Consider the following 230,686-nt stretch of genomic DNA (forward strand, 5'->3'; position numbering starts at 1 on the left):
GCGCCGACAGGTTCGGGTCAACACCCCAGTTGGTGTTCCACGAGGGCAACTCCGTGCTGCACATTGGGGACTACGAAGGCAGTCCGCGTCGGCGTCCGCTGACGTACGACGAGATCCAAGCCTTGTTCGATGCCGCTGACGGACGAGCCGAGAAGATTCGGGAGAATGGCCGCAAAGGCGCCCTCGCGGCGATGCGCGATTCCGCGATGCTCAAGTTCTGCTACGCCTTCGGGCTACGCCGCTCGGAGGTGTGCAATATCGACCTGGTAGATCTTCGGCGCAATTCCCAAGCCCCGCAGTATGGTTCGTCGGGTTCGGTCGCGGTTCGATTCGGTAAGGCGTCGCGCGGCGGGCCGACGAAACGCCGGACTGTGCTCACTGTTCCCGAATTCGATTGGATCGTCGACGTCCTCGAGCACTATCTGGCCGAAATCCGACCAGCGTTTGCGCCCGGCGCGCATCCGGCATTGTGGGTGACCGAACGCGCAGGTCGCATCTCCCCGCGATCGGTCAACGCCGCGCTTACTGCTGCCCGTGACGACGCGAATCTCGACCCGATCCTGGACTTGCACTGCCTGCGACATTCCTACGTGACCCATCTGATCGAATTCGACTACCCGGTGCGCTTCGTCCAAGAACAGGTCGGGCACACGCATGCATCGACGACGTCGATCTACACCGGCGTCTCGAACGAGTACCGAAATCAACTGTTGACCCGCGCGATGCGAAACCGACACGGCGAACTGTGGAGCGAATCATGAACAAGAAAATGGGCTACGCCTGGCACTTGCGGCACAAGATGGCCGAACGCGACATCTTCCACACCTCGGACCTTGTCCCGTTACTCGCCGAACGCGGAATCGCGCTCTCCCGTGAGCAGGTCTACCGCCTGGTCACCTCACCTCCGCAACGATTGAGCATGGACACCCTGGTTGCGCTCTGCGACATACTCGAATGCACACCCAACGATCTCATCGAACCGAAAATCGTCAACGAAACGATCCGAAAAGCCGCAAGCGACCGCTCCGCGCCCACGCCGCTGCGACGCACCACGATTCGCCGGCCGCAGCACTGATCGATGCCACCACGAGGAACGCCGCCGAGCACACCACTCGACGAGATACGCGCACGGATGATCGCGGCGACCCAGTCCGTCGCGCCCGGAAAGATCACCGAAGATCATGCACGACAACTACTCCAGGACGCGGCGGCATGGCAACCCCGTGGGGTACGGACCCTGCACCGGTATCTGATGAGTCACCCCGGATGCTTGTCCTCACCGGATCCTCACGCCCCGATCACCGCTGTGCGCCTGGCGTACGGCTTGCACGCGGCCGGATGCCGCGTTGAACTTCCCGCGTGTGCGCGATGCGGTAAACGATGGCCCAGACTGATCCGCCTCGCTCCCGAAGGACGATGCTGCGAATGGTGCGTCACCAAAGCGAACACCGTGACCTGCGACCGCTGCGGCAAGGCCGGGCATCCGACTGCGGTGCGCCCGGACGGAACGATCTGCCGCACCTGTTATCAACACGAACCACAACGCACCGAGAAAAGCATCCGCTGCGGACGAGTCCGTGCCCCGTCCACGAGAGACGACTCGGGCGATCCGATGTGCGGGACCTGCGCACGCCCACAGCACATCTGCACGCAGTGCGGACGGACAGCGATCGCCAAGAAGTTCAGCGACACGGGGCCACTCTGTGCGCGCTGCTACGAGCCGCCGCGCCGGCCATGCGGACGATGCGGCCGCATCGTGGCGATCGCACATCGAAGCGGGGGAGAACACCCGGACCTGTGTAAACGGTGCCGACCCGAACGGACGCACCGCTGTGTAGTGTGCTCGCGAGTGCGATCCGCCAAGGCGATATGGCCGAAAGGGCCGGTGTGCCGGGCCTGCTACCGCCAGGCTCTCATTCACCCGGATCCGTGCGCCACGTGTTCACGCATCGGGGTCCTCACCGCAAATGACCTCACAGGCCGCGCGGTCTGCGGACCGTGCGCAGGCTCCTCGATCGACTATCGCTGCACGACGTGCGATCAGCCCGGCCTACAGCACTACGCCCGAACCTGCTTACGGTGCTCGGTGCGGCGCCGGGCAGCAACACTGCTGGCGGATGAACACGGATACATCTGCTCCCAGATACTGCCGTTCATCGTGTACCTCGCTGCCGAGGAGCGACGTCCCGACTCGACTCTGCGATGGCTCGACCACCCGAAAACCATTGCACTGCTGCAACACATCGCACGAGTAGAGCACCCGATCGTGCATGCCGACCTCGACGCCCACCCCCCGTCCACTGCGTTGCATTACCTTCGTGCGGTCCTCGTCCACGCTGATGTCCTCCCGCCTCGAATCGAGCCGTTGGGCCGACTCGAACAATGGCTCCACCATCTGACGGGAACGCTGACCGCAGAACACGCGGCGCTGATCCGGCCGTACGCACAATGGAGTGTGCTGCGCCGTGCTCGCCGCCGCGCCGTCCGCCGCAGCTACACCGACTCCAGCGCGCAAAGTGACCGAGCCATCATCTGGGGAGCAGTTCACCTACTGGAATGGCTCGATGAGAACGACCTCGCGATAGCCGATCTGAACCAGCACCAACTCGACCGCTGGACCTCCATCAACGGGCACCGAACCTATAGGATCACCGGTTTCGTCCTCTGGCTACGACAACGAGACATCATCGGTGACGCCGCCGTGTCGAGGAGGCAATCGGCATTCCCCACCGACGTCGCGGAAGCACACGAACACGCACGAAGAATCCGACGACTTCTCACCGACGCCACTATCGAACTGCCGCTGCGTGTCGCCGGACTTCTGGTGCTGCTGTACGGGATCCCTCTCATCCGAATCCTCGCACTCACCGCCAGCGCCGTCGAGCAACAAGATGATGAAACCAACATCGTCTTCGCTCGCAACCCGGTCAGGTTGCCACCGCCGGTCGCAACATTGGTCAACGAACTGGTAGAAACCGCCATCGCCCATCCTCTGGCTACAAAGACTGGTTCGCCGTTCTTGTTTCCCAGCCGCACCGTGCCCGGGACGGCTCGTCATGCCCGCCCGGTGGGGGTCGCGATGACCGACCTCGATATCCCGGTCAGGATCAGCCGCAACTCCGCTCTCCGTACTCTCACCGAAGATCTACCTGCACCGGTGGTCGCCGACCTGCTCGGGTTGCATATCCATTCCGTCAGTCGGTGGGCCGACTACGCTCGCCGCGACTGGGCGCACTACCTCGATGCCCGAAGCAACCCACGAATCAACGACAACTAGATGATCACTAGCAGCAACGTCGTTGGCGGGGCGATGTCAAGGGGACTCTTTCGTAGTCCCGTCAAGTCCGATAACCGCCCCATATATCGGGTCAAAGACTGCATTTTGCAGGCAACCCTGCGAGATTGCGGAACATCTCGTAGAAGAATCCGGTCGGTCCACCGGGCATGCACCAGTCCGCTTGAACAAGGCGAATCAGTACATTGCGAAGCACGTTCAGGTACAGCGCGTTCGCGTCGTAGAGCTTTCCGGGCTCATCAATAGTGAAGAGCTGCCAGGCAATCATCCTGGCAGCTCTTCCTCGTGCGGGTCTCTTGGTGCCTACTTGAGCTCGAAGGTCATCGATCCGATCTCGTCCTGAAGGATCGTGGAGGCAACCAACTTCACAGGGGTTGTCGTGTCGGACAGCTCGTATGCGACCGCGTTAGTGACAGTGCCGCCCTTCTTGATCTTGCTTGTCTGCGAATCGAGGAAAGCAGCGTCCGGCAGTGAACCGACACCAAGCTTGTTCTCAGCGTTGGGGTCGTTGTCCTGGTACGCGGCGAAGAGGAATATCCATGCCGTCATAGGATCCGTCTCCTTGCCGGAGACGTTCGTCGTGTCGTACCAGAATGCGATGACGGGCTCCTTGCCGTGCTCGTTGCCCTTCTCACCTACTGGAATCGTCTTCACGTCGGTGATCTTGATCGTGACGTCCTTCGTGGTGAGGACGTTGTCCTCGAACGACGCCTCGGCGGGAGCTGCGGCCGGCGCGTTGACGGCGGCTGTCGAGCCCGCCTGCGGTGCGGCAGTCGATCCTGCCGAGCTGCAGCCGACGAGACCGCTAACCGCGATGCCGACGGTCGCGATGGTGAGAGAGAGCTTGCTGATGTAGTGCATGTGGTGTCCTTTGGTCAATGTCGAGCAATGATCAGAAACCGAGCAGCGGTCCAAACCTCCTGTGCGACCCGACTCCTCGTCGGCCAGAAGGTTTCCGCTGTGTCGCCGAGTTCAGGAACCGACGGTGGTGCCTCGTGCGGCAGACTCGTCGATCGCTGCTGGAGTCCGGGTTGTGACTGATGCTCCGTCTGAGATCACCGCAGCCAGGTTGTCTATGTGCTCGGGGTCGGCCTCGGTCGGGAACATCCACTGGACGTCGCGACGGTCCGTGGCTATGCCGATGGTTGGGCGTACGCCCGCAACATGATTCGAACGTGGGCGCACGTACCTAACCTCATCCAGCGAATAGATCGAGCCGAGTTCGCCGCGCCGCAGAAGGGTTTTCGGGGTGGCGGTGACGATCCGGCGGTTAGTTACAGCCATGAAGGTGCTCGAAGTGAGTTTCTCGACCACTGCGCCAGCCTTGCCTGGAGCCAGTGCGTCCCAGGTGGCGTCAACTCGTTTGGCAAGGATTGCTGGTACGACTCCAGTGAGGTTGTGAGGTCCTGCCTCGTAGGGGAACGCGACGCTGCGAAGCGTCTCGCCGTCCTCGAGGAACCACCGAAGGACACGCAGGTACGGGTCAAGATCAAGGCCCTCGGGCGCGCATACGGTCTCTGGTACGGCAGGTATCTCGATTGCCGGATGGAGCTTGTTGGCCAGGGGTTCGATGGCGTCGAGGAGTTGCTTGCACGTAAGTTGGGATGCCTTCGTATCCTTGCGCTTTCGCGTGAGCGGAGCCGTAGCTCGGTCAGGGAGTTCGGCGATGATCCGCAACTCACGCACGAGTGATGCCGTGAGTTGCCTGATCTCGCGGAGAGACTCGTCGATCTCGGCGGGTAAGTCCCGCGCGATCAGGTCGGCGAGCTGCGCTTCGCTCTCGTTGTTGGTGCTTCGGGTTCGGGCGAGCGCAGCACGGATCGCCTGGTAATCGGCGTATGTCTTCAGGGAACTGAATAGCGCATGAGTGTCGAAGACGATCGCCTCGGCGTTGGATTCGAGGTAGTGGCGGAGCGCACGCCCGTCCAGTTTCCGGATTTCCTGAATGTGTCCGTCCACGTTCTTTCGGTATTGGTTCATCTCTTTGCGGATCAGTGGACCGCTGGGAGCGATGGGCTCCCAGACAGAGTCCGTGATGGTGTCGAGTTCGTGAGCCTCCTGGAGTGCCTCATCGACGGCCTCCGCGAGTCCCTCGAGTTTGGCCCACTGCTCGTTTCGGATGGTCTTGAGTGTCTGTGTGGTGAGCGCGATGTTGGTGCGGGCGAGACCCGAAATCTCGCCGAGCTGCATCTGGAGCGCGATCATGGCCACGGCCGGGCCGATCGCTGCGATGGCCGTTGCGGCCGTCATCGACACGGGGATAAAGCGTGCCTGTGCGACCACCTTGCCATTCTGGAGGATCGCTCCGAGTTTGGCGCCGTCTTTTCCGGCCATCTGCCCGCCGCCCTTCAGCAGAGACAACGTCGCATCGTTGACCCGAAATAGGCCCTGCACGCTTGATGCAGCCTCCGCAATGTTTCCAACTACCGTGCCCACGTTGCCGAGCGAGCACAGAGCAGTAAAGAGTTGCGTTCGGTCGAATGACGGCACCAGATCAAGGCTGATGAGTTCAAGGCCTTCGGGGACTTCACCGAACACCACTGCGACACCAGGTGTCACCTCGACAAGGGTTGTGGATGATGCGATCTCCAGAGCATCCGAGCTGTTCTGCCCCTCTTCATCAGGTCGCCTGTCAATGCCGTCGACATCGGCGCCGCCGTTGACGGTCTTGACGGCCAGGCGCACCAGATCGGTCGCGGTGTATCCGGGCCAGCCGTGCAGGATTCGGCGCCAGCGCGCCGGCACTGCGGATGAGCCCCACCGGGCACCGAGCAGGCCACCGGCGATCGCGGCGGTGGTGTCGGTGTCGCCGCCGGCGCGGACCGCGGCTTCGAGTGCGAGTTGGAGGTGGCGGGCGTCGCCGGCGTCGGTGGTGGTGATCGCCCACCAGGCAGTCTGCAGGGCGTGTACCACCCAGCCGTTGTTCGCGAAATCTTCGGGGGAGCCGTGTTCGGCCTGATCGAGCAGCGGTCCCCAGAACTCGGCGACGTCGGCCGGGGCGATGGACAGGTAGCCGCGGACCCCGTCGAAGGTGCCGTGCAGAACAGCGTGGCGGATCGCGTACGTCCACAGCTGGCAGGCCTGGACGGCGCGTTCGTCGTCGTGGGTGAGCGATGCGATTCGAGCGGCAGCGTCGATGCATTGCTCTGGATTGTCGAGGTAGGCGAGCGCTACGGGTGCGGTGCGCATCAGTGAGCCGTTTCCGCCTTTGCGTCCGGTAATTGCCTGGGCGCGGGCAGTCATGGCGTCGGCGCTGCCGGGACGCTGTGAGAGCACTGCGCGGGTCTGCTTGCCGATGCCCGCCGGGTTCGATTCGAACCACCGAACGAACTGTGCTGCAACGCCATCCAGACCGGCGCCGTGACCGATATCCGTGCCGGTGGCGGCGACTTCGGCAATGGCTATTGCCATGGCCGTGTCATCGGTCCATTCACCCGGTGCCCAATTCAACGACCCGCCGCCGGTCATCCCGATGGCAGTGTCCGCGCTCAGGTGGGCGAATTCGTAGCCGGCACCGAGTGCGTCACCGGCGGCGGTAGCAAGCAGAACTCCTGCTGCGCGATCGGACTGCTGTGTGTTCAGCTCCACTACGTCTCCTTTGATCAATTTTGCGCTAAGCATAGATCAGATTTGAGATAATATGCAAGAGTGAATGAATGGACAGACACGAAAGGCAAGACTCTTGAGGACTACGCGCGCCCCTCGGTGGCGGTGGATGTTGCAGTGTTGACGTACTCCGGCGGCGCACTACAGGTGTTGGTGGTCGAGCATCGCCGTCGGGGTTTGGCGTTGCCCGGAACTTTCTTGCACGAGGGCGAACTACTCACCGACGCAGCGGAACGGGCGCTGCGCACCAAAGCGGGCCTGGTCGGTACACAGTTTCACCAGCTGGCGATGTTCGATGATCTCGCCCGCGACGACCGGGGCTGGGTCCTATCGATGGCCCACACCGCCGTCGTGCCTGCCGCGGACCTTCCTGCCGACGCGATCCTGGTGATCGTGTCGGGTGGGACGGTGGATCAGGAGTTGGCGTTCGACCATGCCGATATGGTGCGGCTGGCGGTTGAGGACTTGCGAACGCGGTATGCGGCGCAGGTCGACCCCGCTGGTCTGCTGGGGGACTCGTTCACCGTGCTGGAACTGCGTCAACTCTACGAGGTGATCTTCGATCGTGAGTTACAGAAGGACGCGTTCCGGCGCCATGTCATCGAGGCGCTCGAGAGCACGGGGGAGATGTCGAACCCGGGTAACGGTCGGCCTGCTGAGATGTTCCGCAGGAAAGACGAGGGTCGACTGCCAGCGCAAGCGTCGGTGTTACTGACCGGGTAGCAGCATCCGTTGCCTCAGGTTCTCCAATCTTGAGTAGGCACTGCTGACCGGGACCTTTGGCGTGTCTGAGGCGGCAACGCCTGGGCTTCCTGCAATTTGAATGTTGCGACGCGATCAGACGACGACATCGCCGGAGCCTGCTTGGGTTGTGGGGTCTTCTCCACCTTGGTCGACGACCAGCCCGAAAAAATACCAGCCGGCTTGTCGACGGCAGGCGTCCGAGAACCGCCCTTATGTCAGCTCGAACGACCCATTAATTGTGAGACTGGACTAACTGTGTTTCGGCCATTTCCATAGATTTCCGACCGGGCCACGCCGGACGGTGAACGTAATCGCCCAGCGCAGGCTAGCTGCGCCCTTGAAATCTGATTCCAACCCGCAACCTAGGATTTAGTCATGGCAGTTCTACGTACTTGTGTCCGTTGCGGGGGAGTCTCCGACTGGGTCTTGGAACTGTGCCGGTCCTGCTATAAGTCCGCACGGAGGGAGTGGAACGCGACGCGTCCCGCTCGTCTGGCTGAGGCGAAGAAAATGGAAGAGGCGCTCGCCCTCGAACGTCGCAGATCTCAAAAACGTGCATCGAGGAACAACGATTCAGGCAGGGAGGCAAACGTTTCCCGGGACGCCCGAAAGACCAGTTCTCAGGGGCCAAGCGCGAATGTCGCTGTGCTGCGCAACGTCGTTCTTGCAGGACTCGGCGAAGCAGCCACTCGCGCATCAATCCGTGAAATGCGGCAGTGGATCCCCGGGATCGTGGATCGGTATATGAAGAATCTGCCGAGGTCGATTGCCGAAGCGCTGCGCGCGGAGTTGGCAAGCCAGGGGTTCGTGGGAAACGACGCAATGGTGAAGTTCGGCCAGGAGGTCGTCAGTGACATATCGAAGCAGCGTCAGAGCGCCTTCCGCGGAGTCTCACGTGGCGGACTCCCTGGGAACCGTCGGTAAAGATCGTTCTCGAGTAGTCGATTCCGTCGTCCTTCGCAGCTTGATTAAGTACAGAGTGGACACCCCTGGTCAATAGCAAAGGCGCATGTTGGGCGGTGCGGACCGGGCATCGCCGGCGTCGCCGACACAAATACCGCGCAAGCCGGATTGACTATTTCGTTGTCGACGTGTCGGTTCAGGGTGACACGATGAACCGATTGCTCGTTGACGAAAGGTGAGGTGCGTGGCAGATAGTTCTTCTGACGGTGTTCCGGCTCGTCTGGAGGACCTCCAGTCAGGTGTGATGTTGATCGGCGTTGCTTCGGAGCCGGTGACGATCGTGGCCGTGGATCGGTACGGCACCGAGGCAGTGACCGTGACCTTCAAAGACGCCTCGGGCGGCCTCGGACAGCAGGTGCTGTACCGGCTCGACGAGGAGCGCCTGCGGATCGCGACCCCCCAAGCGCGGTGGGGTTTCGACGCCGACCCTGCCGACTTCCGGGTTGCCACCGAGGCCCTGCGGATCCGGATGGCCGGTCTGCACGATCCGATGGTCGCCGTCGCATCGAGCGCTGTGGATCCGTTGCCGCATCAGATCCGAGCGGTCTACGGGGAACTGCTGCCACGAACACCTCTGCGGTTTGTCCTGGCCGATGATCCCGGCGCAGGAAAGACCGTGATGGCCGGGCTGTATGCGAAAGAGCTGATGCTCCGCGGAGACCTGTCCCGAATGCTGATCGTCGCACCCGGCTCACTGGTCGAGCAATGGCAGGACGAGCTTGCGACGAAGTTCGGAATCGCGGCCGAGTTGCTGTCTCGGGAGTTGATCGCTTCCTGCGTGGATACCAATCCGTTCGACCGGCACCCGATCCTGATTGCCCGGATGGATCAACTCGCCCGCAACGATGACCTACTCGTGTTGCTCGACTCGAGCGAATGGGATCTTATCGTCGTCGACGAGGCGCACCGGATGTCGGCGAGTTGGTGGGGCGGACAGCTCGACACGACCCGCCGCTACCAACTCGGTCAAAAGCTCGGTGAGATCACCCGCCATCTCCTGCTGATGACCGCCACCCCACACTCGGGCAACGAAGCCAGCTTTCAGGCTTTCATGGCCTTGGTGGACCCGGACAGGTTCGAGGGCGAATACCGGGAAGGGGCGCACACAACCGACACTTCCGGGTTGATGCGGCGGGTGGTCAAGGAAGAACTGCTCACTTTCGAAGGCAAACCGTTGTTCCCCGAGCGGATCGCCGAAACCGTTCCTTACACCCTCTCCGACGGGGAACAGCACCTCTACGAAGAAGTGACGCGGTATGTGCGGGAAGAAATGAACAAGGCCGGCCAACTCGGCAACGACAACCCCCGGGCCCGCACAGTCGGATTCGCCCTCACCGTGCTCCAGCGTCGCCTTGCGTCCTCGACTCATGCGATCGTGCGATCACTGCAGCGACGCCGCGACCGACTCGAGAGCAAACGTCGTGACATGCTCACCCCGCAACCGCGGCTGCTCGATGACACCACACTCGGGGCCAGGCTCGCCGACCCCGACGAACTCGACTCCCACGAACTCGAGGACCTCGAGGAACAGGTCGTCGATGCGGCGACTGCTGCCCGCACTGTTGCCGAACTCGACGTCGAAATCGCCCAACTTCAGAAACTCGTCGCACTCGCAGAGCAGGTTCGCGACTCCGGTGAGGACCGGAAATGGGCGGAACTGCGATCTCTGCTCTTGGACGCAGACCTGTTGCGCGACCCACAAGGCGCACCGCGGAAGCTGATCGTGTTCACCGAACACAAGGACACCCTCTTCTACCTGACCGAGCAGATCCGCAACATCCTCGGCCGGCCCGACGCGGTGGTGACCATCCATGGCGGTACCCGCCGTGAGGAGCGCCGCGGTATCCGTGAGCAGTTCACCCACAACCCCACCACCCAGGTTCTTGTCGCCACCGACGCTGCCGGTGAAGGCTTGAACTTGCAGGCTGCGCACCTGATGATCAACTACGACCTGCCGTGGAACCCGAACCGTATCGAGCAACGCTTCGGCCGCATTCACCGCATCGGGCAAAAGCACACCTGTCGACTGTGGAACCTCGTCGCCGCAGGCACCCGCGAGGGCCAGGTATTCACCCGACTCCTCGAGAAAATGGAAACCCAGCGCCGCGCCTACGGTGGACGACTCTTCGATGTCCTCGGAGACGCGTTCGCCGACCAGCCGCTACGCGGGTTGTTGATGGATGCCGTCCGCTACGGCGACGACCCCGCCCAGCTCGACAAACTCAACCAGATCATCGACGCCGAGGTCGCCCGCGGACTCTCCGACCTCCTCGACGAGCGTGCCCTCGCCCGCGAGAGCCTCGACCCGCACGAGCTCGAACGGTTACGCCGCGAGATGGACGAGGCCCGCGCCCGCAAACTCCAGCCGCACTATATTGCCGCGTTCTTCAAAGATGCCTTTGCCCGCGCCGGCGGCCGTCTCACCCGCCGCGAAGCCGGACGATTCGAGATCACCAACGTCCCGGCCGCACTACGTGCCCGGCAGCGACCCGGGGCAGCCTTGCCAATAGCCTCGCGATATCACCGGGTCACGTTCGACACCGCCAACATCGACGCAGACGGAGGGACGAGAGCCGAGTTCCTCGCCCCCGGACATCCTCTGCTCGACACAGTCCTCGATGCCACCATCGAGACTCACCGTCATGCCCTCGAATCGGGCACAGTCCTGTTCGATCCCACAGACCCTGGTGAGCAGCCGCGTCTGATCGTCGCAGTGACCGGGGAAATCATCGACGGCACAGGTCAAGTGGTCTCCAAACGCTTCGAATTCATCGCACTGACCCCAGACGGTCAAGCAACCAGCTGTGGGCCGGCGCCATACCTGGACCTGCACCCGCTGCCCGATACCGCCCGCACCGCCGCGGACAGTGTGCTTGCGCAGGCGTGGCTCGCCGGCGGGGTTGATCGGCTCGCCGAATCGTGGGCAATCGCCCACGCCCAACCCCAGCACTTGGACGAAGTCCGGTCCCGGGTACTGCCACTGGTGGAAAAGACCCGCACCGCGGTGCACAAACGACTCACGCAACAGGTCAACTACCTCGACAGTGAAGCTGCACGTATCCGCGATAGTAACTCCTCAGCCCAGCGCGGTCGTCCGACGAAGAACAAGCAGAACCCCGAGCGCCTCGAAGCCCGAGCCCGTGACCTCGAGGCACGCCTGGATGCCCGAACCACCGAGCTCGACCGGCACGCCCGGCTCGCGGCGAAACCACCCCGCGTCGAAGGAGCTGCCCTGATCATTCCGGCAGGGATGCTGCCGGGCCCGGTAGCTACATACGCCCGGGATACTGCCCGTGTCGAACGCCGCGCGGTCGACGCGATCCTCGCGGCAGAACGCGCACTCGGCAGGGTCCCCGAGGAGATGCCACACAACAACAAGGGCTACGATATCCGCTCCCTCGATGCGGACGGCCGCTACGTGTTTATCGAGGTCAAAGGGCGCGTCGAAGGTGCGGAAGATTTCACTGTCACATTCAACGAAGTCCTCTACGGCAAGAACGTCCCCGATCAGCACCGCCTTGCCCTCGTGGCCGTCAGCGATCAAGGGCCGGACCACGATCAACTCCGATACGTGCACGAGCCGTTCCGTCGTATCGACATGGGCGACCTCGCCGCCACCGAGGTGCGCCTCGATTGGGCCAAGACTTGGGCGAAAGGAACCTCACCCTCCTAAGGGGATAACTTCAATTCAAACTCTCTGACCAGGACCGACCCGGGAGATGGCCGGATCGCCCGCTAATGTTCACACCACACTTGCCGCGTCAGCGGCGACTCCGTAGACAAGGATCCGCCCCGTGCCCGCCGAACCCTCCACCCCCGTGCTTCGTCGTAAGTTGATCGAGGTGGCCATACCTCTGGAAACGATCAATAAGGAGTCGGCGCGGGAAAAGTCCATCCGCCACGGGCACCCCTCAACGTTGCACCTATGGTGGGCTCGGCGCCCCTTGGCGGCTGCCCGCGCAGTGCTGTTTGCGCAGCTGGTGGACGATCCCTCCTCCCACCCCGATCGTTTTCCTACCGAAGAGTCTATAAATAAGGAACGCAAGCGCTTGCATGAGATGATCGAACGTCTCGTGCTATGGGAGAACTCGAATGACGAACGTCTGTTCGCAGAGGCACACCAGGAGATCCTGAATTCCACCGATGGCAACCCGCCGCCTATTCTCGACCCATTCGCCGGGGGTGGTTCCATCCCGATGGAGGCGCAGCGTCTGGGGCTCGAGGCCCATGCCTCGGACCTGAACCCGGTGGCTGTGTTGATCAACAAAGCCCTGATCGAAATTCCCCCGAAGTTCGCCGGCCGCCCGCCTGTGTTCCCCGGCACGGCAGACTCGCAGATCAACAACTGGCCTCGCGCAACCGGGCTTGCCGAGGATGTCCGCCGCTACGGACAGTGGATCAGCGACGAAGCCGAGAAACGAATCGGTCACCTGTACCCGAAGGCAAAGCTGGACAACGGTAATGAGACATCCGACGCAAAGGTGATTGCTTGGGTCTGGGCGCGCACGGTGACCTGTCCGAACCCGGCCTGCGGAATTACTATGCCGCTGGTGCGGTCGTGGTGGCTGGGAAAGAAGAAGAATAAGGAGGCGTACGTCGTCCCATCCGTAGTGGACGGGAAGGTCGAGTTTTCCATCGGAGGCGACGCTAAAACCGCTCCGACCAAGGAGAACGACGGTACCATCGGGCGCACCGGGGCGACCTGTATTGGATGCGGGTCGGCGGTGGAATTGAACTACATCCGCGCTGAAGGACGAGCAGGGCGCATCGGCTCACAGCTGATGGCAACGGTCGCAGAGGGCAAGCGAATGCGGATCTACCTGGAGCCAACGTCAGAACACGAAGCGGCGACGAAATTGTCGCGCCCTGTGGATTCGCCTGACGGCGAAATTGCGACGAATCCCCGATGGTTCTCAACACCCGCCTTTGGAATGACAGAATTCGCAGACCTGTTCACCGCACGCCAACTCACCGCACTCACCACCTTTAGTGACCTGGTCCCCGAAGCCCGCGAGCGGGTGCTCGCGGATTCGCTGGCCATGGGCATGGATGAGGGCATTCGGCTTGAAGCTGGAGGCACTGGCGCGGCAGCGTATGCCGACACCATCGCCACATATCTAGGACTAGCACTGGATAGAGCAGCAATGTCGGGCAATAGTCATTGTCGATGGAATCCGACAGGCGAAAAGATCCAGCATATTTTCGGGCGCCAAGCAATCCCAATGTTGTGGGACTTTGGCGAAACCAATATTTTTGGGACAGCTACCGGAAGTTGGAAGAGCTGCTTGGAAATGAACGCGAACGGATTAAGTCAACTCTCAACCACGAGAATGGCAGTGGCGCTGCAGCAGGACGCACGATCAGTTCATCTAGATGGCATGCTGCTCTCAACGGATCCGCCATACTACGATAATGTTGGATATTCCGATCTATCCGACTTTTTCTACGTGTGGCTGCGCCGATCCCTGCGCGCGATTCATCCGAAGCTGCTAAGTACTTTATTGGTTCCCAAAAATGACGAACTCGTCGCCAACCCGTACCGCCACAACGGAAAGGAAGGAGCACATAATTTCTTTGAGAACGGCTTTCGGGAGGTGTTTCGTCGCGCCCGAAAATCCGCGTTGCCAGGATTCCCAATCACCGTCTTTTACGCATTCAAGCAATCCGAAACGACCGCAGATGGCGAAGCATCAACTGGATGGGAAACTGTACTAGAAGGGATGATCCAGTCGGGATGGACGATAACCGCGACATGGCCAGTGCGCAGCGAGATGGGCAGCCGGATGGTTTCCCAGGGCACTAATGCCCTCGCTTCCTCGATCGTTTTGGCCCTGCGTCCGCGCCCAGACGATGCACCCTCCATCGATCGCCGCGGCTTTATCAACGCTCTCAAGGAAGAACTCCCGGCCAAACTTAAGGAACTCCAGCAGGGAGCGATCGCCCCTGTTGATCTTCCCCAGGCTGCGATCGGTCCCGGCATGGGGGTTTTCTCCCGCTATTCCGGCGTGCTCACCGATGACGGTAGCAAGATGACTGTCCGTGCAGCATTATCCCGGATCAACGAGATCCTCGATGAGGTGCTGGCCGAGCAGGAAGGAGACTTCGACGTCGATACCCGTTTCGGGATCGCTTGGTTCCGTCAGCACGGCTTCGACGCCGGATCCTTCGGTGATGCAGACAATCTCGCGCGCGCCCGCAACGCATCGCTTGATCATCTCGAGCGTGCCGGCATCCTGACCAAACCTGCCGGCAAGGTCACACTGCTCTCTCCCGAAGCGTTGGACGCGATGTACGCGGAGAAGGAGTACGATCCCTCGACCGATCAGCACATCAGCGCGTGGGAAGTGGTGATGCACCTGTCCCGTCTGCTTACAGCAAAAGGCGTGCCCGCCGCCGCGCAAATACTCGCGGACGTCCCGGCGTCGATCGACCGCGACCTCTGCAAGGAGCTGGCGTTCCTACTGTTCGCGATCGCCGAGGACCGCAAGCAAACCAAGCTCGCCGTTGATTTCAACGCCCTCGGCACTGCTTGGAATGACATTGTGGCCGAATCGCGTAACGCGGCAACCCAACTCACGTTCGACGCATAGGGGATCGACATGGCACTAAGCAACCGTGACCGCATCGGCCGCGCCTTCGAACTCTTCGGCACTGCGCTCGACGAGTTCCATACATACGTCCTTGCGAAGGAAATCCCTGCTGGCCAGGACTGGACCGCGCTGCTGGCCCTCAAGGATTCTCCAAAGAGTGGCAGCGGCAGGACTTACAGTCGCACCGATCCGCAGAATGGTCTGCGTATGGTCACCGAGCAGATCCCGAATCAGCTCCGCAAGGGTTGGTACCCGTACTCCGACCATCTCTCGCGCACCGAGCAGAGCTGGGCGACGGAGCTGCGTGATGTGCGAAATACTTGGGCGCACAACGGTTCCTTCACTGCCGATGACGCCTACCGCGCCCTCGATACTGCCGAACGGTTCCTGCGTGCGATCGGCGCACCCGACGCCGCAGACGAGGTCCGCCGCTCCAGGATCGACTTGATGCGGTTGAGCTCGGACAAGGAGGATCGCAAGGTCGTTAAAGCCTCTCCGGCCGCGGAGGTCGGCTCTGCCGGCCTCGAACCGTGGCGCCTGGTGCTGCGTCCGCACGAGGACGTGGCCAGTGGCAACTTCCACGCTGCCGAGTTCGCCGCCGACTTGGCAATGGTGTCGCGCGGTGAGGGCGATAGCGAATACACCGACCCTATCGAATTCTTCCAGCGCACGTTCCTCACAGAGGGCTTACGTGATCTCACCGTCCGTGCAGTCAAACGTCTGTCAGGTGATCTCAATGCAGCACCGATCATCAACCTGCAAACCAACTTCGGTGGCGGCAAGACCCACTCGATGCTCGCCGTGTGGCATCTCGCATCAGGTCGTCCACTGGCCGACTATCCGCAGGAAGTCCAAGACGTGCTCGCCGGCCAAGAACTCCCCAAAGCCCGCCGGGTCGCGCTCGTCGGCACCCAAATCCAGGCCGGCGCAGTCAAGGAGATGGCAGACGGCACCAAGGTCAACACGCTGTGGGGCCTGATGGCCTGGCAGCTCGGCGGCCGCGAAGCCTACGAGATCATCCGACAGTCCGACGAGGCGCGCACCAACCCCGGTGACGCGCTGCGCCAACTTTTCCAGCAGTTCGGTCCCGCAGTGATCCTCATCGACGAGTGGGTCGCCTACGCTCGCCAGCTCTACGGACGCGAGGACCTGCCCGACGGCACTTTCGACACCCAATTCACCTTCGCGCAGGCGCTGACCGAAGCAGCGAAAGCTGTCCCCGGCACCCTCGTGCTCATCTCCATCCCGGCGTCCGCCGAGATGAAGGACGGCGAGTACGTCGGTGATGAGGAGGAGGTCGGCGGCGAGAACGGCCGCGAGGCGCTGAAGATGCTCCGCAAAGCCGTCGGCCGGGTCGCAGATCAGTGGCGCGCCGCCAACGCTGAGGAGAGCTTCGAGATCGTCCGCCGCCGGTTGTTCGAAACCCCGGACAGTCAGGCCATCGCGAAGATCAACGCAACCTCACAGAAGCTCGTCGACTTCTACCGTGATCACCGCTCCGAGTTCCCTCGTGAGGTGCTCGAGAACGACTATCTGGACAGAATCCGCCGCTGTTATCCGATCCATCCCGAACTCTTCGACAGGCTCTACGAGGACTGGTCCACGCTGGACAAGTTCCAGCGCACTCGTGGCGTGCTGCGGCTGATGAACACGATCGTCGGGCAGTTGTGGCGGGAGAACGACACTGCACCGCTGATCATGCCCGGATCGGTGCCGCTGCGCGCCGACAAGGTTGTCACCGAGCTCGCCCAGTACCTCGATGACAAGTGGAAAGCACTGATCGACACCGACGTCGATGGGCCTAACTCCGCCCCAGCGCAGGTGGACAAAGCGAATACTTTGCTCGGGACTCGGCTGACCACCCAACGTCTGGCTCGCACAGTGTTCATGGGTGCTACCCCGACCCTGAGATCGGCGCATAAAGGCCTGGACAAGCAGCGGGTATTCCTCGGGACCGCCATGCCGGGCGACGTTCCCGGCAACTTCCACTCGGCCCTCAACCATCTCGCAAACACTGCAACGTACTTCTACAACTCCGAGTCGCTGTACTGGTACGACACCCAGGCCAACACCACCCGCACCGCCCGTGACCACGCAGAACGACTCCACAAAGAGGAGGTCTGGAACGAGGTCATTAAACGGCTGCAGACTCACCGCAAGACCGCCGCTGACGGGTTCACCGCCGTGCACGTGGCACCGGAGAGTTCAGCCGATGTGCCCGACCAGCAGGAGGTTCGCCTGGTCATCGTGCCGCCGTCACACACCCACACCAAAACCGACTCCGACGCAGTTGCTTGGGCCCGCGATGTCACAGAACACCGCGGCAACGCCGCCCGCAGCCATCGGAACATGGTTACTTTCCTCGCAGCCGACGCGACCAGGTGGAAGGAACTCGACACCGCGGTCCGCGACTTCCTCGCATGGTCATACGTACGCGACAACGCCGACAAGAGTCTGGGCCTGACATTCGCGCAGCGTGAGCAGGCTGTCGATCGGGTCGCCATGCACGACCGGACTGTGCGAGACCGCCTGCTCGAGACCTACCAGTGGGTGCTGGCACCCACCCAGCCAGACGCCACCCGTCCGTTGACGATCGAGGCGAAGAAAGATTCCAGCGGTGAGCAGCTCGCTGTCCGGGCTGCCGCGCGCCTGCGCAACGAGGGATGGTTGACGATTCAGCGTGGTCCGGCGCTGATCCGACACGATCTCGACGGCCGGCTACGCGCGGCCTGGGAACGCGACGGCCACCTCACTTTCGGGCAGTTGTTCGGTTTCTACACGACGTACCCGTATCTCGCTCGGTTGCGCGACCGCACAGTATTGGAGGAGGGCGCACTCTCGGTATTCGACGAATTGATTTGGCAGCAAACTGGTTTCGCGTTCGCCGACAGTTGGGACGGCACCGACTACGTCGGTCTGGTGTTGCCCTCAGACAAGGTGACACCGCCGCAAATGACGGATTCGCTGCTGCTGGTACAGCCGGCACGAGCAGAGGCACAGCGTAAGCGAGAAATCGCAGCTATCACACCGCCCGAAAACTCTGATGAAGGCGCCACAGGAGCTGACACAGATCCCGAGACAAATACCGAAGCGGAATCTGGTGAAACAGCGAGCGGGACATCCGCAGTATCTCGCGCCGGAGGAAAGCGAGACGGCGGAAAACCGGTCGTGGTGGCGCGAAAGAACCGATTCTTCGGCTCGACTGAACTGAACTCGGACTTCTACGTCCGCGACTTCAACAAAATCACCAACGAGATCATTCAACACCTCGCTGCCGCAGACGGAGTGCAACTCGAAGTGAGAATTGAGATCACTGCAACGACTCCTACAGGGTTCGATGACAACAAGATCCGAACAGTCAGCGAGAACGCCACTGTTCTCAAATTCGATCAGGCAGGTTTCGAGATCGAATAGCGCACTACGACCTTCCGCACGATGCTCCTGCAATCCCAGGGAAAGGAACGGTGAAGAGAAGCGCTCTCTGTGGCGAGAACGGATGGTTCTTCGATTTCGGACAGTCCCACTCCTGACAGAATCTGTGTTTTCTTTCCGGTCGGCTAATGGGATCGTGGAAGCTTGCAAAAACATTCCAGCACGACAGTCAGCGGATTCGATAGCAATAATTTGCCTAGTTCGGAAGCGGTCCAAGCCCAGGACGCTATGCGACGCCTACAGCATCCAGTTCCACGGGTGCGGGACAGTGTCTGTTTCAACAAAAATTATTGAATTCAACTGATTGTGAGGAAGTGGCTCGATGGCGAAGGATGGCTGGGAGTTTTGGCGAGTTAACCGTGTGTCGAGCGGTGAACTTGAGTGGCTTGCGATCACTCGACCGGGAGCGCGCGCTGCAATCGATCGGCAAAAGGTATGGACGCTTCTGCCGAAAAGTCGTGCGTTCGTAGCGAATTGGTACCTGACCGAGGACTATGGCCGTGAGGATGACCAGTATGAATGGACCTACGAGAACATCGATTCGACGGACGCGCGCGCCGTTGCACTCGATGTACCGGAGCCTTCAGTCGCGGCAGTGTCTCGGTTGATGCATCCGGAGTCATGTCTCACGTTGAATCAGATCGATCGATATCCTGTGGACAAACTCTTAGGTAAACGAGTCTACGAAAAGCTTGAGGCGCGTCGCTGATTATTTCGCCGAAACATCTGAAGACAGCTTCCGATGGTATTCACGACATCTTCACATATTGCGACACTCACGATGCTGAAGAATTCGGTTGAAGGCGTCACTCGTACGGCCCCTGCTTACGGCACCCACCTGCGCATTCATCGTACGAAACCGCCATTTCGTTGGAGCCACTGGAGTGCTGCAAGTGGAGAGTCAGGGATGCTTGTGTTGACTGGCGTCGGTGACGCTGGATCAGGAGTGGTCGCACCGAATTTGTTCCACGGGAACTTGTCGAACAGGTCCGTATAATGACCGTTGTTGAGCTCAATTTCATCTCCACTATCGAACCACTTCAGCACACCGCACTTGCTACGGTCTGACTCCGTGACCTGAGCTCTGTGATGAATGATGTCGTTGCGAACCAGTCGGAGATCTCCGAAATAGCCGACCTTCACCTCGTCAGACTTCCTCTCAGTGAGCGTTGCCAACCGATGTCGGTAATCACCCTCCCACTCTTCGTAGAACGAAGGTATCCAGGCACGGTTGAACCATCGAAAGATCTCGGTTCCAGGTCCAAAAGTCGTGAGCTGGTTGTCAATCTGCTGTGTCGTCAGCGTCGGCTCGACGACCAGTTGGATGCCATCTTTGTGGGCAAAATCCAAGTAGATTGGCCGGTTTCGACTCACGGAATAGGACTGACGGACTTTTAGAAGGGCTATGACTGCTCCACCTGATGGCGCTAGCCGAGCCATCATCACGTGTCGGCGTAATGACTCGAATACGTCTTCTGCCAGTTGCTGCGCGTCTTCCATGTGCCAATCCTGCAGGAGGGTACCGACATGAATTCTCGTAAGCGAGCGGGTGGGTGGTGAGTACTTTTCTGTGTTGCCGCTGGTGCGTGTCAGCAGAATCGACCGTATGCCATAGATGGGATGTTGACTCGCGAACTCAGAAACGCTGAATGTCATAATTCCTGTCGAGAATGGATCTTGGTCTCAACACGTCAACGCATCACTACTGGTGACATGATGCGTGATCGTGGAGGCATGGATGGGCAACAAGGCGCTCGGGTTCACTATGGATCAAGAGAACACGATCTGGGAGATGTGGCGTCGCGGTGATTCGCTGAGTGCGACCGGGCGGGTCCTCGGGGAGAGTGTCCCTCAGATCGGCCGGTTCCTGCGTAAATCCGGCGGTATCCGGCCGCTCCCACGTCGTCGGCGAGCATCGCATCTCACGGCCGGGGAGCGTGAAGAGATTTCCCGTGGGATCGCCGCCGGTGACAGCGCTCGGACGATCGCCGACAAACTCGGAAGATCCCCGTCCACGATCGCACGGGAGATCGCCCGCAACGGCGGCCGCGAACACTATCGGGCGACCCCGGCGGATGCCGCAGCGTATGTCCGCGCACGCCGCCCTCAAATCTCGACTCTCTCTACCAGGCATTTTCTGCGGGAGGTTGTCACAGGGAAGCTGAGTGAGCAGTGGTCACCGCAGCAGATCTCCGCCTGGCTCCGGCGCGAGTATCCGTCCGATCCGCAGATGTGGGTTTCGCACGAGACGATTTACCGTTGCCTGTATATACCGTCGCGACAAGTATTCGACGACACAAAATTTCACGAACTGCGTACTGATCGGCGGATCCGCCGGCCTCGTGGGAAGAAACGCTCCCACGGGCGCGGGCAGATACGGAACAGGGTCCCCATCGATCACCGCAGCCCAGCAGCGGATGCTCGTAGCGAGCCCGGACATCTGGAAGGTGATCTCGTGTTCGGCACCCGCCCGTCGGCGGTCGCGACTTTGGTGGATCGGCAATCACGCGTCACCCATGTGGTGGCATTGCCGGACGGGTACCGGGCCGAGACGGTTGCGGACGCCTTGATTGCCTATCTGGGCCGGTTGCCTGCGCATCTGCGTCGGTCGTTGACGTGGGATCGGGGACTGGAAATGGCCGCGCACGAGCGCATCACCGCAGCACTCGACCTGCCCGTCTACTTTTGCGCCCCGCATCATCCGTGGCAACGAGGGACGAACGAAAATACGAACGGGCTCCTGCGCCAGTACCTGCGCAAGAACGCTGACCTGCGCACTTTCAGCCAGGAGGGCCTGAATTCGATCGCGGCGAGACTCAACGATCGGCCTCGTCGGGTGCTCGACTGGGACAGTCCACGACAACGAGAAGACCAGGTGCTCGGTTCCTCCGCAGTTGGATAGCAAAGCTGGCCATAACGGCGGTTGGCATGATGATGGTCATGGCTGCCACCGGACTCCCCGAACTCGATGTCGCCCGTATCGTGAAGTACTGCGCCAGTAGAGTTCCCGATCGTCTGCGTCATGAGATTCGGGTCGAATGCGACATCGCGCCGCGCCATGTCACGATCTGCGAATGCCGGCCGCCGTGGCGTGAGGACTTCGGCCCGGAATGGACGCGATTCCCGATCGCCCGCCTGTATTACACGAAGAAAACCGGGCTGTGGACTCTGTATTGGCGGGACCGGAACCTCAAATTTCACCGCTACCAGTTCTTGGATCCGAGCCCTCACGTTCAGGATTTGCTCGATCACATCGAAAGCGGTGGGGATCCGATCTTCTGGGGTTGATCCGTTATCCTCGGTGATGCGTTGACCTATTGAGACCAAGATCGTTTTTCGACACCGTCCTGAGTCGACGTACGCCCAGCTCATCCCTGTCTGAAACTCGTGTCGTAAAACTATGTCGAATAACCCTGACGTCGGGTATTTTCGACAGATGTTGTTCGGTTACGCACGAGTCTCCAGTGCAGATCAGAATCCCGCTCACCAAGTCGACGCGTTGGCGCGGGCGGGCGTCGAGGTCGAGAACATTCATGTCGATCACACCGGCGGCGCGAAGGCGTCACGGCCACAGTTGGATGCTGTTCTGCAGCGAATGCGCGACGGTGACACGCTGGTGATCACCCGCCTCGACAGGCTGGGCCGGTCGGTTCTGCATCTGATCACGCTCGGTGCCGATCTGCGTGGGCGGGGGATCGGGTTGAAAGTCCTCGAGCAGGGAATCGATACCGCCACCGCCGAAGGTCGGGCGATGTTCGGGATGCTGTCGGTACTCGCGGAACTTCAGCGTGAGCTGATTGTGGCGATTATCTATACGCGTCGGTTTCCTGTGAGGGACATGGGGTTACGACACGCCTGCTGACGTCCCTCGCGGATATCCCACACCCAGTGAGTGACGGGGATTAGCTTCGAAGTGTGAATGGTCCGTTTGTTGCCGAGAAGGCGATCGGGCCTGTCGCCGGCAAGGTGACGTGGCTGGTGCTCGATGATCGGCTCGATCCGGTCGATGAGGTCACCCAGTTCGCGTTGTATCTCGACGGCGGCGGCGCGAGCGTCAACACGTTGCGGGCCTACATTCCCCGGCTTGCCCGGTTCCTGAATTGGTGCCATTTCCAGGTAGTGGAGTGGACCAAAATATCTCTGCCGCAACTGATTTTGTACAAGCGGTCACTGGAAGCGGAACCGGGACCCTCCGGTCGGGTGCGTGCCGGCAAGACGGTGAACGCACACATCACGGCGATCGTCGAGTTTCTCAGGTACTGCGCCCGGATGGGCGTGATCGACGACGCGGTCGTCGACAAGTTCGTCGAGGCCAAACATCTGCGCTTTGCTCCGGAGACGATGCCGCAGCGCGAAAACGGCGCGCATCGATACATCACCGCGAAGGTCATCAAGGCCAAGGAAGTGACGCGGCCACCGGAATCCCTCAGCGACGACGAGGTGACCGCGCTCCTCGTAGCGACGGCGAACGTCAGGGACTTCCTACTGATCCAGTTGATGGTCGAGACCGGATTGCGTGTCGGCGAGACCCTGGGGTTACGCCGGGAAGACCTGCATTTCCTTCCGGACTCGAAGGCCTTGGGCTGCGCCCTGCCCGGCGCCCATCTGCATGTGCGACGCCGGGCCAACGAGAACCACGCGCTCGCGAAGAGTCACTACCCGCGCAGTGTCCCGGTCGGCCCGCAGACGACCACGGCCTACCGCGACTACCAGTACGAACGTGATCGGCTTGTACCCGACAGTGGATGCGATTTCGTGTTCATCAACCTGTACTCGACGTCGGCGCCCGATACCGCCATGAGATATCAGAACACCCGAAACTGCCTGACCCGAGTGGCTCGCCGTGCGGGGGTGGAGGCGCGGCTGCACATGTTGCGGCACACGGCGGGTACGTCATGGGCCCGCGCGGGCACCCCGATCGACGTGGTGCAAAAGTTGATGGGACATCAGAGTCCGGTGTCGACGGCGAAATACCTGCACCCGTCCGACGAGCAGATGCGGGCCGCCGTGGACGCCGTCGCACACCGGCGGAACGCGCACGCGAAGACCATCCGATGAGCGCGGTGGCCGCCGCCGGCCATGCGATCACGCCGGGCGACGGCGACCGGTGGCACACGTTTCTGACGGAACGGCTCGATGAGCGGTGGCGCCCGAACGAATGGGACCCGCAGACGCTGATCTTCACCGGCGATCCACACAATCAGAAAACCTTTGTGTATTTGTGCGCCCATCCGAATTGTGTGCACCCGACCGGGGTTCGCAACACCATATGCTCGTTCTGCCTCACCGAAGCCAAGCCGCACAGCAAAACCCTCACGCGCCGCTTTCACGACACCATCGTCGAACCTTGTACGGTCGCCGCCGCCGACGTCCGTTGCGCACGTCCCCGATACTCCACCGCCGGTTTGTGTTTCACACACCAGAGCCGGTTCGCGCACGCGGCGAAGACCCGCGGCATCGGCATCACCGAGTTCATGGCCGACGCGCAACCACTCGGTGCGCTGGCAACCTGCGCGGTCGGGGGCTGCAGTCACCAGGTTTTCCACCCCTCGACACCACTATGCCAATCCCACCGCAGCCAGTATCGGGGCCGTCAGGACCGCGGCGAGCCGCCGATCGACGCGCACGAGTTCGCGGCCCAGGCGCTGCCGCTGATCCGCTCGCACGAATTCACCCTGGCCGGGTGCACGGATCTGGTGCGAGCGGAGCTGCTGTGGATCCTGCAAGAACGCGACCGCCGGGGATTCGGAATCTCCCTCTTGCGGATGCGTAATCTCGTCAAAGCCGCCCACGGCGCGCGCACCCTGTTCGAGGCCACCGCCTCGGACGCGCACGTCGTGAGCTTCCTGCGGATGACGTTGCCGCTGCTGCGGCAGCAGCGGGGCGCATTCGAGGGAATCGATCTCACCGAGCCGGACCGGTGGGGCCCCGAGGTCCTCGACCGGTTCCCCAGCGCCGCGGGCACCCGCAGCCGCAACCTCGTCATCGACTGGTCCGCCGTCGGCTGCGGCTGGCTACGCATGCTCGGCAAGACATGGGCCAAGGAAACCCTGCCCCGATACGAGCACCTGAGGCCGTCGCTGCGGGCACTGACGTGGGCGTCCGAGGCCCTCGAGTTCGGCCCCGCCTTCACCGATCGTCGTGCTGCGGGGCGCGGCGACATCGCCGCCATCATCGACCATTGCCGCCGCAAGACCGCCGCCACCGGTGCGCCTTTCGCGGGCAGCTACGCCGACGACAGACTGGGGAACATCAAGGCTGTCCTCGGGTATTGCCGGTCCGCCGGACACATGGACGAGATTCCCGGGGCATTCGCGCTCACCGCCGCGCACCTGAAACAACGACCGGTCCCTCCTCACCGCGACGACGACGAACCGGGGCGGGCCCTGCCCACCGAGATCGTCGAGGTCCTCGACCGGAACATGACGTTGTTGCGGCCCACGTTCACTGCCGGACACCGCGTCGAGGGATGGTCGAACGACGACTACGCAGTGATGCGGCAGACGATCTATCAGCTGCTGCGCGACACCGGCCGGCGACCGGGAGAAATCACCGCCCTGCGCCGTGACTGTCTCGACACCGATCCCGGTGGCGGCCCGGTGCTGATCTACACCAACGCCAAGGCCAACCGACTCGGGCGCCGACTGCACATCACCACCGCTGCCGCGGCGGCGGTCAGCGCCTGGTTGGCGCGGGTGACGACCCTGCGGCCCGATCGCCGCACCGCCCACCTGTTTCCGCAACTGGATCTGTCGGACCCGTGCTCGGACAAGCACTTCAAGGCGTCCGCGTTCGGCGTCATCTTCCGCCAGTGGGTGGACTCGATCGACGAACTGGCGCCCTTGATCCGGACGGTTCCCCACCCCGGTGGCCTCATCGATCGGCGGGATCTGGTCGCCTACTCGCTGCGCCACACCTACGCACAAAATCATGCCGACGCGGGCACTCCCGTCGATGTGCTCGCCGCTTTGATGGACCACCGCGACCTCGCCGTCACCCAGGGCTACTACCGCATCGGACACCACCGCAAGCGCGAGGCGATCGAACGCGTCGGCAACATGGTGATGGACCGGCGAGGTGCGCTGCGTCCCACACCCGAGCTCATCGAATATGAACGGCGAACCGTCTCCACGCTTCTCGGCGGATGCGTCGAACCGTCGAACGTCAACTCCGGCGGCAAATCCTGCCCGATCAGGTTTCAATGCGGTGGCTGCGACCACTACCGGCCCGACCCCTCCTACATCCCCGAAATCGAGCAGGAAATCCGCAAGATCAAGGCCGACGTGAAAGAGGCCGAATTGTGCGCCGCACCGCAAGTGGTGGACAACCTGCGCTACAACCTCGCCATGTTCGAGGGCATCCTGACCAAAATGACCACCCACCTGCACCGACTCGACCCCGACGAACGCGCCGCCCTCGATGCCGCAATCGGCACCATCCGCCAAGCCCGCGAACACCAACGGCACTTTCTGCCGCTGAGCGTCGCCCACCGCAGAGGCGCTGTCGATGACTGACACCCGCACCGACAGGCTCCTCACGGCCCGCCGACAAGCCAGCCGCGACAAACACGCCCACGCCCTCCGCGCACTCGACCAGCTGGTGCGATCCGGTACCCGGATCACCTACGCGCGGGTCGCCCGCGAGGCCGGCGTGTCGACGTGGCTGCTCTACAACCAGCCGGAGCTGACGACCGCAATCCGGGACGCGATGGCCCAACAGAGCCCACCCCGACACCCGCCAGGCCCCCTCACGTCCGGGGACAGCCTGCGCACCGACCTCGAACTCGCCCGGCACGAGATCGCCGCGCTCCGCACCTCCGAACGCAAGCTCCGTGAGCGGCTGCAACGCACCCTCGGCAACGAAATCGAACAGATCGACCACTCCCAGCTGGCCGCTCGCATCGCCGACCTCGAGGCCCTCGTCGCCAACCTGCGTGTCGACAACGCGCAGCTACGCGAAACCAATACTCGGTTGGTCGAGCTGACCGACCAGCAACGCGACGACCTCGAGACCGCGAACATCCTGCTCCGCCGGTACATGAAAGAAGCCAGCCGCTCGCACCCATGATCGGCGAAACACCTACACCGGCCGCGTGGCTATCGGCTTTGGAGAGAATGGTCGGGGCACAGAAGTGTTGGCGAGGTGCACCAGCCGGCGTCGGCGAGCCACCGTTGCACCGGTACGGGTAACACTGTTCTTGCCGCGGTGGCGAGCTCTCCGGTGAGGATGGGGCCATCTCCGCACAGGGCGCAGGCAACGTCGAAGACCGGCAGGTCGGGTTCGCACTGGCGACAATGATGTTGGGCTACCAGCTCGCCACGCCGGTCTTTGTCGGGACGAAGCCAGCTCACCGCGAGATCGTCGCGCTGATGCGCCGCCTCGGCTCGGGTGGTCGGTTCGTGCCTGCAAGTGGGGCAGGCGCGGGTTGTCCTGCGTGTCCGGCTCGGCCGGGGGACAGTGCCGGATACCGAACCGGACTCCGGAGCCGCGGGCTCGGGAGTTGTTGCGAGAGAGACTGTTCCAGTAGTTTTTGCTGCTGCGGCTTTGTTCAGATGCCCGTAGACGGTAGTGCGAGGCACGCCCAACATGTCGGCGATCTGGACAACGGTGTGTTCACCGCCGTCGTAGAGTTGCTGCGCGAGCTGGACCTGATCGTCGGTGAGTTTCGGTGGGCGTCCGCCCTTGCGGCCGCGAGTCCTGGCCGCCGCCACACCTTCCCGGACATTGTTCACGGCGAGCTCACGCTGGAGTTCGGCCAAAACCGACAGCATTTCGAACATCGCCCGGCCCTCGGCGGTGGCGGTGTCGATGCCCTGCTCGAGAACCTTCAAACCTACCCCGCGCTTGCGCAGGTCGGCGCCGAGCGTGATCAGGTGCAGCACCGAACGACTGAGCCGATCCAGGTGCGTGATGACCAGGATGTCGCCGTCGTCCAACAGGGCGAGCACCACATCCAACTGAGGGCGGGAGGCCTTCGCGCCGCTGACGTGATCGACGTGAATGTTTTCAGTGGTAACCCCCGCCCGGCGCAGCGCGTCGATCTGGTGGGCAGGGTTCTGATCTGCGGTCGAGACCCGGGCATATCCGAGCAGCATCCGTCGACAATACCCCGACGGTGGTTAGTCGACATTGATTTTCGACGGTGTTTTCGACACCTCTTTCGCTCGCATCGGAGGGACACCCGCCGACTCGGATTTCATTCATGTCAGGGTGTCGGGCTCGGCCCTCATTTTTCGAAACCTCGCCCATGATCGGCGACACCGCCGATCGCCTCATGCTGGCATCCACCGCTCGTCACCCATGTAACTCACCAGAGCGATGTCGCCGAATATCCTGATTCCCCAGCTGAAGAGGAGAATCCTTCCTGCCGTCGTATAGATAACGGCGAACACTCGGGACGGCTTGGCTGCTGCGCGGGCGCGCGGCAGAAAGGGCGGGCGCCCCTCGAAGCTCACCGACGATCAAATCGCACTTGCTCAACGGCTGTACGACGCCGGAGAGAATACGGTCGCGCAGATTGCGGCGATGTTGAACGTGCCCCGCACAACTGTGTACGGCCATCTCAACAAGAACAAGTCAGCTTCGACCCCCACAGCGCATCCTCGCGGGGACGTTCCTGTGAATTCTGTTGTGCCCATGCGAGTGCCACGCACCTGCCCGACGTGTGGTTACGAGCCGAGTACACGAGCGGAAGCCACTCATCAACGCGGCGACCTGGCCGTTGCATGGCTCCACCCGGATGTCGACGATCCGAATGCGGTCGTCATCCGTTCGCACTGTCGCCATTGCGAACCCGAGCCACCCGCTTTCGACGTCGCGTGCGCCGTATGCGGTGACGGTCCAATTCTTGCCGACACCTTCGCACACGCCGCGACAGTCGAAGGCCTCCCGGTTCCTGTTCAACAATGGCTGACTGCCAGTGGGTGGAATTTGACGCCCACCCTCCTGTGCCCGGACCACCGATGAGAAGCGGCGATATGGATTCATCAGTGAAAACCCAAGCGGACCTGCGTAAACGAATAGTGCACGGTTGGAATACCGACACTCCACCAGTCGATCGAACAGCGTCCACCGCCAATCGGCTGGAGGATGCATCATGAGCGCCGCACTGCACTCCGTCTCGGGCATTCCGAACCGGAACCTCGGCGCGGATGTTGATACCGTCGAAAAGAAACTGCGAGCCATGCTCGCCGCCCTCGACGATTCCCTCGCCGGAATCAGCGATGCTCGCGAAGCCCTCCGAGACCTGTACTCAGGTCCAACCGCGTCGGACGAAGTCGAAACATTCCTCGCAGGCGAAGCCTCCAACCAGGACATCACCACCCACCTCGACGCCGCAGCCCGCAGTCTGCGCGCAGCTCTGGCAGTCATTCGCAGCCAAAAACAGTTGACGACATCGCAAATCCGTGACGGCCAACTGTGACCGATCCAGCGAACAAGCGGCCCGCGAATCCGGAAACGGAACACCGAACCAGGGCGGGAGTGATCCGCCACAACGTCTTCGGGGTCGCAGCCCTTGCTGTCGCGGCCCTGGACTTCGTCATTGGCACCCGGACCATGTTCGTCGCGGGAGTCCTCGCCCTCACGGCCTCTGCCTACAGCTTCACCAGAGCCCATCGACTTCGAACACGTTGATCTCCGAAGCGCGGATCTGATCGACGAAGGGCGTGAACGCTATTCGTTGTCATCGGCGAGGATCGCTGCGATCCTCGCCGCCAACGCCTCAGCCTCCCGCTCCACGTCGTTCAGCGTCTCCCGCACATTCGCCAACTGTTCTTGCGCCCGCGCCCGCGCGTGCCAACCCACTGCCGGATCCACATCACTGAGCGTCGACACCGGTGGGCTGTCCGGCTCGTCCTCTAGCTCGGGCATCCGGGGCAAACCATCCCAGCCCGACCCCACGTGCCGGCCACCATTGCCAGATAGGTGCGCGGCCACGATCTCCCCAATCGCCGTCGCGCTCAACCCCCACCGAGCGCGCGCACTCTGCCGCCACCGCCCCATCCCCAGGCCGCCCCAGCGATCGATTGGCACCACTAGCGGGCCGTCTCGGACCACCTGAGGCAAAGCTGCGTACGACTCTTGCGACTGCGCGGTCATCGGCTGAGCTTTCGCGAGCGCGGCCGCGACCGCCGCCGTCGAAGGCCACCTGTCCACATACGCCAACAACCGCGCCCAGCGCAGAAACACCGCAGCCGGGCACATGCGCGGATCATCGTTGGCCGGCACCTGAATCCACACCTGGCCAACCTGAACCTGCAACGTCGAGTTGACTACCCGCACCTGGCTTCGTTGCAGCCGTTCGATCTGCCCGTAGGACATTCCAGCGGCCTTCGACAACACCAACAGCAGCGCATCCCGGCGGCCGAACAATCCCGACGGCCATCCTGCTGACGGCAGCGCTGCTACCACCTGTGCGGCCTCGCTCGACGGCCACTCGTGACCGCCACCGCCTCTCACGGCCCTCGCATCGGCCTTGGCAGGCACTGGGACCTGAGCGTGCATATGAGCTGCCCGCACAGCCGCCAGTCGTTCCCGTTGTGTCGACAACGCCGCCGGATTGGCGCGCACGAATCCGATCAGCGTCTCACGGTCTGCCGGTATAGGGGTGGCGCCGACACCGATGCACCAATCCGTGAACAGTGACCACCGCGCTCGATGGCGTGCAGGCAGCAGCATGCCCACGCGTTCGAGTTCATCGTGATCGTGCATGGCCCTACGGTATCCGCCACGGTCCCGCCGCAAATCGTGCGCGGCGCTTCCTTGCCGAAGCTCTGAACCCTGTCCGTCGACGCGGACCTACGAATCGTTCGTCGAATGCCCCGTTCACCGGTGGAAATGCCGTGGCCTACGCGGAGGTGAGCCCGACGGCTGCGCTGTTCGACGGTGCCGCACACCGGAACCCCGCCAGAGAGAGTTGTCCCAACAGCAAACGCCGAGCCGAGGAGCACACGATGAACGCCACTGACGACATTCACCGACGACAACATGATCTCGACCGCGTTGCACAACGCAGCGGGCGAGGGCGCCATGCTCGTCGTGTTCGCCGACGGTTCCACCACTTCCGGTCCTCGTGTCCTGGTTGAGGGATTCCTCGAGGTGTCGACCCAGGAAGTCGCCCGCACCTTCGACGGTGCTGTCGTGGCCGGTTGGATCGCCGACGCGGGCACTGACTGGCACGCCGCCGTAGACCGCTACCGCCGTGAGATCGCGGCCTGAAAGCCACCTGCACCCGCAACCCCCCGAGCGGGTGCAGGTCTCCCCCGCAGCCGGAACGTCAGCCCTCCCCCCGGGTGATGCGTTCCGGCTGCGGCATTTCTGTGTGCGACAGAACCCGCCAGTGACTGATAGTTCCGCGTGGTGGACACCAGCCCATCCCTGCCGGCCCTGGGGCTGGCTGTCCAACCATTTCCCATATCCGAGCCTGCCTCGGCGAAGTCGACGGACACGACAACAACGTGCAGCGACCAGTACGAAAGCGGTGCCTCGAATAGCTATTCGGGGCACCGCTTAGGCTTTTTGTGGGTCGGCTGTGTCGCTGCTACGCGCCCCAAATCAGTGCCGCGCCTGCGACGACAGCGGCAATTGCACCGCCGAAGAGCAACGGGAACTCCTGACTCACCGTCATGCGTATCCGCCCCTGATAGGACGCGAAGCCGATCGCAAAGGCAGCGATCCCGACGACGAGGGCGAACCACCAGAACCCGTCGAACTTGCCCACGAGTTCAGCGACGCCCGGGGGTGCTTCCGGCGAGAGTTGCGGGATCTGTGTCAGGGCAGGGGAAGTGGACATGGAGCCTCCGATGATGTTGGTACGAACCGACCGAGTTCTGCCGGTGATTTCACATACAACTCTTCCCTACGTGCCTATTGGCTGCGGCACACCGTCACACCAGCTCGTACCCGAACGGCGCCGACGCTCGCAATGTCACTTCACGTTCCGAGTACGCGAACGCTCCCGGTTGTCTGCGATTACTGTCCAGCCGCCTACGCTGGTACCGGTAGCAGTCCAAAACCGCGGGAGGTGCACCGCTGATGACATTCGGAAACGACGCACCACAGCCACTTCCCTCGATGCCTGAACCCGCGCCGGAACCTCATGCATTCCAACTGACTTTGATCGGCGAACCTCAACCAGTCCGGATCCCGGAACGGATATGGCGATCCTGGTTCGAGAACCCCGCGATCGTGGCTCGCTTCGAGTCCAAAAGATACCGGCGGCTGGACGACCAATGCTGGCCATGGACTTCCGGGGTGTCATCAACAGGCTATGGATCCTTCCGCGCAGCAAGCCTGCCAGGCCCCTCGCGTCGGGGAACAGTCCCGGCCCACCTGTTCGCATTTCAGCTCGAATACGGGGTAATTCCACGGTTGGGCTGGTCCAATGCCGACGACGCCGTGCTGTGCCATCAGTGTGACTTCGCTGGCTGTACAAATCCGACTCATCTGCGACTGGGCACCCGTCGCACAAACCGCGGCGAATACGAACTGCGCCGCCGCAACATCGCCAGCCCTCTCGCAGACGTACGCGGACCGGCCGGCCGCACCCGGGCCATCGCTGACGCTGTCCGAGCAGGCCTCGAACGAAACGAAGACAGCACCGAAATCGACCGTCGAATCTATCTCGCAGAACAGGCCGGACTGCCCTTCACGCTGTGGTAACACGATGTGCCACAGCGGCCGCCGAAATCGCTATGGTTCACGTGACGGACTCAGCAGCCCACCAGAACCGAGGAGATATTCGATGGACGAAGAAGCGAAAAACCGCGTGCGAAACGAAATCCTAGATCTCGCTGCGGGCCAGGCAACCCTCGTTGGCAAAGGCGCGAAGGAATTCGCGGTGCTAGCCACGGAACAAATTGACGACGCAGACACGGCGATCAAGAGTGGTGACCCAGATGGCGTTGCGACCCAACATGTCCAGCTCGCGAATGCTTACGCGACACTGGCATTGGCCGCATCCAATCAGGCGCTCCTCTTCGAGCGGCTACACAGCTCCGCTCTCAATCAGTAGGTATCCAGCCGAACGCTCGTCTCATGTCTGGAGCCCGGGGAGCCCTCGTCTCGTCAATTAACCAGGGAGTCTCCGGTCTCACGATGATCGAGTGCGCCGAGCGTGCTCGACAATGTATGTGCGACGTCAATCGTTCGAAGGCCGAGTCAATTCCTACGAGGGACACGTGCCGCGCCCTCCTCCAGGGCCCCGCATCGTGAGGAGGCAGCCACGCCGGAACCTCCGTTTCGGAAGATGCACGACCAGAAAGGCAATAGCGCAATGAATGTCCCAAATCACGCAACGCACGGCCAGGACGCAAACATCGTGGCACTCGGGTTCACCGGGGCGGACCGCTACAACTTGGTCCGGATCTTCCGAGACGGCGGACCCTCAAACACTGCCGATGCAGTGCTCCTCGACGAATACACGCGACGAGATGCAGAGTCCTTGGCGGCCTACAACAAATTCAAGATCCACCAGAGCAAACAACTTATCGTCGCCGCTCTCATCGGGATAGCGCTGTTACTCAGCGCTCCGTTCGGCATCCACATGATCATGGACCTGATTCAAATCTGATTCACATATGCCGGTGTGGGCACAACCAATTCCCCTCGTAGATGCACCACGCGAGGGGAATTGGCGGGCGTAGGTCGCCCTGGCGTCCAGTGGTCAGAACCCGAGATCCATGACTGCGTTGTTTTGTGCCGGATTGCGTTCGCGCGCATAGATTTCAACCGTGGCCGGGGACTTGTGCCCGGTCTGACGCATGATCGAATGTGTACTTGCGCCATTCGACAGCGATTGTGTGACGAACCCTGCGCGAGGCGAATGCCCACCCAACATCATCACCTCCTCATCGCTGAACCCGGATGCACTGGCCCGCATCCGAATCACGCTGTGAATCGCCGCCCCTGACAACCCGGATTCGCTGATGTTCCCGTGCCGGTCGATCTTCCGGAACAACGGCGCCAACCCATCAACCGGGGAGACACCGCGATCGCGGCACACATGATGAGTGAACGGTTCGGTCCGCGCCAGCTCCGCGATCACCGCGGGCCGGCCTCCCGAATCGAACGCACACACCACCTGATGCCATCGCCGGTACGCGCAGACCGGGCACCGGTGATGATGACCCCGCCCGAACGGCGCCACCTTGGTCTGTCCGACACCGCTCTGGTCCGACTTCGACACCCGCACGCGCAGATGCAGTCCGTCCTCACGGTGCATCCGGCCATCGGCGAGGACCAGGTTCGCGAGCTCCGATCGCCGGAACGCACCAGCAAAGCCAAGAAGCAACAGCGCAGAGTCACGGCGTTCACGAACCCGGTCAACCCAACTACTGCACCCCTCACGAGCAGTCACCAGGATGTGTTCGATGTCGTCGAGCAGCAACGCTTCTCGCTGTCGGCTACGTCGGTTCGGATCGCGCGCAGCTTTGCGTTGCAAACCGGCCAGCGTGGACGCCACCAACTGACTCGTGCCCGGCGGCGGCAACTCCGCGGCCCTGTGGAAGAAATTGATCGACGCCACCCACCTGCGCAGAGTCGTCGGCGAGTACGGACCCATGCCCTCCCGGGGTTCGGAGGCGGCTTCTGCCAGGTACGACGCCACCGTCTCCGCGGCCGCCGGCAAGGCATCGAGTTCGTTCGCTGCGCACCAACGAGCGAACCGATGCCAATCCGAGCGATACGCGCGGGTTGTCGTCGAGGCCTGCGATTGACTGACCGCTTCGACGACACGGGCCTTCGCTTCGTCGCCCCCTCTGCCCCAGGGCGAGAGCTGTCCTCTAGCCGAAGTGGTGGCGGGGAGGTTCGGAATCGTTGACGGATCCATATCTGGAACCGTAGCGGTGCCCTCTGACCTCACCGACCGATCATTGGAGCCAGTTCACGATCCCCCACGCATCCAGATTCCACACCAGATGCCCGACAATCGACGGCCACAGTGATCGTGTTGCCAGCGTGAGCGGGTAGAACAGTGCACCGAACGTGCACGCGAGAAGCACATTCCATGCGCCTTGATTGCTGTGGTGGAAGCCGAATGCGACGGTGGAGAGTAGACCGCCACCAATGATCGAGACGATCGTCAGCGCGCGTCTGCTGATCTGGCTCTCGACACGGTCAGAGCAGCAGCCCGGGGCCACGAAAGAGGACCTCTTCCCAGAGCACACCAGCTGAGATCGACACGATCACCAGACCCGTGGAGAGACCGGTGTACCAGTTGATGCGGTCAGTGGAAACGATCGCCGGCGTTATCGATGTGGCAGAACGCAACAGAGGATCCAACACCCGTAACCAGACGAAGACGAGGACGAGGGGAGCAACAACACCCAGTAGCAATGGCTCGACGGGACGGTGAGGGATCCTGATGGGGCGCGGTATTCCAAATCCGGATGAGAGCAACACGCTTCGTATCGATGTGCGACGGTCGACCTTTTCAAAGTATGTGACCATCAGCATGATTCCTGGAATCACGATGGCTCCGTACATTGCACCCGCAATGACTTTCGGTAGGGCAATCGGTTGCGTGAGGCCGTCAAAGACTAAGTACGCAGCGAAGACGAGCACGAGCATCGTGAAGGCGGCGTAAACCGCGACTGGGACCGGAGCAATGCGAAGGCGAATCGCAGGCGCCGACGCTGGCGGTCGTGTCATTCCGATATTTGATCAGCTCTACGCGGCGATCGCGGAAGCAACACGCCCGCACCTCAACTAGTGGAGTCCTCCGTGGACGCCGAGTCGAATCCACAAATCGGCCATCACGGCTGAACTGTCCCGATGGCCACTCAACCGGACATGAATCGGCCCCGATCGAGTGATCGGGGCCTACTGAGGCAGGTCAGATCGAGCACAAAGTGAACAAGTGCAATGCGGACCGAGCAACTGCATGACGATCGTTGAGGTCAACGGGCCACTCCCCCACCTTCTGCTCCTCATTTCGGGAGCGGTCGGTCACATAGAACACCAGAAAACCGCCTTCGCTGGTGGTGACCCCGGCGGCTCGGGCGCGCAGGTGGTCGGCGTTCCACACAAGGGATCCGTTCACGAGCAGCGACATCTCATCCTGGTTGATCCTCGTTTGTATGTCGTAGTCCGAATCCGACTGCACCGGAGCATTCGCAACATTGACCATCTCAACCCGATGACCTTCGCTGAACGGGAAGGGAACCGCGTCGCGGTCGTAGAACAGCGGCTGCAAGGTTGCCGAGCCGTCGACTACCACCGGGCTCGACGTACGAAGGACGTGTTCGTGTGGACGGACAACAGTCACCAGCGTTTCGGGCCGGAGATGCACAGTCACCAGTGACGCTCCCGCTTCGTCCAGTAGGTCGAGTTCGGTAGACCACCGGTCGATCGCTTTCACCGCCTTCACGGTCGGTTCGGTGACGTTGCCGTCGGCGTCCTTCATCCGGACAACGTCGCAGGCCCGGAGATCGGATGCAGCGAGGATCTCGCTGCCGTCGGTGCGGGAGATTTGGCGTGGCTGCTTTGTTGTCATGGCAACAGTCGACCAAGGCGTTGTCGTAAGTGCGGCACCGTGAGATGGGCAGCCGGTGTTGTTGCCGAGTGGAGCAGGCGGCTTGTTCAGGCTCTTCAGCGTCGTTGTCAGCGGCCCTGTAGAGCGACGAATCGCCTGCAGGTAGGGGTAAGGGCTCCCCGGGCGACATTCGGCCGGTCCTGGGATTTCGGCCATTTTCACCGAAAAACACGCTCACCTGGCCCTTCCAGGCTTGAACTGCGGTAATGAATATTATCGTTGGTCAGAACGCAAAGGCACCGGGTCAAACGTGAGTGAGGCAAAGAACCCCCCAATTTCGAGAAACTTCACTTCTTGGCCAACGGAGACCGGAAACGGTTGTCTGCGAAATCAGAGCGCAAAATTGCAGGTCACCGTACTTCTCATGCTGGCTGAGCCTGCCAATCTTGTCGCCCACTCTGCGCATCGTGCCTGGCAAGCAAACTGTCGGACGTTAGGCCCTGGAAGCTGGCCTCCCCACGCCGTTCAGCGATGTCAATCGCAGTGCCACTATGCCGCCGACGTGCGCTGGGGCTGCGATACCAAGCCGGCCCCGAACTAGCCTCCAATCTGCCCGTGTACGCAGGACAGATGGCGTCGTTTCCATCGGGCAACAGCGCTGGCGTCGACGATGCTGACAGGGCGATGCACCGGAACCCTCGTCCGTAACGTCAGGCCTGAGTCGAATCCAGCCATCCCGAGGAGCACCAATGCCACCAGAGAGTCACCGCCCCAGAATTACGTACCGGAATGAGAAGCAAGCGCAGATCGTCGGGATTGGCTACTTGTCTTTCGGGCTCATCGCTCTGATCGGTGTTGTGCTGTTGCTGATCATTCCGGCTGTGTGGTCCATCGTGATCCTGGCAATAGGTGTTGGCGGTGTTGTCGGCCTCTTCCTGATCACTCCCCCATCAGACAAGGCGCCTCACGACTGACCGGTCCGCATCGGACCAACCCGGGATCGGAAGCTTCCGATCGACAGCGCACCCCTCCCCTCCCCTGATTCGACCCTGCGGCCAGCTCGAGCACGACGAGCTGGCCGTTTTCCATTTTCGATCCACTGTTTGCTCGCGGGCGGGAAATTGCGCGCCAATCACCGCAGTTCACAGGCATAGCGCCCCCCAGATGGCCATGGACAGCCATTCGGGCCCCCTCTTAGGCATCTACCGCGGCGAGGGGGTCTGTCCAGCCTCCGTCGATGCTGGGGCGCATTGCCGCGATTTGACGATTTTCCAGGGTCGCAAATTCGCGAAATCGTATGGCCTGAATCACAATTGACCAAATCAGCCCGGGGTCAGACTGACGTCCGGAGTGTCTCTTCAGGTGGCTCGGAATCAGGAATATCGGACGCCAGTGCGCTCAGGAAACGGCTGACTGGATTGGGTCCGGATGTGCATCTGGCGACCTCCAACACAGGTACTGCCCGCCAAACTTGGTTCGAAAATTCGGTCGATCCCGCTCCGGCGCTCGTCAGTGCCGAATCCATCCCACCAGTTGCGGGTACACCATCCCGTCTCCAAACGTGTGCCTGCTGCGCCCTCCCCTCAAGTGGACGTAGGCCTCCTTCTGGAAGATTCCTCAGTCCTTGGCGTCCGCGTCTGCCGTACGAATCGTGAAGGAGGAGCTGACGAGAGCTGCTCTAGGCAGGGCTTCGGAGACAGCAATTGGGCGTCCGCGCTGGTGTCATCCAAGAGGACGCTCTAGCCATCAAGATTCTGTGATCGCGCTCGAGGTGGCCGTCCTGTCCGCGGCAGATATGCCAGGCTGACGACACGAACCCTCCTATGGATAGAACAAATGGATATACGAGTGGGAGCCGGTATTCGACAGTGGATTCCCTATGCGGTGCCTGAAACGATCGCATCACTCCCCTCATTGGGCAATGGTGAAGCGCCTCGATTGTTCGCAACTGCCGGATGGCTGTCAGCTTCTTCTCGTCGCGTGCACTTCAGTCGACTGCGGAACCAGCGAGTTGATCGGCGAAGATTATGAGGTTTCCTGCTGAGAGTTTCACCTCAACGGTAACCTCGTTGTCCGGGCGCGGACCGAGTTCCGGGGCATGAATAGGTCCGGAAGAACGGGCAATTATCGAAGAATCCATCTCTCACTCTCCCCTATCGACTTCCTGGCGCTGACCCGGAACAGCGCGCAGAGCGAAGGTATGTCGGTTCGGAGGTCCAAATTTTGGAACCCCAGAGCGGCGGAGAGTCTTCAACACGTGACTCATTGTGTGATCGAAAATATGCATCTAGCTGTGATAACTGGCAAAGAAAGTATTGTATGTACGTGTATCGCAGCTAGTCCGTGTCAACAGTGTGTGGCGTGACTACTGGCAGAGCTGTATGGCTAGTAGCATATTGCTCACACTATGTATGCAGATGTACAGTGTAAACGGTGTATATACGTGGAGTCTGGTTAGAACTGACATTGTGTGTGGCACTGTCATTACATTCGGCACGGTAATTCTGTGTTTCATGTGTGAGCTATGTAAGCCTTATAATCCATGTAATATGTTGTGTATGTTTAACACGGTTCATCTGTGTACTACGTGTTGCAATGCACGACTGTGTACAACTTGGGGGCAAGAGTAATCGGGTAGTCAGCACACACTTTTGATCACTTGATGCACCCATTGTTAGTGCGAGCAACATGACACTTTGTATGCAGGTGATATGTGCTGCACTGGTAACACATGCTTGATTGTGTATGCGTGTCATATGTCATGACTGTGGAAGATGGGCTACCCGCACTACACAGCCACACATCGGTGCACGGATGTACTGTGCGGGCAATGGTCCATGGGTTATAGTTACTGCACTGTGCACCACAGCTTGCACATGTAACACGGTCCAGCAAGACAGCCATTGTGGCACTGCACATATGGCGTCTACTGCGTCCACTGGTTACGCAGCCAAGCATGTAGACACTAAGATCAAAGTTGACACTAGGTACCCGTAGGGGACAGGCCACACAGCAAGTCAGGTACTCACTGATCAGCTTGTATCGCCAGATCACACGGAGACCCAGTGAACGCACTACCTGCAACACAACACGTACTGCACGCCTAGTCATAGGTACACAGGAACCACGGCTTATATGCTGTGACAACACAACAGCCGGTTCGACCCGATGTCGCCTCACTGAAATCAGGCATCGAGTGCGGGCCACTACAGAGAGGGTGTGCGATGGCCGATCTAGGCGAAAGCCGCGCCGACTACCGTGCGAAGACAGTTGCGACCTTGTGCTCCAAAGGTGGAGTAGGGAAGAGCACTCTAGCTGCGCAGATCATCTCCGACGCCTCCAGGCTCGGACTGAAAGTTCTCGGTATCGATCTTGACCCCAACGGCACCTTGTCTCGACTGACAGGCACGGTCGCTCCGGTAGGGGAGTTGTCGATCGGCGACGTTCTAGTGGGCGCTGCAAGGCCGCAGCAGGTGGCCCGAGTTCCAGTGGACTGGCAGCCTGACATTGCCTTCGATCGTCCGTGGATACAGGGCGGTCCGCTCCTGCCCGGAGGTGCGGTCCACATCCTGCCGGCACCGGACCGCGGCCTTGAAGTGACGACATCGAGGTCTGGAACCGACGCGGAGCAGGCTCTCCTCGAAGCGCTCGCAGTATCGGAAATCGGTGAGCATTACGACCTGATCGTCGTGGATCCGCCCGCCAGCACATCGTCGACCCTCTATTTGGCGTTGTACGCCTCCGAACACCTGGTGTTCCCGCTGCAGACCGAATCGGCCGCTCTTTCCGGACTCACACTTACGGTGGAATCTGCGATCAAGTTCAGCAGTCTTTCCCGTCGGCGGGTGAACGGTATCGGGGTTGTTGCGACGATGCTCGATCGCACCACCGAACACACGTTGACCCTCGCAGCAGCGCAGGAGTGGATGGACGAGCGATTCAAGGGGCAAATCGGCGTTCTCAATCCGCAGATCCCACGTCGAACCATCGTGTCAGAAGCAGGGTCGTCGATGGTTCCTGTCTCTCGCCTCGTAACAGGCAAGCTGAAGAACGCAGACATCGCCTCCCGTTACGCCGCAGTGGCTTTGGCAGTCGTCGCAGCGGTGACACCGGAGCGCCTCGAAGCGATTTTCGACGCAATCGAGAAGGAAGATCTTCCCGAGGAGATCGCGGACATCATCTACGCGGCTCTCGAAAGTCGCGCTGAGACAGTCAATACCGGACAAGAAAACTAGGAAGGGGACCACCGATGTCGCAACGACCTAGGCGTGACCCACTCAAGATGGCGCGGGCTGCATCCGGCGGGACCAGCCTCGCAGCGTTCACCGAAGAACCGTCGGTGCCAAACCCCGCTGAGGACACCCAGTCCGAGGTGAGCCCACTGCCCGCGGCGTCACCGGTGGTCACTCCTGACGACGACAACGACTACGGCGATTTTGAGGACCCCGCAGACGACGCGCCGGCCCCGACGCCGCGAAGGTCGACAGGCAAGCGGAAAGACACCATCAGGACGAAGACGTTCCCGATGCTGCAGACCACCGTTGACGCTGTTTCGGAATCCTCGTTGGCCTGGCACATCGCCGACCCAACGCGGATGCAGCACTTCGGTGGAACAGCATCTGAAACAGCGTTCGTTCAGGCACTCCTCCTGTTCGCCGTCGATCGCATTTCGAAGAACCAGAAGGACGCCGACCGATTGCTCCGCTACTTCCCAGAGAACGCGCGAGTTCGCAACCGGTAGCGAGTGACCCGATCGCCACCTAGTTGGGGCCGTACAAGTAGCCACTTGTACGGCCCCAACCCTGTTTCCAGCGTCTTCCCAGCTCAGGACGATGGAGGTGACACGTCACGCATACATGTGCCGCATCACCGGAACTGGGCATGTTTACATGCTCTACATCGGAGATGAACACATCTACACCTGACGGGAACTGCCCATGATCACTTTGAGGTTGCATCGCGACGCACGAGCCCTCCTGGACGAGGTCGCCGAACGAACCGACCGCCCCCTGGGATGGATACTCGGGGAAGCGACTATCACCGCCATGGTCGATGTCGCCGGCGCTGCTGACATCGAAGCAGCCCGAGCAGTACTCGCCCCCCACCTACCGAGCCCCGACAAAACCCACACCAGTCGAATGACCACCACTCTCTCCAAACACTGCGAGTCTGTTGTCGGTCTTCTCCTGACCCACCAGGGTGGGGGACTGGCGTCGACATCCGCCATCGTTCGTGCAGCGTGGGGACACTGGATTTCTACTGCGACCGTCGACGAAATCGCCGAACACCTCGGCGTAGTAAGGCCCCGAGCGCAGATCGCAATGGGCACCGGTGCAGCATGAGCCGCCGACAATCCCTGACCGTCGCAGGCTCAGCACTCCTACTCGCAGCCCGATGCTCGCCGGACACCACCTTCGACGCCACGGCCGCCACCGAACTGCTACCGGACCGTTTGCGATACACCCAACTGGGGCCGGACTCGGATGTGGTGAGCCCCCAACAGGCATGGAGTGAGCTGGTCGAGGCGGGGAGGGTCACCGGGACCTTCGACGACTGGCACTTGACTGAAACATCCGAGGAAGGTGCCGAAAATGGTCGACGCCCGTAGGCACGACACTTCGCCGGCCAAGGCAACACGAGCTCGCGGCCGGACCGGATTCTTCGTCCCGATGGTCAAGGATTTCTGGAAAGACCTCGCAGCACTCGGCTGCAACCTGTCGGAGATCGGCTACTTCACCATGATTTCCACCAGCAAGGCGACTTCGCCCATTGGCAGCTTGTACATGCGCCACGAATGGGCAGACCTCGACGGCACGAACCTGGACCATGCAGAGCGCACTCTCGAACAACTCGAGAAACGCGGCCTGATAGCCCGCGATGGGTACTACATCCTCGTCGTGTCCTGGATTCGCCAGTACGCCTTCAACAACCCCAAATACCTGCGCGCCGGGTTGTATCCCCTTCAGAACGAGATCGACAGCCCATTCTTGCGGTTCGTATTCGGCACACAACTACTACAGCTCAGACTCTGCGACCTCGACAAGACGAAAGCCGCAAACCTTCATGAAAGTGCATCGCTCCTGTGGGCCGAAATCACGGGATCCGCACTTCCACCTGCTGACGCAATGGACGGCGACATAGACCAGCCGAACGACTACATGGTCACGGCGCTGAGCAACATGCCCGGGATCGAATTAGCCGTGACAGAACTCGACCGGCGGACCTGGTGTGTAGTGCAGGCCGAGCTACACCGACCACTGCAACAGGCGCTCGGGAAGCATCGCAAAGTGACTCAGATTCAACCGCGCGCCAGCAATCACTAAGGCTGGGACTCACGTTCGCGATGTGAGCCCATCCTTTACCTAAATCAGGCCCCATGCCTTCGTCGACGAAGGCATGGGGCCTGATCGGTTGGATGTCGTCCGCTCCGCAGGGAGTAGGGGCACTAAAGGTGTTGAGGCCAGACTTCAAGTTCCCCTCCGGACGAGCGAGTATCAGCTTCAAAACCTGTGGATACCGCACGGGATACCCTATCCATTTCGCTGTCTTCGGATACCCCTACGGATAGGTCAACGGATAGGGTATCCGCATTCAAACTCGCTGGTCAGAGCCGTGGTGGATAGGGTATCCGCTGGGGTATTGGATAGTCGCACGTGCGCGCGTCCGCGCGCGCACGAACAAGACCACAACAAAACCCCACCTCCCTACGGTCGGTGGGGGTGCAGGGGGAGGGTTTTCGCTCGAGTTGACGACCTCGCCGCTTCGCGCCGAGACCCCGATGCGCAAGCGCATCCCCGGATGAACTTCTACGCCGGCCATGAATAGGTTCCGAGTGGAATCGCCGCTGAGAGGCCTTGTGGGCCATTTGTCGGCGGAATGCGACCACGGACCGCGAGTACGCCTCGGCGCAGCTTCTGCGAGGCGCTCAGTGGCGGCTTTGTGTGTCCTGGATGCAGTCCGAGGAACCGGTAAGCAGCGCGAGTACGTGCCGCACACCGGAAACGGTGCTCCTAGCGTTGGCGATCGGAAACACCAACACGACTTCAGCCCGACCGGGAGGGACCATGGCGAACTTGGACGAGGCGGAACTCGCAGCATCGATCGTCGCCGCATTCGAGGCTCGACCGGAATTGATCGAACGACTCGCAGACGCGGTGGCCGGCCGAATCGCCGAGGCGCTCGCAGCTGGTGACTCTGCTCGAAATTCACACCGCGCAGAATCGACGTGGCAAACAGACGAAACTCGCGTCGAAACATTGCTTGAGTGGGTCAGAACGTCGCCGAAGAAACTCATCGACGGCGACCGACATGCGTGGGCATCCGCGATTGTCGGGGCCAGCGGAGCGAGTGATCCCCGCGGAGTGTTGGAATGGGCACTCGGCAACGATTGTGCAACCTCTCATTGGAGAAGCCGAGAAGCGCCGATTCCCGCGCCACACCCGACACGGTCGGGGGCTCCGAAAGCGGGGCCGTACTCGCAGATGCTTGCTGAATTCAGACTTGCCGAGTCCGAGAGCGGTGCAGTCATAGTCGCTGGCATCGACCGTTTGATCAGCGCAGTGATAAACACCGTACGGACATACGGGGTGGTGGGAGATGTGACCCCGACGACAGCGTGGCGGCGAAACGCTATGGCTGTGCTTCGAATTCGAGATGTCGAGGAAGCTTCCGGGGCGATCTCATGGGCGATGAAGCATAAGCCGCATTGGAAGTCGAATATCCAGGGCATGCCAACCGAACGAACATTCCAAAAGTTGTACGCCGACTATCGAACTGCAGGTGCCGGTTTCGACCCTGTGCGTGACGGTGGGGAACATGCCGAGGCGATCAAGGAGTTGAGTCGCGGCTGGTCGTGCTATCTGGGCAAACTGCTCAAGAACGGGGAAGTTCCCGTTCGGGGGGTGACGTATCGCAGGATCTGGGAGGTGTTGACGGGATCGGACGGCGGCGCCTCCGTGCCTGTGGCAGATGTGAAGGCAGTCATCTTGTGGATACTCGCACCTGACGCCGGACGCGCACGATTCTACGTACAAGGCGACGACTTTCCCTCGATCGAGAAGATCCGAAAGGCGATGGTGGACATGGCATCAGGATCGATCCGAACACGAAGCGGTATTGGGGCAGGTGTGAACGAGACGAATACGCTCGCGGGTGACAGTGTCGCGGCCGTGGGATCCACCACGGTGACCGTGCGGGGGATCTGATGGCAAAAACGAGAGCTAACACTGTGGTCAGGGTGAAGTGTCGCCAGTGCGGAGAGGAAGTTCTGCGCATGAGTGGAATGCCAGGTCAACCGCCTGGTTGGCAGTCGAACGTCACATGCACTCGCTGTCGCGGAGAGGACTACGAGCAGACATGGGATCGCGAACTCGAAGGCCAAGCCCGCGGTCGACTGTTGCGCAGGATCGCCGAGTTCGATGCGACTGCAGGTTACGAAGCGGCGACGTTGGGTGACCCGGACGTTCGAAACACCCGGTGGGGCCGCACAGCATGCGAAGCGGTCGCCGCTTGTGAACTTGATGATCGAGCGCGAGCTGGGCTGATGTTCTTCGGACCCACAGGAATCGGCAAGACCTTCGCGGGGTTCGCTGTCTGCAATGCGGTCGCTGAAAAGTTTGGTGCCGACCAGGTGCGATTTGTGTCGGAGGAAGCGCTTCTCGGCGGTGACGTTGCACCGTGGGAACTGCGAGGACGATTGCAGGCTTGGTTGAGAGGAGCGTCGGTGATCCTCATAGATGACATCGGCGTCGCCACCAGGCGCTCAGATCAGATTCAGTCCGCCTGGAAGGAACTGTGCGGTCAGATCGCAGGTCACCAGGGGCCGTTGATCATCGTGGGAACAACGAACAGGCAAGGTTGGGACGGTGATGTAGGTCTGGCTGCGTGGATGGGCGCTCAGTCGACATCGCGCCTTCGTCAGTGGACCGAAGACTGCACAACTGGCTGGGTAGATCGCAGGACGGACACTGTTCACGAGCGGTGGCGCGACCAGTTGACCAGAACACCGGAACAGTGACAGTCACTATGGTGGGCGAACGATTTTCAGGAGGTGAACGTCGATGAGTGAAAATGCGGGCTCCGGGCGCAACGATTCGTTTGGGGGTGGATCCGACAACCCGTGGGATGACCGGGCGCTCGACGACCAGGTTGGGCCCGGAGAGGCTGAGCCGCAGGCGGACAACACTCAGTGGGCGGAGTCAGCGACTCCGGCGTCGGTCACGGCTGTCCGACGACCTCTGCGGCCGGCCGGCGCCGGGAATACGACGAAGGCTGGTGGACAACGGCCGGTTTCGGCAGCGGAGCCCCGTCGCCGAGAGGATTCACCGAAGTCGGAGAAGCGTCGCGGGCGATGGCTGACGATGCTGCGTGGCCGCACCGCAGCGACTGGCCCCGGCGACGATGTGGCACTGGCGAAGTCAATCCGGCGACCGCTGAACGAGCCGAAGAACATTGCCTTCATCAACGAGGGTGGCGGGACAGGGAAGACGACAACCGCCGTGCTTCTCGGGCTGTTGTTGGCTTCGCTCCGGAACGGTCCGATCGTTGCCGTCGACGCATCACCCGGCTGTGGTGACTTGGGAAACAGAGTTCCCGAGTCGAAAAGACCTGCGGGAAACGTACGTAGCGTCGTCGAAGGCATCGGGCGGATCCGGACACTCGATGATCTGCGAGCCCACATGAACCGGGTGGCCGGTGGCTTGGACGTCCTTGCGGCCGACGCATCGACCTCGGCGGAGGCTGTTTTCACGAGCACGGACTACGTAAGGTTGACCGAGATACTTCGCGAGCATTACGAGGTGACGATCACCGACTGCGCCGCCGGCATGGTTTCCGATGTCGTGGAAGCTGTCCTCGATGATGCGGATCTCGTGGTGATCGTGTCCGAGGGTGGGGATGGGGTTCGGTCGTCGACTTGGACGGCTAACCGCATGATGGACCGGGCCGAGGCCAAGCCGAAGTACAAACGACTACTCGATGATGCTGTGGTGGTGGTCAATTCGAGGCACGACCGGACGAAAACCAATACAGCGAAGATCATGGATTTCTATCGAAATATCGTCAGGGCTGTCGTTGAGGTGCCGTTCGATCAGCACCTGGAAGGCGGGGACATCATCGTTTTGGACAAGTTGTCAAAGAACACTCGCACTCAGCTGCTTCGATTCGGTGATGCGGTTATCTCGAGTGACGGGTTCAATCAGTGATGCTGAGAGCCGAAGTCAGCTTTGTGAGGTTGGCCCACACTGTGTAGGGGATGCCGGTGTCGTCGACTGCTGTGAATGGTCGACCGGTTCCGGAGCGGGCGAGTAGCTGATCAGGGTATTGCATCGCGAATTCGGTGATTGACGGTTCTGCGGCCTTGATGATGTGAGCCGTTTTGTCGGTGGATCGTGTAATTGATAGACCTGCAAGAAGTTTGGACATTGTGGATGGGCCGCGATCAGTGGCCAAGACCAACAGGATCGACGGCACGGTGAGGCCGAACTCCGCGCAGCACTCTGCAATTGGCTTTGTCGGAGTGATGATTGTGACCCAGGTTAGAAGTGAGTTACTGCCGGATGTGGTGGTCATGATTTTGATTGTGGTGTGGGTGGTTCTGGTGTGTGGCACGACGCAGAGTGCCGCATGACCGGAAGTGCTTCTCGCAGAATTGAAATCGAGGCGCGGAATGATCCGTGACCACGACCGCAGTAGGGAGCGTGTTGACGTGCAACTGAGCTTGGCCCAGCGAGCGCGTCTGCGGGATGCAGCGGACCGGTTGGCGTCAGTTGGTGTGTGTACCCCTGCGATGGATTCTGCTCGTAAACGCAATGTTCGAGATGAATCGTCGTGGCCGCCCCGTCTGTCTCTGCAACTCCTCGTTGACGTACGCGCGCACGCCGATGCGTTGCCGGCGCTGGGAGTAATAGTTGAGAGCTTGCCAGATCTACCTGCCGGCGCACCGGGGGCAGGTGAGTCGGCGCCAGGGGGCGGAGTGCGACACAGCGGCCGTGACGAGGAATCAGCGGAGCAGTCGGTGCAGGACAGTGACTGGCCGTGGGGGAGTGGGACACGAGTCGCGGCGCCATCGTCCAGAGAGCCGAAGGCTCAGCAAGCGGTTGTGTCCTCACTGGTGGCGTCGACAGTCTCGTGGGGGAGTGGTACGCGAGTTGCGGCGGCTCCGACCGTTGCGGAATCGTTCGCAGCAGTGGGTGTTGAACTCGCGATCCCTCATATTGAGGACAACAGGTCAGCAGCAGCGGTTCTCGCGGAGAAGGGTTCCGGTGAACCGCTGCTATTCGATGGACTGCTCGATTCTCTGCGGGGAGTTCCTGTCGACGATCTTGACGGCGTTGGTGAGACGACGAACGAAAAGATGGTGGCTGGCGGAGTTTCGAGTGTGTTCGACCTGCTGATGCGGGTGCCCCTCCGCTACGTAGACCGAACGCAGTTGGCCCCTCTGGAGACACTGGTCGCCGGGACAAAGCAGGTGACGTTCGTTGCACGAGTCCTCGGAATGAAAACGGACTGGGAGAAGCGTTACGTCCGATTCACGCTCGGCGACCACCGTACGAACATCTCAGCGATGTTCTTCCATGCCATGTGGATGGGCCAGCGGTTCCACCGTGGTGACCTGTTGATCGTGCAGGGTGATCTCGGCGAGTTCAACGGAGCATTGTCAATGACCTCTCCGCTACTCGAACTGATGTCGGATTCCACGGCCCCGCTGTTGGCGATTTACCCACAGTCGCAGAAGCATTCGGTAGACACTTGGATGTTGCGACGGGCGGCGGTTGACGCGTTGCGGCGTATCCCGGCGCTCGACGATCCGATCCCGGCTCCACTGTTGGTTAGGCGGAAGCTACCAACGCGGTTGGCTGCGCTGCGGTCGGTGCATGTCCCGGAGTCGAAAGCTGACGCGGACTTGGGAAGAAATCGGCTTGCCTACGACGAGCTGTTGAGACTGCAACTCGCGCTCGGCGTACTCCGAAATGCGCAGGCCGCGGAACCGGGTGTGACGCACACACCGACTGGGAAACTCGTAGATCCTTGGCTGGCTGGCCTTCCGTACACGCCGACGGGTGCGCAGTCGCGAGCGATCGGTCAGATTCGCAAAGACATGGTCGCTGCCCGGCCGATGAACCGGCTGCTTCAAGGCGACGTTGGTGCAGGAAAGACGCTGGTACTTGCGGCAACTGCACTGATGGCCATTGAGGGTGGCTACCAGGCAGTGCTGATGGCGCCGACTGAGATACTCGCGCGCCAGCACTTCGAGGAGATGGCCGAGGTGCTGCGTCCGTTGGGTGTGACAGTGGATCTGCTGGTGTCGCGGGGACTTCCCCGTCCGCGGAAAAATGTGCTCGCAGACCTCGCGGGCGGGCATGTGAACTTGCTGGTGGGAACCCACTCTGTGCTGTCGGATCCGGTTGTGTTCGCGAACCTTGGTGTGGCATTGATCGATGAACAACACCGTTTCGGTGTGGATCAACGTGCAGTGCTGGCCACGAAGGGCCCGGGTGGGTCGACGCCGGATATTCTGCAAGCCACAGCGACTCCTATACCTCGGACTGCCGCGATCACGACCTACGGTGACGTGGAGCTGTCGATCCTTGATGAGAAGCCGCCGGGTCGAACCCCGACAGTGACGACGTGGCTGGAATCCGCGACGACGGACGACCCGAATTCTCCGGTGTGGAAATCCATCCGTAGCGAGATCAGTCAGGGGAGACAAGCGTTCGTGGTGTGCCCGTTGGTCAAAGTCTCCGGTCAAGACTCGGAAACTAAGATGGCGGCAGCAGCCGAAGACACTTGCGTCGCACTCGAGGCCGGCGCATTGGCAGGCTTGCGGATCGGTTTGGCGACTGGGAAGCAGAAGCCGGACGTGCGGCGAGAAATGATGCGCGCGTTCAAGGAACACGAACTCGACGTACTTGTTGCGACAACCGTGATCGAGGTCGGTGTTTCGGTTCCGAATGCGACTGTGATCGCGATCTTGGATGCCACGAAATTTGGTCTGGCCCAGCTACATCAGCTGCGTGGCCGAGTCGGACGTGGACGCTGGCCCGGCCACTGCTGGCTTGTCGGACAGACCAATAGCGAGGACGGTGTGGCGCGTATGGATGCGATGTGCGAGACCGACGACGGCTTTGTACTCGCCGATCGCGATCTGCAGATCCGCGGGCCTGGCTCCCTGACCGGTTCAGCACAGGCAGGGCGAGATGCTGGGCTGTTGGTTGCGGACCTGATCGATGATGCTCGCATCCATCTCGCAGCGCGGGCGGATGCCCACGACATCTTGGCTCGTGACCCACACTTGCACCGCAGTCAGCTGATGAAACGCGAAGTTGAGGCTGCTCTCGGCGACGATGCGCACTACCTGACGAAGAGCTGATTGGCTGTTCCGCTCGCGCCGCTAAGCAACCTCCGGTGGCAGAGATTCGTGTCCGGCCGAGATGGTCGGTGCCGCAGGCTCGTGCGCCGGCAGACAGAGTCGAGTCACGCGGAAGGCTGTTCGAACAGGAGGTTGAAATGGAAAGCAATAAAAGAAGTTTCGAAGTTTCGGTGACAGTGACGGTGCGCGCAACTGTCGATGGGGCTTTGGTGCCGGGATCGTTGCCGAAGTTGATCCAGCGGTGGCCGACGGACCTGTTCGACGAGCTTCGCCGTGAATGGGTTTCTCAGACTGGATTGTCCGTCGAGCAGTTCGATGAAGCGGACGCGGTCGTGATGAGTGAGAGGGATCCGTCAGGTATTCCGAGCGTGCTGTGAGCAGGTGGTATGCGTGGGTGGTCGAACTCTGCTGACGCCAAGGCGTATTCGCGGAGTCGCGTTGATGCCGCACGTGTTTGTGCGGGGCGAGATGGTGAACCGCATCTACCCCACAGGACAAAGGGAGCAAGGCGATGGGCTTCACGACAAATGACTACGCCGGCCTGGTCGATGAGCAGTCGATCCCAGCGGTCGGCCCGTATATGGCACAGTCCGTTTCGATCGAGGCTTTCCACGACTGGATCGTCGCTTCCACCGATGCTGCTGTTTTTGAAGTCATCGACGGCCGTGAACACGCCGCGCAAGTCGCGACGCTACTGACCGGACGTATCGGGAACGGCTACGGCGCAGCGTCAGGGACAGTGTTCGTCGCCCATCTCAGAGCGATGTATGCGGTGAAGGGCACAATCGTTGGGGTGAACGAGTGTTCGGTGCAGTTCGCCGACGAGCATGGGAACCTGCACGTCCTCCCGATCATGGCAGTACGCGGCCTGATCGTGGAGTGAGTTCTACAGGCACCGGCAAGAGAAGACATTGGCGGCCAGGTAGACCAACCTCAACCTGTGGGCATTCGAGCTCCGATTTGGGTTGCCGCTTTCTCTGCGCTGTCACGACTAGGTGTTATCGCGGTTGAGCCCGTGGTCCGCCCGGACGTGGAAACGGCCAATTCATCACGGCGTCGCGGCGGGAAGCGAGCACTTGCGCGAGGTGGTCGTTGTCTGGGTGGCGCGCTGAAGCCGCAGCAGCCAGGAGGAACCACCGAACATCAAGCGCCGCGGGCTCGTATCCGGTTTGACCTTGTAAGTACGCGCCGATGATCATTGCGCAGTGTTCGGCTTCAAATGCTGTGAGTTGAACGAGTGCGGTGTTGGACGGAAGATCGACGTTGACCAATTCTTGATACTCGTCGGGATCCTGACCGTGATCCTTGTAGTCAGGCGTCCTCGCCAGAGGTGCTCGTTGGTCCTGGTGGCTGGTTCCGTACTTGGAAGAGTCTGCGCTGCCATCGAATCCGCTGTGGTCGCCGACAGCGCCGCTACCACTGATTGCGTCGTCCTTATCTCCTCCGCCGGTCAGCCAATCGGGCTGTCCTTCTTGAGCTTGATCGCGGCGATTGAGAGTGGCCGGAAGCCTCACGAAAACCTGCCACGCGAGAAGAAAGAGCGCGATGACGCCGATGATACCGAGGACGAGGGTCATGGTTATCTCACTTTCCAATGCTCTGCGCCGTTGACGGTGGCGGCGACGGGCAACAGGACATCGCGCGGAGTGAGTTGTGGTCCAGCTCCGATCTCAGTCACTATCGCTCGGTCTGAAGCACATCGCATTGCCGGATTCCGATCTGGACGAGCAACTCCGGCGGTATTCCTTTGCTGCAAGTCGATGATTGTCCTTGCCTTCGGTGGCCACAGGTGATGAATGCCGCGCTGCAACGCATTCCAAGTGCTCGGACGCTGAAGCGACGTCTCTTCGTTCGCGGCGCGTGTGATTCGAGCTAGCTTCGTCCAGTGAACAGGCGCGATGCCAGCGGGGCAGCGCCGAGGAGACCCAAGAACAGTACGACCAAGGCGAAGATCAGGCCGAATTGCCACGGTTCCATTGTGTCGGAAAGGAACAGACACCCGATCAGCGTTCCGATCGCGAAGCCGATCCCGCCAATCCCCGCGACGACCGCAAGAATTTTGGTGATTTCTTTGCTCATGCCTGTCATCCTCTCGTAGTTGGTTCCGGTCAGTGTGCCCTGATGGTCCGACATGGCCCGCGGTGTCGAAGAGATCAGAAGGAGGCGCGAGATTTCATGGGGCTTAGGCGAGTCGACGTGATTCTGGTGGACGGCTGGCTGGTTCGGCGCAAAGGCGCCGAAGGCGTTGTGGCGGGGTCACTAATCGCTGTGACCGAGGGAAAACCCGCGGATGCCAACGATCGGGCGAGCGAGAGCCGGGAACAATTGTGTTCCGTCAGCACGCACGGGCGAACCATTGACGTGCATGTGGAGGATGTTGGTCAGTGCCGCTCGAAGCCCGTGCTCGATGGATCGAGTCTTGCATCGGCGCCTCGACAGAGGAGCGAAGGCGACAACGGTGTTGCCGTGAACTGATGCCCCAGCCTCAGACTGCACGTCAGGGAGCCCGCACATGTCCCGGCGGAAGGCGTATTCGACAACTCTCAGAGTGTGCAGGACCAGTTCATCGTCCGGGATGTCGGCGAAGGTGACACCGAGAAGGTCAGCGGTGGTGTCGATGCCCGTGGTGTTCGTGCCGTCGAGACTGGTCAGCGGACCGCGGGCTCGCCACGTAGGCATGGGTACAGCGAGACTGCTCATGCTGCGCCTCCAAGCTGCAGAGGACGGACGTTGGGGATCGCGAAGGACGTCGAGACTGCGGTGGCGACCAATGTGGAAACATCTGGGTCGGGGCAGGCCGCGACAAGAGTGGCCGCGGCGAACTCGGCGCCCAGGCCGGCGTCGAGTAGCTTCTGCGCCGCGATCAGATCCGCCATCTGGGGTCTCCAGATCGGCCGGCCTCCGGTGGCGATGGATTCGTCATGCTGGGTGAGCAAGTTCCACCCCACTTTGATCAGGCGGGAGTCGATTCCGGCGGATTCTGCAACGTCGTAGTCGGTTTCAACGGTGACTTCGAAAGGGAAGCGTCGCTTGATTGCGTTGTCGAGTGGTCGGATGCCTCGTCCTTCCTCGTTGTATGTGATGACGAGACTGAATCCTGGAGCGGCGTGGACGGTCGGCAGGTCGGGGCGGTCGTCGATGACGAGTTGGGTGCGGGCATCAGCGACTGAGAGCAAGATGGCGATCGTCTCCGAAGGGGCCCGGTTGATTTCGTCGATGAGTAGAACTTTTCCGCACTTCATCGCGCGCAGCAATGGGCCGTCGCACCAGAGGAATGTGCCATCGGGTTGTGGTTGGTAGTGCCCGATGAGCGAGGACACTGACAGATCTCCGTGCCCTTGCACAGTGATCAGATCCTCTCCGAATGCCACCTCTGGGAGGGTGGTCTTACCTCCACCGGCAACCCCCTTGAGTCGAATATTCATGTAACCCCGCAGCTTTCGGAGTACCAGGTAATCCGGCTGGCCCGCGATGGTGCGTGGGAGGTAGCGGCGGCCGTCGGTGAGGAGAAGGCCGTCTCGGTCGGCTTCGGGGATCTCGATGATGATGCGATCAGCGAGGTCGGCACCGCTGCTGGCCTGCGCTGTACCGCGCAGGACCCGCTTGTCTGAGGTCAGCGCCTGCACCGCGACGTTGTAGGGGTCCGATTGTTCGGCCAACTCGAGCATGAACAGCGGTGGAAAGAAGTCCCTCGGATCCACCGGTGCGTCGCCTGGCACGCGAACAGTGCTGATCTGTGGAAATCGGATCACGCGGTTCGAGTGATCGGAATCTGAAGGGAAGAAGGTGTGGAAAGCGTCCGCGAACACAGTCGCGGCGGATTCCGGTGGCGTGGTGCTTTCTCGGACTACGAGTTGGCCCTCTTGGAAGTCGGACTCAGCCCCGAAGCCAGTGATCGTAGTCGAGGTATTGGTGAACGGGTCGCGGTAGGCGACGGTGGCGGTGACCTGCCCGTCTCCAGCCTGTACCGCCCAGGCCGCGAATGTCGCTTCGATCATGGAACCTTCCCTTTCTCAATTCTGTGTCGGAACTCAGACTCCCGGTACCGCGACATCGGTGCGGCACGACTGGTGTGCCGCGGAAACCTGCGCCAGTTGAGACAGTGACTTCGGAGCGAACGTCATCAGAGAGGTAACACGTCATGAATGCACCCGCCGCCCTGACGATGGACAACGAAGTACAGACCTTCACAGCCGACGCGTGGGGTCAGCTCTCCGTGCGAGTGGGTCGGTTCGTCGACGAGATCGCCGCCCGCCGGGATCTGATGACCGTTGTCGGAATCGCCGCAACCCCAGAACTGGCAGGCGGGCGCCCGGCCGGCGCGTACTCTCACACGACCGCCACCGTCACCATCGACGCAGCGCAAACACTCTCTCCCTCTGATGATCCGAACCAAATCGACCTTCGTGACCGCCGCGATCGCGCACGCTTCCCGGTCCTTACCGGAGTAGCTGTGCACGAAGCGGGCCATGCAGCTCACACCGTTCGGCGGGGGCGGCTATCGAAGGCCGCGGGGGCGTGGGCTGCGCTCCTCGAGGAACCACGAATGGAAGGGCGAGTCGTGGCGCGGCGCCCACAGGATCGGGTATGGCTGAGAAGTTCGGCTTCGCATCTGCTTGGAAGCTGCACAGCCAGTTCCGCATCCTCGGCAGCTCGGCTCCTGATCTTGGTGGGTGGTCGCATCGATGCCGGGGTGTATGACCGCTGCGATCTTCCGGATCTCGCGGAGGTAGCCGGGGAGTTCTTGACCGAGAAGCAAATCGGCATTGTTGTCGAGCAGACGCGTGTAGCGGTTGCTCTCGACGACGGTGACGTCGATGGGTTGGTGCGGTGCGCGGAGTCGATCGCCGCAGCGATTGTCGACGAGTTCGATGACGCGGACGTCGACAGCGAGGGCAGCGATGGCGATGACGGCGCTGGATGCAGCCCTCAACATGGAGCCAGCGAAGGCGCCGGCGACGAGATCGCCGCTTCAGGAAAGAACACCAGCCTCCGTGATGCTCTCGCAGCGATGGCCCGGCGTACCGCGGCGACCGCGCAGGCCGCCGAACACATCACTCCGCCATCGGCGGCTGCCGCCCGGGTAACCACAGCGGCGGAGAACCAGCGCCAGATGATCGCAGCAGCTGGACGCGTCGCCAGCACCGGGCGTCTTGCGCACAGCGTCAGAAGGCCAACCGACGGCGAGCTGGCACAGTCCCTCCGGCTGAACCGAGCGGTCGAGGCTGCACTCGACCGCGGTGAACGCACGCAACACATTCCGCAGGCTGTACCACCAGGACGCATGCGGATCCGTGAGCTGGCCCGCCGTGAGGGTCAGATCGCGGCGGGCATGATTCCGACTGCGACGCCCTGGTCTCGCACGCGCCGGACCGTCGTGGAAGCACCACCGTGGGCGGTCGGTATCGCGGTCGACGTCTCCCAGTCGATGGAACCGGTGCTCGAAATCTCCGCAGTGACTGCGTGGATGGTCAATCGGGCAGCAGTTGATCGAGGTGCGGCGGCCACGGTCGTGTGGAACGCGAAAGCAGCGAACCTGCCGGCCGAGAGTATCGGTGGCGCCGTGTATGTCCCGGAGGCCGGTGGCGTCAGCGACGGGCTTCCGGAGGCTCTGCTGGCCTTGGATTCTCGACTGCAGCTGACCTCGGGTGCCGGCACGAGACTCGTGGTTGTGATCACCGACGCGGATCTTCCGAATCTCGACGAGATCTACCATCAGGCAGAACAATTGGCTTCATCTCAGACCCGGATGCTGTGGCTGATCGCCGGGCAGATCAACGACGGACCGCCGGCGCATCTCATTGATCGTGTTGCCGGACTGCCGGGCGTGACGATAACCGAACTCGACGATCCGGCACGTGTCGCCGACATCGTCGGGGAGGCGCTTGTGGCATTGCTGGAATCTGAGTCATTTGCATGATCTGAAACCACGTCGGCCGGCGAACAGCTTCCAATCATCGGTGGCCGCGAATGTCGACGTAAGCGCTCAGCCTTCTGCAACACAGCACTATTGACCGTGCGCTACCGGACCAGCCGTACGACATCAACTTCCGGTGCGGATCTGTTCGATCATGTCCTGCGTTGCGTCTGCGACGTCGATGTAGGACTGGCCGTACGCACGCGGATCTGCAGCGGAGGGCTTCGCAGGTACGGCCAAGAGTCCGGATTGGATGTGCTCCCCAGTCCGCCGGACAACTTGTGCCGCACCTTCTACCGCGCCGCTCGGCATGTAGACCATCGTCGGATCCTGGGCAAACAACTCCGGGTGCTCGTCGACATCGGGCAGGGTGAATGTGAGAGAGGTAAGCAGTTCGGCGATCTCGCGAGGATCGAGCTCCGAAGCCGCCGGCACCCCGGATTCGAGGAGGACGCGGAGCGAGTCGGCGAGCTTGCTACGTAGCATCCCCATCGCGGCGTACCTGGCATAGATGTTGACCTGGTGCACGTCCGCAGACAGTCGATACTGCGGAAAAGTGGCTGTAGACATGGGAATCCCTCAATTCGGGTAGGAAGTCAGTAGGGGCCGGCCAGGTATGCGGAGTCAGGGGCCTTGTTGTTTTGATTGTTGATCAAGTCGGTCACCCAGCTCGCGCAATCGCGGTAACCGCCTGCATGAGCGGTGGGGGACTGATCGGGTTGATCGGGGACGCGGCATACACCGGCTTCGATGTTGCCGGCCGTTGCCAGCAACACATCTCGCGAGAAAATCAGGGCCGCAGTGGCTGAGTGGACCATCGGGATTTCACCGGTGAGAAAATGTCCGGACTCGCCAGAGGTTCTCATCTCGATCCAGGCGAACAGCTCGAGTGCCTCACTGATCTGTATCGGTTCCACTCCCGGGGCCGACCCGCCGGATTCAAGGACGATTCGCAAGGCCTGCGAGAGTGCGTGCTGCACGAGCCCGCTGTCAGCAGCGCTGATCACACAGTCGATGTCGCTCGCCGAAAAGGAGACCCGCGTCTGTGGAAACGTCTTCATGCCAACGAGTGTGCACTAGGGAGTTCCGGTGGCCGGCTGCATGCGCGCGTGCCCCGCCGGCGAGGGGCACCTCGTATACATGAAGGCACCGACAAGGTCTGTCGGACAAGGGAAGGACAAGTGAGCATGACGTACGACCGCGATACCGGCCCGCCTGCGGCCCGGGTGGACGAATTTACTGACGATCCGCAGTACCTTCCGCGGCGACAGACCACTGTCGCCACGCCAGTTCGGCCGCATCCGGGATACCGCTATCAGGCGCTACCCGCCACCGCCGCCTATGTTCCGGATGGCTCCTACCGGCTTGATCTCGATCGGGAACTCCTCATCCGTGAAGGCGTTGAGGTCGCGCGCATCGATTCGGCCGGCCACCACGACTGGACGACGAATGAGGAGAAGCAGGCATTCGACGTATGGGCGCATGATCTGCAGTGGATTCAGCAAGTCCCAGCGCACACGAGTCTGCCGACGCTGGGAATCGAGCTGCTCCGGCGTGAGGCCCGCGTCCACCGGTGGTGCGAAACTCAGTCCCAAACAATGTTGGTCTATGCGAGCGGGGACGACGTGAGGTGCGGCCGCTGGCGGGTGGAAGATTTTCTGAGAGCTGATCGACCCGACGACCTGGCTTTTCTCATCCGGGTGGATCCGAAGGCCGCCTACTTCTGGCAGGGCGGCCGCCGGCATCTGCTCGTCCCTGGCACGCCGGCGCTACTCGACGAGTATTCAGCAGGCGACGGTCTCGCTGCTGCAATGCCGGTGCCGCACAGTGTCGGAGCCTGGACTTAACTTCGCATCCATGACCACTCCCAAGCTCTCTCACCAAACCGCATGGGGCCGAATGTATGGCCGCTTTGTGGGCGACGAGCCTCAGGTGCCGTCGATTACGACTGTGCAAGGGATGGACGCCGATGATCTTCCCGACCCGTTCTCGAAACTTCCCGAGCTCGGGGTCCGGCCGCAGGGGAGCGCACTGGTGGGTTGGCGGGCCCGACTCGTTCAGGACGCGACCGCCGCATACCTGCGCAATGACGAAGAGACGCTGCGTAATCAGTTTCCCCATGTGATCGCAGCGAGGGAGAGAGCGGCAGCGAGATCGCGGAAGCCGGATGCGATAGCCCGTGCCGTGCGCGGTGCGATCGCTGCGACACCGGATGTCGTTGCAGACCAGGCAGCTCAACGAGGCGACCGCGTCCACAACCTCGCTGAACTACTGGGGGAATGGCAGCTCGGGAACATTGACCGATTCGAGGTTGACCAGGCGAGGGCGGACCTCGACGAGCACGGCGAGGGTGACTACGCGTCGGCGTTGATCGACTGGTGGATGCGGTGGAACGTAAAGGCCATCGCCAACGAGGTGACGGTATGGAATCACAGCATCGGCGTGGCCGGAACACTGGACACGATCTTCCGGATCGAAAACCACCTGTACATCGGTGACTTCAAGACGAAGTCCGATCGGGACGGACAGGCGAAACCGATGCAGCCCAAAGTCGGGACACAGTTGGTGAATGGGTTGCACGCGCAGGAATCTGTGGTCGATGCTGACCGCGGTGTGTGGACAGAATGGAAGTACTCGCGACCGGATGGTCTGGTGGCCATTGCAGTGTCCCCGACGGAAGTGGTTCCGAAGTTGATCAATCCTGAACGATACGAGCAGTTGTGGACGAAGTTCTGCAACAACCGCCGTGCTTGGCAGGACCATCACGACCTCGATATGCGGGACGTGCTCAAGCCCATCCGGCCCCCAGCTTCGGCTGCCCGGTGGCCCAACGACTTGCGCGTCGAGTTGCCACCGGTGGCGGCGTAGTCGGGTGCAGGTGTGTGAGCAAGAGCGGGCTGGCACCTGCGGGCTGATGGCGACGTTGCTCACGGACTTTGTATTGGAAGGTTGAGGAACGCTGTCGGAGATGGCTTCTCGCTGGTTCAGCATGAGCGTGGAGATGGATCGCGCCGAAATCGGTCGGCCACCGGGTCGAATCGTCCCAGCAGACATTGTCGAGGTTCGCCCCCCGTCAGGTCCGCTTCGAACAGATCAGCGCCGATCAGGATCGCACCGCTCAGGCCCGAATGCGCGAGGTTCGCGTGCCGCATGTAGGCGCCAGAAAAGTCCACTCCGGTCAGGTTCGTGCCGTACATGCTTGCGTTGTAAAGGTTGACATCAGAGGCATTCGCGCCGGAGGTGCCTGCTTGTTTCCACAACGGCCGAATCCTGTCGGTCTCGTACATGCAGCGGATGACGTGCAACTTTCGAATTCTTCGAAAGTTGCACCACCTTAATATGTTCCGGCTGGGTTCCCGAACTTTCCTGCGGGGGTTATCCGACGTCGAGGTTGATCCGCCACTTGTTGTCTGTGCGGTAGATCGTTGCAACGAGAACGACCTGCGATCCGGACTGCATGTCCATCGTGCATCTAGCGACATCTCCATCGCTGTAGGAGCGACTCGTCGGGCACGCGATCGTGCCGGTCAGCGCACCTGATGTAGCTGCCGGGCCAAGCTGTTCACGCATCATTGTCTGCAGCTCCGAACCGGACAGTGTCGGAGTACTCGATTGCTGCGTCATGAATCCGGCAAGGATCATCGCTGCCACCAGTACGATCGAGCCTCCGGCCAGCATGGTCTTCCGGTGCAAGCGAGCGCCCTCACTTGGGCCGCGGGAGTCGTTCTCGGCGTATTGCCGAGAACGTACGAATAGGAAATATCCAAGTGCAGCAGTAAGGGCCGGGGCCACGACGAAATTCCCGACTATCGTCCCGCGGTCCGTGAAACCGAGGAGACGATAAATGCCGAACACAGTCGCAGTGGTAAAGAGCAACAGGAACCCGAGGGCCACCAGCTCTATGACCAACCGTCCGCGGGTCCGTTTCGGCGCCTCGGCCAGCCTCGTCGCCGACGTACTTGTGATGCTGTTTGGTGCAGGTTGCTCGGTGTTCCACAGATGCTGAAAATCAGTTGGTCGAGGTGACTTGTTTTGGAGAGGCGGTGGCGACTGCGTTGCCGGAAAACCTACAGATGCGGAGGTGTTCGACGGTGTCGCTGGTGGCGGGGCCCACTGATCGGTCCAGTTCTGACCGTCCCACCAACGAAGAGACGGCGATTGAGGTACTGGATACCATCCAGGCTGCGGACTGGATGGTCCGTGGGAGTTTTCAGGCACCGGTAGATGCTAATTGTTCATTTTACGAAAGCCGTGCCTATTGAGTATGTTGACAAACTCACAGGAAAAGGCGCTAACGGATACCTCAGAAATACGATGACCAGCGGCGCGTAAAAAATTGAATACCGAGTGTCAATATGTGTGGTCAATGTAAGAGAATTCGAGATCCTGGCGGCCGCCGCAACAATCACTATGCCCTGGGTGTTTCGGCCGACGGATGCTGGAACTCTCGAAGTGGGCGGTAGAAGATGGTCCGATGAAGTCACCCTTGTCGCGGTCCCACCCAGACCTCAGCGCGCAATGGCATCCGACAAAGAACGGCAGCCGCACCCCCGACCTGGTGACTCTCGGATCCAGCGTAAAAGTTTGGTGGATGTGCGCTCATCAACACGAATGGGAAGACACCCCTAATCACCGCACGAGCCGCGGGAGTGGTTGCCCCTACTGCGCGGGTCGACGAATCTTGGCTGGGTTCAACGACGTAGCCCACACCCACGCCCACCTTGCTCGTGAATGGCACCCCACCAAAAATGGTGAGCTGACCCCAGACACCCTGACGGCGGGGTCGGAAAAGTCCGTCTGGTGGAGAGATGAGTTGGGTCATGAGTGGCAGGCACGGGTGAACAATCGTGCGAACGGAACAGGCTGTCCGTACTGCTCGAACAATGCGGTTCTGCCCGGCTTCAACGATCTCGCAACCGAAAACCCTGTCGTTGCGGCCCAATGGCATCTCGACCGCAACCACGATCTCCGGCCGACCTCGATAGCGGCGCAATCGAACCGTAAAGTGTGGTGGCAGTGCGGGCTTGGGCACCAATGGCAGTCGACCGTCAACAACCGGACGTCAAACGGCCAAGGTTGCCCCGTCTGTGCCGGCCAAAAAGTGTTGGCGGGCTTCAACGATCTGGGTACCACCGATCCCGCGCTCGCAGCCGAGTGGCACCCGACGCTCAACGCACCCTTGTCCCCGGCGAATGTGTTTCGGAGTACGGCGAAACGATTCTGGTGGAGGGATCTCCTCGGCCATGAGTGGCAGGCCAGCGCAAGTGAGCGATCGGCTGGAAATGGCTGTCCGTTCTGCTCGGGCCAACGCATTCTGGCGGGCTTCAACGACCTCGCAGCGAGAAACCCGATGTTGGCCGCTGAATGGCATCCGCGGCTCAACGGAGCCAGGACACCCGAGATGGTGACGTTGATGAACGGGACGAAGGCGTGGTGGAGGTGCGAGGCTGAACACGAGTGGGAAGCGCGGATCGCGAGCAGAGCATCCGGGGCCGGTTGCCCGGCGTGCGCGGGACAGACCGTCTTGGCAGGGATCAACGATCTGGCCTCCCGAAGCCCGACGGTCGCGGCAAGCTGGCATCCCACTCGTAACGGTAGTGCGACACCTGAGAACACCGCGGTGTTCTCGAATCGAAAAGCCTGGTTCAGATGCGCGCGGGGCCACGAGTGGCTCTCGACAGTGAACAACAGAACCCATGGTCAAGACTGTCCCGAGTGCTCCGAGAAGGGAGGATTCAATCCGGGAAGGCCGGGATACCTGTACTTCCTCAGTCATGCCGTGCTCGGTGCCCACAAGGTCGGGATCACGAGCGTGGGGACCAATCGCCTTGACAAGTTTCAGCTGAGCGGGTGGCAGGTCATCCACCTTGAGCTCTTCTCGCGCGGGTCAGATGCTGCAATTGTTGAGCGGGCAATCAAGCGTTGGTGGCGAAGTGATCTCAACCTTCCTGTGTGGCTGGGTCCGTCCGAGATGGCGCAGACTGGCGGGTGGTCAGAGACCATCTCCGCGGACGAGCTGACGACATTCGAGTGCATTCTGCGAATTCAGCATGAACGGACCCTCCTGCAAGGTAGATGAATTCCTCATCGAAACGCCGCGCCGTCAGAACCGACAAGTGAACGGTGAGTGGCGATCATCCGGCAGCTCTCGCGGCTGACACCTGCTTGCGACGGAGACGACGAGAGACTGTGTAGTCAAACACGTAGAAAGCGCGCACGCCCGGTTCAACGTGCCGCAACACCGGAACCGCCAGGAATATCGTCATCTCATTCAACGGCAGTGCACAGCTGCAGTACGCGAATGCGACTCCGCGAGAGGCGCTACCGACCTGGCCGGCGCCGAAACGCCCCAAGACTGAGAAGAGACGCGCATGAATCCACATCGGAAGTACTTCAAACTCAAAATGGTGGGGTCATACGCGATCGTCATGTTCCTCCTGGGAACCTTCGTCTCGACTGCGCTCACGTCAACCAAGGGCGACGGATCCGCCGCATCGCCGTTGTCGTCGCTGAGTCCGTGGATATGGGGATTGATCTGCGGCACTATCGGGCTGGTTCTGGCGGGTATCGGGCCGGCGATCAGCGCGCTTCGGGGAGCATCAGCTGGCCGCGAAAACGAGCTGTGAGAAGCACCAGCGGCCTGTGCGTTCGAGGCACATCACGCACAGGTGAACATCGACGCAGAACGCAATCGTTGCAAGGGGAAATCGCCGGGGAAGCTCGAATCAGCAAAGTGCCTACTGCAACAACTCCTACCGAATCAGGTCCTCGTGTTAGGAGGCACACTGAGGTCGGAATCGCCGAGAGTTCCGGCCTGCGTTCAGTACGTCGACGCCACATCCAAGTCATGCAACGTCGCCGCCACAACGTCACCGAGCGTGTACTCACCGTCAACGGTGTGGTGATAGGTGCCGTGGCCGTTGTTCTCGGCGATCGGCAGCAGCTCGGACTGGGACAGCTGATCGAGCAGATCACACAGCAGTGCATGAGTTCGGACCGGGATTTGCAGCATCTCCATCGGCGGCTGAGTGACCAGATGGCGAGCGAGTTCCAGCGACAATTCCTGGACCCGCTGACGGGCGTCGAGAGCCGTTCCCCGAAGCGTTGCGAGATCGCCGCCGTAGTCGGCCATCCCCAGGCTGACCAACTCTATGAACTCCTCGACCGAGGCGGCCGCGCGTACCAACTCGATGAGCGTTGCGGCGGTTTGCGCGAGAGTGTGCGCAGAGACCAACACCACCCCAGAAGCTGTACCGTCGCAAGGATTTTCCATCGCCAGGATCGTCGGAGCGAGGCTGTCCGCCCATCGCTCCGCTGCCGCTTCCGTGATTGTTTCGCTGGCCGCATGTTCACTGATACCGGCAGTTTCGGCGACCAACGTGAGCATGTTGGATACGAAGGCCTCGACGACATCGCGCCGAACGACGATGTTGCGGTCTTGCAAGATTTCACACAGCAGAGTCGTTTGTGTGGCGTGCCAGTTCGTCGTATCCATGGGCACGATCATGGACTACGCGTTTCGGGTGTTCCTGCCCATAGATTTCACGAGAACACTTCACTGCCCAAGAAAGGTGCACGATCATGACTGCTACCTCAACCGATACTGATCGACCCTGGGAGTGCTCACGCGAGGCAGCTTTGGCGGTAAGCAGACTCGACGCGGCGACGGCGTGGATGCGCACGGACATGGCCGCGGTCATGCGGTTGTTCGTCGAACAACAAAACGCATACAGCTGGTGGACCACAACGCAGAACATCTCTGAGCCCAACGCCGACATGCTCCGGCAGTGGATCCAGTACTTCTACGGACTGAGCGTCGACGACGTAGGCATCGACGCTGACGACGAGCTCAGCGGCCCGGCGCAACTGATGCGGAAAGTTTTGCGGACCCGCGCACAGTCGTTGCGGTACTCGACCATCTACCTCGTCACACCGGAAGTCGTGGAGTCATTGGCTACGCTCGCTCACACGCGTACCTACCGGCAGGGCTTGTCAGACCTCCGGTGCGTGCCGACGGCAAAGGGGCACATCGTGCTGCCTCGAAGCGTCGAATGCCGTCGCGGCGAGGGGGAGGGCAGTGTGGGAGCGAACCTGACGGAAAGCCTGTCCTATCTACAAGCAACACCGCGTCCTGACCCGATTCGCGCGCTCTCATGGAATCTCGACGACACCGCCGGCAGGCCGGTTGTGCGGATTGCGGACTGGATTGTCACCGGCGACATCGGCGGCGAGGACGGTACTGACATCGACAGGCAGGTAGCGGCCGCCGTCCGTGACAATGTCGGCGAGACTGCAATGCCCGAGATGGTGTGGACCAACGAATGGGCTTGCACATTGCCGAATTCCGGTGTGCTGCCGACTATGATCGCGCGAGGCAGGCTGCAGGACGCTGCTAGGGACGTCGCAGCACCGGGGTTCGTACGGTGGGATCCATCGACCGTTTACGACGACACCGACGGGCAGTTCATGGTGAGGCTCACGCAAGCGGTGTGGGATGCGGTGACTGCCGGACTGCTGACGGCGCACCAGTTGACGGCTCCGCAGTGGTACGGCCAACAGTCCGGGATCGGGAAGGACATCGTTGTGTTGGCCGCGCCGGGATCCGAGTGTCGCTGACGCCGTTGAAGTTCGGTCGAACCCGTTGGGGTGCCGCATCTGTCGAGTGGATTGGAGATCGTGAGGGAGTCATTTTCCCCGAGCGAGAAACGAGGCCACCATGTCAATCACCTTTGCACCCGAGATGAGCGAGATCGTTGGATACCGCCTGACCGATCAGATGGGTGGCCGCAGCGAACGCATCGGTGACTACGATTCTGCGATAGCGGCTTTGGAGGACATGCAGCGCACTGGCGCATTGTTGCCGGGGTGCACTGATCCGGAGGAAGCCCGCATCTGGGGCCCTCAGCTCGAGATCGAGACTGCCGACAGCGGCGAGGAACCGTCTGCGAACTTCTCGAACCACAATGCTGTGCGCCTGCTGGAGTTGTTGGGTTTTGCGTCGGGGAACTTTGGCGACGCGGTCGAATCGAGCGGAGAATGCCCGGCAGAGGACTTTCTAGGCCGGGTCATGGTGGCGCAAGCGATCGCGCCTTCCGACGAGGGCGTGCCGTCGTACGAGATGGCTGGCACTCCTCGGTGGATTGAAGGCGGTCGACGCGCCGGGTACACCGAGTCCGCGCTCGATTCGCTTCGTGAGGTGGCGGAGTGGGCGTTGAAATCGGAGCGCGCTGTCTGCTGGGGCTGATCGTCCGGGAACCTTCTTTCGGGGGTTCCACCTCAGTCTGGGAAACGAGGGCTGTCCGGATTGTCGCGACGTGGGTTGGGCTGAGATAGTCCGGATCGGTGATCGAGTGTGCCGCGCCTGAAACGGGTCTCGCTCATCGTTGGCTGAGTTCGATTCCCATCATCGAGAGGCAGCTGAAATGACGTCGACCCCCTGCTCACCCAACTTCCCGCTCCCAATGCTGGCGGCAGCGATGACGACAGCGTGTGAGGACTGTGGGATGGATATGGTTCGACATTGGAACCTCTCCGGTACGGACTTCGTGTGGCTGGACACCGATGGCCGCAGCGTCGGGGGGACGTCCCCGATTCCAGGGGTGACGACAATCAGCGAGCTGCTCGTCTACCTGCTCAAGCATGACCGAATCGCGCTGTACTCCGATCTTTCAGCACGTTTTCCTTCGGGACTCGGTGTGCTGCCTTGGGAGCACCGACATCGGCCGGCGCCGACGTCGCCCCACATTCCGGCTGCCATGGTCCCCGAGTGCTGCGTAATGCCGATGCAACTGGTGCGGGACGGGTGGCGATGCAGGATCGCTCACACTGTCTTTCAACATGATTCGGCCAGCCTCCCAGTGTCCGCCTGACACCAATGCGTAGCTGCCCCGTCGGCACTGAACACTAGGATTCATCACTACACAGCAGAATGGAGATGTTCTTGATGAGCACGACACCATCGAACGACCCGTCACCGCGTTTCCTCCCGGCCGGCGCGGTGAACGACGCTGTGGTTTCCCCGGCCGAGGTCGAGGATCTTCTCACTGACATCACTGAATACGACCCGGCAGCCAATATGCGACTTGCGGAGCTGGAACAGTTCGACTCGAACTCGATCACACCGGAGCTCGCACGAAAGCGAGACGCACGCCGACAGGCCGGGCTCGATGGCTACTACGACTTGCCTCCGGGCTCCGGTCAGGAAACTGCATTCGTCATGTTGGGGATGGCCGCGATTGCTTTTGTGCTTCTTGGGCTGGCAGTAATCGGAGTGCTCGCCACCACTGAGGATTCGAACATCTATGGGCTGGCGATTCCGTTCGCCATTCCAGCTGGATTCGCGCTGGTGGGGGGTGTGGCTGCTGTACGTGCAGTACGGCAGCCGCTCCGTGTGACACGCGAAGAGCGTGCGCAGCTTCGCAAGGCCCACAGGCGAACAGGATTCGAAGCAGTCGGTAACGGAGAGGACTGCGGGGACGCGCAGAAGATTGCGTACCTTGCGGATCATGTCATTGCTGACATCGGCAAGAGTGCAGCATGGAAATCGAGACTTCTCGACGAGCACCGAATTCGGCTTGACCTAGATCGAGAACTGTACGAAATCGTTAGCAGCGCTGCGATACTCGGCAAGCAAATGCGTGCGAACGCTGTAGACCGGGACATCCTCGGTGGAGATGGACCCGACGCGGAACGTCTTCTGCAGGCGGTCAAGCGCAATGCTGGGTTGATCAGTGAAATGCGAGCGAGTTTGGTGCGCAGAGTCGCCGCACTGCTCGCATACCGTAACGAGCTCGCCCCGTTGGATCGACTGATCAAACAGATGCAGGCACTTGATCAGCTCGAGCAGCAGGAGGCAGGCCTCCAGGAGGCATACACCCAGATCACGCTAAATGAGATGGCTACTTCCGAGACCACGCGAATGTCCGATGAACTCACGGCGCTGCGCGCCAACCTAACCGCGCAGATCGAGTACTTGCGCACGAATGTCATCAACAATCCGTTACTCAGCACAGGACTCAGCCTGACCGACGGGCTCTGACTCCGTCATGACCGCACCCCTCGAACACCTGAAATGCAGTGTGTGTGGGAGGAATGGAGCTGTCTCGAAGAGATCAAAATTTTTCGGTGATGGGAACTGCTCAGGTTGCACCCCTCGACGGTGGCAGGGAGGCCGATGCGGCCTGTTGAGGCGGAAGGCGATCTGTCCACATTCGATAGCGGGCTGGGCGCATTGTCGTGTCCGGGCGAGTCAGACACTGGCGGAGTAGGCCGCGCGTGCGGCCTCTATCACGGCACGGGCAGGTCCGCTGGCATGAGCAACATTGAGCGGTGGTGACCACTGCTCAATCACGGTGGCTTCGACCGCGGCCGGTGAGGGGTGCTGGCACCAGGTCAATCGTAGATGGGTGTGCATCCAGGCAGTCAGTCGAATCTCGTCCTCGTCGACGAGGACGACGCGATCAGTGCGTCGGGTCCGGTAGTGCTCGGTATCGAGGAGCAACCCGGCGAGGGTGCGGCGGAGGGTGGATGATCCGCTGCGGCGCAGATGATTACTGATAATCCGCCGGCGCAGGTTCGTGGCGAGACCGATGTAGAGCAGCCGTATCCCGGCGTTGGTCGGGTGTGTGGGCCCCGGGAACTGAGAGAACACCTCCGGCGCCGCCCACCACGCGTAAAGGCCCGGTGCCGCGGGCACCATGGATAGGTCCTCGAGCGCGCGACTAGAGCTACTGAGCGCGGTGATGGTATCGGCTGCATCGTGCGGCGCCGTGGGATGCGGGGTTGGCATAGCGAGCAGTCTGCCTCGCCACGCAGACACTCAGCGCGACAAACAGGAACTGTCGCCGATGAGGGCAGGGTCGTGTGGAGCGAGCTGTCAGCCTCGTCGGCACGGTGCATGCAAAGTGATGAAGGCATCGCGCACCGGGCGGACGCTGTCCGTGAACTGGACCCGAAGCGCGAGAGCGGTGGTGGGTGCGCGTCAGTGCGGTGACCGGGTAGAGAGCTACGGGGTCTCGGTGGGCCAGCGCGTGTTGGAAATCGGATCCGTTGGGTGTGTGTCCTGTCCGGGCTCTCGGTTCGAGCGGAGAATGAGGTCGGCGTGCCGCACCCGCAGTCGTCCCTGGTGACCATTGGCGTATCGGATTTCGCAGACAGAATCGAGGGACACAATGGGTGAAGGACAAAGTCGTTGCTTCCGTGGAGCATTCGTCGTCGCTGATCGAAGTGACGACGATGGTGGGTTGGATGCAACAGTGGCGGCAACGATTGCTTCGCTGGCGTCATGTGGTGCGGAGACACGGGGTGAGTTCTCTGACGTCAGTCCTGATGCGCGGCTCGCTGGCATGTTGGCTGGATTGTTCCGTACGAGCGCCCTGGCAGAGCAGTGCGAGCACTTTCGGGTAGACGGCACGGTGTCGACGTTGCACATCCGGTTCGGCGGTGGAGGTGCGCTGCGCGATGCTGGTCATCCCTGGGACGCCGTAGCGGCCGAAACGGCGCTCTCTGTTGTCGCGGAGTTGGGGGTGACCGGCGAGGTGGAGTACGCCAACTTCGATTCGAGCGAGCCGCTGTTCGTCCGGTGGGTTCTGGACGGCGGCTTGGTTGGCCGAGAGTCTGGACGTGTTGTGTACGCCGCCTGAGAGGCAGATACCGCTGGCGACTTACGAGAGGTTTCTCGTAAGTCGCCAGGGTCATTTGTGGTCGTGGCTGTCCGGCCGCGCTGTGGGGAAGTTGTCTGTGGACCTGTCAGGCTCTTGGGTCTGCTGCACGGATAGGTGACATCTGATCTGTGGTGCCGAGAGGTGCCGCTGGAAGGATGTGCACCATGCCGAAGCCCTATCCCCGAGAGTTCCGTGAGGACGTTGTTCGGGTTGCCCGCAGTCGCGAGCCCGGAATGCTGTTGAAGCAGATCGCCGCCGACTTCGGGATCAGTGAATCCTGCCTGACGGGTTGGCTGAAAGTGGCCGATATCGAGGACGGAATCAAATCAGGAACTACCGGTGAGGACGTGGTCGAGAACCGGGAACTGCGCAAGCGAATCCGGTTGCTCGAGCAGGAGAACGAAGTCTTGCGCCGTGCTGCCGCCTATCTTTCCCAGGCGAACCTGCCGGGAAAATGATGTACCCGCTCGTTCGTGAGCTGGCCGAGGACGGCATTCCCGTCACGGTGACGTGCCGGGTACTCGAGATCGCTCGCCAGCCCTACTACCGGTGGCTGGCTGACCCGGTGACCGATGCCGACCTCGCGGAGGCCTACCGGGCGAACGCTCTGTTCAGGGCCCATAAGGACGACCCGGAGTTCGGCTACCGGTTCCTGTTCTACGAGGCTCGCGACGCCGGCCAGGTGATGGCCGAGCGCACAGCGTGGCGGATCTGCTCGAACAACGGCTGGTGGAGTGTGTTCGGCAAGAAACGCGGAAAAGCCAAGCGCCCGGGGCCTGCGGTCCACGACGACCACGTCCAACGCAACTTCACCGCCGATGCTGCGAATCAGCTGTGGCTGGGCGACATCACAGAGCATTGGACGAGCGAAGGCAAGCTCTACCTGTGCGCGTTCAAAGACGTATTCTCCAACCGGATCGTTGGCTACTCCATCAGCGATCGGATGAAGTCCCGGCTCGCGGTCGATGCGCTCGACAACGCCGTCGCCCGCCGAGATTTCGTCGCAGGCTGCGTGGTCCACACCGACAGTGAGACTGTTCGTGCCGGTGTTTTCGGATTTCCTGACCGTTACCGCATGGAGACGAGAGAATGCTGGTGCCGGGAGTTCCCAGTGTTCCTGACCCTCACTCCGATCGACGATCGTGTGTCTTTCCTTGGATTTGTCGGTTCCTGGGAACCCCCGGTGAGGCGCTACGCCTCACCGTCGGGGTGACCTGAGGAGAGCCTGCACCACCAGGTGCTCATCACTGTCTTGTCCGCCGGTTCGGTCGATGCGCGGCGCCGCCTTGCTCATCGGTCAACGGAGAGGAAAGCGACATGACAAGGATGCCTGACAAAGCCGATCTCGATCAAGACCGGCGAGTGTTCGCCGGAGTCGATACCCACAAAGAACTGCACGTCGCCGCGGTGATCGATACCGACGACAACGTCCTCGGAACTCGCAGTTTTCCGACCACCCGAAACGGGTATCGAACCATGCTGACCTGGATCGGCGAGTACGGCAATCTGATCCGGATCGGTATTGAGGGCACTGGCTCCTACGGAGCTGGGCTGACCCGCCACCTCGCGAAAGCCGGCGTGACGGTACTCGAGGTGGACCGCCCCGATCGCTCGGACCGTCGCCGTAAGGGCAAAGACGACGACCTCGACGCCATCAACGCGGCCCGCGCAGCCAAGACCAACCGGCGCACCACCACCCCGAAATCGAAAGACGGTGCCGTCGAGTCACTTCGGGTGTTGAGGGTGACCCGAGCCCATTCGGTACGAGAGCGGCGCAGTGCGCTGCAACTGCTGCGGATGACGATCATCTCCGCTCCCGACGAGCTGCGCGCTCAGGTCCGCGATCTGACGCGGATGCAACTGATCCGCCTCCTCGCCGCCTGGCGACCGGATGTCGCGAACGCTACTGATCCCGTGACCGCCTACCGGGTGTCGATGAAGTCCCTGGCTCGCCGCTATCTCGAATTAACCGACGAGATCGCCGATCTCGACGAACTGATCAACCCAATCGTGAAAGCCCTCGCACCTCAACTACTCGAGCGCGTCGGAATCGGTATCGAAGTCGCCGGACAAATGCTTGTCACCGCCGGCGATAATTCCGATCGAATGAAATCCGAAGCCGCGTTCGCGATGCTATGCGGTGTTGCACCGCTACCCGCATCTTCTGGCATGACCCAACGCCACCGCCTCAATCGCGGCGGTGACCGCCAAGCCAACCGAGCCTTGCATCTGGCCGTCATCGGCCGCATTCGACTCGACCCGAAAACCCAGGCCTACGTAGAGAAGAAAACCAGCGAAGGCCACTCGAAACTGGAAACTATCCGGTGCCTGAAGCGCTACCTGGCTCGCGAGGTCTACTACCTCCTCAACCCTGGACCGCAGACAATCACCCCGAACACCCGACACCATCGAAAAGCAGCTTGACTCTCAGGAGAGCATCAGAGGATCGCAATTTCAATCAAAAAAATTCGTCCGTGCTCTGAGCCGCCATCACATGGTCGGCTCGATGGGCCGCGTCGCTGCGGCCGGCGACAATGCCGCCATGGAGAGCTTCTTCTCTCTACTGCAAAAGAACGTCCTGGACCGCCGCCCCTGGCGCACCCGTGACGATCTCAGGATCGCGATCGTCACCTGGATCGAAAGGACCTACCACCGCCGACGCCGCCAAGTCGGGCTCGGCCGATTGACCCCCATAGAATACGAGACCATCATGACCACACCAGCCACTCAGGCTGCGTGACTCAACCTGTCACCTGATCGTGCAGCAGACCCATTTGCTGCCGCCGGCACCAGCGAACCGGCCCCCACACCTGATCTGTGAGGGCCGGTTCGCTGGTGTGGGATTCGGGGCAGGTGCGGCAAGGCGAAGGGGTCCACACCTGCCCCGCGTCGGTCAGGCCGCCTGACTGTGCTGGCGGTCGCTGTCGAGGGCGTCGGCGATCTCCGCACCGATCGCAGCTAGGCGGGCTTCGGCGGCGACGAGCGTCTGCTCGTCAGGGAACAGGAGCGAGGTCGCAGCGTTGCGAGCAGCGTCCTCTTCCGCTCGTAGCCGTTCGATCGACTGTTGCAACCGAGCGGATTCGGTTCGCTCTGGGGCGGTGAGACGGTGCAACGTCTCTGCTACTGCTGGTGCGATGCGGGCTGCGCCCCGTCGGAGCTGAGATCGGGAGACCGGGACGTCCGCCAGTGTCGTGTAGTCATGCCGGATCGTGAAGCCGATGATCTGGCCTTCGGACGTTTCCGTTTCCACAGTCAGCGGGCCGACAGATGCGCTTCGATGTGGTCGGGTGATTAAGTACCCGATGTCGTCGACCAACCGGCCGAACATGATTGGCCGGTCGTCGAGGTCTTTGTACAGTTCATCGAGCGCGGTGACACGACGCCGCAGACGTTCGGCCGCTGCTGCGCACTGGTCGGCTTGCTGGACGGCGCGGCGCACATTCTGTAGATGCGTCGCCCGCCGAAGGCGCAACGTACGCACCGTAGATTTGATCTCGGCTTCTTCGAGTAGCAATACGTTCCCCGAAGCCGCAGCTTTGATCTCGGCGTACGCCAATGTTGTATCTCCGATGTCGTCGACCTCCCGGATCGTCGAATCGGTGGAGTACAAGTGTGCGAAGGCACGAGACTTACGATGCAACACTTCCCACGAGTAGGCATCGAAGGTGCGTTCGGTGACGTAGGTGAACACGTCTACGGACTCGCATAGGTTCCCTGGCCGGAACGCGCGACCTTCGCCCTGTTCGACATCGGACGGGCGCCAGGGCGGCGCGATCAGATGAACGGTAGACAGACGGGTTTGAATGTTCGTTCCGATACCGATTTTCGGCGTCGACCCGAGCAACACGGATACTGACCCGTCACGGCAGGCGGCGTGTAGAGCTTCCCGGGATTTCGGTGTCGTAGCCTCGTGTGCGAAACGCACGCGGTTGGCCGGGACCCCGAGTTCGACCACCAGTTGCCGGAGCCTGCCATAGGTGGACGCATCGTCTGGTTTGGGGGTGCCCAGGTCGCAGAGCGCCAATTGCAGGACACCAGGAGTGGTGTTGTTGAACGTGCGGTCGAGGCCTCGACGGTAGGTCGCAGCGATGGTCTCAGCGGCGGCGAGCAGTTTCGGTGACGCGATCTCGATGCCTACAAGATTGGGATCCAAAGCAACCTTGCGGCCGTCTCCGCACACGGTGAGCATGTTGTCTGAGCCGCGGATTCGGCTGTTGGTGTTCTGCAGGTTCTCGGCCCGGCACACCAGCCCAGCAACGTAGTCGAGGATCTGCGGGCCAGGATCGACGACAACGGTGTGATCGTTGCGGGCCGGGCGCTTCTGCCCGAGCGCTTCGGTGGGAAGAAGGTCGGCGAACTCGTTTAGCAGGCCGCGGAGTTCGGGCAGGTTCTGGATTGTGGACGGGCGGGTATGAGTCCGGAAGCCCGACCCGTCGGGTGCAACCTCGATTCGAGTCTCCCACCGGATGAACGTGTGAGCGAACGCGTCGAAATGGGCCAAACCGATCTGGTCGAGACGGTCGGGAATCATAAACCGTGCCCAGCAGTAGATTTCAGCGAGAGTGTTGCGAAACGGGGTTCCGGTGAACATCGACGCCACCGGTCGATTCGGGTACCGGGCCGCCAAAGTCTCCACTTTGAGCAACATGTCAGTAGCGCGTTTGGACGAGCCGAGCGAGAATCCGTCGGCGCGGGTGGCAACCGGTATCCGGATGAACTTGTCGGCCTCGTCAATCAGGATGTAGTCGATTCCGAGTTGTTCGAGCGTGATTTGATCGGGATCAGTCACATTCGAGCGGAGCCGGTCGAGCTGTTCTTCCAATGACCTTACGGCGTTGGCCGTTTGACGTGCGCCCCTACCGAATTCGGGTTCGTTGTTCATGTGCTCGCGGACGGTGGCTTTCTGGGTTTCGATCCACTCCGCTTCGGACTCCGGGTCGACCCCGAGCGTGGAGAACGCCTCGTGGGTCATGATCACGGCATCCCAATCGCCGGTAGCGCAGCGTGCCGCGAACAACCGGCGAGAATCGCGCGCGAGATCTTCCTCTGTAGCGATGAGAAGCCTCGCGGCCGGCGCGGCCTGCTGCGCCTCCCGGCCTATCTGCTCCAAGATATTTTTGGGGACAGCAATGCAGGGTTTGTTCGCTAAACCGAAGCGTCGCAGCATGATCGCTGAGCACACCATCTCCAAGGTCTTTCCGGCGCCGACGGCGTGTGCAATCAGTGCACGGGGACGGGAGAGCACCATGTCGACTGCGTCGAGTTGATGAGGCCACAGGGTGAGCCCAGCAGAAATTCCAGGAACAGTCAGGTGTGACCCGTCGGGGCGACGAGTGACATGGGAACTGAACCGCAAGTTGTAGGCCGCCAGAACCCGTTCGCGGCGTGCTTCGTCCTCGAAGATCCACACGCTAAATCGTTCGTGGAGGGCTTGCAGTCGGTCGGCCGCAGCAGCGGTCCTCTGCGGGCTACGTACGCGTCGGTAGACCCCGTCGTCGAGAAGGTCTATGTAGACGACAGGGCGTTTGCCGTTGAGCCCGCATTGGAGAAGTTCGATCGGGGACATGTCTTCGGTGCCGTAGAGGACCGACGCATCAGGCGAGCATCGAAGGGACGACGACAACTCCCAATACGCGATTGACGGCGAATGGTGAATCGCCCCCGTATACGTGGTGCCGAGTTCTTCGGTGAGGAACGCCCCGATATCGTCCGCCGTTAGCCAAGGAGCCCCCAAACTCACTCGTACGTCATGCATTCCGAGTTGCGTGGGCATCGATTCCTCAAGGGCTGCCACATTGCGGAGGTAAGCGGGATCGAGCTTCGCAGCGCGCCGTGCTGCGTCTAACTTGCTCCGAACATTGCCCGACAGATAGTCGCGTGCCGGGGTCCATCGCCCGCCGTTCTGTGGATCCGAGTAGACCAGATCTCCGAGCGCCGCCGCTGCAGATTGCAGGCTCGAGAGCCCCAACAACTCAGCTACTCGCGACAAGTCCAGGCGGCCTACCTCACCGAGAGTGACGGCCAGCGCTTCGGCCGCAGTGTCGACACGCTCAACCCGCACCGGTCGCTTGTTGACCCGCCCTAGCAGTACTGCTGCCGGCTCAGCTGTCGAAGTGTCGGGGTCGTACTTTTCCAGCGCCAAGACCAGCGGGTAGTCCGGGTCGCGGCGGAACCCGCCCATCGATGGACGACGCACCGACACTGCGGGGACTCCAGTTTCCGGATCAGGTTTCCCCTCACGCACAGTGCACCGATTCAACGCGCCCCACGCTGCGACGTACAGCCTGTACAGGTCCAGAGCATGTGCGCGAGCGGGAGCGATCGTTTCGTCGGGCAAGTCCGGATCGGACTCGAGGTCCATCAAGTTAATGGCCGCATCTCGAAGCGAGATCAGATCGAACAACTCCCGCGCCGGCCGTTGTACCTGGACAAGAGCACCATCGGTCACAGTGAAGATCTGCCCGTCTACGACGTGAAACGAACGCTCTTTGCGACCTTGCGCGTCTACCAGGATTACATCCGAAAGCCCGTCATCGGCGATAGGAGCAGCGGTCATTGCAGGTAGCGCGCTGCAGACAGAGGTGATCGCCGCATCTACCGCTGGGCCGGGGGCGTCAGTGACGACCGCTAAACCGTTGTATCGGTTGCCGGTTACGCGCATCTCACCTGCCACATGAAGCGGATGCAATGCCCAATACCGATTCACGCGTACCGCTGTAGCGTTTTGGCCCTCACCCAACGGGGTGTCGACGACGTCGCGTTCATCGACAGTTGCTCCCAGTCGGTAACCGGGATTCCGCGAGAAATTGACCGTGTCAATCCAGCCCGAAGCCTTCTGGCCGGGCGCGCGGACCTGCAATACCAGCACGTCAGCCACAACATCGGTTCCAGGGAAGGTGCCCGAGGGCAGCCGTACTGCCGCTACGAGGTCGGCATGACGAGCCAGTTCACTGCCGGTGGTGCCGGAGTCCATCACGAACCGCGAGGTAATTGCCACGACGTAGCCGCCAGGGCGAACCGCTCGGACCGCGCGCATGAGAAAGTAGCTGTGCAACGGCAAGTTGATCCGGTGCACTGAGTCGTGAACATTGACGGACGAGAACGGGACGTTCGCCACGACTGCATCGAAGTAGTTGTCGCGCAACGATCGTGACTGCAAACGGCCAGTGTGAATCGTGGCACGCGAGTGCAGCAGTGAAGCGATACGCGCGGACGTGGGGTCTACTTCTACGCCGGTAACGTCGATAGGCAGTCCGTCCGGGGCAGCCGAAATGAGCGCGCCGTGTCCGCAGCCGAGATCAAGCACCCGGCCGCCCGTGAAACCTGCAGCGGTAAGGATCTGCCAAAGACGTTGTCCCACCTCTGGGGGCGTGTAATAGGCCGTGTCGACAACGTCGGCAGCAGCAGCGCGTGCGGGAGGGGTGAGCAGTGAATCGAGCTGGTCGGCCAGATGAAGCCACTTCCCGGAAGGTTCCGGGGCGAATGCCGATGCCAGCGAACCCCACCCGGGCCATGCCTGCAATGTGGAGCGTTGGTCGCCGGTGAGTGGAAAGCCGTCGACGAGGTCGCGCTGCAGTTCCAGCGCGGCTATAGCGTCGGCGACGATGTCGCGAGTTTTTCCCATGAATTTTGCCTCCGAGATCTGGTGGAGACCTGCCAGGTGTGGTGTGTGTACCGGCAGGCCATCGAGCAGAACTCACAATCCGGGGCATCGAAAATGAGTGCGGCACAGCAGGATAAGTGCAGTTAAAAGGCTGTTTTCTAGTATTGCTGAGCTGTGCAATACGGCTGCGCTGTAATCGCCGGTATCAACGTGCATTTCAGTCCCTCTGTGACCACGCATCAGAACCAGCGTGATCGCTTGAAATCTCGAGCTTCGAGACCCGCCCGGAAGGAACAGAGCAGGCAAGGGTGGGAAACGATCGTTGCCGGGCGCACGTTTCGTAGCTCCTGTCCGATGGGTCGTGATTCTCACAGTCATCAACGATCGGCCCTGGCTTGTGGCATAGCGGGACGGTATTGAGAGGTGGGGTATACCCCGCCGTGTCATTTCTGCAGTGTCGATCCTGTCCTGGTCAGATTGCCGTTGCGACAGGATGTTTCGCGTGCTCACAAGGCCTGTTGTGCCGCACTGCGTTATGGCTTCGACGACAGTAGGTGAAGAACACACCGACTGCGAAGGAGATCGAAATGAAGCGTAAGACTGTGGGCGGCGACGAGGTCGACGCATTCGCGAAGACCCGCCGTTCTCGAAACTGGAAGGCAGGAGAACGTAAGGCGCTCAAGGCGAAGGCTTCCCGCCGGGAACGCCGCGATGCGCGAATTGCGCTCGCGCGCTGATCCGAACGTCATCCGGGCCGGAGAGAGACCCTCCTGGGAACTCTCCGGCCCTTGCCATTTTTCGCATACAGAGTTTCTCCCCCGACAGAACGTTTGAGAGGACGATCGATATGGGATCGAATACCGTCACCGACACATGCTCGAGGATCACCGCAGCGGACCGCGCGAAAGCCTTGCACCTGTTTCGCGCCCGTGACGCCGGTACAAATACCGCCTACGACGACGGAGACCTCGCGTGCCTAGTGTCGGCAGTGTTCGGTCTGTGGCGGGACGACGAATCATCGGACAGCACAGAGCTTCCCCACCCGACAGGGGAGGGGCCATGGCGGCTTTACCCGGCGGACTGCGACGCGCCCGCATTCGCGGATCCACTCGTCGAAGACGACGACTTGAATTCCCATCAGATCACGGAACTGTATGTGCTGGTCATCGAGCACAAGCACGGGTCGAACGTCACTGTGCACTTTGACGAGCAGTCAGCGAAGGCCGCCGCAGCAGAGTTCGCCGCCTGTTGGTGGGGTGAGCGTGATGGGCCGATCCCAGCGGACATCGATGAAGTGCTTTCCCGGTACTTCGACAATGGCGGTCAGGAGTTCTACACAGTCGTGGCCGCGTCTATCGAATTCTGAGAGCGCCCAGTGCCCACCACATGTTTCGGGTGGGCACTGGCCGGCTCAGTCCAGCCTGGTGGTCGCGGGATTGCTGTCCGGATCATCCGCTGACCGCAGCCCTGTATCGGGCAAGCAATCAGTTACTGTCCACCGAAATGGCCTTGTTATGTTGCTGTTCGCCAAGTCACTGGTGCCGCACACTGCAACATTGGCAGCAACAGTGGGCCCGAACACACAGCTTTGAAACCGGAGGTCAAGACGATGACAGCAGGGGCGGTACTGCGCGATACCGACGCGGAACGTGTCCTCGACGCCCATCGCCCTCCTATGCGACCGCCGCAGCAAGCAACGAGAACGAACGAGTAAACCTCTACCCACAAGGTGCCCCTGACAGTGCGCTAAAACCAGGGACGAACAGTCACAAGAACGGACCTGCCACGATGAACGATTCGATTCGGCCCACCATCAACCGACCCTCCGGTGGCTCCCCACGTCACATGCAGCAGCGGGCGCTCACCACCCGGCACGCGATTCTCGACGCATCGGCCGCGATCTTTGACGCGAGGGGATACAGCGCTGCCAGCATCAAGGACGTGATCACGAGCAAAGATCTCTCCAAAGGTGCTCTCTTCTATCACTTTCCATCCAAAGAGGCCATTGCCCAGCAGCTTGTTCACGGCTGGTCGAGTGCCGTCGAGACCGCATTCTCCGGCGCTTGCACCGCCGCAGAACCCCCTGCAGAGAAGCTAAGAAGGGTGTTCCTCGATCTCTCGCGCGGCGTCGAGAGTGATCTGCAACTGCGTGCCGGCATGAAACTGACCCTCGAAGCCGGAATCGAGGGTGCGCATCAGGCTTATCGGCAGTGGGTCGATACCGCCGGTGACGTTGTCGACGAAGGCATCGCAGACGGAACTATCGGAGACACCGCACACGCGCACCACCTGGCTTGGAACGTGTGCGCTGGATTCGTCGGAATAGTCAATGCCGCCCCCATCATGCGAGAGGACGTCGATCTTCCCACCCGTATTGATGACCTGCTCACTGCCCATTTGAGCCTCGTAGTAGCGCGCTGAGATACCCACCGCAATCAAGAGGGGGCAAAGTAGAACGGCAATGGGCGGAGCCCAGCATGACACCGTCTTGCGTGAGAGAGTTTTCGCGGAGGCAGTGGAGGGGAGCAGAGATGGCACCGCTGAATGAAGAATCCGAGGACGACGAGACCTTCTACGAAGGCCAGATCGACGAGACGATCTTCGACTAAACATGGCGCGTTCTGAGTCAGTGGCTCGCCATGGACACGAACGCCAGCGACGAAGTCCTCGCGATGGGCAGGGAATCGGAATGACTCCAGCGGTTGACTGACACCGCAACCGAATCACTGGAGCATCAGCTGAACAAGCAATGGAGCCAATCGAACCCTGGTAAGACACCCACCGACCTGGACCTAGCTCAGATGAAGGGAGCAGCGACGACGACAGCAGTGGCAGCGGTCCTCGAACAGGAGCTGTATCCGCAGGTGACACCACAAATTGTGGCTCAGATCGAGCGACTCGCGATATAGGACGACAAGGAGACCTCAGCGGAAATGACATCACCGAAGAAACACGAAGAACTCGCGGCACGCCCAGCTGGGGAGATCGCGGCGACTGTGGTGATAGCTCGTCCCGGCAGTCGGTACCGATGGATCCACGTGGCCAATGCCCTCGGACTGACCCTGCTCGTCATCGGGACGGTCCTGACCATACTCGGAATTCTCGCCCTCCCCCTCGGTTTTCTGGCCGCTGGTGCGAACCCGATCGAACTTCTCTTCCCCGCTGTGGAGGAGACGAACAACGAACCCACCCCATGGCTGGTACTGGCAGGTGGGTGGGGGGTTTTCGGGGGGCTCGGCCTTTCCCTCGCTGGTTACGGACTAGGCGGCGCAGCCAAGAAGAGGGCTGAACGCGCCGACATCGTCACCGCCGGAGAGATCCTCAACGCGCCTAAACGACTGGCGGAGCCCCTCGGGCGCGCACTCGATGCGGCAGAGACGATCCGGCGCTCCGCAGCTGTCCGGGAGGGGTGGCTCACCGGTATCGACGTCGACGCGGCCCTGTGGAACCTCGCGCAGCAGTTCAAAGCCGGAGTGCACCTCGATGCGGAACTGCGCGCCGTGTACGACGAGGCGGCCGGGGCGTCGGTACCCGACTTCCGGGGGCAAATCGACGCGGCCGAAGCTGCCGTCCTCGCATGCACCGAAAATTTGAGGGAAGGCGCACAACGCCTGACGGACATCGCAGAGCGCGTCGACAGTTTCGACCGCGAACTTTCCGAACCCGCACGTCGAGCCGCCCTGACGAAGGAACGCGAATGCAGTACACGCCGCACCCGTGAACAGGTCGGGAAACTCACCACCGCCCGAACCGCACTCGAGAACATCGAACCGGTCCTCGACAACGTCGTCGATATCGCCACCGGGCAACTCGATGCGTACGACGAGCTGCCGAAGATCGAAAAGATCTGAAAATGAAGCGGAAGTGGACAATTCGAATGCATCAGCATCCTGGGGCATTGCCTTCTCATGATCGGAGCATCGCACTCATGACTAAAAACAGCTCACACGCTGATCCGCCGTACGAATTCGTACCCATGACGCAAACGCTTGCCGATTTCGGGCTTTCACCGGGCGAACCCGTGCCGAGAGGAGTCGTCATGGACCACTCGGCCTCGCCGCTGTCGAATCAGATCAGCGAATTCGCCACCGAAGACGAGCTGGCAGAATTGCGTCGCCGTGCCAATGTTTTCCTCGACTTCGACTTCGCATTATTTGACGAGATCGGTGAGTTCGTCAACGATCACGATTTCAGTCGGATCAGGGCAGCGGCCGGACGCGTCGGCCTGACGGAACTGTACGCGCGGATGACCGAGCGAACGGATCGTTCATTTGCCCGCCTGCTCGCGGACTGGCCAGAAGATGCTCGACGACCGCCACCGCGCTCATCCCGCCCATGAGGACTGATGATCGGCAGTGCCACAACGTAGTTCAGACTATCGTCTGCGCGCTCTCATATAGGTGACCAACACTGAAGTCCGCATCAACCGACTGCGTTGGTCGAACTTCCCGCCCGTCATGCAGAGCGAAAAATGGGGCCCACCCCCCGGCGAGTACACAGCCGGTTGGTGGGCCCTTGTGCGCGGTGCGGGCGCAGATACCCCTTCAGTACTTCGCCGCTTCCCGCCCTGTACGACTTCCCTGCTGCGCCGGATCGAAACACTCGAGCCCCATCTCGGAGGGTAAGCGTCGACGTAGCTGCACTGGATTTCGAATATACGTTCGACTAGAGTGTGGGCGGTAAGGCGATGACGGAGGAGGTCAGCACCTATGACCGCCGATCCGAGCACTCTCGCGGCACTGGCTCCCGGTGACCGTATCGAGGCATTGCGTCGACGTATGGCGTCGATCCCCGCACGTACCGACGGGGCCGCTGCCCCGGCCGTACCCACCGAACACAGCGAAGCGCGGTTCGAGACACGTCCCGAGACGATCACCGAATCCGCAACGAGTGTCCTCGAGGTTCCTCCGGCGCTCGCCGACCTGCTCCCGAGGGGCGGACTCGCACGCGGTTCTGTCGTCTCGGTGGACGGAGCGTCGTCGGTGCTACTCAGCCTGCTCGCCTCCGTCACCGGCAGCGGTAAGCACGCCGCGATCATCGGCCTGCCGAAGCTCGGACTCCTCGCGGCCACCGAAATGGGAGCCGACCTCGCCCGCTGCGCTCTGATCCCTACTCCGGGATCTGCGGCAATAGACGTGGCAGCGATCCTGCTCGACGGGATGGATTTAGTTGTCCTCGGGCTGGCCGGCGCAGCGGTTCCTCCGACCAGGGCGCGCGCGGTAGTTGCCCGTGCGCGCTCGAAAGGTTCTGTACTTCTTGTCACGCAAGGGAACTGGCCAGGTGTGGACCTGCGTATCGAAGCCACTGTCACAGGCTACGGAGGAGTCGAAGGCGGGCGTGGTCGAATAAACGCCGTCCAGTTCGACGTCGCGGCTGCCGGCAAGGGATTTCAACGCCGCACACAGCGTATGGAAGTCCGCGACGGAACAGGCAACCTGACATGGAAGGCGCTCGATGGCGCCCCGAAGAACAATGCCAGCGATACTCGACTGCTCGAGGCACTGTGATCGACACCCATGGATGGGTCGACGCCTGGCCGGAGCACCCCAACATCCATTGGCTCACACCACCACGGAAAGTGCTCGTGGACATGGACATTGCCCTCGGTCTTGCCCGCCATACGCCACGTGCTGACCGGATACCGCTACATGTGAAAGCCACCGCCATCCATATCGACGGAATCATGGCCGGCACCCAGTTCGCTTGGCTGCGCACGACGACCTCGATCTGGATTGCCGTGGTAAAAGTGGCTGCTACCAGTGGAAACCATCAGAACACCGTTACTCTCGACCTGTGCGTTACCGAAGACGCCATCAGCCTTCCTGTCGATCACCGCTGAGTACGGGGAAGCTCACGGGAGGGTTTTACCGCAGGCCGTGAGGGAACCAGGACGGCTCCGGATGCGTCCAACAGGCTATGAACGAAGACGACCGCGCACTGCTCATCGCTGACGGCGAAGATCCCGACGACCCCCGCATCATCGCAGCTTACGAATACATGGAAACTGCACTTGCGTTGTATGCGAAGGTGCATCGACGCATGAGCCCTCGATCTAGGTAGTGCTACTGAACCCGAGCTCGCCGCCATGTTTTGCGTTCTCAATCCGTCCTGCCACACCCGCCGGCTGTCTCTTTCCCTCTTCGGAGGTTGCCGCACGGATCTCTGGCCATTGCGACGCTCAGTTTGAAAAGGCCAGAGAGACGCGACAGCAAGGAGATCGAACTGTGGAGAATGCGCGCGACAGCGTGGAACCTGCCACGGGAGTGCCCGCCACTTCCGAGACGGGGCCGTACGGGCGGGCTGTCGGGCTAATTGCCTTCGCTGCTGTCGGAGTTGGGATGGCAGTTGGTGTGCACGCCGGCAGCTCCCTATTCGGCGTCGCTACCGCGGTGTTGGTATCGGCACTTGCAGTGCTCGTCATCGCAATCCGCGGGCGACTACCCAGCGACTGGACGGACTGGGCCGGGGTGCTCGAAGTTCTGACCGCTACGGGAATTGCTGCAACACTTGTGATGCGACTGGCGGAATGGTCGATCGTGGTGTGATCCGGCCGGTCCGGAGCATCTGGGCGGAGAAATCCTGGTCTAGCGAGGCGTCTAGGAGATTCGCAGTCGAGCTGTCCTGGAGCCCTAGCTGCCCCTTCGTGCAGTGCCTTCCTACAAGATCGTGTCCGGTTCTGTGGGAGCCTGCCGGGAGCCGGTGACGCACATGTCAGTAGCTGCAAATAAGTTGTCCCCCATCGGAGATCACCACATCTGCAAGGGACGCCATGACCGATCTGATTATCACGCAACGTATGGTCCGCAAAACGGAGACTGGGAAGCCGGGAATCCTCACGCGGACGCCATTCGTTGCGATCGACGTTGAGACCACCGGAGTCTCGGACGACGGCCGGGTTATCGAAGTGGCCGCGGTGAAGATGAACCACCGGGGAGAAGTGATCGACAGATTCGAATCGTTGATCAACCCTGGATACGATGTTCCGCTGAATCCCCACGCGCAGCGGATACACGGAATCACCCCGAACATGGTGTGGTCGGCTCCTTCATCGGAGGAGGTGTTCGCGGACCTCGCCGAGTTCGTGGGACGCAGCGGAGTCGTCGCGCACAGCCTTTCGTTCGAGAATCGTTTCCTCACAGCCGAATACGCTCGCTTGGAACTGCCTCGACCGCAGTGGCAAGGTATCTGCACACTCGCGGCAGCCCGGGCGATGGTGATCGCGCCGAACCACAAGCTCGCCACGCTGCTGGATCTACTCGAACTGCCGGGAATGAACAGCCATCGCGCAGCTGATGATGCGCACGCATGTGGCCTCTTGATGGCCGCGATGATCGAACGATGCGACGCAGGTGACCTCGTCCCGCTGGGCGAAGTCACGCCGAAAGCCGCCAGACAGTCGGCACCGATCACCGGCCCCATCGTGATGGCGGAGCACCCGGTTCTCGACACCCACACAGTCAGGTCTGCCATGGGCGGATTCGATCCCACCGAGGAACAAGCTCGAATCCTCGACGGATTCGACACCGGCGCAGACCTCGTCATTTGCGCCCTCGCCGGCACAGGAAAGACGTCAACCCTGAAAGGGATCGCACGGATCGAAGCAGCCAGAAATCCGGGACGCCACGGTCTGTACCTCGCGTTCAACCGTTCCGTGGCTACCGAAGCGAAAGCACACTTTCCTGAACAAGTGCAGACATCGACTGCACACGCGTTCGCGCTCCGTCACTTGCGGAACACCGCGCACGGTCCACTCCTGGCGAAGCTCGATGGCGGGCGATCGAAGTTCCGAGAGATGGCGGAGGCGATCAATTCACACAAAATCTTCTTCTCTGCAGGCGGCGATGGCCCGCGGGTACTCGCGCAGTATCCGGTGACAAGGTTGGCGCTCGCAACAGTCGACGAGTTCTGCAAAACAATGGACGAACAGATCGGACCACAGCACGTCCCCGAGCAGAGGGGAATCGACGTCGGCAGCGCGCAGCGGGACGAACTGGTCGGCCATGTTCTCCCGATTGCCCGCCGCGCGTGGGCTGCGATTCGCGACCCCCACAACTGGACCATCAAATTCACACCGACCCACATGTTGAAGCTGTGGGCAGATACCCACCCCATCGTGGGTCGGCAAGGTGACTACCTGATGTTGGATGAAGCACAGGATGCGAATCCGTTGATCGACAGCATTATTCGCGATCAAGTTCATATGCAGCGGATACGTGTGGGTGACGAGAACCAAGCTATCTACGGCTTCACCGGCGCCATTAACAGTATGTCGAACGTCGCCGGCGCCACATATTTGTCGCTGACGAAGTCATGGCGGTTCGGGCCAGCGGTCGCAGACACCGCGAACTTCTACCTCAGGAAACTCGGCACAACCTTGCAGGTCATCGGCAACGAGAACGTGGAATCGCGGCTGATCTCGATCTCCGATCCTGTCGATGCAGTGTTGTGCCGGACCAATGGTGCTGCGCTGACCGAAGTGATCGCAGCCCAGCAGGCAGGGAAGACGACTGCACTGATCGGTGACGCCGCCGCAGCTACCCGGTTCTGCGAATCCGCTGAACTGCTGAAGGCCGGGCAATCACCCAAAGACGCGGATCTGGCCGCATTCACGACATGGGCAGATCTGCAGGACTACGTAGAGAACGCGCCAGGGGAGGGGGAACTTAAAACCCTGGTCGAATTGGTCGACACATACGGCGTCGACGAGGTGCGAGCAGCGATGGCATCGACAGTGAGACCAGATAGGGCCGAACTGGTTTCGGCTACCTGTCACAAAGCTAAGGGCCTGGAATTCGATCGAGTGCGAATCAGCCACGAATGGGAGCTCGAGCCGGACGATGCTCCGTTCCCTCTCGACCTCGACGATCTAAGAGATGAGCAGATGCTGGCGTATGTGGGCTTGACGCGGGCAAAGCGTCATCTGGATCCAGGCCTACTCCTCGACCAACGAGTCGTAGATCTGATCAGTGCTCGTCACGCTCATCCCGAGGTGATCCCGGGCCTGACACCTCCCCTGGAGGGCATGCTTCTCTGACGAGTGCATTCCTCGCTGACGGATGCCTGAGCGGCGGAGTCCGGATGCGAACACGGGCGGATTGCAGGCGTACCGATCCAGAGGTTGTCCGCGCAGCCTCCGGAACCAGCGCTGTCCATGCACAGACGCCGCGTCGGCGAGCTGTCCGGGGTGATCAGGGGTGCCGCGCCGCTTGGCCGCTGGAGTGAGTGTGGAGACGAAATATCCACGCGAGCAACAGGAGTAAGCATGGGCGGTCACGATTTCCATGAAGTGGTGTACACGAACAGTGACGTTGAGGCGGTCTACGAAGATTTGTGTGCCGAGGCGGTACTCGAGTACGGAAACAACGGCTACAACGGCACCATCAGCACGACCCGGGGAGTGAATCCCGTTCGTGTTCCCCCAATGAGCTTGGCCGCCGCATTCACTCTAGCGAGCGACCGCGTGGACGGACTCGACAAATGGAGTGCATGCGAAGCGATTCCACTTCTTGAAGAACGACAACCGGTGTATGAAAACGACGGACGGGTAACAGTGAGCCTCCAGGTGCCGTGGTCGGTGTACTCAGACCACGATGCACTGCGCTCCGCACTGGGAAAGAAGCTGGGGCGGTCGGAAGACGAGGTTGCGGATTGGTTCCTGATAGCTCGGGAAACCAACGTCACGAGACGTGCGAAGATCACCACGACCACCGGACAGCGGGAGACTCGCCACTTCGTGGTGAGTTCGAACCAGAACCAGCTACCAGCGTGGGCGCTCGGCCACCGAACCCAGGCGGCTGCGAGGGAAGCGATGAAGGGGATCGGGGCCACCTCGTTGGCCGAAACTGTTGATCTGGACGTCATCTCGATCACCCGCCGTGTAGATGGTCAACCGCTGGTGAAAGCGACGCTGACCGCGAAGGACGTGAACGCGAAAGCATCGGTGTCATTGCAACGGAAGACGTGCGACGGATTCCTCGGCACTAAGCAGGCCGGCTGGCTGTTCTACGGCTGGGCCGCATCCTGATCGATTCGGTGTGCAGTTGCGATGGCAGTTGCACACCGAATCCGCCGTAACCGAGCCTGTCCGCTGCCTGCATGGCAGGTCGAGTGGCTACGAGCATCCTGTCCGCTCATCGAATGCGGCGAAAGACGGTGCGAACTGCAGCAACAGCGTTCGCCGGCGTTCGTGCGCGTGCCGCACTGCCGGGCTGGTGCGAACAAGCTCTGAACGTAATCAACCAGCGAGTTCGTAGAAACGGGGTAGCGAGATGGCGACTGTGGCCAAGAACAATGCGGCGATCCGAGGTGCGGGAGCACTTGTCACCGCTGTACCGGCATTCTTCGGTTTCACCCCGGACGAATGCCTGGTCGTGGTCAGACTCGCAAAGGGCGCTCTCGCGGCAGCTGTGCGGATCGATTTCGACGCAGCAATACGCGCTGCTGAGCACGATATTTCGAGTCTGGTGGGCCACGAGGACGACCGTGCAGACATGGTGGCACTGATCGGAATCGGCGTGAATTCTCGGCGAGACGACGCCTTGAACGCTGTCGCAGCGGCATGCCTGGCCGACGGAATGTACGTGACGGCAACGATCAAGGTAGATCGGATCGCGTTTGGTGAGCGATGGATCGACCACAGCAGCAAGACTGAGGGCCTTATCGACGACCCAACTACATGTCCCGCCGCGCTGGACTCGTTGATCGAACGAGGTCGAGGTGTAGCCAGCGACCGTGAAGAACTGCGAATCGAAGTAACTGCCACAGGCGCCAATATCGTTGCAGGTAAGGCCCCATCCAATGCAGGAGCGGCGCGGGCCGTGCGTGCTGTTCTCGCCGCGATGGACCGCCATATGAACGGCCACCCACTCTCTGACGCCGATGTGGCGAAGCTGGCGGGCGGCTTGCTCAACAAACGTGTTCGCGACGCGGTAGTGGCTATCGGTCTGACCGGGCGCCGTGAGGCTGCACGCGCTGTCTTTGCGGACGTAACGCGTCGGGTCTGTGGACCGGCACGGGCCGAAGCTGCGACGATTGTCGCAGTTCTCGCCTACTTCGCATGCGACGGAGCGCTGTTGCGTATGGCGCTCGAGGAAGCTCAGCGGGAAGCACCCAAGCATTCTCTTGCCCTGATGGTGGCGTACGCACTCGATATGCAGATTCACCCCACGAAATTCGAGGAAGCACTCGCGCCGTCGCGTCAGATTCTGGCGGAACTCGGAATCGTCGTACCAGACTGATCGCGATCCGAAGTGGTTGTCCCACCGCCGCTATCGGCGGTGGGACAGGGTGTTTCGCCTTCGGTCCGCCGAACGTGTGTTCTCGGTCGGTCGTAACCGCCCATCTGCTGTCCTAGGTGGAGATTGCTCAGCTGTGGACAACGCGGCTGACCCTGTCCTCAATGCGCGTAGTTCGAAGGCAATGTGGGCAGGCGGATTGGTGCAGATCAACTTCGAGGCCCGCCCACCCGACGACCTATGCCGTGACGCGCACTCGTGAGCGACACGGAATCGTCAGAACCTCAACTCGTAGTCAATGAAAGCGAAGGAACGACATGGGATCTGGCATCTATTCGTCTGCGAACTTTTCTGTGCAGGACAACGATCAAGGGCGCGCCGCTCTGGCCTACGCGGTCGGCAAGTTGCAAGACATCTCCGCGCTCGGGCTGACCCCCGACGGAGACGAAGACGCGGGTGCGGTCATAGCTGGGGCGTTGGCCAAAGTCCTTGGTTTGGCCGAAGATCCGGACGACTTCACAGAGGTGTGGAATGCGCTGATCGGTGGTCGATACATCGTATCTGTATCTGGGGAAGGGGTTCACTCCGATCCCGGCGAAATCGACGCGGTGCTTTCAGCTCTCGCGGAGAGCGATGTTAACGGTGAAATCACCTGCGAAAGCGAAGATTACGATCGGTGGCGACTGCGCGTAGTTGGCGGTCAGGTTCGCAAAGAATCCGGCGAGATCGTGTACGGCGATGATGCACTCGCCGCAGCATGGGTCGTCCAGATGCAAGGCCATGATGACAATATGTTTGACCAGGTCGCGGTGGTGGGTTCGGAGGCGGAAGCGACCCCGATCCTTGCGGAATGGGCACGTGCGGCTGCCAAGAATCTGGTCGATGCTGGTGCGCTCGGTGAGCGCGCTGTCGATGTGACCGCAGACGATGCCATCGTACTCGAGCAGTGGGCCGATGCCGGGGGAGTGAAGTGGGAGGTGTACCAGGTTGGTGCGCAGAACCACTGATCAGGACAGTTGAGGTGTTGCCCGCCGGGGAGAGGGGACGGGCAACGCCTCAATTGCGCAGCCTGTCCGAAGCCGTCCGACGGAACCGGGCACAAGCAAGATGGTGCGGCGAGACACTCAAGGTGCCGCACATTCGCGCCGGCACCCTGATCCTGGGTCTGTCAACGAAACAGTCCAGGAGGAATCGACATGGGTGACACACAGGCATTGGGCGGCGCGGCTATGGCCACTTTGGGGGACCTTCTCAGGGAATCCGTCCGCGACCGGGCGGTCCTCGCGGAGATCGGAGTGCTCCTCGCGCCGGTTCTGGCACTCGATTTGGGCGTGGATGACCCACGGTCGTTGTTCGATGAACTCGAGGTCGCTGTGGGCGAGCAGGGAGAGCGAAAGGGCCTTCGGAGAGTTAGGTTCACCACGGAGTTATGGGAAAACGGATATTTCTTCTCCGATGAGGTGGAAGTCGACTACTGCGACGGCGATTCCGATGAGATCACCCTCCCCAAAACGTTCTTGGAGGAGTACGCGGACGAACTCACCTCGCACACCGACGGTCTCGGATCAGGGACTGAGTTGAAGGTCGTCTACAGCGGCAAAGAACCCCGGATCGTCGCCTGACTTCGACTACTTGCCCGACAGGACATCCTGTGTCGGGCAAGTAGTGAAAGCTGTTTCGCTGCCCGGAAATTTAGATGTGGGCAGATCCTCATCGAGTGCACTTCCGGGGCATTGGATATTCAAACCCGTTGCCGCACAGATCAGATCGACGAGATGGAATCGAAAGCGTCAGATTCCCGACGATCTAGGAGACAACGAAATGGGCTACGACAACAACCCCGGCTCGCACGGAAGCGCAGAGCAGGACACACCCGGCCACGACTCGGCCCCGGGCACGGGTGCCGACCACACCGACACCGACACCGACGGGCTGATCGAAACTCGAGTCGAAGGCGTCGACGCAAAGATCTATGCCCACCGCTCGAACGTCACTCCCGGAACACTGCTGGTCGGTGTCGACGCACCGCAAGGACAGTCGATCCGGTTCGTCGTCAACGACGGCGACATGCTGGATACAACGGTCGGCGTCGATGCGGGCGAGCTAGTCACGCTCCCGTCGACGGAACAGTTCACGTCGAATGCGCACCGCATGGTGGTCGGCGGAGAGAGCCGCGCCGCAACTGCGGTCGCGACCAGGGTCGAATACCTCGTACCCGACGATGTGATCGCACAAGGAAGCGATGCAGTAGCCGGGTGGGTCGAGCAGACCGCCCGCGCGGTCGCGGTCACCAGCCCGGTACGGATCAGCGTCGAGATCGGTGAACGCTCCGAAACGTGCCTCACACGGGCGATCTGGACGGGCCGCAAACTTCTCGACACCGAACGCTCTTTCGGGGATTCGAGGAGCGAGACGGAGGCCGCTTCGGACGCGATAGCGAACATCCTGCTGGCACTCGCAGACAGCGACGGTTTCGAGGAAGTCGTGAGCGCCCTGCGAAGCGCAAGGATGTACGTCCGAGACGAGTGGGCAGAGGCCGACCGGATCGTGCCGGACTGCTTCTTGATCAGCTAGACACCTCCACTGATCTGGCACCTACGGCGGGTGTCAGATCGGTGGACGCTTTCGCCGCGACGACGCTGTCCGACGATCACCAGACGGCCGTCAATGATCTGATCAGCGAAGTCACTACTATTCGTGACGCCAACGCACAGACATGGGAGGGGCCGCGTGACCGCCGAAATGAACACCCCGGAACGGCATGTACTCGTCGATACCGACACCGGAGTCGACGACGCGCTCGCAATACTGACAGCCCTCAACGCACCAGACACGTCCGTCATAGGCATCGGCACCGTCTTCGGCAATTGCACCGAACACCAGGCCGCTCAGAACGTGCTGACAGTCCTCGCTGCGGTCAACCGCACCGACATCCCGGTATGCGTAGGGAGCCCCCGGCCCGGGCCAGCACCGACGACACCATCCCCACACGGAAGCGACGGGCTCGGCGGTCGCGGACTCCAGCCGCCACCCTCTGTTCGACTGAGCGACGAAACCGCCGTCGACCAGATCCTCCGGACAGGACGCGAACGACCCGGCCAGGTCGACCTGCTGTGTCTTGCACCGCTTACCAACATTGCAGCCGCTATCACTCGCGATCCGACGATCCTTCGGCAGTTCAGATCAGTGACCATCATGGGCGGAATGGGCACGGCCGATCGCCGCGAAATCGTCGCCGCCGCGCAACCGAAATTCCTCGCCAAAGGCGATACCAACACCAACCACGACCCAGCCGCCGCCGCGACAGTGGCTGCGACACCCGGTCCAGTGACCTGGGTAGGCATGGACGTCACAGGCCGACTACGACTGAGGTGGGCAGATCTGCAAACCCTCACGTCGACATCGAATATTGCGCGTTTCATTCAGACCATCACCGAGGACTATCACGTTTACTGCACGAACACATACGGCGCTGAGCAGCCGATCTACACCTCCCACGACAGTGTCGCCACGTCCGTCATGCTCGATCCCACGGTGATCCTGTCCAGCGTTTCGGCTACCGCACAAGTACACAGTGCCGACGGCCGGTCTGCGTTGTGGGGGCACTACCCTGACGATCGGTCCGCAGTGCACCAGATGGCAACCGACCTCGACTACGCCGCGATCCGAAACCGAGTCGCCCGCACCCTCGCAGGTTCGGGAAAGCACTGAACGGAACGCACAGTTCTTCGAAAGGCGATGGTGGCAGCATGTTTCGAACGGCATCCAAACGCAAAGTGCGGAAAGCGCTCGACAACCTGACCTTGCCCGATCCCTGGGACAGCCGGAAACTGGTCGAACAGATCGCACACGATCGCGGACACCCGATAGTGCTCTCCCCAGTGCCACAACACGTGATGGAAGGCAAAGTATGCGGCCTGTGGGTCAGCTCTGACGAAACCGATTACCTGCTTTACCCAGAGGACTCCCCGTCCTGGCACATCGATATCGTCATCTGCCACGAACTCGGCCACATGCTGCTCGACCACGACCTCGAGATACCAGTTCCCGCCAAGTCAGGGCCACCAACCACGTCGATCGACATCGAAGGGCTGTCCGCATGGCTACCAGGCCTGGATCCCGACGCGGTCCGCGGGATACTCGGACGCAGCGGCTTCTCCGCTCGCAGTGAATACGAAGCTGAATACCTCGCGACACTGCTCATCGATCGCGCAGTCGGGGATATCCAAGACACCCGCCACACACGAATGCTCAACACATTCGTCCGAGGTGAAGACGGATGACCAACACAATCCCCGCCCCCCTGCACGCGCTCATCCTTCTATTCGTGTGGTCGGTGCTGGCAGCGCGGTCAACACTGCTGAGGTTCAACAACTACGACGTTCGACTAACCCACGCACTGACCTTCGCGTGCATCGCGCTCACCCTGAAAGACCCCACCGTCGCGTCAGTTCTCAACCCGATACTCGGGCCGACGCTCACCCGGACACTCGTACACATCCTGATCCTGTGGTCGGTGGCAGCCCTCGTCGGTGTCTACAACTCCTGGGATCCCACCGAACCCCACTGGAAACAGCCGACGCTCTATTGCATCGCGACCACACTCGGGGTGCTCCTGCTCGTCCTCTCGGCGCCAGCACGCGCCGCAGAAACAACAGTCGAACTCACCGGCGGTTGGCAAGCAGTGGCCTACTTCGCGATCTACGCCGCATTCACCGCGTACGGACTAGGCCGGGTAACCCTGGACTATCTCCGAAGCTGGAAACGGATCCGAACCGCATCCACGAAAGTAACCGTGATCGGCGTAATCGTGTTCTTCGTGTCCATGCTGGTCGAATCGTTGCAGATGCTGGCAGTCGCCATCCTGACTGGAAGCGGCAAAGGAGAACGACTTGTCGAAGCGAAATCGAACTCCAACGGGTGGCTATTCGCCGTAATGATGCTCGTCGCCGTCACCTTGTCAGGGCTCCCATTTTTTCGCTCGGACATGCGTCGGGAACTGTGGGACCAGTTCAGAATCCACCGACTGTGGAAGACGATCACACGGACGGAACCCGATCTCGTATTCGGAACAATCCGAGACCGGCGGACACTCACTGACAGTCAACGTCAGCTGAGGGTGACCAGCGAGGTTTTCGACGTTGTCCAACGACTCAACCACTACGCAGAACCCATCAACGATGGACGTTGGGACGATCAACTCGCCCAGCTAGGACTCACACCGACACAAGCGATTGCGGTCTATCAGGCAGCTCAGCTGCAGAACGCCATTGAACGACGTAAACGCGGTCTCAGCCCACTCGATGAAAAGGCTCCGATTGCCACTGCACCGGTCGCCCCTGACGACACCGAATCTGCGATCGCAGCCATGATGCTCATCGCCCAGCACTGGTCCCTAGCCGGCCGCCTCCGACAATCGAGCATCAGCGAACAGGAACACGCGCATATCCCCTGACAAGGAACCTCAGCTGGCCGCTGAGGGGCTATCCGAACCCTCTCCGAGCACCCGCAGCAACGCCCTGCGGTCGGCATCAGTGCGTTCTCCGCGAAGCTGAATGCTCTGCACCTTCCGCATCCGGAACTGCTCGAGGAGCAGCAGTTGTTCGTGCAGATCTTGAATATCGTCATCGAGCAGATACTTCGCGGGCGTCCGGAAGTGCACGGCGATCGCTGTAAGCAAATCTGGATCCGCTTCGGTCTGAGCACCAGATCGCAGGGCGTCGATCTGTTCAGCTGATACCTGGTGTCCAGCAGCGCTGATCGCTGCAGCAGCGTCCGTCGACGTTTCTTCGCTCTCGTTAGCTGGGTGCCATACCCGAAACAAGACCTGCAGTCGCTCGGCGAGGGAAACCCGTGAGGACATGAGCTCTCTCCGTTCCATGGTCAGAACCATCAGCTTAGCCTGAATCCACCGATGAGCTTGTGAAAGTTGATCCGAATCGACGACACGAGCAAGAACTGTTTCCAGGCAGGGCGTGACCGCTGGTCTACCCAGCTTTTCCACGATTGACGAGTGTCGGGCCGCTGTCGGCGATTCGGTCAGATTTCAAGTGATGGGTGGCGGGCTGTACCCGATAGTGTTGGCCCACAGTCGAAGCCACACAGCGGTCCACGGCCAGTGAGTGGGCAGTCGCAGGATCGGTTTTCGTTGCGGTCGAGTCAATCGAGCGGGGATGTTGACGATCTTGCGTCGGAGCGTGGCCCCGCGGGAATGTGAATGCCGGTCGCCGGCAAGAACGCCGGTTGCCCGAAGCAGATTGTGGGCGATCGCCGCGCACAACACCCAGGCGGAGTTTGCCCCGAACTTCCCCGATGGCATGTGTGCAAGTGGCCCGTCGATGAGATCAGCGAACACGGTTTCGATAATCGCGTGCCGGCGGTGTGTGACATCTGCGTCGGCGGTGAGCCGGGTGGTGTTGGTGAAAAAGGGGTGATACCGCCAGACGGGAAACAACGTATCCGGGAATCGTGCGTCTTTGACGCGGCGCACAATCAGCCGGGCGGCGACCGGGGTCTTGGTGGAAGTGAAAGCGGTGTAAGTGGTTTCGGCGACTTCGGCATCGGAAATCCAGTCACCGGTCTCGGGGTCTCGTACCGCGCCGGGATACTTCACGGGTGTCCAGGCGTCTTCGGCAATCGAATCGATTGCCCGCGCGACGGCGGTGTTCTTGGCCATCACGACCGAGAATTCGACCTTTGAGCGCAAGCAAGCGGTCACGACGGAGCGGGTGCCGTAGGCAGAATCGCCACGAACGAGGATCGTGCCGACCGCACCCGCTTTTCGGGCGGTGACGATGGCTTGGGTGACCATCCGGCCTGCGCCTTTACCCGATGCGGCTTTGCCTGCTCGTAGCCGCATCCCGGTGATGACCGGTGCGGAATCGGCGGTGCTGAGTATCGTTGCGAGCGGTGAGAGTCCTTTGCGGAGGACCTGCTTTCCGGCGATTTTTGCATGTCCGTAGGAGGCGCCTTCTTTGGCGTGGCCGTAAACGGGGCGCAGCAGCGAATCGATGTCAATGAACGCGTGATCGACGAGTCCGGGGAGAATATCGGTGCGGGAGGCGAGTGAGATGAGGTGTTCACGCAGCACTGATTCGAGTTGGCGATTGTGCCCGAAAGTGAACTCACGCAGCAGTGTTCCGATAGTGGAGGGTGCGTAGACGTTGCCGAACAGCTCCTTCATGCCGCCGGAGCGAAGGACGTCGATGTCGTCGATGCTGTCCGCGCCCGCGCACATCCCGGCGATCAGTGTCACCAATTTTGGTGCCGGATTCGCTGCCCCGGATGCGATTTTCGTGGCGGTGATCGAGATCTTCTCGGCGAGGAGGTCCGTGAGCCTGGTCTGCTCGGCCAACGTCATCACCGGGACCAGTCCCGCGCACGAGACGATGTGGTTCTCGTTGAACACTGCGGAATCTTCGACGAACTTGTGGGACACTTTCACTGGAAGTGCCTTTCCTGAGCTGGTGGATTTGTTGCGTGAGAACTCAAATCATCCCAGTTCAGGGGGCACTTTCTTCAGTTAGACACTCCGGTCAATGGAAGTTCTATCGGTGGATTCAGGCTTAGTGCGTGCTTGATTATCTGATCGTCGCCGCAGGCAGCGTGGACCAGGCTGTCTCCAACAAAAGGACCAACAGTGGGGAGCCTGCGACGAACTACAACCTGTCCGAGGCACTGGCAAGACGATCCCGACGTTGCACCATCAATGTTTCGGCCAGCACGCAGAAGGTGGTGCCGCACAACGCGAGCCGTACGCGCACTGTCGAGTCGTCGCGGGCTCATCGTGAACCCGCACGATTCGTTGGAGGTTCAACATGCAGATCATCGTTCAATCGAAGTTGGCTGGTACACGCAGGGACAGCCCGCGGCCGGACAGTCTGTGCGCTGATTTGCCGATCCGCCGAACTCCTTTGTCCCTCCACTTGGCGGACGAAGCCCAGGTCACCGTCACCGAGACTTCCGACGGAGGGGATGTGTTGTCCACGCATACGGTGCGAGCCGTGATTGGGGCCGGACCCGACGACGAATTCACGCGCGAGCTGCGATTGCTTGGCGAGGTTCCGGCCCTCGGGTTGCTCGACGTTGCGCACGTCGTCGATGTGTCGGGCACTGTGGCTGGGGCAGCAGCCGGCTGCGCCACCGCGTTTGCTGCGGCGATTGCGGAGCGCTTGATCGACAACGGCACATCGGCGCGGATTGTGGTGCTCGATCATTTCGAATCTCAGATCGCTGAGGTCGAGATCTGAGATTCACTATTCTCCAGCATGTTTCGGTGAACTCTCGTCATCGATTCTCGACGGTCGGGCGCTGGTTGAGTGCCGCACTCGCGCCGTGAGCGCGTGATAGTGATGCCTGGGCGGCGGAAGCCGCAGTGCAAGCGAAGGAGGCCAAAGGCATGGCACGTAAGAAGATCGAACAATCTGTGAAGGCCTTGCAGATCGCTGACCTCAGTGGCCGAATGATTGGTTCCCTCATCCGGCTCCGGTCGACGATGGGGGACAAGCGGGAAATGGAGGTCGAAGTTCGGCAGATCGGATTGGATGCCAATGACGCCGGTCTCCACGTTATCATTCGTAGGGCAGATGCCGAGGGCATTGACGCCGATATCGGTTTCATCGACGTTGAAGGCAGTGGCCCCGAAGATGATCGCGTATTTGCTTATATCGGTGAATACGATCTCGACCATCCGATCGAGTTGATCGAACGCTGACCCCTGCCGTTGAACGCAGGGCGAGTGGCTGGTCCAACCTCCGAGGCGTTCAATTTCGGAGTTTCTGTGGGCACTGTCCGGCGGCTTGTGAACGGCCGAACGGGTGCTGAGCGCGAGTGTTTGGCACTCGTTATTGGGGGTTCGTCCACAAGTTGTCGAAGGTCACTATTGCCCGGATGACCTCGACACATCTACACTGAATCAAACATCGACAAACTGATTCAGGAGGGTATCTGTCATGACCACACCCTCGACCGGCACACGGATCGAGAAGGCGAGGCTCGCCGCCAACATCCCGAGCCAGCGCAAGCTAGCCGAGGAGGCCGGCATCTCGCAGTCGACCCTCTCGCGAATCATCACCGACGCCCGGCCAGCAAAAGCGAACGAACTACTCGCCATCTCCATGGCCACCGGCTGCACCTTGGCGGAGCTGACAGGCACTTCTACGGTTGCCGACCGCGTCCAGTACGCGGCCAGGGCCACCAACGGTGCGAACATGGAGCAGATGCGCGAGCAGCTGATCCGTTTCCTCGAACTCGACGCCTACCTCGAAGACCAGGGCATCGGCGTTTGCCTGTGAACCCAGAAATCGAAGGCCGCGATGCAGCGGCGGAGTTTCGCCGCGAGCATGGGCTCGGCAACCAGCCACTCGCCGACCTCGTCGCGCTCATCGAGCAGACGACAGGCAATGACGTCGCAGTACTCGACGGTGGCCGGGACGAACACGGACTCACAATGCGTGACAGCACGCGCGACGCAGTGTTCATTGCCGTAGCTCGAACCAAAAACCCTATGCGTCAACGCACCACATTGGCTCACGAGCTAGCGCACGTCGTGTTCGGCGACTGGGCCATCGAGGACACCGGTGACAACCGCCCACCCCATGAGATCCGGGCGGATGCCTTCGCTCGACATCTGCTGATCCCGGTCGCCGGTGTGAAGCAAATTGTCGGTGGCGCATCAGCTGACCTCAGGACACTCTCGACCTGCGTTCAGCTTTTCGGCGTGTCTCCGGCGGTGGCGGCTATCGCGATGCACCACGCAGGCTGCATCGACTCACCCATCAAAGACCAATGGATGGCGATGACCACACCGCAGATAGCAGCACGGTTTGGGTGGGCTGACCAGTACGAATCACTTCAAACACAGTCCGACACACGTCGAGCGCCGCAAAAACTGTTGGCTCGGGCGATCGATGGATACATCGAGAACGTCGTGCCCGCACAAACTTTGGCCACACTCCGTGGAATCCCCGTCGGCGATGTCGTCGAGAGCCTCAACGAAGACGGAATCACTCCCATCGAACATCAGACGGAGTGGGCCTCCGCCGCTGCGCTGCCCACAGTCGATGTCGACTTCACCGACTGGGAGGACGACGACAGTGACGAGGATCCTGCCGGATGACAGTACGGCCGATCATCGACGCCGGACCGGCACTGAACTTTCTCGCCATCAACAAAGAACGCCTGCTGCTCGCGACGACGGGCCCGATCAGCACTCCGGAAACGGTCCGCAACGAGGTGCTCAGCAAGTCAGCGAAGGACCGCCGCTTCGCCCAGGTGGAGAGAGTCTGGAACAAGATCCCCTCACGACTGCTGGACGTGCTTCCCGATGATCCGACGCCCGAACTGATCGCCGTCCTGGGCCGCATCAGCCAGCAACCGTGGAAACAACGGTTGGCGACAGCAAAAGATCTCGGTGAAACCATGGTTATCGCGCACGCGGTGGTCCACGCCGAAGCCGGGCACCAAGTCACAGTGATCATCGACGATCAAGGCGGCGCCGCTTTGGCGACAACGGAGATCCGGCGTTTGAGCCGACTTCGTCAAATGGGAAAGCCCGTTGGAGGGATCGCACTAGTGAATACGGTCACGATCCTCGAGAAAGCCGCTGGAGGCATCCATCTTCCTGACAAGGGAAGTATGCGAGAGATCTACACCAAGCTTCGTAAGAACGACGACGGTCTACTCCCGATCGACCGAACGCAATTGCTGTCGTCAACCGTGTGGAAATAGTTCCGGAGAGAGTTGCTCTGCGCTGAAAGTTGGCAGAGGTCACACTAGAAGCCTCAAAGCAGAAGCCCAGGTAAGGTGGCAGTTTTGCGGGCGATTCTTTCTCGTTCCGTTCCCTCACCGCTGCAGGCTGTCCGCGATTCATGAACTACATACGGCCCGAGCGCCTTCGGTGAGCCGAGGGGTAGTCGGCGGGAAGCGCGGATATGGCATACGGTCGCGAGCATCTCGATGCAGTCGCCGCCGAGCTCAACAACCGGCCCCGCAACATGCTCGGTCGGAGTACACCCGAAAATCGCCTCCGCGGTTTGCTCGATAACTTGTCTCCATAGCCATCGCGACCGAATTGCACCATCGTTCGACACCGGATGAACTGCTAGCCTGACCAGGTGTTCGTGATCCGACAGGCATGGTGGCGGCTGCTCTCGCAGCCCGTCTAACCATGTCGTGGGCTGTATGCAGCCCACGCGCAAGTCGAATTCCGGCCGAGCCCGAGGTTCCGTACAGCCCCTGACCATTCAGGAGCCCTACAGTGACATCCCTCGAAACCACCACCGCACGCAGCGACCGTCTACGCGACGACATCGCCGAAAACCCGAGCCGATACCGAGTCCTGACCGGTGAACGCCCCACCGGCCCACTGCATCTCGGACACTACTTCGGCACCCTCGCAGAAAGGGTTCGCCTGCACCAGCGCGGCGTCGACACCTTCATCATCCTCGCGGACTACCAGGTCATCACCGACCGCGACGCCATCGGCGAAGTCCGCGACAACGTGTACAGCGCAGTGCTGGACTACCTTGCCGCAGGCATCGACCCGCAACGAGCGACGATCTTCACCCACTCCGCGATACCCGCACTGAACCAACTCGTGTTGCCATTCCTGAGCCTGGTCACCGAGGCCGAGTTGCACCGCAATCCGACAGTCAAGGCCGAACACGCCGCCTCCGGGCGTGCCCTCAGCGGTCTCCTGCTCACCTACCCGGTCCATCAGGCCGCGGACATACTCTTCTGCAAAGGCAACCTCGTCCCAGTCGGGAAAGACAACCTCCCACACGTCGAAATGACCCGTGTCATCGCGCGACGCTTCAACGACCGCTACGGCCCGGTCTTCCCCGAACCTCAAGCGCTGCTTACCTCGAGCCCCGAAGTACCTGGACTCGACGGCAGAAAGATGTCCAAGAGCTACGGAAACGCCATCACACTGTCGATGACCGCCGACGACACCGCAGCGGCAATCCGTAAGACACCGACCGACTCACAACGCCGCATCACCTTCGACCCGATCAACCGCCCCGGGGTATCCGCACTGCTGACCACGGCAGCATTGTGCTCGGGCCGCAGCGAGCATGACCTCGCCGCCCAGATCGGAGACGCCGGCGCTGGCGCTCTCAAAGAGCTCACCACCACAACCGTGAACGACTTCCTCGCTCCTCACCGGCAACGCAGAAACGACCTCACCCAAGACCACCGCCATGTCGCCGACGTACTGCGTGCCGGAAGCCAACGCGCGAACGAAATCGCCCAACAGACCCTCGATGAAGTCCGAACTGCGATGGGCACCATCTACTGATCGCCCCCACCCCATTGCGCACTCCAGTACGCTGGACATTCATCGTGTTGCGGCGATCCCAGGAATCCGCCCAGCCCGCCCGGGCCTTTCGCTTCTCCCGCCCAGCGAATTGCCGTTTTGCGTAACCCTCCTCGCCTGATGCCGAGCGACAGATCCTTGGCCGGCCATCTTACTGAATCGAGTGAAAGACCATGTTTAACAACATAATTACTGCCGGAACGGAGCGATCGATCATCGAGAACACGCTCGACCGGAACCGCGAAGCGCTGATCGAGACCGTGCGCGGACTCTCTGAAAGCGATGCCCGGCAACGACTCGTCGTATCGCTGACGACACCGATCTCCTTGATCAAACATGCGGCAGCCGCGGAACGGATATGGTTCCAACGGTTTTGGGCAGGACTCAGCGAATCTGAATGCGATGGTTACTCCCGACGAGACGAAGGTACCTTCGCTGTAGCTGGCGACGAGTCGCTGGCAGATGTCATCGCCGAGTTCGAGCGCGCTAGCCAACGGTCACGTGCGATCGCCTCCCGCTTCGACCTCGACGACACCATGGACACTCCCCGAGAAGGGACCGTCAGCATGCGATGGACGCTGCTTCTGATGATCCAAGAGTTCGCCAGGCACGCAGGTCACGGCGATATCCTCCGCGAACAGATCGACAAGCCGCTACTTTGACAGTCGAACGCAAGACGGATCGTCCTGTTCGCTGCTTGTGCAGTTAAGACTGCTCGGATCCATTGTGCAGGAACATCAGAGCAGAAACCCTCGCTGAGCATCCGCCACGACGGCCGCAGCTACACGCGGTGCCCAACTCTCGTGGCCGAGCAGACTCCACGTCGGATCACGACTATCGAGTGGTGTCGCTGCCAGCTGAACCCGCCGCATAAACCTTCCGACAACAGGGAAGGACAACGCGATCCACCTCCACGAACCATCATCAGAGGCGATACCGAGCCGGCTCATCACGGCAGTCGATAGCACCGACACGTCACCGCCCGCTCCCACAAAAGCGTCCGCCGAGACATTGAGAACAGCCGTCCACGACTGCACCGGCGACTTCGGTCCACGCGGTGACGACTTCAAGCCTGATCTCGCCCGCTGCGGCTTCTCCATCGCAGCTGCCGCCGACTGCGCCCACATCGCATCGTCGCCACGGCTCGCCGGCAACGGATGCGATCGAACATGCTGACGCATCTCGCTACATCCGTCAACGACCTGCACCTCACCGATGGGTTGGGTCGCGAGCAGAAACTGCAACAAAGACCCAACGTCACCTGTTCGGCGTACGTCCGAAAACGCGCCGCCATCGAGACGTCGAGTATGACTACTTCTCGTCACGAGACCTGGCCTTGATCGAACGTGCCGTGAGCCAAAGGGTTCGGCGTGTGTAGCGGATCCGGACGCCCGATCAGCGGGTGATCCGATTTCGGGGCACCGACAATGGCCAGAGCGTCACGATGAAAAGACGCACCGGAGATCGAAGCGACCAATACGACCTTTCGGTCGAAGACAACCAAGGCGGTCGATGACGCCGCGACGTAGTCAGCGCGCAGCTTCCACAGCCCGCGCGCCCGCTCCCACAGCTCTTCCGGTGCGAGGTCCGGCGCATACCCGATGTAGCTCCGTCCGAGAGGATCGTCCATGGCGGCAGGTGTGGATTCGCCCAGCGTCAGTCGCACCGCCGTAATTCGCGGCGAAAACTCCATCGGCCGGAAATGTTGCAGCGTCGCGGACGCGCCCTTTTCTCGGTCGAAGGAAACGTGGTCGAACGTGGGGTAGTGCCTGTCCTTGAGATACACAGGCGGCATCTCACCGTTCGCGGAAAAGCGCTGTTGCTCAAGGAATTGCACCCTATCCTTGATATCGCTACCCAATGGCGTGTCCAGGATATCGAACCCTGCCTTCTTCAACGCCCACTCGATCTCGTGCGGATAGACGTCAGGCATATAGTTCTGACGGAAGTGTCCAGTATCCGCCGGTACGGCCGAATACATCGCCTTCTGACAACTCTGCGGTAGTACCTTGATGATTCGGAGCATGCACGCACCGAGCACCGCTGATTCCGTCCACTTTCGCTGCTGTCGGAACTGCACCTTGTCGATCGCGACGTACAAACAGAGCATCCGAACGAAATACCCTTCTACCAGCGGGAAAATGTGCTCCCACCATTCAACGACCTCGGAGCCCCGGCTACAGAACAACGCGTACAACGCGCTGTTCTCGAGAACACCGATCGCAGTCGGCACATCGTCAGCGTGAGCGTCAAGGATCCGGCGGGCATGCTCGGTGATCTCACACTTGTCACAGGGATGCCCGAGTACCCGAAAGATGGAGTCCTTGCCGGATTGAAACCGGCGATGCCCGCAACTGTTCACTGTGCAACCAGGGGCTACGCAGTACAAGCACGCGTAAATGTCGCCCTGCTTCCACACCATGTCCGAACGACGTTGCAACGGGGTCTCTCGCCATTCGTGGCCGGCCGGGCAGATCCACCACACCATGTCGTTCGACGAGTTCGTTACTGAACCAAGATCAATCCCTGCATTGCGAGTGGGATGCAGCTGACGAAACAACTTCGGATGCTCATCCTTGAGACGCATAGTTCTCCTCCGACTCCTTGGCCCGTTCAACCACGATGAGCACGGCTATGTAGGCAGCACCGCCCGTCAAAGGAGAGTCACCTTGTCGGACGTTTTGATCGGCGCACCTTCCGGTCCCGCGATGTACGTCGAGATCCAGATCGGGTGATGCCGCTGCTCACTCGGGTACCACTGCCGCTTCCAATGGCCCCGAACTGTCCACCGGTGCGAATACACCCGCGACGGTGCTCCATCGTCACCGGTTGCGCGGGCGCCACTGCGAGATCGATACGACAAATACGTCACCAACCCCGGCTGACGACGCCGCCCACTCAATGACGACTTCGCGGTGCGAATCGTGGACGAGTCCACCAACGCTCCCTGTCGAAGCATGTGCGTGAACGAGAGAAATACGGCCAATATCTGCTCAGAACTCCAGCCCTGATAGATGCCCTTTCGGGACCAATCCGGAGCGTCATCGGGCATCCCTGGGGTGTACCCGCCGATATTCTGAAGCGACGGCGGGGAATCACTTTCAGGAGAACTCAATTCCGCCTCGGCAGTTGGGATAGGCAGATACTTGTAATCGCCGAACCTGTATCCCCAGCCCTCCCGAATCTCACCTTGATTCACAATGAAGTCCTGAGCCCCGGTAGTCGGCACCAACTGAACCGAAAGCAGATCATCGACGGTGTTCCACAGCAACACCAGATCGCCCTCCGATTGCGTCAGATAGGCGACACCAGAAGGTGAGGGCAGATCAGCGATCGTGACACCGACTTCCGCTGAGCCCTCACTTCCCGCCAGGATCAGCGCCGTCATTTCCTCGGAGGCAAAGTAAGCGTGCCGGTCCAATGTTGCTCCGCTTGTGCACCGATACCCGCAATAGATGACGATTATCTCCTGCTCGTCCACTGCTTCGTCAGACAAGGCCAGAGCGCCCTTGAACCCGAGATATCGCTCAGGGTTCGCAGAGAGCACCTCCACTGGCTGTCCATAGAATTTGCTCAACCCATTCAACGTCGGGCCGACAACTCCCGACGCGCGGAAACTACGCAACTCCCACACCGAGAAAGCAAATGGTTCCAGATGCTTCATGACCGGCGTAGCTGCCTCGTCGAACGCATCCAACAACAACGGCATCTGCGCTGGCTTCAGCTGCCCCGTCGACAACGCCATTTCTGCTCGCTGCCGAACCGCGAGTCCATGTCGCAGCTGAGCTCCCGGAGTGTGCTTCGGAGGTGCCTCCCGCACAACAACTTTCCTCTTACTCTTCGCCTTACCCATCACGACCCCCTGCGTCGGTTTCCTCTGAAGGACCAGATCCATCCGCGCCTACCGCGACGCTGTCCGGTGGTGCGAACAAGGCCTTTCCTGCCCCAAAGACCTTCCCAACATCATGCCTGATTCGCGAAACTCGAGGACTGTCAATGGCCACGAAGTTCTCCCCGTAGGCGGCCAGTAGTTCTCCCCGCTGGTGGCCACGGGTTCTCCCCGGTGGCGGCCAGTTGTTTTTCCCCACCCGCTTTCTGATTTGGGTTAGCTGAAGGGCTTCACCCCCTTGCCGGTGGTGGCTTCGGTGAGGCGGAAGGAGTCGCCGTCGGTGACGACGACGTGCGCATGGTGCAGGAGCCGGTCAACGGTGGCGGTGGCCAATGTTTTGGGCATGATCTCGTCGAAGCCGGAGGGGTGCAGGTTGCTCGAGACGGCAATCGCTCGGCGTTCGTAGGCAGCGTCGACGAGGCGATAGAATCCTTCGGCGGCGTCTTCAGAGACCGGGAGCAGACCGATGTCGTCGACGATGATCAGGTCGGAGCGGATGATCCTCGTCAGGGCTCGGGCGATGGAGTCGTCGGCACGGTGCCGGCGGACCAGGGCACCGAGGTCTTCGATGGTGAACCAAGACACCGCCAGCCCAGCTTCGACTGCGGCCTGCCCGAGTGCCTCGGTGAAGTGAGACTTGCCAGTTCCCGAAGGCCCACAGACGCAGAAACATTCACGCCGCCCGACCCACTCCAGGGTGCGGAGCGCGTCCTGGGTGGCGCGGGGAATCGACGATTTCGTTTCGTCCCAGTCGCCGAAGGTCTTGCCGGTAGGGAAACCCGCGCGTTTGCGGCGAGTGTGCAGGTTCGCCCGGTCCCGGCCGGCGGCTTCCTCAGCGAGGAGAACCCGCACGACTTCGGCGGGGTCCCAGCGTTGGGCTTTCGCGGTCGGGATGATATCGCTCAAGGACCTGCGGATATGGGGCAGTTTCAGGCGTTTAGTCAGGTCGATCGCCTCGGCCAACGGGTCGCCGTTAGCGCTGGTAACAGTGCGCAAAGGGGTGCTCATCAGGCGTCATCGCTTTCATCGTCAGTAGTGGCTGGGCTGGCCGGCGCTGGTGTCTGGCCGAAGGTGGACCAGGCGGCGGTGCCCGGTTGCAGAGTGTGGTTCTCGCTGCGACGGACCGGATCAGCGTGTTCGTGGGTGACTTGGTAGTCGAGGATCGAGATCAGGTCCCGATCGGCGAACCGGCCGGTCATCGCCGCCGTCCCCAACGCTCTGTCGACTGCGTCCGGGGAGTGCAGCTTCGAAAGGTCCACGGCCTCGGCCATCTTCGCCCTGATGCGGCGCGCTCCCGCGGCGGCAGCCTCGACCAGCCAGCTGTTGGCACCCTGGCCCAACTGTAGGAAGGCGAGCTCGGCGGCGGTACGAGGCTTGGGCACCCGGTCGGCGGCGTCGCGGTCTGGGCGGGGTGGGTAGTGGTCGTTGTCGAGGACCGGTGAACCGGGTTGGCCGCGGCGGTGCCGCGCGACTTCGACTGCACCGCCATCATTGTCGACGGCGGTCACGATCAGCTCCTCACCATGGAAGCGGGCCCAGACCCGAGTGTCGATCAACGTGTGCGGCACCGAATACCGCACCCCTTCCACCGAGATCGTCGACTCCCAGTTCACCCGCCGGGTAGTGCCGAACACCGCGGTGAACGGAGATTTCGGCAGCGGATGCAGCCGCTGCAACTCTTCGGCCAGCCGCTCGACCGGCCGCCGCCGAGTAGAGCTGTGGACGCGGGTGTTGACGTCGGTGCAGAACTGCCGGCAAGCCGACTCGAGCTCACCGAAAGAGTGATACTGCTCGCGCAGGTTCACCTCCTTCGGCAACAGGTCGGCTTTGGCGATCCGCACCGTCGCCTCACTTCCTCCCTTCGACTCCGGATCAGCAGGTAAACACGTCCGCAGCGTCGTGCCGTAATGCCGTGCCACCTCCACGATCTCCGGATTGCGGACCGCGATCCCGGCCACGTGATCGATCGTCGCGGTCTTCTCGTTGTCGGTGAGGACATAGACCGGAACCCCGCCCAAGCGGCGGAATGTCGCATCCAAACACGCCGCCACCGTCGGCAATGTCTTGTCCCAGATCGGGATCACCACCCGAAATCGCGACCACGCCAACCATGCGCAGAACAACGTCGTCTTCCGGCCGGAAATCGTTGGCCCGTCACCGAAGTCGTACTGTAACCACAGCCCAGGTTCGGTTACCCACGGCCGATACACTCGCCGCCGACCAGCCCGAAACTGGGCCTTCGCCTCCGCGACCGTCCGGCGCGTGGTCCGCTCACCGCCGGTGAACCCCAGCGCGACGATCCGTTCGTGGATGACATCCGCGCGGACCTTGCCCTGCGAGCGGACCACCAACTCCTCGATCTTCGGCAGAAAGTCGTCGATCGCCCGCGCTCGATGCCGCCGGCGGTCCGGCGGCTGCCCCGCAGCGCGCATCTGCACATACCGGGCCACCGTGTGGTGATCACACCCAGCCAGCTCCGCCGCCGCCCGATAACTACCCGTGAGGTCGTACGCCTCCAAAATTTCCATGATCTCCCTGCTCGATTTCATCCACCCAGCGTTGCCGGGACCGAATCTGACTCACAGCAGGTGGGGAACTATCTGGCCGTACGCGGGGAGAAACCATGGCCACAAAATGCGCCATAAATGGCCGCCAGTGGGGAGCTTACGATGGCCGTCGACAGAGGACTTCCGACATCGCCCCAGTAGCGTCATCACACACGCCGTGAGCACGAGACAAGGGATACACCGCGCAAGCAGTACGAGTCGCAGGTAGACCTCAACCGCTGGGCATTCTCAGGCGATGTCTGCCCTCGAAACCGGCCATGAACACTGGGCCTGCGGGATTCGCCCAGAGTCTGGCGGCATGCAGCAGGAATCCGGCGTGCAGCCCAGTAACCCACACCGGGCAGGCACCCTGCGCTAGTGCAATGCTGGCCACTCCCAACGGATCATGTCCAGGCGGCCGAGCACTCCAACAACCACGAGGGCGAGCCCACCGCCCCAGAACCGTCGATCCGACCAGTCGCGAGGTTCAGGTAGCCCGTCAATCTCTTCGTGAAATGCCTGAGCCGCAGAGAAGGGGTCGGATCGACTTGACTGGACCTGCTCAGGTAGCCAAGCGAAGTGCCCTGCTGTCGGCGTGTGGGAGGCGTTAGGCATCGCAATCATCCAATTCTTCAGAGGGGGCGCCTCGGTCGTCGAGGTCCTGACTCGATCCGAGTCGATCGAGTGACCCCAGACTGACCGGGCTGGGTGGGAGGTGCGGCACGTAAAGACATCAGCTCGACTGAACCCGAACCTGCTCCTCAGATTCAATGCCGCGCGAGCGAATCCATCCGTGCCGCAACACTTCCACTCCGTTCATAGCGTGTTGAGGACAGGTGCAAGCACATTGCACGAACCAATATCACGGGCGGACGCACCGATGGCACTCTTTACTGCGAAATATAGATACGACGACCCCACACTCACAGCGCCAACACCAGGAGCAGCGCTGATCAACGACGTCGGACTCGTCGTGTCAGTGCCCGGTATCGGTCCGAAGACCGGAGGCCGACATGCAGGGATCCCATTGGCAATTGGACCTGTTCACACCAGAATCTTCCGGCCCCATGACCGTATCGAAATGACTCTGCCGAACACCCAATTGCTTTTGTGGACCGCACCATTCGAGACGGCAGCGTTTCGTGCCGGATATCAGGGTGCACTGGCCAAGCGCGAAGGCTGGCACTGGCTGAACTGGACCATCGCGGAACATATCGCGCACGACCTCGAAGTCGAGACAACGGAACGAGCCGGTTCAGCCGACATCACCCCAGTCGTCGCCGACGGATCACCACTGGTGGTGGTTCCCTGCGGCGCCGTAAAGTCCGCCGTCGCATCACCTGCAGGCGAAATGTATCGAAGCGGATACCACCGGCTCGGGCTCAAAGCTGCACGGGCGCTGACCAGCCCAGAGTCGATCAGAATCCTCTCAGCGCTCCACGGTCTTCTCGCCCTCGACAGGATGGTGGAGCCGTACGACTTGCGGATGGGTAGCCCCGGATCGATCACCGCAGAGCTCAGGCAATCGATCAAGGGCTCTTCGATCATCGCAACGTCGTCGTCCTCGGTGGCCGCAGCTACACCCGTATCGCGCAATCCGTTTGGCCGAATGCCCGCACCCCTTTGGCTGGAACTCGAGGTATCGGAGACCAGCAACATCGCCTTGCCCGCATCGCCGAATGCGGTGCGCAGGCACTCACCTAACCCCACGATGACACCAGGAGTGACCATGACAGTGACCGAAATCCCGGAGGCCTTCGCCAAGGCATTCATCGCGTACGCCAACGACAGCAATGGCGACGCAGATGACCTGGACCTCAGCGTCTCCGAAGATCGACGTGAGCTGTACCTATCGAACGACCATCCCGGATTCTGCCCTTACCTGCAGTTGAGCTCCGACGGCGGTGATTCGGCAACTGCCGAAATCCGATCCGCAGTGAGTGTTCGCCGGACCGATGGCGGCTTCGACCGCACCGAACACCTTGACGCCCAGGTCATCGTCCCGCTCTCAGACTTGGAGGAAGCAGCCCGCCTCGCAGTCGAGTGCTGGATCACGACTCTCTGACCCACGGCCAAAGCATCGGCTATATCGCAGGCCTGCGCCGGCCGATCAAGTCGGTGCCATTGAGCGCAGTCCATTCGAGCCTGGCGCACTCGAATGGACTGCACGTAGAAATCAGCGTTGCTGTCCAACGAAAAGGCTTTCCTTGAAACACTTCCCGCAGATCGTCGAATCCACGAGCTCTGATCAGGGAGGCTCAGCTGGACACCAACGTAACCAGCGCTGAAACCGTCGTCGACGACAACATCACTAGGGTCTACCTACGCCAACGAGGACCCACGTATCCAACGATAGAACGATTCGTTGTGATTGCACCTGACCTGGCGCCATCGAAGGAATCCGAGCACTTCGGCGGATGGTGGAAAGCCACCATCTGAACGCCGCCGGTAGCAGTCAGCACCCGAGCTTCACAAACGTACGCATCTAGGTCGCAGAGAACACGGGCCGGTATGCCGCATGACCGGAAGCCATTATGCGATCCTGAGTCCATCGGAGAATGCACTACAAACACGAGGGGACTTTCGTGTCCATAGCCAACACCATTTCCACGAAGGCCGTCGTCGGCGCCATCAAGGTGATCCACGCGCTGCCTGAGAGAGTCGAAGGCGTCACCATCGCCGTCGACGGAGACACCCTGACAATCGCCGGTCGAGATGCCTGGGGATCTTCGGTGACCGTCCTGACCGCGTTACCTCAAGACGAGACCAAGAGTCCTCGCGAACGCATTGCCCCCGTGTGGGTCGTGGACAACCAAATTCGGACCATCGTAGAGACTTCAAGCTCACGTTCGGACCGAAGTGCGCTGACCTACAGCGATGGGTTCCTTAGGTTCGGCAGTCAATTCAAAGTGCGTGCCAACAAACACGACTCGTCAGACGAGAAGTTGCTCAATACTCAACCAACAGCAGCAGTTTCTCCGACGGAACTAAAACAAGCTTTGGCCGTTCTCGCGCCACACGCAGCGACCACAGGATCCAAACCTGCTGTGAATGTCCGTATTGGCACTGCGGCCGACGGCTCCATCTCTGTCGCAGTCGCCGGCGACTACTCCGCAGGGACCGTCACGCTAAACGCAATTGGCGGCACAAGCCGGCGAGCGGCGATCGGGTATACGGGGATCGGAGTACTGGCCGCGTCAGCGAAACTGCTGAAATCGAGCGCAGACCAATGGACCTTGACGGCAGCGGTCACCGACTCCACCTGCCAGACTGAGATTTCTGACGGCACGACGACGGTCATCCACAACGCTCAAACAGCGGGTATGCCCGATTTCGACGATGCACTCGCTGAGCCAGACGGCTTGCGGTGCTGGGATCTCGATATCGCAGACCTATCCGATTTCGACCGATTCCTCTCGGTACTGCCCCGAGTATTCAGTGCAGACGGAGCATTCATCCAGATCCGAAACACCGGACAATCCCACGGCGCGAAACATCCGATCGAGTTGGTCGCCCGATCGGGCAGCAACCTTGCCGTGGCTGGGGATTTGTTGCGCGGACAGAGCATCCCCATCGTCAACACCACCAGCGTGGACGACGTCGAGGTCGACGTCGCACTGCCACAGATGAGGCAGATCGTCACCAGCGCGATGAACGCAGGCGGCGGAACCGTCACGCTGCGCGGATATTCCCCTTACGAGACGATGGGGAAACTGTTCCTCAGGGGAAAGAACGTCACAGCGGTCACGATCAGTAGGATCCCGCAGCCACTCTGAGCAGCGATCGACAGTGCCGCTACGCCGTAACTGTCACTGCTACAACAGAACTACTCGGCTATACGAAAAGCCAACCAGGATCACGGCAGTGAATCGACTGCCCAACCCAGCAAAGGGAGAAGCCCATGTCGCTACCCGTACTCACCCCTGAACAGCGTGCCGAGAGCTTGAAGAAAGCCGCAGAAATGCGCAAGGCACGAGCAGATCTCAAAGCCAAACTGAAAGCTGGCACTGTGAAGGTCGAGGAAGTACTCGAGCGCGCAGACAGTGACGCCGTCGTTGGCAAAATGAGAGTCCTTCACCTGATCGAATCACTCCCCGGCCGCGGCCGCCAAGGCGCGATCAGCCTGATGGGCAGACTCGACATCTCCGAGGCGAAGCGAGTAAAGGGACTCGGACGTGTTCAGCTCGCACGGTTGCGCACCGAGTTGGTCGCATAGCTATTCAACTGATCCGGCTGTGGCGCCCACGACGAACCGACTGGGCGCCACAGCGACGTTCAGGCAACCAATCGAGAAACGCCGCACACACCCCAACTAGCAGGCGATCCTTCCTGTCCGGGATACTGTCAGATGCTATGTCACCGACCCCGCGACAGCCCGAATCACGATTCCGGCCGACACCCTGGAAGAACAAGCCGGCCACTCCCGGCGCGTTCGCAGTGATCGACATTGACGGGGTACTCGCGTCGATGGCGGAGTTCGAGCCGTTACTGAACACGGAGCGATCGCAAGATCGGGACTGGCATACTTTCCACCGGTCCTACAGCCGCGCAAAGGTGATCCGGGCTGGGCGAAAACTGGTCGAGATGTTGCAGTCCGCAGGCCTACAGATCGCATACTCGACGACCCGCCCCGAACAGTTCGCCCGAGCTACTTGGAACTGGTTGCTCAGCCACAAGTTCCCCCCGGGCCCGATCATGTTTCGGCACTTCATCAAAGACGGGTCGCGGCCTCAGGACGAGGTGAAAGTCCGGCAATGGTGGGCGTGGCAGGACGAGCACGGACCCGCGCAACCCATCATCGCCTGGTTCGACGACAGCCAGACCGCCAGCAACATGTTAAGGGCGCATGGCTGTCCGGCATGGCATCCGAAAGAATTCCTGAAGAAAGTTCGATCAGTCGGCGGCACGAAAGACGCCGTTGTCGAGGTACTCAAAGCCGGGCCGATCGACATGGCAACTCTCGACGAACGACTCTCGTCATCGCGCGGCGCCTGGCAGCAATCCGAAGACGCCTGGCAAGCGAAGCAGAAGGCCTGGTTCAAACGGCATCAACAAGCGCTACGCGATCGGAACCGATAGAACTGATTTGGCCAGTGCCACGCCCTGAACCAGCTCTTCTACGCTGAGGTGGCAACACCGAATCTGACAAGGGTAGGAGCGTGGAGTGGACCTGCAGAATCCGCGTACGCCCCGATTCTCCACGGAGTTCTTGAATGAACTGCGTTCCCGCACAAGCCTTGAACTGGTGGCCGCGGACTATCTGGACCTCAAACCTGCAGGCGTAGGCCGTGTGAAAGCGCTGTGCCCCGTCCATTCCGAGCGGACACCGTCGTTCACGATCAACATCGACTGGGGCCGATTCCACTGCTTCGGATGCGGCGCGAGCGGCGACGCCATCGACTTTCTGATGCAAGTCGACGGACTCCGCTTCGTAGAGTCGGTTTCAGAGCTGGCCAATCGTGCCGGGTTGGCAGTGCCTCAAGGTTCAGATTCCCTCGCAGACAACGATCTTCGCGCCCGAAATGAACTTCGCAGCGTCCTTGAAAAAGCGCAACAGCTCACCAGCGAATGGCTTCTCACACTCCCCGAAGGCCGAGCAGCCCGCGACTTCCTTCGAGCGAGAGGCTTCACCAGCGAGCACGCGCAGGAATGGGGTCTCGGGTACAACCCTGTCGGCGGCAATGCTCTCAGCGCTGCGCTCACCGCTGCCGGACACCCGCTCGAGATCCAACGAGATGCCGGGATCACCAAGGAAGGGGAACGTGGGCACTACGACGCGTTCCGCGGCCGATTGATGTGGCCGATCCACGACCCGCAAGGGCGCATAGTCGGATTCACCGGACGCGACCTCACCGGAACGGCGCCAGCGAAGTACCTCAACACCAGCGGCACCGACCTGTTCCATAAAGGTGATCTGCTGTTCGGCTACGACAAGGCTCGTCGTTCAATGCTCCAACGTCGTCAGGTATTCGTCGTAGAAGGTCAGACGGACGTGATGGCAATGGTCGCCTCCGGATTGGACAACACCGTCGCAGCATCCGGAAGCGCCTTCAGCAGAACCCAAGCCGAGCTGCTGGCGTCCCGCGTCGGCGACGGCGGTGAAATCATCGTGGGATTCGACAACGACACAGCTGGACGAAAAGCCGCTTGGGCACTGTTCCAAGCATGCCAGGGCTTCACGACCAACATCACCGTGCTCGATTTCACTGCCTATGGCGACAAATCAGATCCGTGCGACGTGAGAACCGTCGGAGGCGCTGATGCACTGGTGGCAGCGACCGACAAACGGCGTCCCGCACTGCGCGCCTTGCTAACCGGCGACATAGGCAACTTCGATCTCACCACTCCGGAAGGAAAGGTGAACGCCACCGAACAAGTGCGGCGCAGGCTTTCAGCTGTGCAGTCCGCTGTGCTCCGCAGGGAGTACCAACAGTGGGCGGCAACTGAGATCGGCGTCGATACCGGTGACGTGTCTCCGACACAGTCAGGTGCAAGTCAGTCCCCGGCGACAGACGCAGCGCCGCTAGATCAGCCGTTAACTGATGCAGACTGCAGTTTGGCGGCGTACTTCATCGCCTATCCGCAGACAGCCGAAACTGTATTAGCGCAACTCAAGACCGATCTCTATCAGCTGTTCTCACGCCCAGTCGCAGAGATTGTCGAGATGTCCACGGTGATGTACCCCGCCGGCAGGCCAGTATCCGGAGACGCCGCCGAGTTGTGGTCGCAGGTCATGACCGAGGCGGTCGAGCATAAACACCACAGGCTGCTGTGGCTGATCGCATTCACCGAGGTGATGGACGCTGCCAGCGCTGTCGACACTGCATCGCGGGTGCAGAGACGGACCTTGCTGCACGCACAGACTCAGCTGCAGCAGCGATTGACGGCCGGCGGTGACGATGAGGCTGAGATCCTGCAGGAACTGATGCGAGTGAACCAGCTCTTGCGTCGTCGCGTCTGACTCGACTTTGGGTGCTGGATCCGTGCCGCGCAACGCGGCAGTGGTTGTTAAACCTCTTCTATCGGACCCACACACCTAGATACCGGCCTGCGACGTGAGTAGGCGAGGGAGGCCCACAACCATGACCAACAACGCATTTGCCCGGCCAGCCAGTAAGTTCGGGCGACCCCGCTCAGGCCCGGTGCCAGTCGCTCAGCCCCGAGCGGCCACGGTACCGACAGATACGAAGGACGATACGGACATACCGCCTCAGGACGCATCTCGCGCGGTTGAAGAGACGTCGGACTCCGAGACCTCGGCTGAGCCGGAAACGTCAGCCTCTGTGGACTCTGAGGCGAAAGTGGATCCCTCGGTGGACGCAGCCACGCCTGAGCCCGGCACTACGCCGGAGTCGGGGGGTTGTGGGGCGGTGAAGCACGATCCCCTTCCATCGCCAGTCTCCACACCTGAGCCGAGTCCCACGTCAGAGCCGGGTACACCTGAACCGGGGAAGCGAGATCCCGCACCCACGCCAGAGGACTCACAGCAGGTGAAGTCAGGAACCAAAAGAACTACGCGAACCAACAATCGACCGCGCAAAGACGTAGCCCCTCCAAACGCGATCCCATTGGTGGTGATCTCCGAAGGCACGGCCGCCACATCTGACGAAGTCCACATCCTCGACCTCGACAAGACGACCGACCTCGACGACGTCGATCTCCTCGAAATCGTGAGAGGACTGCGACCCGTCGCCGATAGCGAACTCAAGACCAAGACCGTCAGAACCCTCATGGCCATGATCGAGCAGAAGGCACTTGCAGACGGTTAGGCACGCTCAACGAAACGACTGTGGCCCACCCTCTTTGCCAGAGAGTGGGCCACAGTCGTCGTAAAAGCTACGCAGTGACAGAGATTCGCTTGAACCAATCATCTACCCACTGGTACGGATCCTGATTGCCGGCAATCTGAATGGTGTCGAAAGCTACGTGAAGGCTGTTGCCCGAGTGCACGGCCGGATTGGTTGCCAACTGCAGCAAACCTTGGTTGTCCTGAGCCAACGCCTCGAGAACCCGGGGGATCGCTATCGGCAACTTGTCGAATTGAAGGGGACTGGTCATACCGGCTTCCGCGAAGGCCTGCGAGATCCTGTCCACGACCTTGTCCAACCCGAGGTTCTTCATCGCGGTGTCCCCTGCATTAGGGAGCTGAGCGAGAATCGCTGGAATATCCGCGATTTGAGCGAAAACCTCAGGTAGCGCGTTCGGCAGAGCCGATACACCCTTCGCCAACAACGCCGCGCCAGCGGGATTGCCCATACTTGTCATGGCTGAACCCGCAATCATTTCAACCATCGACTGCAGCGTCTCCGCGGACAACTTCGACCGTGGCATACCCGTGATGTCGGCAACGGTGTTGACCGCCTGCAGCGAGAGCAAGCCCACCATACGATTCGCGCCATCGACAGTCGCGAGCTCACCTAGATTGCCGGAAACGTTCTTCCCCACCTGGACAAGCTGACGTGCCAGCTCTGAGTTTTCAGGGAGTGAGCACACAACGTCTCCGGGAACGCAGATTTCTGCGACGACCCCGGACAAAGCACCGAAGTCTGAATCGCGTTGCCCTGACAAGCCGCCACCCGATACCGCTCCCATGGTCACTGGTGCGACATCAACTTTACGGTTCTCGTTGACGTTGACCGCAATTCGGGCTTCTGGCTTTACTCCGTCCCCCGCCAACGACTTGGCGAAGTTGCTTGCGAGCCCACCATCTGCCGTGTTGTTCGTCTCGCTACCGGCCGCCGCAGTCTTACTCGAGGAAGGTGCAGCTTTGGACGTCGTGGGTGCCTTTGGCGATGTCGACGGCTTCGCCGCCGGCGCATTGTTGATTCCGTCGCGATTAGTTCCGTCGTCGAGGGGCTGCATCAGCGGATCATCGGTGACCGACGGGGCGCGAGTTGAAGCAGCGCCGGGGGACTCAGCGGATGAACTCTTACTGCTCGACGTCGTGGTCGGGCTGTGAGAGGTGGTCGTGGATCCGGACTGACCGGCAGCTGGACGCTTGGTCGTCGTCTCTGCCGAGTTGGTGCTGCTACCTGCAACAGAGGCGGTTTCCTCCGGGGCGGTCGTCGTTGCGACAGCCTGACTATCCGAGTCGGGGACGGCAGCGTGGGTAGTCGTGGTTGTCGTTGACTTCTGCGTCGACGACGTGGGTGCAGTTGCATCAGCAACAGCACGTCCAGTGTCGCTGACCTGTGTCGCGACTTGGTTTACCAGCGACCGGAATCCGTCGGTGAGCTGCAACTGCATCTGCGCGAAGGACGGAGATTCGACGATCTCTTTGATCTTCTCCTGAAGACTCGTGGGCAACGCCGGTTGGGTCTGAGTCGTGTCCGCCAAAACATTCGAGGTTTCTGGACGCTTCGGATCTGAGAACAATCCGACAGCGACCACACTGTCCGGGTTGATGCTCGTGCGCCGCTGTCCAATTGCCGTGGCCACGTCGCCACCGATTTCGGCACCCTGTGAGAATCCCAGCAAGATCTGCTGTGCCTCTGGGCAGCGATTCGCCACATCCTCCATCGTTGCCAACGTCGCTTGAACGCCAGTCGAGACGCTCCGGAGGTAACTGGTGCCGTTGACCGAGGCATCAGAGGCGTACGGGATGAATGTCGCTGACACCTGGTTTCCCAGAGCAGCTGTCAAAGGTTCCACCACCTGAGCGAGAAGGCCGACAGGAGCATTCGGATCAGCGGTAGGACCCGTCTCGAATGTGCCAGGCACAGCTGTGATCACGGTAGCTGCACACCGCGGTGCGGTGGAACCGGTCAGCATTCCGTCAGTTCCCTTGGAACCAGGGATGATTGCGCCCGGCGGTAGTGCTCCGGCGATCAGATTCACACCCTCCCTGACGGGCGCTGTGACGGCTTTGTCCGTGATCGCATCTCCCGTCACGTTTGGCGTCGACGCGGTAGCCTGTCCGTTCCCGCTCGCTGCGGCTGCGGTGTTGGCTGCAGCGGTGGCCGCTGCCGTCCAGTCGACGGTTCCAGCTAGGTCTCCCAGGTCAGGAATCGCCGAAGTTATAGCGGCGACCGTCGTGGTGGTTGGATCCGCCGAAGCGGACGCCGTTGCCGTGACACCGATTGTCACCAGCGACAAGGCGGTGCCGGCCGAGACCAGGCCCAGTATTCGTCTGCTTCGCTTCATCAGTTCCCCTTGTTGTGGCGGGCCAGCCGACTTGAATCAGGAGTTGATTATTCGATAGCTGTCCCATGCTGCTTCTCCGATACATGCAGGGTAACAGAGCGGTCACTGGTCTTCGTGGTTCCTCCGCAGCGCATCAGCGCACGTCAGAGTTCATTTCGGGATGGCGTCCGATGCTGCCGCTCTGCGTAGTTGAGCCTCATACGCTGGCTGTGCACGATCATCTTGAGTGAGGAGGCCTATGCAATTCGACACGGTGCTCGATACAGCCAGCCAACTACTGGCAGCGATCGACCCACAACAGCAGCACAGTGATTTGCTATCGCACCTACAACGAACGCAGGCCATTCGCATTGCACCCACGCGTGGACCTGCGAACGAACCCGATCTTGTGTGCGTAGACGGAGGTGTAGCGCACGAGCAAACTGATGCCCTGACGTGGATCGCCGCCGTTGGAGTCAGCAGTGATCTCCGTTCGAGTGTCCCCGCGACGATGGTCATGCCAGTTTCGTCGGAAACCGATCGGGCGCGGTCGATGTTGATGGCATTGTGTGAGCTCGCCGCAGCCCTTGACACCGCCGATCGAAGTCACGTCGTTTGGATGGACGGGTCGCTGGCCACCCCACTGATTTCGATCGCCACAGGGCTCTTGACCTCCGATCCGACGACTGCGGAGTTGGTCTGTGCAACATTGGCCGACTGCAACACCGACACCCTGATAGGTGACTACGTCCACTACGGACTGCAAGGACGTCTGCGAGCGCTTCCTAAGCAAGACACAGCATCTGGCTATTGCAAGTTGTGGGCGGCGCAACTCGGTGAGGGCAGTGGGGCTTGGTTGAACATGCAGCGCGACCGCATCGCGGCCACCTCAGTATTGCAATCGGGGGAGTACCTACGACCTCGCCGAGCCGATGAAGCACTGCGAGTGACAGCGAAGGCGACGGCCGATGCCCCGAAACCGGTGCGAGAGTGGGCACACGTAATCGATGAATTACTAGGTCACTGGCGTGAAGAGCTACCCGTCTTCGTTACTTACGTTCTTCCCCGAGGAATGCCATTGCGAGCCGTAAAGATCGAGTACACGCTCTCGGCCGACGTCGACGATGCCGACATTGACGATGTCGCGGACTCCGTGGCGGCCGACTTGTGCGCCAAAGTCAGTGAGACGATCATCGGAACCCGAGTGATCGAGCCGTTCCCTCAACACCAGGCCGACACCTTCGCCAAACGAGAAGTGACATCATTGATTACACAATTGATGGGCGCAGCATCGAGAACATTCAGTGAGACGCATCCTGCCGGGATCCGGCACTACCGGACCTGACAATTCTCCTGTCAGGCCGGCACGATCTGGGTGATCATCCATCCGCCCGGACCGGGGGCCACAGAAATCAGCATCGGGTCGACCTGCTCAATTCGCATCGAGTTCGAAGGCTTCAACGCGACGGACACCCGATATTTGTCCGGTGAATCAGTAGGCTCAATTGTGGTGCAGTGCAAGGTATCAGAGGCAATCTTGTCGATGTAGGGCTGAATGCCTGCCGGATCCATCTGCAAGGAAGGGTCGTAAGTAGATGCCACCTTCGTCCCATCGCGATCCACGTAATAGTGGTATTCGAATGCGGCGATCGTGCCTGGTCCGGTTGCTCTGTCGCCGACGCTATTAGTCACCGCAACGATGTCCCCCGGGCTCGGATCGGTGCAGAAGGGCGGTGTGACAGCGGTGGGTGGGGGCGTCGTGGACGGTGCTGGAGGGATGGTGGCAACCTCGCTGCTCGTCTCGGGGAAGGCCTCCGCCAAGGGAGTGCTGTCTTGCGGAAAAGCATTTGTGAGAGCGAAAGTTCCAGCGCCCACAACAGCGAGCGCGGCAACAACCAGAGATCCCACAATTACTGCAGTCTTGCGGTCGCGGAGCTTGGACGGCAGCGTGCCCTGGCGGATACCGGCGGATACCGGCGGATCGACACGGGGCTTGCGTGGAGCTCGCTGGTACAAGGATTTGTTCGGCGGGGGAACATATGGCCCTGATGATTCGGACTCGGCGGTGTTGGAGTCGAAAAGCTCAGCGTGAGTGGGTGCGGTGAATGTCACTGGCTCCGTGTGCGGAGAGGGGAGCGGACCGGACGTACTGTCGTCGACGTCGCTGCCGAGCTGCGGATCGAGATAGTCGTCGTCTGTTGATCCCCGAGTGTCCCAGTCGTTCATGCAGATTACCTACCGATACCGATCGGGCCGGGGAGGGTGCTGGGCCTCAGCGCCCTCCCCGGCAGGATGTGATGAAATCGTGGTTCGACTACGGAGCGATGACCTGATCAATGCCCTGCTGAGCAGCGCCGACCGCAGTATTGATGCGGTCAGTGAATGGCGTCAGCATTGCGTTGATCGGCGCAACAGCCTCGGCATGCGCCGTAGCCGCCTGGTCGATCACGTCCAGCGCAGGCTGTCCCGCGACGTTGACGACTGTCTGCCGGAACTGCTCGTTGGCGTGCTCGAAATTCGCCGGAGCATCGGCAATTGCCTGAACGACGCCCGCACCGGCCGGGGTGCTCGCAAGGCCTTGAGCCGAGTTCGACACGTCCTTCGTGATCTGGACAGGGTCCGGATCCGGCAGCTGAGGAAGCTCGGTAAGGACGAGTTCGTCATCGGTGGCCTCGCCACCACCGATGAGCCCGCCAGTGATCGCCCCACCGACGCCGCCGACTACGAGGCCGATTGCACCGCCCAATGCAGCACCACCTGCAGCGCCCGCTGTGTAGCCCACTGTGGCACCCGGAACGGCCGCGATACCGGGGGCGAATGGCAGAATTGCCTGTGTAACAGCGGCGCCGAAGGGAACACCCACCGGGCCGCCGAGAGCGCCTCCTGCGATTGCGAACGGCACTGCAGTGACGACGGCGCCGACCGCTGCTCCGGAGACCATCGACGCGGCAACTCGATCAGAGCGGTTGTCGTCGACACCAACGGAACGCCAGAACCCGGACGCATCCGATTCCCAACCCGCGAGTGTGTAGTTCGTCGTGTCGAGGACCTGATCGGTCATCCAATTCGGTTTCTTCGCAATGCGGTCACCGGCGCGGAGCAGTTGCTCACCCTTTTCGTCGACAGGGGCTTCGATTGGTGCGACTGTGGGAACTGCGGTCGGCGGCCGGAACGTTTGCTGCTGCAACGGGGGTGAGTAGTCCGCATCAGGACTGGTCGTCGGGATCGGGCGTGACGGTGCCTGCTGTGCCTGCTGTGACGGCGGAACCCAATAGGTGCGCTCTTCCGGTGGTGTCGGTGCCGGATTTGGTTTCGGCGTCGAAACACCGGCCTGTCCACCACCGTTGTTCTGCGTCTGGGTTCCCTGCTCGCCGCCGGCACCGGGAGTGGTCACGCCACCCTGGGGGGCCGCGTAAGCCACCCCGGTGGGGAGAGCTGCGAGAGCAAGCACGCTCACTGTCGCGGCCGTGGCGATCGTGCGTTGGCGGTTAGTGACCCGCCGGTGGTTTCCCTTTGATTTGCCCATTCGCTTCGTCGGGCGCAGTAGCGCCCTGCTCCTTTCTGCTGCGTAGCAGGACATTGGTGCAGTCCAACTACGTTCACGCATGGGCCTGAGCCCCTACGGGATGTGTGAGTTTCTCCGACGATGGAAATCGTAAACTGGGCGGTTCCGGTGCTCCTCCCCTTGACGCGGACACACCTGCTGAGTGCAGGGTCAAACACCACTCCACACCTCAATAACCTGTTGTTTTCTCACTTTCCGGCAACAGCGCCAGTGGCTTTCGGCGGCCCCGCCTACACAGAAGACAGGTGCCGCACAGGGCAATCGCCGCAGATACCGTCGCTCTCACCGCACCAACGAACCGAAATGAGGAACTGTGGACATTGGTGGCCTTGCCGTTATCGGCTCACCCTCAACATGCGATTCGGCGGTCCTCAATCTGAGCAGTCGCTCCTACCACCTCGCGCTACTCGGATCGATGCTTGCCTTCACGATCGTCTTCGACAACGGCTCCGAGGAGTTGGCGCTTGGGACGGTCACGAAAGTCGAAACGATCAATCCTGTGCACACCGCCAACGCACGAGAAGCTATGCACGTAGCGACGAACGGCGCCATCGAACACCAGTCAGGTGACAGCGGAGACACCCGCGCTGTCACCATCAAGGTCGAAGCGGTCTTCCGGAACTGGGATGGAAAGTGGCGGAAACACGCTGCGGTGTTGTCAAATTCGCCGGCGACAGGCACTCCAGTCGCGCTCTTGGACCAACAGACCGCAGACGAACTGATGGCAGATACCGATCAGCCGGCATACATCGGGACTCTGCGCGGCTCTTCCGTCCGAATCCCGTTCACATTGCCGGACTTCTCCGGTCCCCGCGGATCTCGGCATCTGGCCGTTCTCGGTGCAACAGGATCCGGAAAGTCCGTCTGCTTCGAATACGTGCTCGCATCACAACTTCGCTGGCCAGGGATGGGACAGATCATCCTGGACCCGCAGGGGCAGTGGGCAACAGAACACGGACTGCCGTTTTCGCTGCAAGGCCTCGCAACAGCCTGCGGCCGCTCCGTTTTCGTGGCCCGATTGTCTCAATCGTTGCGACTCCGAAAGGACGCGCCACTCTTCTTACGGCTCCTCGAGGAATCGAAATGGTTTCGGAACCTTGCCTTCGGTGCAGGTGCAGACGAGAACGTCGCTCAAGCCCGCGACATGCTGCACGCGGCACTGCAGGACAAGAAAGCGCTCAAAGCAGCTTGCGGGACTGATGATTGGACCGAATCGGCACCAGAGGCGGTAATGACATACCTCCTCGACAGCCTCCACGGGATTCTTCCCGCCGGCACAATCTACGCGGGAACCGAGCAACAGAATCGCGTGGCGCGCACCATCTATCGACCCACTTCCGACTCCGAGGGCGAACCGATCGCCGAACACATCCTCGATCGACTTCCGCCCGGAGCGCTCGACCCCTCTGGGCATCAAAAGTTTCAGCAACTGCTGGCTGTATTTTCCGCCCTGCACTCTCTGTGGTCGCCGTACTCCCCCACCGGTGCCATGAAGATCGCGGCCGGCGCGGATCCAGAATCGCTCGGGGCCACGGATCGTCGGCGTGACGCCTGGGGATTGATGAGGCAGGTCATGGCCCCGAAAGCAGGACAACCTGCGCCCTGGCTGGTGCTTGACCTTTCCGCCGACCTGTCACAACTGAACCTCGACGGCAACGATGCCGATACAACGGGCGACGTAATGGCGGCGACTCGGCTGTTGGACTCCGCGGAGGTGAAAGCCCGCATCATGTCGCAATTGCTCAACACGCTCAAACTGGCAGGCCAACAGCAGTTCACGGCTGGCGGAAGCTTGAACGTGCAGGTCGTCGTCGACGAAGCATGGCAATACGCGGGACCTGCCGATAGCACGCAACCAGACGCATTGGTGTCGCTCTCGAACCAGTTCGCAGGCGACTGCCGTGATGTGCGAAAGTTCGGCATCGGATTCGCATTCATCCTGCAATCCGCGACAGGCCTACGCGACGACATTTGGCGCCAACTCGCGGTGCTCTTAGTTGGATACGGACTTCACGACCAATCCGACATCAAACGCATGGCCGGCAGGGTCTCCGACTCCCACCTGGCGCTGTACCGGGCCGCACCACCGCCAGAGGCGACAGGTCGCTACACCTGGATGTGCGTGGGTGGCGCAGTGACAGGTCTGTCGTTCGGCGCGAACCCAGTGTTCTTGGAAAGTGTCACCGACCCGATGGCGTGGCTGAACTGGAATGACGCGTGGATAACCAGGATTCGGCGCGAGTTCTCCCAGCATCTCCCCGCTGGGGATACGGGCGGCAGACTCACCCACTTGCCGTCGAGACCAGGGTACGACGATCCAGCGATGGAGGTGCACGCTCGGCGCCGAGCAGTTGTGGATGGTCGCGCCAGCGCAACCGGTGTCGCCTCAGTGGCAGATGCGCTCGCAGGACGGCCTCAACGCCGTGACCGGAATTCTCTTGCCCACAACACCACAAGTACATGGACGAACCGCCTAGATGACGACCCCCCGCCGTTCTGATTGTCTCGGGCACCACGATCACCGGAACCGGGCTTTCTACACTGACCGCACACGTTGTTCCGCCTCACATTAAGGAGATGCGCTGTGGCGCAAATAAGGACGCAGACACTGCTGGTGCTCGACGACAGCGAGAAGGAGGTGTTCAAGGATGCGAGTACGGGCAAACTGCTGCAGAACGCAGTCAAACCGCTCCAGGAGTCGCTGAAAGAGCACGCGAAGTCGCTAGCCGCGATGAGCAAGGGATCACCGAACGAGGATGATCTCAAGGCTGCTGACGCCGCGGTCACCGAATTGAAGGGGCTGCTGACGAGTCTCCCTCAGAGCGAGGCCCGCAAGGAGGCGGACGAGCAGCTCGATAGCGCTCAGGCGATCATCGACGAGGCGCGCGGAATTCTCCCGTCTTGACCTTTGATCGACGAAAAGCGGTCCACGCCAATGGCGTGGACCGCTTTTCGGTTCTAAATCAGGCAGACATGCGGTGACTGCCAGTAGAGTTCATTGCGGCCTGCGCATCCCTGATCCGCTGCTTGCGTGCCGCTGTGTCGCGCTCGCGGGCTGCGAAAAGATCGCGATGGCGAGCGGCCTGCGGGCCAGGGGTGTAGTCCTGCACTTCACCGCCGTACGCGCACAACAGATCTGCAGCCCGATCCCATCCGCAACCGAGGATCGTAGCCAACGTATTCGGAACCATCTGCTGTTTGACCGCGCGACGAACGATCTCGCGCTCCTCACCGTAAGTGATCACAGCTCGGCCGTCAGCCGAAACCTTTGGCTTCCGGTCGAGAAGGGACTGCGTGACGAACCGCTTAGGAAGCTCTTTGAGTGCTGCCTCGGACTTGTAGCGATGCAGTACATCACTGACGAGATGTTCGTCGATGGTAGGTACCGGATCGAGATCCGCTGGAATCCAACTGATGTCGGGAATATTTCGGTACAGCTTGGTTCCAGCGAGGACATCGAGGGTGTGGTGTTCGAGTTCAGCGTTGCTTCCTGGATCATGGATGTGCATGTCGGGCAAGCCTCGCGAGTTCCATGCGGTGGCAGCGACCACGGTGTTCGTCGGTTGCCTACCCAACTTCACCTCCTCAAGGACCTCGCGTCGGCACTGCTGCAGAAGCGGGCATTCGTGGCAGGCCGCGATCGCTGACTTCGCCACTCGGATACGGGCTTTGACAAACCGACGTTCTGCAGCCAATTCCGCGAAGGTGGCGGCGGGGACCCGTTCCTCGGTGCTTGCAGCGAGACTCGGGGGATCTGGAAGCATGAAGGAATCCGGATCATCTTGGCACAGGAGAGTTTTCGACACACGAGTCGCTGCCTGTCTCCACGCGTCCTGCGTAGCCCTGTTGGTAGCAGGAGAAGCGATGGGTCGACCAGTGCGACGGCGATGAGCGACCTGCAATGCGTGCCGAGCACGCAGACGCTCAAGCTCGCTGGCGACGTTCCGCTGAGAGGAAGGGGCGGAAGATCCCGCGTTGACGCCGGCCGGCCGGATCTGGCCTGGCGTAGAGGTAGGCAAAACTGTGGATGACATGGTCCCTCCAAATGGTGCCCGAAACGAGTTCAAGCGTGTACAACATCTCCGATAAGGAAAAAATAGCACGTCCGGCGGGTGTGTTGCGGTATCAAGCCCGAGATTTCACCACGAGATGTGGGCTACGAAACAGGCATACCAGCGGCCAGAACTGATCCCCGATAGCCCAATCCCATCAACAGCAGCCGCAGAATGCCAGAAATACGCGCCCCGAACTGGTCGAGCACGACGGGGCAGACGATCGGGCCCTCTGCCCCAACCGATTCATAAATCGAGACGCGAACGTCACCGGTAGATAGAACCAGTCTGGGCGTAACTACCCGGCCCCACCGAGACGCACCAATGGGTGACAACGCTGTCCGGCGACAACGATGACCAGCGAAATCCTGCCCCGAACTGCGCAGACGGACCGTGAGCCACCGCCGGGTTGCTCCCTCGACGAGCGTGCCGCACACATACAACCCCACCGCGAGACTGTGCGCATGACCAACGACGTGATTCTGAAAGCTGGATTCTTCGGGTGCGCACATGCCGGATACGGGATGCGTGGAATGGCCCGAAAACATCCCGCCGGCCCGAACATCCGCGAAGTTGACGGATACGTCACCTACGAACTGGTACAGCGCGACATGATCAGCAAAGGGGTGGACTGCCAGATCAACGGGGGCGACGGATTCCATGTGCACCACCCATCGGTGCGGGCAGTGAACGAGGAACGCCGCGTCGACGCCCTGCGAATCGCTGCAGGTATCCCCGCTGTCGTCAACACCGGCAACCATGACGCCGGCGCCGGGACTTCGGTCTCGGCAGCCGCGTTGCTGCACCAACCCGACCTGGGTCGTTTGGCGGTTTTTCCCGATCCGGGACGAGCAGTAGACGACCTGATCGGCCCGCAGCCCGGCTACTACGAAGTGCACCAACCGATCCCCGATGTGCCGTTCTACTTGCATGTTGTCTCACACAACGGACTGGATCCGCGACTACCAGAACGCGGCATCATCGTCGACCCACAACCGATCGAAGGTGGGGTAAACATCCTTGTGTCGCACGGTATTTTCTCTGCGGATGGGCGATTGTTCGGTGCAGATGACCGCCACGGCGCCGAGCGAGTGATCCCGGAGGAATGGGTCAACCGAGGCTGGGATCAGAGCATCCTGTCGGACTACCACACCCCGGGTCCGATCCCCGGTTTCGGACCGGATGACGGACGCGAACGCGGGCAAGTCTGGATGACGGGTTCGCTCATCGGACGAGGATTCTCTGACGAGATATGCGCGCGAGGTTGGCTGTTGCTCGAACTGACCACCGACGGCAGGGTCACCGTCACCCCTCAGTACGTGTGGCGTCGTCCCCAGATCGATTTCGACACGATAGACGCACGTGGAAAGACGATCGAACAGATCAACACGATCATTCGAGAACGCCTCGCCGAAAGCGACTGGTGGGATGATGAATCCGCCGAGATCAGTGGCGACGGAGGATACATTCTCCGGCAGAAGATTTCGTACACAACCTGCGGGCAGCGACATGGCCTGCGTGCACTGGCAGGGGAGTGGGCGGCAGCCGCCGGCCGCGCCGCCTACTGGGCGTTCGCGTGGGAACACCCGCTACCCGGTGACGGTGGTCTACGCCTGGCAACCGAACCAGAAACCCGAACTGGCAGCGACCACCGGCGCCGAACAGTTGATCTAGCCCAAGCCTTTACCGACCGCACCGACGAAGGCAGGCTCGGCGCGATGCTCAGGGCAATGGCCGAAGACATCCGAACCCCCGTCATCGCCCATGCGCATCGTGCACTGGCCGAGCTGGCCCCTGCCGAAGAATCAGCCTGACAAGAGTCAACCAACCCCGATCACGAGGCGTGCCGCACGCCTGACCGCCCACTTTTAGGTTCGGTCTATCAAATTCGCTCCACCCGCACGCGGACAAGACGAGGACGTAGACCATGCAGATCACCAGCGGACATATCTATAACTACCGATCGATTAAAGACTTGCAGATCGACTTCGATACCAACGGAATTCACGCACTGATTGGCCCTCCTGGCTCCGGAAAGTCGTCCTTCCTCGGAGCCCTCGGATTCGCACTGTACGGAGACCCCGGTCCGGGTATCGACCTGATCGACCTCCGGCATGACAAAGCCGACGACAAGGAATTGGCCGGAGCAGACGTGACCTGGCGCCACGGACAGGACACCTACCGAACCGTGCGAGAGATGCGCAGAGGTAATCGTGGCGGCAAGCCAGTGGAGAAGACCAGTGCCCGCATGTGGCGCAACGGTGTCGAGATCGAAGGCATGAGTCCGACATTGATGACGAGTGAGGTCACCAAGATTCTGGGTATGTCAGGCCGTGCATTTCGCGGCGCGAACATGATCGCGCAAGGCGAGGTCGACGCCCTGGCCACGGCCACGCCCACCGAAGTAACCGCACTCGTCGAAGAACACACCGGTGTATCGCAGGTAACCAAACTCCGTGAACAGGCACGCAAGTCCGCGAACGACAAACAGGCGGTCGCCGACGGCACGGTGGGATCGCCGGAGGCAGTGACCACTGCCGAGGAGCTTGAGATGGAGGCCGGCAAGGTGTTCGGTGAGGCCGAAGCTGCTCATGGTGCAGCGGACGCGAAGGCAAAGCGGGCGCGCAGAGACTGGGAAGAATGCAACGCAAGGGCACACGAGTTGCGAACCGCGGAGCGAAGCGCACAACAGTCTCGTGACGCCGTAGTCGCAGCCAAAGCACTCGCGGACAACGCTCGAGATCGATGGGAACGACTACACGTAACTGTCACGGATCGAAACCTCACTGGCGTAGATCCGGATCAGCTGCAGCACAGGATCACCGGGCTACAGACTTCGTTGCGCAGGATCACGGAAGCAGGCGCGAGTCTTGCTGGCGCAGCAGAGGCAGTTGCTGTAGCCATCACTGACACTGCACGGGCACAGAAGGCAGCTGACAGTTTCGATGTCGTCGCCGCCCAATCACGACTGGAACGGGCAGATACTGAACTAGCTGCAGTTGTCGATTCGATACGCACTGCAAATGGAGACGAGGCCGCCGCCCGCAAGGATGCGGTAACGCTCACGAAGTCGCTGCACACGTTGCGCCAGTCGATTGGCCAAGCCCATTGCCCGACGTGCCGTCAATCGATCAACGATCTCGATGCGCTCATCACCGACTTGGAGGCGAAACTAACCGCCGCGCAGTCGGCCGAAGCGAAAGCGGTGGAACAGGCTGCTGCACTAGCCGGAAAGCGAAGGGAGATCGACGCTCAGGTTGCCTCAGCACGACAAGAACTCACCGGCGCTGAACAAGCCGAACACCATGCCGAACAGGTTCGAGAACGCGGCGAAGCAGCTTTCCAGAACGAAACCGAGAAGCTCGATGCACTGGTAGAACTGCTTGCCAGCCTGGACAACGACATAGCCCCGGAACTGACGGACCGCACGAACGTCCAATCCTGCCTACAGGCCGCACGGGTCGTCCACGGCACCGTAGACAGCCGATCGACAGAGCTACGGGCAGAACACCGGCTGCTCATCGACGAGCACAAAGCAGCCCACGATCTTCAGGCAGCGAACGGCGCAGTCGACAACGCAGAATCCGCAATTGTCGACGCCCCGGATCCACAGATCGTTCACGCGGCCGAAACGGCAGCCAGCGATGCACGGACCCGGCTCGACGAAGCAGAGAGGACCGTGAGCGAGGCATGGGCAGTGCTCTCGAGCGCGCGCACCGGACTTGCGCAGGTGGCGAACGAAGCAGATATCGCCCGCGATCAGTGGGCACGCAAGTGCGAAGCGCTACGGGTCGCCGAAGTCGCACGCGGAGTTGCGGATGCTCTCACCGCTCTGCGGTCAGACTTGCTCGCCGAATGCACCCAACAGATTTCGGAAGCCGCGACAGAACTGCTGCAACGTTTCGGTGGAGAACACGTCGCCTTCCACCTCGGTACAGATTTTGTTCCCTGCGTGGAACTTGCCGATGGCCGACTCCGCAAGACGAAACTGCTCTCCGGAGGCGAAAAAGCGCGGGCCGGGCTTGCCTTCCGATTGGGAATCTCGATGCAGGTCACAGACGGCGGGTTGCCCGATCAGATATTCGGCGACGAGATCACCCAGTATCTCGATGACGAAGGTCGTCGGGCGATCGTAGAAACCATAAGCGATCTGTTCGCAGCGCCAATCCTGATCTCGCACACCGACGAGGTTCTCGACTATGCGACAACGGTGCACCAGCTGAATCGCAATCCATTGGGCGTTACGGAACTTCTCCCGCTCGCCAGCTAGCCACGATGCTGCGGCGGAGTGATCGTCCTCCGCCGCAGCATCGGAATGCGGATTCGATCGCAGGTTCCGCGCGGGAGAAGGTCGCAGATGTTCGCGAATCGTGGCCTCGATAGGCTTGCCCGGCGCGGATCTGCACATGACGATCGAGACGCTCAAGATCCGTTGGGGGAGGCAAGTGAAATGGCAACTGTTAGAACGAAGCGTGCTGCTGCTCTTGGTTTGATCGGATTGGGAGCTGGTTTCACTACCGTGGCCGTGCTGATTCCGACCTATGCTGCACCGAAACTCGTGAAAACGCCGCTGTCGATCGATGCGCCCACCGTGGCCACAGACAACAACGCGACCCTGTTGGATATGGGCGCGATCGACACCGGGAAAGTGGTGATCAACTCCGGCGTGGCTGTGACAGTCCAGCAATACGTCACGGGCGAGGAACCTTCGAATTCCGACATCGTGACGATCCAGTCGACACAGAAAGTAACTCGTGACGACCGCGAAGGCGACGCTGCTGTTGTCAGCGCAAACGTCTATCGCGTCACTGTGGACAGGGCAACAGCAATGCCGGTCCAGGATCCGCCGGCGACCATCCAGAGATACGCAGACAAACCGGGAGAGGAAGTCGTCGCGGAAGGCGTCAACTTCAAGTTCCCCTTCCACCTGCAGAAGCAGTCCTACCCATATTTCGACACGTTGGCCCGCGAAACGTATCCGATCGACTTCGTCGAAACGACCCAGATCGACGGCACCGAGGTCTTCCACTTCTCCCACACGATCGACCCCATGGACACTGGAGGCAAACTCACCCTCCCCGCGTCCGTGTGGGGGCTGTCCGGTGATCCGGACGCGCAGGTGCTGATGCACCGCTTCTACACCGCGAAGAGGGACTTGTGGGTTGAGCCCGTCACCGGGGCAATCGTTGCCGGCAATCAGTACGCGCGGCAGTACTACGCCCGCACGGCGGACGATCCGGAGTCGGTGACGATTGTGGAGATGGCCCCGGCGTTGGATGCGCAGACGAAGTCCGAGCAGCTTGCACAAGCCGTCCGATACAAGAGGCTGATCGTGTGGGGAACTCAGTACGCGCCCATGGGGTTAGGTGCAGTCGGCGTGATCGCGTTGCTCGGTGGTGCGGCAATGTTGTGGCGAAACCGTCAGATCGATTCGACGGCAGGATCGGATGTGCAGGTGGCAGCGCCACACGAGGACTACGACCGCATCTCGACGGCTACTCACTGAGATGGCCGGCCGGTGTCGCCTTCGCGATGCCAGCTGATCTCTCGTACCCTGCCGAATAGTTCGCTCACGGAAGAGGGTGCCGCGCGAATGGCGCTCACGACCAAAACATACGAAAGGCTCAGGCACACTACACATGAGTGCATTCAACGCAACCGGAGATGTCTCCTCAACGTCGGTTCTGATCGCGCACTTCCGGGCTCTTGAATCGACTCGCGACGATGCCCTGTTCGAAGATCCGCTGGCATCCGCGCTCGTGGAGGCATCAGGGCTGCCAGTCGGACAAGCCAAGCTCGAGCACGTCATCACCAGTCGCGTATACGAATCGGTTGCGGCGCGTACCCGCTACCTGGACGACCGAATCGAAGCTGCAGTGTCACGAGGTGCCCGCCAGGTCGTGCTGCCCGCGGCCGGCCTCGACACAAGGGCATACCGCCTGGGCCTACCCGACGACGTCGCGTTCTTCGAGGTTGACTTGGAGAACGTCTTCGCATTCAAAGAACCGGTTCTCGAACAGTCCAATGCGAAGGCGACAGGCCCGCGCTCAGTGGTCCCCGCAGATCTGACCGGCGATTGGGTAAAACAACTGACCGCAGCGGGATTCGACGCCGACGTTCCGACAGTGTGGGTTTTGGAGGGCATTCTGATGTACCTCACCGACGAGCAGAACGATCAGATTCTCGATGAACTGTCCGCGGTAAGCGCGCCTGGATCCGAGTTGCTGTTCGTCTCGTTTGCGCCCGGAATGATCGCCGAAGAGCAGACCAAGGAACTTGCCGGGATGGCGACAGCGGCGGGCATCGGATTCAAATCGCATGTCGCAGACCCGGTTGCGTGGGTAGGAGCACGCGGGTGGGTGATCGCGGACCAAACCACGATCAAGGAATTCGGAGCGACAATCGGCCGTGACGTTCCTTACGACGAGGCACAGTTCGGGCCGGTTACCTGGCTTGTCCATGCAATTCGCGCCGAGTAACTGACAACTCGACTACGCCGAGACTGGGCCCTTCGCAGCGTCGGACAACACAACCATCATGCGGTGCGTAGCAACAGGTGTTCGGCTGCCTTTCCACGCGGCGCGGCGGGTGCTGTACACGGCCGCGTCGCGTGGGATGAGCATGTTTGTTCCTGTGGCAACGATCTTTTCGTATTCCGCGCTGTAGGCGCGGATCGCTTGATAGCGCCGCAACCGGTCCGGAAGTATCGCGGTCGCAAACACGAGAAGTGCGTAGCCCGCGATGATCATCGGGCCAAGGACAAGTACCAATGTGATCGTCTGGGCATGATCGGTGTACCAGTTCTCGACGCCAGCGGCTTGGAGAACTAGATACAGCAATTTGTTGATCCCGTAGAGAAACCCGAGAGAACATGCTGCGGCGAGAACGGCCACTATTCGACCGAGCGGCCCGCTGCGCACTCTGCGTTCCCTGAGCAACCCGAAGAGGTAGTACAGCGCGAACACCAACGCGTAAAGCAATGTCCCCAGATACGCGCCCCAGTAGAGCAAAAGTGGTCCAGTGGGCGGGAAATCACGCGAGACGAAGTTCGTCGGCGTGTCAGTCGCTGGCGACAGCAGGAACCCGACGCCGGCAACGGTGACCATAGTTGCTGTGAACAGTCGGTGGCGTGTCTTGTTGAATGACGGGCTTTGAACGACAGTTGCCACGGCTTCGCCGATGCAGCAGAAGGCGAAAGTTCCGAGCAGAACCGCAGTGGCGTCCGGAATGTTCCAGATACCTGTCAGGTCGTGAAGCCAAACATCGACGTAGTCGTCGGAGAGTACGGGGATGCGCGCGGCTTGACCTAAACCGAGGGCGGCCAACACTTTTGTGAGGGGCCGACTGTCCGGGTTCCGTTTCCACATCGGGATTCTGAACGCGACAAACGTCAAGAGCGCGATCGGGACGAGTGTGCCTGCGAAGTTGTAAAGAGTCACTGCACTTGCCAACCCATCATCCCTGCGAGACGTAGGAGGAGGTTCTTCTGCGTCTCCGGCAGATCGTCTGGGTAGAGGGGGGCACGCATCTCGTCGGCCTTAGCCATGATCAGTGTCGCCAGCTCCTCAGCCTCTACTTCGACCGGGTGGAGTGTGTGGGTGGAACGGGTGAAGCAGACCTGTGACAACGCAAGTCGGTGGATCATGTAGTCCGGCAGCTGCGGTGAGACCCGGCGAATATTCGTGCGTAGGTACTCGAGGAAGTCCTGTTTGTTGCTCTTCTGATGAGCCATGACGATGTGTGCGAGTTCATGGCAGATGATGTGCTCGCGGTATTTGCCTTCGGCGTCATGTCGGACGTAGATCACGTCCCGTCGTTTGGCGGGTATCCAGAGCCCGGTGATCTCACTGTGAAGATCGATCGGAAGATCCTCGACGATGATCAGGCGGTTGATGCGAAGCCCGAGCTCGGCGATGAACGATTCGATTGACCACGGCCGCGAGAAGGGGAGGGTTGCGAGCGCCCTGCGGGCAAGCTCCTCGGGGGTGGGAGCGTCTTCGAGAGCATCCATGTCTACGAGACTTGGCCGTTAGGGTCGCCGTACTTTTCGTGAGTTTCGTTGATCAGATTGGTCAACGCGTTGACCGCCGCAGACGGCATGTTCGCGTTGCGCGCGCGTAGCGCAATGGTGGAGAGCTGGCTGGTGGTCAAACTGAAGTAGAAGTCCAGCTGTGCGTCGTAGTCGGCCTGTTCCTCGGGAGTGCCGGTCAGATAGGAGGCCGGCGCCTCGAAGTGGGCAGCGACGGTGGCCAGGACTTCGTTGTCTGGTGTGTCTGCACCGTCGAGCAACGCCTGTATGTCTGCCCTGCTGAGGGTTCGGCTCAGCGCGGCGCCAACTGCGGCTGCGACCGATTCTGCTGTGTCGGTACGTCCAGCCGAATTGGCTGCGTCGAACAGCTTCTGCACTCGCGCGGATAGACTCATGGCGCTCATTCTCCACCGCTCTCTGATGTGAACGGCTGGCTGATGTTCGATGGTTGTAGTGGTTGGTGATCGAACCACCGTTGCCGGAACCGATGTTCGGTGGCTGCATCTATGTTGACGCGGCGATGGGCCAACCAGCGTAGGTACAGGCGGTCTTCGAGATCTGTCGGATCTGCACCTTGTCGTTCCGCGGGTTGGTTGAGATGAGTGCCGAAGATGAGATCCAGATTCGGCGGCGGTGGATGATCGGGGCCCGCGTTCCGCTCGAACAAGTCGATGACTTTGATCAGGGTGAGTCTGGAAACGACGGCGGAGAGCTCCGCGAAGGAACTCTTGACGTCGTCCGAAGGGGAGTCGAGATCGAGTAGCGCCATGTTGAGTGTGTCCGTGGCACGTATCAGGGACGTGAGATCGACGATCGGCACCGCGACCTCGTTGGGGCCAAAACGTAAGGCTTCCCCTTGGGAGGAGAGCGGTGTTGGCTCACCGCCGCTGAGTGCTCGCGATGCGCTGCCTGGCACCCATTGCAGTGCGGTGTCGAGCTTTTCAAGCGTTGAGCTGTGCATTCGGGCGTCCGAGTCGCCTGATTCGATCGCTGCGAGTTTGGTGTCGGAGGGGCCACCGTTCTGCTGCACTTGCTTGCGATTGAGCCCGAGAGCTGACCGTCGCTTGGCGACGATGTCTCCGAATCGCTTCTCAGGGCTGGTCACCGCCGAAACTTTACCTTGCGGGCCAACTTATCCCAACCGGAATCGCCCATCTTTGGCCGCGGGCGTCGTCAGGGTGGTGGGGTGAATTCTAAAATTGTTGGGTGACGGCATAATTCGACGTAGATTTAATGCAAGGTTTAAGCACATAAGTTGTAGATTTGTTGGCTTGCAAACCCAATTTTGTTCGGCTAGGTTTTCGAGACATCGGAGATGCGCACCGCGGCGGCAAACGCCAACTGCATCTAGCCACGTACTCGGCACGCCGAATACGAGTGTTATTGCAGGTAGAAGTGAAGCGGTCGGGCCCAGCCAGGAAACTGGCGGGCCCGACCGCTTTTCTGCGTCTAATTCTGAAGGGAGTGCCCACTCATCAATTGGGCTAGATGTCTCATCAAAAAGTACTAGGACCTTAGTCCTCACTTCAAAAGGATGTAACGCTCCTTTAGACGGCTCATCACGGCTTGGGCCCCGCCGAGCCAAACGAACACCGACACCAGATTCAAGCGGTCGTACGAACCAGAGATCGTGCGACACCGACGCCGACTGCCCTACGATGGTGTTGCAGCACGATGGCACCTTTCGGTGCTGGTGCGCACGACAGATCGACGCAAACCCTCCGCGTCGTCGGTCGTGGCTCGTTGTAGTCGCACGTGGTCGGTGTGAGGCCCGGCCACGGATCGCGGACTCTTCGATGCACCTCGGGGCGCTGCGGGGAGCATTCCCTGCAGCGCCCTGCCGGCTTTCTTAGAGTGACCGTGCCTGCAACGGTTCAGGGACATCAATACCCAGTCCGAGTTCTGTCGTGAGCAGAGACTGCAACTTCATCCGCTGTTCCCCATCCGGGCATTCGCCCAACATTGCGCACGCAGCGAAATGCTCATCGAACACCATCGTGAGATCACGCGCTTTGATCAGAGATCGCATCGACGGAACCCAACGGCGAATGCCATTGGCGGCTTCGCCGTCAGCCAGAGTGTGCAGATGCTGAGCCACCTCGATGAACCCTGCGGGAATATCGAGTTTCGAGGCGGCCTTGAGGTCCACAGGTACGTGCAGTTCAAACGCCGACCTGTCCCGGATTGGGCTGGTCACCCCGAACCCGATACCGGGATTGAGGTTGATGATCACGCAGAATCCTTCTGCCGCCGTAATAACCTGCTCGTCGGGGCGGTCGAGCACCGTCAAGGTCCGTCGGTGATCGAGAACAGGGAGCAGCGTGGCCTGCACGCCCGACGGCATCCACCCGAAATCATCGAGCAATAGTGGTCGGCCAGTGAGCATCGCTGTCACCAGAGCGCCGTCGACGTACCGGAACACGCCTGCCTCGCCAGGCACTGGGAGGTACTGCCCGACCAAGTCTTGGAAAGTCATTCCGTCGTAGCAGGCGATGGTAAGGAGATGGTCGCCGTGCGCAGCGGTCGCTGACGTTGACTTCCCGGTCCCCGGCGGACCGGATTGGATGACGTGCATCCCGTATGTGCGGGCTTGCCGCAAGATCTCAATGTCAGTGTGGACGCCGTCAACGCTGCGAGGGATGTAGCCGTCGACAAAGGTGGGGGTGGTGGGGCCTTCCGAGTTCTGTTCAACTTCCCTTCTGGCCCATTGGGCCTTTTCCACGAATTCCTCGACGCTGCCGTATTGGCCGCCCATTCCCGCGTATCGGTCAGCCAGACGCAGCGCGATCGCATGCCAGGCTTGGGCGTTGTCATCGGGGATCGCGTCGCTGTCTCCTGGCATCGAGGTGATCATCGGCTGGTACGGAACACCGCCGGGCACATTCCGTTCAGCATCAGCTGCAGCCTTCTCCGCGGCTTCCTGCACCCGGAACCCGAGAGCGGTCAATGCCTCAACAGTCGGTTCAGTCCTCGCGATCACCAGGTCGTCGACGTGACCGGACACATACACTCCGGCATCCGTAGCGAAGGCGACATGCGCCTCTTTGACCTCATGCGCAAATCGGTCCGTGGTGTATGAGATCCCGTAGACAATCACACGAAGCCCTTTCTCAGTCCACCGAGTAGATCCGGCAGTTGCCTGTACCGGAACCGGTCCAGACACAATGTTGACGATGCCCGCGGTCGAGACATTGGAGTGATCATATTGAGCACAGTTCCGGACATCTGGATTCGTACGGTGCAGTCCATCCGAGCAGCTTCACGCGAACTCGTGGACACCACCGTCGATGTCCACCTGTTCGGCATCGACGGCACCGCGTTGCTCGAAACGCCAGTGCTGTCAGCCTTCTCCCCGAACCGTTTGCTCATCGACGTCGCGCGGATGGGCGCTGTTATCAGTCCTGATACACGCATGGATTCGATGGTGCATCGCATGGCGCATCCAGAGGCGTCGGGCTTGATCGTCTCCCGACTCAGTGTCTTCGCAGTGGACGGATGGTGGCAGAACCCCGAGCACGGAGGAACCGAGGCATGGGCGGCCGCGCGAGACCTGGCGCAGATCGTTTGTGAGTCGAAGCTGGCAGTAGCGAGGGACGGAGAGCGCACCATCCTGCACGCTGCACTCGGAATGCTTGCTCCCATGCCACCTTTGCTGACTCAGAGGGAGTTGGCGCGTGTCCTACTCGCCGGTGTTCTCCCGCGAGTGGATTTACTTGTGGTGCCGGGCTTGATGATACGGCGAGCGAAACAGTGGATCGTGCACCATTGCGGGCACGACAGGTTAGCCAATTGTGTGAAAATCTGGCGTACGGCAACGCGTCTCGACGCTCACGACCACGCTCGATGGGAATCAGTCGGCGCAGATTTCAGCGCAGCAGTCGACGCTGCAGTTGAAGGTATTCCAAACACGGCCCTCACAGCCGAAGTAGTGCAACAGATCATCGAGCCGATCGAGACCGCCATCAAGGCCGCTGTCGCCGAAGCGCTCGATATCGCAGCGCGTTTCAACGGGACCGGACTCGAAATCGTTGGAAACCGGTCGGGGCTGGTGGAAGAACCTCTCGACGCCGCTGGGATCGGATTGCCGCGTAGTCGAATGCTCAGCTACTCCGACCCCACGGATGCCGAGCGCACAGCACGGGACCTGTTCGCCGACAAGCTGTCTGAAGCAAGCTACCGATCGCCGGGTGTGCGCTCGGTGGCCGTGGCGTATCCAGCTGGTCGCCTCAACCCCCGGGAACTGGTCCGCTACAGCGCGCAAACCCAATTGGGATTGCAAGCGACCGCGAAGCCATGGACTCAGCAGAGGATCGCACCTCGAGCGCGGGTGCAGTTGACCTTCGCGATGGTCTTCGACGCGTCACTGACAATGGCGCGGTGGGCGAACTACGCCGGACCTTTGGGCTGGGCGACAGCGTCCGCAGTGCATCAACTCGGCGGTACCTGCACGGTGCGAGGGTTCGGCGGTGGCACTTTCGACGTCATCAAGGCCGGAACGGCCCCCGCCCAGGTGCCCCGTGTCGTCGACAGCGGATCCGGATCCGACGGCTGCGACATCGCGCTGACCGAGGTGATCGCAGACAGTGACATTCTCAACAGGACCGGGGCACGGATCGTCGTCGTTCTGACGGACGGGAAGCTGCCGGCCGACGACGCCGCAGCCATTGACAACGCGATCGACCTGCTTCGAGACTCCGGAACGATCGTGTTGTGGGTGCTGCCCTCAGCGAAGGTGACGGCCCCTGTGATCCCTGAGCGCACAACGGTCCTCACCTCGGTGACACCGGAATCATTCATCGCCGTCGTTTCCCAGGCAGTGATCGACGAGCTCGAACGAGCCTGAGAATGGGGCTGTTTGTGAGCCATCAATGACCGGAACACCCACCTCTACCGTGATCTGTACTCACGGTTGCCGGCATCGCCGGCAGGAAGGTGTCACCCATGACTCACACACCACCCCGCATCACCCCGATCAGTCGCCAGGACGCTGCGGCCGCGGATCCGACCAAGACATGCGGACCGCTCGTCATCGACGACGGACACGTTCACGCGGTCGGCGAAGCACATGGGCGATTGGTCCCGATGGTCGGTCAGATTCGACCGTTCTTGTACGACGCAGCTTTCGAAGGTGTCCGCGTCTATGCCGACCGAGTCGATGATGTCCTGGCGGTGATGCTCGGTGACCGATATGCCGAACTGACTGCAGCCCTAGACGAACTCGATCTGCACCCAGTCCCTGCACCCGACGAGTCCGACCTCGAACCCGTCGACGAGATCGCAGCAGTCGCCGGCTTGCCGCCAGGCGACGACCTTGGTGAATCTGTGTCGGAAGCTGAGCTGGCTGTGTTCGCCGCTCACATGGCATACAAGGACAAGCAAGCTCGCATCAAGTACGAGATGGCGCTGATCCGCCGGCGTCATGCGGATGGTCAACGCGTCCGTCTGCAAAGCGCTATCAACGACGAGGCCCATGCCGATGGCAGCTGGCTTGTCATGACTGATGAGCAGCGCGCACTTCTCCTGTCCGCCGGAGACCCGAATGGTCAGTCACCGGCCGGTGTCATCGAAGAAGTACCGATCTCTATCGACGGAGTCGACGGCACCCTCATACAGACGACCGTGGAACGAGGGGTCTGGACAGCTGACACACGCCTTGTCGTCAACACTGGTGACTACTCACCCTGGGAGCCGATCCCTTTCCCAGAGTCAGCAATCATCCGACTGGACGAGCACGACGAAGAGGTCGAGGTTCAGACCCGGAGCAACCTGGTGATCCTTCGTATCGACACGCCGGACGACTACCTCGAATCGCTCAGTGACGCAGGACTCGTACACCTGAAAGTCACCCCGACCGAACAACCGGACGACTTCTTTCGAGGCGCCGAATCGATCCTTGTCGAAGCGGCAAACGAGGCGCGTTTGGCCGAAGGATCCCCAGCACAATCGCACCATGATTCATGAGGTACTCACTGGCACACGAAGTGTCTGCGATATCTGTACTACACATACAACACAGCACCCGCCACGTCTCAGAAACAAGGGCCTGGCCTGCAGTTATAGCCGGACAGGGTGCTGGCGCACTCGCGCCAAAGGCGGCATGATGTCACCTATCGGAGATCTCCACATCCACCACCTCACAGGGAGGTAACGGCATGGTTTGCCGCGAAAACAAGGGCCGCTCGTTCACCATCGGATTCACGAAAGCACTGCAACGGCAGATGGGCGGAAGCGCCTTCCACGACGCCGAGGTTCAGTCGACCCAGCACGAGTTCACACACCAACTCGAAGACATGAATCGGCAGTTCACACAAGACCCCGAACAGTGGCGCCAAACCCAGATCAAGGTCTGGGAGGCCGTCCGTCAAGACGTCGCCGACTCCACTGCGTTCTCCGACGAGTCGAAGTACCGTGTCTCCCCGGGCCGCGGAGGACAGCCGGGATACATCACACGGATCGACCAAGAACTCGACCGGCTGAAAACAGGGAAAGACGAACACGGTAAGCCGTTGGGGCCGGAACAACAGAACACCCCGGCACAGCTGGCATCAGTCATGCGCATGGGTGGAATCCTCGAACGCATCGGACCCGCGAAAGACAATTTCCTCGAAATGAACGCCCGCCACCGAGGAATCAGCATGGGAGAAGCTCAACGCGAGTGGAACACTCTGATGAACCGCAAGGGTGACTTCTCGAACATCAGCCTCACCGACGACTACCGCAACAGCCTGAAGGGCGCCGGCATCACGGCCCGCGACCAGTCCGACCTGGGTATTTCCGGTCGTGCTCGCGACACCATGCGACAGATGGAACAACGCCGACTTGCCGCTGTCCACTCGCATGAGACCAGACCAGCGATCCGCCCCGAGCACAAACTGCGCTCCTTCATTGATCCCAAATCCGAAGGCGCACAGATACGTTGCGAACAGTGTGGCCAATTCGGGCACCTCGGCGCGGCCTGCCCCAACGGCGACATCGTCAGCAAGAAGAAGTCACTCCAGCAGCAGACCGAAATCATCAACCGCACAGCGGAAGCCGGACGAATCCGCAAGATGCTCTCGCGTTCCGACAAGGAACTGCAGGCCGGCATGGATACCCACTTTCCCGGCCAGTACGAGGACGTCGCCGCTTTCAGGGCCGCCAATGAACAGCGCCTCAGCGGAGTACTCGCCGGAAACCCCGAGATGGACGATGCGGAGCTGCGCGACGCACAACGCCAGATCAGCCGTCAGGAGAAGCGACTCGACAAGGAGCTCGAAGCACGCGGGGGATCCGCGTCATGGATCAAAGACGTCTCCTACAACCCCGAGAACGGGCTTCTGGTCGTACGCCCACATGACTACACCACCAAGTCCGGTGAACGGCGGACAGCGAGACCCTTCATGCGGCGAGTATCTCCAGAGAACGTGCAGGCAATGCTCGACAGCGATGAAGCATTCGGGCAGGCCATCAACGATCTCGGCATGATCAGGGGAGCGAAACTCGACAACTACGGTTTCGAGAACGAAGACGATTACGCCGAATCTCTCGTACAGCGAAAGTGCCCTTCCTGCGGTCAATTCGCATCCCTCAACAGCGGGCACCGCTGCCCTGTCCCGGGTAGCCCAAGCGAGGAATACAAGGCCCGCGAACTCGCAGCGAGCAGCGCTTATCGGACCCTTCTGGCGAAGACGAAAGGCAACGACGGCGGACAGGTCGCGAAGCCGATGCACCGTCGACAGTCTTTCACCACCGAAAGTCGTACCATCCGGGTTCGCGGAGAAAACAACGAGCCCGTTGAAGGCACCATCGTCACCGCGCGCGCAGCCGACGTCCTCAGCACGTCCAACGGCGGACACATCGCCAACCCACCCGTCCGCGCCAGCTATCCAGACGCCACAGTGTCCGGCACCGTCGCAGTGTGGGAAGACCTCGACGGCCGTCGAGTGTTCTCCCCACACTCCGCTGCGGGCGGACGCGGCCTGAAATGCAGCTGCGAGGACTACTCCAAACGATCCTGGTGCCGCCACATCGCGGCAACCAGCAACGTCCTCGCACGCCGATACGAAGCCGGGAACGCCGGAAAATCGCAGCCAGGTGGCCCCACCGTTGCGGACAACGTCGCCGCCGACGCACCGATCGGGGCCCAGGAACGACTGTCCTACGGGAAGATTCAGAAGATGAGGGCCAGCGCGAACGCGGAGTTCGCCGAAGCCTACAAAGCCCGACCCAGCAGCGGCGCCAGCATGGCAGCGCCCGCCGCATTGCCTCCCCGCGACACCAACGGAAACCCGATCCCCGAACCAACACAATGGGATCGGTCACTGGAGCAGTCCAAGCGCACCGGTAAGCCTGTAGACCTCGACGACACTAAACAGGTCACCTACCGAGTCCGTAAGCTCCTCGCCGGCCGACCACCGCGTGTTTCATTCTCGGTGCGCCCAGACAAGGACGGCGGCATCACCGTCGATATTCCGCCTAAGCACCGCGGAACGAGCCAGGAAAGCTACTACCGCCAAGAGCTGGCAACACTCCTCGGCACACCTGCGCTCAAGGGCCGACGTGGCTTCTACATCGCGCCCACTCCGTCCGCCCGCCATTCAGCTCTCGAACGGGCAGCAGGCGACCCCGAACGGATCCGGCCCTCCGAATGGGTCACCCGCATCGATCCGGAACGCGCAGAAGCGAACCGGGAACGCCAGACAGCCACTCGTGGACAGAACAACCAGGGCGCTGACCCGGCAATCGCCGGCCAAAGCGCTGCAGCACGGTAGCGGGGAACGATCATGTCCATGACAGACGAGATCGACGCGGCCGTCGCCGCAGCAGCTGGTGGGCTCGATATCGCGGAAGGTGACGTACGGGCCGCCGGTGAGGGCCCATGCAGCCCTGATGAAGCGCGCGAGCTGATCAGCAAGGCGATCCACGCAGCCGACACGTTTCAGTCGACGATGCGACAACTGTTCGTACGGCGTGCCCACGAGGCATTGGGGTACCCGACGCCACGAGAGATGCTGCTCAGCGAGTTCCGCGGATCGTTAATCAATCCGCGGACCGGTGCGCCATACGGGGACTCGCACGTTCACCGGATGGCGCGTGTCGCCTGGTTGACATGGGCGGTCGCCGAGCGCACCGGTGTCGACATGACTGAACTCGAAATCCCGGAGCGGCCACTGCGAGAAATCTCGCCAGGCGTCGATCGAGCAGGGGACCGCGATCTGGTCGATCAGATCGCCGACCGAGTCGACCAAATCGCACGAGGAAAGCACGCGACGGCCGACGACGTCAGCGGTGTAATCGACGACGTCATCAACGAGAACGCAGGACGTAAACCGAGAGCACAACCGGACCCCGACGATGTGCCGCCCGAAGCACCATCAGGCGACTTCGATTCCATCCAAGGCGAAGGCGAATTCGGGGGGAGAGCAGTCTCACCACGCAAACCTGCAACCTCCAACGATGAAGACGTCGACGGTTCTTACTCTCCGGACAGCGGCCCTCAACCAGCTCACGGCGGCGGGCAAAATGGAGCAGCGACAGCAGCATTCGAGGGCGGAGGCAATGAAAATCTGCCGCCGGTACCGCCAGGGGCCCACGACGGCACTCACCTGGACATGAAGTCGGCGATGACTGCGCTCCGGGAGCACGGAGACTTCGTCCGCCACCTGCAGGACATCAACTCGATCGGCGAACGCCTACCCGACGTTGCTGCCGTCCGAAGCAAACTGCCGGACTTCCTCGACGCCGTGGACGACACCGAACTCCATGCGTTCCGCAGCCAAGTCGCGACTGCGAAAGATTTCCTCGAAGAGGCCATAGCAGCGAAGTCGGCGCTCGACGCGGTGCTCGAGGAATCAGATTTCCGCATCGACGATATGTACTAACCGCTACCTCCGACTGGCCTCACCGGACGAGAAAGGAGCCAAAACCATGAAACTCAAGCAAATTCCAACGACGTACAGCGACCTGGTCTCCGGCGAAGACAGTCAGCCCGCACCGCTGTGCCGAGATGCAGCCAACCCCGATCTCTGGTTTCCGCGAAACAACGAAGCAATCGCCATCGCGAAGCAGGTGTGCGCACAGTGCCCCCTCACAAGTCGATGTCTGCAATTCGCCCAGCAATCCCGCGAAACAGGGGTCTGGGGCGGACAACTCCTCGAACACGGCAAGGTCCGGATAAGGCCACTCCGCGACCTCGCCGCAGAACTGTAGGAACGGAAACCAGCTGAAAGCGAAAGAACGAAAGCATCACCCCGGCAGCGCAAATGCAGCCGGGGTGATGCCGCTTCTACGACCAGCCCATCCCGACCGATGCCGGGGAGAACACAACCACGTACGCCAAGGCGACCGCAATGCATGTGAAGGCACCGAGCAGAATTTTGTCCGCTGGACCCGACGCCTTGATACGCACCGCTGCCGGCGGAGCGACATCCCACCAACGCTTTCCGTTGATCTTCACGAACGGCGCCAGCATCGGCACACCCATCTTCGTGCCGGCATCACCGAGCAAATGTGTGATCACACCGACCGTTACGGCCGCGCCCAGCGCTACCCCCGACACAGACTCCGGTGCCGCCACCCAGGTCAATACCGATAGCCCCGCTGCTGCACCGGTCACAGCCAGCCAATCGTTCTTCTTCACCCATTGAGGGAACAGCCCTCGGATCGCCAACCCCAGCATCAGGAACAAAACGCCGATCGTCGCAGGTTTCCCAAACGCTGTCACCAGCGCTGTCACCGCCATGCCGGCAAGCACAGCGAACCCGAGAGTGTGAGTGGTGGTGCGATGGCCGTTCTCCCGATTGTCGTCACGCTTCGTCGACGTCAAAGAGTGGAATGCCAACGAGATCCGTTCCACCACATGAGCGACTGCCTGGCTGAGTGGTCCGAAACTACGGGCAATTGTGGCCTGTGGGCTGTCCAAGTCCGGGAGGAGGGCAGCGCCGGCTGTAATGCCGGCGAATATGAATGCGCCAGGAATGGACGTCGGACCTCCCCACTCGGGCGGTAATACCGCAGCTATCGCCAATCCTGTGGCTGCGCCGCTCATTGCGTGCGTGGGCCCCATCACCATGTCGTGTGCCTCTCGTCATCTCCGATGGAGACAGCCTAGAAACCGGACTTCCGGTGATCGGCGAACTACGACCAGAATCCGGGGCTGCGAACCTCACGGCCTTGATGAATAGCCGCTTTCATGACGATCGGTATTGGCCACCAAGGAAATGGCCGGTGCCCCGATCGCAAACTTTGGGGGCACCGACAATTTCGTCGAGTCCTTGGTGTTAGACCTGCGATTGGTCACCCGATAGGCGAGTGAAACTTCCACCCTGCCCACCGAAGACGCGTCCTCCGAGGACACGGCGTGCTATTTCCGCCATGGGATGTCCCTCTGTGCCTTCTTCCACTTCGATGTGTCCTGCGTAGGCATCTCTGCAGCGAGCGATGAGTGCAGCGTCGTACCAAACCTTGCCTGTGTCGTCGATTTCGCGAGGGTCGGTGCCGATGCTGAACGCTCCGACGAGCCATCCGCCGTGCGCGACAAGCAGACCACCTGCGGCCGAGACCATCTCGATTTTCGGCCACCAACGATCACACGAGGCTGTGAATGCGTCGTTACTCATGCGCGAGTGGTATCCGATGTTGTCCCGGTCCGGGTCTGATGATTGCTGAAGTTCCCCCAGACGAAGAACTGGGACGGGTTTGCCGTCGAGGAGCACCGATTCGACGACCGGAGTGTCTGCGAGCTTGCTGACGACTTCGAATGTGTTCGGAGACGGAATGATCCCTGCGCGCACAGCTTTTCTTGTTGTCGCTGGGGCCGTTCCGAGAATCCTCGCCGCGAGGTTGGCTGGTATGTCGGTGTCATATCCATACCCGAATTCCAGTGAGGTGTGGATTCTCTGCGTGATGGCCATTGCCAGTTTCCTCTCGTTGCCGCTGCGGTCGTACTGAGTAAGACCCTGCATATGCGGTGTGGAACAAGAGAAGTATAGCACCCATTTAGTGAACTGGGTCGAGGTGCCTCCCGTGTGTTCTGAACCCGACACGAGGGCTGACACGCCGAAAGGCGAGTGCAATTCTGTAGGATCGAGCGGAGACCCAGCCGAAGACTGCAATGTCACCGCTTATCTGTGAGCCGTAATTCCGCTGCGGTGCAAAGAGTTTCCACCGGTAGTGTGGTCGGCATGACTGATCTACTGGAACAATCCGTCCGTTATCTCGAAGCCCTCTCTGACGCTATCGCCGACCATGCACCAGCATCGTCCGGCGTCGACTTCGTTTCAGAACTCGTTGAGTCTCTTCGTGAGTGCGCAGGCGCCGTCCAGATAGCCCACGAGGAAGGGTATGTCGCATCGCCGGTCTATTCGCATCCCGGCGATGGCGATACTCGCGCTGAACTTGCCAACAGGATCGCTGAACAACTCTTCCCGAGGTAGGTACCATCCGTCACTGCACCTACCTCGGTAGCCTTGCGGGTGGGCCTAAGCTGGAAGCTCTTTCGCGTCAGGAATCTGATCTACCAGGCTAGTTACCCACGAAATAAGTTTCGGGATGAGCATGACCGTCGTATCACGGATGCCACCGAGGATGCTGCCAGCGATGTCAGCGACTGACTGGCTTCCATCGCCAAGATCGATGGTGCCCTTGACAATTCCAATCACAACGAGGATTGCGACGGCATACCCAATCAGCTTCATGACGGCACCGCCGAAGGCTCGACGTCCTCAGATTCGGATGGAGCGAATCCATCCGGGGGTGGAAGTTCGACAGTGAAGTTCGGTTCAGGAAGCTTGTCTCGAACAGTGTCCTCGCTCTTGTTTACGAATCCGGACACTTTCTGATTCGTAGCCTGAAACCAGCTAGGCGAGAACATCAGTTGCCCGTCCCCGAACCACGTACCCACCCCCCACAGCACTCCCAGCGTGACGACAACCGCGATTATCCGTTTCATGTCCTGCCCTCCTTCAATGTGGTTTGCTCGCTACTGATTCCACGGATCGACATCATCAGATTCGTTCAATTCCTGGTCGCCGAGACCGGCACCAAAATCCAGTTCAGGCTTCGTGTCTGAGGATTCGGAGTCGCGCTCCGCGTTGGTGGGAACGTCAATTGATGGCCACGCATCGTCGTTTTCCACCCTGATCCACCGCGGCTCGATACCGCCATCGGAGTTGGTGATCGATGTCTGCGCAAACCCGAGCTCAATCAGGCGATCCCGCGCCAACTCTTTCGACCCCGTCAACATGATGGAGGCATCCCACGGGCACACCATCGAGTCGTCGGGCAGGAACATGACCTGAACTTGCCTATAGCCGTTCTTGGGGTCGTACGCCCACGATCGACCCTTCGGTGTTCCCTCTTCCGGGAAACGGGTGCCATGGTCGGAGTTGAGGATTTGCTGTGATTCGTACTGGTCGAGAGGACCGACACCGAGCCTGAAGCCGAGCTGGGAACGCAGCTGTGTGGAGATGATCTTGGCGTCCGGCTTCTGAGCGGCCGCAACGATGTTCACTTCGATCGCCCTGCCCAATCGAGCAATGGACTCCAGGTTGGCGCGTGCTTCGTCCTTCAGCTCTTCGACGTCGCTGTTCGCGCCCTTCGCGAGGAAGTCGGCGAGCTCGTCGAAGAAAAGGATCAGGCGGCGAGGTACAGGTCCGTGCGCCTTCTCGAGCTCTGGATCCGCAGCGTACTTCTCTCGTAGCCAGGACAGCTTCCGGACTTGTAGCTTGTTCAATAGCGTTTGGCCGGCATCCATCCTCCGTTTGGCTCGCGCCACGGCGTCGACGATCTCGGTGTCGGTCGCAGCGAAGTGGACGACACTGGGGAATTCTGGAGTCCAGGTGAAGTCTGTGCGCTTCGGATCACAGACGATAACTTCGTAGACGTCCGGCAAGAGCATCGCGTAGAACAAGACGATCGACAGAGCTACAGATTTTCCCTGGCCGGTTTTTCCTCCCACTAATCCGTGCGGTGTTTCGTTGAGGTCCCAGTCGAGCCAGCCGCCGCCCTTCTGCGGGCCGAAACGTAGAACTCCCTTGCGGGCCAGCGTAATCGCTTCGTCGAATGCGGTCGTGCCAGGCATCGGAAATGCCAGCTGATCTGGTAGTCGCGGGACCGCGGTCATCGTGACTATTCCATCTGCGGTGGACCATGAGTATGCCCAGTCGTTGTTCGTAGTGAGGGAGTCCCAGTGATCTTGGAACTCGTCCCTGGTTTCGCGTTTGTTGACGTCGATGGATCCGAAGTTCACTCGCGCTCGCTGGGGGAGGGCTTCGCCGGTGGGCGATAGGCCTTCCTGCCATTCGATGATGTCGCAGTCGACTGGCGTACTGGCTTTTCCGAACTTCGACTCCACAACATTGCGGAGTTTCTTTTCGACCGATTTCTGTTTCGCTCGGACGTCGTTGTGATCGACAGACATGATTGCCAGTTGCGTCGAACCGCCCTCGAACTTCCAGTCGAACAGCAAGCGGACGTCAGGCCACCGCGTGTGTATCGAGGTATCGAGGCTGTCTTCGAGCTTGTCGCGGAGGCGGCGTTCACCGAGGGGGAGTGTTCCGAAGTCCACGTCTATAGTTGCCGGCTGGTCCGATTCGTCGTCGGCCCACGTCTCGACGACAGCGACGACAGGGTCTTTGCCTGGTTTTGTTATAGCGGAGCGGATTTCGTCGGCAAACTTTCGTTCGTTGAGCTTCCTGCGAGCTTCCAGAGATCCTTTGGCGGCCCTGCTGATTTCGAGGGCCTGCTCGTCTTTGTTCCACAGGTAGATCCACTCGCCCGGGCACGACACAGATCGGTCGAAGCTGCGCTCGAGGGTGTCTCGAAAGCCCGGATCAGTCAGGTCTTGGCTTCCAGCTGCGAAACGAAGCTGCGTCGGTATCGGAACGACTGCTCCGTCTGCGCGAGTTTCGTCGGCCCATTCGGCGATGTCGAGGGCGTATCCATCTGCTGCGTTCCGGTCGGTGATCTTGAAGAGGGACCGCAGCGTCGCAGTGATCTTTCGGGCCATCAATTGTTTCGCCACTCGTGGATCGTCACCGTTGACCGCTTCGAACTCGACGGTGTTCGACTTAGTCCAGTTGAACACCCACTCCATGTCGGCCGGTGCAGGAACGCTCTGCTCAATGGCCTTCTCGACGATCAGTCGTCGCATTGGTGCCCCCACAGAGGCACTGCTGGCACCAACGGACAGCTGGGCTGCGCGAATGGCCTGTGATGACGACCATCGAATTGAGGTGATGTGTTTGGAGGGGGTCGTAGGTCGGCTGACGGTCCCTGATGGAAGCCCAGCCGGTTTCTGCAGGCCGGAGTAGATCGCTTCAAGTGTGTTGCGGCGCCGTGGCATCACGATGCTGGCACGCACGATGGTCACCACCAACCACGCGGCCGAGGCGACGCCGATCCACATCAAGTGCCCGTTGGTCAGGAACCCGAATGTCGAGATGCCGATGAGGAAAAGCCAGTTCAGTGCCGTGACGGTGACGGGACCGACACGGGCGCTGTCAGCTGTCCAGGTCAACACCGCCCAGTCGTTCAATAGTCGTCTTGCCCATGCAGCCAGTTGCTGTTGCAGTTGGGCAGAGAAGGCGGTTCCGCGGCGTGTGCGTGGCACCCTTCCCCCTTTCGTGGTCTCCGATAGGGGAATGATTGCAGTGACGGTTCCGGTGTCCATGGCTGTCGTGACAGCTCGTCGGGGGGTTGGGTTCGGCAATGTGCTGTGGCCCCGACGGATGATGTCGGGGCCACAGTGAGTTTCGTAAGTCAGAAGGGCGGTTCGTCGCTCGCGGCGGATGTGGCGGCACCGGCACCCCACGGATCTTCGTTGGGGGCGCCGCTTCCCCAGGGATCGTTTCCGGCGTTCGGCGGGCGTGATGTGGACTGGGTTGTGGTGCTGCCGTTGTTGGTCTGGCCACTGTTACCACCCCGGCTCGCTTTGGCGACTTTGGCGGTGGCGTACTTGAGGCTGGGGCCGATCTCGTCGACTTCGAGTTCGATGACGGTACGCTTTTCGCCCTCACGAGTTTCGTACGAGCGTTGCTTTAAACGGCCGCTGACGATGACACGTGAACCACGGGTCAAGCTCTCGGTGGCGTTCTCGGCTGCCTCACGCCACAGATTGCAACGCATAAACAGTGCATCGCCGTCTTTCCACTCGTTGGAGTTGCGGTCGAACGTGCGGGGCGTCGAGGCAACGGTGAACGAGGCGACGGCTGCGCCGGCCGGAGTGAAGCGAAGTTCGGGAGCTGCGGTCAGATTGCCGATCACGGTGATTACGGTGTCGCCTGCCATGGGACTACCTTTCTGTAAACGCTGGGTGGGTTGGTGCTAATGGGTTCGTAGTCGACGCTGTCACAGACGATTTCGGTGCGCGGCACGGTGAGCGCGTCGCGCCGTGGTCACGCTGACTGTCGTGCGACGGGCTGAGATGCCCGGTAGGCGCCGGCGGCGGCTTCTACGAACCGCTGGGGTTCGGCCTCCCACGCTGAGAGTCGTTCGCTGAACAATTGCGCCGGGATCTGTGCGAGATCAGCGGTTCCGCAGGCAGCGGCGAGGAACGGCTTGACGCGGTCCTCGTGACCGGTCAGCTTGCACTGCTGCAGGAAAGCGTTCCAACGCTGCATGAGTGCGTCGTCTCCGGTGGCCGCATCGCCGATGACAGCATTCGTCGACGTCATCTGAGCGCCGGACGTCGAGGTAGCAGCGTTCCCCTGTTGCGCCTGCCGCCCGGCCTGCTCCCGGGCCTTACGGGAAGCATCGTTGATCGGCGTCGGCTGGTCATACTGCCCGTCAAGGTAGCTTTCGACCGAATGCAAGGCGCCTGCGAACACTGCAGTCGCCTGAGCGATCACTGTCTTGCGCCACATCTCGCGCTGTTCCGAGTGCTCTTCGCTAAGCATCTCGAGGGTGATCGGGACCAGACGAGAAGCGATCTGGTGGACCCACTTTCCGGCCTCACCGTGTGAACGATCCATCCGGTTGATCCGGCCGACAACGGCGGTCTGAACCTGATCGGCCATGGAGAGAAGTACTTCGGTCAGATCAGTAGCCGTCGATGCGAGGGCAGAGCTTTCCAGCAGGCGAGGTTCCCTACCGGCGCGCTCGGCTGCGTCCTGTTCCTCATATGCGGCTGTGGTCAGCAGGATCATGGCGCCAGACCAAGTGTTTCGCCAGCTTGCGGTCAGGTAGGAACCTGCGTTGGCGCGGCCGTCGGAGTTGTACGGCTCCCATGGCTTTGCTTCCACCGAGTGCGCTTCCCTCAGCGCAGGACGTCGAGCCGCTCCGGATGAGGCGGGCGTTCCATTGGTGGGAGCGGCGCCGTGCAGACGAGCAGCGACGGCTTCGGCGAGGGCATCGACGTCGACCGATGCCGGCGCGGCGGCTGGTGCGCTCTCGGCGGCGGTGATCGCACCAGTCGGATCACCTTCGGGTGTGTTCACGCGTACGAACCCCGAAGGCACCTGAGTGCCATCGTGATTGCTCCGGAACGTGGCCCACTTCGACGGGTCGCTGGTCACTTCGTCGGAGATCAAGTTGGTCGTGGGAGCGTCAGCAGGGCCGATCGCTGCGATCACGTTTGCGCAGTTTTCACGGGTCGCGGACGCCGAGCCGCCCTTTCCGTCTTTCGTCGCGCCACGCAGTTCGTTGATCGGCGTCAAGTACGAGATAATCTCACCAGAGCTGTTCTTGTAACGCCGCTTCGTTTCGATCGCCACGTACACCGCTTTTCCTGCGGTGAGTGCATGCCGAACTGCTTTCTCGAGGTCTCCACCTGCTTGGATCGACGCACCGAAATTCTCTCTGAGACCGACGGACTCACCGTCTGGGTTCTTCGCGGATCGGGCATTGAACTTGACGTAAAGAGTCGGCTGGCGCTGACTGGTCGCCCGAGCGTCGTCGATGCTGTCGATCTCGATGGAGACGAATTCGCGAATCAGAACCTGCGAGTGCACAGGCACCGTCGAATCCTGACCAGCAACCTGGACCTGAATGGGCTTCGACGCCGACTTGCTGTACGCGACATAAGAGGTGTTGTGCGTCTGTCGGGTGAACGTGCTCTGCATGGCTTTCTCCTGATTCGCTGCGCCGTAGGTGCCTTGGCGTGGTGATCTCCGATGACCAAATACTGACGCCACCGACTGACAAGTGCGGCACGAAGCAACATCCGAGCAGTTCAACCGCACATTCTGACTCCGATCCAACACCAGCCAGTTACGGTCACCGGCCCGCCACGTCGCCTCTGCGGCGACGTCGAACCCATCAATCCCGCCCGAACACCGGAACCGGCAGTCATAGGGTCCGCATCATGAGCATCAACGCCGACGCGCTGTTGTCCAGTGGATCGCACCGATACTGCCCGGCATGTCGGGCCGCACTCATCCCGATCAGCCGGACGCGGTGCAGCAGCTGCACACACGTCCCGGAGAACGCCCTCGCTGCGGTACCGGTCGCGGTGCAAACATCGTCGTCGTCGAAGACCCCCGAGGACTCTGTCGTGCGCGAAAGCCACCGTGGAGGCCTCGCGTGCCTGCCTGACCACACGATGTGGCTTGTCGCTGAGGGGAAGCCAATCACCCAAGGATCAATGAGAGCTGTCGCGGCCGGCGTGATCAAACACGACAAAGGCCCAGCATTGCGTGCCTGGCGTGACACCATCACCCGGGAAGCACTCCGGATCGGCGGAACCGAGTGGGTACCCATCGACGGTCCGGTTCGACTGCATGTCGCGCTGACTGTGCCGAAGCCCGATCGCATCGGGACCTCCGCGGTTATTCCCGTCTCGGAGCGGACCACGCCCCGATGCCCGCCTATGACGAAACCCGACGTCGACAAGCTGCTGCGCGCTGTCCAAGATGCGCTGTCGCCGGCTGAACACAAGTCCGGAAGCTCGGCGTCGCGTCGGTTCAAACTCCTAACCGACGACTCCCGGATCGTCGACTCGTTGGCCGCGAAAACGTATCCGACTCCGTGGCACACACATCCGTGGGCATTGCCGTGGCCAGGAGCCGTCATCAGGATCTCGTCGCTCGACGTCGACACCCCGATGTTTCCCAACTCGACGCTCCGGATGCCCGGAGCATTCCCCTCTGATGTCGGTGACCTGGTGGAGATGGTGGGTACGCGACTATCCGTGCCGCAAGCGCGCACCTGCGGGAGCAAGGTGAAGGTGTGATCGAAAACAACTCTGCCGCAGAACAAGTCCTACTTGGACGTCTCCTCGAAGGCGACGACGAGGCATTCGTGGCGTCGACCGTCTCTGCGCTGTCACCGCATGCATTCTCGACAGACAAACACAAAGCTGTCTTCGCAGCGATCAGCACGCTGGTCTCCACAGGCCACCCCGTGGACCTCACCTCAGTGGTGACGGAGTTGAGAAGGCGAGACCAGCTCGACGTCGCAGGTGGTCCCAGCGGCCTCTCCGCGATGACCCACGCCTCCCTGTCAGCGTCTGCACGGGCCCCGCAGCTTCATCTCGAGGCGATGGCAGGTCGAGAACAACTGCGCCGCTTGGAATCAGAGATGGAACTCGCCCTCGATCTGATTCGGGATGGTCAACTCTCATCTGTCGACGAAGCCCGCTCACGACTTGCGAAACTGTTCGATGCCCAATCATTTCAGTCGACGACGCTGCCCGACATCCGATCTCAAATCGAGGAGCTGAAACACTCACTCGACGTCCGACTGGTCAACGGGGTCGACGGCATCGACGGCGTACCGACCGGATGGAGAGACTTAGACGGAGGCAAAGACTCGATGGCTCTGGTCAAGGGCCTGAAAGACGGACGGCTGACCGTCCTCGCGGCGAGACCCGGAACAGGAAAAACGACCGCGATCATCGACTGGGTGAGAGCCGCCTGCGATTCCGGTGCCGGTGTCGTCCTCTTCTCCCTCGAACAGCCTGCCGAAGAGATCACCGAACTACTCGTCGTCGCAGAATGCGGAAACATGCACCGCAACAAACTGCAAAACCCGACCGAACTAACAGATCTCGGGTGGGACAAAGTTTCCGAAGCCATGGCACGGGTCGCCTCGTGGCACCTCGTCATCGACGACACGGCACGTACCCTGCCTCAGATGCGTCGGGTCGCGGCTGCAGCGCGCACCAAGTTTCAGGCCGAAGGCACAGACTTGCGCATCGTTTTCGAGGATTACATCCAGCTCACGGAGGCCGGCGATCAACAACAGGCATCTCTCAATCAGGCCCAACGGCTCTCCGAGATCGCGAACGGTTTTAAGGCGATGGCCAAGGACATGAGCATCGCCGTGGTCGTTGCAGCTCAGTTCAACCGTGGTCCCACTGAAGGCGACCGGCCTCCGAAACTGAGCGATATGAAGGGTTCTGGCGGCCTGGAGGAAGCCGCGGACCTCGTCATCGGTTTGCACCGGCCGTACGCGATCGATCCGCAGGGATCATCCGAGACCCCAGACGATTTGCATGTACTCATTTTGAAGCATCGTCAGGGGCGTGCTGGTGGCATTTTGTCGCGCTCCTTCCTTGGAGAGTTTGCCCGTACATCGGAGCCGAGAAGCCGCCAAATCGCCTCTTCCGGTGCATGAGTCAGCGACCTATTCCGTTTTCGTCAGATGGTGGGATCGCGACTGCGATCCCACCATCGCGAGCACTGGCCAGTCAATCCACGACGCCATGGGGGGTCGGCAAAGGTTCAGTTCAGGCGCGCACCGAGTACGTCATTTGCGAGTTTCGCAGATGGAAAGATCGGCGGCAGGGTATTCAGGCTTCGCGAAAGAGTTCCTGCGCACTTCGGCAAACGATGCGACTGTCGAAGTGCGCTCGTCGATCTGACCGTCGATGACGATTTGCTAGAGAACCCCGGCCTCTTGCATACCAACGAGCTTGCCTGCCTGCGCTCGCCACACCACGTCGAACTGTGCAATCGCTTCGTCGCTGGGTTGTCCGACAAAGGTGAAATCGACCTGCACGGTGATCCCGTCAGCGACTCCCCATCCGGTCATCGTCGTCATTGTTCGGTCGCCCTCAAGCGTGGCGGTATAGACCCTGGCGTCGTCGAGTCGGTAGAACTCGGGTGTAACGGGAAGCGATGCTAAACGCAGTTCCTGATCACCGGCGCCGTCCACCACCAAGTGGGTCTGCGCGCAGGAAGACAACCAATCATCGATTACATCGGGGTTGGTGTTGGGGGAGTTCGACAACTGCACATTCATGATCTGCGCTCCGCCAGGATTGACGAACTTGTTTCCCGACCAGCGCGATCCCGACAACACCATGGACTGAACAGCGGTCTGCAGTTTCCCACCGGGCACACACTGTCCGTTGTCTGGAGCGCTCATCCTCTCCGGCACCGGAGAGTTCTGCGGTCGAACGTCTACGGCCTGCTGAGACCAGCCGATGAACTCCCGGGCAGGGATGTCGTTGATCGAGACGATTGGCACAGCGTAAGCCTGCATGTCGACAGGGTCCTCGCGCTGAGCGACGACGGAGACGATGCCGATGATCAGAGCCGCTACCGCGACAACGACACCGCCGATTGTCAGCGGCCTCCGATGTTCGCTGACCCACCTCCCTGCAGTTGAGGCCAACTCGCTCATGCTGTTCCCTTCTCCCGCTTACTAGTTCAGGACGGTGTGCACTCGTCACCTTGCGGCGCCCGAGGAACTTCTCTTGCACCGTCAGTGAAGACGGCGAAGCCTTCGCAGACATCGTGGCAGGCGGGGTTCCGGTCATCGACGCGGAAAGTGAGCATGAGCACCGGAACCGGGGTCTGCATGATGACGATGCGCGTCATTACGGAGAAGGGACAGCGAGTGAATGTACAACAGAACCCGCAGATTCGGGACCGCTCCGGATCTGCAGGTCAAGGCCGTACCGCCGCCCTGGCGACCCGCGCTGAACTCATCGCTGCCGCCAACATTGTCGACGTGAGTGTGCCGGCGATGTCGCTGCCCCGCCTGATCCGTCTCTCGACCGCGCATTACAACGAACTCAACCCTGGTAAGCGTGCAGCAGATTTCGCCTCGGACGAGGCCTTCATGACCCGAATTTGCGTGAACTACCTCAGGCACGCATGCAGTGGCTACGACAGCCACCGAGATTTCATTCGCCAGATGGCTAGCCCGAAGGACCGCGCCGAGATCGGTGCCGTGATCAAGGGCCGCGTTCTCCGATCCATCGCCAACACCTACCCGATGCTGATCGAAGAAGCCCGTCGCCAAGCGCGTCGTGAAGACACACCACCACATCGGAAACCACTACACGGGAAGGGGAACAGTCGCAGATGAACCGAACCCACACCTGGAACGTCCTGGTGAACCCGGACCGCGTCGACCACCCCATCGACCGCCGATACGCACGGCTGTCCGGAGTACATGACAGGTTCGACACCTATCTATTTACTGCCGCTGTCATATGGGCTGCCATCAGCGCGGGCATACTCTCCCTGCTCGTGCCCGCCGTGGTGGCCGCCCCGATCATGGCGATCATCACCATCGCCGCAGTACACGCAGCACGCGTGAAGTACCGAGCGAAACTCGGCGAAGCCCGCGCCGCCGCCAGAGAACTCGACGACACAACCGGGCCGATCGAGATCACACGCAGCAGCATCCTCGACCCTGTCCTGCGATCGCACGCGGACCGGGCCGTCACCGCACAGAGTCGGATCATCGGCTCGGTGGCCTTCCAACACGGCAGTCTCGGAGATCAGGAACCGATTGCGAGGAACGTCGCCGTAACGACGTGGCGAGCAGTGTCGACGGCCGCCGCGCTAGACAAAACGCTGATCGCTAGAGCGAATCTGTCAGCGACACTGAACGATCGACAGATTCCAATGGAATCGGTGGAACTCGAATCGCGAAACGCCGAGCTGTCGATTACCGCCCGACAGACATCGATCGACACGGCAACCAGCGAATTAGTGATCCTCGCCGAGAAAGTCACCGAACTCGACAGTCGACTCCTCACTCCCGCAGCGCGCGAACACCTTCGAAGCCTCGTCGACACACCACCCACGACGGCTAGCGGAGGCGATGAACTCGCCGCTCGCATCTCCGCTGCACACCAAGTGCTCGACGCTGGCGGTTCCACCCCACAATCCCTACCGCTGCGCCAACAGTAAAAGGCCCGCTCAACACTGTTATCGCTGGTCGTCGCCGGGCTGACCGCACACGCCAGCCCTGCAAAAAAACCGCGAGCCTGTCCGGCTCAGTCGCCGCCGGCCAAAGGATCCCACCTGCGGATTGTCGACGCTATTCGATTGCGCCCGTGCCGCACTCACTACGAGATCTCAATAACTTCATGGCATCGGAGCTGCACACACCGCCCCCACCGGGGCCGATCCTTGGAGGACATCATGACCGCATCGACCACCCTTCCCCGCCCCGCTCACCGCCTGCCCGCTCAGGCCGTGCTCGGCACCGATGTCGCCGGATCCCGCGACACTGCAGAAGCGTTGCGCACCGCCGGACTGGACTGGGGCCTGACCGTGCACAACACCGACCACCTGACCCTGATGGGCGAGTCTGGCCTGATCAACACCTCCCTTCCGGGGCAGCGACTGATCATGCGTGACGACACGTACCAGGGGCTTGCCGTCGTCGGTTCCCGCTACACGCCGGTGACCAACGCCGACGCGTTCGCAATCGCCGACAACGCAAGGGATCTCGGCGCCACCTTCGCCCACGCAGGGTCACTCGACCACAGTCGTAAGACGTTTCTGACGATGGATCTCCCGGAGGCACGCGTTCGTATCGGAGGAAAGGACGTCGTGGACTTCGGGATCGTTATCCGGACTTCGCACGACGGGTCAGGTTCCATCTCCGGTGAGATCAGCGGAAAACGGCTGGTGTGCATGAACGGCATGACAGTCGGTATCGGCGAAGCGCAGCGCTGGTCCATCCCGCATACCGCCTCCGCGCACAGCCGCATGGCCGAAATCCTGCTGCAGGGCGCGTTTCGATACGCGAAGAGTTTCGCGGCGGTCGGCGAAATGCTGATCTCTCAGCCGATGACCAGTCGAGAGTTCGCGGACTACATCGATGCCCTCTACCCGAAGCCGGAAGAGTCGCAGAAAGCCGCACGCACCCGGTGGGAGAACCGTCGAGGCGAACTCATGCAGTTGTTCAACATCGCCAACACCCAATCCGAAGGCCGCGCGACGCGGTGGGGCGCACTGAACGCAGTAGTGGAGTGGGAAGACTGGGGGCGCGGCGTCCGCACCAGCACCGGTGAAAGCGTCGACCAGGCTCGAGCCGCCCGCCAGTTCACCAACACTGACTCGGCGGGAACGAAACAGGCCGCTTATCGCATGCTCACGCACGCATAGGCTCGAGAACACCAACCCACCCCGGGCATAGTCGCCGGGGTGGGTTTCTTGCGTTCACGACCCTTACTGCTGCGACCAGCGCAGGCACCAGAAGCGGCCGAACCCGAGAACGGACGAAACCCGGGCCATAAGGTGAGACGCACCGACGCCCGCCGCACCTCGAAAGTTGCCGATGCCAGCACTCGACACATCCGCCGACGACGACAACGCGCACGCGCTGGCAGCACTGGACCAGGAAATCGCCGAAACCCGGGAACGAATACAGAACCGATCCCGCGACATCGCCGACGCCAACACACGCAGTCAGCGACTAGCCGAAGCCCACACCGCCGCACTCGCAGAACAACGTGCCACCCCCGAAGGCCTGTCCACCTCCATGCGAACACTCGAGCTCGCGCTACTGCACCGCCGCCCTCCCGCCGAACTGCGGAAGCTCCAACGCCTCCACGTACAAGCAGAGATCGACGCAGCAGCCGAATACCGTGCGCGCGTCGCCCGCTGGGGCCACAGCCCCGGTGACGGCCCCCTGCAGGCCTGCCCTCTCGGAGGCTGCGAGTCGTTCGTCTCCTGGGCCCTGCACCTGAATATCCTCGGTACCTACCGTTACAGCATCGACCACCCATCGGATTCCGTGGCCGTTCGACTCACCCGCCCCGGCGACGGAAGCCGAAATCTACGAACGAAGATCAACGTCCGAACAGCTCTGATCGATGCAGAAGGGTTGACCTTGGCAGTCGTAATCGCGGCAGCATTTGCCAACCCGATCGAAGACGCGAAGCTGCGTCGCTGGCTCGACGAGCACTACAACCCGATCAAACGGAGCCTGTCCGCCTGACCCGATCTGCCGGCTGGGAGGAGCACCGTCACCGCGGTCCTAAGTTCGACCGCGGTGACGGCGGAGCTGCGGTGCCTGCGAGGTGGCTGATGGAATCGCGTCAATATACGGACATTTCGCGGAAGCAGTATCGTGGAGGCATGGCAACACTAGTGACAGCAGTCAGCACGGGCTACCCCGTGCTGACTGCTGCTCACTATCGGGCCTTCGATTCCGCGGAGCGGGCACTGCGTATACCTGCAGTCGCTGAGGTCCAGCGGAGGATGAGCCAACAGCTCTTGAATCCTTTCCGCGACGCGTACCGTTCTGTGTCTCAAGCTCGCGAAGATGCGATCCGTGCTGTGTCGCCGTTGCGCCAGGTTTTCGATCAGCTCATGGAAACCCGACGGCAAGTCGGATCGTGGTTGTCCAAGTACAACCCATTCCAGCCGCCGAAAGTCACCGGCCTTGACGAACACCTCTCTCAGTTCAGACGCCGGAACGTCCGAACCGAGACCGCAAGAATTGCCCGCTTGAGATCCTTATTGGTTCGCCGTGCGCAGCAGGGTGAAGCACCAGGCCGGACAGTCACTACCAAGCCGCAGGTCACTCGCGGCCCCAACAACACCCGTAAGTCGATTGTTTCCAATCCACTTACGGGCCTTCTGGACGTCTAAACGACGGAGACAAGGCCCGCCAATCACGCAATCTGCGTGGAAGGTAGTTCTCCGTGAAATTTCTCACTACACTGGCCGAAGCTATGCCCAATTCGCCTGCGGCCTTGATCATCTGGGCAGTTGCGTTTCTCTTGACGCGGTGGCGAGGCATCATCATGCTCACCGTGGTCCCCTGCACGCTGCTCCTTGCCCTACTCGGGTCCGCGGATCGCTCCGAGCGCGCCTTCCGGCTCTTGGACGTCCTGCTCAACCGCCTCGGGGGAGGTGGCGAGCAGTGAGCGGCCGTGTCGGGCGGCCGATGCTCTGCCCTCTGCCCGTACTCCGCAGAATTCTGGTGCTGCGAAACGAGGGGAAAACCATGCAATACATCTGCGACGAACTCAACGACGAGGGGATTCCCACGCCGGCAGGAAAAGTGGTGTGGGGGCGGAACAACATCTCTCGACTGCTCAAGACAGCTGTTGCAGAGGAGATCCGCCAGGAACCGCGAATGACTGAGGTCACAAGCATCTTTGGCGAAGAAGTGTTCCGGGAAAGCGGTGAGCGCCGAGCTGCCTAGCTCGAGGACGGTGACAGCGGCCCAGCCCGGTCAAGCGGCTGTCACCGTCTGGGCGGAGGCCGCCCTCCATCCCGCCCCCGTCCGGCGCAGATCGTGAGAGGCAGATTCCATCGCCGCGCACACCCCGCTGTCTCACGCATAGTCGCCTTCCATCCCAGCACCTCGATGACCGGAACCGTGCAAGTTACGTTTTCACCTATCGGAGGAGCGACACAATCCGCGTCCAGATCAGACCGCCCCAAGCGAGGCGGTCTGATCAGGGCGCCGAATTGGGGGTGAGGTCAGAGTGTGCATCGGAGCCAACCAACCGGGAGGTCCACGTCGGTGCTCGGCAGATGCAGCTGCCCGCTGCAGCCGCACCGGTAGAGCCGCCAACCACGCGGCCGCGTATGCCGATGCGCTGTCCGCCGAATCGGTCTATGACACCGAGCATCTGGAACTTTTAGAACTGCAGCGCAAAGCCGTGATGGGGGAGACCCTGACCGCCGCCGAACAAGCCCAGCTCCGTGCAGGCGCTCAGCCACCCGCATCGGCGATCCCCGATGGAAGCGAGTTCGGCCGCGACTACGCCGCGGAGTACCCGAAGCATCGCCAGGACATGATCGACGCAGGCTTCGCGCCGAGCACCCTCGCCGAGTACGCGAGCTCCGAAGACGCTGCCGAAGCAGCATACGAAGAATGGCGAGATGACCAGTTCGAAGAAGAAATGCAGGCGTCGTATCGCGAATGGACCGCGGACACCGCCTCCGGTTACTACCTGCGACGTCAACGATCCGACGAGCTGGACCAGGCACGCGAACACGCCGCCACTCTCGACGTGGACGAAGCCCGCGCAGTCCTCGACGAACGTGCCCAATCGGCAGAGCATCAACAGCTCCTCAAAGCACGCGACTACGCCCACGCCGCGGAACACGACGCCGAAAGGGGCTGGGAAGCGGCGAAAACCAGCACAAACATCGAAACGGTATCCGTGGCCCGCGACAGCCTTCACGACGCGCACTGTGACCGTCTCATCGCCGACGACGACCTGAACGCCTACGCCAACGAGAGCGCGCAATACGCGGCCAGAGTCAGCGAACTCTCCACCCCGCCCGCATATTCCGGGACCACCATCGGCGACAGCATCAATATCGGCACACACGTTCCCGGCAGTGAAGCTGAACTGCGCGCCCGGCAAGACGGAATCCCCGGCACCCACATCGGTGCCGCCGCCGGCGTCAAGGACCCCAACAGCCCCCACACCGCGACAAGTGCGAAGCTGTCCGCGATCAACGCTGTCACCGACGACGACATCAGCCGCGCTCACCTCGCCCACACACAGCACACCGGACGTGAAGGCCGGGCCGCAGCTTGGGAACACACCACCGCAGCGGACTTCGCGGCCGCCAACCCCGGACTGTCGGTCCAATCAACCCCCGGGATCTGGCGAAACAGTGAACGCCCCTGGCAGCAGGCAGAACTGACAGCCGTGACCAGCAGCGACGGAAACACCCCCGATGGTGCGTTGATCGTCAAACATGCCACGGCAAATGACGGCTACGGAGCGGATATCCCACCACACGTGCGCGCCGAAGCTGCGAACGCGCTCGACGCAACCGGGCTCAAACACGCCGACATCGCCGTCAACATCGACGGTCACACCTACCGGCAGTACCGAATCCACGCCGATGAACCCCTCACCGGCCTCACACAACCCGCCACCATGCCCGAGCTACGCGAAAAACTCGACAACCGTTGGAACAGTTGGCAGACCGAGAAGACAAACCCACCCCAACCCGCCCACAACGACGGCACCTTCACCTGGACGAAAGCGCCGCGCGCAGAATCTGGACACGCGAAGAACCGGGCCACCGCAGCCGAACTGGCCGCCTACCGTGGCATCAGCACCGCACAAGCCCACGAGATGATCAGCGCCGAAGTCGCATCCGGCAGATCCGCGGACGACGCCGTCCGCAGCCTCTACAAGTCGTACAACCCAGCCGCAGATACCCGCCGTCGTTTCGTCGTTGCCGACATCGAAACGAATTCTCTGTCAGCGGGACGTGGCGAGATCATCCAAACCGGCGCAGTCGTGATGAACGGGCAAGGCAAGGTCGTTGAACGAATCGACGAACTTCACGGAATCGATGCTCGCACAGCACGAACGATCGGAACGGGCGCCAAAGACGTTCACCGCATCAACTACCAGGACATCCACGGCAAGCCGCCATTTGCGCAGTCCCAGGCTAAAACAAGACTGCAGGAACTGTTGAGCGATCCAAACACCACGATGGTCGCGCACAACGCGAGTTTCGAACGCCAATACTTCGCCGCAAACGGGGTCTCCGCCGACCGCGTCATCGACACCATGACGCTCTCCAGGCGATTCGACCACAACAGCACCGGTGCTCGCCTCGCTGACTTCACTGCCGCACACGGCGTCGAGTACCGCGATGCTCACAACGCATTCAAAGACGCCCATATGACAGCTCGAGCCCTACTCGGGTTCTGGCGTGATCAACACAAATAGAAGCGGAGCCATTCGTGTCCGAACAATCGACGATCGAGTCGAACCTTCCCGACTCCCACCCTCGGCGTCCGGGGACTGTGAGTCGGGCCGTCTGCGGCTCGATCGCCAGCTTCGCTGTACCAGCAGCGATACTGACTGCCGCATTCTCCGAGTCGCCTCGGGAGCGAGTGTCTTTCGACGAGACCACCACCGACGCGTGGACCCGATCGCTCTACAACCTGTCTACATCCCTGACCTCGTTCGCGGAGGAGACTGGCGCCAGCACAGCAGCAGTCGACAGAGTCGGCGCAGGCATCACTCTCGGCGCATTCACATTTGCACTCATCCTCTCCGTCGCCACATACGGCCTACGGGCACGCGTATTCACGGACTTCGCCGAATCCTGGCGCAGATTCTCGCTGCGCCTCAGTCGGACGGTCGGCCCCGTGTTGCGGTGGTACGTGGCGCTGCTGATCTCGACGGCCGTCACTGCCGGAGGCGCCGGCCACTCTGTAGCGATCCTCACAGTGCAGGGAGCCGTGTCAGCGATCGTGTGGGTGCTCCTGTTAGTCCTGTGCGCATACCCATCCCAGACGGGATCACTTTTCATGCAGACGATTACGTCGATCATGCGCAAAGTCGTCTTGCGCGCTGAGTCCCGACACATCGCCACCTAATCGACCGTGTCCCGCCCCGCCCCCGTCGCCGGCAAACGCACTAAAAGGCCAGTAACCCACTACCAGCCAGTCCCATTCCGGGGCCGACCTCGAATTGCACACCGAGAACAGGAGAAAGCCCAATGTCCCATCCAACAGAAACAGGGCCCACCGCACCCGCAAAACTATCTGCTCGATCCACGAAGAGTCCGTGGCCACAAGCCACGAGGCTGGCTGCAACAACGGCGCTACTCACGTTTCTCTTCACCTTCATTCTCGCGGGATCGTGGTGGCAAACCCCGACCGCCGAAACGAGCTCGCAGGGCATCAACGCACTGGAGGACTTGGCTTCCGCCCTCACCAGGACCGCAGAAGTTGCAGGTAGCAGCGTCAATGCAGTTGCAGTCATTACCTTGCTGGTCGTCGTGTCACTCGTCGGTTTGATCGCCGTCGTGGCCCTCATAGCTACGGCGTCGAAACTCATCTCGCGCGCACGGAGTAAAACTTCCGCCACTGGAAGCGATCTCGAATACGTCATCAGCTGGGCGCGGACGGTGGGGTCCATGTCTCAGCCACTCTTGTCTTTGTATGTGGCAGTTCTGGTTTCGACGGCCCTCGTAGCGCACAACGCTGGGCTTCCGATCGCCCTGTCGACATCGACGTCGGCGAGCGACGTGATCCCAGCAGCGATTGTGCTGCTTGCTACGTCATTCCCCGTTCAGGTCACGTCACGATTCGCGAAGGTGTTCGGCCCACAGTTCCGCAAGTTCAACGACCGGTTCGACGCAATGGGTCTCCGCCGCAACATTTTGCGTAGCGGAACCAAGTAGCTCGCAGGTCGTCGACCCACCCCGATCGGTTCACCCCGAACTGTACAAAGGAGCACTAGAGGCGCCCAGTCCGACGGCGCCGCTCACAGTAATGACTCCGAAGGTAGCGAAGGCCAGGATGTGCGGTTTTCGAGGTCTACCGATGCAAGAGGGATCCACACAGGAAGACCACGTCAGCAGAACGAGTTCGCTTCTGCTGACGTGGCCTTCACCATTCCGCTACTACGCTGACCACGACGGTGGACCGAGCTCCGCAACAACCTCGGGAGCAGCGATCTCCAACAACTCGTACGCCAACTGTGCAGCCTCCTGCACTTCGTCGGGGTACGGCCCCCCTCTCTGCTCACACTCACGCGCGGCCGTCAACGCTGATCGCAACCGCGGCGCATCATCGTCGGATGCCAAGTCCTGCGCCTGAAAGAGGAAACTGGATGCTTTGGTCATATCCAAACGCTATCGGTCAGCCCTCCCTCTAGGCGGCATCCACGCCAGCGCCTGCGAACCACCAAGAGCCCGTGGAATGTTCCACACGCGCCTTGCTGTCCACCCACGACGGTCGAATCATCAGGGATCCCGCGAGCATCACGACCCACCGGCACCGACCGCCGCGATCGGAACCCCACCACCCGTTCAAGACACAGCCGAGCACCACTACACCGGAACAGCGCCCGATAACGTCCGACCTGGATACACAATCCGGAAGGCACTCTCATGACGAAGATCAGAGCCACAGGAAGAACGACGCTCACCCGCACCGAACTCGATTGGTGGTCGAACACCGCCGCCGACCTGCAGACAGTGAACCGGCGGTACCCGAAGGTGGCGTCGGCGGAACGCGTCCCCGTCGGCGAAACCCGCGTCTACCACCACCGCGTCGACGGTGATCCCGTCCCCGTGCTCGCCGTATCAGCGACGGACATCGACACCCACACCGACACTGCTGCGGGACGCTGGATCGTCGCGAACACCTTGTCCTGGGCGCAATACCCTCCGCGCCAACACAAACCCGGATACGGCACACCGCTCGGGATGCTCGCCGCTGTGCTCATCCTCTTACCTGCTGCATTCAGCCACGACGTCGACAGCAGTTCCAGACTGACCGCACTCGTCGCCGCCGCGATGCTCGTCCCTGCAGGTCTGTGGCTTCTGCGGTATCGACGCCGGCGATTCCAAGACAGGACATGGGCAGCTGACAGTGAAGCAACCAGCGCTGCAGGCTTACCTGCCGCCCAACGACTCCTCACCACCACAGAACCAGCGCTCTACAAGACGATCGTGCACACCTGGATCAACCAGCGACGCACCACAGCGCCAGCCGCTCGACTACAACGCCTGCAGCAGCGTGAGCGGACCCCACGCGACGAACGCTCGACGAAATAACCAGATGGCCGGCCCTCGGACTCGCTCTGACGACTCTGCCCGAGCACGCCGAGATCACCGTTGAACTGCTCCAACACGAATAGGGAACGTCGATGAGAAGTCAGATCTGCACGCTACTGCTGCTCGACCTGATTGCGGTCGCGGGTTTGACTTGGATGCTCGCCCTGCCCCCTGTCGAACAGCTCGAACCTGCCGCCGAGTGCTACACAACCCTGCTGGGCGGCACCGGATCTCCAATGTGCCCGACCACTATCCAGACCTTCTTGACAACCCACGCCGCTGTGCCAGTGGCCATCCTTGTCGGCATATGTCTTGCGATCGCCCACACTCGCGTATTCCTTGACCACCGAGCCCTGCCCGAACGTGTGAAAGGCGAACCGCTCGGATACGACTCAACCCGAACGGGAATGCCAGCGGCAATGTCGGCGAACTTCACCTGCGACGCGTGCGGAACAACGGATCTTCGAGAAGTAATGAGCGAAAGCTACTGCACTGGAGACGAATACGAAACGCGAGCAGGGTGGACCTGCGCCCGCGGTGAAACCTACTGCCCGATATGCGCCGACGTACGCACTCAAACCTGGGGCGAACATCTACAAACCAACGAAATCGAAAGGCTGGAGCGCTGACTGACCTCGACACTATGCCGAAGCGCGCTTACCTCCCGACTCATCTGCGTGTTTGAACCCATCAGTGGCCCAGCGATCAGCCCGCCGAATCGTGCGTGCCGCATCCACCACCTCACTTGATGAAACTCATCAACGCACAACTTGATACTGCCCAAACCCGATACGTAACAACTTCACCGAAAGGACATTCAGTGTTCGGAATTCGACACTCAACCAAACCGATCCGCCATGTAGCGACGTCCTTCGTGGCCGGCGCCTTCGCAGGCATCCTTGCGTTGGCGATCAGCGGTTGCGAGTTCAATGCGCCCATCGCCGCTGACCCGGGCATCGTGAATCCTGTAGGAGCAGAGGTCGAACCGAGCGCACTCAACGCCACGAGCGACGGGTCAGCACCTCGGAATTGGCAGCTGACCGGCACAGAACTCGACCGCGCGACGACTCTTCTCGAAACGCTTCCTGTGAAGGGGCGCGCACCCAAGACGGGCTATTCCCGTGATCAGTTCGGGGTCGCATGGACAGATGATGTTGACGTCGAATTTGGCCACAATGGTTGTGACACACGAATTATCTGCACGCAGTTTTGACATATCTCAAAACCTTGCTGGTAGGCCCCCATTGTTCGATGTCGACGGTGTGAGTTATGTGAGTGACGATGGTCAGTTCGTGTGACGGTCGACCGGTTCGACCGCACGGATAGGGACGATGGCATGTTCAATCACGCACGTGGCCGGTTGATTGGGTTCGGTGGATGTGTAGCACACCTGGTCTGATGTCGGGATTTCCCGACAATCATCCTCATGAGTTTTGTTGATAAGAGTGCAGATCCTCTGCACTGCATATGATTTAGGAGTTTCACGTTGCATAGTCGCTTGGTGCGTTCCCGTTCCCTCCTGGTTGCCGTCACTGCCTTGGTCGGGTTGTCGATTTCCGGTTGCAGTACGACGTTGGCGGATGTGATCCCAGCAGGATCGTTGTCTGTGGATAGCCCTGGTCAGCACGATGTTGATGTGGCTTCTTCCGTTGCGCTGTTGGAGACGCTTCCGGTGAAGGGGCGTGCTCCGAAAACTGGTTACAGCAGAGATCAGTTCGGTCAGGCATGGTCTGATGATGTCGATGTGGAGTTCGGGCATGACGGGTGCGATACGCGCAATAATCTGTTGGCTTCGCGGCTGACTGACGTGGTCTTCAAAGAAGGAAAGAAGCAATGTGTTGTTCTCTCTGGCACGTTGGCTGATCCTTACACTGGAAAGACGATCAATTTTGTTCGGGGACAGGATACTTCGACTGCAGTTCAGATTGACCATGTGGTCGCGTTGAGCGATTCGTGGCAGAAGGGTGCGCAACAATTGAGTCTTCAGGAGCGCACGAATCTGGCGAACGATCCCCGAAATCTGATCCCGGTGGATGGACCGACGAACGCGAAGAAGTCTGATTCCGATGCCGCATCCTGGCTTCCCCCGAACAAGGCGTACCGATGCACCTACGTCTCGAAGCAGATCACGGTGAAGTCGGTCTACCGCCTGTGGGTGACTCAAGCAGAGAAGGATGCGATGTCTGCCGTATTGTCCGCGTGTTGATTCACAGTTCCGCGTAGATTCCGATGCTTGCTGGGGTGTGTTCTTATGTGCCGATTGCTTCGATTCGTCGTGCTGGAGAAACGCTTTGAACCATCCTTTTGAGTGAGGCGCGGGCGGCGGTGAGCTCGTCCTGGAGTTCTTCGGTTCGTGTTGTCATGGTGTCGGCGCGTCTGCGTTCGGAGTCGAGGTCCGAGCGCAGCTCGGCTGCTATCTGTTCGAGCTCGTGGATACGGGCGAGCAGTGTGTCGTGCGGCAGGTGTTCGAGTTGGTTGCCGAGTAGTAGTTGCACTTTGGTCTCGAGCTTGGTTCGGTCCGTTCGTAGCGCCCGAACTTCCTCACGCGCCATCAACAGTTCGGCGTGAAGACTGTCCGCCGTAGCGGACGTGCGTCCGGCGCTGCTTCTGGTGGCGGTGTGGGAGTGCTCTTCTGTGGCGCGTTCGACGGCGGTTCGAATTGCTGCGGTGTTGTAGATGAACCATGGAGAAACGCCTGCGCGACGCGCTATTTCGCTGATGTTGATGCGTTCGCCAGCGGATGAGAGGTCGGCGATGACTGTCAGCGTTCTGCGTTGTTTGTCAGCGCTGTCACGTCGACGGGAGGCGATGAGCCGTTGGGTTCGTATGTCACGGTCATCGGCAGTCATCGTTGTTCGTCCTCGTTCGTGTGGGTGGTTACGGACTCGAGCGGTATGAAGGCAGCTGCGGTCCTCGCTTTCCTCAGTTCGCGGGAGGCGTTGTCGATGACCGCGCGTTGGTCTGCGGGCAGGTCGGCAAGCATTGCGTCCATCGACGAGATGACGTCCGTGAACGCGTGAATTTGGGCGTCGAAGTTGGTGATCACCCACGACGCGGAGTCGGTGGCGATTGCAGTTTCTTTGTCTGTGCGCAGCTCTGCGAGATGCTGCTCGATTGCGGGCCGGTAGGACGGGTCCGGTCGGTAGAAGGAGCATCCTGCGCACTGGAATCGGATCGGGCAGTGTTGGCCGCCGGCTTTGATGTTCGAGGGTTCGGTGCAGTTTCCGAAGGGCACGGCCACCGACTGTCGCTCGTACTCCGTTACCGACGTGAATCCCGCCGGTCGTCCGTGCCTGTCGATCGCGAACTTCGAAATCTCCTCGGTGGCTTGGCGTTTACGTTTGAGTGTGACGGAGAAATATCCCATGGTCGTGTCGACGCTGCGGTGATCCATCAATTCGCGTAGGACGTCCACCGGTGTGCCGTTGTCAGCGTGCCGCTGAGCGTAGGAGTGCCGCAATCCGTAAGGAGTGATCATTGATCTGTCGTAGAGAGCTGGGTTTCCGTCATCGTCGAGTCTTTCGTCGACAAGTTCCGGGATTGCATCGATCCAGATGGCGAAGGCCCGGGACCCGAACTGCGCACCGCTCAAGTGCCCGCGGCGAATGTTGTTGCGGGTTCCCGGCGTGGGAAAGAGCCAGTCGCACAGTGTGTCCGGAACAGACAGCGATTGAAGGTGGTCGAGCCATTGGTCGATCACGGTTGCCGTTGCAGTGCTGATCGGCAATCTACGCCCCATTCTGCGACGTTTACGGTTGTCGTAGACGAGTGTGGGCTTGCCGTCGACCCAGTCCAGGCATGAGCGTTTGAGCCCGACGATCTCACTCGGGCGTCGACCGGTGTCCCGGATGATCTGGTAGACCGTCTGATACATCATGGCGTAGTCGTCAGGGTTCCAGCCCGGCGCGGAGTACGTGGAGTGCCTACCCAGCAGCTCGAGGTGTTGATCGAGTTGTGCGATGACATGTTCGGGGATCGTGCGTCCGAAGTCGTCCTCGCTGGTCTCGACCTGGGCAATTGTGTGCGAACGCAGATCGAGTGCGAAGGAGCCGGGGATGTCATCCATTGCGCCCGTGCGGCGTGAGAACTCGAGAAGTCGGCGCCACCACCCGAGCAATGATCGTCGATGGGTGAAGGAATGGGGCTTGCCCTCTCGATCGGCGCTGGTGCGGAAACCCTCGACGACAGCGCTCATGTCACCGTGGTCGAGTAGTTCGGGGTGATCGCCGTTCGTGCGCAGCGAGAGTTGCCGTGAAGCGATTTCGGCGGCATGAACGGTGTGCCGCAGTGTCGTCACGGGTGGGCGTACCTCGCGGCCGAATTGTTTGGTGATCTCTCGAAGCCATCGCTGTCTGATCTCTCGGAAGTCCACAACGCCACCGGCCGCACTGTATCGCCGGTCCGGAGCAGCTTGCAGGCCCACGACGGCAGGTTTCCACACGTCGGCCATGGTGGGATCAGTACCGGAGTACACGACGTGCGCCCGCTGCAGATGTGTGACCAACGACCGGAACACACCACCGGCTGCAGCTCCGAGTGCCTTCTCGAACTGGCGATTTCCGGCGACATCGAGCAGTGAGCGACAATCCGGTGGGAGGTGGGAAACTATGCTGCGGATCCGCATCGGAACCAAGATGATCTGATCACGGTCACGCTGCTGCACTCCGTAAATAATCTCCGCCGCAACAGTGCCGTTCACCTCACTGAGTTCGAAATCGACTTTCGAAAAGGCTTTTTCGTCTCTTCGTGGAACCGAATCGGGGTCGAATGTCCGGTCGAAGAATGAAGGTGAGGTCCCGTTGAGCTTGCGGTGGCGTTCGCACCGCCTGCAACGGCGGTCGAAGATTTCCACGACCGTCATGCATCGGTCGACTCGGCACAGATAGACCGCTGTCATTTCGTTGTCGACGTCTCCGGTGAATACCTGTCGGCGTGAATCCCATTCCGCGACTCGCCATTGCGGGTCGATTCGTTCGATCAACCACGCTTTCCAGGTCTGTTCGTTTCCAGTCGAGAGGGCTCTTGACTCGACGGGTAGAGCGGTGATGCTCATATGCCCACTCTTTCCACTGCCGCCCTCAGGTCCTCCGCGTCGGGGTGTTGATAGATCGCGGTCGATGCTCGGCTCACATGACCGAGCAACGACTGAACCACGTCGATACCGGTGCCGTTGCGCGTCCAGATTGTGGCTGCCGTATGCCGGAACATGTGGGGCCGCAATCGGAAACCGGCACGGTTGCCGATCCTTTCCACAATCTGTTTTGCGTTCGAATACGACATCGGCGAACCGGCGTGATGCCCGAGAAGGTTGACGAACACGAAGTCCGAGGTCATTGCGGTGGGCACGCTGTCTCGTTCGAGAAGGTACTCGCGATACTGAGTGACCACCTCGTCGCTGACCGGTACGACTCGGGATTGTCCTTTAGCGCGGGCACCGTTCGAATTGCCTTCACGCCGAACAACATGAACATGAGGTCCACGTTCCTGGCATCCCAGATGAACCGAGGTCGGAAGGAAATGCAGGTCGCTACGGCGCGAACCCAATGCCTCTCCGATTCGGAGTCCGGAACGAACCAGCAACAGCACCAGAAAACGGTCTCGTTCGGTGTTCGCGGAGTTCAGAGCATGCGAAAACTGTTCTTCAGTAATAATTTCCGGAGGCTTTACGACTTCCGGCGCTTTGAGGGTTCTGGCACGAATCAGCCGATGCTGACCGGATTCACCTTCGTGGAAATCGCGGGGTGCGTAGGCCAGGTACTTGGGCTGGGACAGCCCAGAAACAACATCTGCGGAGACCAATCCACGCATTCCGCAGAACCTGAGGAATTCGACGACAGCGGTCATCACTGCGTTGACCGATCTGCCGGAGCGCAGCCGGTAGTGGACGGTTGGGGTGTGTTCGACGGCGAATTTGAAACGAGTGAGTTCACCTACACGAATCTCGTGCCAATCCAGTCCGCGACCGGCAGTCCAGTTCAAGAACCAACAGACCCGAGGAACGTATGCGCGGATTGTTTGAGGTGACCTTCCGGCGCCTTGCATGAACAGCACCCACTCGGAAGCCTCCGCGACCGGGCGCATGGATTCTTCGTCCACGATCACCCAACCCGACTGCCCCGTCGTCGGTGAAATGACCTTCTCTACAGCACACGACATCGCCACTCCTATGGCTGTCCCACCTGTGATATAGACGCTATTAGATAACCATGAGGGACAGGGCGACCGACACGCCGTGCCTACCGTGCCTTCATCCTGATGCGGCGCTAGAGATAACACGCAATGACGTCTTAGGAAGACAGCTCGTCGACGTCGAATTCAAACCCGGAACCGGCGACTGCAAAGTAGTGGCCGGCACTCTCCACGACCCCTACACCGGCACCGACATCGCGTTCTCCACTTCAAACCCGTCCGCGATCCAGATCGACCACGTGTTATCAGCAGCTTTGTCAAGGAGTCTTCCTCTTTCTGCTGGTCACTATGTCGATGACATGCCGCTCACTGCTGTGGTGGCCTTGTGATGCGCCAGCGCGTGACCGGGGTCGCGGCGGTAGCTGCGGCGTTCGTTGTCACTGTGTCTGGTTGCTCGGTCCTTCCCGCTGATGGTGGGTCGGTATTCGCCGCTCCGGTGTCGGGAACTTCTGCGCCTGGTGTGCAGGTCGATGAGGCACTGTCGGCGCTGGATCAGCTTGCGGTGAAGGGGCGTGCGCCGAAGACGGGGTATGCGCGCAGCGAGTTCGGGGTCGCGTGGACTGATACGAACACCGTTATGTGGGGCGGGAACTCGCTGAGTACTCGCGAGGACATATTGTCCCGTGACCTTGTGGACGTCACGTGCAAGGTCCGCTCGGGTGTGGTCTCGCCGCCGTGTGTGGTGCAGTCGGGAGTTCTTCACGATCCGTATACCGGGACGACGGTGAATTTCGTTCGTGGGGAGACGACTTCGCCGCTCGTCCCGATCGAGCATGTCGTCGCTCTTGGTGATTCGTGGCAGAAGGGCGCGCAGCAGTTGTCGGCCGCCGAGCGGATCGATCTGGCGAATGATCCGCTCAATCTCATCGCTACCACGCAGGCTCCGAACTCGGCGAAGAGTGATTCGGATGCCGCATCGTGGCTGCCGCCGAACAAGGCGTTCCGTTGTGCTTATGTGGCCCGTCAGGTCGCGGTCAAACTCCGGTATCGACTGTGGGTGACCCAGGCGGAGAAAGACGCGATCGCCACCGTCCTGTCGACGTGTCCCGGACAGGCGCTTCCCGCCGATGCCGAGGCAGCGGGTCGTGTTTCGTGAACGAGCGGCGAAATCGCTTACCCGCAGGGCGCTAGCCGGAGTCGGTGAATCGTCGCCGCAGCGCGAGGTTCTCGCCGTGGGCGACCGCGAGCGCCGTGCGCAGCTCGCCGACCTCTTCGGCGTGCCGCCGTTTGAGTTCCTTGAGCTGCGAGGACAGTGCTCTGACTGCGGACGGTGCAGACTGCTGTCCGGGTTCGGTCATCTGTTCCGGAGTTGTTCGGCGGTGCGACCGCCTGGTGCGGAGGTCGTTGATCTTCGTGCGCAGGTCGGGCTGGTTGTAGAGGAAGTCGGTGGAGACCTTGGCGCGGCGAGCGACGGCCGCGAAGGTGACCGGCTCGCCTGCATTGCTGAGTGCCAGCAGCGCCGCGTCCGCGCGGGCTCTGGTCTCGGTGTGGCGCGCTCGCGCTGCGGCGGTGAGGTGTTCGGGCACGGGCTGGTTCTCCTTGCTCTAGATGGTGGTTCCGGGGCCGCGAACGGCCTTGTCGGTGGCGGAGACGTCGTTGATCGAGAGCAGGATCCGGTTGAGCGAGTCGACCTCGATTTGGCGGCCGTGCAGCCAGATGTTCGTCTCGTCCATCGGGGCGCCGTACTTCGCGGTGAACACTGCTTGCCGGTGTTCGATCAGGGTTTCCGTGTCGGTGAGTTGGGTCCGCAACTGCGGGGCGTGAGTGGAGTCGGTGACGAATTTCGAGCAGGACAGGCAGGCGTTTCCCTTATCGCACAATTGTTTCGGTGGGAGCGTGCACCAGCCGTTGGGGAGGATGCGGTCGGCTCGCTTGTCGAGCTGGATCAGGTCGTAGAGGTCGGAGCTGTCGATCGAGGCGGTGCGGCCGTCGCGGGTGACTTTCTTGTATCGGAGGAATTCCTCCTCCATGGTCTGAGCGGAGGTCACGGCGTAGTGCAAGGTCATGTCCGGAGAGATGTGTCCGAAGTAGCGCATCACGACGTGCAGCGGCACTCCGGCGTTGATGAGGTTGGTCGCGGCGGTGTGCCGGAAGCGGTGTGTCTTGGAGACCGCGACCTGACGTCCGACGGAGTCTCTGATGTTGAGCAGGCTGGTGAGTCTGCTGAACCGCAGATGCATTGTCGGAAGCGGGTAAGGCTTGTCGCCCAGTCGGTTTCGGGTCGTGCGAAGGAACAGGTATTTTGGCGTGACGTCAGGGTTTCCGAAGTGTGCCATCATTTCTCGGGCGTGCTTTTGTTGGGCTCGGATGATCGTGACGATCTCCTCGTCCACGGGGATCGTGGGTGCGAGGTTCGATTCGATCTTGGTCTGTTGATACCGCATCCGGGCGACGAATCCCGCGCTGTCAGGATCACTGTCTGTGCGCGTGCGCAGGATCGGTTCGAGTGGGTCGAAGTCCATCATCAGCACCTCGTTGGCGCGACGTCCGGTGCGCAGCAGAAGCATCATGATGTGGAAGGCTTGCAGGTCGCCGAGTCCGCCCTCGTTCACGGGCTGTGCGAGCAGGCCGCTGCCTTCGGCGATCTGCGCCATGACATCGTCTTCGAGGACCATGCCGTCTGCCTTGACGTTGGCCAGGCGGGGCTTGTCCTCGGGGCGGAAGAGCACGCAGTGCTCGGGTCGCAGAGTGGCCCAGGCGCTGATGCCGAGTTCGGTGGCGGCTTCGTCCCGGTGGTCATACATGAACTGGTAGAACTGTTCGATCGCGGTCATGATCTGGCGGCGTGGGTTCGTCGCCAGCGGCTTGCCCGCGCGCGCCCCGGACTCGATGCGGTGTGCGAGGAGCAGGTCGCAGAAGCCGCGGATGAAGCCCCGCAGGCGGTGTGGATCGGTTGTCAGGCACGGGCCCTGATCGGCGGTGGTGTCGATGTAGCGTTGCAGCCATTTCAGAGCGTCCAGGCGCGATTTGATCGTGCTCCAGGAGTACCGTTCCGTGGTCAGGCCCGCCGAGAGCCAGTACTTCGCTCCCTCGCGCAACCACATGCTGGTCAGGTTGGTGAAGTGCATGGTCGTGCGACCTTGCGGTTCGTGGTCGCGTTGGGGCACCCTCGGGTCGAGGCTGGGGTTCCAGACGTTCAGCTCCCACCACGGGCCGCGGTGATAGGCGTATCCGAGCACGGCGGCCATGTGCCCGAGGCGGTAGGTGCCGCCTTTGAACGCAGACTCGCCGATCTTCTCACCGCGCATCTGAGCCTTCCGTGCGGATCTCACCCACTCGTCCGGCGAACGGTGCAGCAGCGATTGCGCCGACCGGCACTCGTCGTCGTGATGCATCGCGGCGCGCAGCAGGGTGAAGACGGCATTCGTCTCGATGACGCGGACGAAGTGACCCAGCTCGATACGCCGATGAATGATCCAGGCGATTTCCCAGGTCATCGGCTCCGGCAAACCGCGGAAGTTCAGGTAGCAGGAGGTCCAGCCCCCACCGACGTTTACTTCGCGGATCGCCGGTCGGTAGTGCGCCGGCATCGTCTTCTTGTCGAAGTGATCGCTGCGGCATTCTTCGGGCAGAGAGTCCCAGAGCCTGCGGGCGATGGTGAGGTCGAACATGTCCGCTAGTGCCAAGCCCGGATCGATCTGGTGCAGTCTCTTGGGGCTGCGCGACCAGGACGTGATTGCGGGATCTGTTGCTGGGCTAAGCATTCGGATACTCCCATCCGGCGACGTATTCGCGCCAGTTCGCTACCGAGGCCAGCTCGGCGTCCTCGGTGACGTGGCCGTAGATGTTCATCGTGGTCTGCACGCTCGCGTGGCCGAGGCGGCGACTGACGGTGTGGACGGGGCTCCCTGCCAGCAACAGCGCAGTGGCGTGGGTGTGCCGAAACCAGTGCGGTGTCATCAGGTTCGGGAAGTCGTTGTCGCGGTGCTTCATCGAGCGCAGGTGCGCATAGACCGACTCGGTGCGCAGCGGCGCGAACAGCGGGTTCCGCATCACGTTGCAGAAGATGTAGCTGCTGTCCCAATCATCGAGGGCCACATCGGCGCCTCGATCGCACAGCCACCACACGTAGTCGGCGTAGAGCCGATCGAGCCGCGACCCGATGTGGACCTCGCGCTCCCCGGACTTGGCGGACAGGCCGTGCGGGTGCACCCTGCTCACGATCGCGACCCGGGCGCTCTTGCCACCGATCCCGGTGATCCAGTCGCGGTGCTGCAACGAGAGGGCTTCACCGATCCGCATGCCCGATTCCGCCAGGACTGCCCACAGGAACCGATATCGCAGGTCACCTCGCCACTCCTCGAGCACCGGGTCGTAGCTGGCCTCGGCATCTTGGAGGGCGTCGATCGTGGTCGGCGTCAGAACCGGGATGGCCTTGCGGGCGGCGCGGATTCGGATAGTTGCGCGCTTCTGCGGCGCTCGCCTGGCCACGTGCTCGAGGAACGAGAGGTAGCGGCCCGATCGGACCTGGGCTTGCTTCCACAGGAACGGCGCAGCGTCTGTTCCGCTGTCGGCCTGGTAGCGGTAGAAACTCATCACCGCGCGCATGCGGAGGTTCACCGTGCTGTCGCTGAGCGTCGGTCGGGGGCGGAGTTCGCGGACCGGCGAGTCCAGCTCGCCGTAGCGCAGGGCAGAGATGAAGTCGCCGAAGTCGTGCAGCTTCACCGCATCCCACGATGTGCCGGTCACTTCCAGGAACGACCACCACTGGGCCAGGCTCTGTGCGTAGGCGCGGGTCGTGTTCGGCCGGAAGTCGATTTGCCGCCCGTACTCGAGGTATGCCTCGACCGGCTCAACGAGACCGAACGATCTGTCGATCACCGTCCAGGTCGTTGCACCGTCGCTGAGAGTGACACGTTGCGCTGTAGCCATCAGCCCGCTCCCGTTCGCCTGAACTCGAAGCTACGCCCGACCCTGCCTGATTCGATGCACCCGAACGGTGCGTGTCGGCGGTGTCATCGGCGTACCTCGCTGCCTGCAGATAACACCGTCGCCCACATATCCCGAATCCGTGGAAGGAAGCCCAGGATGATGTCAACGGCACTACCTACTAGCTACGGATTACACGTCTTCCCGCTCTCGCGGGCATGGGACGCAGGAGCGGCGACGTGGACGCTGGAGCAGCGGGTGAACTTCGCCAACGACACCGACATCAACCTGATTGCCTCCCAAGGCAAAGCGAACCAGTCGAAGTCAGACAAAGGCCCCGACACCTGGCTCCCGCCCAACGCCGCATTCCACTGCGACTACGCCACCCGTTACCTCACCGTCGCTGCGAAATACCAGCTCGCCGTCACCTCAGGCGATGTGCTCGCCGCCCGCAACTCGTGCTCCTGACCGAACGCCACCATCACTCACACCGAAGGAATCGACATGCATAGTTCCGTCACCGATTCATTGCTCGACCGGAATATCGACTCGACTCGTTTCGTCCTCCGATTCCGCAACGGCAGCGTCAGTCATGACACGTTGCTCGAGAGGTATCAAAATGTGCTGACCTCCTCACACGCGTCAGAGCAGACCGTTGTACTGAAGAAGATTCACCGCAAGATCACGAAATCGTCGCTCTCGTATCAGCGCACCCGCGTTTGTCGCAATGATCGTGGGTCTGTCCAGAAAACGGTGTAATTGATTGGTTTCTAACTACTTTCGTCCGGCAGACAGCCGTCCGTCGAACGTTATCTCGAAGGCATTCAGTGCTGCCTTCCATCGGTTGGACCAGCGTTGGCGGGCGGTGCCTTTGGGATCGAGGCTCATGATGGCCAGATACACGCATTTCAAGGCCGCGGCCTCGGTCGGAAAGTGTCCACGGGCCTTGACAGCCCTGCGGATTCGAGCGTTGACACTCTCGATGGCGTTGGTCGTGTAAATGACCTGCCGGATGGCGTTGTCGAATTGTAGGAACGGCACGAACTCAGCCCAGGCGTTAGTCCAGAGCCTGATGATCGCGGGATAGCGTTTCTCCCATTTGTCACTGAACTCTGCGAATCGGTCGAGCGCGGCCTGCTCCGACGGAGCCGTGTAGACGGGTTTGAGGTCCTTGGCGATCTCGGACCAGTCCTTGCGGGAGGCATAGGCGTAGGTGTTACGGAGAAGATGGACCACACAAGTCTGCACGATGGTCTGTGGCCACACTTGCTCGATCGAGTCGGGTAGATGCTTGAGACCATCGCACACGACGATCAGAACATCCTGCACACCACGGTTTTTCAGCTCGGACAACACCCGAAGCCAGTACTTCGCTCCCTCCCCGTCGCCGTGCTCACCGACCCACAATCCGAGGATGTCGCGGGTGCCGTCGACAGTCACCCCCATCGCGACGTAGATCGGCCGGTTAGCGACGTTGCCCTCGCGGATCTTGACGTGGATGCAGTCGATGAACAACACCGGGTACACAGGATCCAACGGCCGGTTCTGCCACTCGGCCATGCCTTCCATCACCCGCTCGGTGATCGTCGAGATCGTCTGCTTGGACACATCAGCTCCGTACACCTCGGCCAGGTGTGCAGCGATCTCACCGGTCGTCAAACCCTTGGCCGACAATGAGATCACCATGTCCTCCACGCCCGACAGCCGACGCTGCCGCTTGGCCACGATCTTCGGCTCGAAGGAGGAATCCCGGTCACGGGGCACCTCGAGTTCGACCGGGCCGGCCTCGGTCAACACGTTCTTGGCTCGTCTGCCGTTGCGGGAGTTGCCGCTGCCCCTGCCTGCCGGGTCGCTCTTGCCGTATCCGAGGTGGTCGTCCATCTCGCCTTCGAGCGCGGACTCCACGACTAGCTTGGTCAGCTTCGACAGCAATCCACCATCTCCGGTCAACTGCAGCCCTTCGGCTCGCGCCTGCTCGACCAGCTCTTTGAGCCGCGCATCGCTGATACCCGGCTGAGCCGAGTTCGTCTCTGTCTCACGTTCAATCACGTCAGTCATAGTGGCGTATCTCCTTTCAGAGTTACACCGTTGTTCTTACAGTCCCATGATCGTTGCTTTCGTCGCCCTGGTCGCAGCGATAGTGGCGCGCAGGTTTGCCGATGAAGATCCGGTTACGGCTGGGACCTACGGCGGACTGGTTGCCGCGGTCGTGCTGGTGGCATGCTTTGTTCCCAACGCGTTGCGCATCTGCACTGAAGGGTGGGCAATGAACAATGCGCAGGTCGCCGACCGGCTGTTGGCGAATATCGAATCAGCAAGTGGCGCTGACGTCGACGCAATTCGCAACAACGCGATCGACTCCTCGGTGAACGGTGAAACGCCGCAAATCCGGAAGGATGCGGGATAAAGTTCGATGTTGCGTTCGCTGCGCTTCAAAGAAGCTGTCCGTACAGGCGCCGTCACGACTGCCGGCCTGTATGACCGTTACCTCGATCAGCTCAACCACGATGACAGCGCCGACAATGCTCGAACGCTCCGCGCGATCCGTCGTCATCTCGCTTGGACCGACGTTGATCGTCTACGCCGAGTCGTAATCGCTGCTTTCGCAACGGTTTCTGTCCTGTTCGTGTTGGCGGAGGTACTGGCGGGTCAGTCGGCGATTTTCTCCCTCGCTGCGGTGGCGGTGTCTGGGCTGGTTCTGGGCGTCCTGATGCGTATCGAGTTCGGGAAGTCACCCCTCACAGGGTTCGCGACATCCCTGGCGATCGGCCAAGGGCGACGTGCCGACGCGAAACTCCGCACCCTCGAAGAAGCTGCGTAGAAGCACAGCCGCCTTCACACTCTCACCCGCCTCCACTCTCAGCGTTCCACGCAGCGCTGAGAGTGGAGGCGGAGTGCTTTCCGGGCGTGTACCAAACATTCCCACTTGCAACAATGCAAATAAGTATTGTAATGTTGAATAGTGAAATGGCTGGTGGCGCGACCATCTGCCGCGACTGAAGAATCGAATTGGCCCATCATCGGGCGGGCGGGGTGATCGGAATGATCGACATCTCCCGAGTTGCCGGCACACCGAGCCTTTTCGTTCTGTCGGCGGGCGTGAAGTGCATCCGCGAGAGCTGGGGAATCGACCGAGGGGACGTGTCGTCTTCCCAGTACGATCCCCCTATGTGTCGCTCAAAAGGTCACGGAACTGCCGGCCGTCGCTGCCCGGGATGCGGAAGCTACAAGGCCGCGGCAAAGGCCAACGGGAACCGTCGGCTCGGCCGCGAGGCTCGAAAGAAGGTCGTCGACCACCTCAAGGAGCAAGGGCTCGTCGAGGCAGCTGCTGCGATCCAGGCGGCGCCACCGAGTGTGCTCCAGGAGTTCATGGCAGGTCTGGGAATCGACTCGGAGGTCCTGGGGAAGACCCCGATGCCCAGTGCTCACGCGAATCCGCCGAGCGCCAAACTGCTGATCGCACAAGCGAAAGCGGAGCGGGAGAAGCTGGCCGGGCCGAAGACCACTCCGGCACAAGATGCGCTCGAAGCCGCTCAGGCGAACGTGGCGTCGGTCGACGACGAGGCCAACGAGGCGCGAAAGGCTGTCAACCGGTACCGATCTCGACTGCGTAAGGCCACGAAAGCGCTTGAAGAAGGTACCGGCACCGCCGAAGCCGTAGCCGAGCAGCAGAAAGCGCTCGACGATGCTAAAACCGAGTACGTCGATGCTCAACGCCGGCAGAGCGAGGCCCGAGACGACCTCGCAGCAGCCAAGTTCGGAATGCGCGCCGACATGGCCAGCGACGAGGAGCGAGATGCCTACTACGCTTCCCTCTCCGACGACGACGTCGCCACGATCAGCCGGTCACTGAACCGCAAGTACGCGGAGGAAGCCGCAACGGCTCTGGCGGAAGGACCTGTCATCGGTCCCGCCGGCATCGACCGTGACACCACCGTCTACAAATTCGGAACCATCCCGATGGAAACCGGCTCCGGAATCGAGGAGGTCGAAGGGCGATACCTCGACGGAGGCACCGCGATTGTCCGCAGAGGGTCCGGCGACTTCGTCGTCCTCCAACGCAAGGGCGACTCGTACCACCCCGTCGCAATTGCCCACGGCAAGAGCGATGCGCTCACGAAGGCGAACCGCATCCCGATCATGGTCGATCCCGGACCACTGCCGGAGAACGCCACCGAGATGCAGAAGCAAGCGCACTCCGTAAAGGGCGACGTGCTGCTCGAAGTCGCCAGCGAGGCAGCTGCGGGAAAGGCATCGACGGCGGCAGCGCAAACGAAGATCATCAACGACGAGTTCACCAGTACCCGCGACAAGATCGCCGATTCAGCCGGCGCCGGGCCCGCCCGGGCCGACATCTACGACGGCGTCAAACGGCACCAGAAGCGCGTGCGCGAGATGGCCGCAGCAGAAGCGGGGGAGAAGGCCCACGCCGCGGCACTCGCAGCCGGCAAGACGCCGGCACAGGCTGACGATGCATACGCTCGAGCTCACCGGCGCGCACTCGGCACCCCGACCAAGGGCGGCGGTGTGATCCCGCATTTCGAGCACAAGATTCCGCCGGACAGCTTGGGAGCCGAAAAGCACGCTTCCCTGTACCGCAGTGGTATTCGCGCGTTCGGCAAGGAAACCGCCGACGACTACGGGATCATCCACCAACGCGCCGGCAACCTGCACGCATGGGGCTTTGCTGTCAGCGGCAACAACGTCCAGACCGCGAACATCAGCGCGCTCACCGACACGAACTCGACATTCGTGAAGAACGTTCTCACCAGTAGCGAGCGAAGTGCGCTGACCACCTACACAGGTGGCAGCTACCAAAGCATCAACGCTGCTGTGACCGGCCGCGACCCGAAACCTTCCTCACACATCAAAACCGTTGTCTCGGGAATCGACTCGGCGTTCGACAAGTTCGACGAACACAACCCGAACAACACGCCGATGACCGTGATGCGCGGTACACGAACACCGAGCGGGTGGAAAGGCAGCAGCGCCGAGTACATCGACGCCGCGTTCACGGTTGGATCGAAGGTCCAGATCGGCAAAGTCACCAGTTGCACAACCAGACAGCAGACAGCGACGTCGTTCGCGGGGTATTCCAACGGGCCCTACATGATGGTCATCCGGACGCGGAACGGATTGCCGGTCAAATCCATCTCGAACTTCAGCTCGGAAGACGAAGTCATCGTTCCCACCGGAACGAACCTGAGGTGCGTGAAGGTCGACGCCAACGGCATCGGCGGCATGCCGACCGTGTGGCTCGTAGCCGAAGACCTCGTCGCCGAAGCGGAGGGCACCCCCTCGCCGCTGAAGGCTGTTGCATAGAAAATAGTGATCTAGCTGGTTAAACGACACGTCCCCTCAATTGAGAAAGAAGCCAACCATGAGCGACAAGCTGACCCAAGAACAACTCGACGACATCCGTGCACACCTTAAGGAAGGGATGACCCCCCGCGCCATCGCGGACTACTACGCCCGTATCGCCGACCTAGACCTCATCGAGGTCCAACGGATCCGCACAGCCGCCAACGAGATCGAGCAAGAGGAGAAGCCGTGAGCGCACCTGTCGCCAGCGATTCCGCCGCCCAGATCGCCCGCTACGACAACTCCCTCATCGGTCTCGCATCTGGTGACGCCTGGGGTTTCCAGGTCGAGTTCCGTAAGTACGCCGACATGCCGGCCTATCCGCCACCGTGTGGTTCGTGGGCGCAGGTATTCGCGCCCGGCGTGCGGAGTTCCGTGAGCTTCAGCGTGAATTCCTCGACGACGGTCGCACGCCGCCGCGGTACTTCTGGACTCCCTGGGCGATCTTCGGATGGACCCTCGGATTCGGAGCGGTCCTGGTTTTCGGTGGCGGTCTTGCTGCCGGGTCGATCATCGGTGCTTTCCTCGACGGTCTGACCGCTGACGATGTTGACCGCATCGCACAAAATCTCGCGAATATCATCGCTGCCAGTGCTTTTGCGTTGTTGCCGATCTCCGCCGGGGCCGGGCTCTGGCGGTGGTGGCGTGTGCGTGCCGAGCTGCGCGATCAGCAACTAGAGGAAGTTGAACCGGCGAGCTAATGGCGCGGGCCCGATTTCGCGAAACCCGCGTTCGGGGCTGTCTACAGGCATGTGCAGCCCTGCGCAGCGCAGATGCAGCGAGGAGAAGTGAGTTGCTGTCCCGAACCGCGCACGACCGGTGGGTCGTGCAATCCGGCCACCTGATGCTCGTCGTCCCCTACTCGCATGTCTCGGAAGAGGCGGTCATTCGGAAATTTCTTCATCGGCCCCGGTGCCAGGCGGCGAGCACACCGATGGCTGCGGCTCGCCCCCGGCGACTCCCAAAAATAGGTTTTACCTGCATGGATGACACGTCCCCCTTCGATGTTCCGTGCTGTCGAGCGCACTTCTCCGGCGGGGCATGGGCACGGGCGAAGCGAAAGCGACGCGCGAACATGTGCACATCTGTGTGGGGTCGGATACGCGAATGAGTCTTAGGTTCAGAGAAAGTCAGTTGCAACAATACAAATCGATATTGGAAAGTCGGAAATCTCGAACCCAGCAACACCAGCGATGAAAGGGGGACCGCCGAGATGCCTCCGCTCTACACCTCGACCTATCACTACGACGACCACACCCTGACCGCCCCGGCGCGTTGGATCCGCCTTGACCCCGAGGTCCTTGGACAGAATGTCGTGGGAAATGCGGACGATCTCACGCCGGAGCAGTTCCTTACTGGCGGTGAAGCGTGGAGCGCTTACCGTCGAGGGGAGATCGATGCTGCTTCCTTCGGTGTTTACGGGACGGATAACTGGGGGCCCGGTGAGATCCGCGGAAATGCAGTCGAGGACTTCGCGGCGATGAACAAGGTTGAGATGCTGCCCTGGGACGAGTGGGGTCGCATGACTGATGCATACGACGGCAAAACCGGCGCTGACTACGATGCCCTCCTTGATGACGTTGCCGCCGTTTGTGCTGCAGATGACCCGACGGCGATCGCGACTCTCTACAACCATGGGGATCTGCAGGTACCGACTGAAATGATCCGCTGATCTGAACCCGCAGCGGTTGATGCTGGACTGAGTGTCGGTTCTGCAGCATGTTCGGGCCGTATGTGTGTTTCCTTCGCAGGAACAGATGCCAGGGGCGGCGCTCCACGGGCAAAGATCCAACAAATAGCGCAGGGTTCGAATACCTACCGTTCACCGGTCTTCACCGGCGGCAGCCTTCGGCACCCGTCCTTTCGAGGACTGCAACTGAGAAACGACAAAACCGCCGATGAAGTCGACCTCCCCGGCCGACACTGACCAGGTTGTTTGAAGATGCGCTGTTCAGGAAAGAAATCCAGTTATGAGTGAAGCGGAACAGACCTACCATCCGGGAAAGAAGGCGCCGGTCAGTGGCTTCTACGAGTGAGTCTGCGGTGACGCTCACCGGGTCAGTACCGATGTTGCCGGTCACGTGTTGCCGCCCTTGCCGCAGGGTTGTTCTGGCGGGGCGGGGCGGTTGAAAGAAATCTCGCCACCCAATAGGGACAAATGACGAAGCCGCCGACATTGAAATGGTGTCCCGGCTTCGCAGGGTCGGTGCCCGTCTTGCGCCAAGCGGCATTTCTGGGGTGGTACCCGGGGCAAAGAACCGAACACCGACAGCTTCTACAACGAGACGATGCGCAGACTTATTTCATGCCGCTGACCAGCGCAATAGGTCATTTTCTGGTGATGATCGTCCGCGGCACGAAGCGGAACACCACCGCGGTACCGGCTCCGACCGAGACACCGGCCACCATGTCGGCGAGGAGAACCCCGACAGTGATACCAAGAACGGTGGCTGCAGCGAGCGCCAATGCAACATCGGCAGATGCCGGCCGAGGACTGTTGATCGCGCTACCCTTTTCCCTGCTTGTGATGTTCCAGGTCACGCGGATGCCTTTCTGAGGTCGGTGCGGTCGATATCGCGCTTGAGAATCTTGCCGGTCGACCCCTTGGGCAGCTGATCCACGAACCGGACAATACGCGGAATCTTGTACGCGGACAGCTTCTCCCGACTCCAAGCGACAACCTCGTCCTCGGTGAGAGCAGATCCGGGGACGCGGGTAATGACGGCTGCGACTTCCTCGCCATAATAATCATCAGGAACGCCGACGACAGCCGCCTCGACGATGTCAGGGTGCTGGTAGAGCACCTCCTCAACCTCTCCCGGGTAGACGTTGTATCCACCGCGGATGATCAGGTCCTTGATCCGGCCCGCTATACGCAGGTCGCGGTCGGCGTCGAACTCGCCGAGATCGCCGGTGCGGAACCAACCGTCCGGGGTAATCGCCGCGGCGGTCGCGTCGGGGTGGTTCCAGTATCCCTTCATCACAGTCTCGCCCTTGATGTACACCTCGCCGATGGTTCCGGGCGGGCACGAGTTGCCGGCGGTGTCGCGGACCTCGACCTCGAGACGAGGCACGACGCCGCCTGTCGAGCCGATCTTGCGGCCGCGTTCGACATCGTTGAACGTGCCGACCGCGGTGGTCTCGGTCAGGCCGTAACCCTCCAGAATCGTGCAGCCGAAACGGGATTCGAAGGCACGGGCGATTTCGCCGGGCAGCGATGCGCCGCCGGAGATCGCGACGCGCAGATGGGTGAAGTCCGCATCGTCCCTAGCAGCATGCAACATCGCATTCCACATCGTCGGCACACCGCACATAATGGTGAGATCGTCGCGCCGAAGGATGTCGATCATACCGGCGGCGGTGAATCTGCCGAGCAGCGAGAGCGACCCACCGCCAGTGAACGTCGCCATCATGACTGCAGCCTGGCCGAAGATGTGAAACAGGGGCAGGCCGGTGCCGGTGCGGTCCTCGGCGGTGCCGCGACTGAGGTGGCACCCGATCTCGCCACCGGAGAGGAGGTTGCCGACTGTCAGCTCCGCACCCTTCGGTCTGCCGGTGGTTCCGGAGGTGTAGAGGATGGCGGCGGTCTCCCTGCGGTCACGGTCTACCGCGTCCGGCAGGGGAGTGGCGTCCACCCGTGCGTCGGCGTAGAGGGTCCAGTGCGGGACCCCGACCGCCGCAGCGGCCTCGGCGACCGCCGGCCCGAGGGCGTGCCAGCCGATCGCAAGGGCGGCACCCGAATCGGTCAGGTAGTACTCGACCTCGACCGCAGTCGACATCGTGTTGACAGGGACCACTACCCCACCGAGTGCCTGAATTCCCATGTAGGCCACTACGAATTCGGGAATCGATGGGGCTACGAGGAGGACACGTTCACCCACCGAGACGCCGGCATCGCGCAGCGCACCCGCGTACCGCAAACTCGCTTCGCGAAGACCTGCATAGGTCCAGGGATCCTCGTCCGTACGCAGGGCGACTGCGGCGTCGGAAGCTGCAGCGTGTCGGGTGACGGGATCGAGCAGATTGGGCATCAGGAGGCCTTCCGAAGATTGAATGCAATGTGACCGTTGACATAGTTCCACTCTCAGGTAAATATGTAAATGTTCATTTATTTAATGTCAGCGAGGCGACTATGACTCTGCTCAACGAGATCTCCACATCTATCCGCAGCGATACACCCAGCATCGTGGAATCCGTTGCACGCCTGTCGGACAGCTCTGCCGCTAAGGTCCTGCGGATGCTCGACGCATTCGCAGGACTACAGTCGGTGTTCGGCGTAACGGAGCTTGCAGAGAAGGTGCAACTACCCAAATCGACAGCCCATCGCTTGCTCGGGATACTTACCGAGGGTAAGTACGTGAAGAGGGTCGGTGATCGCTACGCTCTCACCGACCGAGTGTTCGAGCTGGGCCACCGAGTCAGCAACAGTCGGCCGAATGGCCTGCGCGAGCGGGCGATGCCTTACATCGCCGATCTTTACGCAGAGACCCGCGAGACCGTTCACCTCGCTGTTCTTCAGGGTGTCGAGGTGCTTTACCTGGAGAAGCTTTTCGGCCCCACTTCGGTCCGCTCCGGAACCATGGTCGGGACCAGACGGAAAGCTCACGCAACCGCACTTGGCAAGGCAATGCTTGCGGGCGCGGCGGATGATCTCGTCGAGCGCGCGCTACGTGAGAAATTGAGTCGCTACACCCCGTACACGCAGGTAATCCCCGGTCGTCTCGAACGACTTCTCGCCCGAACCAAGGAGCAGGGTTTCGCCATCGATCAGGAAGAGACACTACTGGGGATGGTTTGCGTGGCTGCGCCGATCCGCGATCTGAAATCGGGAGATGTACTAGGCGCCGTCTCCATCAGTGCGCACGCATCGACCGATGCAGTCCGCAAGCTCTCACCAAAGGTCGTCAAAGCCGCAGCGCAGATCTCCAGACAACTCGGATCCACAACATTCGCGTAAAGACGCCCGGTAGCAAATGGCGGACGTCTATTTGTATTTACGTACTTCGCCAGACGGTGGAATACGTACACAGACCAGAAAGAGAATCGAAATTGTACAGAACACTAGGTGTGTCCGGCACGAAAGTGTCGACGCTTGCACTCGGCACCGCGCTCTTCGGGGTCGCCCCCACCGAAGACGCCGCGGCCACTCTCGTTCACTTCGCAATCGAGTCGGGCATCAATGTGATCGACACGGCGAATTCGTATGGAAATCAAGCGCGATTCGATCGCCCACAGGGACCTACCTGGAAGCATCGCCGTTCGGCCGAGGAGATCGTCGGTGACGCCATAGAAGGCCTCCGGGAGGACATCATTCTGGCTACTAAGGTTTCCGAGCCGATCGGCGACGGACCCAACGACGGCGGATTCACCGGCGGTGGCCTCAGCCGAACACACATCATGCGAAACATCGAGCGGAGCCTCGACCGACTCAGAACCGACTACGTCGACATCTACTACGCTCACCATCCTGACCCCCTGACCGACATCGAAGAGACCCTTCGCACTTTCGCCGATCTCGTGCGGCAAGGTGTTATTACCCATTACGCACTCTCGACCTACGACGGCTGGCAGGTCACCGAGGTGATGGCGACTGCAGAGCGACTTGGCTTGCCGAAGCCGATCTGCCATCAGACCCGATACAGCCTGGCAAAGCGGTGGGTCGAGTCCGAGGTGCTCCCTGCCACTCGACGAGCCGGTGTCGGGACTGTCTGCTTCGGCCCCCTCGCTGGAGGTCTGCTCACCGAAAGCGGGACCGACCGTGAGTACGCCGGTGACGCCAGATGGGGTGGCGGCCGATTCACACCTGCCGAAATCGAGCTGAACCGAAGGCTTACCAAACTCGGCGCGGAGTGGAACCTCGCACCCGCGCAGATCGCCTTGTCTTGGCTGTTGGCGCAACCCGGAGTGTCCTCCGCTGTGGTTGGACCGGAGACGGTCGACGAACTTACCGAACTTCTACCGGCGATGCAGCTGACATTGACCTCCGAACAGCTAGCCGTCCTCGACGGCATATCGCCGAAACCGGCGAACCTCTACACCCAGTAGTTCAATCCAATCCGCAAAACCAGAGTTGTGAAAGTCACTAATATGCCCCTCATACGAGTATGCGAAACCAGCAACCTTAACCCCGGGGATGCGCTGCAGGTCCCAACCACACCGCCGATCGCTGTGTTCAACGTAGACGGAGAGTTCTTTGCCACCGAGGACACTTGCAGCCATGACGACTCATCGCTGGCAGACGGCTATATCGACGGTGACCAGGTTGAGTGCGCATGGCACTTTGCGAAGTTCTGCCTTCGGACCGGACGAGTCCTCAGTCCTCCGGCGAATCGCGACATCAGGACGTACTCCGTCAAGGTCGTGGACGACGAAGTCTACGTCGAGGTGGACTAGCGCCACGCCCGGCTTGTTTTGATACGGTTACGATTCGTCGGTGCGGCTGGGGCGATACCCTGTAGGCCCGACAGGTTACAGCTAGGATTGGTCGTGTCCCAGCATTCAGGAAGAATGACCGTGCCGTCCGAGTCTGAACCGCAATGTGAGCCCGAGCCGCACAAACGCGATACTTCGCGGACTCGTCGTGCAATCTTGACTGCTGCTGGGCGCAACTTCTCACGGCGCGGCTATTCGAAGGTCTCTCTGCAAGAGATCGCAGGAGAAGCCGGTATTACTCCCGCCCGAATCGTACATCTCTTCGGATCAAAGAAAGGCCTTTTTGCGGCCGTAGTTGCCGACAACTGGGGTCTGCCGGACAGATCCGAGGTTTCGGCGCCCGGTGCGGACACCGTAGCCGAGTTGGCGCGGGAAATCGTGTCGTACTGGAATGACCGGGACGTGCGATCCCCCGCGCTTGCGTTGGTGCGATCACTGGACTTCGAGGAAGCCGCAGAACTGTTTCGGCAAGAGATCGAACGGCGGATCGTCTCCCCATAGCGAGCCCACATCTACGGTGAGGAAGCCGAATTCTACAGTGAAGAAGCCGAGGCGAAGATTCAAATCTTGGTCGGAGTGGTCATGGGCTTCGGCTACTTCACAACAGGAGCGCTCATCGATCCCGATGCGCCACTCTTCGACGACCAGCAGGCTGCATTCATAGAGAAATGCCTGACTCGTGTCCTGTTGGGAATTTTCGACAGCTGATTGGTTCCCATCCGGACGCGCAGGACTATCCGGATGGGAACCCGCTGCGCCCCAGCGTATCGCTGACTCGTTGACTGCCAGCCGATTTGTGGTCCAGGCTCGCTCCAAATTCCTTCCCCGTTCCGAGAACCGGAACATGGGAGCTGCTCTCGGGCAGGATGTCGGTCATCCTGATGCCCTCCTCGCCTTCTCTCGGGCGGATCATCAGGGATCCGTGCCCATCGAGGACGCACTCGCCTCGCGCCTTCCAAGGTTCCGAGGCATCACAGTTAGGGCACAGCATGGTTCATCCAAGGAAAATCGCAATCGTTGGAGCGAGCGCGGCCGGCGTCTCCGCAGCCGCCTCCATGCGCAGAAGCGGATTCGACGGCGAAATAACACTGTTTGACGAATCCGCCCGCCTACCGTATGAGCGTCCACCGTTGTCGAAATCCCTGACGGACAACACCGTCACTTTGCGAGGCATTCTGCCCGTCGAGACGTACCGCGATCTTGAGCTGAATCTCCGGCTCGGGGTACGGATCGACTCACTAGACGCGGCGAGACGGACACTTCGACTGAGCGACCACGCGGACGCGGCCTACGACCGGGTGTTACTCGCCACCGGAGCGGTACCGCGAGCGATCCAGGTACCGGGCGCCAGCCTTGGGAACATCCAGTTCCTTCGGACCGCGGACGACGCGGCGCGCCTATCTGAACACCTGTCGGATGGGGGACCGCTGGTCGTCGTCGGAGCAGGCTTCATCGGCCTCGAACTGGCTGCCGTCGCGAAGGAGCACGGCATCGACGTCACGGTGGTGGAGTGCGGTCCACTGCCACTGGTCGGAGCCGTCGGTACCGAAGTCGCCGAACTCTTTCTACAGCTGCATTCGGATCATGGTGTCCAACTGGAAACGAACGTGTCAGTGGCAGAGTTTCGCGGATCCCACAATGTCGAAGAGGTTGTTCTTACCACCGGACAGGTGCTACCAGCGCGCACCGTCGTCGTCGGCGTAGGGGTGACGCCCAACACGGACCTCGCCCGCAGTGCCGGGCTGGAGTGCGAACACGGAGTTCCGGTGAATGCCGTCGGACGCACAGAGAACCCGTGGATCTGGGCCGCGGGCGACGTTGCTTTCTGGCGACACCCTCAGGTGCGGCGCAGCACCAGGATCGAGCATTGGGACACAGCGCAGAGACACGGTGCTGCGGTGGGCCAGAGCATGATCGGCATCGACGCCACCGACTCGTCCGTCCCCTACGCATGGTCCGATCAGTTCGGGCTCACATACCAGTCGTTCGGCCGCCGTGAACCGACGGACACCGTCGTCCTCCGGCACGGATACACCGCCGACAGGTTCCTCGCTTTCTGGGTATCGGACGGCCGTGTACAGGCTGCTGGGGGGATCGGTCAGCCGCGAGAGCTGCGAGCTGCTCGGGGTCTGATCGAGGCTCAGCAAGTGGTGGATATCGCGGCGTTACAGGACCCACAAACCGATCTGCGTGCACTCGGCGCACGAGTCGGCTCCGCGTCCGTTGTCAGAGCGGTCACGAAATAGGAGTGATTTCCATCACGTGGAACATGTCGATAGGCAAGCCATGCATTCGTTATTAGCATTCCGGAAACGGGAGGCCAAGGCACCGTACAGAGAAAGGTTTGGGCACCATGCCAATCGATCAAGACGAAATCCAGGCTCTTGTCTCGGTGGAGACAGGCGAGATTGATCGCCGCATCTTCACCGATCAAGCGATCTTCGACCGCGAGATGCGCGAAATATTCGGTCGTGCATGGCTTTTCCTCTGCCATGAATCCCAGATCCCGAAGTCGGGCGACTTCTTCGAAGCCCCAATGGGCAGGGACAACGTCCTCGTCGTTCGTCAGAAGGACGGCACCATCCGGGCAATGCTCAACACATGCACTCACCGAGGAAACTCCGTGTGCCGCGCGGAGGAGGGCAACACCAAGAATTTCATGTGCACCTATCACGGCTGGACCTTCGGTATAGACGGTGAGCTGGTAGGCGTCCCGCAGCTTGAGTCGTTCTACAAGAACGACTTGGATCTCTCAAAGCACGGGTTGCGCCACGTGGCACAACTCGACACCTACAAGGGATTCGTGTTTGCAACATTCGATGCAGAGGCACCGACCCTCATCGACTTCCTCGGCAGTACAGGCCGTCTCGGTATCGATCTGATCGCTGAGATGGGGGACATGGAGATCGTCCCCGGCGTAGGCAAGTTCGAGATCGACTGCAACTGGAAACTGTGTGTGGACAACCTATTCGACTGGTATCACCCGCAGATTACGCACATGTCCGCCACTTACGCGAACCTTCCTGTAGAGGTCGACGACGCTTTCCTCGAACAGGCGCGAGACGCAGGGGGCGCGCGCACTCCGGACGGCACCGAGATCGAGTTTTCGAGCTCCGACGTGCTCGACTTCCCTGACATGATCGGGGTTTTCGGCGAATATGGACACGCTATTGCCGGACCTCCGGCAGATCCCCAGAAACTCGCACAGCAGTGGCGAAACCGACCTGAGGCGATCGAGGCACTCGGACCCCTCGGCATCCGGATTGGTGGACATCCGGGCATCTTCCCCACCATGTGGATCACAGAAATCGGTCAGGTGAGCCTCCGCGTGCCCCGCTCGCCGACACTCACCGAGATCTGGTGGTTCAACTTCGTCCCGAAGGAAGCCCCCGCCGAGGTCCGCTCCTTCATGATCGAAGTCCAGAACCACCTATTCGGCCCGGCAGGCGTTCTCGAACAGGAAGACGGCGAGAACTGGGCCCAGGGCACCATGCATGCCGCTGCGGATCAGAGTGCCACCATCCCGCATCTTCTCAAGATGAACCTTGGTCGGGGAAAAATCATCCGCGAAGGCGGGCTAGCGCGTATCGAGGACGCAACCAACGAGCATGCCCAGTTGTGGACCTACAAGGCGTGGGCGCAATGGATGTCGGGCTCTTCCTGGGAAGCCCTGGCCGAGGGCACCACACCCGGCGACACTCTCTGACTTCCGAACCAAACCAGGAGATTTCGATGACCCTCAGCACTGAAATCCGCACAGACATTCTGGAGCGGATGCAGCAACAGTACGAGATCGAGCAGTTCTACTACTCCGAGGCAGCCCTTCTCGACGCCCATCGGTACGACGAGTGGGTTGAGCTTTTCACCGAGGATGCACGGTACTTTATGCCCATTCGGCGGACACGAAACCGACGTGAGATGGGCAAGGAGTTCACCAAACCAGGTGAGTCCGCGTTCTTCGATGATTCCAAAGAAGTCCTGCGCGGCCGCGTCGCCAAACTCAACTCCGGGACGTCCTGGGCGGAAGACCCGCCGTCGCGGACCCGGCACATCGTGACAAACATCCGTATCGGCGAGACAGAGGGGGATGAGACGAGGGTGTACTCGAACTTCCTTCTCTACCGGACCCGTCTGAAGTCCGAGGAGGACCAATGGATCGGATCGCGGGTGGACACCTTGCGGCGGGTCGACGGTGCATTGCTGATCTCGGGCCGTTCGATCTATCTGGAGCAGACCTTGCTTCTGTCCCGTAACTTGAGCAACTTCTTCTGATCTCATCGCTACCACCGCTACATCAGCAGCGGACTGGAGGAAAGAAAATGGATTACGTCAGTTCAGTCGCTTACATGGTCGCGAAGGGCCCTCTGGACGAATGGCAGTGGTATGCAACCGAAAACCTCGGGATGCAGGCCGTGTCCGGTGACGACCCGAACCACCAGTGGTTCCGCATGGACGAGCGCGCCTATCGTCTCATCGTCGAGCCGGGCGAGTCGAGGCACATCTCGATGGGGCTCGAGACGTTGACGGAGGCCAATCTCGAACGCTGCGTCGCGAATCTCCTCGACCGGGGTCACAGCGCCGTCGAGGATGAAGAGTTAGCCAAGCAACGCCGCGTCCGCCGTCTCGTGCGGTCAGTCGATCCGAGCGGCAACGGCATCGAGGTCTTCTACGGCCAGGAATCCAGTGATTCCACTTTCGTCTCCCCTCGCGGCGTCAAGTTCGTTACCGGCGACATGGGCTTCGGTCACGCGTTCCTCTTGGTCGACGATTGGAAAGCCATGCTCGACTACTACGTCGACGGTCTCGGATTCCGGCTCAGTGACACCATTGATATCGCGATTCCGAATTTTCAGACGGAAGGCATTTTTCTGCACTGCAACGCGCGACATCACTCGATCGCCTTTGCCCAGATCCCCGAAGCAGGTCCTAGGGTCGGCCACATCATGCTTGAAGTCGACACACTCGACGCCGTCGGATACGCACTCGACAAGGCCGAGGATCACGGTGGGCTACTCACCATGACACTGGGCAAGCACACCAACGACCACATGACGTCGTTCTACATGCAGACACCCTCGGGATTTGAGGTCGAGTACGGCTGGGAAGGCCGCACGGTTGACGACAAGGACTGGACCGTGGGGCACTACTCCGCGATCAGCAACTGGGGGCACCGGCGCGTAGCCCAAGCCACAGAGTCGGCGTCTCAGCCGAGCTGACCGGTCGGCAGGCCGCCTGCGCACCGGAAACAGTGTGCAGGTAGCTTGCCGGGGAGTACGGCCGCCGCCTCGAAAACTCACGACATGGATGACGAAGACCACACACTAGTAGTACTGAAATGCACCGAGATACAGGTTCAGCATCTTTGTTCGTAGTCTTCCGGCTGAAGACCATCCCCAACCTAATGCGGTGTTCTTGAAGTTTTTCGACGGTCGGCTTCCGCGAGTATCTGCTCGGCGGTTTTTCTCCAGATGAATGGCTGCGCTCGTGGGTTCCACCCGTTGATGAAGTCCCGAATCTGGGCGGTGAGCTCGCGAACATTGAGGAAGGTGCCGCGGTGGATGGCTTGGCGTTCGATGATGCCGAACCAGACTTCGACGAGGTTCATCCATGACGCCGAGGTAAGGGTGAAATGGACGTGGATTCGCGGTTTCGCCGCCAGCCATTCCCACACTTCCTGCTTTTTGTGTGTGGCGTAGTTATCCATCACCAGGTGCAACTCCTGGTCCGGATATGCCCGCGCCACATGTTTGAGGAACACGAGAAACTCCTGGTGGCGGTGCCGGGTCCGGCAGATCCCGGTGACCTTTCCGGTCGCGATCTCCAATGCCGCGAACAAGGTGGTCGTGCCATTACGGACGTAGTTGTGCGTCTGCCGTTCGGGGATACCGATCTGCATCGGCAACGTGGGCGCCGTCCGATCCAAGGCTTGGATCTGCCACTTTTCGTCCACGCAGAGCGCTATCGCGTTCTCCATCGGCTTCAAGTGCAAGCCGACGATGTCGGTGACCTTCGTAACCAACTCCGGATCGGTAGAAAACTTGAATGTCTCACTGCGCCAAGGCTGCACACCATACTCGCGCCATGCCTCCGCGACAGTGCTGTTGCTGATCTTCAATCGATCTGCCAGCAAACGTGTGCTCCAATGGGTGACGCCGAGTTTCTTCGGCGCCGGCATCAACGTTTCCGACACGATCTTGCGGTGATCGATCATGCGTGGCCGCCCCGAGCGCGGCTCGTCGACCAGTCCGTTCATCCCGGCTTCGTCGTAGCGTGCCTGCCAAGTGATCACGGTATGCCGGGTTACGCCCGGTCCCACTCGATGACGAGCGAGTTCGATCGTCCCGAGCGGCGTCCACCGAACCAGGCACTAATGCCGCGATCCGTGTGTTCGATCCGGCCTCGGACGCTAGCACGATGATCTGAGCCCGCTGCGCGATACCGGCCCGGACCGATCTGGACCGCATCAACGCCGTCACATGCTCTGGTAGATGTATTTTCCCACCGAAGTCCGAAGCAATCAGCGGCACGGCGACAAATTGACCGCAGACCCGAACATGAGAGAGGTACAGCGTGCAATATCGCAAACTGGGCAGATCGGAAATCCAGGTATCTGTGCTCGGACTCGGTGGCAATACCTTCGGTCCGCCGCGACTGGACCGTGATACATCGATTCAGGTCATTCGTGCTGCACTGGACGAGGGCGTGACACTCATAGATACCTCGAACCTCTACGGTTCGGGTCGATCAGAGTCGTTCATCGGTGAGGCGATCACGGGGCGGCGAAACGAGGCGGTGATTGCCACCAAGTTCAATTTCGCCGCACTGGATGGTGAGGACCCGGTACGGCGGATTCGACGTCACTGCGAGGAGAGCTTGTCCAAGATCGGAACCGACTTCATCGACCTGTATCAGGTTCACATGCCGTCGGATGAGATCAGTACCGACGAGTTGATCGAGACGCTGGCGGTATTGGCGGAGGAGGGCAAGATTCGGGAGTACGGCGTGTCCAACTACGCGTCATGGCGGTTGGCTGAGACGCAGGCCGCCGCCACGAGGCTGCAGGCACCGCAGCCCGTGAGTATCCAGAACCAATACAGCCTGCTTCATCGCTACCCCGAGCGGGAACTCATCCAGGCCTGCGAACGCTACGGTGTGTCGTTGATCCCCTATCATCCGCTGGCCGGGGGGTTTCTGACCGGAAAGTACCGGAAGGGGGAGGAACCGCCGCCTGGAACACGTGGTGCTGCTGGTAGTCCCATCGTGCGAAACATGAGTACGGAACGGAACTGGCAGACTGTCGACGAGCTCGAACGCTTCGCAGCCAATCGGGGGCACACAGTAACAGAGCTCGCGATCGCATGGCTCGCGGCGAAACCGTTTGTCGGATCGATCATCGCGGGCGTCAGCAATGTCGAGCAGCTCGCGGAGTTCGACATGGCGGTACTCGGTCCGCTCGCCCGTAAGGCCGAAGACCTCGACCTCGCCCTGGATGTTCTCGCAGGAGCAAGTCACGACCGCGCGACCGCATGGCGGCTAGAGCTACCTACTGCCCGGGCGACGACTCTGCGCGGATTCCGCGTGGCAGCCTGGCTCGACGATCCGTTCTGCCAGGTAGACAGCGAACTGGTCGCGATCATGCGGGAAGCCCTCGACGCCGTGCGGGCCGCGGGCGCCGTCGTGACCGAGGGCAAGGGGCCGGTCGGTCTCGAGGAAACCATGTCGCTCTATCAACCACTGCTGATGGCGCAGAGCGGACTGATCGAGCGCGACGAGTCGTATGATCTCCTGGTGGAGGTCGCCGCGGAGGAGGGGGCCGCAGGTGGGTTCGCATCGGACCTGACAGTGCGATTCCGTGACTGGCACGCCCTCGACGAACGTCGGGAAAATTCCCGTCGCCGCTGGGCGGAGTTCTTCGACGGCGTGGACGTGCTTGTTTGCCCGGTGAGTCCGACGGCGGCATTCCCCCACGACCAACGACCCGACCCCGCGTGGTCCGTTCGTACTCTGCAGGTCGACGGCGAAGAGCGACCCTATCGCGAGATGCTCTCCTGGATGGCGCCATCCTCGCTCAACCACTTGCCTGCGGCAGTCGCACCCATCGGGACGACACGGAACGGACTACCGGTGGGCATCCAAGTGATCGCGCCATACCTGCACGACCGGACGGCGGTGAGATTCGTTCGGTGCCTCGCAGATGCGATCGGCGGGTTCCGCCGTCCACCAGGGTTCTGAGTAGCATCGTCGGAACAGGGAAGTAGGGCATCGGCGGCCTACCGGGGGATGAGATTCGCCGATGTGCGCTCTGGAACGATCCCTGAGAAGCACAGCTTCCGGTCGGCCGCCGATTCGTGGCGGTGAAACCGCCTCGGCTCCGAAGATTGGGACAGCATAGGCGTAATAATTATCGCATGTAGCAGGATGATGTATCCGAGAGATGTTATTTTCCAGCCCCTTTCGGAATTTGAAGATCGCAGGGCAACTAGTTCTGCCGGTGCCTTTGCTCATGTCAGGGGGAGAGGGAAGAGCCTTTTGTGGCGCCGTCAACGCCGTAGCGCCGCGCGCTCAACTCCTACGGGGAGAACCGCTGCATGGCGGAGCGTGGCGGCTTACTGACTGCCTCCTGCCCTTCCACTAATCCCACGGATGACATGAAACGAACGGTCCGCGCCGGATGGGTTCAGCGCCGAGCCGTTTCACTGAGTCGAACACAATGGTGGACGCCTTTGTCGCGAAATCATATCCTCGGAACCAGTCGCAAACTGCCGCGAGTACTACTGCACAACAGCACTTTCCGGAGGAAACCCATGCAGAAACCACCGCCGTGGCCCACCGAATCATTGCGAACGTGGGCAACCGAGGCGCTCGAACAGTTCATCGCCGACGTCGAGAGAGGTGTGGTGGCAGAAGCATCTGCGGCCAATCGATTCTTGACGCTTGAGGACGCCCACGCCGAACTGGCCCGGCGACGCCGCGGTCAGGCATTACACCACCTCGCGCCTCCCGCATGAGGATGTCAGCGCCTATTTCCCGCGCAGCGGAGAGGTAAGATCTCCACCACGGCGCAATCCATGCATGACCCTTCGAGCCTCCGTTTCCTTTTGGGGTCTGGGTCTTAACCGTTCAAGATAGCTATCTTTGATAGTTGCAGCACACGAGCGACGAGGTAAAGGCATGGTCAACGCCCAATCGATCCGGTTTCTGCCGGCGGAGATGACCAACTTGGTCGGCAGGGAATCGGAGTCCGGTCATGTGCGCCGCCTGTTGGGAGTCTCGCGGTTGGTAACACTGACCGGAATGGGGGGGTGTCGGAAAGACACGGCTGGCGCTGCAAGTCGCGCATCGGGCCCGGCGTGGATTCACCGATGGTGTTGCATTCGTCGAACTCGCCGAGGTAGCCGACGCTGCGCTCGTGGCACTGACCGTCGCCCAGGCGGTGTCCACCCCGGTCCACCAGCAGGACGTCGTAGCGACGATCATCGACTACTTGCGTGGACGCGAACTGCTGCTGGTACTCGACAACTGCGAGCATCTCATCGACGAGACCGCGATACTTGTCCGAAACCTCTTGTCCGCGTGCGCGGGTCTGCGCATTCTGGCGACGAGCCGGGAACCGTTGCGCGTCGCCGGTGAACACGTATTCGAGGTGGAGCCTCTGTCGGTGCGGAGCTCCGCGACAGCACCCGCCAACAACGAAACCGCGCGATCGGAGGCGGTCACACTGTTCGTCCAGCGCGCGGTTGCGGCGGCGCCCGGGTTCCAGGTCTCTTCGGAGAACGCCGAGAAGGTCGAGGAACTCTGCCGCCGACTGGATGGTCTGCCTCTGGCGATCGAACTCGCTGCCGGCCGTATGCGCGGGTTGTCGCCGTCGGAGCTGCTCGACCGATTCGACGACCGCGACCGGCTACTGAGCTCCGGCGATCGATCCGCTGCCCCTCGCCACCAGTCATTGTGGGCGACACTCGATTGGAGTTACGACCTCTGTTCCGTCCCTGAGCGCACATTGTGGGAACGCCTGTCGATCTTCACCGGGAACGTGCACTTGGAGGCGGCCGAGAATATTTGCAGCGGAGGCGATTTGCCGCGCGAATCTGTCGTCGAGCACATCTCGACGCTGGTCGACAAATCAATCCTCGCGCTGCACGATACCGACGGGCGAGCAACATACCGCATGCTCGAGACCGTCCGTGACTACGGACGGCGCAGGTTGCGTGGGCGACCCGCTGAAAAGGAGATCGTCGACCGCTACCGCTCGTACTACGTCGGTCTCGCAAAGGAATTCGACGAGAAGTGGTTCGGTCCAGGCCAGGAGCGAATGGTCGAACGTATGCGGGGCGAGCAGGCCAACGCGCGTGCCGTCCTCGACTCGTTGCTGTCGGACACCGACGGCGGGCGCACCGCGCTCGGAATGGCGGCAGCACTCTTCTGGTACTGGCTCGGTTGCGGGCAGCAGCGAGAGGGTCGGCACTGGTTGGACCGAGCGTTGGCGTCCGACGCCACCCCCAGTCCTGAACGCGCTGCCGCACTGTGGTGCAACGGATATCTCGCGGTGGCCGAGGGAAAAGCCGCGGTGGCACTTGACCTTCTACGGAAGAGCCAGGATCTGGCTTGCGAGTTGGGCGACGCCGTCAACCTTACGCACGCTACACACATCAGGGGCATCGCGGAACACAATCTGGGTAATCGACAGCTGGGATTGGCGCTCATCGAGGAGGGTTCGTCGATGGAGGCTGAGCGCGGCCCGAGCGCACTTCACATTCTTGCCCTCGAGCACGTGGGATGGGCGTACTGCCGCAGACTCGAGCCCGAGCGCGCGATCGAAGTCCTCAATCCATGCCTCGAAGCCTGCATCGAGCGAGACGAACGCTGGTCCCTCTCCTGGATCCGAACCTTCCTGGGACTCGCGCACTGGTTGCGCGGTGATTGTCACGAAGCCGCCGAACACCTGAGTGAGGCACTCGTCGTCAAGCGTCTGTTCCACGATGCGCTCGGCATCGCGGTCGTGATCGAGACACTTTCCTGGGTGGCCGCTGCCTGTGGCGACGCAGAGCGATCCGCACTCCTGATGGGTGCCGTGCGTCGGGTGTGGGAGCCGTTGGGCAACTACCAAGGAGGGTTCGAACTTCACGGTTGGAGCGAGGAAGCTGAGAGCCGGGCACGCAAGGACCTTGGTGCCGAGTCGTTCGATGCAGCTTTCGCGGCTGGAGGTCGGCTCGATACATCACAGGCGATTGCCTATGCACTGGGTGAGACACCGCCGACCGAGTCCGAAAGCCCGGCCGACGACGCCGTCACCTCCACGCTCACGCCCCGCGAGTCCCAAGTGGCGCGGCTGTTGGCCGAGGGAATGACCAACAAGCAGATCGCTCAGGCACTCGTCGTAGTACCACGAACTGTCGAGAGCCATGTCGAACACATCTTCATCAAGCTCGGTGTGACCAGCCGGACCCAGGCTGCGATCCTGCTCGCTGAGCAGGATCGGTCCCGCGGGGCGGTCTAGTGTTCGTCCCCGAGCGTCCTGCGGTTCGCCAGGACACCCGTCGCGGCTCGTGACCGATCCGATGTCGCAGTATCGACGTCGGCGAGGAGCAACCCGGGTTCTTCACCCAATCGACCGATGACCTGGCCGAACGGGTCCGCGACCATGGAGTGGCCGATTCCGGTGGGCGCACCGGGACTGACGGCCACGCCGGCCGCGGTCGGGTCGGCCTGATCGCAACCCAGGATCCACGAGCCCGAGTCGAGTGCACGTGCGCGCACCAGCACCTCCCACTGCTGGGCTTTGCCCTCGCCGGCACCCCAGGACGTCGGCACCACGACTGTGCTCGCGCCGGCCTCGGCCAAGCGTACGAACAGGTCGGGAAAGCGCACGTCATAGCAGGTTGCAATACCGAGTACGTGATCGTCGACCGTCACGGTGACGACGCCGTCACCCGGCGCGACCGTCTCCGATTCCCGGTAGCCGAAGGCGTCGTAGAGGTGGATCTTGTCGTACCCGAGGTGGTGGCCGAGGCCGGTGACGAGCACTGTGTTGCGCACCCGCGCTGCGGCCGGCGTGAACATCCCTGCAACAACGAGGACACCGTGTGCGTCGGCTATCTCGGCAACTGACGTCGCCCAGGAGCCGTCGATCGGTTCTGCGACATCCACCGACGGCACCCCGAAATGCGCCATGGTTGCTTCCGGGAACACCACCACACGCGCGCCGGAGTCTGCTGCGCGGCTTGTCCAGTCACGCACATATTCCAGGTTTCGCACTGGATCGGGTGTAGAGGCGATCTGGCACAAGCCGATTCGCACCTGCCCGCCGGTCACCGGGTTCCCTGCCCCTCACGGGGAATCCATCCCGGACGACCCAGGAGGTAGCGCACCATGCGCGGCGGGATGGTCAGGATGTCCTCGATCTCGCCTGCGTCGGAGGGTAGCTCGGTACGCACTTGATGCGGTACTCCTGCCTTCAGCTTGTCCACCCATTCGGGATCGATGAGCGCAGCGCGTCCGACGGCCACCAGATCCGCACCAGCGCCCAACGCGTCTTCGGTGTCCTCGAGGGTACGGATACCACCGCTGGCGACTACCGCGCATCGTCCCGCCACCGCAGCAGAGAACGCCGTGATCGGACTACGAGACTCGACCCGTTCCCTGGCCTTGGTCCAATCACGGTCCTCGGGTTGCGGTGAGTTCTTGCGGAAGTTGTCCATCGAGATGTGCACGTAGTCGACGCCGGACTCGGCCAGTCGTTCGGCGAGCCTCGACGAATCTTCGAGGGTGAACCCGCCGGACTCCGATTCGAAGGGCGTCACACGGAAGCCCACCGTGACGTCGGGGCCTACGACGCTGCGGACTACGTCGGCAATGGCCAGCGGCAAACGCATTCGTTCGTCGAGTCCTCCGCCCCAACGGTCGGTGCGCCGGTTCGCTCGTGGCGAGAAGAACTGGTGGATCAGATAGTGGTTCGCGCCATGGATCTCGATGCCGTCGAACCCAGCTTGGATTCCGAGTTCCGCGGATCGACCGAACGCCGCGATCACTTCGTCGATCTCGTAGGGACTCAACTCACGTGGGGTTGGGGCATTCGGTCGTGCCGATGGAACCGCCGAGGGAGCGCGAATCCCACTGGGACCTACGAGTTCTGGAAGCGCAATGCGTCCCCCGTCATAGATCTGGAGGATTCCGAGCCCCCCGCCACCCCGGACGGCCTGCGCGATCAACCGTAGGCTGTCGAGGTGCTCCGGGCCGGTGGCGCCGATACCTTGCCAGGAGCGACCATCGGCGTGAACATAGGCACAGGAAGTGATGGCAGCACCGAACTGGGAGGCGCCGCGCCGCTTGATGTAGCTCAGCTCCGCCTCGGTCGCCGACCCGTCCGGAGCGGACGCGTCGGTGGTCATGGGCGCGAGCATGAACCGATTTCTCAACATGGCACCGGATTTCAGCTGAATCGGCGACCAGGGATCGGGAGAGTTGTACACAGTGGACTCCTGCAGGTTTGGGGCGCAAACGATTTCGAGGATCTCAGTCGACCGGTGTGGGGATCCGATCAACCTCGTACGACAGCGAAATTGTCCGGCCGGTGTCAGGGTCACCCAGCTCGACGCTCCATCCGGTGGCGAACTGGTCGATGTCGGCGCGCATAGGGATGGTGCCGGACATCAGGATGGTCCCCGGTTCGAGAAGGCCACGCGTCCTCAACTCGTCCGCCCAGTACATGGGCGTCAACAGTTCCGCGAGCGTTCCCTTCTGAATAACCTGCGGACCGGCATCTGTCTGAATGCTGCCCGTGAGTGTCAATTCGTCTATGCGATCGGCGACGTCGGCGAGCCTCCATGCCTGACGCGCAAGAACATCGGGAGCCGCTTGCTTGCTCCACGCCACCCCATGCTGCTCGAGCAAGCGGTCGGTGTGGTCGCAGGCCGCCGTCAGCAACAGATCGCGCGGGTCTGTGCCCGCCACGACCAGTGCCCACTCCGCCTCGCCGGACGTACGCTCGTGCTGCACCGGCACTCTGCCGGTCTGCATCGCAAGGTACGGGGAGATCGGATAGATGCACGGAATCCGCGTCGGCGCAGGAACACCCAGCTCGGCGAGCTCGGCGACGTGCGCTGCGACATCCTCTTGGCTGCGCCCGGCGTATCCGGCGTTGAGCAGGGTGTCAACCCTCACCACAACCTGCTCGCCGTCAGGCAGTTCGAAGGTCAGGTTGGTCATCGTTGTTCCTCACTGTCGGCCGTGGCATCGAGCCACGGTAGGTGTCGTTTGATAAGTAGGGTTGTCATCTCTCCTAGCTACCCGGAGAGATGACGTTGCCAACTGGCCTGCTGGGTGCGCTGCGCGATGCCGGCAGCTGCGGCGCGGACGACCGGAACCGCCTTCGCAGGCGGGAACCGGCGTACCGGTCCCGAAACCGAGATCGCCCCTATAAGCTCCCCCGACCAGGTACAAATCGGTACCGCCACACAGGTCATACCAGGCTTGGTCTCCTGCCGGTCATACGCGATGCCGCTATGTCGGATCGCTGCCAGCTCACTCGCGAGCTGGCCGCTCGTCGAGATGCTCGACGACGTGGCGGGCCGTAAGTTCCTCGCTACCCGCGAGAGCACGTCATCCCCACTGAACGCGAGCAACGCCTTGCCGCCCGCGGTGTTTGTGGCGGGTAGTCTTCCTCCGACGCAGACGGGTGAGTCCACGCCGTTGTGACCGTGAATCTTGTCGATGTAGAGCGCATCCCCTTCGGCGAGGACACAGAGATTCACTGTCTCGTGAGTCTTCTCGTACAGATCCAGCAGGTATGGAGTTGCGATTCGTTGCAGCTCTTGCGCCCCTGGATTCGGTGCGAGAGAGGCAAGTTCACCCAATCTCGCGCCCGGGGAGTACGTGGTGCCAAGCCTTCTAACCATGCCCCACTCGACGAGGACTGCGAGTAGCCGGTGCGCCGTCGACTTGGGCAGGTTCGTTCGCCGGGCAATCTCGGTGACGTTCATCGTGTGCGCATGCGGGGTAAAGCTGCTCAACACTGCCAATGCCTTCGCGACCGACGTGGAGGACCCACGATCCATACGGCCGCGATCAATCATCAGCTGGATGTTTGCTCGCTCTCCCGTTGCAGATGCTGTGGACTGGACAGGGGCGAGTGCCCTCGGAATCGTCATGGTGGCCTTTCGGTCGCCAGTGCCAACCACCAAGGTCAGCGGACTGGGTCTGTCACGGGTCGCGGCCGTGGGCCGCGCACAGGCGATCCCCAGGCGGGGCATGAGAGCGACCGCCGGACTTCCCACCGAACCCCGCACCCAGGTGTCCGTCACCGGACGGGGTTGGGCTGTTGGACCCCGGATGACGATCGGACCATCTGATGAGCGCGGACTCTGCGTGTTCGGTGTTCGACCTGCCCTTCAAGGCTATTTCGAAGTGTCGCCCGTCACATCGGGGAAACTACCGAGAAAACTACCGAACTATCCGAATACCGACAGACGGAGTACACCACCGGAGCACACCACCTGGACCCGTCAGCTCGTCACGCGAACCGATCCCAGATTCGTGAACTGCGCCACGATCGGCGCACCAGCAGGCACCGCGACCGCATCGGTCATTCCGCCGGTCATCACGATCCACCCCGCCTCGAGTGCGTGTCCACGCTGCCCGAGCGAATTGGCGGCCATGGCCAGCGCCTCGGCCGGGTGCCCCTGGACGGCGGCACCGACGCCGGTGGCCTCGAGCTTTCCGTCCACTTCGAGCAGGCACGCCTCCAACGACAAATCCAGCGTCGCGGGATCGGTTCCGATCGGCCCCGTCGCGTAGAGGGCGGACGACGCGTTGTCCGCGATCACGTCGGGCAGTGTGAATCGGAAGTCGCGAAATCGGCTGTCGATGATCTCGACGCTGGCGTAAACTCGATCGACCGCTGCCATTGCCACGGCAGCCGTGATCCCAGGGCCACACAGCCGGCGCCCGAGCACGAAGGTGATCTCCGGCTCCACGCGCGGATGAATGAGTCGATCGTGCGGTAGCGGAACACCGGCCGGCAGGACCATCGCGTCGGTGAGCCACGCGGTCAACGGTTCCGACACCCCCATCTGCTGCTGCTTCGCCGGCGACGTGAGACCCAACTTGATACCGACGATGGTCTCACCACGCTCGATCCGCTGGCTGAGCGCCTCGTCCTGGATTCGGTACGCAAGGTCGATATCGAGGTCCGGGAAGGTGTCGGTGAGCGGCGCGATGTCCGTCCGGTCCGCCTCCGCCTGCAAAAGTTGAGTTGCCAGTGCCTCGACGGAGTGCAGCTGCTCCAATGTCTGGATGCTCCGCGCAGTTTCCGGTTCCATTTCTACTCCTGGGTTCGGTTAATCGGGTGGACCGCCACTCTGGTCCTGTCGAACGAGTGTGAGAACCGCCGCGGTCCACCCATCGGAACACTCCCTCGGCTATGCCGCCCTGTGGAACATCGACATTGCCTGAGCGCTCACCGATCCTGAATCCTTCATCACGACAAGGATTTCGGAATGCAAGGGAGATCGATTCATGGCCACGCTCATCGTCGACGACACCTCGATCTACTACGAGGAGCACGGGGATGGAGAGCCCCTGCTGCTGGTGCACGGAGCGGCGGCATCCGGACGCTGGTTCGGTGACCTGCTGCCACAGCTCGCCCGGCGAAACCGTGTGATCGTCCCAGATCTCCGGGGGCTGGGGCGAAGCCAGCGCGTCGCACCATTGACGCGCCCGCAGGTATGGGTAGAGGACCTGTGGCGCCTGCTCGACGAACTCGGACTCGATCGTGTCCACGTGGCGGGGGTGTCACTCGGTTCACGCATCGCTGGTCGGCTCGTCCTCGAAAACCAGGAACGAATAAGGACTTTGACGGTCGATGCCCCGATCATCGGGCTGAGCAACACAGGCAACGCCTCGCTCAACAGCGTGTTCACCGAAGTCGATCCCGGCAGCGAGCAGGCTCGCGAGTGGCGGACACTGCACGGCGACGACTGGCGTGACGCGATCGCCTTCTACGCCGCCACCCGGAGCACCGCCGAGTTCCAGCAGTACTACACGCTGCGCCACCATCTGGCAGAACTCGACGTACCCACCCTCGTCTCCCGCGGTGACCACGACGACACGATCCACCCGGTCGACGATGCCTTCATCTGGCACAAGCAGGCACCGAACACGGAACTGTTCATTGCGCCGGGACTGACGCAGTCGTCGGTCATGCTCGAGCGCACCGAGCAGTTCGTCGCGGAGTTCGACGCGTTCCAGGCACGTTGCGCGCTGGCACCGACGGCATGAACTGCGTTCTGGTCACGGGTTTCGGTCCGTACGGTGACGAGGCCGACAATCCCAGCGGGGAGATCGCACGTCGAATCGACGGTACGCAAATCGGCAGCACCGAGGTTGGCGATCGCGAGTGCAGCTGCTCTCTGCTGGGCCGCCAGTAGGGCGACCATGGCGGTCACGGGAGTAAATCCGCCGAGTCCGATCCCGCTCACGACAGCAACGGCGAGTAGTGCTCCGAAGTCGGTTCCAAGAAAATGCGGAACGCTGTACCACCCGACTAGAGATGCCGCGAGAGCGAATCCGCCTGCCCAAGCGACGACATTCGCTGCTCCCACGCGGTCGGACAGATAGCCTGCCGCGAGGTTACCGGGGAGACACGCGAGAAGCATGGTTCCCCACGCCGTCTGCCATTGTGAAATGGAGAAGCCTATATCGTTGATCAGGTACGAGGCGAAATACAACGGCAGCGAATAGAAGATCAATCCGTTGATGATTCGCAGTACCACACCCGCCCCGATTCGCGGAGTGGTCCTGACGACCGATAGACCGTGGATCACGGTCTTCACGGTGGCTCGGGCGCCGGTGTCGGATATTTCAGATCGCGCGCGGATCAGGAAGATTGCCATCAGCCCCCCGGCCACGACGAAGGCGAGGGAGACCCAAAGCGTGGCGTAGCTACCAATCCGCGGAATGGTGAACCCGGCGAGGTACGCGCTGAGAACACCGAGGCCGGCCGTGTACGAGAACCAGTACCAGCCCATCGCGCGGCCTAGAACCGCGTCTGGTGTCCGTGTCGTCACCCAGACGAGGAATCCAAATGCGAAGAACGGGTATCCCAACCCTCGAATTGCGTAAGCTACCAGCATGATCGGGTAGATTTTCGTCGCTACGCCGGCGGTCAGGAAAATGACATGAAAGATCACCCAAACGGCCAGTCCGATCATCATGACGCGTCTGGGTCCCCACGCTTCCACCAAGGCTCCAGAGAGCCACGACGCGAGGGCAACGACCACGCCGTACACGGCTACGAGCGTCGCGACGTCGGCGGTCGTGAAGCCAACCACCTCCAGATATGTTGCGAGGAAACCAACTTCGACTCCGTCACCGACCATGAAGAGCAACATGGCCACATATCCCCATGCCAAGGGCCGGACAATTCCTTGTCGTTCGAGCCACGGCTGCGCGGCGGAAACCCCGCGTTCACTCGGTTCATACATGAGAGTTCCTCGGATGGATCCGGACGACGAGCATCTGTGTGCCGCCGACCGAGGTGGACGTAGTTCGCTGTGACGGGCCGACTCTTTGCTCTCGTTGCTCGCCCTCGTGGACCTGTGGACTGGGTGCAGACAACGAAGGGCAATGAAGGTTTCCGCCGAACGATTGGCAGACCATAGAATTGTCTGCCTCGTTGTGTCAGTTGATGCATTCCGCGATGTGGAACGCGAACAAGGTATTCCGAACGAGAATCCTGTTTTGCGCCGTGGAAGCGTTGCCTTGTTCGTCGGATTCGCTGGCTTCTGGCAACGTGGCTCGCACTGTCGCGTCTCTCCCCGTCATTCACGTGTTGTCCCGGGTGCCTCCTCTGATGTGACAATGGTTTCGAGGTTCTGATGAGTCCGGACCCGCAATTCGGGCATGGATTCCGTTGGTTGGAACACATTTTCGTGACGATGAAGGTGAGGGTGATATACGTCTGGATGATCTTCCCCCGCCGCCGCTCCGGCCTTGAGCCTTGGCTGGCTACGGGATTCCAGTCGGGGCCCGGCGCTGTGCAGAGCCCGGGCCTAAACACTCAACATGCACCCAGGCAGAACAGGAGCTTTTAGAAATGCATTTGAGGAACTCACCGATAAATTTGGCAACCGCCGAATCTGCGATCCGTGCCGCGCTGGAGATGGCAGAGAGCGACGGGGTCGGAATCTGCGTTGCGATTGTCGACGACCGTGGTCATGACCTAATGGTCGTGCGTGACAAAGCCATTTGGTTCACCGCCGGCGCCGCGAGAGCCAAAGCCGCCACCGCAGCGCTCCTAGGGATGCCCACCTCCTCGTTTGCTGAGCTGGCCGGCGAGTACCCGGACCTCTCGCCCCTTATCCAGAGCCAGGTAAGGGAACCGATGACAACATTGCCGGGGGGAGTACCGCTGACCGTCGATGGCGAGGTGGTTGGCGGAATCGGAGTCAGCGGTGCAACGCCAGAACAAGATGCCCAGTACGCCCACGTTGGAGCTGAAATCTTCGTTCGAGCACAGAGGTCTGACACCCCGGTGTCAGGATGACGGGTCGCACTTCACCGGCCCTCTGCGCGGACTCCTTCCCCGCCCCTTTCCGTCCTGGTTTGTGATGACGAGTAGCTCGGGAAGCTATTCTCCACAGTGCCTCGGCGGTGGCGGTTTGCGTCGTCGCTCCATGCCCACATTCCCGCCGCAGTACATTCGGTAGTCAGCGGGGCGCTCCGTCACTATTGGTCTGCCGAACCGCCCGAACACCGGCTTCCCCACGATTCTCAACCACCAAGAAGGGGCGTCGGGGCATCCAACTAGTAGGCCGAGCAAGGCCACTTACTAGCCGGCGCGAGGGCCACGTTGATGGTCACATAGCCCAGATCGCTCCATCCCAAGCGGGTTTCCAAGTGCGGCCGCCCCGCAGACCGAGCGATTTTACAATGTCGACCCTGCGTTCCACGATCGAGATTCCTGCGACGGCGCCGGTTCTATGCCACGCCCCAATACAGGACTTCGTGCGCCCGCCTACACGAAGATGCTCCGACACGGGTTGAGTCGTTCGTCGAGTTTGGGCAGGCGTTCGTTCGTAGCTGCTGCGCACGAGGTTACGGGAAGAGGGCGAAATCCTCACCGAGACAACAGCTCACATCGTACGGAAGCGCTCGGCCACAGGAGCAGCCACCGAACATGGCCAAAGCCGTACGCCGGCACCTCCGGTTCGCGCAGAATGGTAGTCGGCGTACACGCGGATGAACCCGGGGAGCGGTGCAATGATCCGACGACGGCTCGGCCAAGCATTAATGGTGATCGCGCTCGCCTCCGCGGCCGTTTCGACCGCGCCCGTCCACGCGCAGGAACCGTCGCCAATCACGACGCCGGGCACAGTGACCGCGGCAACTTCCCTGCCGCACTCCTTCTGGATTCCCGGCGCCGCCAACGCATCAAAGCTCACGTACTGGTCCACAGGACCGCTGAACCGGCCCGCGTTGAGTACGGGCGCGCTCTTCCTGCCCCCCGGCGACCCACCCGAAGGCGGCTGGCCGGTCATCTCGTGGGCTCACGGCACTGTAGGTATTTCCGACCAGTGCGCTCCCACCGTGACCGGGACCGTTGGCAGTCCGTACCTCACGAACTGGCTCTCGCAGGGCTACGCGATCGTCGCGACCGACTACGTGGGGCTCGGCACGCCGGGAATCCACGCGTACCTGGACGGACCGTCGGCGGCGCACAGCGTGATCGACATGGTGCGTGCCGCGCGTGCGGTCGAACCGTCGCTCTCACCGCGGTGGTTGGCACTCGGACAGTCTCAGGGCGGGCAGGCCGCTATGGTCACGGCAGCGATCGCCACACGGTACGCACCCGAATTGGACTACCGGGGCGCGGTCGCGACCGGGGCGCCGTCCAATCTGGAGAACCTTGCACCACTCGTGGGGCCGGACTTTCCCCGCCTGCCACTGACCGGCAGCACCGTGTTCGTCTCGTACCTCTTGGCAGGACTCCGGGCGGCGCGACCCGATCTCGACATCGATCGCTACCTGACACCACGCGGCACGGATGCCCTGGCCCGAGCCGAAACCGACTGCTACCAGAACATGGCATCGGGCCTCGGCGACGTCACGATCGGCGATCTGGTGAACCGGCCCCTCGACGATCCCGCGGTGCTGGCTGCTGCTCGCGGCATGCTGGAGATCCCGACGACCGGGTACGACCGGCCAGTGTTCCTCGGGCAGGGGCTGACGGACGAGATGGTGCCGGCACCGCTGGCTTTGAAACTCGCGGCCGAACTCGCCGCCAACCGCCAGCCAGTCACATTCCGCACATATCCGAACGGTCATATCGAGACGATGCGGGCAGCGCTCCCCGAAAGCCTCTCCTTCGTCCGGAATCTCTTCCAGCCGTAGGTGAATCATGCGTTTCGTGAGAGCCTGTCCGACCCACTTTTCATCTTCTCAGCACCGTCAGGAGTGCGCGGCTGACCGAGGATCTGCCGAAGCCGAGCGTTGCAGCTATGGCGTCGAGGCTCTTGCCCCCGCCGCAGGTTGGACCGTCACCGAACAACGGGAGCGAGGCACGCCGAACACTGTTGTGGGAAACACGACCGCGCTCACGAGATCAACTCCGCTCGGATTGATTGGCAGTCTCCGCCTCGGCGGACACGCAAACGCTTGCTGTGAGCACCTTCCACTCCGGGTGCAGTCGATCGAGATTGCGATGTAGGCGCGCGAGCATTCTCCCCTAGAGCGGTGGCGAAACCGCACGGCTGCTGCACTCTTCGATAGTCCGTCACCGCTGATCAGGAGAGGCGAAGCGACAACACGAATTCCTGGCGGAGACCGGCGTGCCGTACCGGAATGTGCAGCGCGCCGCGATCGAACTCCTCAGGTCGAGGTCTGGTACCGCGGTGTGCCAATGGAGATTCTGGGGCTCGTCAGTTTCCGAAGCTCACGCCCGTCTCCGGTGTAGGTACATCTGTGCTGGGGATTGTCACAACCCATGATGCTTGTTGCACTGTGTAGACGGTGTAGGGGAACACGGTGAGGTAGGGCTCGATTCCTGGATAATCCGATATCCACATGCTCGTAGCTTCGCCGCTGCTGGTGCACGTTGCCAGAACCACGTATGAGCCGTCGGGGATGTCCGTCACGACCTGAGCGGTTGTCCCGGCGGGGATCTCGCCAGTGGTTCCAATCGTTTGACCCGCTCGCAGCGTGTCCTCGACCGGCGGCAACGTTCCTCCGGGCGCATTGCCGAGCAGTGTCCCGCAGTGCAGGGGCGCTCCCGAATTGTTGGTGATCGTGTTGGTCACTGTCGACCCTGATGCGGTGTACGCGAAGCTGACGTCCGCGGCGGTGGAAGCTGATGCGAGCGCTGGCACAGCCAAGCCCAGAGGAAGAGTTGCAGCACCGAGCAGTGCCGCGCGTGTGATCGAGCGCATTGGATCTCCTTCATCGTTCGCGATGAATCGTCATCACCGATCTTGACACAGAAACAGACTGACTACGCCGATTTCGAGAAATGTCGGCTCCTTTGTTAACGATCCGACCTGTATTTGCCTGCGTTTACCGCCCGCCTATGAGTCATCTGAGAAGCCGCACCCGTGGAGAAGGGCCCCCTTTACGATCACACGCGAAGGCCGATGGTTCAGCGCTCAGCCTGTCCAGGGCCGCCTATACGGCCCTGGGGCATCGAACAGACACCGATGCCGAGATGGCAACCTGACTTCTCTGACGACACGAAAATCTCGCTCAAGATGACACATGAACGATCTGCCGTTACGTGGCGATATGAACCAACTGGGGAAGCGTGCACGATAACTGCACCGACCAGCCCCCTACGACACGTGCTCCATGACGTTGGTAGACGCATTCTCTCGGTTGAAAATAATATGTAGACCGGTCTATTGTTGGCTCATGGCATCCAAAGGAGACCTGACAAGGGCACGGCTCGCAGAATCCATGCTCGAGCTCATCCAGACCAGCGGCTACAGCGGCACGGGCCTGAACGCCGTGATCGAACACGCCGCAGCGCCGAAAGGGTCGATCTACTTCCACTTCCCCGACGGGAAGGAAGGCCTGGGCGTCGCAGCGATTGAGCTCGCCACGAAGGCATTCGGGACGCTGATTGCAGAGGCCGCGATTTCCCGGGTCGATGCGGCCGAGGCAGCACGCGCCGCGATCGAGGCCCTGACGACCATCGTCAGCGAGAGCAACTTCCGGCGGGGTTGCCCGGTCTCTGTCGTCACCCTGGAGATGGGCGCGGAGAACGAGCGTCTGCGGCAGGCGTGCGCCGCTGCCTTTGAGTCGTGGATCGCCCTGACAACCGCGTTTCTCGAGGCCAGCGGCGTTGTCCCCGACGAGGCCCGATCCCTGGCGACCGTTGTTGTGTCGACGATCGAGGGGGCGGTCATCGTCTCTCGCGCTACGCAAAACACGCAACCCCTGATTTCGGCCGCTGACATCGTTGCGGAGCTCATCAACCAGCGCTGCCAGACCGTTGGCGGAACGCGATGACTCCACGCGACGTCTCCCGTCACGCCCTGGTCTTCGGGGCCTCAGGTCTGGTCGGTCGGCACCTCGTCCTGACCCTCGCCGAGGCTGGTACGAACGTCACGGCGGCAGTTCGGACCGCCGAGTCCGGGGCCCGTGTCGAGCGATGGGTCAGAGAGCATGGCCTGACGCGGAGCATCAGCACGACCATCGTCGACTTCGACGCTCCTGAAATCGTCGCGGGTGGCCCATCGGCGTTCCCTTTCATCACAGAGATCCACAACTGCGCCGGGTCCTACCGATTCGGAATGACCGCCCAGGAGGCACGCAGCGCGAACGTCGGCATCGTCGAGAAGCTGATCGACTTCGCCAAGGACCTCCCCAACCTGCAGCGCGTGATCCACGTGTCGGGCTACCGCGTCGGCGGACAAGACCCCACAACGGTTCCATGGCCCGACGATCACCGCACCGCGGTTTACAAGGACCTTGGCGCCTACGAAGCGTCAAAAGTGGAATCCGACGCAATCTTCCAGGCCCGAGCCCTCAAGCACGGAGTTCCCTGGACCATTGTCAATCCGTCCAGCGTGATCGGCGACAGCGCCACCGGGGAATCCGACCAGCACATCGGGCTGGCCAGCACAGTCGAGCAGATTTGGAACGGCACCGCAGCAGCGTTGCCTGGAAACGAATCGACGTTTCTCCCGATCGTCACGGTCGACTATCTTGCGGCCTTCATGACGGCAGCTGCGGTCGATCCCGCTGCTGAGGGCATGGCCTACTGGGTTCTCCACGACGACACCCCACCGCTAGCGGACCTGCTCACACACGTCGGTCGGCATCTCGGTGCGAAGGTCCCGCGGGTCAGGATTCCGATCGGCGTCATCAAGCGGCTCCCGCAGCAGATCACCAAGGCCGATCCCGAGACCCTCACCTTCATGTCCGCCGACCGCTATCCGACAGAGTCCGCCGTCGAGTTCGCCGACAGACACGGGATCCTGATGCCCGACGTGCTGGTGTCCCTCGAACGGTGGGCCGACTACCTGGCAGCGCATCGGTTTGGTGCCGTCATGTCCGCCGACCGTCGATTCGTCGACGTCGGCGGCCTGAGGACATTTGAGCTCGGCGTACGAGGATCGAGTCGGGTGATTCTTCCCGGCATGCCCGTGAACGCGGACACGTGGGCAGAGGTAGCTGCCGGCATCGAGGGGCGGGTCGTCGACTTGCCCGGCCTCGGCCTCAGTAGCGGGGCCGGCGTTCAGGACTGGGATGAGTGGCTGCCGGCGGTAGTAGCTGGTGAACCTGCTGACCTCGTCGGCCACTCCATCGGTGCGGCTGCTGCAGTAGTTGCGGCTGACCGGTTCCCGGCGCAGGTGAAGTCCCTCACGTTGATCGCACCGTTCTTCCTCCAGGCCCCGATGGGTTCCTCGGCCAGACTGAAGCCGCTCGTACGCGCCTACTTGCGACACGCAGACCCGGCACGGCTCTCACGCAAACTGACCGGATCAGAAGCGAGCGCGGATTCTCTCGTTTCCAGTCTCAGTGACCTCGAGCGAAGCAGTTCCAAGAGCGTGGCCGAGCATCTCGCCCGTGCGGGATCGAAGCGGTGGCGTGCTGAACTCCAAGAAGCGCTTAGGCGATTCAGTGGCCCGGTCCGCATCATCACAGGAAGCAAAGACCCAATCGACCCGGCCGCGGTTGCGCAGCTCGAGTCACTTCCGAACATCAAACTGATCTCGCTGCCGGGTGCCGGGCACCATCCGCAACTAACCCATACCGATGCTCTCGTCGATCTGCTCGAGGGATCGCTCGCGTGACATAGACGCCTGCGGTTTCAGCAGCTGACAGAGTCTGGCTGCGCAGTTGTCCGTAAGCGATGACGCTTGCGTCAGGCTTCAACCCGGCGACCGACGTGGAATGTCTCTTCGTGATGTGGGTATGAAACGGCGGTCAATCTTTTTCTCCTCGTGGTCTTCTTGACTGTCCTGGCATCATCCTTGGGAAATGCCACGGTGTTCGCAGTGCTCGCATATCGTCCATCGAGGAGCCTGATTGTGGGCACGGTATCGACTCATGCTGCACGTCCGATCTGCAGATTGAGCCAGTCCGAGATCCACTGCATCGCGTTGCGGCCGGCGTTGTCGACGACGAGAGAGTTGTAGTTCTGGTGGGCGCCGGAGGCGAAGAAGGACGCTGCTTCGAGCCCCTCCCCTACCAGAGAGGCAAGGTCGTTGGCGCCCTGTGAATTGGCCATGGCGGTCAACGAATTAGCCAGTGCTGGAAGTTCCAGGTCCTGCGTCTGAGCGGTATTGATGGTCGCGGCCGTCGAGGCCTGCTTGCCGAGCAATGCCGGATCAGTCTTCGTAGCTTTGCCGGAGAGCATGTTGACCGCGACAGAGGCGAGTTCGAGCCCGACCGGGACGAGACTGGTCATGACAGTTCCGGCCCCGATCGGGTCGGGGAGCTGTCCGGGCGGTGGGAACAGCTTCTCGACTGCGGCCCAAGCGATTTCCTGTACCCGTCCGACGAGGTTGGCGAGTTTGATGATGTCGACGCCTCCCAGGATCGACGCGACGAGCGCCGCGACCTTTGAGTAGCCGGACGGATCCGGGATTGCCGACAGGACCTGTGAGACCCATTTCAGATCGACGCCGGCGGCCATCTTCACCAACGGCGAGAGCTGGTTGTTCAGATCCCCGGCGATCTTGTGAGCGCCATGGGCGTCGAGCGCGGCGACCTTCTGCGGAAGAAGGTTCAGGTTTGTCTGTATCGCTGGCATGTCCAGGGCGGTGAGACCGGTGGCCACGTTAAGAACTTGGTTGACGACCACTGTGGGTTTGAGCAAGGAGAGGACTCCGGAGGCGGAACCAAGGACATCGCTCGGTGTCGCCAGGAGCGGGGCAATCTGGCTGTCGAGGGTGCCAGCGGCGGCCGACAGGGAGGTCAGGTCCGGAGATGGGGCCGGCATCGTCGTGGAACCCCTGCTGGCGAGTGTGCTCGCGGTGTCGGCGATCGCGGTCACTGTCGCGAGCGCACTGCTGAGATCCGATTGACCGGCATTGTCCAGAACCTGGCTGGCATTGTTCTCGACTGTCCCCGGGGGTGATGCAGCGAGCTGCCCGTTCGCCGCAGGATTGGCAGCCCCGGAGCCGAGTAATTCGGCAAGCGGGCTGATGGTGTTCGCCAGAGTTGCCGCTCTGGAGGCGACCCTCTCGAGGTCGACTGTGCCGTCAGTCTTCGACAGTTCACTGGTCAGATCGCCCGCGGCTGTGGCGAGGCTGGGAAGGTCGGCTTGGGAGAAATCCGACGCCAGCGCGGTGGCCAGGTGTGAATTGTCGCCTACCTGGCCGTCAACTCCAGTACTCGGGGCGTCAGTGAGCACTGAACCCAGCGACCCGAGCAGCGGGCTCGAACCTTTTTGGATCGAGCAGTAGAGGTCTTTCGGATCGCAGATCGACGCGACCCGGCCCGACAGCTTCCCCATGCCCTGCGGCCGCGGATCGGCGATCCCCTTTCCTGACGGTTTCGGGCCGATGACTGTTTCGCCGTTCGTTCCGGAACCTGGATCGGCGAGAAGCCCGACCGCGAGGACTTGCTCTGCCTTGATGGGTCCGGTGCCGTTGCCGATTTCAGAGGCAAGATCACCTGCGATGTCCGCGCCCTGGGAGTAGCCGGTGATGGTGAATTTGGTGTCGGAGCATTTCGCTGCGATCTCGGAGATCACGTCCTTCGCCCTCGTCAAACCATCAGATTTGCTGTCTGCGTAGGTTTTTCCGTTGTCGAAGGCTCGGGCCATGTACGGCAGAGTGTAGACCTGCGCCGCGCTACCGTTCGTGTCCGCGATGCTGTGGGCGATCGGTTTGAGCATACCGACCGGGATCGAGGGATCGGCGTCTTCTGCGGTTTCCCAGGTTCCGGGGATGAACAGGTTGAAAGTCTTCGAGCATCCGTTTGATTGGGCGGACGCGATGCCCGGCGACATCAAAGCGATGGAGGCTGCGACGACTGTTGCCGTCATCAGCATGCATACCGGACGGTGGATGGTCGAACCTAGGAACGGCATGAGAACCTTTCTCTACCAGGGAACACGATGTACCTGTCCGCGCGCGGACTGGTCTGAAGCGCCCGATTTCAGGTGAGGGCCGTCATGGTGCTGGACGGATCGACTCCGATCAATGCGCCCTGTGAAGAACTCAGCTGCGCGAGGGCCGGTGATCCCGTGTCTAGTGCGCATCCACGCCCGAGGCGCCGTTCCTGCGAGCTGAGGTGTCCAGTGGGGCATGTCCGGTGGGCGTTCCCAGCAGCGCTGGGTAAAGATGGATGGGTGAATGCTCCAGCCGAACTGCCCGCCGACTACGCCCAGCTTCTCGATCATCTCAAGTCGCACGTTCGGCAAGCGCGAGTGCGCGCCACCCGAATCGTCAACACCGAACTGCTCAGCCTCTATTGGGACATAGGGAACGCAATCGTGCAGCGTCAGGAGGCCGAGGGCTGGGGTTCAAAGGTGATCGACAGGCTCGCCGTCGATCTTCGATCAGCCTTTCCCGACATGCGTGGGTTATCGCGGACCAATCTGAAGTACATGCGGCAGATGGCGAGCATCTGGGGTCGCGATGCAATTGGCCAACAACCTGTTGGCCAATTGCCGTGGGGTCATGTGACGGTATTGCTCGACAAACTCGATAACCGGTCCGACCGCGACTGGTATGCATCGGCCGCTGCTGAACACGGGTGGTCGCGCAATGTACTGCAAAATCAGATCAACAGCGGTTTACGGCGCAGGATCGGTGCGGCACCGTCGAATTTTCAGGACCATCTTCCGGCCGAGGATTCCGATCTCGCTCAACAGTTGGTGCGTGACCCGTACGTCTTCGATTTTCTCGACATCACCGAACGCGTCGCAGAGCGGGAACTGGAGTCCGCGCTGATGCGACGTCTGGAGCAGTTCCTCCTCGAACTGGGACACGGGTTCGCTTTTGTCGGGCGCCAATACCATTTCGAGGTCGGTAATCAGGATTTCTACATCGACCTGTTGTTCTTCAACTGGGTGCAAGCGAGGTTCGTCGTCGTCGAGTTGAAGGTAGGCAGGTTCGAGCCGGAGTATGTCGGAAAGCTCGGCTTCTATGTTTCGTGGATCGACGACAACCTCCGCAACAAGGACATCCACGCACCGACTGTGGGAATCTTGCTCTGCGCGGGCCGCAACGACAACGTCGTCCGGTATTCACTTGCCGGAACAACTGCACCCCTCGCCGTAGCCGACTACACCTATGAGACTCTCCCCTCCCAGGTTCGCGCTCTCGTTCCCACCGACGACGAGATCGCCGCAGCTGTGGAAGCCACGGTCTCCGAACTCGACTCCCAACTGCCCGTCAAACCTGACAACTCCGGCTGAGAGGCGCCATTCGATTCCGAAGCTGGCCGAAATATCCTCTAGTGCCGAGATCGATATCGGTGTTTCGCACAAGGGTCTGCGAACGCGATGCCTGGACCTGCCCGGTGCGTCGAGGGGCAGGGCAGTTCTATGTCCAGTCGATGTGGACGGATTCGATGGAATCGAAGTGAAATCCGAAAGTGTCGCCGTACTGGTCGAATCCCTTGTTTTCGGGGTAGTCCATCGTGGCGTGACGTTCGAGGATCGCAACCACCCGGGCATGATCATCGTTGGCCAAAGCCATGGCGAGTTCCCGTGTTTCGTCGAGACTGAAGGGGCTGTCGGAGTTCGCGAAGTCGAGGGTACGCACTCGGTAGTCGTAACCTTCTTCGGAGCCGTTGCGGACGGACACTCCCCCACGGACTCGGATGGTGGCCTTTTTGGGTTGTCCGTCGGGTCGCAGGACGCCGGCGCGGTCCATGATGTCGCGGGCTTTGACGTTCTTGAGCTTCTTTTTCGCGTCCGCACGTAGTTCGTTGGTTTCCCCGGAGCGGTAGCGAGAGACCGCTGATCGTGAACGGCCGATTTTCTTGGCGACAGCATCGATTCCGCCGAGGCGTTCGATGGCTGCTCGCCGTTGGGCGCGTTCGGTGACGTCGGGGTGTGGGATTCGTCCTTGCTGCGCCCAGCGGCGCAGTGTTCGGTCAGAGGGGGGCTTTCTTCCGGCGTCGATAGCTGCTTGCCGTAGGCCTTCTTTGCCGATTTCGGTACGGATCTGGCGTACGGAGACTTTGCTGGTGAGTCCGGCCAATCCCCCGCTTTTGACTGATTTCGATTTTTCGACACCACTGGTCGCTGCTGTCGAGACAGATACGTTGAGGCCGTCCAAGCCGACAGTTTTCTGTGCGGGTTTGGTTGATCGTGGTTTCGGAAGATGCAGGGCCACTATATGTTTCCTTCATCTTCGTCGGTGAACGCAGCTTTGAGTGCGAGGTTGATCTCGTGGGTGTCGCGGGCGTCGGTCAGCATGACAGTGATGTCCTCGGTGAGCGGGGCGTGCTTTTCCAGAGTCATTTTCCCGAGTGCGTCACTATCGTCGGCGATGTCGATGCCCGGGGGCAGGGGGTAGACCCAAGAATCGGTGACCGTGCGCAGCGGCCAACGCCCGGTTTCGCGCGCGATGCGCATCGCGACGCGGCGACCTCGCCAGCGGCAGTGCGCAATGATCGCTGCCCGCCAGAGCGGTTGGTGATGATGTTGCATTTGTTTGGCGGTCCACATGTCCGGGTTGACCATTCGGCCGATGTAACCCTTGTAGCAGGCGCCGATGAACCGTTTCATTGCTGTGTCGCCGGTGTCGACGGCAACTTTGCGGGCTTCTCTCAAGAGTTTCGCCCACTTGTCGAGGGCCCGACCTTGTTCGGGGTAGACCCATGCTTCGGTGATGTCGAGGTCGTCGAGTTCTGCGCCGATTCCGCCATCTGCGATGGAGGTTTGCAGTGCGTCGAGGCTGACGGTGGTGATCCACGTTTGCACAGGTTGGTCGGCGAGCATGTGTGGGTGAGGCAACGGTAGAGCGGGTGGCAGTGCCAGCATGTCACCGGGTGGGAGGGTTACATGCCAGAGTCCGAACGGGGTTTTCGATTGCCGCGCAGCGTCGAGCGCGTTCTCGCCGCGAAGATGCCGAGGTTTTCCGTAGCCGAATTCGAGCATGCCAGCGGAAGCGAGGTATGCCGCTCGTTGGTCTATCGATACCAGTTGTGTTGCGTCGGAGAGTTCTTCGCTGCCCGGGATGCGGGTCCATCCGACTGCAGGTTCGAGATCTCCGCGGGGTTCGCCGTCCAGTGGTGGGACGGGTCCACCGACGGTGACGACGATTCCTTTACCGCTGCGGGTGCGGTCGCGTTTGATCTTGTCGACGATGGCGGCGCCGGTGCGTGCTGGGGTGGGGCCGGGTAGTACGCCGAGGTGTTGTGCGCACCAGGCGAGTCGGCGTCCCAGTTCCTGTGCAGCTGGCAGGTCGTCGTCGGGGAGGTAGGTTCCGGCGGTGGGTGATCCGAGGATCCCCATGTCTCCCACTCGATTGCCCCATCCGAAGTCCTTGTTCCAGTAGGTCCATACGTAGGGTTCGATGAAAATGTCGACCATGGACGTGAAGTTCCCGGTGGTGCGGGAGAGGTGAACGACGTGGCCGGGTTCTCCGCGGAGTTCCCATCCTGCGGTCAGCATCGGGGTCAGCGTGGCGTGGAGGATAGCTGTGAGTTCTTCGGCCGCGCGTGTGCGGAGGATTTCCATGTCGTCGACGTCGTCTTCGCTGCCTGGGTCGATGATCCATCCGAGCATTTCGCAGGCTTCGATTCCGACGATCCAGATCTGTGCCGGTGCGCCCAGCGGGGTGAGCGTTGCCCATCTGATGAGTTTGTCGAGTTTTTCGATGGAATCGACTGGGCCGGTGAGTGTATGGCCGGATGGTGTATAGGTGCCGGCTGCTGTGACAACGACGGCGTGGCCGTCTGCTGCCTCGCTGGCGGGAGGTAGGGCGGTGGGTTCGGTTGCGTCCCGTTCGGACGCCGGGGTGGGTTCGGGTTCCACGTCTTTGGAGCGCTTGTCCGGAGGGTCGACGATATCGTCGATGGCTGGGATCTCAGCGGCGTCGGAACTCGTTTCGAGAGAAGCGATGTCGTCAACGTCGAACAGTGCAGGCTGGTCTGGCTCGGGAATTTCGTCCGAACGGGTAGCGGATTCTGGTATTTCGAGCTCGAATAGCGCGAACTGCTCCCTTTTCTTCAGCGCCATGCTGCATCCTTTCCGTTCACTGTCGTCCTCATTCGAGATCGAATGCGGCGCGCACGGCTATGGACAGTGATTCTTCTTGTGCTGGCAGAAGATAACCGATGACGTTGCCGAGTGCACTGACGGGAATGGTGGTGATGTGATCGCAACTGACCACCGCGTCGGCGGATAGTCCGTTCGCGGCACTGACGGACACCTCAGTGGACAGTCCTCGGATCTCGTCGGTGATGGGCGCTACCGTGACGGTCCCGAGGTGTGGACGGACCACCTGTCGGGTGAGTACGAGGACCGGGCGGACTGTGTCGAGGTCGGCTTCGTGAATTGGTCGCATCAGCTCAGGCCTGTTGACTGCGGATTGGCGGCGTGGTGAGCGAGAGAACTCAGGTCATGTTCGGATGTGGCGTTCGCGAGAATCTCCGCGTCACGTGCGGCGATCTGTCGGCGACGCTCGCGTTCGAGAGCGCGCAACACTACCGAGGCCCGCGAGGTGGCGCGGTGTTCCCTGATTTCGTCGTCGAGAAACGCCACGATCTCGTCTGGTAGTCGTACCGCGATCTGCGTGCTCATGTGTCCAGGGTACCGAAGTGGGATTCGCTTTGGTACCACGATCGTGTGCGATTTGAGGAACCGATCATTTCAACGCGGATGCCCGCATCGCTCGCATCCGCCAGGAGACGACCGAGAAGTTGCTCGCCGCGGATGCCACCCGGGCATCGTCCTTGGCGGCGCTCAAGAGTCGCGGTGAATCCGTCGCGTCGATCGTGAAGATGACCGGACTTACGAGTATCGAGGTCAACAAGTTGCTGAAGCTGGCTCGTACGGCCGGCGGGACTCCGGCAAAGGATTCGTCCAAAGCTGACTCCGCGAAGAAGGATGAAAAGGCTTCGGCTGAGCCTGCTTCGAATACATCGGATTCGTCTCCTACTGCTGTCGCCTCCTAGTCGACGGTCCTGCGATGGTGACTGCGATGCGGGTTGTCCCCGGTTGGGTGTCAGCGACCGATTGTGTGTTGCCTGAGATCGAGCGGAGCGGGAACGGAAATCTCGGGCATCCACATGAGGGAATTCGCTGTCCCCGGTTGGGGGCAACTCGCGCCGACGGATCGGCCGGTCCCGGAAGCGTTAGGTTTTCTCGATGACGAACCCGGAGGACCTAACGCTTCCGGGCGTGCAGGGTCTTGGTCGCCAGGAAGATCGGCGTGATGGATTGTCACTGCCGGCCCCTGACGATCGGGAGCGGGAGCGGTTCGAGCGGTTCATTGTTCGCGGCCCTGGTGAGCGTGACTGCCATTTCTGGACAGGTTCGATTTCTGACGACGGTTACGGTCGATTTTGGATCAAGCGCGATGGCCGGCAGCGGGTCGTCCGTCCACATCGGTACGCGCTGATGCTCGAACTCGGTCGGCCTCTCGAAGATTCCGAGATGGCGATTCACGAGGTGTGCGACAACCCGATCTGTGTTCGGGTCTCGGAAGCGTTAGGTCGTCCGCATGTTGTGCTCGGCACGCAATCTCAGAATCTTGCGGGGATGGGCGCGAAGGGACGTGGTGGCGGGCGCGGGCAGAGCTGGCATTGGTACGGGCCGGATCGTGCGGCGCGGGTTGCTCGGTCGCGAGCGCTGCGGGAAGCATTGCGCAACGGTTGGGATGCGGAAGCAGTTCAAGCGGTGTTGCGCCACACAAGCACCGCGACACTTTTTTGATGAGCGAAGGGCACCAGAAGATGAGCGAGAACTTCACTCCGCGTGAGCGGTCTGCTGTGGAAGCGGCCGTGTACCAGGCAACGAAGCACACGCAAAGGATCACCGATGCGGATCTCGTTGCGGTCGTCGCAGGTTTGACCGGAGTCTCGGTTGCGCAGACTCCGCATACCGACATCGCGTTTCCGGCGGCGGGAGATCCGGACGAGCTTTTCCACTGACCGGCGCAAGACGCGTCCTGATCGCCGGGACGCGCAGTGTTGCGCAGTGGTTGTAAGGGCTCGATGCCCGAGCAATCACCACCACGCACGGGGGCGGCCCCGACTCTCTCGAGTTGAGTCGGGGCCGCGTTTTTGTCCGTTCAACTATTCGGTGTCGAGGTCGATTCCCATCGACCGCGCTACCTCGACGCCGATGGTGGCAAGTTCGGCGATCGCCTCCGGCTTGATTCCGGCCGTGCGGGACGCTTCGAGCAGCTCGAGTAACGTCGTGAGGCTGGCGTCGACTCCGATAGCGCTAGCAGCGTCGAGCGCAATTCCGGCGGCGATTCCGTCGCCGTCGACGTATGCGGCCAACCCCGCAAGAGTGAGGGCCTGGACTCGGTAGTTTCCTCGTAGGTGCGCGGCGATGGTGCCGAAGGCGTCCGTTGCGGCTTGCGGGCTGATCGTGACGATTCCGATCATGGCGTCGCGGTGGTGCGGGTCCGCTGCCGCGCACAATCCGGCGCGGGCGGCGAGGTCGAGACTGGGGACCTCGAAATTGCGCACGATTGCGGCGATTTCCGTGATCGTGTTTCGTGCGAAGTCCTCGCCCTGCTCGGCTGCGGCGTCGCGGGCTGCGTCCATGTCGGCGGCCTCGTCCTCGCGGTAGCGGGCTTCGATGTCGGCGCGGCTGCTCGACGTCTGACGTCCGCTCATGATTCGGTTCATGCTGACCTCCGACAGGATCGGGTCTGCGGTGCGTCCGCTCTCCTCGCCGGTGATGTCGAACCACTCCGCTCCGATTTCGAGAGACTCGGCGACAAGGGTGCGGACGCTGCGGATTCCCATGCTGTCGAGCTCGCGCTGAGCTGCCTCGATCTGATCGAGTCCGGCGGCGGCTACCGGACCGGCGCCGACGACAACCCAGATAACGGACGTGACTGCGGCTTGCTCGAATGCAACGCGGTAGTGGGTTGCAGCGTCGGCTCCGATGACATCGGTGCGCGCAACGAACGCGAGGGTGACCGGTGATCCGGTGAGAGCGATCATCACGACGGAATTGACGGGGACGAATCCGAGCAATGCCGGGATTGCGGCCAAGACGTCCGTGGCGGTCCTCAAACGGATGTTCTGCATGTCGTTCCCCTTGCTGTGAAAGTGACCGGGCCTCGTGCCCCGCCAATTTTTTTCGCCTTCTGGCAAAGGAGAATCGCGTCGGCATGAGGGGGCCGGAGTGCCACCCCTGGGCCGAGAAAATTTCGGCGGGAGCTTGCGAGTGGCGAAAATTTCTCGGAGCCATCGGCCGGCGCTTGCGCCGCCAGGGGTTGCGCGCAGGTCACCGCCGACGAGAATCGGAAGGCCAGAAGGAGAAACAAATCAACGCTTTTCGCTGGTGCGGAGCGCAGCGGAGTTCATTTCGGGGGGACACCGAAGGTGGCCGGCCGCCGGGCAGGCGTCGCCCGGTCCGGCACTCCGTCGCCAGACCGGGCCGATCTCAGCGAGGTAGCTTCGCTGCATGACAGTAAAGATCCAAAACGGAGCTACCTACACGATGGTTTGTGAAGCACCTGAAGGGTGACATACCCAGGGTTGAGATCGACTGGCGTTGACGACATAGGCGGTCGAGCCTCAAGCTCAGTCATGCTTCAATCCAAGTATCTCCGAGCCAGCGCAGTTGTAGCTGTATCCGCGGCGGCGCTTTTCCTGCTGGTGGAGGGCATTATTCGTGGTGACTGGATCCAGATCTTGTGGATCACTCTGGTTGTCATTGGCTGGATCGCCTGGTGGCGTGACAAGAGCAAGCCAACATCGGTACGAAATGGCCTTGGGTCACGACCCCGGATGCTTGGTCAAGTAGTGGCGAGTGCAGCATTAGGTGTGATCGGGGTCGTGCTGCTGATTACACAAGATGCTGTCTTCACCCGTATCTCTGGTGGTCTCCTCATCGCGTCGTCTGTCTGCTTTGGAGTTGCTCTGTACTACAGATGGCAACCGGGGGAACGAACTCTTGGCCCGCACGTCGACTAGCTAATTTCTGCCTTAGACCTTGTGGATAGTTATGCGCTACTTGGTGTCGTCTCTCATTCGATCGTTTTGGCGCCACTGTGCGGCATTGGGCCTTCGTCAACGACGATCAAGAAGGAATTAGCATCCACACATGCACGTCGACATCGAAGGCACCACCCGGATCGCCCGCCTCGCCGCAGAATTCGACTGGACCTGGGCCGTCGACGACCTCGAACCCTTCTGCGCACAGGCTGGATGGGAGCTCGTTGAATTGGATCAAACCGGCGCCTCGATTCGGACCGGCCTCCGTGTCGGTCGGCCCGAATCGATAATGTTCGGGCGGCAACACAGAATGGATTGGATCTCGATCTTCGTCTCGGACGTGGCAGATGATGCTACGCCCATGACAGTGGTGCGCCCGCTGCTGGACGAAGGGTTCACGAACCTCGATGTGGCATTTACCGCACTCCTGGGAACAGCCACGAGCGCCGAACCCGAACCAAAGGCAGCTCTCCGGTGGGACCTGCCGAAAGCGGTCATTTCACTGCACCTGGGTGTCAATGCGATCGACTTGCGTCTGACGAGTCCGGGGTATCAGGCATGGGTGGATAAGCCCGAACCGGAGTACGAGGACTAGCGATCGAGGTCGGCGAGATCGCATCCGGTGCGGCCAATGTCGACAGATCGATGCGCAATTGAATGGGCTGGCCCGGATTCTGCGGCTACGCGGTGGTTCTCGATGGCACAGGAGTGTTCGACACGCACAGCAACGCTGCTACGCCAACGTCGAAGCCAGCGCACAGCATGGGATACCACTGTGGTAGCCGTGAAGACCCACCTCGATCGTGTCCGTGATCGAAAACTGCATGCCCAAGCCATCCGCCAGCGGTCAGCCGCGCAGCACCCTGTGCCGGCAGAATGCTCGCACCGACATAGACCGCTGCCGTCGCCAACACCGCAATCCACTCACGGGTGAGCACAGCCGAATCCGCAGTACGCCCCAGGTGCGAGATCGGATAGACAACTGCAGCGCCCACCAGCCCCGCGGCATAGACCACTGTTCGATGTGTCGGATTCCGACGAGAGATTGAACGGTCTGCGGCGATGCTCAGAAGGCCACCGGCAGCAAACGCTAGGAAGCGAACGTGCGATCTTTGGCTCACTCGTGTGTTCATTGAGACCACTGAATCAGAACGGTGAATCCGTCGCACGGCTTCGCCGCCGATTGATCGGTTGGGTAATTACGCGCATATTCGGATGTCTCTTATTCGATCGTTAAGCGCACAAATCCGGCGGACGGACAACGGGACTACTACTGGCTTGGCGACAACGGGCAAGAGATCGAACTGACAGACGACGAGACCGCTGAACTCCCCTAGATCCCTGGTGATGGGTGAACATCTGCTGCTCCACGATCGTCTCTACCTTCGGGGCGCTCACCATCGGAATCGGATTCCGTGCGGTGCGGCGGCGCGCTCGACGCGGCCGTAAACCCGATTCACCCGTGAGGGGGCGATCTGTCCGGCGTCGTAGGCGCGGCGGGTCGCGACGGCGAGCAGGGCGACGGCTTCGCGGGCGGCTACTTCGCGCGCGAGGGTGAGCCACCCGATTTCGGCTTGCATCCCTACTGTGCTCGTGGCGGCGGTGATCTTTGCGGTCAGCGTCTCGAGGATCTCGGCGGCCGCCATTCCTGAGGTTGTGATCGCGGGGTACGCGGTGTCGATGGTGTTGCTGTACATCGTGTCGGCGCGCAGCTCGTCGGTGATGGTGCTCATGTCGTTGCCCTTTCGTAGACTTGCGGGGCGACACCGGGCGGCCTCTTACCGCCCGGTGTCGCACTGTGTTTGTGGGGTGCTGCCGTCTAGGCGGCTGCGTTTGTGGGGTGCTGCCGTCTAGGCGGCTGCGGCGTCGTCGGCGTCGGGTTCGAGTGCCTCGGCGAGGGCGTGGACGGTCGCCAGGACTGCGCGGGCAGTGTCGGTGATGACCTCGAGGTCTCCGTTTCCCCATCCGGCGATGTAGCCGATGCTGTAGTCGGTGGTGTCGAGTCCGAGCAGTCCGGCCAGGACGTAGGCGACGGATTCGGCTTCGACTTCGGCGCGGCCTCGGTGCAGCTCTGCGGGGTCAATGTCTCCGCTGGCGTTGCATGAGCGCGTGGGCGGCTTCGTGAATCATCGTTTGCGCGGCTTGGGCGTCGCTGATCGTGTCGTCGACGATGATGCGGCGTGATCCGTCGAGGCTGGTGCGGCCGCTCGTTTCTCCGGCGATGTGCTCGCGGGTGACGGTCCATCCCTGTTCGGTCATCACCTGCGCGATGCGGGTGTAGATGGTTGCGGGGTCGTCCCCTTGTAGTCGGGTGGTGATGGTTTCTGCTGCTTGGGCGGGGTGTCCTTCGATCGGGTCGGTTTGGGCGATGTCGAACACGGACAGGATCGGGAACCGTGCTGCGCGGCGGGTGGTTTCCTCGCCGGTCTCGGTGTCGGTTTCGGTGATCTTCTTGGTCGAGTAGCCGAAAATCTTGATCGACTTTTCGCCCTTGCGGACCTGTCGTCCGAGTTCTTGCCACTTGCGGAATCCGGCGACCTGGCTGGCATCCGGGGCCTGCGAGAAAATCAACATGACGTTGTTGAAGCTGTACGCGTGGAACGCTGCTGCGGCGGTCAGGTAGGCGGCCCATGCATCGGTGTCGGTGAGCTGGGCGACCTTCGCGGTGATGCTCTCGTGCAGTGCGGCGGCCTGCTCGCGTCGCGCTGCGCTCTTGTCTGCCGTGGTCTTCGCACCCATAACTTTCAACCTCCGCTGATCCGGTGGCGTCCCCCTGCTCGGTGGCCGCCATTTTTTTGCCCTGCTGGCAAAGGAGAATCACGTCGGCATGAGGGGGCCGGAGTGCCACCCCTGGGCCGGGAAAATTTCTCTGCGAGCGTGCGAGTGCGGGTTGAGAAAATTTCTCGGAGCCCTCGGGCCGGCATCGCCGCCAGGGGTTGCGCGCAGGTCACCGCCGACGAGAATCGGAAGGCCAGAAGGACAAACAAATCAACGCTTTTCGCTGGTGCGGAGCGCAGCGGAGCTCAATTCGGAGGACACCGAAGGTGGCCGGCCGCCGGGCAGCCAACACACCGCCGGTAACAGGCCAGGCGTTCGCACCTCCTACTCGGGCGGCTGGCGGGGTGATTGTGCGGGAGCGACGGAGGCCGGCCACGCTTGGTGTCGCGGTAGCTCTGATCAATCTTGGATTGAGATTTCTCGCCACAGTATCGAAGTTCATTCGATGATGATTCACCGGCTTTAACATAATCCGATTGCATTCTTTCCGCTTATCGATACACATTATCTCCGGGCAATAACTTTAATGGCGTTTAATGCGCGTTCTCATTTTCCCTAACGTCGCGGGGATGCTCGGCATGTAGTACTGTAATGACACCTACCGGAGCTGTGACCTGCTGGTTCGGCGCCCACACAGGGGGCTACCGGAATTGGCTTGGCGCTGTTATGGTTGGTTTCCGTTCACGGGCCTCGTGATCGGTTCATAACCAGATTGATTGGAAGGAACGCCACACATGTGTGCTTTTTCTGTCGATAGACAATTCAACTGGATCAATAGGAAGCGGGAAAGATATGAGCGACGGTTATAGAGAAGATATTAGTGAGGGTGCGGCCGGTCGATGGGGTTGGACACGTTGGTGGTCCAAGGTCGAGCGGTCCAAGGTGGTTACTGGCGGCGAGAAGACAATTTTGATGATTGACCTGCTGATACAGGGTCTCTGGTGGTGTCTCCGGCCGGCAGTGGAAGCGCTGGTATCCGCAGGTCCAGATTTGGTCGTGTTCGTCGTCCCTGTGCTGGTGGGTGCGGGATTTTCGTTCTTCGCGGCGTGGGCTGTTTTCGGGTTGTTGATGCTTGTTCGGTGGTTGATTAGGAAGTACTGGCCGGCTCGGCAGCAACGCCTGTAGTGATTTAGTCGCGGTTTGATCGCAGGGTGAAGGGCACGTCGCCGCCGGGTTAAGCGGCGGCGGCGCGCTTCTCTCTGGTTTTCAGGTTACGTGCGAGTGTGTCTGACACGAGTCGGAATCTGTCCTACGGTGGGTTGATGAATCAGTCAACGCCGGTGACGCAGCCGTGTTTAGAAGTGATCTCGCCGGGCGTTGGGTGCGGTGGGGTGTGGGTGTCGATGCCAACTGTGGTCGGCGGTTCACAGCGTTCGGGGAAGTGTGAGACGTGTGGGAGTACCCGGCGGACGCCGAACGTGCCGACAGTTTCGTATGTCGTCGATGCGGCTGACCTGCGCTGACTCCGCGCAATCGCGAGGGTCAGTCTCTGCCGAGGTCGTGTTCGCGTTTCGGTGTGGCCGGCCGTTTCGGTGTGGTGTCTTCGGGGGCCGCGCTGCGGGCACGGTGCGTGGGTGATGCGGGGAAGCTCATGCGGGCGCGGTTGGCGATGTCGCTGAGTTCGTTGGGGTTGTAGGGTTCGCGGTTTCCGCTGCGTAGGTGCTCGATCATCGCTTTGTGGTGCTCGGCTACCTCGAGGTGGATGACGTTGCCTTGAGTTTTGGCGAGGGTGGGTGGTTCGGTGTTGTTGCGGTGTACGCCGGGGGCGAGGACGTCGCGGAGTGGTGTGTGGGTTGCTTCCATGGCGACGTAGCGGGCTGCTTGTACTGCGGAGGCGTGGACTTTTTGCCAGTCGATGGTCCAGCCGGAGGATTTGAGGAGTTCGTCGAAGAAGACTCGTTGTGTGCGGGAGTTGCCGTCTCGGAATGGGTGCAGGACGGTGGTTTCGCCCCAGTGGTAGGCGAGTCGGTCGACGGCGCGGTCTTTCGGGAGTCCTTGGGGGAAGTTGTCTTTGGCGATTCCGCGGAAGATGAATGCGGCTTGGTTTTCGATGTGTTCGGGTCGGCAGTGTGGGAGGTTCATGCCGACGGCGCCGGTGTCGCGGGTGCGGAGGGTGCCGGCCCAGTCGTAGACGTCTTGCAGGATGAATTGGTGGATCTTTTTCAGGTGTTCGAAGTCGAAATTGCCTGCGATGGGCTGTGTTTCGAGTTGCAGGATGCGCTGATAGGCGGCTGCTCGTTCATCCTCGAGGAGTGCTTGGGGGTCGGTGTGCCCGAGTTTGTTGATCAGGACCCCGGTTTCGGGGTCGACGTACGGGTCTTTCAACTGCGGGCAGCTCGGCGGCGGCGGTTTTCGGCGAGGACGAGTGCGACTGCTTCGTCGCCGGTGATTTCTCCGCGTAGTTGCCGGCGTCCGATTTCGATGTCGTAGTCGGTGGGTTCCATGCCGGCCATGCGGTGGCCGGCGGTGGCGGCGGCGATGGCTCGGTCGATCTGGGCTTCGGTCATGTGCGACTGTGCGTTGCGTGCAGTGGTCACCGGTGCTCCTTCGTCGACTCGGGCGAGTGTGGTGGTGCGCGGGGGAGCTGCGCACCGTTCTCTATTCTACCTGATCATTGCCTGTTTCCTGCGGTCAACAACGGTTGTGGGGCGGTGTTCAGAACAGAGTGTTTTGGGTTTGTGCGGCTGCGTTGTCGGTGCGTTTCTCGTAGGCGGCTGCGAGGGTTTGCGCGGCGGTGGGGCTGCATCCCATTTCGGTGCCGATTTCGTCCCAGTCGGCACCGTGGTGGTGCAGCTGCCAGGCGTCGTGCTCGTCGTCGTTCATGTTCTGGGTTCCTGTCTGCTCGTCGAGGGCGACCTTCGGAGTTTGGCCGCTTTCAGGAAGCTGTAGGTCGAAAGGGCGAGTAATCCGACTCCGGCGATGAGGGTTCGGCTGGTTCCGATGGTGAAGTCCAGGGCTGCGACGGCGAGGGCGAGGACACCGAAGATGCTGTGTTTCACCACCCCCGGCCTGCTGATTCGCTGATCTGGCTTGTCTGGAGTGTTCATGCTCGGCCTTCGCGGATGGCGGCGAGGCGTTGGGAGGCTGCGCGGCGTTCGCGGCCGATGCTGAGCAGGTGCTCGAACAGTTGGTCTTCGGGGAGTTCTTCGGCGGCTTGGGCGAGGGATCGTGCTGCTTCGCGGAATCCGCGGCGGTAGGCCTGGGTGAGGACTGCGGCGATGTTGTGCTCGAGTTCAGCGGACGGGACGCCGATGGTGGTGATGTCGGTGAGTGCTTTGGTGAGCTGTTTCCCGAGGTGCCCGCTGGTGCGTCCTTCCTGCTGCAAGGTGGTGAAGACGTGGGCACTGTTGTGAGGTTTGCCGGCAGTGACTAGCTCCTCGATGGCGGTGAACAGTGCTGCGTTCACGGGTCGGTAGAAGTCGGCGCTGGTCAGAGCTGCGACGGCACGCTTCGCACTCTCGGCCGGCGCCCAGAGCAGCGAGCAGAGGAGTTGAGCCTCGACGTCGAGGGCGGTGCTGTATTCGTCGATCTCGCCTTCGTTGTCGGTGAGGTCGTCGAAGTCGGGGACGGTGGCCAGTGAGAGTGTCACGTCGGGGTCCTTGCTGTCGCCGGTGGGCATGGGAGGTCAGGGTCGCGGTGAGGTGAGTTGCCGGTGGCTGCGCAGGATCTCGGCGGCTGCGCGGAGGTTGCGGGCTGCGTCCTCGAGGTGAGTTGCGATGTCCTGGTCATGGCCGGCAACAACTTCGGCGGTGTCCGTGCCGGGGGCGGTGTAGAGGGTGTGTAGCTCTTCGCGTGCATCACTGATTCCGGCGAGGGAGTCGTCGAGGGCGGCGAGCATGGTGCGGAGTTTGCGGTCGACGGATTCGCTGTCGCGGCGGAGCTCGGCGTCGAGTGCGCGGTCGACGAAGTCTGCATCGGGGGTGAAGGTGAATGCTGCTGCGGTCATGGTGTCCTCCGTAAGTTGTTGGATGGTCCGGAAGTGCTGGGTGTGGCTGATGGTGTCCTGCCTTATGTGGCTCGAAACGAGTGGCCGCCCAGCGCTTCGGGACGCCCTGGCTGCTGATTGAAAAATGTGCTTCGAGTGCTGTTTACGGAGATGACGGTGGGGTGTTCCTCGGGCCTGATATGAGTAGGCGACATGGAGGAGCGATGAGAGAAACTCACACCCACGCATGGGTTGGAATCGACGCCGGCAAGGGCCATCATTGGGCGGCAGTGGTCGACGAAGCAGGGTTGATCGTGTGGTCGCACAAGATCATCAACGACGAGACCGCGATATTGCACGCGCTGAGCGAAATTCTGGCCTTGGCCGACGAACTCCATTGGGCGGTAGATATTTCCGGTACCTCCTCGACGTTGTTGCTTGCTCTTCTCGCCGCGCACGGACAGAGTGCGGTTTACGTCCCTGGTCGCACCGTCAACAGGATGTCCGGCGCGTATCGAGGGGAGGCGAAAACCGATGCCCGCGATGCCTATGTGATCGCGGAAACTGCTCGACACCGACGCGATCTGTCTGTGTTGATTCCACCGGCCCAGCTGGCCGCGGAACTCGCGCTTTTGACCTCGCATCGGACCGATCTCGTCGCTGACCGAGTCCGGCTGATCAACCGTCTGCGTGACACTCTCACCGGTGTCTTTCCTGCGCTCGAGCGGGCTTTCGACTTCGGGCGTCACAAGGGCGCGTTGGTGTTGTTGACCGGTTTCCAGACGCCGCGCGGCATTCGGCGACGCGGACGCGTTCGTTTGAGCTTGTGGCTCGGTAAACGTGGGGTACGCGGGGCGGACGGTGTCGCCGAGATTGCGTGGGAAGCGGCGTCCGCGCAGAATGTGGTCCTGCCTGGTGAGGCTGTTGCGGCGCAGTTGGTGGCCGATATCGCCGACAGAGTCCTCGCAGTGGACGTCCAGCTTGCTCGTCTCGACGCGCAGATCGGTGAGACCTTCCGCCGCCATCCACAGGCTGCGGTCATCGAATCCATGCCCGGTATCGGTCCGATCCTCGGCGCGGAATTCGTTGTCGCTGCCGGTGATATGTCGGCGTACTCCGATGCCGGTCACCTCGCCTCGGCAGCGGGGTTGGTTCCGGTCCCCCGCGATTCCGGCCGCCGAACCGGCAACATGCACCGACCCAAACGCTACAGCCGGCGACTGCGGCGCGTCTTCTACCTCTCCGCTCAAACCTCCATCATCAAAGATGGACCGAACCGCGAGTTCTACCTCAAGAAACGAAGTGAAGGAATGAGACACGTTCAAGCGGTGATCGCCTTGGCCCGTCGACGAGTGAGCGTGATCTGGGCATTGTTGCGCGACGACCGACTGTTCGTCGTTGATGCACCCGCCGTCCGAACTGCTTGATTTCCTCATTGAAACTCGTTTCGCTGGTGAAAGTGTGTGGTCAGGCGGCCGGGGTGAGCTTGGAGATTTCGTCGGGACGGAATCCACTCCAGTGGTTTTCTCCTGCGACGACGACGGGGGCTTGCAGGTATCCGAGACTCATGACGTAATCGCGGGCCTGTGCGTTTTCGGTGATGTCGATGACGTCGTATTCGATTCCCGCTTTGTCGAGTGCGCGGTACGTGGCATTGCATTGCACACATGCGGGTTTGGTATATACGGTGATCGCCATTGTCATTCCCCCTTGTCGGTGATTCTTTATTGATTTCATTCTATCGAACAATGCGATATAAGCCAATACTTTCTCGGGTATTTCTTCGATTAGTTTCCGCGTTAGCTAATGGCATCTTCAATCATTTTACGCATTCTTTCACTAATCCAAACCATGATGTACACAGCTGCTTCCATGCGCCCTACCAGCATTTTTGCCCCTCCCCCGGTATGTGCCGATATTCTGGTCTCGGCGGGAGTGAATCAAGGTGAGTGTAGGAAAAAATATCGTAGCGCCGTTGTTCGAGTGTGCGAGTGCGCGTGTGGATATTATTTCTGGAGCGGCCTTGATGCGCGAGTGTCGGGATAGAAGAATGTTCACACCGGGGCGGGTCGGTTCCTTTTCCTTGCGCTTTTGTCGTGGTTCGTGGCCGGCGGCCGGGTGCTTTCTTGTGTGTCTGTGGTGGTGTCCGTATTCCGCCCTTCCGGTCCGCCGGTGGCTCTGACCGCCGGCCGGGGGCGGAAGGTGCGGGGCGGAAGGGCGGACGGTCCCCAGCCCTTTCGGGCTGGGGATCGCCGCTTCATCGGGTCAGTCGATCGCGACCTCGTCGAATGTGAGCTGTCCGGTGATGATTTCCTCGACGGCGGCGAGGGTGTAGCCCTGTTCCATCAGGAAACTGAGGTACTGGTCGGCGTTCTTGGGCTTGGATCGCCATGCGTCTTTGACCATGCGGGACTCTTGCGCGGCGATCACCAGCGCGAGGAGCAGCACCTGAGCGCGAGCCTCGGA

Annotated in this window: 215 protein-coding genes and 8 pseudogenes (2 of these 223 cut by a window edge); 142 read left to right on the top strand and 81 right to left on the bottom strand. The window is 61.2% G+C overall.

Annotation, left to right across the window (positions count from 1 at the left end; genetic code table 11):
- The 3 genes from BH682_RS29930 to BH682_RS29945 form a co-directional block, all read left to right on the top strand.
- Positions 1 to 761, top strand: partial view of a tyrosine-type recombinase/integrase gene (locus tag BH682_RS29930; RefSeq protein WP_075835920.1) — the 3' portion only. The gene continues 319 nt to the left of window position 1, outside the view; the window shows 761 of its 1,080 coding nt (coding positions 320-1,080); its start codon lies off the left edge, out of view; the stop codon is at positions 759 to 761.
- Positions 758 to 1,075: a helix-turn-helix domain-containing protein gene (locus BH682_RS29935; RefSeq protein ID WP_065353036.1), complete on the top strand. Its 318-nt coding sequence runs from the start codon at positions 758 to 760 to the stop codon at positions 1,073 to 1,075. The genes BH682_RS29930 and BH682_RS29935 overlap by 4 nt, the downstream gene beginning before the upstream one ends.
- A gap of 1,011 nt (positions 1,076 to 2,086) precedes the next feature.
- Entirely contained in the window at positions 2,087 to 3,277 is a 1,191-nt protein-coding gene (locus BH682_RS29945; protein WP_075835613.1) for a hypothetical protein, read from the top strand.
- Between the two features lie 91 nt (positions 3,278 to 3,368).
- On the opposite strand, the gene BH682_RS36460 is transcribed toward BH682_RS29945, so the two are convergent.
- The 3 genes and pseudogenes from BH682_RS36460 to BH682_RS36465 all read right to left on the bottom strand — a co-directional run.
- Positions 3,369 to 3,563: a hypothetical protein gene (locus BH682_RS36460; RefSeq protein WP_075835615.1), complete on the bottom strand. Its 195-nt coding sequence runs from the start codon at positions 3,561 to 3,563 to the stop codon at positions 3,369 to 3,371.
- Between the two features lie 35 nt (positions 3,564 to 3,598).
- On the bottom strand, positions 3,599 to 4,156 hold the full coding sequence (locus BH682_RS29955; RefSeq protein ID WP_223304382.1) for a DUF5067 domain-containing protein: 558 nt from the start codon (positions 4,154 to 4,156) through the stop codon (positions 3,599 to 3,601).
- Positions 4,157 to 5,935: 1,779 nt separating this feature from the next.
- Positions 5,936 to 6,883 (bottom strand): annotated as a pseudogene (locus BH682_RS36465) (ADP-ribosylglycohydrolase family protein); the annotation flags it as partial.
- A gap of 60 nt (positions 6,884 to 6,943) precedes the next feature.
- On the opposite strand from BH682_RS36465, the gene BH682_RS29965 reads away from it, so the two are divergent.
- The 6 genes from BH682_RS29965 (at position 6,944) to BH682_RS29990 (ending at position 19,339) form a co-directional block, all read left to right on the top strand.
- A complete protein-coding gene (locus BH682_RS29965) occupies positions 6,944 to 7,624 on the top strand; it encodes an NUDIX hydrolase (protein WP_075835619.1) in 681 nt (226 codons plus the stop codon).
- A gap of 765 nt (positions 7,625 to 8,389) precedes the next feature.
- Entirely contained in the window at positions 8,390 to 8,569 is a 180-nt protein-coding gene (locus BH682_RS36040; RefSeq protein ID WP_143542514.1) for a hypothetical protein, read from the top strand.
- A gap of 283 nt (positions 8,570 to 8,852) precedes the next feature.
- Entirely contained in the window at positions 8,853 to 12,281 is a 3,429-nt protein-coding gene (locus BH682_RS29975; protein ID WP_075835924.1) for a helicase-related protein, read from the top strand.
- A 121-nt stretch (positions 12,282 to 12,402) separates the two neighbouring features.
- The gene (locus BH682_RS29980) at positions 12,403 to 15,198 is read left to right on the top strand and encodes a DUF1156 domain-containing protein (protein WP_075835623.1); all 2,796 of its coding nucleotides are present in this window, start codon (positions 12,403 to 12,405) and stop codon (positions 15,196 to 15,198) included.
- A gap of 9 nt (positions 15,199 to 15,207) precedes the next feature.
- Entirely contained in the window at positions 15,208 to 18,612 is a 3,405-nt protein-coding gene (locus tag BH682_RS29985; RefSeq protein ID WP_075835625.1) for a Swt1 family HEPN domain-containing protein, read from the top strand.
- A 340-nt stretch (positions 18,613 to 18,952) separates the two neighbouring features.
- The gene (locus BH682_RS29990) at positions 18,953 to 19,339 is read left to right on the top strand and encodes a hypothetical protein (RefSeq protein ID WP_075835627.1); all 387 of its coding nucleotides are present in this window, start codon (positions 18,953 to 18,955) and stop codon (positions 19,337 to 19,339) included.
- A 137-nt stretch (positions 19,340 to 19,476) separates the two neighbouring features.
- On the opposite strand, the gene BH682_RS29995 is transcribed toward BH682_RS29990, so the two are convergent.
- Entirely contained in the window at positions 19,477 to 20,130 is a 654-nt protein-coding gene (locus tag BH682_RS29995) for a hypothetical protein (protein WP_143542515.1), read from the bottom strand.
- A 238-nt stretch (positions 20,131 to 20,368) separates the two neighbouring features.
- On the opposite strand from BH682_RS29995, the gene BH682_RS30000 reads away from it, so the two are divergent.
- The 6 genes from BH682_RS30000 (at position 20,369) to BH682_RS30025 (ending at position 26,697) form a co-directional block, all read left to right on the top strand.
- Entirely contained in the window at positions 20,369 to 21,532 is a 1,164-nt protein-coding gene (locus BH682_RS30000; RefSeq protein WP_075835631.1) for an IS30 family transposase, read from the top strand.
- A gap of 38 nt (positions 21,533 to 21,570) precedes the next feature.
- Positions 21,571 to 21,918, top strand: a complete 348-nt coding sequence (locus tag BH682_RS30005; protein ID WP_075835926.1) for a DUF3024 domain-containing protein — start codon at positions 21,571 to 21,573, stop codon at positions 21,916 to 21,918.
- A 112-nt stretch (positions 21,919 to 22,030) separates the two neighbouring features.
- A complete protein-coding gene (locus tag BH682_RS30010) occupies positions 22,031 to 22,492 on the top strand; it encodes a recombinase family protein (RefSeq protein ID WP_223304383.1) in 462 nt (153 codons plus the stop codon).
- 53 nt (positions 22,493 to 22,545) lie between these two features.
- Complete coding sequence (locus tag BH682_RS30015) at positions 22,546 to 23,688, top strand: tyrosine-type recombinase/integrase (RefSeq protein WP_082893248.1); 1,143 nt, start codon at positions 22,546 to 22,548, stop codon at positions 23,686 to 23,688.
- Entirely contained in the window at positions 23,685 to 26,144 is a 2,460-nt protein-coding gene (locus BH682_RS30020) for a tyrosine-type recombinase/integrase (protein ID WP_064074904.1), read from the top strand. The genes BH682_RS30015 and BH682_RS30020 overlap by 4 nt, the downstream gene beginning before the upstream one ends.
- Complete coding sequence (locus BH682_RS30025) at positions 26,137 to 26,697, top strand: DUF6262 family protein (RefSeq protein WP_064074903.1); 561 nt, start codon at positions 26,137 to 26,139, stop codon at positions 26,695 to 26,697. The genes BH682_RS30020 and BH682_RS30025 overlap by 8 nt, the downstream gene beginning before the upstream one ends.
- Positions 26,698 to 26,726: 29 nt before the next feature.
- On the opposite strand, the gene BH682_RS30030 is transcribed toward BH682_RS30025, so the two are convergent.
- Positions 26,727 to 27,725, bottom strand: coding sequence for a recombinase family protein (locus BH682_RS30030; protein ID WP_075835633.1), 999 nt, complete (start codon positions 27,723 to 27,725; stop codon positions 26,727 to 26,729).
- 283 nt (positions 27,726 to 28,008) lie between these two features.
- Between BH682_RS30030 and BH682_RS30035 the strand changes: the two are divergent.
- Positions 28,009 to 28,596, top strand: a pseudogene (locus tag BH682_RS30035) (helix-turn-helix domain-containing protein); the annotation flags it as partial.
- 130 nt (positions 28,597 to 28,726) lie between these two features.
- Positions 28,727 to 29,053, top strand: a complete 327-nt coding sequence (locus BH682_RS30040; protein WP_052959781.1) for a hypothetical protein — start codon at positions 28,727 to 28,729, stop codon at positions 29,051 to 29,053.
- Between the two features lie 251 nt (positions 29,054 to 29,304).
- Here BH682_RS30040 and BH682_RS30050 read toward each other — a convergent pair whose 3' ends face one another.
- Positions 29,305 to 30,342 carry a hypothetical protein gene (locus BH682_RS30050; protein ID WP_075835637.1) on the bottom strand — a complete coding sequence of 346 codons (1,038 nt, stop codon included), beginning with the start codon at positions 30,340 to 30,342 and terminating at the stop codon, positions 29,305 to 29,307.
- Between the two features lie 276 nt (positions 30,343 to 30,618).
- Between BH682_RS30050 and BH682_RS30055 the strand changes: the two genes are divergently transcribed.
- Entirely contained in the window at positions 30,619 to 30,849 is a 231-nt protein-coding gene (locus BH682_RS30055) for a hypothetical protein (RefSeq protein WP_075835639.1), read from the top strand.
- A 322-nt stretch (positions 30,850 to 31,171) separates the two neighbouring features.
- Here the strand turns inward: BH682_RS30055 and BH682_RS30060 are convergent, their stop codons facing one another.
- A complete protein-coding gene (locus BH682_RS30060; protein ID WP_047269172.1) occupies positions 31,172 to 31,423 on the bottom strand; it encodes a hypothetical protein in 252 nt (83 codons plus the stop codon).
- 242 nt (positions 31,424 to 31,665) lie between these two features.
- Between BH682_RS30060 and BH682_RS30065 the strand changes: the two genes are divergently transcribed.
- The 3 genes from BH682_RS30065 to BH682_RS30075 all read left to right on the top strand — a co-directional run bounded on the left by BH682_RS30065 (position 31,666) and on the right by BH682_RS30075 (position 33,202).
- Entirely contained in the window at positions 31,666 to 32,292 is a 627-nt protein-coding gene (locus BH682_RS30065) for an HNH endonuclease (protein ID WP_064112232.1), read from the top strand.
- A gap of 82 nt (positions 32,293 to 32,374) precedes the next feature.
- Entirely contained in the window at positions 32,375 to 32,644 is a 270-nt protein-coding gene (locus BH682_RS30070) for a hypothetical protein (protein ID WP_075835641.1), read from the top strand.
- Positions 32,645 to 32,905: 261 nt separating this feature from the next.
- The gene (locus BH682_RS30075; protein WP_058228451.1) at positions 32,906 to 33,202 is read left to right on the top strand and encodes a hypothetical protein; all 297 of its coding nucleotides are present in this window, start codon (positions 32,906 to 32,908) and stop codon (positions 33,200 to 33,202) included.
- Positions 33,203 to 33,295: 93 nt separating this feature from the next.
- Here BH682_RS30075 and BH682_RS30080 read toward each other — a convergent pair whose 3' ends face one another.
- The 4 genes from BH682_RS30080 to BH682_RS30095 form a co-directional block, all read right to left on the bottom strand.
- A complete protein-coding gene (locus tag BH682_RS30080) occupies positions 33,296 to 34,459 on the bottom strand; it encodes a site-specific integrase (RefSeq protein ID WP_075835643.1) in 1,164 nt (387 codons plus the stop codon).
- A 40-nt stretch (positions 34,460 to 34,499) separates the two neighbouring features.
- Positions 34,500 to 34,769: a CPBP family intramembrane glutamic endopeptidase gene (locus BH682_RS30085; RefSeq protein ID WP_075835645.1), complete on the bottom strand. Its 270-nt coding sequence runs from the start codon at positions 34,767 to 34,769 to the stop codon at positions 34,500 to 34,502.
- Positions 34,747 to 35,280 (bottom strand): hypothetical protein, encoded by a 534-nt coding sequence (locus BH682_RS30090; RefSeq protein ID WP_075835647.1) that lies wholly within the window; start codon positions 35,278 to 35,280, stop codon positions 34,747 to 34,749. Before BH682_RS30090 ends, BH682_RS30085 begins: the two co-directional genes overlap by 23 nt.
- Before the next feature lie 184 nt (positions 35,281 to 35,464).
- On the bottom strand, positions 35,465 to 36,124 hold the full coding sequence (locus tag BH682_RS30095; RefSeq protein ID WP_075835649.1) for a hypothetical protein: 660 nt from the start codon (positions 36,122 to 36,124) through the stop codon (positions 35,465 to 35,467).
- Positions 36,125 to 36,852: 728 nt separating this feature from the next.
- Here BH682_RS30095 and BH682_RS30100 point away from each other — a divergent pair.
- The 13 genes from BH682_RS30100 to BH682_RS30165 all read left to right on the top strand — a co-directional run bounded on the left by BH682_RS30100 (position 36,853) and on the right by BH682_RS30165 (position 50,355).
- Positions 36,853 to 37,077: a hypothetical protein gene (locus tag BH682_RS30100; protein ID WP_047269165.1), complete on the top strand. Its 225-nt coding sequence runs from the start codon at positions 36,853 to 36,855 to the stop codon at positions 37,075 to 37,077.
- A gap of 2,250 nt (positions 37,078 to 39,327) precedes the next feature.
- Positions 39,328 to 40,338, top strand: coding sequence for a ParA family protein (locus BH682_RS30105; protein ID WP_047269163.1), 1,011 nt, complete (start codon positions 39,328 to 39,330; stop codon positions 40,336 to 40,338).
- A 14-nt stretch (positions 40,339 to 40,352) separates the two neighbouring features.
- The gene (locus tag BH682_RS30110; protein WP_125053092.1) at positions 40,353 to 40,844 is read left to right on the top strand and encodes a hypothetical protein; all 492 of its coding nucleotides are present in this window, start codon (positions 40,353 to 40,355) and stop codon (positions 40,842 to 40,844) included.
- A 196-nt stretch (positions 40,845 to 41,040) separates the two neighbouring features.
- Positions 41,041 to 41,445: a hypothetical protein gene (locus tag BH682_RS30115; RefSeq protein ID WP_047269161.1), complete on the top strand. Its 405-nt coding sequence runs from the start codon at positions 41,041 to 41,043 to the stop codon at positions 41,443 to 41,445.
- Complete coding sequence (locus BH682_RS30120) at positions 41,442 to 41,711, top strand: hypothetical protein (RefSeq protein ID WP_047269160.1); 270 nt, start codon at positions 41,442 to 41,444, stop codon at positions 41,709 to 41,711. The genes BH682_RS30115 and BH682_RS30120 overlap by 4 nt, the downstream gene beginning before the upstream one ends.
- Complete coding sequence (locus tag BH682_RS30125; RefSeq protein WP_047269159.1) at positions 41,695 to 42,426, top strand: hypothetical protein; 732 nt, start codon at positions 41,695 to 41,697, stop codon at positions 42,424 to 42,426. The genes BH682_RS30120 and BH682_RS30125 overlap by 17 nt, the downstream gene beginning before the upstream one ends.
- Before the next feature lie 741 nt (positions 42,427 to 43,167).
- A complete protein-coding gene (locus BH682_RS30130) occupies positions 43,168 to 44,307 on the top strand; it encodes a hypothetical protein (RefSeq protein WP_075835651.1) in 1,140 nt (379 codons plus the stop codon).
- A gap of 68 nt (positions 44,308 to 44,375) precedes the next feature.
- Positions 44,376 to 45,119, top strand: a complete 744-nt coding sequence (locus tag BH682_RS30135) for an AAA family ATPase (RefSeq protein WP_190287584.1) — start codon at positions 44,376 to 44,378, stop codon at positions 45,117 to 45,119.
- A 43-nt stretch (positions 45,120 to 45,162) separates the two neighbouring features.
- The gene (locus BH682_RS30140; RefSeq protein ID WP_058228445.1) at positions 45,163 to 46,305 is read left to right on the top strand and encodes a nucleotide-binding protein; all 1,143 of its coding nucleotides are present in this window, start codon (positions 45,163 to 45,165) and stop codon (positions 46,303 to 46,305) included.
- A gap of 239 nt (positions 46,306 to 46,544) precedes the next feature.
- Complete coding sequence (locus tag BH682_RS30150; RefSeq protein WP_141695860.1) at positions 46,545 to 46,730, top strand: hypothetical protein; 186 nt, start codon at positions 46,545 to 46,547, stop codon at positions 46,728 to 46,730.
- 78 nt (positions 46,731 to 46,808) lie between these two features.
- Positions 46,809 to 49,472 (top strand): ATP-dependent DNA helicase RecG, encoded by a 2,664-nt coding sequence (locus BH682_RS30155; RefSeq protein WP_125053084.1) that lies wholly within the window; start codon positions 46,809 to 46,811, stop codon positions 49,470 to 49,472.
- A 137-nt stretch (positions 49,473 to 49,609) separates the two neighbouring features.
- Positions 49,610 to 49,849 carry a hypothetical protein gene (locus BH682_RS30160; RefSeq protein WP_064112267.1) on the top strand — a complete coding sequence of 80 codons (240 nt, stop codon included), beginning with the start codon at positions 49,610 to 49,612 and terminating at the stop codon, positions 49,847 to 49,849.
- Between the two features lie 134 nt (positions 49,850 to 49,983).
- Positions 49,984 to 50,355, top strand: coding sequence for a hypothetical protein (locus tag BH682_RS30165; RefSeq protein WP_075835659.1), 372 nt, complete (start codon positions 49,984 to 49,986; stop codon positions 50,353 to 50,355).
- Between the two features lie 115 nt (positions 50,356 to 50,470).
- On the opposite strand, the gene BH682_RS30170 is transcribed toward BH682_RS30165, so the two are convergent.
- The 4 genes from BH682_RS30170 to BH682_RS30185 form a co-directional block, all read right to left on the bottom strand.
- Complete coding sequence (locus BH682_RS30170) at positions 50,471 to 51,049, bottom strand: hypothetical protein (RefSeq protein ID WP_075835661.1); 579 nt, start codon at positions 51,047 to 51,049, stop codon at positions 50,471 to 50,473.
- A gap of 295 nt (positions 51,050 to 51,344) precedes the next feature.
- Complete coding sequence (locus BH682_RS30175; protein ID WP_143542516.1) at positions 51,345 to 51,551, bottom strand: hypothetical protein; 207 nt, start codon at positions 51,549 to 51,551, stop codon at positions 51,345 to 51,347.
- 180 nt (positions 51,552 to 51,731) lie between these two features.
- The gene (locus BH682_RS30180; protein WP_047269150.1) at positions 51,732 to 52,172 is read right to left on the bottom strand and encodes a hypothetical protein; all 441 of its coding nucleotides are present in this window, start codon (positions 52,170 to 52,172) and stop codon (positions 51,732 to 51,734) included.
- Complete coding sequence (locus tag BH682_RS30185) at positions 52,169 to 53,470, bottom strand: AAA family ATPase (RefSeq protein WP_047269149.1); 1,302 nt, start codon at positions 53,468 to 53,470, stop codon at positions 52,169 to 52,171. Before BH682_RS30185 ends, BH682_RS30180 begins: the two co-directional genes overlap by 4 nt.
- Positions 53,471 to 53,613: 143 nt before the next feature.
- On the opposite strand from BH682_RS30185, the gene BH682_RS30190 reads away from it, so the two are divergent.
- Positions 53,614 to 55,392, top strand: a complete 1,779-nt coding sequence (locus tag BH682_RS30190; protein ID WP_075835665.1) for a hypothetical protein — start codon at positions 53,614 to 53,616, stop codon at positions 55,390 to 55,392.
- A 123-nt stretch (positions 55,393 to 55,515) separates the two neighbouring features.
- Here BH682_RS30190 and BH682_RS30195 read toward each other — a convergent pair whose 3' ends face one another.
- Together BH682_RS30195 and BH682_RS30200 are read right to left on the bottom strand one after the other, a co-directional pair.
- The gene (locus BH682_RS30195; protein WP_058228438.1) at positions 55,516 to 55,959 is read right to left on the bottom strand and encodes a hypothetical protein; all 444 of its coding nucleotides are present in this window, start codon (positions 55,957 to 55,959) and stop codon (positions 55,516 to 55,518) included.
- Positions 55,960 to 55,985: 26 nt separating this feature from the next.
- Complete coding sequence (locus BH682_RS30200) at positions 55,986 to 56,450, bottom strand: hypothetical protein (RefSeq protein ID WP_075835667.1); 465 nt, start codon at positions 56,448 to 56,450, stop codon at positions 55,986 to 55,988.
- 126 nt (positions 56,451 to 56,576) lie between these two features.
- Between BH682_RS30200 and BH682_RS30205 the strand changes: the two genes are divergently transcribed.
- Both BH682_RS30205 and BH682_RS30210 read left to right on the top strand, forming a co-directional pair.
- Entirely contained in the window at positions 56,577 to 57,236 is a 660-nt protein-coding gene (locus BH682_RS30205; protein WP_047269145.1) for a hypothetical protein, read from the top strand.
- 10 nt (positions 57,237 to 57,246) lie between these two features.
- Positions 57,247 to 58,257 (top strand): cytochrome, encoded by a 1,011-nt coding sequence (locus BH682_RS30210; RefSeq protein WP_143542517.1) that lies wholly within the window; start codon positions 57,247 to 57,249, stop codon positions 58,255 to 58,257.
- A gap of 116 nt (positions 58,258 to 58,373) precedes the next feature.
- On the opposite strand, the gene BH682_RS36470 is transcribed toward BH682_RS30210, so the two are convergent.
- The 3 genes and pseudogenes from BH682_RS36470 to BH682_RS36825 all read right to left on the bottom strand — a co-directional run.
- The gene (locus tag BH682_RS36470; protein ID WP_075835671.1) at positions 58,374 to 58,676 is read right to left on the bottom strand and encodes a pentapeptide repeat-containing protein; all 303 of its coding nucleotides are present in this window, start codon (positions 58,674 to 58,676) and stop codon (positions 58,374 to 58,376) included.
- A gap of 88 nt (positions 58,677 to 58,764) precedes the next feature.
- Positions 58,765 to 59,181 (bottom strand): hypothetical protein, encoded by a 417-nt coding sequence (locus tag BH682_RS36820; RefSeq protein WP_223304386.1) that lies wholly within the window; start codon positions 59,179 to 59,181, stop codon positions 58,765 to 58,767.
- A 306-nt stretch (positions 59,182 to 59,487) separates the two neighbouring features.
- Positions 59,488 to 59,607, bottom strand: a pseudogene (locus BH682_RS36825) (DUF2510 domain-containing protein); the annotation flags it as partial.
- Between the two features lie 256 nt (positions 59,608 to 59,863).
- On the opposite strand from BH682_RS36825, the gene BH682_RS37370 reads away from it, so the two are divergent.
- Entirely contained in the window at positions 59,864 to 61,468 is a 1,605-nt protein-coding gene (locus tag BH682_RS37370) for a zinc-ribbon domain-containing protein (RefSeq protein WP_167349921.1), read from the top strand.
- A gap of 292 nt (positions 61,469 to 61,760) precedes the next feature.
- On the top strand, positions 61,761 to 62,015 hold the full coding sequence (locus tag BH682_RS30235; RefSeq protein ID WP_058228433.1) for a hypothetical protein: 255 nt from the start codon (positions 61,761 to 61,763) through the stop codon (positions 62,013 to 62,015).
- 194 nt (positions 62,016 to 62,209) lie between these two features.
- On the opposite strand, the gene BH682_RS30240 is transcribed toward BH682_RS30235, so the two are convergent.
- Positions 62,210 to 62,884: a hypothetical protein gene (locus BH682_RS30240; protein ID WP_125053072.1), complete on the bottom strand. Its 675-nt coding sequence runs from the start codon at positions 62,882 to 62,884 to the stop codon at positions 62,210 to 62,212.
- An 86-nt stretch (positions 62,885 to 62,970) separates the two neighbouring features.
- Between BH682_RS30240 and BH682_RS30245 the strand changes: the two genes are divergently transcribed.
- The 3 genes from BH682_RS30245 (at position 62,971) to BH682_RS30260 (ending at position 66,427) form a co-directional block, all read left to right on the top strand.
- Positions 62,971 to 64,005, top strand: a complete 1,035-nt coding sequence (locus BH682_RS30245; protein ID WP_143542518.1) for a hypothetical protein — start codon at positions 62,971 to 62,973, stop codon at positions 64,003 to 64,005.
- Between the two features lie 100 nt (positions 64,006 to 64,105).
- The gene (locus tag BH682_RS30250) at positions 64,106 to 64,633 is read left to right on the top strand and encodes a hypothetical protein (RefSeq protein WP_075835679.1); all 528 of its coding nucleotides are present in this window, start codon (positions 64,106 to 64,108) and stop codon (positions 64,631 to 64,633) included.
- Positions 64,634 to 65,332: 699 nt separating this feature from the next.
- Complete coding sequence (locus tag BH682_RS30260) at positions 65,333 to 66,427, top strand: hypothetical protein (RefSeq protein WP_143542519.1); 1,095 nt, start codon at positions 65,333 to 65,335, stop codon at positions 66,425 to 66,427.
- Between the two features lie 210 nt (positions 66,428 to 66,637).
- Here the strand turns inward: BH682_RS30260 and BH682_RS30265 are convergent, their stop codons facing one another.
- Positions 66,638 to 67,177 (bottom strand): GIY-YIG nuclease family protein, encoded by a 540-nt coding sequence (locus tag BH682_RS30265; protein WP_064112277.1) that lies wholly within the window; start codon positions 67,175 to 67,177, stop codon positions 66,638 to 66,640.
- Between the two features lie 382 nt (positions 67,178 to 67,559).
- Here BH682_RS30265 and BH682_RS30270 point away from each other — a divergent pair, with 382 nt between their 5' ends.
- The 5 genes and pseudogenes from BH682_RS30270 to BH682_RS30290 all read left to right on the top strand — a co-directional run.
- Entirely contained in the window at positions 67,560 to 68,030 is a 471-nt protein-coding gene (locus BH682_RS30270; RefSeq protein WP_064112278.1) for a hypothetical protein, read from the top strand.
- 185 nt (positions 68,031 to 68,215) lie between these two features.
- Positions 68,216 to 68,509 carry a transposase gene (locus BH682_RS30275; protein ID WP_003945099.1) on the top strand — a complete coding sequence of 98 codons (294 nt, stop codon included), beginning with the start codon at positions 68,216 to 68,218 and terminating at the stop codon, positions 68,507 to 68,509.
- Positions 68,506 to 69,264, top strand: a complete 759-nt coding sequence (locus BH682_RS30280) for a DDE-type integrase/transposase/recombinase (protein WP_083954765.1) — start codon at positions 68,506 to 68,508, stop codon at positions 69,262 to 69,264. Before BH682_RS30275 ends, BH682_RS30280 begins: the two co-directional genes overlap by 4 nt.
- 104 nt (positions 69,265 to 69,368) lie before the next feature.
- A complete protein-coding gene (locus tag BH682_RS30285) occupies positions 69,369 to 70,475 on the top strand; it encodes an IS110 family transposase (protein WP_003945393.1) in 1,107 nt (368 codons plus the stop codon).
- Positions 70,476 to 70,485: 10 nt separating this feature from the next.
- Positions 70,486 to 70,791, top strand: a pseudogene (locus BH682_RS30290) (integrase core domain-containing protein); the annotation flags it as partial.
- A 153-nt stretch (positions 70,792 to 70,944) separates the two neighbouring features.
- Here the strand turns inward: BH682_RS30290 and BH682_RS30295 are convergent.
- Entirely contained in the window at positions 70,945 to 75,675 is a 4,731-nt protein-coding gene (locus BH682_RS30295; RefSeq protein WP_075835683.1) for a methyltransferase domain-containing protein, read from the bottom strand.
- Positions 75,676 to 76,241: 566 nt separating this feature from the next.
- On the opposite strand from BH682_RS30295, the gene BH682_RS30300 reads away from it, so the two are divergent.
- From BH682_RS30300 to BH682_RS30385, 21 genes are all read left to right on the top strand, one after another.
- Positions 76,242 to 76,391, top strand: a complete 150-nt coding sequence (locus BH682_RS30300) for a hypothetical protein (RefSeq protein WP_155419141.1) — start codon at positions 76,242 to 76,244, stop codon at positions 76,389 to 76,391.
- Between the two features lie 110 nt (positions 76,392 to 76,501).
- Positions 76,502 to 77,020, top strand: a complete 519-nt coding sequence (locus BH682_RS30305; protein ID WP_075835684.1) for a hypothetical protein — start codon at positions 76,502 to 76,504, stop codon at positions 77,018 to 77,020.
- A gap of 422 nt (positions 77,021 to 77,442) precedes the next feature.
- A complete protein-coding gene (locus BH682_RS36475) occupies positions 77,443 to 78,075 on the top strand; it encodes a TetR/AcrR family transcriptional regulator (protein WP_167349925.1) in 633 nt (210 codons plus the stop codon).
- 56 nt (positions 78,076 to 78,131) lie between these two features.
- Positions 78,132 to 78,263, top strand: a complete 132-nt coding sequence (locus BH682_RS37125; RefSeq protein WP_263284125.1) for a hypothetical protein — start codon at positions 78,132 to 78,134, stop codon at positions 78,261 to 78,263.
- 93 nt (positions 78,264 to 78,356) lie between these two features.
- The gene (locus BH682_RS30315) at positions 78,357 to 78,563 is read left to right on the top strand and encodes a hypothetical protein (RefSeq protein WP_075835687.1); all 207 of its coding nucleotides are present in this window, start codon (positions 78,357 to 78,359) and stop codon (positions 78,561 to 78,563) included.
- 24 nt (positions 78,564 to 78,587) lie between these two features.
- Complete coding sequence (locus BH682_RS30320) at positions 78,588 to 79,505, top strand: hypothetical protein (RefSeq protein ID WP_058228514.1); 918 nt, start codon at positions 78,588 to 78,590, stop codon at positions 79,503 to 79,505.
- A 77-nt stretch (positions 79,506 to 79,582) separates the two neighbouring features.
- The gene (locus BH682_RS30325) at positions 79,583 to 79,993 is read left to right on the top strand and encodes a hypothetical protein (RefSeq protein WP_143542520.1); all 411 of its coding nucleotides are present in this window, start codon (positions 79,583 to 79,585) and stop codon (positions 79,991 to 79,993) included.
- Between the two features lie 370 nt (positions 79,994 to 80,363).
- On the top strand, positions 80,364 to 81,161 hold the full coding sequence (locus tag BH682_RS30330) for a hypothetical protein (RefSeq protein ID WP_058228516.1): 798 nt from the start codon (positions 80,364 to 80,366) through the stop codon (positions 81,159 to 81,161).
- Positions 81,158 to 81,493, top strand: coding sequence for a hypothetical protein (locus BH682_RS30335; protein ID WP_058228517.1), 336 nt, complete (start codon positions 81,158 to 81,160; stop codon positions 81,491 to 81,493). Before BH682_RS30330 ends, BH682_RS30335 begins: the two co-directional genes overlap by 4 nt.
- 77 nt (positions 81,494 to 81,570) lie before the next feature.
- Entirely contained in the window at positions 81,571 to 81,714 is a 144-nt protein-coding gene (locus BH682_RS36045) for a hypothetical protein (RefSeq protein ID WP_156519186.1), read from the top strand.
- 164 nt (positions 81,715 to 81,878) lie between these two features.
- Positions 81,879 to 82,199, top strand: coding sequence for a hypothetical protein (locus BH682_RS30340; RefSeq protein ID WP_075835691.1), 321 nt, complete (start codon positions 81,879 to 81,881; stop codon positions 82,197 to 82,199).
- A 224-nt stretch (positions 82,200 to 82,423) separates the two neighbouring features.
- Positions 82,424 to 84,688, top strand: a complete 2,265-nt coding sequence (locus BH682_RS30345; protein WP_075835692.1) for an exonuclease domain-containing protein — start codon at positions 82,424 to 82,426, stop codon at positions 84,686 to 84,688.
- A gap of 228 nt (positions 84,689 to 84,916) precedes the next feature.
- Positions 84,917 to 85,678: a hypothetical protein gene (locus tag BH682_RS30350; RefSeq protein WP_047269123.1), complete on the top strand. Its 762-nt coding sequence runs from the start codon at positions 84,917 to 84,919 to the stop codon at positions 85,676 to 85,678.
- Between the two features lie 244 nt (positions 85,679 to 85,922).
- Positions 85,923 to 86,891, top strand: a complete 969-nt coding sequence (locus tag BH682_RS30355; protein ID WP_047269122.1) for a DUF4192 domain-containing protein — start codon at positions 85,923 to 85,925, stop codon at positions 86,889 to 86,891.
- Between the two features lie 133 nt (positions 86,892 to 87,024).
- A complete protein-coding gene (locus tag BH682_RS37130) occupies positions 87,025 to 87,150 on the top strand; it encodes a hypothetical protein (protein WP_256938233.1) in 126 nt (41 codons plus the stop codon).
- Between the two features lie 55 nt (positions 87,151 to 87,205).
- On the top strand, positions 87,206 to 87,895 hold the full coding sequence (locus BH682_RS30360) for a hypothetical protein (protein ID WP_047269121.1): 690 nt from the start codon (positions 87,206 to 87,208) through the stop codon (positions 87,893 to 87,895).
- Positions 87,896 to 88,084: 189 nt separating this feature from the next.
- Positions 88,085 to 88,510: a hypothetical protein gene (locus BH682_RS30365; RefSeq protein WP_075835694.1), complete on the top strand. Its 426-nt coding sequence runs from the start codon at positions 88,085 to 88,087 to the stop codon at positions 88,508 to 88,510.
- A gap of 199 nt (positions 88,511 to 88,709) precedes the next feature.
- Positions 88,710 to 89,462 carry a hypothetical protein gene (locus tag BH682_RS30370; protein ID WP_047269119.1) on the top strand — a complete coding sequence of 251 codons (753 nt, stop codon included), beginning with the start codon at positions 88,710 to 88,712 and terminating at the stop codon, positions 89,460 to 89,462.
- A 156-nt stretch (positions 89,463 to 89,618) separates the two neighbouring features.
- Positions 89,619 to 90,599, top strand: coding sequence for a nucleoside hydrolase (locus BH682_RS30375; RefSeq protein WP_317629226.1), 981 nt, complete (start codon positions 89,619 to 89,621; stop codon positions 90,597 to 90,599).
- Positions 90,600 to 90,637: 38 nt separating this feature from the next.
- The gene (locus BH682_RS30380; RefSeq protein WP_052959773.1) at positions 90,638 to 91,171 is read left to right on the top strand and encodes a hypothetical protein; all 534 of its coding nucleotides are present in this window, start codon (positions 90,638 to 90,640) and stop codon (positions 91,169 to 91,171) included.
- On the top strand, positions 91,168 to 92,343 hold the full coding sequence (locus BH682_RS30385) for a DUF6545 domain-containing protein (protein ID WP_075835698.1): 1,176 nt from the start codon (positions 91,168 to 91,170) through the stop codon (positions 92,341 to 92,343). Before BH682_RS30380 ends, BH682_RS30385 begins: the two co-directional genes overlap by 4 nt.
- Positions 92,344 to 92,352: 9 nt before the next feature.
- Here the strand turns inward: BH682_RS30385 and BH682_RS30390 are convergent, their stop codons facing one another.
- Positions 92,353 to 92,751, bottom strand: a complete 399-nt coding sequence (locus BH682_RS30390) for a hypothetical protein (protein ID WP_125053049.1) — start codon at positions 92,749 to 92,751, stop codon at positions 92,353 to 92,355.
- A 183-nt stretch (positions 92,752 to 92,934) separates the two neighbouring features.
- Positions 92,935 to 94,332: an IS1380 family transposase gene (locus BH682_RS30395; protein ID WP_075835702.1), complete on the bottom strand. Its 1,398-nt coding sequence runs from the start codon at positions 94,330 to 94,332 to the stop codon at positions 92,935 to 92,937.
- A 373-nt stretch (positions 94,333 to 94,705) separates the two neighbouring features.
- Between BH682_RS30395 and BH682_RS30400 the strand changes: the two genes are divergently transcribed.
- The 8 genes and pseudogenes from BH682_RS30400 (at position 94,706) to BH682_RS30430 (ending at position 99,866) form a co-directional block, all read left to right on the top strand.
- The gene (locus BH682_RS30400; RefSeq protein WP_047269116.1) at positions 94,706 to 95,137 is read left to right on the top strand and encodes a hypothetical protein; all 432 of its coding nucleotides are present in this window, start codon (positions 94,706 to 94,708) and stop codon (positions 95,135 to 95,137) included.
- 149 nt (positions 95,138 to 95,286) lie between these two features.
- The gene (locus BH682_RS30405; RefSeq protein ID WP_047269115.1) at positions 95,287 to 95,601 is read left to right on the top strand and encodes a hypothetical protein; all 315 of its coding nucleotides are present in this window, start codon (positions 95,287 to 95,289) and stop codon (positions 95,599 to 95,601) included.
- A 238-nt stretch (positions 95,602 to 95,839) separates the two neighbouring features.
- On the top strand, positions 95,840 to 96,181 hold the full coding sequence (locus tag BH682_RS30410; protein ID WP_064112288.1) for a helix-turn-helix domain-containing protein: 342 nt from the start codon (positions 95,840 to 95,842) through the stop codon (positions 96,179 to 96,181).
- Positions 96,178 to 97,005, top strand: a complete 828-nt coding sequence (locus BH682_RS30415; protein WP_064112289.1) for an ImmA/IrrE family metallo-endopeptidase — start codon at positions 96,178 to 96,180, stop codon at positions 97,003 to 97,005. The genes BH682_RS30410 and BH682_RS30415 overlap by 4 nt, the downstream gene beginning before the upstream one ends.
- Complete coding sequence (locus BH682_RS30420) at positions 97,002 to 97,616, top strand: PIN domain-containing protein (protein WP_075835704.1); 615 nt, start codon at positions 97,002 to 97,004, stop codon at positions 97,614 to 97,616. The genes BH682_RS30415 and BH682_RS30420 overlap by 4 nt, the downstream gene beginning before the upstream one ends.
- A 215-nt stretch (positions 97,617 to 97,831) precedes the next feature.
- Positions 97,832 to 97,945 (top strand): annotated as a pseudogene (locus tag BH682_RS37375) (IS30 family transposase); the annotation flags it as partial.
- A 200-nt stretch (positions 97,946 to 98,145) separates the two neighbouring features.
- Positions 98,146 to 99,186 (top strand): tryptophan--tRNA ligase, encoded by a 1,041-nt coding sequence (trpS, locus tag BH682_RS30425; protein ID WP_064112177.1) that lies wholly within the window; start codon positions 98,146 to 98,148, stop codon positions 99,184 to 99,186.
- A gap of 191 nt (positions 99,187 to 99,377) precedes the next feature.
- Positions 99,378 to 99,866, top strand: coding sequence for a DinB family protein (locus tag BH682_RS30430; protein ID WP_064112179.1), 489 nt, complete (start codon positions 99,378 to 99,380; stop codon positions 99,864 to 99,866).
- A gap of 75 nt (positions 99,867 to 99,941) precedes the next feature.
- Here the strand turns inward: BH682_RS30430 and BH682_RS30435 are convergent, their stop codons facing one another.
- The 5 genes from BH682_RS30435 to istA form a co-directional block, all read right to left on the bottom strand.
- On the bottom strand, positions 99,942 to 100,385 hold the full coding sequence (locus tag BH682_RS30435; protein WP_143542642.1) for a hypothetical protein: 444 nt from the start codon (positions 100,383 to 100,385) through the stop codon (positions 99,942 to 99,944).
- A gap of 140 nt (positions 100,386 to 100,525) precedes the next feature.
- Positions 100,526 to 101,791 carry a zinc-ribbon domain-containing protein gene (locus BH682_RS30440; protein WP_075835706.1) on the bottom strand — a complete coding sequence of 422 codons (1,266 nt, stop codon included), beginning with the start codon at positions 101,789 to 101,791 and terminating at the stop codon, positions 100,526 to 100,528.
- Between the two features lie 66 nt (positions 101,792 to 101,857).
- Positions 101,858 to 102,949, bottom strand: a complete 1,092-nt coding sequence (locus BH682_RS30445) for a hypothetical protein (RefSeq protein ID WP_047269110.1) — start codon at positions 102,947 to 102,949, stop codon at positions 101,858 to 101,860.
- A 360-nt stretch (positions 102,950 to 103,309) separates the two neighbouring features.
- Complete coding sequence (istB, locus tag BH682_RS30450; RefSeq protein ID WP_003944771.1) at positions 103,310 to 104,101, bottom strand: IS21-like element IS1415 family helper ATPase IstB; 792 nt, start codon at positions 104,099 to 104,101, stop codon at positions 103,310 to 103,312.
- On the bottom strand, positions 104,101 to 105,642 hold the full coding sequence (gene istA, locus BH682_RS30455; RefSeq protein WP_030538069.1) for an IS21-like element IS1415 family transposase: 1,542 nt from the start codon (positions 105,640 to 105,642) through the stop codon (positions 104,101 to 104,103). The genes istB and istA overlap by 1 nt, the downstream gene beginning before the upstream one ends.
- A gap of 1,078 nt (positions 105,643 to 106,720) precedes the next feature.
- Between istA and BH682_RS36830 the strand changes: the two genes are divergently transcribed.
- The 6 genes from BH682_RS36830 (at position 106,721) to BH682_RS30490 (ending at position 113,408) form a co-directional block, all read left to right on the top strand.
- Entirely contained in the window at positions 106,721 to 107,704 is a 984-nt protein-coding gene (locus BH682_RS36830; RefSeq protein ID WP_232354265.1) for a DUF6884 domain-containing protein, read from the top strand.
- A gap of 520 nt (positions 107,705 to 108,224) precedes the next feature.
- Positions 108,225 to 109,415, top strand: coding sequence for a hypothetical protein (locus BH682_RS30470; RefSeq protein WP_125053040.1), 1,191 nt, complete (start codon positions 108,225 to 108,227; stop codon positions 109,413 to 109,415).
- A gap of 125 nt (positions 109,416 to 109,540) precedes the next feature.
- Positions 109,541 to 109,855 (top strand): integration host factor, actinobacterial type, encoded by a 315-nt coding sequence (mihF, locus tag BH682_RS30475; protein WP_047269107.1) that lies wholly within the window; start codon positions 109,541 to 109,543, stop codon positions 109,853 to 109,855.
- A 137-nt stretch (positions 109,856 to 109,992) separates the two neighbouring features.
- On the top strand, positions 109,993 to 110,718 hold the full coding sequence (locus BH682_RS30480) for a hypothetical protein (protein WP_052959772.1): 726 nt from the start codon (positions 109,993 to 109,995) through the stop codon (positions 110,716 to 110,718).
- An 85-nt stretch (positions 110,719 to 110,803) separates the two neighbouring features.
- Positions 110,804 to 112,600 carry a DNA primase gene (gene dnaG / locus BH682_RS30485; RefSeq protein WP_064112191.1) on the top strand — a complete coding sequence of 599 codons (1,797 nt, stop codon included), beginning with the start codon at positions 110,804 to 110,806 and terminating at the stop codon, positions 112,598 to 112,600.
- Positions 112,601 to 113,210: 610 nt separating this feature from the next.
- Complete coding sequence (locus BH682_RS30490) at positions 113,211 to 113,408, top strand: hypothetical protein (protein ID WP_058228286.1); 198 nt, start codon at positions 113,211 to 113,213, stop codon at positions 113,406 to 113,408.
- 67 nt (positions 113,409 to 113,475) lie between these two features.
- Here the strand turns inward: BH682_RS30490 and BH682_RS30495 are convergent, their stop codons facing one another.
- A complete protein-coding gene (locus BH682_RS30495; RefSeq protein WP_047269104.1) occupies positions 113,476 to 115,782 on the bottom strand; it encodes a cutinase family protein in 2,307 nt (768 codons plus the stop codon).
- Positions 115,783 to 116,020: 238 nt separating this feature from the next.
- On the opposite strand from BH682_RS30495, the gene BH682_RS30500 reads away from it, so the two are divergent.
- A complete protein-coding gene (locus tag BH682_RS30500; protein ID WP_047269103.1) occupies positions 116,021 to 117,106 on the top strand; it encodes a hypothetical protein in 1,086 nt (361 codons plus the stop codon).
- A gap of 11 nt (positions 117,107 to 117,117) precedes the next feature.
- Here BH682_RS30500 and BH682_RS30505 read toward each other — a convergent pair whose 3' ends face one another.
- Both BH682_RS30505 and BH682_RS30510 read right to left on the bottom strand, forming a co-directional pair.
- Positions 117,118 to 117,987: a hypothetical protein gene (locus BH682_RS30505; RefSeq protein ID WP_064112193.1), complete on the bottom strand. Its 870-nt coding sequence runs from the start codon at positions 117,985 to 117,987 to the stop codon at positions 117,118 to 117,120.
- Between the two features lie 88 nt (positions 117,988 to 118,075).
- Positions 118,076 to 119,287 carry a hypothetical protein gene (locus tag BH682_RS30510; RefSeq protein WP_052959771.1) on the bottom strand — a complete coding sequence of 404 codons (1,212 nt, stop codon included), beginning with the start codon at positions 119,285 to 119,287 and terminating at the stop codon, positions 118,076 to 118,078.
- A 352-nt stretch (positions 119,288 to 119,639) separates the two neighbouring features.
- Between BH682_RS30510 and BH682_RS30515 the strand changes: the two genes are divergently transcribed.
- Together BH682_RS30515 and BH682_RS30520 are read left to right on the top strand one after the other, a co-directional pair.
- Complete coding sequence (locus BH682_RS30515; protein WP_075835708.1) at positions 119,640 to 121,826, top strand: helicase HerA domain-containing protein; 2,187 nt, start codon at positions 119,640 to 119,642, stop codon at positions 121,824 to 121,826.
- A gap of 84 nt (positions 121,827 to 121,910) precedes the next feature.
- Positions 121,911 to 122,231, top strand: a complete 321-nt coding sequence (locus BH682_RS30520; RefSeq protein WP_047269100.1) for a hypothetical protein — start codon at positions 121,911 to 121,913, stop codon at positions 122,229 to 122,231.
- Between the two features lie 58 nt (positions 122,232 to 122,289).
- Here BH682_RS30520 and BH682_RS30525 read toward each other — a convergent pair whose 3' ends face one another.
- Positions 122,290 to 123,090, bottom strand: coding sequence for a hypothetical protein (locus tag BH682_RS30525; RefSeq protein WP_047269099.1), 801 nt, complete (start codon positions 123,088 to 123,090; stop codon positions 122,290 to 122,292).
- 641 nt (positions 123,091 to 123,731) lie between these two features.
- On the opposite strand from BH682_RS30525, the gene BH682_RS30530 reads away from it, so the two are divergent.
- The 4 genes from BH682_RS30530 to BH682_RS30545 all read left to right on the top strand — a co-directional run bounded on the left by BH682_RS30530 (position 123,732) and on the right by BH682_RS30545 (position 129,857).
- Positions 123,732 to 125,192 carry a hypothetical protein gene (locus BH682_RS30530; protein WP_075835710.1) on the top strand — a complete coding sequence of 487 codons (1,461 nt, stop codon included), beginning with the start codon at positions 123,732 to 123,734 and terminating at the stop codon, positions 125,190 to 125,192.
- A 113-nt stretch (positions 125,193 to 125,305) separates the two neighbouring features.
- A complete protein-coding gene (locus BH682_RS30535) occupies positions 125,306 to 127,648 on the top strand; it encodes an AAA family ATPase (protein WP_064112196.1) in 2,343 nt (780 codons plus the stop codon).
- Between the two features lie 180 nt (positions 127,649 to 127,828).
- The gene (locus tag BH682_RS30540) at positions 127,829 to 128,884 is read left to right on the top strand and encodes a DUF3068 domain-containing protein (protein WP_064112197.1); all 1,056 of its coding nucleotides are present in this window, start codon (positions 127,829 to 127,831) and stop codon (positions 128,882 to 128,884) included.
- 133 nt (positions 128,885 to 129,017) lie between these two features.
- Positions 129,018 to 129,857 (top strand): class I SAM-dependent methyltransferase, encoded by an 840-nt coding sequence (locus BH682_RS30545; protein WP_052959769.1) that lies wholly within the window; start codon positions 129,018 to 129,020, stop codon positions 129,855 to 129,857.
- Between the two features lie 12 nt (positions 129,858 to 129,869).
- Here BH682_RS30545 and BH682_RS30550 read toward each other — a convergent pair whose 3' ends face one another.
- The 5 genes from BH682_RS30550 to BH682_RS30570 all read right to left on the bottom strand — a co-directional run bounded on the left by BH682_RS30550 (position 129,870) and on the right by BH682_RS30570 (position 134,504).
- Positions 129,870 to 130,829 (bottom strand): hypothetical protein, encoded by a 960-nt coding sequence (locus BH682_RS30550; protein ID WP_164490648.1) that lies wholly within the window; start codon positions 130,827 to 130,829, stop codon positions 129,870 to 129,872.
- Entirely contained in the window at positions 130,814 to 131,389 is a 576-nt protein-coding gene (locus BH682_RS30555; protein ID WP_047269095.1) for a hypothetical protein, read from the bottom strand. Before BH682_RS30555 ends, BH682_RS30550 begins: the two co-directional genes overlap by 16 nt.
- 2 nt (positions 131,390 to 131,391) lie before the next feature.
- Positions 131,392 to 131,802: a hypothetical protein gene (locus BH682_RS30560; protein WP_058228294.1), complete on the bottom strand. Its 411-nt coding sequence runs from the start codon at positions 131,800 to 131,802 to the stop codon at positions 131,392 to 131,394.
- A gap of 5 nt (positions 131,803 to 131,807) precedes the next feature.
- Complete coding sequence (locus BH682_RS30565; RefSeq protein ID WP_052959768.1) at positions 131,808 to 132,512, bottom strand: hypothetical protein; 705 nt, start codon at positions 132,510 to 132,512, stop codon at positions 131,808 to 131,810.
- A 744-nt stretch (positions 132,513 to 133,256) separates the two neighbouring features.
- On the bottom strand, positions 133,257 to 134,504 hold the full coding sequence (locus BH682_RS30570) for an AAA family ATPase (RefSeq protein WP_075835713.1): 1,248 nt from the start codon (positions 134,502 to 134,504) through the stop codon (positions 133,257 to 133,259).
- A 108-nt stretch (positions 134,505 to 134,612) separates the two neighbouring features.
- Here BH682_RS30570 and BH682_RS30575 point away from each other — a divergent pair, with 108 nt between their 5' ends.
- From BH682_RS30575 to BH682_RS30595, 5 genes are all read left to right on the top strand, one after another.
- Entirely contained in the window at positions 134,613 to 136,250 is a 1,638-nt protein-coding gene (locus tag BH682_RS30575) for a hypothetical protein (RefSeq protein WP_157127662.1), read from the top strand.
- 98 nt (positions 136,251 to 136,348) lie between these two features.
- Positions 136,349 to 137,368, top strand: a complete 1,020-nt coding sequence (locus tag BH682_RS30580) for a hypothetical protein (RefSeq protein ID WP_064112199.1) — start codon at positions 136,349 to 136,351, stop codon at positions 137,366 to 137,368.
- Between the two features lie 191 nt (positions 137,369 to 137,559).
- On the top strand, positions 137,560 to 140,157 hold the full coding sequence (locus BH682_RS30585; RefSeq protein ID WP_075835716.1) for a hypothetical protein: 2,598 nt from the start codon (positions 137,560 to 137,562) through the stop codon (positions 140,155 to 140,157).
- A gap of 12 nt (positions 140,158 to 140,169) precedes the next feature.
- Complete coding sequence (locus tag BH682_RS30590; RefSeq protein WP_064112200.1) at positions 140,170 to 141,267, top strand: hypothetical protein; 1,098 nt, start codon at positions 140,170 to 140,172, stop codon at positions 141,265 to 141,267.
- A 46-nt stretch (positions 141,268 to 141,313) separates the two neighbouring features.
- Positions 141,314 to 141,595: a WhiB family transcriptional regulator gene (locus tag BH682_RS30595; protein WP_064112201.1), complete on the top strand. Its 282-nt coding sequence runs from the start codon at positions 141,314 to 141,316 to the stop codon at positions 141,593 to 141,595.
- A gap of 76 nt (positions 141,596 to 141,671) precedes the next feature.
- Here BH682_RS30595 and BH682_RS30600 read toward each other — a convergent pair whose 3' ends face one another.
- Together BH682_RS30600 and BH682_RS30605 are read right to left on the bottom strand one after the other, a co-directional pair.
- Positions 141,672 to 142,457, bottom strand: a complete 786-nt coding sequence (locus tag BH682_RS30600) for a metal-dependent hydrolase (protein WP_064112202.1) — start codon at positions 142,455 to 142,457, stop codon at positions 141,672 to 141,674.
- A 208-nt stretch (positions 142,458 to 142,665) separates the two neighbouring features.
- Complete coding sequence (locus tag BH682_RS30605) at positions 142,666 to 143,298, bottom strand: hypothetical protein (protein ID WP_156519167.1); 633 nt, start codon at positions 143,296 to 143,298, stop codon at positions 142,666 to 142,668.
- 270 nt (positions 143,299 to 143,568) lie between these two features.
- Between BH682_RS30605 and BH682_RS30610 the strand changes: the two genes are divergently transcribed.
- The gene (locus BH682_RS30610; protein WP_064112213.1) at positions 143,569 to 143,820 is read left to right on the top strand and encodes a hypothetical protein; all 252 of its coding nucleotides are present in this window, start codon (positions 143,569 to 143,571) and stop codon (positions 143,818 to 143,820) included.
- Positions 143,821 to 143,865: 45 nt separating this feature from the next.
- Here the strand turns inward: BH682_RS30610 and BH682_RS30615 are convergent, their stop codons facing one another.
- The 4 genes from BH682_RS30615 to BH682_RS30635 form a co-directional block, all read right to left on the bottom strand.
- Complete coding sequence (locus BH682_RS30615; protein WP_075835718.1) at positions 143,866 to 144,081, bottom strand: hypothetical protein; 216 nt, start codon at positions 144,079 to 144,081, stop codon at positions 143,866 to 143,868.
- 284 nt (positions 144,082 to 144,365) lie between these two features.
- Positions 144,366 to 146,996: an FtsK/SpoIIIE domain-containing protein gene (locus BH682_RS30625; RefSeq protein WP_198174644.1), complete on the bottom strand. Its 2,631-nt coding sequence runs from the start codon at positions 146,994 to 146,996 to the stop codon at positions 144,366 to 144,368.
- Between the two features lie 149 nt (positions 146,997 to 147,145).
- On the bottom strand, positions 147,146 to 147,673 hold the full coding sequence (locus BH682_RS30630; protein ID WP_064112208.1) for a single-stranded DNA-binding protein: 528 nt from the start codon (positions 147,671 to 147,673) through the stop codon (positions 147,146 to 147,148).
- Between the two features lie 107 nt (positions 147,674 to 147,780).
- Positions 147,781 to 149,445 (bottom strand): hypothetical protein, encoded by a 1,665-nt coding sequence (locus tag BH682_RS30635; protein WP_075835722.1) that lies wholly within the window; start codon positions 149,443 to 149,445, stop codon positions 147,781 to 147,783.
- 242 nt (positions 149,446 to 149,687) lie between these two features.
- Here BH682_RS30635 and BH682_RS30640 point away from each other — a divergent pair, with 242 nt between their 5' ends.
- On the top strand, positions 149,688 to 150,554 hold the full coding sequence (locus BH682_RS30640) for a RusA family crossover junction endodeoxyribonuclease (protein ID WP_064112210.1): 867 nt from the start codon (positions 149,688 to 149,690) through the stop codon (positions 150,552 to 150,554).
- Positions 150,551 to 151,939: a replicative DNA helicase gene (locus tag BH682_RS30645; protein WP_064112211.1), complete on the top strand. Its 1,389-nt coding sequence runs from the start codon at positions 150,551 to 150,553 to the stop codon at positions 151,937 to 151,939. Before BH682_RS30640 ends, BH682_RS30645 begins: the two co-directional genes overlap by 4 nt.
- 264 nt (positions 151,940 to 152,203) lie before the next feature.
- Here the strand turns inward: BH682_RS30645 and BH682_RS30650 are convergent, their stop codons facing one another.
- On the bottom strand, positions 152,204 to 152,950 hold the full coding sequence (locus BH682_RS30650) for a hypothetical protein (RefSeq protein WP_064112212.1): 747 nt from the start codon (positions 152,948 to 152,950) through the stop codon (positions 152,204 to 152,206).
- A 153-nt stretch (positions 152,951 to 153,103) separates the two neighbouring features.
- On the opposite strand from BH682_RS30650, the gene BH682_RS30655 reads away from it, so the two are divergent.
- From BH682_RS30655 to BH682_RS30700, 10 genes are all read left to right on the top strand, one after another.
- Entirely contained in the window at positions 153,104 to 153,640 is a 537-nt protein-coding gene (locus BH682_RS30655) for a hypothetical protein (RefSeq protein WP_075835724.1), read from the top strand.
- Positions 153,637 to 154,473, top strand: a complete 837-nt coding sequence (locus BH682_RS30660) for a hypothetical protein (RefSeq protein ID WP_075835726.1) — start codon at positions 153,637 to 153,639, stop codon at positions 154,471 to 154,473. The genes BH682_RS30655 and BH682_RS30660 overlap by 4 nt, the downstream gene beginning before the upstream one ends.
- A gap of 234 nt (positions 154,474 to 154,707) precedes the next feature.
- Positions 154,708 to 155,679, top strand: coding sequence for a DUF932 domain-containing protein (locus BH682_RS30665; RefSeq protein ID WP_058228304.1), 972 nt, complete (start codon positions 154,708 to 154,710; stop codon positions 155,677 to 155,679).
- Between the two features lie 172 nt (positions 155,680 to 155,851).
- On the top strand, positions 155,852 to 156,514 hold the full coding sequence (locus tag BH682_RS30670) for a hypothetical protein (RefSeq protein ID WP_064112215.1): 663 nt from the start codon (positions 155,852 to 155,854) through the stop codon (positions 156,512 to 156,514).
- 140 nt (positions 156,515 to 156,654) lie between these two features.
- Positions 156,655 to 157,170 carry a hypothetical protein gene (locus BH682_RS30675; RefSeq protein WP_157127663.1) on the top strand — a complete coding sequence of 172 codons (516 nt, stop codon included), beginning with the start codon at positions 156,655 to 156,657 and terminating at the stop codon, positions 157,168 to 157,170.
- A 53-nt stretch (positions 157,171 to 157,223) separates the two neighbouring features.
- On the top strand, positions 157,224 to 157,448 hold the full coding sequence (locus BH682_RS30680) for a hypothetical protein (RefSeq protein WP_099698417.1): 225 nt from the start codon (positions 157,224 to 157,226) through the stop codon (positions 157,446 to 157,448).
- Entirely contained in the window at positions 157,445 to 157,729 is a 285-nt protein-coding gene (locus BH682_RS30685) for a recombinase family protein (protein WP_064112217.1), read from the top strand. The genes BH682_RS30680 and BH682_RS30685 overlap by 4 nt, the downstream gene beginning before the upstream one ends.
- A gap of 286 nt (positions 157,730 to 158,015) precedes the next feature.
- Positions 158,016 to 160,238 carry a 3'-5' exonuclease gene (locus BH682_RS30690; RefSeq protein ID WP_064112218.1) on the top strand — a complete coding sequence of 741 codons (2,223 nt, stop codon included), beginning with the start codon at positions 158,016 to 158,018 and terminating at the stop codon, positions 160,236 to 160,238.
- A 14-nt stretch (positions 160,239 to 160,252) separates the two neighbouring features.
- Positions 160,253 to 160,894 carry a hypothetical protein gene (locus BH682_RS30695; protein ID WP_075835732.1) on the top strand — a complete coding sequence of 214 codons (642 nt, stop codon included), beginning with the start codon at positions 160,253 to 160,255 and terminating at the stop codon, positions 160,892 to 160,894.
- A 122-nt stretch (positions 160,895 to 161,016) separates the two neighbouring features.
- On the top strand, positions 161,017 to 161,703 hold the full coding sequence (locus tag BH682_RS30700; RefSeq protein ID WP_075835734.1) for a hypothetical protein: 687 nt from the start codon (positions 161,017 to 161,019) through the stop codon (positions 161,701 to 161,703).
- Between the two features lie 222 nt (positions 161,704 to 161,925).
- Here BH682_RS30700 and BH682_RS30705 read toward each other — a convergent pair whose 3' ends face one another.
- Positions 161,926 to 162,147 carry a hypothetical protein gene (locus BH682_RS30705; RefSeq protein ID WP_075835736.1) on the bottom strand — a complete coding sequence of 74 codons (222 nt, stop codon included), beginning with the start codon at positions 162,145 to 162,147 and terminating at the stop codon, positions 161,926 to 161,928.
- A 267-nt stretch (positions 162,148 to 162,414) separates the two neighbouring features.
- On the opposite strand from BH682_RS30705, the gene BH682_RS30715 reads away from it, so the two are divergent.
- From BH682_RS30715 to BH682_RS30730, 3 genes and pseudogenes are all read left to right on the top strand, one after another.
- Positions 162,415 to 163,083, top strand: coding sequence for a hypothetical protein (locus BH682_RS30715; protein ID WP_075835737.1), 669 nt, complete (start codon positions 162,415 to 162,417; stop codon positions 163,081 to 163,083).
- Between the two features lie 1,069 nt (positions 163,084 to 164,152).
- Positions 164,153 to 164,275, top strand: a pseudogene (locus BH682_RS30725) (HNH endonuclease family protein); the annotation flags it as partial.
- A 309-nt stretch (positions 164,276 to 164,584) separates the two neighbouring features.
- Positions 164,585 to 165,289, top strand: coding sequence for an HNH endonuclease family protein (locus BH682_RS30730; RefSeq protein WP_174519535.1), 705 nt, complete (start codon positions 164,585 to 164,587; stop codon positions 165,287 to 165,289).
- A gap of 43 nt (positions 165,290 to 165,332) precedes the next feature.
- On the opposite strand, the gene BH682_RS30735 is transcribed toward BH682_RS30730, so the two are convergent.
- From BH682_RS30735 to BH682_RS30745, 3 genes are read right to left on the bottom strand one after another with little or no spacing between them, the layout of a single operon-like run.
- The gene (locus BH682_RS30735) at positions 165,333 to 165,932 is read right to left on the bottom strand and encodes a DUF6262 family protein (RefSeq protein ID WP_047269065.1); all 600 of its coding nucleotides are present in this window, start codon (positions 165,930 to 165,932) and stop codon (positions 165,333 to 165,335) included.
- Positions 165,929 to 168,136 (bottom strand): tyrosine-type recombinase/integrase, encoded by a 2,208-nt coding sequence (locus tag BH682_RS30740; RefSeq protein ID WP_058037609.1) that lies wholly within the window; start codon positions 168,134 to 168,136, stop codon positions 165,929 to 165,931. Before BH682_RS30740 ends, BH682_RS30735 begins: the two co-directional genes overlap by 4 nt.
- Positions 168,133 to 169,239: a tyrosine-type recombinase/integrase gene (locus BH682_RS30745; protein WP_047269064.1), complete on the bottom strand. Its 1,107-nt coding sequence runs from the start codon at positions 169,237 to 169,239 to the stop codon at positions 168,133 to 168,135. Before BH682_RS30745 ends, BH682_RS30740 begins: the two co-directional genes overlap by 4 nt.
- Positions 169,240 to 169,600: 361 nt before the next feature.
- Between BH682_RS30745 and BH682_RS30755 the strand changes: the two genes are divergently transcribed.
- Positions 169,601 to 170,368: an HNH endonuclease family protein gene (locus BH682_RS30755; protein ID WP_021334716.1), complete on the top strand. Its 768-nt coding sequence runs from the start codon at positions 169,601 to 169,603 to the stop codon at positions 170,366 to 170,368.
- 31 nt (positions 170,369 to 170,399) lie between these two features.
- Here BH682_RS30755 and BH682_RS30760 read toward each other — a convergent pair whose 3' ends face one another.
- Genes BH682_RS30760 through BH682_RS30770 form a run of 3 tightly spaced genes read right to left on the bottom strand, consistent with a single transcriptional unit; the run spans position 170,400 to position 174,144 of the window.
- A complete protein-coding gene (locus tag BH682_RS30760; RefSeq protein WP_021334717.1) occupies positions 170,400 to 170,798 on the bottom strand; it encodes a DUF6262 family protein in 399 nt (132 codons plus the stop codon).
- An 18-nt stretch (positions 170,799 to 170,816) separates the two neighbouring features.
- A complete protein-coding gene (locus BH682_RS30765; RefSeq protein WP_080656790.1) occupies positions 170,817 to 172,976 on the bottom strand; it encodes a tyrosine-type recombinase/integrase in 2,160 nt (719 codons plus the stop codon).
- The gene (locus BH682_RS30770; protein ID WP_021334719.1) at positions 172,969 to 174,144 is read right to left on the bottom strand and encodes a tyrosine-type recombinase/integrase; all 1,176 of its coding nucleotides are present in this window, start codon (positions 174,142 to 174,144) and stop codon (positions 172,969 to 172,971) included. The genes BH682_RS30765 and BH682_RS30770 overlap by 8 nt, the downstream gene beginning before the upstream one ends.
- A gap of 156 nt (positions 174,145 to 174,300) precedes the next feature.
- Here BH682_RS30770 and BH682_RS30775 point away from each other — a divergent pair, with 156 nt between their 5' ends.
- Complete coding sequence (locus BH682_RS30775) at positions 174,301 to 174,609, top strand: HNH endonuclease family protein (protein ID WP_232354252.1); 309 nt, start codon at positions 174,301 to 174,303, stop codon at positions 174,607 to 174,609.
- Between the two features lie 306 nt (positions 174,610 to 174,915).
- Here BH682_RS30775 and BH682_RS30785 read toward each other — a convergent pair whose 3' ends face one another.
- Entirely contained in the window at positions 174,916 to 176,199 is a 1,284-nt protein-coding gene (locus BH682_RS30785) for an IS256 family transposase (protein ID WP_075835742.1), read from the bottom strand.
- Between the two features lie 46 nt (positions 176,200 to 176,245).
- On the opposite strand from BH682_RS30785, the gene BH682_RS30790 reads away from it, so the two are divergent.
- The 6 genes from BH682_RS30790 to BH682_RS30810 all read left to right on the top strand — a co-directional run bounded on the left by BH682_RS30790 (position 176,246) and on the right by BH682_RS30810 (position 181,174).
- Entirely contained in the window at positions 176,246 to 176,548 is a 303-nt protein-coding gene (locus tag BH682_RS30790) for a hypothetical protein (RefSeq protein ID WP_075835744.1), read from the top strand.
- 6 nt (positions 176,549 to 176,554) lie between these two features.
- On the top strand, positions 176,555 to 176,962 hold the full coding sequence (locus BH682_RS30795; RefSeq protein WP_075835746.1) for a hypothetical protein: 408 nt from the start codon (positions 176,555 to 176,557) through the stop codon (positions 176,960 to 176,962).
- A gap of 347 nt (positions 176,963 to 177,309) precedes the next feature.
- Complete coding sequence (locus BH682_RS30800) at positions 177,310 to 179,463, top strand: ADP-ribosyltransferase (protein WP_083954777.1); 2,154 nt, start codon at positions 177,310 to 177,312, stop codon at positions 179,461 to 179,463.
- 58 nt (positions 179,464 to 179,521) lie between these two features.
- Positions 179,522 to 179,695 carry a hypothetical protein gene (locus BH682_RS36480; RefSeq protein ID WP_168798851.1) on the top strand — a complete coding sequence of 58 codons (174 nt, stop codon included), beginning with the start codon at positions 179,522 to 179,524 and terminating at the stop codon, positions 179,693 to 179,695.
- 145 nt (positions 179,696 to 179,840) lie between these two features.
- The gene (locus BH682_RS36050; RefSeq protein ID WP_157127664.1) at positions 179,841 to 180,203 is read left to right on the top strand and encodes a hypothetical protein; all 363 of its coding nucleotides are present in this window, start codon (positions 179,841 to 179,843) and stop codon (positions 180,201 to 180,203) included.
- A gap of 512 nt (positions 180,204 to 180,715) precedes the next feature.
- Positions 180,716 to 181,174 carry a hypothetical protein gene (locus BH682_RS30810; protein ID WP_232354253.1) on the top strand — a complete coding sequence of 153 codons (459 nt, stop codon included), beginning with the start codon at positions 180,716 to 180,718 and terminating at the stop codon, positions 181,172 to 181,174.
- Positions 181,175 to 181,830: 656 nt separating this feature from the next.
- Here the strand turns inward: BH682_RS30810 and BH682_RS36060 are convergent.
- Both BH682_RS36060 and BH682_RS30825 read right to left on the bottom strand, forming a co-directional pair.
- The gene (locus BH682_RS36060; RefSeq protein ID WP_075835750.1) at positions 181,831 to 182,043 is read right to left on the bottom strand and encodes a hypothetical protein; all 213 of its coding nucleotides are present in this window, start codon (positions 182,041 to 182,043) and stop codon (positions 181,831 to 181,833) included.
- On the bottom strand, positions 182,040 to 183,533 hold the full coding sequence (locus BH682_RS30825; protein WP_075835752.1) for an AMP-binding protein: 1,494 nt from the start codon (positions 183,531 to 183,533) through the stop codon (positions 182,040 to 182,042). Before BH682_RS30825 ends, BH682_RS36060 begins: the two co-directional genes overlap by 4 nt.
- Before the next feature lie 101 nt (positions 183,534 to 183,634).
- On the opposite strand from BH682_RS30825, the gene BH682_RS30830 reads away from it, so the two are divergent.
- From BH682_RS30830 to BH682_RS30870, 9 genes are all read left to right on the top strand, one after another.
- Positions 183,635 to 184,459: an IclR family transcriptional regulator gene (locus BH682_RS30830; RefSeq protein WP_083954769.1), complete on the top strand. Its 825-nt coding sequence runs from the start codon at positions 183,635 to 183,637 to the stop codon at positions 184,457 to 184,459.
- 110 nt (positions 184,460 to 184,569) lie between these two features.
- Positions 184,570 to 185,547, top strand: a complete 978-nt coding sequence (locus BH682_RS30835) for an aldo/keto reductase (protein ID WP_199267566.1) — start codon at positions 184,570 to 184,572, stop codon at positions 185,545 to 185,547.
- Positions 185,548 to 185,589: 42 nt separating this feature from the next.
- Positions 185,590 to 185,895 (top strand): bifunctional 3-phenylpropionate/cinnamic acid dioxygenase ferredoxin subunit, encoded by a 306-nt coding sequence (locus BH682_RS30840; protein ID WP_075835756.1) that lies wholly within the window; start codon positions 185,590 to 185,592, stop codon positions 185,893 to 185,895.
- Positions 185,896 to 185,988: 93 nt separating this feature from the next.
- The gene (locus tag BH682_RS30845) at positions 185,989 to 186,435 is read left to right on the top strand and encodes a TetR/AcrR family transcriptional regulator (RefSeq protein WP_157127666.1); all 447 of its coding nucleotides are present in this window, start codon (positions 185,989 to 185,991) and stop codon (positions 186,433 to 186,435) included.
- A 66-nt stretch (positions 186,436 to 186,501) separates the two neighbouring features.
- Positions 186,502 to 186,642 (top strand): hypothetical protein, encoded by a 141-nt coding sequence (locus BH682_RS36485; protein ID WP_158171397.1) that lies wholly within the window; start codon positions 186,502 to 186,504, stop codon positions 186,640 to 186,642.
- Between the two features lie 281 nt (positions 186,643 to 186,923).
- Positions 186,924 to 188,180, top strand: coding sequence for an NAD(P)/FAD-dependent oxidoreductase (locus BH682_RS30855; protein ID WP_075835762.1), 1,257 nt, complete (start codon positions 186,924 to 186,926; stop codon positions 188,178 to 188,180).
- A 107-nt stretch (positions 188,181 to 188,287) separates the two neighbouring features.
- Entirely contained in the window at positions 188,288 to 189,640 is a 1,353-nt protein-coding gene (locus BH682_RS30860; protein WP_075835764.1) for an aromatic ring-hydroxylating oxygenase subunit alpha, read from the top strand.
- A 26-nt stretch (positions 189,641 to 189,666) separates the two neighbouring features.
- Positions 189,667 to 190,206, top strand: a complete 540-nt coding sequence (locus BH682_RS30865) for an aromatic-ring-hydroxylating dioxygenase subunit beta (protein ID WP_083954770.1) — start codon at positions 189,667 to 189,669, stop codon at positions 190,204 to 190,206.
- A 47-nt stretch (positions 190,207 to 190,253) separates the two neighbouring features.
- Positions 190,254 to 191,150, top strand: a complete 897-nt coding sequence (locus tag BH682_RS30870) for a VOC family protein (RefSeq protein WP_075835766.1) — start codon at positions 190,254 to 190,256, stop codon at positions 191,148 to 191,150.
- Between the two features lie 182 nt (positions 191,151 to 191,332).
- On the opposite strand, the pseudogene BH682_RS30875 reads toward BH682_RS30870, so the two are convergent.
- Positions 191,333 to 192,241, bottom strand: a pseudogene (locus BH682_RS30875) (IS630 family transposase); the annotation flags it as partial.
- Positions 192,242 to 192,504: 263 nt separating this feature from the next.
- On the opposite strand from BH682_RS30875, the gene BH682_RS30880 reads away from it, so the two are divergent.
- From BH682_RS30880 to BH682_RS30890, 3 genes are all read left to right on the top strand, one after another.
- The gene (locus BH682_RS30880; protein ID WP_075835768.1) at positions 192,505 to 194,166 is read left to right on the top strand and encodes an aldo/keto reductase; all 1,662 of its coding nucleotides are present in this window, start codon (positions 192,505 to 192,507) and stop codon (positions 194,164 to 194,166) included.
- A gap of 572 nt (positions 194,167 to 194,738) precedes the next feature.
- Positions 194,739 to 194,942, top strand: a complete 204-nt coding sequence (locus BH682_RS30885) for a hypothetical protein (protein WP_075835770.1) — start codon at positions 194,739 to 194,741, stop codon at positions 194,940 to 194,942.
- 317 nt (positions 194,943 to 195,259) lie between these two features.
- On the top strand, positions 195,260 to 197,431 hold the full coding sequence (locus tag BH682_RS30890) for an ATP-binding protein (protein WP_332328462.1): 2,172 nt from the start codon (positions 195,260 to 195,262) through the stop codon (positions 197,429 to 197,431).
- Here the strand turns inward: BH682_RS30890 and BH682_RS30895 are convergent.
- The 5 genes from BH682_RS30895 to BH682_RS30915 all read right to left on the bottom strand — a co-directional run bounded on the left by BH682_RS30895 (position 197,428) and on the right by BH682_RS30915 (position 202,250).
- Positions 197,428 to 198,246, bottom strand: coding sequence for a carbon-nitrogen hydrolase family protein (locus BH682_RS30895; RefSeq protein WP_075835772.1), 819 nt, complete (start codon positions 198,244 to 198,246; stop codon positions 197,428 to 197,430). The two genes, BH682_RS30890 and BH682_RS30895, sit on opposite strands and share 4 nt — an antisense overlap.
- A complete protein-coding gene (locus tag BH682_RS30900) occupies positions 198,243 to 199,403 on the bottom strand; it encodes an oxidoreductase (RefSeq protein ID WP_075835773.1) in 1,161 nt (386 codons plus the stop codon). Before BH682_RS30900 ends, BH682_RS30895 begins: the two co-directional genes overlap by 4 nt.
- Positions 199,404 to 199,446: 43 nt before the next feature.
- Entirely contained in the window at positions 199,447 to 200,139 is a 693-nt protein-coding gene (locus BH682_RS30905; RefSeq protein WP_075835775.1) for a DUF2848 domain-containing protein, read from the bottom strand.
- A gap of 77 nt (positions 200,140 to 200,216) precedes the next feature.
- On the bottom strand, positions 200,217 to 201,005 hold the full coding sequence (locus BH682_RS30910) for an IclR family transcriptional regulator (RefSeq protein WP_075835936.1): 789 nt from the start codon (positions 201,003 to 201,005) through the stop codon (positions 200,217 to 200,219).
- Positions 201,006 to 201,434: 429 nt separating this feature from the next.
- Positions 201,435 to 202,250, bottom strand: coding sequence for a 2-keto-4-pentenoate hydratase (locus tag BH682_RS30915; protein WP_157127668.1), 816 nt, complete (start codon positions 202,248 to 202,250; stop codon positions 201,435 to 201,437).
- Between the two features lie 196 nt (positions 202,251 to 202,446).
- Here BH682_RS30915 and BH682_RS30920 point away from each other — a divergent pair, with 196 nt between their 5' ends.
- Together BH682_RS30920 and BH682_RS36490 are read left to right on the top strand one after the other, a co-directional pair.
- Positions 202,447 to 203,208, top strand: a complete 762-nt coding sequence (locus tag BH682_RS30920; RefSeq protein WP_075835777.1) for an alpha/beta fold hydrolase — start codon at positions 202,447 to 202,449, stop codon at positions 203,206 to 203,208.
- A complete protein-coding gene (locus BH682_RS36490) occupies positions 203,205 to 203,357 on the top strand; it encodes a pyroglutamyl-peptidase I family protein (protein WP_198174646.1) in 153 nt (50 codons plus the stop codon). The genes BH682_RS30920 and BH682_RS36490 overlap by 4 nt, the downstream gene beginning before the upstream one ends.
- Here the strand turns inward: BH682_RS36490 and BH682_RS36840 are convergent.
- A pseudogene (locus tag BH682_RS36840) lies at positions 203,313 to 204,413 on the bottom strand (RbtT/DalT/CsbX family MFS transporter); the annotation flags it as partial. The gene BH682_RS36490 and the pseudogene BH682_RS36840 overlap by 45 nt on opposite strands.
- A gap of 611 nt (positions 204,414 to 205,024) precedes the next feature.
- Between BH682_RS36840 and BH682_RS30935 the strand changes: the two are divergent.
- Both BH682_RS30935 and BH682_RS30940 read left to right on the top strand, forming a co-directional pair.
- On the top strand, positions 205,025 to 205,474 hold the full coding sequence (locus tag BH682_RS30935) for a GlcG/HbpS family heme-binding protein (RefSeq protein ID WP_083954771.1): 450 nt from the start codon (positions 205,025 to 205,027) through the stop codon (positions 205,472 to 205,474).
- 716 nt (positions 205,475 to 206,190) lie between these two features.
- Entirely contained in the window at positions 206,191 to 207,321 is a 1,131-nt protein-coding gene (locus BH682_RS30940) for a lipase family protein (protein WP_232354256.1), read from the top strand.
- A gap of 527 nt (positions 207,322 to 207,848) precedes the next feature.
- On the opposite strand, the gene BH682_RS30945 is transcribed toward BH682_RS30940, so the two are convergent.
- The gene (locus tag BH682_RS30945; RefSeq protein WP_075835785.1) at positions 207,849 to 208,355 is read right to left on the bottom strand and encodes a hypothetical protein; all 507 of its coding nucleotides are present in this window, start codon (positions 208,353 to 208,355) and stop codon (positions 207,849 to 207,851) included.
- A gap of 475 nt (positions 208,356 to 208,830) precedes the next feature.
- Between BH682_RS30945 and BH682_RS30950 the strand changes: the two genes are divergently transcribed.
- Together BH682_RS30950 and BH682_RS30955 are read left to right on the top strand one after the other, a co-directional pair.
- Positions 208,831 to 209,430, top strand: a complete 600-nt coding sequence (locus BH682_RS30950; protein ID WP_039972767.1) for a TetR/AcrR family transcriptional regulator — start codon at positions 208,831 to 208,833, stop codon at positions 209,428 to 209,430.
- On the top strand, positions 209,427 to 211,220 hold the full coding sequence (locus tag BH682_RS30955) for an alpha/beta fold hydrolase (RefSeq protein WP_007727030.1): 1,794 nt from the start codon (positions 209,427 to 209,429) through the stop codon (positions 211,218 to 211,220). The genes BH682_RS30950 and BH682_RS30955 overlap by 4 nt, the downstream gene beginning before the upstream one ends.
- A gap of 254 nt (positions 211,221 to 211,474) precedes the next feature.
- On the opposite strand, the gene BH682_RS30960 is transcribed toward BH682_RS30955, so the two are convergent.
- Complete coding sequence (locus tag BH682_RS30960; protein WP_232354267.1) at positions 211,475 to 213,427, bottom strand: cutinase family protein; 1,953 nt, start codon at positions 213,425 to 213,427, stop codon at positions 211,475 to 211,477.
- A gap of 300 nt (positions 213,428 to 213,727) precedes the next feature.
- On the opposite strand from BH682_RS30960, the gene BH682_RS30965 reads away from it, so the two are divergent.
- Positions 213,728 to 214,798, top strand: coding sequence for a PDDEXK nuclease domain-containing protein (locus tag BH682_RS30965; RefSeq protein WP_075835789.1), 1,071 nt, complete (start codon positions 213,728 to 213,730; stop codon positions 214,796 to 214,798).
- Between the two features lie 127 nt (positions 214,799 to 214,925).
- Here the strand turns inward: BH682_RS30965 and BH682_RS30970 are convergent, their stop codons facing one another.
- From BH682_RS30970 to BH682_RS36065, 5 genes are all read right to left on the bottom strand, one after another.
- Complete coding sequence (locus BH682_RS30970; RefSeq protein ID WP_064688352.1) at positions 214,926 to 215,723, bottom strand: hypothetical protein; 798 nt, start codon at positions 215,721 to 215,723, stop codon at positions 214,926 to 214,928.
- The gene (locus BH682_RS30975; protein ID WP_075835791.1) at positions 215,723 to 217,573 is read right to left on the bottom strand and encodes a hypothetical protein; all 1,851 of its coding nucleotides are present in this window, start codon (positions 217,571 to 217,573) and stop codon (positions 215,723 to 215,725) included. The genes BH682_RS30970 and BH682_RS30975 overlap by 1 nt, the downstream gene beginning before the upstream one ends.
- Positions 217,574 to 217,601: 28 nt before the next feature.
- Positions 217,602 to 217,901, bottom strand: coding sequence for a type II toxin-antitoxin system PemK/MazF family toxin (locus tag BH682_RS30980; RefSeq protein ID WP_064444974.1), 300 nt, complete (start codon positions 217,899 to 217,901; stop codon positions 217,602 to 217,604).
- Positions 217,901 to 218,137: a YlcI/YnfO family protein gene (locus BH682_RS30985; protein WP_064688354.1), complete on the bottom strand. Its 237-nt coding sequence runs from the start codon at positions 218,135 to 218,137 to the stop codon at positions 217,901 to 217,903. The genes BH682_RS30980 and BH682_RS30985 overlap by 1 nt, the downstream gene beginning before the upstream one ends.
- Positions 218,138 to 218,201: 64 nt before the next feature.
- Positions 218,202 to 218,423 (bottom strand): hypothetical protein, encoded by a 222-nt coding sequence (locus BH682_RS36065; protein ID WP_157127669.1) that lies wholly within the window; start codon positions 218,421 to 218,423, stop codon positions 218,202 to 218,204.
- Between the two features lie 281 nt (positions 218,424 to 218,704).
- On the opposite strand from BH682_RS36065, the gene BH682_RS36845 reads away from it, so the two are divergent.
- A complete protein-coding gene (locus tag BH682_RS36845) occupies positions 218,705 to 219,271 on the top strand; it encodes a hypothetical protein (RefSeq protein WP_232354257.1) in 567 nt (188 codons plus the stop codon).
- Positions 219,271 to 219,489, top strand: coding sequence for a hypothetical protein (locus BH682_RS31000; RefSeq protein WP_232354258.1), 219 nt, complete (start codon positions 219,271 to 219,273; stop codon positions 219,487 to 219,489). Before BH682_RS36845 ends, BH682_RS31000 begins: the two co-directional genes overlap by 1 nt.
- 144 nt (positions 219,490 to 219,633) lie before the next feature.
- Here the strand turns inward: BH682_RS31000 and BH682_RS31005 are convergent, their stop codons facing one another.
- Positions 219,634 to 220,605: a DUF4192 domain-containing protein gene (locus BH682_RS31005; protein ID WP_075835799.1), complete on the bottom strand. Its 972-nt coding sequence runs from the start codon at positions 220,603 to 220,605 to the stop codon at positions 219,634 to 219,636.
- Positions 220,606 to 221,626: 1,021 nt separating this feature from the next.
- Here BH682_RS31005 and BH682_RS31015 point away from each other — a divergent pair.
- Positions 221,627 to 222,112 (top strand): DUF6301 family protein, encoded by a 486-nt coding sequence (locus tag BH682_RS31015; protein WP_075835804.1) that lies wholly within the window; start codon positions 221,627 to 221,629, stop codon positions 222,110 to 222,112.
- A 799-nt stretch (positions 222,113 to 222,911) separates the two neighbouring features.
- Here the strand turns inward: BH682_RS31015 and BH682_RS31025 are convergent.
- The gene (locus BH682_RS31025; RefSeq protein ID WP_075835809.1) at positions 222,912 to 223,250 is read right to left on the bottom strand and encodes a hypothetical protein; all 339 of its coding nucleotides are present in this window, start codon (positions 223,248 to 223,250) and stop codon (positions 222,912 to 222,914) included.
- Between the two features lie 168 nt (positions 223,251 to 223,418).
- Here BH682_RS31025 and BH682_RS37225 point away from each other — a divergent pair, with 168 nt between their 5' ends.
- A complete protein-coding gene (locus BH682_RS37225) occupies positions 223,419 to 223,622 on the top strand; it encodes a hypothetical protein (protein WP_233272494.1) in 204 nt (67 codons plus the stop codon).
- Here BH682_RS37225 and BH682_RS31030 read toward each other — a convergent pair.
- The 7 genes from BH682_RS31030 to BH682_RS31060 form a co-directional block, all read right to left on the bottom strand.
- Positions 223,597 to 224,256 carry an ArdC family protein gene (locus tag BH682_RS31030; RefSeq protein ID WP_233272493.1) on the bottom strand — a complete coding sequence of 220 codons (660 nt, stop codon included), beginning with the start codon at positions 224,254 to 224,256 and terminating at the stop codon, positions 223,597 to 223,599. The two genes, BH682_RS37225 and BH682_RS31030, sit on opposite strands and share 26 nt — an antisense overlap.
- A gap of 1,521 nt (positions 224,257 to 225,777) precedes the next feature.
- The gene (locus BH682_RS31040) at positions 225,778 to 226,620 is read right to left on the bottom strand and encodes a Fic/DOC family protein (protein WP_075835814.1); all 843 of its coding nucleotides are present in this window, start codon (positions 226,618 to 226,620) and stop codon (positions 225,778 to 225,780) included.
- Complete coding sequence (locus tag BH682_RS31045; protein ID WP_075835818.1) at positions 226,617 to 226,832, bottom strand: antitoxin VbhA family protein; 216 nt, start codon at positions 226,830 to 226,832, stop codon at positions 226,617 to 226,619. Before BH682_RS31045 ends, BH682_RS31040 begins: the two co-directional genes overlap by 4 nt.
- 118 nt (positions 226,833 to 226,950) lie before the next feature.
- A complete protein-coding gene (locus tag BH682_RS36495) occupies positions 226,951 to 227,118 on the bottom strand; it encodes a hypothetical protein (RefSeq protein WP_198174637.1) in 168 nt (55 codons plus the stop codon).
- Complete coding sequence (locus BH682_RS31050; RefSeq protein WP_075835820.1) at positions 227,115 to 227,342, bottom strand: hypothetical protein; 228 nt, start codon at positions 227,340 to 227,342, stop codon at positions 227,115 to 227,117. The genes BH682_RS36495 and BH682_RS31050 overlap by 4 nt, the downstream gene beginning before the upstream one ends.
- Positions 227,339 to 227,914: a DnaB-like helicase N-terminal domain-containing protein gene (locus BH682_RS31055; protein ID WP_075835822.1), complete on the bottom strand. Its 576-nt coding sequence runs from the start codon at positions 227,912 to 227,914 to the stop codon at positions 227,339 to 227,341. Before BH682_RS31055 ends, BH682_RS31050 begins: the two co-directional genes overlap by 4 nt.
- A 6-nt stretch (positions 227,915 to 227,920) precedes the next feature.
- A complete protein-coding gene (locus BH682_RS31060; protein WP_042925375.1) occupies positions 227,921 to 228,241 on the bottom strand; it encodes a hypothetical protein in 321 nt (106 codons plus the stop codon).
- Between the two features lie 203 nt (positions 228,242 to 228,444).
- Between BH682_RS31060 and BH682_RS31065 the strand changes: the two genes are divergently transcribed.
- Positions 228,445 to 229,647, top strand: coding sequence for an IS110 family transposase (locus BH682_RS31065; RefSeq protein WP_064074586.1), 1,203 nt, complete (start codon positions 228,445 to 228,447; stop codon positions 229,645 to 229,647).
- Positions 229,648 to 229,687: 40 nt separating this feature from the next.
- On the opposite strand, the gene nrdH is transcribed toward BH682_RS31065, so the two are convergent.
- Both nrdH and BH682_RS31075 read right to left on the bottom strand, forming a co-directional pair.
- Positions 229,688 to 229,918 carry a glutaredoxin-like protein NrdH gene (gene nrdH / locus BH682_RS31070; RefSeq protein WP_042925377.1) on the bottom strand — a complete coding sequence of 77 codons (231 nt, stop codon included), beginning with the start codon at positions 229,916 to 229,918 and terminating at the stop codon, positions 229,688 to 229,690.
- 567 nt (positions 229,919 to 230,485) lie between these two features.
- Positions 230,486 to 230,686 carry the 3' portion of a ParB/RepB/Spo0J family partition protein gene (locus BH682_RS31075; RefSeq protein WP_075835825.1) on the bottom strand. The gene runs 1,362 nt beyond the window's last position, so 201 of the gene's 1,563 nt are visible here — the last part of the coding sequence; its start codon lies off the right edge, out of view; its stop codon occupies positions 230,486 to 230,488.

Origin of the sequence: Rhodococcus sp. YL-1, assembly GCF_001942025.1 — a bacterium.
Classification (GTDB): Bacteria; Actinomycetota; Actinomycetes; order Mycobacteriales; family Mycobacteriaceae; genus Rhodococcus_F; species Rhodococcus_F qingshengii.

What these genes read in the sequence shown, in the direction of transcription:
- BH682_RS30810 (WP_232354253.1), top strand. Translation starts at nt 180,716, where the DNA reads ATGCCTCCGCTCTACACCTCGACCTATCACTACGACGACCACACCCTG.
- BH682_RS30010 (WP_223304383.1), top strand. Translation starts at nt 22,031, where the DNA reads ATGTCGAATAACCCTGACGTCGGGTATTTTCGACAGATGTTGTTCGGT.
- BH682_RS30865 (WP_083954770.1), top strand. Translation starts at nt 189,667, where the DNA reads ATGACCCTCAGCACTGAAATCCGCACAGACATTCTGGAGCGGATGCAG.
- BH682_RS30795 (WP_075835746.1), top strand. Translation starts at nt 176,555, where the DNA reads ATGTTGCGTTCGCTGCGCTTCAAAGAAGCTGTCCGTACAGGCGCCGTC.
- BH682_RS29995 (WP_143542515.1), bottom strand. Translation starts at nt 20,130, where the DNA reads ATGGAAGACGCGCAGCAACTGGCAGAAGACGTATTCGAGTCATTACGC.
- BH682_RS30030 (WP_075835633.1), bottom strand. Translation starts at nt 27,725, where the DNA reads ATGCTGCTCGGATATGCCCGGGTCTCGACCGCAGATCAGAACCCTGCC.
- BH682_RS30635 (WP_075835722.1), bottom strand. Translation starts at nt 149,445, where the DNA reads ATGCAGAGCACGTTCACCCGACAGACGCACAACACCTCTTATGTCGCG.
- BH682_RS30605 (WP_156519167.1), bottom strand. Translation starts at nt 143,298, where the DNA reads ATGGCCATCACGCAGAGAATCCACACCTCACTGGAATTCGGGTATGGA.
- BH682_RS30500 (WP_047269103.1), top strand. Translation starts at nt 116,021, where the DNA reads ATGCAATTCGACACGGTGCTCGATACAGCCAGCCAACTACTGGCAGCG.
- BH682_RS37125 (WP_263284125.1), top strand. Translation starts at nt 78,132, where the DNA reads ATGACACCGTCTTGCGTGAGAGAGTTTTCGCGGAGGCAGTGGAGGGGA.
- BH682_RS30740 (WP_058037609.1), bottom strand. Translation starts at nt 168,136, where the DNA reads ATGAGCATCACCGCTCTACCCGTCGAGTCAAGAGCCCTCTCGACTGGA.
- BH682_RS30910 (WP_075835936.1), bottom strand. Translation starts at nt 201,005, where the DNA reads ATGATTGATCGCGGCCGTATGGATCGTGGGTCCTCCACGTCGGTCGCG.
- BH682_RS30200 (WP_075835667.1), bottom strand. Translation starts at nt 56,450, where the DNA reads ATGAAGACGTTTCCACAGACGCGGGTCTCCTTTTCGGCGAGCGACATC.
- BH682_RS30000 (WP_075835631.1), top strand. Translation starts at nt 20,369, where the DNA reads ATGGGCAACAAGGCGCTCGGGTTCACTATGGATCAAGAGAACACGATC.
- BH682_RS30640 (WP_064112210.1), top strand. Translation starts at nt 149,688, where the DNA reads ATGAGCATCAACGCCGACGCGCTGTTGTCCAGTGGATCGCACCGATAC.
- BH682_RS30555 (WP_047269095.1), bottom strand. Translation starts at nt 131,389, where the DNA reads ATGGATGCTCTCGAAGACGCTCCCACCCCCGAGGAGCTTGCCCGCAGG.
- BH682_RS30360 (WP_047269121.1), top strand. Translation starts at nt 87,206, where the DNA reads ATGGGATCTGGCATCTATTCGTCTGCGAACTTTTCTGTGCAGGACAAC.
- BH682_RS30125 (WP_047269159.1), top strand. Translation starts at nt 41,695, where the DNA reads ATGGTCGACGCCCGTAGGCACGACACTTCGCCGGCCAAGGCAACACGA.
- BH682_RS30320 (WP_058228514.1), top strand. Translation starts at nt 78,588, where the DNA reads ATGACATCACCGAAGAAACACGAAGAACTCGCGGCACGCCCAGCTGGG.
- BH682_RS30885 (WP_075835770.1), top strand. Translation starts at nt 194,739, where the DNA reads ATGCAGAAACCACCGCCGTGGCCCACCGAATCATTGCGAACGTGGGCA.
- BH682_RS30905 (WP_075835775.1), bottom strand. Translation starts at nt 200,139, where the DNA reads ATGACCAACCTGACCTTCGAACTGCCTGACGGCGAGCAGGTTGTGGTG.
- BH682_RS30430 (WP_064112179.1), top strand. Translation starts at nt 99,378, where the DNA reads ATGTTTAACAACATAATTACTGCCGGAACGGAGCGATCGATCATCGAG.
- BH682_RS30365 (WP_075835694.1), top strand. Translation starts at nt 88,085, where the DNA reads ATGGGTGACACACAGGCATTGGGCGGCGCGGCTATGGCCACTTTGGGG.
- BH682_RS30670 (WP_064112215.1), top strand. Translation starts at nt 155,852, where the DNA reads ATGCCAGCACTCGACACATCCGCCGACGACGACAACGCGCACGCGCTG.
- BH682_RS30350 (WP_047269123.1), top strand. Translation starts at nt 84,917, where the DNA reads ATGGGCGGTCACGATTTCCATGAAGTGGTGTACACGAACAGTGACGTT.
- BH682_RS30370 (WP_047269119.1), top strand. Translation starts at nt 88,710, where the DNA reads ATGGGCTACGACAACAACCCCGGCTCGCACGGAAGCGCAGAGCAGGAC.
- BH682_RS30185 (WP_047269149.1), bottom strand. Translation starts at nt 53,470, where the DNA reads ATGATCGAAGCGACATTCGCGGCCTGGGCGGTACAGGCTGGAGACGGG.
- BH682_RS30265 (WP_064112277.1), bottom strand. Translation starts at nt 67,177, where the DNA reads ATGCCAACCCCGCATCCCACGGCGCCGCACGATGCAGCCGATACCATC.
- BH682_RS30655 (WP_075835724.1), top strand. Translation starts at nt 153,104, where the DNA reads ATGAGCACCGGAACCGGGGTCTGCATGATGACGATGCGCGTCATTACG.
- BH682_RS30975 (WP_075835791.1), bottom strand. Translation starts at nt 217,573, where the DNA reads ATGGCGCTGAAGAAAAGGGAGCAGTTCGCGCTATTCGAGCTCGAAATA.
- BH682_RS30245 (WP_143542518.1), top strand. Translation starts at nt 62,971, where the DNA reads ATGACTGCTACCTCAACCGATACTGATCGACCCTGGGAGTGCTCACGC.
- BH682_RS29935 (WP_065353036.1), top strand. Translation starts at nt 758, where the DNA reads ATGAACAAGAAAATGGGCTACGCCTGGCACTTGCGGCACAAGATGGCC.
- BH682_RS30165 (WP_075835659.1), top strand. Translation starts at nt 49,984, where the DNA reads ATGGGCTTCACGACAAATGACTACGCCGGCCTGGTCGATGAGCAGTCG.
- BH682_RS30950 (WP_039972767.1), top strand. Translation starts at nt 208,831, where the DNA reads ATGGCATCCAAAGGAGACCTGACAAGGGCACGGCTCGCAGAATCCATG.
- BH682_RS30580 (WP_064112199.1), top strand. Translation starts at nt 136,349, where the DNA reads ATGACTCACACACCACCCCGCATCACCCCGATCAGTCGCCAGGACGCT.
- BH682_RS30935 (WP_083954771.1), top strand. Translation starts at nt 205,025, where the DNA reads ATGCATTTGAGGAACTCACCGATAAATTTGGCAACCGCCGAATCTGCG.
- BH682_RS30305 (WP_075835684.1), top strand. Translation starts at nt 76,502, where the DNA reads ATGGGATCGAATACCGTCACCGACACATGCTCGAGGATCACCGCAGCG.
- BH682_RS30400 (WP_047269116.1), top strand. Translation starts at nt 94,706, where the DNA reads ATGCAGATCATCGTTCAATCGAAGTTGGCTGGTACACGCAGGGACAGC.
- BH682_RS31025 (WP_075835809.1), bottom strand. Translation starts at nt 223,250, where the DNA reads ATGAGCACCATCACCGACGAGCTGCGCGCCGACACGATGTACAGCAAC.
- BH682_RS30055 (WP_075835639.1), top strand. Translation starts at nt 30,619, where the DNA reads ATGATCTCGACCGCGTTGCACAACGCAGCGGGCGAGGGCGCCATGCTC.
- BH682_RS31005 (WP_075835799.1), bottom strand. Translation starts at nt 220,605, where the DNA reads ATGCAGAACATCCGTTTGAGGACCGCCACGGACGTCTTGGCCGCAATC.
- BH682_RS30630 (WP_064112208.1), bottom strand. Translation starts at nt 147,673, where the DNA reads ATGGCAGGCGACACCGTAATCACCGTGATCGGCAATCTGACCGCAGCT.
- BH682_RS36040 (WP_143542514.1), top strand. Translation starts at nt 8,390, where the DNA reads ATGAAGAATCTGCCGAGGTCGATTGCCGAAGCGCTGCGCGCGGAGTTG.
- BH682_RS36830 (WP_232354265.1), top strand. Translation starts at nt 106,721, where the DNA reads ATGACTCTGCCGAACACCCAATTGCTTTTGTGGACCGCACCATTCGAG.
- BH682_RS30275 (WP_003945099.1), top strand. Translation starts at nt 68,216, where the DNA reads ATGCCGAAGCCCTATCCCCGAGAGTTCCGTGAGGACGTTGTTCGGGTT.
- BH682_RS30610 (WP_064112213.1), top strand. Translation starts at nt 143,569, where the DNA reads ATGACTGATCTACTGGAACAATCCGTCCGTTATCTCGAAGCCCTCTCT.
- BH682_RS30005 (WP_075835926.1), top strand. Translation starts at nt 21,571, where the DNA reads ATGGCTGCCACCGGACTCCCCGAACTCGATGTCGCCCGTATCGTGAAG.
- BH682_RS37370 (WP_167349921.1), top strand. Translation starts at nt 59,864, where the DNA reads ATGAAGTCACCCTTGTCGCGGTCCCACCCAGACCTCAGCGCGCAATGG.
- BH682_RS30535 (WP_064112196.1), top strand. Translation starts at nt 125,306, where the DNA reads ATGCAGATCACCAGCGGACATATCTATAACTACCGATCGATTAAAGAC.
- BH682_RS30600 (WP_064112202.1), bottom strand. Translation starts at nt 142,457, where the DNA reads ATGGTGATGGGGCCCACGCACGCAATGAGCGGCGCAGCCACAGGATTG.
- BH682_RS30210 (WP_143542517.1), top strand. Translation starts at nt 57,247, where the DNA reads ATGACCACTCCCAAGCTCTCTCACCAAACCGCATGGGGCCGAATGTAT.
- BH682_RS30115 (WP_047269161.1), top strand. Translation starts at nt 41,041, where the DNA reads ATGATCACTTTGAGGTTGCATCGCGACGCACGAGCCCTCCTGGACGAG.
- BH682_RS30205 (WP_047269145.1), top strand. Translation starts at nt 56,577, where the DNA reads ATGACGTACGACCGCGATACCGGCCCGCCTGCGGCCCGGGTGGACGAA.
- BH682_RS30755 (WP_021334716.1), top strand. Translation starts at nt 169,601, where the DNA reads ATGCGCCAGCGCGTGACCGGGGTCGCGGCGGTAGCTGCGGCGTTCGTT.
- BH682_RS30160 (WP_064112267.1), top strand. Translation starts at nt 49,610, where the DNA reads ATGGAAAGCAATAAAAGAAGTTTCGAAGTTTCGGTGACAGTGACGGTG.
- BH682_RS30235 (WP_058228433.1), top strand. Translation starts at nt 61,761, where the DNA reads ATGAATCCACATCGGAAGTACTTCAAACTCAAAATGGTGGGGTCATAC.
- BH682_RS30585 (WP_075835716.1), top strand. Translation starts at nt 137,560, where the DNA reads ATGGTTTGCCGCGAAAACAAGGGCCGCTCGTTCACCATCGGATTCACG.
- BH682_RS30660 (WP_075835726.1), top strand. Translation starts at nt 153,637, where the DNA reads ATGAACCGAACCCACACCTGGAACGTCCTGGTGAACCCGGACCGCGTC.
- BH682_RS30595 (WP_064112201.1), top strand. Translation starts at nt 141,314, where the DNA reads ATGAAACTCAAGCAAATTCCAACGACGTACAGCGACCTGGTCTCCGGC.
- BH682_RS30785 (WP_075835742.1), bottom strand. Translation starts at nt 176,199, where the DNA reads ATGACTGACGTGATTGAACGTGAGACAGAGACGAACTCGGCTCAGCCG.
- BH682_RS30510 (WP_052959771.1), bottom strand. Translation starts at nt 119,287, where the DNA reads ATGGGCAAATCAAAGGGAAACCACCGGCGGGTCACTAACCGCCAACGC.
- BH682_RS30770 (WP_021334719.1), bottom strand. Translation starts at nt 174,144, where the DNA reads ATGGCTACAGCGCAACGTGTCACTCTCAGCGACGGTGCAACGACCTGG.
- BH682_RS30100 (WP_047269165.1), top strand. Translation starts at nt 36,853, where the DNA reads ATGCCACCAGAGAGTCACCGCCCCAGAATTACGTACCGGAATGAGAAG.
- BH682_RS30525 (WP_047269099.1), bottom strand. Translation starts at nt 123,090, where the DNA reads ATGCTTCCAGATCCCCCGAGTCTCGCTGCAAGCACCGAGGAACGGGTC.
- BH682_RS30090 (WP_075835647.1), bottom strand. Translation starts at nt 35,280, where the DNA reads ATGACACGACCGCCAGCGTCGGCGCCTGCGATTCGCCTTCGCATTGCT.
- BH682_RS30860 (WP_075835764.1), top strand. Translation starts at nt 188,288, where the DNA reads ATGCCAATCGATCAAGACGAAATCCAGGCTCTTGTCTCGGTGGAGACA.
- BH682_RS30505 (WP_064112193.1), bottom strand. Translation starts at nt 117,987, where the DNA reads ATGAACGACTGGGACACTCGGGGATCAACAGACGACGACTATCTCGAT.
- BH682_RS30325 (WP_143542520.1), top strand. Translation starts at nt 79,583, where the DNA reads ATGACTAAAAACAGCTCACACGCTGATCCGCCGTACGAATTCGTACCC.
- BH682_RS30675 (WP_157127663.1), top strand. Translation starts at nt 156,655, where the DNA reads ATGGCAACACTAGTGACAGCAGTCAGCACGGGCTACCCCGTGCTGACT.
- BH682_RS30270 (WP_064112278.1), top strand. Translation starts at nt 67,560, where the DNA reads ATGGGTGAAGGACAAAGTCGTTGCTTCCGTGGAGCATTCGTCGTCGCT.
- istA (WP_030538069.1), bottom strand. Translation starts at nt 105,642, where the DNA reads ATGAAATCGAGCAGGGAGATCATGGAAATTTTGGAGGCGTACGACCTC.
- BH682_RS30920 (WP_075835777.1), top strand. Translation starts at nt 202,447, where the DNA reads ATGGCCACGCTCATCGTCGACGACACCTCGATCTACTACGAGGAGCAC.
- BH682_RS30380 (WP_052959773.1), top strand. Translation starts at nt 90,638, where the DNA reads ATGTTTCGAACGGCATCCAAACGCAAAGTGCGGAAAGCGCTCGACAAC.
- BH682_RS30800 (WP_083954777.1), top strand. Translation starts at nt 177,310, where the DNA reads ATGTGTCGCTCAAAAGGTCACGGAACTGCCGGCCGTCGCTGCCCGGGA.
- BH682_RS30945 (WP_075835785.1), bottom strand. Translation starts at nt 208,355, where the DNA reads ATGCGCTCGATCACACGCGCGGCACTGCTCGGTGCTGCAACTCTTCCT.
- BH682_RS30830 (WP_083954769.1), top strand. Translation starts at nt 183,635, where the DNA reads ATGACTCTGCTCAACGAGATCTCCACATCTATCCGCAGCGATACACCC.
- BH682_RS30280 (WP_083954765.1), top strand. Translation starts at nt 68,506, where the DNA reads ATGATGTACCCGCTCGTTCGTGAGCTGGCCGAGGACGGCATTCCCGTC.
- BH682_RS31030 (WP_233272493.1), bottom strand. Translation starts at nt 224,256, where the DNA reads ATGGGTGCGAAGACCACGGCAGACAAGAGCGCAGCGCGACGCGAGCAG.
- mihF (WP_047269107.1), top strand. Translation starts at nt 109,541, where the DNA reads ATGTCGCTACCCGTACTCACCCCTGAACAGCGTGCCGAGAGCTTGAAG.
- BH682_RS30745 (WP_047269064.1), bottom strand. Translation starts at nt 169,239, where the DNA reads ATGTCGTGTGCTGTAGAGAAGGTCATTTCACCGACGACGGGGCAGTCG.
- BH682_RS30955 (WP_007727030.1), top strand. Translation starts at nt 209,427, where the DNA reads ATGACTCCACGCGACGTCTCCCGTCACGCCCTGGTCTTCGGGGCCTCA.
- BH682_RS30020 (WP_064074904.1), top strand. Translation starts at nt 23,685, where the DNA reads ATGAGCGCGGTGGCCGCCGCCGGCCATGCGATCACGCCGGGCGACGGC.
- BH682_RS30130 (WP_075835651.1), top strand. Translation starts at nt 43,168, where the DNA reads ATGGCGAACTTGGACGAGGCGGAACTCGCAGCATCGATCGTCGCCGCA.
- BH682_RS36495 (WP_198174637.1), bottom strand. Translation starts at nt 227,118, where the DNA reads ATGAACGACGACGAGCACGACGCCTGGCAGCTGCACCACCACGGTGCC.
- BH682_RS30410 (WP_064112288.1), top strand. Translation starts at nt 95,840, where the DNA reads ATGACCACACCCTCGACCGGCACACGGATCGAGAAGGCGAGGCTCGCC.
- BH682_RS29990 (WP_075835627.1), top strand. Translation starts at nt 18,953, where the DNA reads ATGGCGAAGGATGGCTGGGAGTTTTGGCGAGTTAACCGTGTGTCGAGC.
- BH682_RS30715 (WP_075835737.1), top strand. Translation starts at nt 162,415, where the DNA reads ATGACGAAGATCAGAGCCACAGGAAGAACGACGCTCACCCGCACCGAA.
- BH682_RS30480 (WP_052959772.1), top strand. Translation starts at nt 109,993, where the DNA reads ATGTCACCGACCCCGCGACAGCCCGAATCACGATTCCGGCCGACACCC.
- BH682_RS30735 (WP_047269065.1), bottom strand. Translation starts at nt 165,932, where the DNA reads ATGACTGCCGATGACCGTGACATACGAACCCAACGGCTCATCGCCTCC.
- BH682_RS30180 (WP_047269150.1), bottom strand. Translation starts at nt 52,172, where the DNA reads ATGAGCAGTCTCGCTGTACCCATGCCTACGTGGCGAGCCCGCGGTCCG.
- BH682_RS30260 (WP_143542519.1), top strand. Translation starts at nt 65,333, where the DNA reads ATGAGCACGACACCATCGAACGACCCGTCACCGCGTTTCCTCCCGGCC.
- BH682_RS30110 (WP_125053092.1), top strand. Translation starts at nt 40,353, where the DNA reads ATGTCGCAACGACCTAGGCGTGACCCACTCAAGATGGCGCGGGCTGCA.
- BH682_RS29975 (WP_075835924.1), top strand. Translation starts at nt 8,853, where the DNA reads ATGTTGATCGGCGTTGCTTCGGAGCCGGTGACGATCGTGGCCGTGGAT.
- BH682_RS30775 (WP_232354252.1), top strand. Translation starts at nt 174,301, where the DNA reads ATGATGTCAACGGCACTACCTACTAGCTACGGATTACACGTCTTCCCG.
- BH682_RS30105 (WP_047269163.1), top strand. Translation starts at nt 39,328, where the DNA reads ATGGCCGATCTAGGCGAAAGCCGCGCCGACTACCGTGCGAAGACAGTT.
- BH682_RS30915 (WP_157127668.1), bottom strand. Translation starts at nt 202,250, where the DNA reads ATGGAACCGGAAACTGCGCGGAGCATCCAGACATTGGAGCAGCTGCAC.
- BH682_RS30040 (WP_052959781.1), top strand. Translation starts at nt 28,727, where the DNA reads ATGAGCGCCGCACTGCACTCCGTCTCGGGCATTCCGAACCGGAACCTC.
- BH682_RS30615 (WP_075835718.1), bottom strand. Translation starts at nt 144,081, where the DNA reads ATGAAGCTGATTGGGTATGCCGTCGCAATCCTCGTTGTGATTGGAATT.
- BH682_RS30960 (WP_232354267.1), bottom strand. Translation starts at nt 213,427, where the DNA reads ATGCTGATGACGGCAACAGTCGTCGCAGCCTCCATCGCTTTGATGTCG.
- BH682_RS30385 (WP_075835698.1), top strand. Translation starts at nt 91,168, where the DNA reads ATGACCAACACAATCCCCGCCCCCCTGCACGCGCTCATCCTTCTATTC.
- BH682_RS30250 (WP_075835679.1), top strand. Translation starts at nt 64,106, where the DNA reads ATGTCAATCACCTTTGCACCCGAGATGAGCGAGATCGTTGGATACCGC.
- BH682_RS30650 (WP_064112212.1), bottom strand. Translation starts at nt 152,950, where the DNA reads ATGAGCGAGTTGGCCTCAACTGCAGGGAGGTGGGTCAGCGAACATCGG.
- BH682_RS30170 (WP_075835661.1), bottom strand. Translation starts at nt 51,049, where the DNA reads ATGACCCTCGTCCTCGGTATCATCGGCGTCATCGCGCTCTTTCTTCTC.
- BH682_RS36480 (WP_168798851.1), top strand. Translation starts at nt 179,522, where the DNA reads ATGAGCGACAAGCTGACCCAAGAACAACTCGACGACATCCGTGCACAC.
- BH682_RS30345 (WP_075835692.1), top strand. Translation starts at nt 82,424, where the DNA reads ATGACCGATCTGATTATCACGCAACGTATGGTCCGCAAAACGGAGACT.
- BH682_RS31050 (WP_075835820.1), bottom strand. Translation starts at nt 227,342, where the DNA reads ATGAACACTCCAGACAAGCCAGATCAGCGAATCAGCAGGCCGGGGGTG.
- BH682_RS29985 (WP_075835625.1), top strand. Translation starts at nt 15,208, where the DNA reads ATGGCACTAAGCAACCGTGACCGCATCGGCCGCGCCTTCGAACTCTTC.
- BH682_RS30060 (WP_047269172.1), bottom strand. Translation starts at nt 31,423, where the DNA reads ATGTCCACTTCCCCTGCCCTGACACAGATCCCGCAACTCTCGCCGGAA.
- BH682_RS31055 (WP_075835822.1), bottom strand. Translation starts at nt 227,914, where the DNA reads ATGCCCACCGGCGACAGCAAGGACCCCGACGTGACACTCTCACTGGCC.
- BH682_RS36845 (WP_232354257.1), top strand. Translation starts at nt 218,705, where the DNA reads ATGACGAACCCGGAGGACCTAACGCTTCCGGGCGTGCAGGGTCTTGGT.
- BH682_RS30295 (WP_075835683.1), bottom strand. Translation starts at nt 75,675, where the DNA reads ATGGGAAAAACTCGCGACATCGTCGCCGACGCTATAGCCGCGCTGGAA.
- BH682_RS30790 (WP_075835744.1), top strand. Translation starts at nt 176,246, where the DNA reads ATGATCGTTGCTTTCGTCGCCCTGGTCGCAGCGATAGTGGCGCGCAGG.
- BH682_RS36460 (WP_075835615.1), bottom strand. Translation starts at nt 3,563, where the DNA reads ATGATTGCCTGGCAGCTCTTCACTATTGATGAGCCCGGAAAGCTCTAC.
- BH682_RS30195 (WP_058228438.1), bottom strand. Translation starts at nt 55,959, where the DNA reads ATGTCTACAGCCACTTTTCCGCAGTATCGACTGTCTGCGGACGTGCAC.
- BH682_RS30075 (WP_058228451.1), top strand. Translation starts at nt 32,906, where the DNA reads ATGAATGTCCCAAATCACGCAACGCACGGCCAGGACGCAAACATCGTG.
- BH682_RS36470 (WP_075835671.1), bottom strand. Translation starts at nt 58,676, where the DNA reads ATGTACGAGACCGACAGGATTCGGCCGTTGTGGAAACAAGCAGGCACC.
- BH682_RS30390 (WP_125053049.1), bottom strand. Translation starts at nt 92,751, where the DNA reads ATGTCCTCACGGGTTTCCCTCGCCGAGCGACTGCAGGTCTTGTTTCGG.
- BH682_RS30495 (WP_047269104.1), bottom strand. Translation starts at nt 115,782, where the DNA reads ATGAAGCGAAGCAGACGAATACTGGGCCTGGTCTCGGCCGGCACCGCC.
- BH682_RS30445 (WP_047269110.1), bottom strand. Translation starts at nt 102,949, where the DNA reads ATGGCGTTGTCGACGGGGCAGCTGAAGCCAGCGCAGATGCCGTTGTTG.
- BH682_RS30025 (WP_064074903.1), top strand. Translation starts at nt 26,137, where the DNA reads ATGACTGACACCCGCACCGACAGGCTCCTCACGGCCCGCCGACAAGCC.
- BH682_RS31015 (WP_075835804.1), top strand. Translation starts at nt 221,627, where the DNA reads ATGCACGTCGACATCGAAGGCACCACCCGGATCGCCCGCCTCGCCGCA.
- BH682_RS30175 (WP_143542516.1), bottom strand. Translation starts at nt 51,551, where the DNA reads ATGAGCAAAGAAATCACCAAAATTCTTGCGGTCGTCGCGGGGATTGGC.
- BH682_RS30870 (WP_075835766.1), top strand. Translation starts at nt 190,254, where the DNA reads ATGGATTACGTCAGTTCAGTCGCTTACATGGTCGCGAAGGGCCCTCTG.
- BH682_RS30825 (WP_075835752.1), bottom strand. Translation starts at nt 183,533, where the DNA reads ATGCCCAATCTGCTCGATCCCGTCACCCGACACGCTGCAGCTTCCGAC.
- BH682_RS36475 (WP_167349925.1), top strand. Translation starts at nt 77,443, where the DNA reads ATGAACGATTCGATTCGGCCCACCATCAACCGACCCTCCGGTGGCTCC.
- nrdH (WP_042925377.1), bottom strand. Translation starts at nt 229,918, where the DNA reads ATGGCGATCACCGTATATACCAAACCCGCATGTGTGCAATGCAATGCC.
- BH682_RS36490 (WP_198174646.1), top strand. Translation starts at nt 203,205, where the DNA reads ATGAACTGCGTTCTGGTCACGGGTTTCGGTCCGTACGGTGACGAGGCC.
- BH682_RS30435 (WP_143542642.1), bottom strand. Translation starts at nt 100,385, where the DNA reads ATGCGTCAGCATGTTCGATCGCATCCGTTGCCGGCGAGCCGTGGCGAC.
- BH682_RS30120 (WP_047269160.1), top strand. Translation starts at nt 41,442, where the DNA reads ATGAGCCGCCGACAATCCCTGACCGTCGCAGGCTCAGCACTCCTACTC.
- BH682_RS30700 (WP_075835734.1), top strand. Translation starts at nt 161,017, where the DNA reads ATGTCCCATCCAACAGAAACAGGGCCCACCGCACCCGCAAAACTATCT.
- BH682_RS30705 (WP_075835736.1), bottom strand. Translation starts at nt 162,147, where the DNA reads ATGACCAAAGCATCCAGTTTCCTCTTTCAGGCGCAGGACTTGGCATCC.
- BH682_RS30095 (WP_075835649.1), bottom strand. Translation starts at nt 36,124, where the DNA reads ATGACAACAAAGCAGCCACGCCAAATCTCCCGCACCGACGGCAGCGAG.
- BH682_RS30240 (WP_125053072.1), bottom strand. Translation starts at nt 62,884, where the DNA reads ATGGATACGACGAACTGGCACGCCACACAAACGACTCTGCTGTGTGAA.
- BH682_RS30545 (WP_052959769.1), top strand. Translation starts at nt 129,018, where the DNA reads ATGAGTGCATTCAACGCAACCGGAGATGTCTCCTCAACGTCGGTTCTG.
- BH682_RS30590 (WP_064112200.1), top strand. Translation starts at nt 140,170, where the DNA reads ATGTCCATGACAGACGAGATCGACGCGGCCGTCGCCGCAGCAGCTGGT.
- BH682_RS30050 (WP_075835637.1), bottom strand. Translation starts at nt 30,342, where the DNA reads ATGCACGATCACGATGAACTCGAACGCGTGGGCATGCTGCTGCCTGCA.
- BH682_RS30070 (WP_075835641.1), top strand. Translation starts at nt 32,375, where the DNA reads ATGGACGAAGAAGCGAAAAACCGCGTGCGAAACGAAATCCTAGATCTC.
- BH682_RS30530 (WP_075835710.1), top strand. Translation starts at nt 123,732, where the DNA reads ATGACCAGCGAAATCCTGCCCCGAACTGCGCAGACGGACCGTGAGCCA.
- BH682_RS30665 (WP_058228304.1), top strand. Translation starts at nt 154,708, where the DNA reads ATGACCGCATCGACCACCCTTCCCCGCCCCGCTCACCGCCTGCCCGCT.
- BH682_RS30080 (WP_075835643.1), bottom strand. Translation starts at nt 34,459, where the DNA reads ATGGATCCGTCAACGATTCCGAACCTCCCCGCCACCACTTCGGCTAGA.
- BH682_RS30985 (WP_064688354.1), bottom strand. Translation starts at nt 218,137, where the DNA reads ATGAGCACGCAGATCGCGGTACGACTACCAGACGAGATCGTGGCGTTT.
- BH682_RS29955 (WP_223304382.1), bottom strand. Translation starts at nt 4,156, where the DNA reads ATGCACTACATCAGCAAGCTCTCTCTCACCATCGCGACCGTCGGCATC.
- BH682_RS30405 (WP_047269115.1), top strand. Translation starts at nt 95,287, where the DNA reads ATGGCACGTAAGAAGATCGAACAATCTGTGAAGGCCTTGCAGATCGCT.
- BH682_RS30065 (WP_064112232.1), top strand. Translation starts at nt 31,666, where the DNA reads ATGACATTCGGAAACGACGCACCACAGCCACTTCCCTCGATGCCTGAA.
- BH682_RS30420 (WP_075835704.1), top strand. Translation starts at nt 97,002, where the DNA reads ATGACAGTACGGCCGATCATCGACGCCGGACCGGCACTGAACTTTCTC.
- BH682_RS30330 (WP_058228516.1), top strand. Translation starts at nt 80,364, where the DNA reads ATGACCGCCGATCCGAGCACTCTCGCGGCACTGGCTCCCGGTGACCGT.
- istB (WP_003944771.1), bottom strand. Translation starts at nt 104,101, where the DNA reads ATGAGCACCCCTTTGCGCACTGTTACCAGCGCTAACGGCGACCCGTTG.
- BH682_RS30855 (WP_075835762.1), top strand. Translation starts at nt 186,924, where the DNA reads ATGGTTCATCCAAGGAAAATCGCAATCGTTGGAGCGAGCGCGGCCGGC.
- BH682_RS30540 (WP_064112197.1), top strand. Translation starts at nt 127,829, where the DNA reads ATGGCAACTGTTAGAACGAAGCGTGCTGCTGCTCTTGGTTTGATCGGA.
- BH682_RS36045 (WP_156519186.1), top strand. Translation starts at nt 81,571, where the DNA reads ATGAACGAAGACGACCGCGCACTGCTCATCGCTGACGGCGAAGATCCC.
- BH682_RS31060 (WP_042925375.1), bottom strand. Translation starts at nt 228,241, where the DNA reads ATGACCGCAGCAGCATTCACCTTCACCCCCGATGCAGACTTCGTCGAC.
- BH682_RS30300 (WP_155419141.1), top strand. Translation starts at nt 76,242, where the DNA reads ATGAAGCGTAAGACTGTGGGCGGCGACGAGGTCGACGCATTCGCGAAG.
- BH682_RS30980 (WP_064444974.1), bottom strand. Translation starts at nt 217,901, where the DNA reads ATGCGACCAATTCACGAAGCCGACCTCGACACAGTCCGCCCGGTCCTC.
- BH682_RS30840 (WP_075835756.1), top strand. Translation starts at nt 185,590, where the DNA reads ATGCCCCTCATACGAGTATGCGAAACCAGCAACCTTAACCCCGGGGAT.
- BH682_RS30285 (WP_003945393.1), top strand. Translation starts at nt 69,369, where the DNA reads ATGACAAGGATGCCTGACAAAGCCGATCTCGATCAAGACCGGCGAGTG.
- BH682_RS31065 (WP_064074586.1), top strand. Translation starts at nt 228,445, where the DNA reads ATGAGAGAAACTCACACCCACGCATGGGTTGGAATCGACGCCGGCAAG.
- BH682_RS30135 (WP_190287584.1), top strand. Translation starts at nt 44,376, where the DNA reads ATGAGTGGAATGCCAGGTCAACCGCCTGGTTGGCAGTCGAACGTCACA.
- BH682_RS30140 (WP_058228445.1), top strand. Translation starts at nt 45,163, where the DNA reads ATGAGTGAAAATGCGGGCTCCGGGCGCAACGATTCGTTTGGGGGTGGA.
- BH682_RS30560 (WP_058228294.1), bottom strand. Translation starts at nt 131,802, where the DNA reads ATGAGTCTATCCGCGCGAGTGCAGAAGCTGTTCGACGCAGCCAATTCG.
- BH682_RS31000 (WP_232354258.1), top strand. Translation starts at nt 219,271, where the DNA reads ATGAGCGAAGGGCACCAGAAGATGAGCGAGAACTTCACTCCGCGTGAG.
- BH682_RS30190 (WP_075835665.1), top strand. Translation starts at nt 53,614, where the DNA reads ATGAATGCACCCGCCGCCCTGACGATGGACAACGAAGTACAGACCTTC.
- BH682_RS30440 (WP_075835706.1), bottom strand. Translation starts at nt 101,791, where the DNA reads ATGCGTCTCAAGGATGAGCATCCGAAGTTGTTTCGTCAGCTGCATCCC.
- BH682_RS30940 (WP_232354256.1), top strand. Translation starts at nt 206,191, where the DNA reads ATGATCCGACGACGGCTCGGCCAAGCATTAATGGTGATCGCGCTCGCC.
- BH682_RS30355 (WP_047269122.1), top strand. Translation starts at nt 85,923, where the DNA reads ATGGCGACTGTGGCCAAGAACAATGCGGCGATCCGAGGTGCGGGAGCA.
- BH682_RS30765 (WP_080656790.1), bottom strand. Translation starts at nt 172,976, where the DNA reads ATGCTTAGCCCAGCAACAGATCCCGCAATCACGTCCTGGTCGCGCAGC.